This window comes from Thermostichus sp. OS-CIW-30 (assembly GCF_054060215.1).
Genome location: NZ_JBSSCZ010000001.1, coordinates 1 through 188,839 on the forward strand (window position 1 = coordinate 1; position 188,839 = coordinate 188,839).

General features: G+C 58.2%; 170 protein-coding genes, 2 tRNA genes, 1 rRNA gene, 1 other RNA gene, 3 pseudogenes, 1 CRISPR repeat array and 1 riboswitch. Of the genes and pseudogenes, 69 read left to right on the top strand and 108 right to left on the bottom strand.

What is annotated here, in order from left to right:
* The 6 genes and pseudogenes from ACVWZF_RS00005 to ACVWZF_RS00030 form a co-directional block, all read right to left on the bottom strand.
* Positions 1-77: pseudogene (locus tag ACVWZF_RS00005) on the bottom strand (IS5-like element ISSoc13 family transposase); the annotation flags it as partial.
* A gap of 26 nt (positions 78-103) precedes the next feature.
* Positions 104-946 (bottom strand): PAS domain-containing protein, encoded by an 843-nt coding sequence (locus ACVWZF_RS00010; protein WP_457410542.1) that lies wholly within the window; start codon positions 944-946, stop codon positions 104-106.
* A gap of 182 nt (positions 947-1,128) precedes the next feature.
* On the bottom strand, positions 1,129-1,716 hold the full coding sequence (locus tag ACVWZF_RS00015; RefSeq protein WP_457410544.1) for a hypothetical protein: 588 nt from the start codon (positions 1,714-1,716) through the stop codon (positions 1,129-1,131).
* Between the two features lie 93 nt (positions 1,717-1,809).
* Positions 1,810-2,424, bottom strand: a complete 615-nt coding sequence (locus ACVWZF_RS00020) for a Uma2 family endonuclease (RefSeq protein WP_414350202.1) — start codon at positions 2,422-2,424, stop codon at positions 1,810-1,812.
* A gap of 68 nt (positions 2,425-2,492) precedes the next feature.
* On the bottom strand, positions 2,493-3,710 hold the full coding sequence (locus ACVWZF_RS00025; protein WP_457410595.1) for an RNA-guided endonuclease InsQ/TnpB family protein: 1,218 nt from the start codon (positions 3,708-3,710) through the stop codon (positions 2,493-2,495).
* Positions 3,711-3,847: 137 nt separating this feature from the next.
* Entirely contained in the window at positions 3,848-5,131 is a 1,284-nt protein-coding gene (locus tag ACVWZF_RS00030) for a serpin family protein (protein WP_457410546.1), read from the bottom strand.
* Between the two features lie 84 nt (positions 5,132-5,215).
* Between ACVWZF_RS00030 and ACVWZF_RS00035 the strand changes: the two genes are divergently transcribed.
* The 9 genes from ACVWZF_RS00035 to ACVWZF_RS00075 all read left to right on the top strand — a co-directional run bounded on the left by ACVWZF_RS00035 (position 5,216) and on the right by ACVWZF_RS00075 (position 14,451).
* On the top strand, positions 5,216-5,392 hold the full coding sequence (locus tag ACVWZF_RS00035) for a hypothetical protein (RefSeq protein ID WP_414380870.1): 177 nt from the start codon (positions 5,216-5,218) through the stop codon (positions 5,390-5,392).
* 72 nt (positions 5,393-5,464) lie between these two features.
* On the top strand, positions 5,465-5,989 hold the full coding sequence (locus ACVWZF_RS00040; RefSeq protein WP_414352063.1) for a DUF192 domain-containing protein: 525 nt from the start codon (positions 5,465-5,467) through the stop codon (positions 5,987-5,989).
* A 145-nt stretch (positions 5,990-6,134) separates the two neighbouring features.
* Positions 6,135-7,430, top strand: a complete 1,296-nt coding sequence (locus tag ACVWZF_RS00045) for a bifunctional sterol desaturase/short chain dehydrogenase (protein ID WP_457394349.1) — start codon at positions 6,135-6,137, stop codon at positions 7,428-7,430.
* 183 nt (positions 7,431-7,613) lie between these two features.
* Complete coding sequence (locus ACVWZF_RS00050; RefSeq protein WP_414388065.1) at positions 7,614-8,384, top strand: DUF4397 domain-containing protein; 771 nt, start codon at positions 7,614-7,616, stop codon at positions 8,382-8,384.
* A 174-nt stretch (positions 8,385-8,558) separates the two neighbouring features.
* Positions 8,559-9,458 carry an FAD-dependent thymidylate synthase gene (locus ACVWZF_RS00055; RefSeq protein WP_041436581.1) on the top strand — a complete coding sequence of 300 codons (900 nt, stop codon included), beginning with the start codon at positions 8,559-8,561 and terminating at the stop codon, positions 9,456-9,458.
* A gap of 77 nt (positions 9,459-9,535) precedes the next feature.
* Positions 9,536-10,273: a class I SAM-dependent methyltransferase gene (locus tag ACVWZF_RS00060; protein WP_457394230.1), complete on the top strand. Its 738-nt coding sequence runs from the start codon at positions 9,536-9,538 to the stop codon at positions 10,271-10,273.
* Between the two features lie 353 nt (positions 10,274-10,626).
* The gene (locus ACVWZF_RS00065) at positions 10,627-12,186 is read left to right on the top strand and encodes a sugar transferase (protein WP_457410548.1); all 1,560 of its coding nucleotides are present in this window, start codon (positions 10,627-10,629) and stop codon (positions 12,184-12,186) included.
* A 10-nt stretch (positions 12,187-12,196) separates the two neighbouring features.
* Positions 12,197-12,943, top strand: a complete 747-nt coding sequence (gene purC / locus ACVWZF_RS00070) for a phosphoribosylaminoimidazolesuccinocarboxamide synthase (RefSeq protein ID WP_457410550.1) — start codon at positions 12,197-12,199, stop codon at positions 12,941-12,943.
* 17 nt (positions 12,944-12,960) lie between these two features.
* Positions 12,961-14,451 carry a DUF2157 domain-containing protein gene (locus ACVWZF_RS00075; protein ID WP_457410552.1) on the top strand — a complete coding sequence of 497 codons (1,491 nt, stop codon included), beginning with the start codon at positions 12,961-12,963 and terminating at the stop codon, positions 14,449-14,451.
* 1,051 nt (positions 14,452-15,502) lie between these two features.
* Here the strand turns inward: ACVWZF_RS00075 and hemC are convergent.
* Positions 15,503-16,489 (bottom strand): hydroxymethylbilane synthase, encoded by a 987-nt coding sequence (gene hemC, locus ACVWZF_RS00080; RefSeq protein WP_457410554.1) that lies wholly within the window; start codon positions 16,487-16,489, stop codon positions 15,503-15,505.
* Positions 16,490-16,768: 279 nt separating this feature from the next.
* Between hemC and ACVWZF_RS00085 the strand changes: the two genes are divergently transcribed.
* The 4 genes from ACVWZF_RS00085 to serS all read left to right on the top strand — a co-directional run bounded on the left by ACVWZF_RS00085 (position 16,769) and on the right by serS (position 21,297).
* The gene (locus ACVWZF_RS00085) at positions 16,769-17,230 is read left to right on the top strand and encodes a YlqD family protein (protein ID WP_414329203.1); all 462 of its coding nucleotides are present in this window, start codon (positions 16,769-16,771) and stop codon (positions 17,228-17,230) included.
* A gap of 187 nt (positions 17,231-17,417) precedes the next feature.
* On the top strand, positions 17,418-18,899 hold the full coding sequence (locus tag ACVWZF_RS00090; RefSeq protein ID WP_457410556.1) for a glycosyltransferase: 1,482 nt from the start codon (positions 17,418-17,420) through the stop codon (positions 18,897-18,899).
* A gap of 63 nt (positions 18,900-18,962) precedes the next feature.
* Positions 18,963-19,955: a ketol-acid reductoisomerase gene (ilvC, locus tag ACVWZF_RS00095; protein ID WP_457394242.1), complete on the top strand. Its 993-nt coding sequence runs from the start codon at positions 18,963-18,965 to the stop codon at positions 19,953-19,955.
* Positions 19,956-19,989: 34 nt separating this feature from the next.
* Positions 19,990-21,297, top strand: coding sequence for a serine--tRNA ligase (gene serS / locus ACVWZF_RS00100; RefSeq protein ID WP_414399944.1), 1,308 nt, complete (start codon positions 19,990-19,992; stop codon positions 21,295-21,297).
* 333 nt (positions 21,298-21,630) lie between these two features.
* On the opposite strand, the gene ACVWZF_RS00105 is transcribed toward serS, so the two are convergent.
* The 12 genes from ACVWZF_RS00105 to ACVWZF_RS00160 all read right to left on the bottom strand — a co-directional run bounded on the left by ACVWZF_RS00105 (position 21,631) and on the right by ACVWZF_RS00160 (position 29,723).
* Entirely contained in the window at positions 21,631-22,035 is a 405-nt protein-coding gene (locus tag ACVWZF_RS00105) for a hypothetical protein (RefSeq protein ID WP_011433390.1), read from the bottom strand.
* 68 nt (positions 22,036-22,103) lie between these two features.
* An RNA gene (ffs, locus tag ACVWZF_RS00110) (signal recognition particle sRNA small type) lies at positions 22,104-22,201 on the bottom strand.
* 72 nt (positions 22,202-22,273) lie between these two features.
* Positions 22,274-22,990: a carbon dioxide-concentrating mechanism protein CcmK gene (locus ACVWZF_RS00115; protein ID WP_011433391.1), complete on the bottom strand. Its 717-nt coding sequence runs from the start codon at positions 22,988-22,990 to the stop codon at positions 22,274-22,276.
* Positions 22,991-23,022: 32 nt separating this feature from the next.
* Complete coding sequence (locus ACVWZF_RS00120; RefSeq protein ID WP_238376729.1) at positions 23,023-23,706, bottom strand: LbetaH domain-containing protein; 684 nt, start codon at positions 23,704-23,706, stop codon at positions 23,023-23,025.
* Positions 23,707-23,772: 66 nt separating this feature from the next.
* The gene (locus tag ACVWZF_RS00125) at positions 23,773-25,734 is read right to left on the bottom strand and encodes a ribulose bisphosphate carboxylase small subunit (protein ID WP_011433393.1); all 1,962 of its coding nucleotides are present in this window, start codon (positions 25,732-25,734) and stop codon (positions 23,773-23,775) included.
* Positions 25,735-25,805: 71 nt separating this feature from the next.
* Positions 25,806-26,105, bottom strand: coding sequence for a EutN/CcmL family microcompartment protein (locus ACVWZF_RS00130; protein WP_011433394.1), 300 nt, complete (start codon positions 26,103-26,105; stop codon positions 25,806-25,808).
* Positions 26,105-26,446, bottom strand: a complete 342-nt coding sequence (locus ACVWZF_RS00135; protein ID WP_011433395.1) for a carbon dioxide-concentrating mechanism protein CcmK — start codon at positions 26,444-26,446, stop codon at positions 26,105-26,107. The genes ACVWZF_RS00130 and ACVWZF_RS00135 overlap by 1 nt, the downstream gene beginning before the upstream one ends.
* Positions 26,447-26,517: 71 nt before the next feature.
* On the bottom strand, positions 26,518-26,826 hold the full coding sequence (locus tag ACVWZF_RS00140; RefSeq protein ID WP_011430450.1) for a carbon dioxide-concentrating mechanism protein CcmK: 309 nt from the start codon (positions 26,824-26,826) through the stop codon (positions 26,518-26,520).
* A gap of 524 nt (positions 26,827-27,350) precedes the next feature.
* On the bottom strand, positions 27,351-28,076 hold the full coding sequence (locus ACVWZF_RS00145; RefSeq protein ID WP_414373739.1) for an energy-coupling factor ABC transporter ATP-binding protein: 726 nt from the start codon (positions 28,074-28,076) through the stop codon (positions 27,351-27,353).
* 7 nt (positions 28,077-28,083) lie between these two features.
* Positions 28,084-28,911 (bottom strand): cell division protein FtsQ/DivIB, encoded by an 828-nt coding sequence (locus tag ACVWZF_RS00150; RefSeq protein ID WP_457410559.1) that lies wholly within the window; start codon positions 28,909-28,911, stop codon positions 28,084-28,086.
* A 57-nt stretch (positions 28,912-28,968) separates the two neighbouring features.
* The gene (gene ndhO, locus ACVWZF_RS00155) at positions 28,969-29,187 is read right to left on the bottom strand and encodes an NAD(P)H-quinone oxidoreductase subunit O (protein ID WP_414352011.1); all 219 of its coding nucleotides are present in this window, start codon (positions 29,185-29,187) and stop codon (positions 28,969-28,971) included.
* Between the two features lie 131 nt (positions 29,188-29,318).
* A complete protein-coding gene (locus ACVWZF_RS00160) occupies positions 29,319-29,723 on the bottom strand; it encodes a hypothetical protein (protein ID WP_011433399.1) in 405 nt (134 codons plus the stop codon).
* 1,278 nt (positions 29,724-31,001) lie between these two features.
* Here ACVWZF_RS00160 and petE point away from each other — a divergent pair.
* Entirely contained in the window at positions 31,002-31,412 is a 411-nt protein-coding gene (gene petE / locus ACVWZF_RS00165; protein ID WP_011433401.1) for a plastocyanin, read from the top strand.
* Between the two features lie 183 nt (positions 31,413-31,595).
* Complete coding sequence (locus ACVWZF_RS00170; protein WP_011433402.1) at positions 31,596-31,826, top strand: hypothetical protein; 231 nt, start codon at positions 31,596-31,598, stop codon at positions 31,824-31,826.
* Between the two features lie 36 nt (positions 31,827-31,862).
* On the opposite strand, the gene ACVWZF_RS00175 is transcribed toward ACVWZF_RS00170, so the two are convergent.
* Positions 31,863-32,075, bottom strand: a complete 213-nt coding sequence (locus ACVWZF_RS00175) for a DUF2997 domain-containing protein (protein ID WP_011433403.1) — start codon at positions 32,073-32,075, stop codon at positions 31,863-31,865.
* An 88-nt stretch (positions 32,076-32,163) separates the two neighbouring features.
* Here ACVWZF_RS00175 and ACVWZF_RS00180 point away from each other — a divergent pair, with 88 nt between their 5' ends.
* Positions 32,164-33,213: a potassium channel family protein gene (locus ACVWZF_RS00180; protein WP_011433404.1), complete on the top strand. Its 1,050-nt coding sequence runs from the start codon at positions 32,164-32,166 to the stop codon at positions 33,211-33,213.
* A 29-nt stretch (positions 33,214-33,242) separates the two neighbouring features.
* Here ACVWZF_RS00180 and ACVWZF_RS00185 read toward each other — a convergent pair whose 3' ends face one another.
* The 7 genes from ACVWZF_RS00185 to ACVWZF_RS00215 form a co-directional block, all read right to left on the bottom strand.
* Positions 33,243-33,911, bottom strand: coding sequence for a PHP domain-containing protein (locus ACVWZF_RS00185; protein WP_011433405.1), 669 nt, complete (start codon positions 33,909-33,911; stop codon positions 33,243-33,245).
* Positions 33,912-34,009: 98 nt separating this feature from the next.
* Complete coding sequence (locus ACVWZF_RS00190; protein WP_011433406.1) at positions 34,010-35,173, bottom strand: pyridoxal-phosphate-dependent aminotransferase family protein; 1,164 nt, start codon at positions 35,171-35,173, stop codon at positions 34,010-34,012.
* Between the two features lie 34 nt (positions 35,174-35,207).
* A tRNA-Cys gene (locus tag ACVWZF_RS00195) sits at positions 35,208-35,279 on the bottom strand.
* Between the two features lie 82 nt (positions 35,280-35,361).
* Positions 35,362-36,543 carry a CO2 hydration protein gene (locus tag ACVWZF_RS00200; protein ID WP_011433407.1) on the bottom strand — a complete coding sequence of 394 codons (1,182 nt, stop codon included), beginning with the start codon at positions 36,541-36,543 and terminating at the stop codon, positions 35,362-35,364.
* A gap of 36 nt (positions 36,544-36,579) precedes the next feature.
* Positions 36,580-38,088, bottom strand: coding sequence for an NADH-quinone oxidoreductase subunit M (locus ACVWZF_RS00205; protein ID WP_011433408.1), 1,509 nt, complete (start codon positions 38,086-38,088; stop codon positions 36,580-36,582).
* 12 nt (positions 38,089-38,100) lie between these two features.
* Positions 38,101-39,954 carry an NAD(P)H-quinone oxidoreductase subunit F gene (locus ACVWZF_RS00210; protein ID WP_041436592.1) on the bottom strand — a complete coding sequence of 618 codons (1,854 nt, stop codon included), beginning with the start codon at positions 39,952-39,954 and terminating at the stop codon, positions 38,101-38,103.
* A 104-nt stretch (positions 39,955-40,058) separates the two neighbouring features.
* Positions 40,059-41,276: a lipid-A-disaccharide synthase-related protein gene (locus ACVWZF_RS00215; RefSeq protein WP_457394352.1), complete on the bottom strand. Its 1,218-nt coding sequence runs from the start codon at positions 41,274-41,276 to the stop codon at positions 40,059-40,061.
* A gap of 101 nt (positions 41,277-41,377) precedes the next feature.
* On the opposite strand from ACVWZF_RS00215, the gene ACVWZF_RS00220 reads away from it, so the two are divergent.
* The 3 genes from ACVWZF_RS00220 (at position 41,378) to ACVWZF_RS00230 (ending at position 44,612) form a co-directional block, all read left to right on the top strand.
* A complete protein-coding gene (locus ACVWZF_RS00220; RefSeq protein WP_011433411.1) occupies positions 41,378-41,713 on the top strand; it encodes a hypothetical protein in 336 nt (111 codons plus the stop codon).
* Between the two features lie 109 nt (positions 41,714-41,822).
* Entirely contained in the window at positions 41,823-42,869 is a 1,047-nt protein-coding gene (locus ACVWZF_RS00225) for a thiamine phosphate synthase (RefSeq protein WP_414350712.1), read from the top strand.
* Positions 42,870-43,088: 219 nt separating this feature from the next.
* Positions 43,089-44,612 (top strand): AAA family ATPase, encoded by a 1,524-nt coding sequence (locus ACVWZF_RS00230; RefSeq protein ID WP_414373801.1) that lies wholly within the window; start codon positions 43,089-43,091, stop codon positions 44,610-44,612.
* A gap of 103 nt (positions 44,613-44,715) precedes the next feature.
* Here the strand turns inward: ACVWZF_RS00230 and ACVWZF_RS00235 are convergent, their stop codons facing one another.
* The 4 genes from ACVWZF_RS00235 to ACVWZF_RS00250 all read right to left on the bottom strand — a co-directional run bounded on the left by ACVWZF_RS00235 (position 44,716) and on the right by ACVWZF_RS00250 (position 50,507).
* Positions 44,716-45,573 carry a DnaJ domain-containing protein gene (locus ACVWZF_RS00235; protein WP_011433414.1) on the bottom strand — a complete coding sequence of 286 codons (858 nt, stop codon included), beginning with the start codon at positions 45,571-45,573 and terminating at the stop codon, positions 44,716-44,718.
* A 192-nt stretch (positions 45,574-45,765) separates the two neighbouring features.
* Complete coding sequence (locus ACVWZF_RS00240) at positions 45,766-47,298, bottom strand: leucyl aminopeptidase (protein WP_457410561.1); 1,533 nt, start codon at positions 47,296-47,298, stop codon at positions 45,766-45,768.
* Positions 47,299-47,379: 81 nt separating this feature from the next.
* Entirely contained in the window at positions 47,380-48,705 is a 1,326-nt protein-coding gene (locus ACVWZF_RS00245) for an FIST signal transduction protein (RefSeq protein ID WP_414406827.1), read from the bottom strand.
* Between the two features lie 92 nt (positions 48,706-48,797).
* The gene (locus tag ACVWZF_RS00250; protein ID WP_457410562.1) at positions 48,798-50,507 is read right to left on the bottom strand and encodes a LysM peptidoglycan-binding domain-containing protein; all 1,710 of its coding nucleotides are present in this window, start codon (positions 50,505-50,507) and stop codon (positions 48,798-48,800) included.
* Positions 50,508-50,847: 340 nt separating this feature from the next.
* Between ACVWZF_RS00250 and cysS the strand changes: the two genes are divergently transcribed.
* The 5 genes from cysS (at position 50,848) to ACVWZF_RS00275 (ending at position 58,948) form a co-directional block, all read left to right on the top strand.
* Entirely contained in the window at positions 50,848-52,431 is a 1,584-nt protein-coding gene (cysS, locus tag ACVWZF_RS00255) for a cysteine--tRNA ligase (protein WP_457410563.1), read from the top strand.
* Positions 52,432-52,583: 152 nt separating this feature from the next.
* Positions 52,584-55,247, top strand: a complete 2,664-nt coding sequence (locus ACVWZF_RS00260; protein ID WP_011433419.1) for a TIGR03960 family B12-binding radical SAM protein — start codon at positions 52,584-52,586, stop codon at positions 55,245-55,247.
* Positions 55,248-56,013: 766 nt separating this feature from the next.
* The gene (locus tag ACVWZF_RS00265; RefSeq protein ID WP_011433420.1) at positions 56,014-58,185 is read left to right on the top strand and encodes an Rne/Rng family ribonuclease; all 2,172 of its coding nucleotides are present in this window, start codon (positions 56,014-56,016) and stop codon (positions 58,183-58,185) included.
* A 35-nt stretch (positions 58,186-58,220) separates the two neighbouring features.
* A complete protein-coding gene (locus tag ACVWZF_RS00270) occupies positions 58,221-58,862 on the top strand; it encodes a ribonuclease HII (RefSeq protein WP_457410564.1) in 642 nt (213 codons plus the stop codon).
* Positions 58,863-58,874: 12 nt separating this feature from the next.
* Positions 58,875-58,948, top strand: a tRNA-Arg gene (locus ACVWZF_RS00275).
* A gap of 17 nt (positions 58,949-58,965) precedes the next feature.
* On the opposite strand, the gene msrP is transcribed toward ACVWZF_RS00275, so the two are convergent.
* The 6 genes from msrP to gvpA form a co-directional block, all read right to left on the bottom strand.
* Positions 58,966-59,922: a protein-methionine-sulfoxide reductase catalytic subunit MsrP gene (gene msrP, locus ACVWZF_RS00280; RefSeq protein ID WP_457410565.1), complete on the bottom strand. Its 957-nt coding sequence runs from the start codon at positions 59,920-59,922 to the stop codon at positions 58,966-58,968.
* 324 nt (positions 59,923-60,246) lie between these two features.
* On the bottom strand, positions 60,247-60,666 hold the full coding sequence (locus tag ACVWZF_RS00285; RefSeq protein ID WP_011433424.1) for an LptA/OstA family protein: 420 nt from the start codon (positions 60,664-60,666) through the stop codon (positions 60,247-60,249).
* Between the two features lie 72 nt (positions 60,667-60,738).
* A complete protein-coding gene (locus tag ACVWZF_RS00290; RefSeq protein ID WP_414408153.1) occupies positions 60,739-61,074 on the bottom strand; it encodes a gas vesicle protein in 336 nt (111 codons plus the stop codon).
* A gap of 41 nt (positions 61,075-61,115) precedes the next feature.
* Positions 61,116-62,000, bottom strand: a complete 885-nt coding sequence (gene gvpN / locus ACVWZF_RS00295; RefSeq protein ID WP_011433426.1) for a gas vesicle protein GvpN — start codon at positions 61,998-62,000, stop codon at positions 61,116-61,118.
* A gap of 79 nt (positions 62,001-62,079) precedes the next feature.
* The gene (gene gvpC, locus ACVWZF_RS00300) at positions 62,080-63,096 is read right to left on the bottom strand and encodes a gas vesicle protein GvpC (RefSeq protein ID WP_457410566.1); all 1,017 of its coding nucleotides are present in this window, start codon (positions 63,094-63,096) and stop codon (positions 62,080-62,082) included.
* 289 nt (positions 63,097-63,385) lie between these two features.
* A complete protein-coding gene (gvpA, locus tag ACVWZF_RS00305) occupies positions 63,386-63,604 on the bottom strand; it encodes a gas vesicle structural protein GvpA (protein ID WP_011429717.1) in 219 nt (72 codons plus the stop codon).
* A gap of 304 nt (positions 63,605-63,908) precedes the next feature.
* On the opposite strand from gvpA, the gene ACVWZF_RS00310 reads away from it, so the two are divergent.
* From ACVWZF_RS00310 to aroH, 6 genes are all read left to right on the top strand, one after another.
* Entirely contained in the window at positions 63,909-64,229 is a 321-nt protein-coding gene (locus tag ACVWZF_RS00310) for an Hfq-related RNA-binding protein (RefSeq protein WP_414415719.1), read from the top strand.
* 323 nt (positions 64,230-64,552) lie between these two features.
* On the top strand, positions 64,553-65,236 hold the full coding sequence (locus tag ACVWZF_RS00315; protein WP_414414032.1) for a V4R domain-containing protein: 684 nt from the start codon (positions 64,553-64,555) through the stop codon (positions 65,234-65,236).
* Positions 65,233-65,484: a hypothetical protein gene (locus tag ACVWZF_RS00320; protein WP_414408155.1), complete on the top strand. Its 252-nt coding sequence runs from the start codon at positions 65,233-65,235 to the stop codon at positions 65,482-65,484. Before ACVWZF_RS00315 ends, ACVWZF_RS00320 begins: the two co-directional genes overlap by 4 nt.
* Before the next feature lie 36 nt (positions 65,485-65,520).
* The gene (locus ACVWZF_RS00325; RefSeq protein WP_414417972.1) at positions 65,521-65,979 is read left to right on the top strand and encodes a globin family protein; all 459 of its coding nucleotides are present in this window, start codon (positions 65,521-65,523) and stop codon (positions 65,977-65,979) included.
* 269 nt (positions 65,980-66,248) lie between these two features.
* On the top strand, positions 66,249-66,935 hold the full coding sequence (locus ACVWZF_RS00330) for a V4R domain-containing protein (protein WP_457394274.1): 687 nt from the start codon (positions 66,249-66,251) through the stop codon (positions 66,933-66,935).
* Positions 66,936-67,038: 103 nt separating this feature from the next.
* Positions 67,039-67,413: a chorismate mutase gene (gene aroH / locus ACVWZF_RS00335; protein ID WP_011433434.1), complete on the top strand. Its 375-nt coding sequence runs from the start codon at positions 67,039-67,041 to the stop codon at positions 67,411-67,413.
* Positions 67,414-67,797: 384 nt separating this feature from the next.
* On the opposite strand, the gene ACVWZF_RS00340 is transcribed toward aroH, so the two are convergent.
* Positions 67,798-68,199 carry a hypothetical protein gene (locus ACVWZF_RS00340; RefSeq protein WP_011433435.1) on the bottom strand — a complete coding sequence of 134 codons (402 nt, stop codon included), beginning with the start codon at positions 68,197-68,199 and terminating at the stop codon, positions 67,798-67,800.
* Positions 68,200-68,380: 181 nt separating this feature from the next.
* Here ACVWZF_RS00340 and ACVWZF_RS00345 point away from each other — a divergent pair, with 181 nt between their 5' ends.
* Positions 68,381-69,184 (top strand): Ycf66 family protein, encoded by an 804-nt coding sequence (locus ACVWZF_RS00345; RefSeq protein ID WP_011433436.1) that lies wholly within the window; start codon positions 68,381-68,383, stop codon positions 69,182-69,184.
* Between the two features lie 81 nt (positions 69,185-69,265).
* On the opposite strand, the gene ppc is transcribed toward ACVWZF_RS00345, so the two are convergent.
* Positions 69,266-72,202 carry a phosphoenolpyruvate carboxylase gene (ppc, locus tag ACVWZF_RS00350; RefSeq protein ID WP_457410567.1) on the bottom strand — a complete coding sequence of 979 codons (2,937 nt, stop codon included), beginning with the start codon at positions 72,200-72,202 and terminating at the stop codon, positions 69,266-69,268.
* A 273-nt stretch (positions 72,203-72,475) separates the two neighbouring features.
* Here ppc and ACVWZF_RS00355 point away from each other — a divergent pair, with 273 nt between their 5' ends.
* The 4 genes from ACVWZF_RS00355 (at position 72,476) to ACVWZF_RS00370 (ending at position 75,539) form a co-directional block, all read left to right on the top strand.
* Positions 72,476-72,712: a hypothetical protein gene (locus ACVWZF_RS00355; protein ID WP_148202738.1), complete on the top strand. Its 237-nt coding sequence runs from the start codon at positions 72,476-72,478 to the stop codon at positions 72,710-72,712.
* 121 nt (positions 72,713-72,833) lie between these two features.
* Complete coding sequence (locus tag ACVWZF_RS00360; protein ID WP_011433441.1) at positions 72,834-73,028, top strand: hypothetical protein; 195 nt, start codon at positions 72,834-72,836, stop codon at positions 73,026-73,028.
* A 26-nt stretch (positions 73,029-73,054) separates the two neighbouring features.
* A complete protein-coding gene (gene ribD, locus ACVWZF_RS00365) occupies positions 73,055-74,167 on the top strand; it encodes a bifunctional diaminohydroxyphosphoribosylaminopyrimidine deaminase/5-amino-6-(5-phosphoribosylamino)uracil reductase RibD (protein ID WP_011433442.1) in 1,113 nt (370 codons plus the stop codon).
* Positions 74,168-74,507: 340 nt separating this feature from the next.
* Positions 74,508-75,539 (top strand): hypothetical protein, encoded by a 1,032-nt coding sequence (locus ACVWZF_RS00370; protein ID WP_238376732.1) that lies wholly within the window; start codon positions 74,508-74,510, stop codon positions 75,537-75,539.
* A 114-nt stretch (positions 75,540-75,653) separates the two neighbouring features.
* On the opposite strand, the gene ACVWZF_RS00375 is transcribed toward ACVWZF_RS00370, so the two are convergent.
* Positions 75,654-75,893, bottom strand: coding sequence for a hypothetical protein (locus ACVWZF_RS00375; RefSeq protein WP_148202739.1), 240 nt, complete (start codon positions 75,891-75,893; stop codon positions 75,654-75,656).
* 49 nt (positions 75,894-75,942) lie between these two features.
* Complete coding sequence (locus ACVWZF_RS00380; protein ID WP_011433445.1) at positions 75,943-76,323, bottom strand: Npun_F0494 family protein; 381 nt, start codon at positions 76,321-76,323, stop codon at positions 75,943-75,945.
* An 82-nt stretch (positions 76,324-76,405) separates the two neighbouring features.
* On the opposite strand from ACVWZF_RS00380, the gene ACVWZF_RS00385 reads away from it, so the two are divergent.
* Complete coding sequence (locus ACVWZF_RS00385) at positions 76,406-76,654, top strand: hypothetical protein (protein WP_011433446.1); 249 nt, start codon at positions 76,406-76,408, stop codon at positions 76,652-76,654.
* 315 nt (positions 76,655-76,969) lie between these two features.
* Here the strand turns inward: ACVWZF_RS00385 and ACVWZF_RS00390 are convergent, their stop codons facing one another.
* Positions 76,970-77,800: a DUF1350 family protein gene (locus ACVWZF_RS00390; protein ID WP_011433447.1), complete on the bottom strand. Its 831-nt coding sequence runs from the start codon at positions 77,798-77,800 to the stop codon at positions 76,970-76,972.
* Between the two features lie 311 nt (positions 77,801-78,111).
* On the opposite strand from ACVWZF_RS00390, the gene ACVWZF_RS00395 reads away from it, so the two are divergent.
* Positions 78,112-79,167: a TauD/TfdA family dioxygenase gene (locus tag ACVWZF_RS00395; protein ID WP_011433449.1), complete on the top strand. Its 1,056-nt coding sequence runs from the start codon at positions 78,112-78,114 to the stop codon at positions 79,165-79,167.
* 200 nt (positions 79,168-79,367) lie between these two features.
* Positions 79,368-79,550, top strand: coding sequence for a hypothetical protein (locus ACVWZF_RS00400; RefSeq protein ID WP_011433450.1), 183 nt, complete (start codon positions 79,368-79,370; stop codon positions 79,548-79,550).
* Between the two features lie 92 nt (positions 79,551-79,642).
* Here ACVWZF_RS00400 and ACVWZF_RS00405 read toward each other — a convergent pair whose 3' ends face one another.
* The 4 genes from ACVWZF_RS00405 to crtE all read right to left on the bottom strand — a co-directional run bounded on the left by ACVWZF_RS00405 (position 79,643) and on the right by crtE (position 82,614).
* Positions 79,643-80,482 carry a SirB1 family protein gene (locus tag ACVWZF_RS00405; protein ID WP_011433451.1) on the bottom strand — a complete coding sequence of 280 codons (840 nt, stop codon included), beginning with the start codon at positions 80,480-80,482 and terminating at the stop codon, positions 79,643-79,645.
* Between the two features lie 45 nt (positions 80,483-80,527).
* The gene (locus ACVWZF_RS00410) at positions 80,528-81,175 is read right to left on the bottom strand and encodes a hypothetical protein (RefSeq protein WP_011433452.1); all 648 of its coding nucleotides are present in this window, start codon (positions 81,173-81,175) and stop codon (positions 80,528-80,530) included.
* A gap of 13 nt (positions 81,176-81,188) precedes the next feature.
* On the bottom strand, positions 81,189-81,650 hold the full coding sequence (locus ACVWZF_RS00415; protein ID WP_011433453.1) for a divergent PAP2 family protein: 462 nt from the start codon (positions 81,648-81,650) through the stop codon (positions 81,189-81,191).
* A gap of 70 nt (positions 81,651-81,720) precedes the next feature.
* Positions 81,721-82,614 carry a geranylgeranyl diphosphate synthase CrtE gene (gene crtE, locus ACVWZF_RS00420; RefSeq protein WP_011433454.1) on the bottom strand — a complete coding sequence of 298 codons (894 nt, stop codon included), beginning with the start codon at positions 82,612-82,614 and terminating at the stop codon, positions 81,721-81,723.
* Between the two features lie 243 nt (positions 82,615-82,857).
* Between crtE and hemE the strand changes: the two genes are divergently transcribed.
* Both hemE and ACVWZF_RS00430 read left to right on the top strand, forming a co-directional pair.
* A complete protein-coding gene (gene hemE / locus ACVWZF_RS00425) occupies positions 82,858-83,958 on the top strand; it encodes a uroporphyrinogen decarboxylase (protein ID WP_255344537.1) in 1,101 nt (366 codons plus the stop codon).
* Between the two features lie 390 nt (positions 83,959-84,348).
* Positions 84,349-85,332 (top strand): glycosyltransferase family 2 protein, encoded by a 984-nt coding sequence (locus tag ACVWZF_RS00430; RefSeq protein ID WP_011433457.1) that lies wholly within the window; start codon positions 84,349-84,351, stop codon positions 85,330-85,332.
* Here ACVWZF_RS00430 and ACVWZF_RS00435 read toward each other — a convergent pair.
* Positions 85,287-86,168 (bottom strand): inositol monophosphatase family protein, encoded by an 882-nt coding sequence (locus ACVWZF_RS00435; protein ID WP_011433458.1) that lies wholly within the window; start codon positions 86,166-86,168, stop codon positions 85,287-85,289. The genes ACVWZF_RS00430 and ACVWZF_RS00435 overlap by 46 nt on opposite strands.
* 141 nt (positions 86,169-86,309) lie before the next feature.
* On the opposite strand from ACVWZF_RS00435, the gene ACVWZF_RS00440 reads away from it, so the two are divergent.
* On the top strand, positions 86,310-88,286 hold the full coding sequence (locus ACVWZF_RS00440) for a protein kinase domain-containing protein (protein WP_457410568.1): 1,977 nt from the start codon (positions 86,310-86,312) through the stop codon (positions 88,284-88,286).
* Positions 88,287-88,656: 370 nt separating this feature from the next.
* Here ACVWZF_RS00440 and ACVWZF_RS00445 read toward each other — a convergent pair whose 3' ends face one another.
* From ACVWZF_RS00445 to ACVWZF_RS00460, 4 genes are all read right to left on the bottom strand, one after another.
* Entirely contained in the window at positions 88,657-90,180 is a 1,524-nt protein-coding gene (locus ACVWZF_RS00445) for a S10 family peptidase (protein ID WP_414424287.1), read from the bottom strand.
* An 89-nt stretch (positions 90,181-90,269) separates the two neighbouring features.
* Entirely contained in the window at positions 90,270-90,863 is a 594-nt protein-coding gene (locus ACVWZF_RS00450; RefSeq protein ID WP_457393955.1) for a hypothetical protein, read from the bottom strand.
* Between the two features lie 201 nt (positions 90,864-91,064).
* Positions 91,065-92,087: a thiamine-phosphate kinase gene (gene thiL / locus ACVWZF_RS00455; RefSeq protein WP_457410569.1), complete on the bottom strand. Its 1,023-nt coding sequence runs from the start codon at positions 92,085-92,087 to the stop codon at positions 91,065-91,067.
* 114 nt (positions 92,088-92,201) lie between these two features.
* Positions 92,202-92,852: a class I SAM-dependent methyltransferase gene (locus ACVWZF_RS00460; protein WP_011433463.1), complete on the bottom strand. Its 651-nt coding sequence runs from the start codon at positions 92,850-92,852 to the stop codon at positions 92,202-92,204.
* A gap of 116 nt (positions 92,853-92,968) precedes the next feature.
* On the opposite strand from ACVWZF_RS00460, the gene ACVWZF_RS00465 reads away from it, so the two are divergent.
* Complete coding sequence (locus ACVWZF_RS00465) at positions 92,969-93,184, top strand: hypothetical protein (protein ID WP_011433464.1); 216 nt, start codon at positions 92,969-92,971, stop codon at positions 93,182-93,184.
* A gap of 24 nt (positions 93,185-93,208) precedes the next feature.
* Here the strand turns inward: ACVWZF_RS00465 and ACVWZF_RS00470 are convergent, their stop codons facing one another.
* Complete coding sequence (locus ACVWZF_RS00470) at positions 93,209-94,063, bottom strand: ABC transporter permease (protein WP_011433465.1); 855 nt, start codon at positions 94,061-94,063, stop codon at positions 93,209-93,211.
* A 140-nt stretch (positions 94,064-94,203) separates the two neighbouring features.
* A complete protein-coding gene (locus tag ACVWZF_RS00475; protein WP_457410570.1) occupies positions 94,204-95,217 on the bottom strand; it encodes an ATP-binding cassette domain-containing protein in 1,014 nt (337 codons plus the stop codon).
* A 261-nt stretch (positions 95,218-95,478) separates the two neighbouring features.
* Here ACVWZF_RS00475 and ACVWZF_RS00480 point away from each other — a divergent pair, with 261 nt between their 5' ends.
* Together ACVWZF_RS00480 and ACVWZF_RS00485 are read left to right on the top strand one after the other, a co-directional pair.
* Positions 95,479-96,696 carry an RNA-guided endonuclease InsQ/TnpB family protein gene (locus tag ACVWZF_RS00480; RefSeq protein ID WP_457410571.1) on the top strand — a complete coding sequence of 406 codons (1,218 nt, stop codon included), beginning with the start codon at positions 95,479-95,481 and terminating at the stop codon, positions 96,694-96,696.
* Positions 96,697-96,850: 154 nt separating this feature from the next.
* Positions 96,851-97,864: a hypothetical protein gene (locus tag ACVWZF_RS00485; protein WP_457410572.1), complete on the top strand. Its 1,014-nt coding sequence runs from the start codon at positions 96,851-96,853 to the stop codon at positions 97,862-97,864.
* A 422-nt stretch (positions 97,865-98,286) separates the two neighbouring features.
* Here the strand turns inward: ACVWZF_RS00485 and ACVWZF_RS00490 are convergent, their stop codons facing one another.
* The 12 genes from ACVWZF_RS00490 to ACVWZF_RS00545 form a co-directional block, all read right to left on the bottom strand.
* Complete coding sequence (locus tag ACVWZF_RS00490; RefSeq protein WP_457410596.1) at positions 98,287-99,423, bottom strand: aminotransferase class V-fold PLP-dependent enzyme; 1,137 nt, start codon at positions 99,421-99,423, stop codon at positions 98,287-98,289.
* Between the two features lie 270 nt (positions 99,424-99,693).
* Positions 99,694-101,319: a peptide chain release factor 3 gene (locus ACVWZF_RS00495; protein ID WP_414522144.1), complete on the bottom strand. Its 1,626-nt coding sequence runs from the start codon at positions 101,317-101,319 to the stop codon at positions 99,694-99,696.
* Between the two features lie 303 nt (positions 101,320-101,622).
* Positions 101,623-102,462: a hypothetical protein gene (locus ACVWZF_RS00500; RefSeq protein ID WP_414416760.1), complete on the bottom strand. Its 840-nt coding sequence runs from the start codon at positions 102,460-102,462 to the stop codon at positions 101,623-101,625.
* A gap of 1 nt (position 102,463) precedes the next feature.
* Complete coding sequence (locus ACVWZF_RS00505) at positions 102,464-103,264, bottom strand: ParA family protein (RefSeq protein ID WP_011433472.1); 801 nt, start codon at positions 103,262-103,264, stop codon at positions 102,464-102,466.
* Positions 103,265-103,422: 158 nt separating this feature from the next.
* Positions 103,423-104,607 carry a pyridoxal phosphate-dependent aminotransferase gene (locus ACVWZF_RS00510; protein ID WP_041436608.1) on the bottom strand — a complete coding sequence of 395 codons (1,185 nt, stop codon included), beginning with the start codon at positions 104,605-104,607 and terminating at the stop codon, positions 103,423-103,425.
* A gap of 57 nt (positions 104,608-104,664) precedes the next feature.
* Positions 104,665-105,267 (bottom strand): hypothetical protein, encoded by a 603-nt coding sequence (locus ACVWZF_RS00515; protein ID WP_238376736.1) that lies wholly within the window; start codon positions 105,265-105,267, stop codon positions 104,665-104,667.
* A 61-nt stretch (positions 105,268-105,328) separates the two neighbouring features.
* Positions 105,329-106,240: a cell division protein FtsX gene (locus tag ACVWZF_RS00520; protein ID WP_011433475.1), complete on the bottom strand. Its 912-nt coding sequence runs from the start codon at positions 106,238-106,240 to the stop codon at positions 105,329-105,331.
* Positions 106,241-106,333: 93 nt separating this feature from the next.
* Positions 106,334-107,008 (bottom strand): ABC transporter ATP-binding protein, encoded by a 675-nt coding sequence (locus ACVWZF_RS00525; protein WP_011433476.1) that lies wholly within the window; start codon positions 107,006-107,008, stop codon positions 106,334-106,336.
* Positions 106,995-107,924: an ABC transporter ATP-binding protein gene (locus tag ACVWZF_RS00530; protein ID WP_011433477.1), complete on the bottom strand. Its 930-nt coding sequence runs from the start codon at positions 107,922-107,924 to the stop codon at positions 106,995-106,997. Before ACVWZF_RS00530 ends, ACVWZF_RS00525 begins: the two co-directional genes overlap by 14 nt.
* 4 nt (positions 107,925-107,928) lie before the next feature.
* Positions 107,929-108,822, bottom strand: a complete 894-nt coding sequence (locus tag ACVWZF_RS00535; protein WP_011433478.1) for an ABC transporter permease — start codon at positions 108,820-108,822, stop codon at positions 107,929-107,931.
* Positions 108,819-109,820, bottom strand: a complete 1,002-nt coding sequence (locus tag ACVWZF_RS00540) for an ABC transporter permease (RefSeq protein WP_011433479.1) — start codon at positions 109,818-109,820, stop codon at positions 108,819-108,821. The genes ACVWZF_RS00535 and ACVWZF_RS00540 overlap by 4 nt, the downstream gene beginning before the upstream one ends.
* On the bottom strand, positions 109,805-111,430 hold the full coding sequence (locus ACVWZF_RS00545; RefSeq protein WP_011433480.1) for an ABC transporter substrate-binding protein: 1,626 nt from the start codon (positions 111,428-111,430) through the stop codon (positions 109,805-109,807). The genes ACVWZF_RS00540 and ACVWZF_RS00545 overlap by 16 nt, the downstream gene beginning before the upstream one ends.
* Before the next feature lie 248 nt (positions 111,431-111,678).
* Positions 111,679-111,883: riboswitch (cobalamin riboswitch) on the top strand.
* A 456-nt stretch (positions 111,884-112,339) separates the two neighbouring features.
* On the opposite strand from ACVWZF_RS00545, the gene metE reads away from it, so the two are divergent.
* A complete protein-coding gene (metE, locus tag ACVWZF_RS00550; protein ID WP_457385428.1) occupies positions 112,340-114,604 on the top strand; it encodes a 5-methyltetrahydropteroyltriglutamate--homocysteine S-methyltransferase in 2,265 nt (754 codons plus the stop codon).
* Positions 114,605-114,781: 177 nt separating this feature from the next.
* Here the strand turns inward: metE and ACVWZF_RS00555 are convergent, their stop codons facing one another.
* Positions 114,782-115,468 carry a cell division ATP-binding protein FtsE gene (locus tag ACVWZF_RS00555; RefSeq protein WP_011433482.1) on the bottom strand — a complete coding sequence of 229 codons (687 nt, stop codon included), beginning with the start codon at positions 115,466-115,468 and terminating at the stop codon, positions 114,782-114,784.
* A gap of 193 nt (positions 115,469-115,661) precedes the next feature.
* Positions 115,662-116,411 carry a WecB/TagA/CpsF family glycosyltransferase gene (locus ACVWZF_RS00560; RefSeq protein ID WP_457410573.1) on the bottom strand — a complete coding sequence of 250 codons (750 nt, stop codon included), beginning with the start codon at positions 116,409-116,411 and terminating at the stop codon, positions 115,662-115,664.
* A gap of 247 nt (positions 116,412-116,658) precedes the next feature.
* Here ACVWZF_RS00560 and ACVWZF_RS00565 point away from each other — a divergent pair, with 247 nt between their 5' ends.
* From ACVWZF_RS00565 to ACVWZF_RS00575, 3 genes are all read left to right on the top strand, one after another.
* A complete protein-coding gene (locus tag ACVWZF_RS00565; protein WP_011433484.1) occupies positions 116,659-117,324 on the top strand; it encodes a DUF4439 domain-containing protein in 666 nt (221 codons plus the stop codon).
* Between the two features lie 240 nt (positions 117,325-117,564).
* The gene (locus tag ACVWZF_RS00570; RefSeq protein ID WP_049749585.1) at positions 117,565-117,945 is read left to right on the top strand and encodes a cupredoxin domain-containing protein; all 381 of its coding nucleotides are present in this window, start codon (positions 117,565-117,567) and stop codon (positions 117,943-117,945) included.
* Positions 117,946-117,954: 9 nt separating this feature from the next.
* Positions 117,955-118,467, top strand: coding sequence for a hypothetical protein (locus ACVWZF_RS00575; RefSeq protein WP_011433486.1), 513 nt, complete (start codon positions 117,955-117,957; stop codon positions 118,465-118,467).
* Between the two features lie 5 nt (positions 118,468-118,472).
* Here ACVWZF_RS00575 and ACVWZF_RS00580 read toward each other — a convergent pair whose 3' ends face one another.
* From ACVWZF_RS00580 to ACVWZF_RS00600, 5 genes are all read right to left on the bottom strand, one after another.
* On the bottom strand, positions 118,473-118,724 hold the full coding sequence (locus tag ACVWZF_RS00580) for an RNA-binding S4 domain-containing protein (RefSeq protein ID WP_049749586.1): 252 nt from the start codon (positions 118,722-118,724) through the stop codon (positions 118,473-118,475).
* Positions 118,724-120,109 (bottom strand): NAD-dependent succinate-semialdehyde dehydrogenase, encoded by a 1,386-nt coding sequence (locus ACVWZF_RS00585; protein WP_011433488.1) that lies wholly within the window; start codon positions 120,107-120,109, stop codon positions 118,724-118,726. Before ACVWZF_RS00585 ends, ACVWZF_RS00580 begins: the two co-directional genes overlap by 1 nt.
* Positions 120,110-120,235: 126 nt before the next feature.
* Positions 120,236-121,456, bottom strand: coding sequence for a serine hydrolase (locus ACVWZF_RS00590; RefSeq protein ID WP_457410574.1), 1,221 nt, complete (start codon positions 121,454-121,456; stop codon positions 120,236-120,238).
* Between the two features lie 448 nt (positions 121,457-121,904).
* Complete coding sequence (locus ACVWZF_RS00595) at positions 121,905-123,086, bottom strand: histidine kinase (protein ID WP_457410575.1); 1,182 nt, start codon at positions 123,084-123,086, stop codon at positions 121,905-121,907.
* A 298-nt stretch (positions 123,087-123,384) separates the two neighbouring features.
* A complete protein-coding gene (locus ACVWZF_RS00600; RefSeq protein WP_011433491.1) occupies positions 123,385-123,585 on the bottom strand; it encodes a DUF3285 domain-containing protein in 201 nt (66 codons plus the stop codon).
* A 168-nt stretch (positions 123,586-123,753) separates the two neighbouring features.
* Here ACVWZF_RS00600 and ACVWZF_RS00605 point away from each other — a divergent pair, with 168 nt between their 5' ends.
* Entirely contained in the window at positions 123,754-124,404 is a 651-nt protein-coding gene (locus tag ACVWZF_RS00605) for an ABC transporter ATP-binding protein (protein ID WP_011433492.1), read from the top strand.
* On the opposite strand, the gene ACVWZF_RS00610 is transcribed toward ACVWZF_RS00605, so the two are convergent.
* Entirely contained in the window at positions 124,395-125,519 is a 1,125-nt protein-coding gene (locus tag ACVWZF_RS00610) for a murein hydrolase activator EnvC family protein (RefSeq protein WP_457410576.1), read from the bottom strand. The genes ACVWZF_RS00605 and ACVWZF_RS00610 overlap by 10 nt on opposite strands.
* A gap of 686 nt (positions 125,520-126,205) precedes the next feature.
* Here ACVWZF_RS00610 and eda point away from each other — a divergent pair.
* Genes eda through ACVWZF_RS00625 form a run of 3 tightly spaced genes read left to right on the top strand, consistent with a single transcriptional unit; the run spans position 126,206 to position 127,977 of the window.
* Positions 126,206-126,919, top strand: a complete 714-nt coding sequence (eda, locus tag ACVWZF_RS00615; RefSeq protein ID WP_457410577.1) for a bifunctional 4-hydroxy-2-oxoglutarate aldolase/2-dehydro-3-deoxy-phosphogluconate aldolase — start codon at positions 126,206-126,208, stop codon at positions 126,917-126,919.
* 25 nt (positions 126,920-126,944) lie between these two features.
* Entirely contained in the window at positions 126,945-127,436 is a 492-nt protein-coding gene (gene ybeY, locus ACVWZF_RS00620; RefSeq protein WP_457410578.1) for an rRNA maturation RNase YbeY, read from the top strand.
* A complete protein-coding gene (locus ACVWZF_RS00625) occupies positions 127,420-127,977 on the top strand; it encodes a diacylglycerol kinase family protein (RefSeq protein WP_457410579.1) in 558 nt (185 codons plus the stop codon). Before ybeY ends, ACVWZF_RS00625 begins: the two co-directional genes overlap by 17 nt.
* A gap of 24 nt (positions 127,978-128,001) precedes the next feature.
* Here ACVWZF_RS00625 and thrB read toward each other — a convergent pair whose 3' ends face one another.
* A complete protein-coding gene (thrB, locus tag ACVWZF_RS00630; protein ID WP_011433497.1) occupies positions 128,002-128,928 on the bottom strand; it encodes a homoserine kinase in 927 nt (308 codons plus the stop codon).
* 301 nt (positions 128,929-129,229) lie between these two features.
* On the opposite strand from thrB, the gene ACVWZF_RS00635 reads away from it, so the two are divergent.
* Together ACVWZF_RS00635 and ACVWZF_RS00640 are read left to right on the top strand one after the other, a co-directional pair.
* Positions 129,230-130,465 (top strand): anion transporter, encoded by a 1,236-nt coding sequence (locus ACVWZF_RS00635; RefSeq protein ID WP_457410580.1) that lies wholly within the window; start codon positions 129,230-129,232, stop codon positions 130,463-130,465.
* Between the two features lie 84 nt (positions 130,466-130,549).
* Positions 130,550-131,278, top strand: a complete 729-nt coding sequence (locus ACVWZF_RS00640; RefSeq protein WP_011433499.1) for an SDR family oxidoreductase — start codon at positions 130,550-130,552, stop codon at positions 131,276-131,278.
* A 192-nt stretch (positions 131,279-131,470) separates the two neighbouring features.
* On the opposite strand, the gene ACVWZF_RS00645 is transcribed toward ACVWZF_RS00640, so the two are convergent.
* From ACVWZF_RS00645 to ACVWZF_RS00655, 3 genes are read right to left on the bottom strand one after another with little or no spacing between them, the layout of a single operon-like run.
* Positions 131,471-131,659: a hypothetical protein gene (locus ACVWZF_RS00645; protein ID WP_011433501.1), complete on the bottom strand. Its 189-nt coding sequence runs from the start codon at positions 131,657-131,659 to the stop codon at positions 131,471-131,473.
* A 24-nt stretch (positions 131,660-131,683) separates the two neighbouring features.
* Positions 131,684-131,974, bottom strand: a complete 291-nt coding sequence (locus ACVWZF_RS00650; RefSeq protein WP_148202743.1) for a hypothetical protein — start codon at positions 131,972-131,974, stop codon at positions 131,684-131,686.
* Positions 131,928-132,419 (bottom strand): hypothetical protein, encoded by a 492-nt coding sequence (locus tag ACVWZF_RS00655; protein WP_011433502.1) that lies wholly within the window; start codon positions 132,417-132,419, stop codon positions 131,928-131,930. Before ACVWZF_RS00655 ends, ACVWZF_RS00650 begins: the two co-directional genes overlap by 47 nt.
* A gap of 694 nt (positions 132,420-133,113) precedes the next feature.
* Between ACVWZF_RS00655 and ACVWZF_RS00660 the strand changes: the two genes are divergently transcribed.
* The 3 genes from ACVWZF_RS00660 to ACVWZF_RS00670 all read left to right on the top strand — a co-directional run bounded on the left by ACVWZF_RS00660 (position 133,114) and on the right by ACVWZF_RS00670 (position 136,175).
* On the top strand, positions 133,114-134,250 hold the full coding sequence (locus tag ACVWZF_RS00660) for a citrate synthase (protein WP_011433503.1): 1,137 nt from the start codon (positions 133,114-133,116) through the stop codon (positions 134,248-134,250).
* 79 nt (positions 134,251-134,329) lie between these two features.
* Positions 134,330-135,385 carry a permease gene (locus tag ACVWZF_RS00665; protein ID WP_011433504.1) on the top strand — a complete coding sequence of 352 codons (1,056 nt, stop codon included), beginning with the start codon at positions 134,330-134,332 and terminating at the stop codon, positions 135,383-135,385.
* 355 nt (positions 135,386-135,740) lie between these two features.
* Positions 135,741-136,175 carry a DUF29 domain-containing protein gene (locus ACVWZF_RS00670; RefSeq protein WP_011433505.1) on the top strand — a complete coding sequence of 145 codons (435 nt, stop codon included), beginning with the start codon at positions 135,741-135,743 and terminating at the stop codon, positions 136,173-136,175.
* A 158-nt stretch (positions 136,176-136,333) separates the two neighbouring features.
* On the opposite strand, the gene ACVWZF_RS00675 is transcribed toward ACVWZF_RS00670, so the two are convergent.
* The 7 genes from ACVWZF_RS00675 to purB all read right to left on the bottom strand — a co-directional run bounded on the left by ACVWZF_RS00675 (position 136,334) and on the right by purB (position 144,610).
* Positions 136,334-137,701, bottom strand: coding sequence for an FAD-binding oxidoreductase (locus ACVWZF_RS00675; RefSeq protein WP_011433506.1), 1,368 nt, complete (start codon positions 137,699-137,701; stop codon positions 136,334-136,336).
* A gap of 112 nt (positions 137,702-137,813) precedes the next feature.
* Positions 137,814-138,611 (bottom strand): phosphate ABC transporter ATP-binding protein PstB, encoded by a 798-nt coding sequence (pstB, locus tag ACVWZF_RS00680; protein ID WP_011433507.1) that lies wholly within the window; start codon positions 138,609-138,611, stop codon positions 137,814-137,816.
* Between the two features lie 70 nt (positions 138,612-138,681).
* A complete protein-coding gene (gene pstA, locus ACVWZF_RS00685) occupies positions 138,682-139,575 on the bottom strand; it encodes a phosphate ABC transporter permease PstA (RefSeq protein ID WP_011433508.1) in 894 nt (297 codons plus the stop codon).
* A gap of 38 nt (positions 139,576-139,613) precedes the next feature.
* Complete coding sequence (gene pstC, locus ACVWZF_RS00690) at positions 139,614-140,597, bottom strand: phosphate ABC transporter permease subunit PstC (RefSeq protein ID WP_011433509.1); 984 nt, start codon at positions 140,595-140,597, stop codon at positions 139,614-139,616.
* 148 nt (positions 140,598-140,745) lie between these two features.
* Positions 140,746-141,807: a phosphate ABC transporter substrate-binding protein PstS gene (gene pstS, locus ACVWZF_RS00695; RefSeq protein ID WP_011433510.1), complete on the bottom strand. Its 1,062-nt coding sequence runs from the start codon at positions 141,805-141,807 to the stop codon at positions 140,746-140,748.
* A 517-nt stretch (positions 141,808-142,324) separates the two neighbouring features.
* Positions 142,325-143,305 carry an aspartate carbamoyltransferase catalytic subunit gene (locus ACVWZF_RS00700; protein ID WP_011433512.1) on the bottom strand — a complete coding sequence of 327 codons (981 nt, stop codon included), beginning with the start codon at positions 143,303-143,305 and terminating at the stop codon, positions 142,325-142,327.
* Positions 143,306-143,314: 9 nt separating this feature from the next.
* On the bottom strand, positions 143,315-144,610 hold the full coding sequence (gene purB, locus ACVWZF_RS00705) for an adenylosuccinate lyase (protein ID WP_011433513.1): 1,296 nt from the start codon (positions 144,608-144,610) through the stop codon (positions 143,315-143,317).
* A 133-nt stretch (positions 144,611-144,743) separates the two neighbouring features.
* On the opposite strand from purB, the gene ACVWZF_RS00710 reads away from it, so the two are divergent.
* Both ACVWZF_RS00710 and ACVWZF_RS00715 read left to right on the top strand, forming a co-directional pair.
* Positions 144,744-145,325 (top strand): Uma2 family endonuclease, encoded by a 582-nt coding sequence (locus tag ACVWZF_RS00710; RefSeq protein WP_011430559.1) that lies wholly within the window; start codon positions 144,744-144,746, stop codon positions 145,323-145,325.
* Positions 145,326-145,895: 570 nt separating this feature from the next.
* Positions 145,896-146,345 carry a tetratricopeptide repeat protein gene (locus ACVWZF_RS00715; protein WP_457410581.1) on the top strand — a complete coding sequence of 150 codons (450 nt, stop codon included), beginning with the start codon at positions 145,896-145,898 and terminating at the stop codon, positions 146,343-146,345.
* A gap of 60 nt (positions 146,346-146,405) precedes the next feature.
* Here ACVWZF_RS00715 and lipB read toward each other — a convergent pair whose 3' ends face one another.
* Positions 146,406-147,200: a lipoyl(octanoyl) transferase LipB gene (lipB, locus tag ACVWZF_RS00720; protein ID WP_457394081.1), complete on the bottom strand. Its 795-nt coding sequence runs from the start codon at positions 147,198-147,200 to the stop codon at positions 146,406-146,408.
* Between the two features lie 76 nt (positions 147,201-147,276).
* Positions 147,277-147,609: a thioredoxin gene (gene trxA / locus ACVWZF_RS00725; RefSeq protein ID WP_457410582.1), complete on the bottom strand. Its 333-nt coding sequence runs from the start codon at positions 147,607-147,609 to the stop codon at positions 147,277-147,279.
* A gap of 226 nt (positions 147,610-147,835) precedes the next feature.
* Here trxA and ACVWZF_RS00730 point away from each other — a divergent pair, with 226 nt between their 5' ends.
* Complete coding sequence (locus tag ACVWZF_RS00730) at positions 147,836-149,095, top strand: hypothetical protein (RefSeq protein ID WP_457410583.1); 1,260 nt, start codon at positions 147,836-147,838, stop codon at positions 149,093-149,095.
* Here ACVWZF_RS00730 and ACVWZF_RS00735 read toward each other — a convergent pair.
* From ACVWZF_RS00735 to ACVWZF_RS00750, 4 genes are all read right to left on the bottom strand, one after another.
* Positions 149,073-150,887, bottom strand: a complete 1,815-nt coding sequence (locus ACVWZF_RS00735; RefSeq protein WP_457410584.1) for a SulP family inorganic anion transporter — start codon at positions 150,885-150,887, stop codon at positions 149,073-149,075. The genes ACVWZF_RS00730 and ACVWZF_RS00735 overlap by 23 nt on opposite strands.
* Positions 150,884-151,465 (bottom strand): rhodanese-like domain-containing protein, encoded by a 582-nt coding sequence (locus ACVWZF_RS00740; RefSeq protein ID WP_457410585.1) that lies wholly within the window; start codon positions 151,463-151,465, stop codon positions 150,884-150,886. The genes ACVWZF_RS00735 and ACVWZF_RS00740 overlap by 4 nt, the downstream gene beginning before the upstream one ends.
* 56 nt (positions 151,466-151,521) lie before the next feature.
* The gene (locus ACVWZF_RS00745; protein WP_414355907.1) at positions 151,522-151,989 is read right to left on the bottom strand and encodes a DUF29 domain-containing protein; all 468 of its coding nucleotides are present in this window, start codon (positions 151,987-151,989) and stop codon (positions 151,522-151,524) included.
* A 131-nt stretch (positions 151,990-152,120) separates the two neighbouring features.
* On the bottom strand, positions 152,121-152,837 hold the full coding sequence (locus ACVWZF_RS00750; protein WP_414413400.1) for an MBL fold metallo-hydrolase: 717 nt from the start codon (positions 152,835-152,837) through the stop codon (positions 152,121-152,123).
* Between the two features lie 129 nt (positions 152,838-152,966).
* On the opposite strand from ACVWZF_RS00750, the gene ACVWZF_RS00755 reads away from it, so the two are divergent.
* A complete protein-coding gene (locus ACVWZF_RS00755) occupies positions 152,967-153,347 on the top strand; it encodes an ArsR/SmtB family transcription factor (protein WP_414381749.1) in 381 nt (126 codons plus the stop codon).
* Positions 153,348-153,395: 48 nt separating this feature from the next.
* Here the strand turns inward: ACVWZF_RS00755 and ACVWZF_RS00760 are convergent, their stop codons facing one another.
* Both ACVWZF_RS00760 and ACVWZF_RS00765 read right to left on the bottom strand, forming a co-directional pair.
* Entirely contained in the window at positions 153,396-154,343 is a 948-nt protein-coding gene (locus ACVWZF_RS00760; RefSeq protein ID WP_457410586.1) for a UDP-glucuronic acid decarboxylase family protein, read from the bottom strand.
* A 24-nt stretch (positions 154,344-154,367) separates the two neighbouring features.
* On the bottom strand, positions 154,368-155,774 hold the full coding sequence (locus ACVWZF_RS00765; protein ID WP_457410587.1) for a UDP-glucose dehydrogenase family protein: 1,407 nt from the start codon (positions 155,772-155,774) through the stop codon (positions 154,368-154,370).
* Positions 155,775-155,909: 135 nt separating this feature from the next.
* On the opposite strand from ACVWZF_RS00765, the gene ACVWZF_RS00770 reads away from it, so the two are divergent.
* Positions 155,910-156,815 (top strand): cation diffusion facilitator family transporter, encoded by a 906-nt coding sequence (locus ACVWZF_RS00770; RefSeq protein ID WP_011433525.1) that lies wholly within the window; start codon positions 155,910-155,912, stop codon positions 156,813-156,815.
* A gap of 616 nt (positions 156,816-157,431) precedes the next feature.
* A CRISPR array of direct repeats spans positions 157,432-158,674; the repeat unit is 36 nt; unit sequence GTTCCCCCTTCGGGGGGATCCCTAGAAATTGGAAAC.
* 80 nt (positions 158,675-158,754) lie between these two features.
* Here ACVWZF_RS00770 and ACVWZF_RS00775 read toward each other — a convergent pair.
* Positions 158,755-159,789: pseudogene (locus ACVWZF_RS00775) on the bottom strand (metallophosphoesterase family protein); the annotation flags it as partial.
* A 114-nt stretch (positions 159,790-159,903) separates the two neighbouring features.
* Between ACVWZF_RS00775 and upp the strand changes: the two are divergent.
* A complete protein-coding gene (gene upp / locus ACVWZF_RS00780; protein ID WP_414329961.1) occupies positions 159,904-160,539 on the top strand; it encodes a uracil phosphoribosyltransferase in 636 nt (211 codons plus the stop codon).
* Between the two features lie 72 nt (positions 160,540-160,611).
* Here upp and ACVWZF_RS00785 read toward each other — a convergent pair whose 3' ends face one another.
* The 6 genes from ACVWZF_RS00785 to ACVWZF_RS00810 form a co-directional block, all read right to left on the bottom strand.
* Positions 160,612-166,029, bottom strand: coding sequence for a response regulator (locus tag ACVWZF_RS00785; protein WP_011433528.1), 5,418 nt, complete (start codon positions 166,027-166,029; stop codon positions 160,612-160,614).
* 191 nt (positions 166,030-166,220) lie between these two features.
* Positions 166,221-168,722, bottom strand: a complete 2,502-nt coding sequence (locus tag ACVWZF_RS00790) for a methyl-accepting chemotaxis protein (RefSeq protein WP_457410588.1) — start codon at positions 168,720-168,722, stop codon at positions 166,221-166,223.
* Between the two features lie 291 nt (positions 168,723-169,013).
* The gene (locus tag ACVWZF_RS00795) at positions 169,014-169,532 is read right to left on the bottom strand and encodes a CheW domain-containing protein (RefSeq protein WP_011433530.1); all 519 of its coding nucleotides are present in this window, start codon (positions 169,530-169,532) and stop codon (positions 169,014-169,016) included.
* A gap of 115 nt (positions 169,533-169,647) precedes the next feature.
* Positions 169,648-170,013, bottom strand: coding sequence for a response regulator transcription factor (locus ACVWZF_RS00800; RefSeq protein WP_011433531.1), 366 nt, complete (start codon positions 170,011-170,013; stop codon positions 169,648-169,650).
* A complete protein-coding gene (locus ACVWZF_RS00805; protein ID WP_011433532.1) occupies positions 170,010-170,387 on the bottom strand; it encodes a response regulator in 378 nt (125 codons plus the stop codon). Before ACVWZF_RS00805 ends, ACVWZF_RS00800 begins: the two co-directional genes overlap by 4 nt.
* Positions 170,388-170,575: 188 nt before the next feature.
* A complete protein-coding gene (locus ACVWZF_RS00810) occupies positions 170,576-171,718 on the bottom strand; it encodes a response regulator (RefSeq protein ID WP_011433533.1) in 1,143 nt (380 codons plus the stop codon).
* 233 nt (positions 171,719-171,951) lie between these two features.
* Here ACVWZF_RS00810 and ACVWZF_RS00815 point away from each other — a divergent pair, with 233 nt between their 5' ends.
* Positions 171,952-172,236 (top strand): YggT family protein, encoded by a 285-nt coding sequence (locus ACVWZF_RS00815; RefSeq protein ID WP_011433534.1) that lies wholly within the window; start codon positions 171,952-171,954, stop codon positions 172,234-172,236.
* Between the two features lie 22 nt (positions 172,237-172,258).
* Here the strand turns inward: ACVWZF_RS00815 and ACVWZF_RS00820 are convergent, their stop codons facing one another.
* The 3 genes from ACVWZF_RS00820 to ACVWZF_RS00830 all read right to left on the bottom strand — a co-directional run bounded on the left by ACVWZF_RS00820 (position 172,259) and on the right by ACVWZF_RS00830 (position 175,878).
* Positions 172,259-173,377 (bottom strand): electron transfer flavoprotein subunit alpha/FixB family protein, encoded by a 1,119-nt coding sequence (locus tag ACVWZF_RS00820; RefSeq protein ID WP_011433535.1) that lies wholly within the window; start codon positions 173,375-173,377, stop codon positions 172,259-172,261.
* Between the two features lie 172 nt (positions 173,378-173,549).
* On the bottom strand, positions 173,550-174,374 hold the full coding sequence (locus ACVWZF_RS00825) for an electron transfer flavoprotein subunit beta/FixA family protein (protein ID WP_457410589.1): 825 nt from the start codon (positions 174,372-174,374) through the stop codon (positions 173,550-173,552).
* 421 nt (positions 174,375-174,795) lie between these two features.
* Positions 174,796-175,878: an ABC transporter substrate-binding protein gene (locus ACVWZF_RS00830; protein ID WP_457410590.1), complete on the bottom strand. Its 1,083-nt coding sequence runs from the start codon at positions 175,876-175,878 to the stop codon at positions 174,796-174,798.
* A gap of 331 nt (positions 175,879-176,209) precedes the next feature.
* Between ACVWZF_RS00830 and argS the strand changes: the two genes are divergently transcribed.
* A complete protein-coding gene (gene argS, locus ACVWZF_RS00835) occupies positions 176,210-178,006 on the top strand; it encodes an arginine--tRNA ligase (protein ID WP_011433538.1) in 1,797 nt (598 codons plus the stop codon).
* Positions 178,007-178,289: 283 nt separating this feature from the next.
* Here argS and ACVWZF_RS00840 read toward each other — a convergent pair whose 3' ends face one another.
* Entirely contained in the window at positions 178,290-178,655 is a 366-nt protein-coding gene (locus ACVWZF_RS00840) for a hypothetical protein (protein WP_011433539.1), read from the bottom strand.
* Between the two features lie 37 nt (positions 178,656-178,692).
* Complete coding sequence (locus ACVWZF_RS00845) at positions 178,693-180,414, bottom strand: hypothetical protein (RefSeq protein ID WP_457406462.1); 1,722 nt, start codon at positions 180,412-180,414, stop codon at positions 178,693-178,695.
* 404 nt (positions 180,415-180,818) lie between these two features.
* On the opposite strand from ACVWZF_RS00845, the gene ACVWZF_RS00850 reads away from it, so the two are divergent.
* Positions 180,819-181,847, top strand: a complete 1,029-nt coding sequence (locus ACVWZF_RS00850; RefSeq protein ID WP_457410591.1) for a LysR substrate-binding domain-containing protein — start codon at positions 180,819-180,821, stop codon at positions 181,845-181,847.
* Here ACVWZF_RS00850 and ACVWZF_RS00855 read toward each other — a convergent pair.
* Complete coding sequence (locus tag ACVWZF_RS00855; RefSeq protein WP_457410592.1) at positions 181,729-184,143, bottom strand: phospholipid carrier-dependent glycosyltransferase; 2,415 nt, start codon at positions 184,141-184,143, stop codon at positions 181,729-181,731. The genes ACVWZF_RS00850 and ACVWZF_RS00855 overlap by 119 nt on opposite strands.
* A gap of 129 nt (positions 184,144-184,272) precedes the next feature.
* Between ACVWZF_RS00855 and ACVWZF_RS00860 the strand changes: the two genes are divergently transcribed.
* The 3 genes from ACVWZF_RS00860 (at position 184,273) to ACVWZF_RS00870 (ending at position 187,535) form a co-directional block, all read left to right on the top strand.
* A complete protein-coding gene (locus ACVWZF_RS00860) occupies positions 184,273-185,850 on the top strand; it encodes a cryptochrome/photolyase family protein (RefSeq protein ID WP_457410593.1) in 1,578 nt (525 codons plus the stop codon).
* Between the two features lie 75 nt (positions 185,851-185,925).
* A complete protein-coding gene (gene nrdR, locus ACVWZF_RS00865; RefSeq protein ID WP_457410594.1) occupies positions 185,926-186,468 on the top strand; it encodes a transcriptional regulator NrdR in 543 nt (180 codons plus the stop codon).
* 263 nt (positions 186,469-186,731) lie between these two features.
* Complete coding sequence (locus ACVWZF_RS00870; protein WP_414328720.1) at positions 186,732-187,535, top strand: hypothetical protein; 804 nt, start codon at positions 186,732-186,734, stop codon at positions 187,533-187,535.
* Positions 187,536-187,745: 210 nt separating this feature from the next.
* On the opposite strand, the gene ACVWZF_RS00875 is transcribed toward ACVWZF_RS00870, so the two are convergent.
* From ACVWZF_RS00875 to rrf, 3 genes and pseudogenes are all read right to left on the bottom strand, one after another.
* Positions 187,746-187,955, bottom strand: coding sequence for an amidohydrolase family protein (locus ACVWZF_RS00875; RefSeq protein ID WP_457396039.1), 210 nt, complete (start codon positions 187,953-187,955; stop codon positions 187,746-187,748).
* Positions 187,956-188,035: 80 nt separating this feature from the next.
* A pseudogene (locus ACVWZF_RS00880) lies at positions 188,036-188,509 on the bottom strand (hypothetical protein); the annotation flags it as partial.
* Positions 188,510-188,625: 116 nt separating this feature from the next.
* A 5S ribosomal RNA gene (gene rrf, locus ACVWZF_RS00885) occupies positions 188,626-188,742 on the bottom strand.
* Between the last annotated feature and the right edge of the window lie 97 nt (positions 188,743-188,839).

Genomic DNA, 188,839 nt, shown 5'->3' on the forward strand with positions numbered 1-188,839 from the left:
ATGTTAACTCTCTCTTCTGTCTGTAAAAAAGCCAATATCTTCTGCCATTTGTTTTCATCTAAAAAAACCAACTTCATCCTCTTTCCTCTATAAATTATTCTCTCTATCCTAACATAAGATCAACACGACCTAGGACAATGCCGAGAAGCCCTAATCCTTTAGACTGATCCTGAAGCTTTACAGCGAAGCGATAGGTGTAGCGCTCCTGGCCTTGAATCATTTCCTTACCTTCGAATTGGCAAAACCCTTGCCGCTCTACGTCGGATAGAACTTGAGAGGTGTACTCCGGCCAGTGGGGATGTTGCTGAGCCACCTCCTCCAGAGAAGTACCCACCAGAGAAGTACCCAGCAGATCGCCAAACCAGGCGCGGTCGGTGGCATTTTGCAAAATTAGCACTCCCTGGGGATCCCTGGCCCACACCGCCAATGGCAGGGCATCCAACAAGGTGCGCAGTTGGGCCTCCCGCAGCCGCAGGTTTTCTTCCAACTGTTTCTTCTCGGTAATGTCTCGGCCCACGCCGCGAATAAACTGCAAGCGGCCCCGCCGGTCAAAAATGCCTTGGTTGATCCACTCAAACCACCGCACCTGCCCCGACGCATCCGATACCCTGCCAACTCGGGTGAAGGTAGGCTGCTGAGGGGTAAGGTGGGCTATCTTTTGCCGCACCTGCTCTTGCTCTTCTGCCGGCAGCACGTCGATCCAGCGCCTGCCCCGCCAATCCCCCAAGATTTTCTGGCAAGCTTCGTTACATTCCACCACCGTCGTATCTGCACGCGCCAGCATGATGACATCGGGAAAACCCACCTGATCCCGCTGCAGCCAGCGCTTTTGCCAGTACATCACCACGGCCAGTGAGGATCCCCAAAGGAGCAGCCAAAGCCATCCGGGCAGAGTGTTCCAGTTGAGTAAGGTAAGCAGGTTGACCAGATCCCAGGAGGCGCTCATGAAGGTTGTCGATTAAGTTAAGTTTAGAAAGTGTCAAGGAGTACGCTGCTTTTCGGTAGCATTTCTAACCCAGGATCAAGCACTGTGCCAACAATTCCCCATCTCCCCGAAAACTCCCCGAAAAGGAGAGCAAAGTTTGAGTCTACTGGAACGGTGGGGCAGTATCCTCGAAAAGGGGGCTTTCAGGGTGAAGAGTTGTTTCTTAGGTTTCCTGAGTGTTCGGATAGATAGTTCTGAATCCAGCGCACCAGCCGCTGAGAGAGCACGAAAGCTTCTGGTTCGTCCCCTTTGATGCCGACTTGGCTGCTAAAGCAGGCGATGACCTCCTCGTTCAGCTCCGGTTTAGAAGGATCGCTGTGAAACTGCAGCCGCACTTGGCTTTGGACCTGAAAACTCTCTTGAGCTTGGTTATCCAAAACTTCCTGACCCACTCGATGCAGCCGCACTCCTTGCAACTGAGCCAAGGGATAGGAAAACACCTGCTGCCGCCAAATCCCCCAAGGGCCACGCAGGTGGGTCAGGGTCACCACCTGCCTCTCTCGATCTAGGCTCAAGATCTGGCCTAGCCCCCAAGGGATCCCAGCCCACAGGCCCATCCCCACAGCCACCAAACCCAACAGCGGCGAACGAGCCCACAGTTGGGATCCCACAATCAGCAGCACCAAGCCTGCTGCCGCCCGCCAAGCCAGTTGCTGGGAAGTGAACCGTTGTAGGGCAATGCGCAGCCGTTTGGGATTGCGCTCCAGAACCTGCGGATAGACCGGTGCCATGAAATGGGATCCCACTGCTTAGGCTAGCTTAACAGGGGTTGCTTTTCCCTAGGCGCTGAAGGCATCTTATCCGGGCATTGCGTTGGTGAAAAACTACAACTCCGGCTCGGCAAAAAACTCTGATAAATCCAGCGCAAATCCAGGGATCACCTCTCCACCTTCCAGGATGTCGCCGGGTTTCTTCAATGCTTCAGGCTCAGGCCGGCGATAGACCAGAACGTATTTCTCTTCAGGATGAATGATCCAGACCAGCCGGGATCCATTCTCAAAATACTCAACGAGCCTATCATGGATCTCTCCAACGGTGTTGGCATCGGAGAGAACTTCTACAGCCAAGTCTGGGGATCCCTCAATATAACCCCTTGGGATCCCGCCCAGAGATTGCAGTCGTTCTTTGGAAAAAAAAGAACAATCCGGAGAGCGGCGATTACCGGATTTCATTTTGAAGGAAGTATCGGAATCGAAGGTAAATCCAATCCTTTGACTGCGAACGTAGGAGCCCAGAATGATGTGAATCAAACTTACGTAGTACCCATGCTTTGCACCTGCCGAGCCCACGGTAACCAGTTCTCCGTTCACAACCTCATAGCGATTGCCATCCTCCGGTAAAGCCATAAACTCTTCGTCAGTCCAAATTTTTCGAGAAGCTGCCGGAGAACTATCAGCAGGTGCCTCGGCCAATTTTTCTCTTTCCAAAACCTCGACCATCATGACCTCCGCAATGAAAAACGGCTAAACCAACCAAGGGAGCCGGTCTGGGGTCAACACATCGTAAACTACCCGACCCTGACTGCTTCGCAGTACAGGGCGGGCTTAAGGCCTCCGGCCCGCTGGCGCGAACGGTAGCCCTGCAGTTGGCAAGCCAACCACGAACCTCTAGGCTGGTTTACAGCAGCCCCCAAAAGCGCAATCACATTCGCACCATTCAAATCCGCATCCCCTTCCCATCCACAGTGCCCACACTTGAACGACTTGCCACTGCGATAGGATTGCGCAGGATCGGGATGGATGTGCAAACACTTGTGGCAGGTCTGCGACGTGTAGGCGGGCGGCACAAGAATCAGAGAAACCCCTGCAACTCTCGCCTTGTATTCCAGAAACTGGCGTAGCTGGTAGAACGCCCAACTGTTGGCCCTGCGCCTTTCGGTTTTGCTGCGTGGCTGTTGATTGACCCTTTCCCGGATCCCTGTCAGGTCTTCCAGAGCAATAGCGCTGTTGGTAGCTTTTGCCCTAGAGACAATAGCTTTGGAGATGCGATGATTGACCCACACTTGAAAGCGTCTCTCCTTGCCAGACAGCCGTTGCAACAGTTCTCTGCATCTGCGCCGCGAACTGCGTGTGCCCTTACTGGCTTTGCGTTGGAGTACCGCCCTCAACCGGGAGTAGTGGTCTCGGACTCTGTTCAACTGCTGTCCATTCCAGTTGTCCCCCTCTGACGTATGGGCAATATCTGTCCTTCCAAAGTCCACCCCGATCACCCTGTCGGTATCTTGTTGCTTGGGCGGGTTTTTCTCTACGCAAATCTGGATGTAGTAGGAGCCGTCCTTCCGCTGGACTAGGGTGGCCGATTTGGGGTTAGAACCAGCCAGCATCCCACGCTGGTAGTTGCTAATGGCTAGTTCAAAGCGTTCTCTCCCTTCCACCGTGGTCAGCGACACCGTCCAGTCTTTCTCGCGGAATGAAAAGATACGTGCATCGTAGGTAACGAACCTACGCTTGAACTCTTTAACCGGACGGTTGCGCTGTCTCGCCACTTTGCGAGCGCCCGCCACCCGTCTGCACACCTGTTGAGCCAAGTTACTGGACAAGCCGAACCGAGCTCGAATCTCGTAGTAGCAAAGGGATTGCAGTTTGACCGCGTTGACGATCTTCTCCGGCGTGTTCTGGTTGACCCAGTTCAATGCCTGCACAAAGACATCCATCGTCGCGTCCAATTTGGCGGCTTGTGACGGGAACGCCTTGAGCTTACAGGATATGGTCAGGACTTGGCTCATAAGTTCATTGTACTTCATCAAAGCGCATTTCTCCCGGCACTGACCCTACGGGTACAGTGCGGGGCTCCTGCGATTTCTAGCTGAAGAGCGATCTGCACGCCCGGTAAGAAGTCAGCAAGCTGCCCTGAGGGATCCCCTTATTTAGGATCCACCAGGGATCCCATGAACAACACGGTTTGGGCCGCTGGGTTGCCGCCGGATCCGGAGGCCACAATGGCAAACCAGAAGGGCCGATCTGCCACAAATTGAAAGGGCTCTTGCCGGTCGACAGCAGTCCGGGAGACGATCACCCCAGTAGCGGCTGCCGCCTCGGATCCCTCTTCGTTCACTTCAATTGCTGCTTTGTGCAGGACTCTGCTGATCCGCGCTGGCTCTGGGGTCATCTGGCTGAAGTCGGCTCGGTTGGAAAAGGCAATCCCCAGGCCCAACTGTTGTAGAACTGAAGTGAGATCCGTTTCATAAGCCAATTCAAATCTCGGGATCCGTACCGAACCGGCACGGGGGCGCAGGGATCCCGTCCATTCTTGCCAAGTTTCCGGGCTCAGCTCTGCCCGCAGCGATTCCAGCTTCACTCCCTTCTTGGGCAGCAGGATCAGCATTTCCAGTTCTCCTTCCCCGTAGGGCAGGCTCACCACCTGCAACTGCTCGGTTTCCAGGTAGTCGTAACGACCTGATTGAACCATCATGGGTACTCGGACGCGGCGGCCATCCAACCGAGTAAAGGGCTGAGTTTGGGTGCGCTCCGGATCGAAGGGCTGAGTCCACTCGCCTTTGAAGTAGATGGCATTGAGCAAAACCATCAAATCCTCGCGGCTGAGGCGATCCACAATGCGGTTGATCTTGCCCTGGGTGCGCTCGGCCACCCAGCCGTTGATCTGGTTCACCGTTTGCCGGGATCCCAAATTCACCCGATTCACCACCGCTTGGTAGTAGGTGGCCAAAGCCTGCAAAAACTGGGGCTGTAAGGTGAGGGTTTGATCCACCCAGAGGCCGTTGGCCATTTGCACCTGGACTGGCCCTCCTGCCGGGGATCCCTCCGCCAGCCAGCCCACCATTTGGGCATTGCTCCAGTTCAACTCATTGAGGGAAAGGTCCTGTGCCTCCAGCACCTCGGCCATTGCCGTTTGAGTCTCCCCAGAGGCGCCGTTGTAGAGCATGCTCAGGGCCAGGCGGATGCTCAAGGGGGAGAAAAAGAGGTTCTCTTGGGGCTGCTGACGGAGCAGGTGATCAAACAGTTTCAGCGCAAAGCGGCTTTGGGCTTGTTGGGCCACGGTCTTTTCCCCATACCCTTCCCCATAGGTCACCGTTGGCTCAAAGGGAATCCGCACCGGGGTTTCCTGTGAACGGGATCCCATCCCGTGAGTGGGCCAGAGGCCCAGGCTCAGTAAACCCAGCAGAGCCAGAAGAGGGATCCGGCTCACCGAGGATCTATTGAATCTATTGAAATTGAAATTGAAAGGGTCTTTCATACGGCTCTCCTGGCAGGGTGGGGAACGATAAAGTCTATGGCTATGCTATCGGGTCGGTTGTGGGCTGCCCTTGCCCAGGGCCGCCATTCCGGCTGCGCTCAAGGGGGAAAAGCACAGGCCGCTTCCGGCAAGCAAGAATTGGCAAGGCTCTCCCAGGGGGGAACTTCCTGCGTCTGGCTGGTCAAGTCGCAGCAGCAGCGTCTGGCGCGATAGGATGAAGCCTGCACAGGAGAGTGCCACATGGTTCTGTTCACGATACACGTTCCAAAAGGGTGCAGAGTCGCCTTGGGCCTGGCTCTACTGCTCCTGGGATCCGGCTTGGGATGTACTGCTGCCACGGAGAGATCTCCCGCCTCACAAACTCAGGTAACCGAAGCCATCTCTCCATCCCCCCCAGCCATAGGGCAGCCCCAGCAACTGCCGGTTGAAGCCGAAGTCACCCTTGCCGGCCAACGCTTTGAGCTAGAGGTGGCCCGCACCCCTGAGCAACAGCGCTTGGGCCTGATGTTTCGCACCGATTTGCCGCCGGATCGGGGCATGTGGTTTCCCTTTGATCCGCCCCAGCCAGCTTCTTTTTGGATGTTCAACACCCTGATCAACCTGGACATCATTTTCCTTCACCAAGGCAAGGTGGTGTACATTGCCGCCGATGTGCCCGGCTGCCCCGCCCAACCCTGCCCCACCTATGGGCCGCCTCCTTCCCAGTTGGTGGACGGTGTGCTGGAGTTCCGTGGCGGGACGGCTGCTGCTTTGGGTTTGGCCGTTGGAGATCCGGTCGAGATCCGAGAGCTTCAGCCCGCAGCCCCTTGATCTCTCCCTCCCTTGGGGACAAGGAAGACGGGCTCGAAGATGATCTTTTGAAGAATTTTTGCGATGATTTTTGAGAGTCGCCAACTGAGTCCATAAAAGAGGCGACCGCGAGCTCAGGATTGGTTTGGCCACCGCAAGCGAGTCTATGGATGTCAGCAGCGTAAGTCATTGGATAGGGGTGGGGGCTGTCGCCCTAGCCTCCATCCTTTGGGCTGAGATCGTGCGGGATGTGCGCCATTGGCTGGCCCACCGGTGGCCCTGGCTGATGCCCAAACACATCCTGCACCACCGCCTGTTCCGCCCCGACCTTAGCGTGGTGGATGCACAGCTGTACCGAGAATCCCAGTGGCACCACGACGTTCCCGAAGCGGCGACGATGATCCTGGCCGGGATCCCTTGGGTGGTGGTATTGGGCCAGGGATCCCTGCTGTACGGCCTGGCGGCAGCGGTGGGGGTGGTCTACTCGGCCAGTTTCTGGGTGGCTGGTATGCTGCGGGGTTGGGGGCTGGCCCTGCAGACGGATATCACCCACCAGCCGGGGCCTTTCCCCGTTCCTCCCAGCCAATGGCATGTCAACCGCGCCTACCACTGGCGGCACCACTTCGACGATACCAACGCCTATTTTTGCGGCACCCTGACTCTCGTAGATCGGCTCATGGGCACCAGTCTCTCCTTGAAAGGCAAGCGAGTAGCCGTCACCGGCGCCTCCGGCACCCTGGGCCGGGCCTTGCTCAAGCATTTTCACCAGCAGGGGGCCAAAGTCATCGCCCTCAGCTCCCATTCGGATTCGGTTCACATCGAAGTGGACGGCCAGATCCAGCCGGTGGAGACCGTTCGCTGGCAGGTGGGGCAAGAGGGATCCCTGGCAGAGCTGCTGGAGCGGGTGGATATCTTGGTGCTCAACCACGGCCTGAACGTCCACAGGCAACGGGATCCCGAGTCTGTCCGCCAGTCCTATGCCGTCAACACTTTCTCCAGTTGGCGCCTAATGGAGCTGTTCTTCCAGACGGTGCGCGGCAACCCTGAGATGGCCACCAAAGAGGTGTGGGTGAACACCTCAGAGGCTGAGGCTAGCCCTGCTTTCAGTCCCCTCTACGAGCTCTCCAAGCGGGCCCTAGGCGATCTGGTTACTCTGCGCCGCCTCGATGCTCCCTGCACAGTGCGCAAGCTCATCCTCGGCCCCTTCAAGAGCAAGCTCAATCCCATCGGGGTTATGTCGGGAGATTGGGTGGCCGCTCAGATCTTGGCCCAGGCCAAACGAGACTGCCGCAACATCATCGTCACCATCAACCCCCTGACCTACTTGCTTTTCCCCCTGAAAGAGCTGGCTGTGAGCACTTATTTCCGCTTGTTTAGCCGTCGGTCTCCCCAGCCAGGGATCCCTGCCCCCAACCCAGATCCTGCAGGTGGGGCCGAGTCCGGTGATTTGCCTTTGGTTTAGTTAAAAGGAACTAGATCCCAACCCGTTCCATAGCTCTATGGCATTGGGCGCAAAAGTGGAGTAAGACAAGAGCAGGTTCCTTGGCGTGCCAATGGGAACTTTTGGGGAGCGAGAGTGCCCTCCTTGGGTTTGCAGAAATACAGCAGTTCGATCCCTGATGAGCGTTGGGTGTGAGGAGTAGGAGTGAGCGTGAACATGGTGCGACAGTGGGTGAGCGCAGTACTCTGCGTGGTGGGTGGATCGTTGATGTCGGGGCTTTTGTCCGGCTGTGCCATCCCGATGCCTTCGGCATCTGCGGGAGTTTCTGAAGTCCAAGTGCGCTTGGTGCATGTGGCCCCCAATGCCCCTCGGATCGACTTGGAAGTGGGAGGGGTGAGAGCTGCTCGGGGCATAGCCTATGGCTCGGTGAGCGAGTACGTGCGCATACCGGCGGGCGAGTACGACATTGTTTTGTTTTCAACGCCTGAGAACCCTGGCCAGCCTGCGAGTTCTGCGGTTGCGGCCAGAACCGTAGCCAATCTCAGGGGCGGGGGAGTATTCTCGGTGGTTGCTGCCAACGAGCCGAATCGCATGACGGCCCTGGTGCTGGAAGACAACATCCATCCGCCCTTTGATCAAGCCCTGGTGCGGTTTGTCCACGCTGCCCCTGATGCGCCGGCCCTGCAATGGCAAGGGGAGCAAGGGCGGGTACTGCTGCCCCAGTTGGCGTTTGGACAAGTATCCACCTTTCAAGCTATGCGCCCCGGCTTTACCCAAATTCAAGTGGCCATAGCCCCTTCAGCCTCCGCGCCAGGTGTGCAGTCGGCTCCCAGCCGGAGCATTCCCCTGCAGCGGTTTGACCTGCAGCTGGAGGCGGGGAAAGTCTATACCCTCTATGTAGCGGGATTGTTGCGCAGCAATCCGGCCCTAAGCCTGGTGCTGGCAGAGGAAACTCGAGCTCGCAGGCTCCTATAGCCAAGGTGTTTCGGTCTCTCTTCTCCTTACACTGAGTTAAGGAATACCTCAGGGTGGGGGCAGATAGGGAATATGCTCTGTGGTGGAGCAGGCCAATGCCGTTGGCGTTCTCCGCTGCCAATATGATCTTACAAGGATCTCAGAATCCTAACATGCGGTGCGAAGCACTAGGGGATGCAGCCTGTGGATGCTTTGTTTCAAGTTGTGGTGCTGAATCAAACCCCAGATCCAGAACGGGTCATCTACCAGGCAATGCACCAGGATTACAGCCCTGATTTTGTCACCTCAGAAAGCCGGATCCCGGAAAAGTATGGAGAGGCCGTGGTGCGGCATTTGCTGGAGGGCAACCGTGGCCACTATGGGCCTCTAGAGCATCCTCAGATCACCTTTGGGGTGGGCTATTTTCCCCACGCCGTCATGCAACAGGCCCGTACTCATCGGGTGGGAATTTCTTTTGATGTTCAATCCTTCCGATATACAGGCCAGCAAATTGCCGATTTGGGCAAAAAGCTCTTGTTCGCGTCAGCGGTGCGGAGCACAACCGAGACTGCTGCTCCTGTTGGCGAGACCGGCTACGGTTGCGTCAGCGATCGCGTCAGCGGGCCGGAGGCCTATCGCGACAGCGGTGCGGAGCACATTGCGGAGCACAGTGGCGGGACGGAGTCCTCCTTGTCTTTGCAAGAGCTGGAAACTTTGTTTTACGTTCCTGCCAGCGTCAAGGAGGGCAAAGCCAAAACCCGCCAGGGCTGCAAGCCCATCTCCCCCGCAGCTTTGGATATCATTCTTGCGCAATATCGCAGCCAGGCCATTGCTTATTATCGCCTGGTAGAAGAGTGCGGATTGCCCTATGAAGATGCCCGTAACATCATTGGCTACGGGATCCGACAACACTTCGTGGTCTCTTTCAATTGCCGTAGTCTAATGCATTTTTTGGATTTACGAGCCAAAGAAGATGCTCAACGAGAAATTCAACATCTGTGTGAACTGATTTGGCCCCACTTTGAAGCGTGGTGTCCCCACGTGGCGGCCTGGTATCGTAAGCATCGCTGGGGAAAGGCTCGATTATCCCCCTAAACTTAGTTTAGATAGATATGCTCTGCTAACCCCTTCTGCGGCTAATCCTGTTTTTGATCTTTTGTTGGGTTACGGGTATGGATCCCGAAGCTTATGAGCAAATGGCAGGCTTGGAAGACCGGCATTGGTGGTTTTTGGGTCGCCGTCACATTCTGAGTCGGGTTATTGGATCCCTGTCGCTTCCCCCCTCTGCTTATATTTTGGAAGCTGGCTGTGGTAGCGGCGGCAACCTGGAGATGTTGTCCAGATTTGGCAAAGTTTGGGCTATGGAAAAGAGTGAAATTGCACTGCCGCTGGCCCAAGCTCGCGGTATTGGGATCGTGGCAGAGGGGGAGTTGCCAAACCAGATCCCCTTTGGTTCTCAACGATTTGATTTGATTGCTTTGCTGGATGTGCTGGAGCATCTGGAGAATGACAAAGAAGCTCTCCTAGCCCTCAGTCAAAGGTTAACCCCATCTGGCTACTTAGTTGTAACTGTTCCGGCTTATCCGTGGCTGTGGAGTTTACATGATGAGCTTAATCATCACAAGAGACGATATACCCGCGGGCAACTTTTGTCGTTGCTTAAAAGCTCAGGTCTAGAAGTTTATACCCTTGTTTTCTTCAACAGTTTTCTTTTCCCAATCATTTCAGGGATCCGCATAATGCAGAAAGTGCTTCGCCTGAGGGAAAGCCAAGATCTGAAAATGCCGCCGCTTTGGCTCAATCGACTGCTGACGGGTATTTTTGCTGCAGAAGCCTATCTGATACCTAAGTTTTCTCTGCCCTTTGGTGTATCTCTGCTGGCAGTAGCCGGCCCGGCAACGAAATCGTAGTATCCTGTCATCATTGCTGTTCTCAGACTGCACTTTGATCATTGCTTAAACTCTCATGTTTCGACATCCAATGTCTGCAATTCTGGTAGTTTCTACAACAGCCTTTTCCGAAGGTACTTAACCCACTCAACAGGGATTTTTATCTCTTGCATGATGAGGATCCCAATTACTTAAAGAACTTATTTTGTGTCAGCAGCATGAAGTCCTTTGAAGCTGGGAAGGGCCGTCAATAGAATTATCTGGTGAGGGCTACCCATTCAAGTTTTGGTCAACACTGATCTTGTCCAATAGCCTCAGATGCACAATCTTTTCTGTAAGATTGTCAACAGTCTTGATGCCGAAGGAGATAACCCTTGGCCGAACGCGGCTATAAAACTCGTCTGGATCTGCATCGTTTGTGGGTGCCCTTGGCCTGTTTTGGCGATGGCCTTTGTATTTGGTTGGCCTTTGGGGCGGGCTACTGGCTGCGCAGCTTGCGTCCTCATCAGCTCTTGCCTTGGGATGTCTACGCGGCCTTGGGATTGTTGACCGCCCTCAGTTATTGGGGCATTCAGGCGGGCTTAGGCGGATACGGTGAGTCGAAGCGCTTGTCTCGCTTTGAAGAATGGGCCAGTTTGCTGGTGGGGTTGGGATTGACGTTTGGTTTGGTGCTGGCAGGGGCCTTTTTCGTTCGCTCGGTCTCTTTGTCGCGGCTGGTGGTGGGCTACGCCGGCTTGTTGGCTCTGCTGAGTTTGACTTTGGTACGGGTGGGGTTGCGGCTGGGCATGGGCTGGTTGTGCTCTAGGGGCTACGGTCGGCGGCAGGTCATCTGGGTGGGATCCTGGTCGGTGTTGGCGGAAGTGTTGGAGCGATTGCAGCGATCCCCGCAGTTGGGCTTCCAGGTAGTCGCCTGGGCAGGCGTAGAGCAAGGCTCTTTTGAGGAAGATCTCCCATCTCAAAATGGGGATCCCTGTCAAGATTCATATCCAGTACTAAACACCGCCCGCCCTACCTCTGGCGGGGTTGAGTCTGCCGACAGGACTCTGTCCGGCTCATCCCGAGGAACCCTCTCCTGCTTGTGCAGTCAGCTTGAGCCTTCCTGGTCGGCTCTTGAGCGTCTGGATCTGGTCCATTTGATTGCCTATCTGCAAGCCCACCCAGAAGTGCAGGAGGTGTGGTTTGGGCAACCGGAGCTGGCAACTGCTCCTCTGTTGCTCAGTTTGCAAACATTGTCGGTGCAGGTGCGCTTGGTGCCGGATATCTTAAGTTTTTTAACGGTGAACTTCAGCCTGCAGTCTCTCGACGGGATCCCGCTGCTAACTCTGCGTCAGCCCCCTTTGCGCTACGCCCACAACCGGTTCCTCAAGCGAGCTGTAGACATCCTAGGAGCTTCCCTGGGCCTGATCTTGCTTAGCCCTCTGTTTTTGATTATTGCCCTGCTGGTAGCCTGCAGCAGTCCTGGCCCCATTCTGTATTGGCAAGAGCGGGTGAGCTTGGACGGGCGTCGCTTTTGGATTGCCAAGTTCCGCACCATGCGAGTGGATGCTGAGGCAGCTGGCCAGCCGGGCTGGACGCGCCCCGGGGATCCGCGCCGAACCAAGATAGGAGCCTTTTTGCGCCGCACCAACCTGGACGAGCTGCCCCAACTGTGGAACGTCCTGAAAGGGGAAATGAGCCTAGTGGGCCCCCGCCCAGAGCGGCCCTACTTTGTCGAGCAGTTTAGCCAGGAGATCCCCAAGTATCCTGATCGGCATTTGGTGAAAAGCGGCCTCACCGGCTGGGCCCAGATCCACGGCCTGCGGGGAGATACCAGCATTGCCCGCCGCACCCAGTATGATCTCTACTATGTGCAAAACTGGTCGCTGTGGCTGGATCTGCGCATCCTGGCCATTACCCTCTGGCAAGGGATCCGCGGACGGCTGGCCGGATACTAGGGGTTAGCGTATGCCATTCTCCCCCCAAGAGCTGCTCTACGAGGGCAAGGCCAAGCGCATCTACCGCACTGCCGATCCCAGGGTTTATCTTTGCCAATACAAAGACGACGCCACGGCCTTCAACGCCCAAAAGCGGGGATCCATCGCCGGCAAGGGAGAGGTGAATTGCACCGTCTCCAGCCATGTGTTTGCCTACCTGGCGCAGCAAGGGATCCCCAACCATTTCTTGGCCCAAACCGGCCCCACCGAGATGCAGGTGCGAGCCTTGCACATCCTGCCTTTGGAAGTGGTGGTGCGCAACCGCACAGCGGGTAGCCTCTGCCGACGGCTGGGCCTGGAGCAGGGCCTTCCCATCGAGCCGCCGCTGGTGGAGTTCTATTACAAAAACGATGCCTTGGGGGATCCCTTGGTGACCCCAGATCACATCCGCCTATTGCAGTTGGCCACGCCGGAGCAGGTGGAGCGCTTGGGATCCCTGGCTTTGGCCATCAACAACCATCTGCAGGCTTTCTGGCGAAGCTGCCGCCTAGAGTTGGTGGACTTTAAGCTGGAGTTTGGCCTGGACGAGCAAGGGCAGATCTGGCTAGCGGATGAGATTAGCCCCGACACCTGCCGCCTTTGGGATCGGGGGGGATCCGAGCCGCGAGTGCTGGACAAGGATCTCTTTCGCTTTGATCTGGGGGATCCGGTGGCTGGCTACCAGGAGGTGTTGCAGCGGGTGCTTCAGGCAGTGGGATCCCAATTCCTTCTCTCCTAGAGGGAGAGGAGCCAGGGGTGAGGGACTATAATCGCCTCAGCGATCCCACTCCTTTAACGCCCGAGCCTCCTTTCGCTTGTCGGGATCCCGCCATGACCTCTCCCCGCCCCCCCTACCCCGGCGAGCGTTTCCGCCGCCAACTGGCCGACCTGCTGAACACCTGGGTGGAGCAGGGGTTGATTGAACCTGAGCAGCGGGATCGGCTGTGGGAGTACTACCAACTGGATAGCTTGCCCCGAGCGGCCGGCAGCCGTTTTGTCTTGGTGCTGCTACTGTTTGGCGCAGTTCTGGTAGGCCTGGGGGTGATCTCCTTCGTGGCGGCCAACTGGGCTGCCATTCCCCGCTGGGCAAGAGCCTGGGGGTGCTTGGCCCTCATGGTAGGGCTGCAGGTGGCTGGCTTCCAGGTTTGGCAGCAGGGATCCCGACGGCTGGGCAGCGCCCTGCTGATAGCCGGTGAACTGACCCTGGGAGCCTGTATTGGCCTGATGGCGCAGTGGGTTCAGCTTGGCGGATCCGCGGCAGGCCTGTTTTGGGCCTGGGGGATGGGCGGTTTGGCCATGGCCTACGGCTTGCGTCACAGCCCCAGTGGTGTACTGGCCTGCCTTCTGCTGGGCTTGGGGATGGTAGCCGACTTCGTGGATTGGGGGACTGTCAACTTCCTCTATCCTTGGTTGACCCTGGGCCTGCTGGTTCCTCTGGCCTATTGGTGTTGCTCTCGCTGGGTTTTTGCCCTGGCCGTGGTGAACTTTGGCCTGGCGTTGCAAGGGTTAGCCGAGCGTTTGGGCAGCTCTTTCCAAGGTTTAACCCTTTTGCATCTGCTTGGTGTTGCAGTTGTGTGGGGGTTGGGTCTGTGGCACCAACGCCATAAGCCTTGGCTAAGCCGGGTTTTAACTGAAGGAAGGGATCCAGAGCTTCCCGGCGAGCTGGAGCAAGGCTTGGATTTGGCCCCGACAGCCCAGAACTTGGCTCTGCTGGGGCTGGGTGTCCTGCTCTATGTCTGGAGCTTTGTCGGGACGTGGGTCGATCTTTCCGAGGATCCCCTCTGGAACGTTGGGGATCCCTGGGCGAGCTTGTCGGCAGTGGGGTTGCTGCTGCTGACGGGCTGGGGCTGGTGGCAGGGTTGGCAGGAGAAGAGATCCCAGCCCGTTTCGTCTTGGCTGAAGGATGCTGCTGTTCTGATTTCTCTGGTTGCCTTGGCGCTTTTGCTGGGGATCGGCAGCGCTGTGCCTTTGAACGTGACGGCAGGAGCAGCCTTGGTCCTCTTTGCCCCCTGGATAGTGACCTTGCTGTTGCTGGGGCTGTCAGCAGTGCTCTGCTGGGAAGGGCTACAGCAAGGGCGGCGGGGGCGCTTCTGGCAGGGACTGTTGGGGCTAACCCTGGTGGTGCTGACCCGCTTTTTCGAGTACCCAACCGGCCTGTTGGCCAAGTCGGCGGTGTTGGTGGCCTGTGGGATCGGGGTAATCTGGCTGGGGCTGAAATTTGAGCGGCGGATTTTCTCCCGTCTCTAATTCTTGCCCTTCTAGGAAGCCAAGCCCCGCTACATGATCAAGCAAAGGAAAAAGCTGGAATTGAGCTGGAATTCACAAGAATTTACAAAGTTTAAGGAACCTGCTTGTATTCCCCAATGTCTTTGCTAGTAAATTCTCAGCTTTGGCTTGAGCTGAGAAGGAAGTGGGCATCTCTATCAAGATTTGGAGAATACATAGGACTGCGTCTAGGCATTTTGGCTTTGCTACTTACGCCCCTTTGGGAGAGTGGTTTTCTTCCAGGTACTGCCTTGGCTCGAGATCATTTTTTGGTGGCTCAGGCTCCAGGGCCAGCCAGGCAGCCTATACCTGGCCCTGAAAGATTGAGCCCCTCCCCTCGATTAGCTCCCAGGTCTCCGGGAGAACCCTCAGAGGTTTTAGATGAGCTTTTCCGCCAGATTCCTTCCCCACCTTCGCCAAAACCTCTGCCTGGCCTTCCGTGCTCGAGACCCATGGTGTTGCGCTCAGTAACCCTCAGCGCTCCTCCGCCAAACCCTGCTTCCCCCCTGCCATCGGAGGTTCCACCCCAAATTTGGACAACTCTCCAGGGCCCTTTCGGGACAGTCAACTGGGGAGAGCCCCAAGCCAATAAACTCTTTGCTCATACCTTCCAATGGAGCCCCCCTTGTAAAACGGGCTGCCGGATGGGAGGCACCCTTACGTTTACCTATCGCAATAACTTGCAGGCAACAAGTAACACAACTCCTAATGCCGGGAACGACAAGTACTACCTATACAACGGCGGGACTTTAACTCAAGCGGGGTTTTTGTATACTTCCCCAAGTCCGCCTGGCCAAACCTTCACCAAAACTCTAACCCTCTCGCCGGCAGAGATTGCCAACAACCGAGTGACCTTAGTAGTTCAAGATGATACGGCGGTTTTGCAAGCTAAGCTAGAGCTTAGATACTGCTGCTGCGAATGCGAATTTCCCATTTGAGTGCAATTCACGTAGGGGGGACTTCATTGTTCCCCCTTTTCTTCAGCTGACCCTAGCTGAAGTTCTCAAAGCCTACTCAGAAAAAGTAGGAAAGCCTAACGGCGGGCCTGGGCAAAAATGGCTTGCAAAATCTCGTCGGCCCCCTGCTGTTTTAGCTTTTCTGCAAGAGCCATCCCCACTGCCTCGGGATCGGCGGTGGATCCCATTTGGCTGTCGCGGATGAGCCGCCGGCCATCCAGGTCGGCCACCATACCGGTTAGGTGCAGCGCCTCCCCTTGGACTTGGCTGTGAACGCCAATGGGCACTTGACACCCTCCTTCCAAAGCCCGCAGGAAAGCTCGCTCTGCCAAGCAGCGGGCTGTGGCCTCCGCATCGGCCAAGGGTCGGATAAGCTCCAGAATCCGCTCATCTCCCTGCCGACACTCGATTCCCAGGGATCCCTGGCCAACCGCGTACAGAGACACGCTGGGATCCAGCACCTCGTGGATCCGGTCGGCTTTGCCCAGGCGCTTCAACCCGGCCACTGCCAAAATAAGGCCGTCGTACTCTCCCCTCTCCAGCTTGGCCAAGCGGGTGTTGAGGTTGCCCCGCACATCCTTAAAGTGCAAGTGGGGAAAGGCATGGCGCAGTTGGGCCAGCCGCCGCAGCGATGAAGTGCCGATCACCGTCCCCTCTGGCAGGGTGGCCAGTTGGTAGCTGCGCAGCTCCTCTCGCAGCACCAAAGCGTCCAACGGATCCTCCCGCTGCGTAATTGCTCCCAACATCAAGCCCTCCGGCAGGCGGGTGGGTAAGTCTTTAAGGCTGTGTACCGCCAAGTCGCTGCTGCCGTTGAGCAGGCTAACTTCCAATTCCTTGGTAAAAAGACCTTTGTCCCCAATTTTGGCCAGTGCCACATCCAGGATGATGTCTCCCTGGGTGGAAAGGGTGTTGAGCTCCAGAGGTAATCCCGGATGGTGTTCTTGCAACTGACCCATCACCCACTGGGTCTGCACCAAAGCCAACTCGCTTTTTCGAGAGGCAATCCGCACCGGCTTGGTGATCCCAGCAGAGGGCTTGGAAGGGGTCGAGGCCCGTTCGCTCATGGCTGCCGCAAAAAAAGAGCACTGTTTCTCACGCTAGCCGAATCTGTGCCAGGGCAAGGCGGCGGCCTTTAAGATCCTTAACCAAAATTGCAGCTTCCCGAAATCAAGACTTTACCGCAGGGATCCCAGCCGGTAGGATAAGTAGATGGATTCTCCGGCTCGGCGGGGGAGGATCCGGTCTGTCAAGCTCCTCTTCCCCAACCCCAGAGCTTTTGAGGGGAGCTTTCTACAATGGGCACAAGCCCCTGGTTTGGTTGGTCGTCTGCCTGGATGAGTCTTATGGAAGAAAACAACGTCAGCAACGGCACTCAATTACTGCTCAAGCGCAACATTCCCATCAAGGTGGTGGTCACACCCCTTTGGAAAAAGGAAATGCAGGAGCAATTGGAGCGGCAGATCGAAGCCACCGATGCTCAGATGCAACAGCTGGAGTTTCAGGGCAAGCGGGCTATTGCCGAACTGGAGAAACAGAGCCCCAACCCCAACAGCCCCCAAGTGCTCCAACAGGTGGAAGCGGTGAAAAGCCGCGTGAACGAGCAGAAAATCCGCCTCTTGGATCAGAAAAACCAATTGTTGCAGCAGATCAACCAACTGAGCACCCTGGAGCTTAACCAAGAAGTGCTGCAGGGCAATGTGGAGAGCTTCTTCCGAGTCCAAAAAGGAGACAACCTGATCCAGAAAATGCAGGTCGAGATCCTTCTGGAAGATGGGGTGATCAAAGAGATTCGCGGTAACCCATAGGCTACTCACCCCCTTGCCGGAGAAGCGGCAGTCGGGATCCCCAATTTTTCTCGCCTGTAGGTTCTCGAGAACTCCGTTTCGCCAACACAATGGGTGACAATAGGTAACAACCTCTTAACAGCCTTTGGGTTAACGCTCGCACAGGCTGGCGAGGTTGGGTAACATTGCCGCCCGGGGGAGGATTCCCATGTCTGAGTTCGTCTGGTCAGAGCCAGAGCCTCTCGAGGATCTTCATCTTCCCGATTGGTTGCTCACCTCGGCCCAGCGCCGCCGTCTCAAGGCTCTGCTGGTTCTGGCCATGGTGTGGGGGTTGGTCAGCCTGATGCATGTGGTGCCGACGGCCCGTTGGATCACCGTTGGTCTGGCCACGTTCATGGTGATCCACATCAGTCGGTTGTTTCGCCTACAACCGGCGGCCTCCCTACCCCCTCTGAGACTTCCTTCTGCCGACACGACCCGCCGGGATCCCAGGTCAACAGATAACAGCGATGACCCTAACAACAATGACTCTGTCCTGCCAATGCAACGGGATGGGCAGAGCGGGCTTTCTGAGTTGGGCGGGCTGGCCTTGCCCCGTGTGGCTGTGTTGATCCCAGCCAAGAATGAGAGCGCAGTGCTCCCACGGCTGTTGCACAGCTTGACCCAGCTCCGTTACCCCACCAGCCATCTGGAGCTGTGGGCCATCGACGACAACAGCAGCGATGCCACCCCTGAAGTTCTGCGGGAAGCCCAAAAGCGGATCCCGCATCTGCGGGTTTACCGGCGGCAGCCAGGACGAGGGGGGGGCAAGTCCGGTGCCCTCAACGAGGTACTGCCCCTGACTCAAGGGGAGATCATCCTGGTCTGCGATGCCGATGCTGTGGTGCCTTCGGATTTTCTTGCCCGCACTCTGCCCTTGTTTGTTCAAGTGGGAAGCCTGCGCAGCCGTTTCAGCAGACGGACGGTAGGCGCTGTCCAGGTGCGCAAGGCCCTGAGCAACCCCAACGTCAACTTCTGGACTTTGGGGCAGGTGGCGGAAATGGCCTCTGATGCTTACTTCCAGCAGCAGCGCGTGGCTGTGAGGGGTATTGGCGAGCTACGTGGCAACGGCCAACTGGTGCGGCGAGATGTTTTGGAAAAGTGCGGCGGCTGGAACGAGGCCACCCTCACTGACGACCTGGATCTCACCTTCAAGCTGCACCTGGCGGGCGTAGATATCGCCTTTCTGACGGAGCCGGCCATCGTCGAAGAAGGGGTCACCTCTTGGAAAAGTCTCTGGCACCAGCGCTGCCGCTGGGCGGAAGGGGGCTACCAGCGCTATCTCGACTACTGGCCAGGGATCCTCGGTCGCCGGATGGGGATGGCCAAAACAGTAGATCTCTGGGCCTTCTTTATTTCTCAGTACTTGCTGCCGATGGCCTTGGTTCCCGATACCCTCTGGGTGCTGTTGACGGGCCACTCCTCGGTGCTGCTCCCCTTGAATGCTCTGGTGATGGGCTGCCTGACGGTGGCTTTTTACCGGGGGCTACGCCAGGTGGAGGGCTTGCGCGGACGGCGACTTTGGTGGCACACCGCCCTGGGCTTGGTCTACATGCTCCACTGGCTGCCGGTTATGATCGCCACAACCGCTCGCATGTGTGTACAGCCCAAGCGCCTAAGGTGGGTGAAAACTGTTCATCACGGCGCTTGAGGTCAGCAAGTTGGATCCAATCCTGCTATCCTAGTCAAGCACCTGCTCACGCCCTGCTCGACCATGGCCCGCCTCTACTACGACACCGACGCCAACCTGGAGCCTTTGGCCGATAAAACCGTTGCCATCATCGGCTATGGCAGCCAAGGCCACGCCCACGCCCTCAACTTGCGCGATAGCGGTGTCCAGGTCATCGTTGGCCTTTACCCTGGCAGCCCTTCCTGGCCCAAAGCCGAGCAAGACGGCTTAATGGTCAAAACGGTGGCGGATGCTGCCGCTGCCGCCGATTGGGTAATGGTTTTGCTGCCCGATGAAGTGCAAAAGGCCGTTTTCCAGGGCGAAATCCGTCCCCACCTGCAGCCGGGGAACGTGCTCCTCTTTGCCCACGGCTTCAACATTCACTTCGGGCAGATCCAGCCGCCGGCAGACGTGGATGTCATCATGGTTGCCCCCAAAGGCCCTGGGCACTTGGTGCGGCGCACCTACCAAGCGGGGGAAGGGGTGCCCTGCCTGTTTGCCGTCTATCAAGATGCCTCGGGAATGGCACGGGAGCGGGCCATGGCCTATGCCAAAGCCATCGGTGGCACGCGGGCCGGCATTTTGGAAACCACCTTCCGGGAAGAGACCGAAACCGACCTCTTTGGCGAGCAGGTGGTGCTCTGCGGTGGGCTGACGGCTCTGATCAAAGCGGGGTTTGAAACCTTGGTGGAAGCGGGCTACCAGCCGGAACTGGCCTACTTCGAGTGCCTGCACGAGGTGAAGCTGATCGTGGATCTCATCGTCGAGGGCGGCCTGGAAAAAATGCGCCAGAGCATCTCCAACACGGCAGAATACGGCGACTACACCCGTGGCCCCCGCATCATTACGGAGCAAACCCGCGCCGAGATGAAACGCATCCTCGCCGAGATTCAAAGCGGCCAATTTGCCCGTGAATTTGTCTTGGAAAATCAGGCCGGCAAGCCAGGGTTTACTGCGATGCGGCGCCGCGAGGCCGAACACCCCATTGAACAGGTGGGCAGGGAGCTGCGGGCCATGTTTAGCTGGCTAAAGAAATAGGTCGGATATCTGGAGCTGAGGGTAGACCATCTCTGTGCTGGATCTGAAGCTGCTGCGGGATCGCCCTGAACAGGTACGCCAAGCCCTGCAAAACCGCCGGGCCACAGTCGATCTGGATGGGATCCTGCAGTTGGATCGGGAGCGGCGGCAGTTGGAGACCCGCAAGGGATCCCTGCAGGCCGAAAGCAACAGCCTCGGCAAAAAAGTCGGCGAGATCATCCGCCAGGGGGCGGATCCCCAAGGCCCCGAAGTGGCGGCCCTGCGGCAGCGGGGGGTGGATCTCAAGGCCGAGATTGCCCAACTGGAGCAGCAGGAACGGGAGCTGGAAGAGGAGATTCGTGCTCGGCTGCTTACCCTGCCCAATTTGCCCCTGCCCAGCGTGCCGGTTGGCCGAGATGAGGCCGACAATGTAGAGGTGCGCCGCTGGGGTGAGGAGCTAAAGCCGGCCCATCCTGTCCTTCCCCATGACGAGATTGCCGAAAAACTGGGGTTGCTGGAGATTGGCCGTGCGGTCAAAGTGGCCCAAAGCCGCTTTGTGGCTATGGTAGGGGCGGGCGCGGCCCTGGAACGGGCTTTGATTGCCATGATGCTGGAGCGCCACGTTGCAGCCGGCTACACCGAGGTGATCCCACCCTTTTTGGTCAACAGCGCCGCTTTGCAGGGGACGGGGCAATTGCCCAAGTTCGCCGAAGATAGTTTTCGCTGTGCTGATGACGACCTGTGGCTGATCCCGACGGCGGAAGTTCCCCTTACCAATCTGTACCGGGATGAGGTAATCCCTGCGGAGTCCCTTCCTCTCTACTTCTGTGCTTACACCCCATGTTTTCGCCGCGAGGCGGGCAGCTATGGCCGCGACACCAAGGGGCTGATCCGATTGCACCAATTTCAAAAAGTGGAGCTGGTCAAGGTCACTCGCCCAGATCAATCGGAAGCCGAACACGAGAAGCTGGTGCAGGATGCCGAGGCCATCTTACAGATGCTGGAGCTGCCCTACCGGGTGGTGGAGCTGTGTAGCGGCGATTTGGGCTTTGCGGCAGCCCGCTGCTTTGACTTGGAGGTGTGGTTCCCCTCCCAAAATCAATACCGCGAGATCTCCAGTTGCTCCAACTGCTGGGACTTTCAGGCCCGCCGTGCTAACCTGCGCTACAAAGAAGCCGGCCAGAAAGGCACCCAGTTTGTCCACACCCTGAACGGATCTGGCTTGGCGGTGGGGCGCTCTCTGGCTGCCCTGCTGGAAAATCACCAACAGCCGGATGGCTCGATTCGCATTCCCAAGGCGCTGCGTCCCTTTCTCAGCTCCCGGTTTCTCTCGGAAGACGGGATCCTCATTCCTGCTGCCTGAGCTCAAACTCAACAAGATTGGATTGAGATGCTCCTGCCCAGATAGGCGGGTGTTCCCATCTTTTCTCCGACGACGGAGAATTGCAAGCTGTCTCACGGCAGTTTTTTGAAACCTCTGAAATGAACAACCTTGACCTGCCCCCGGCTCTAAAGGGCGAGGATCCCTAACACTTCACAGAGACGATCCACCTGACGGTAGCCTCAATCTTTAGGGTCATTTCAAGTTAGGTTGAGACACTTCCCAAGTGCTCTGCGGTACCGCTTCCGCTATGCAAAAGGGGAGAGGAGCTAGGAAGCAATGCATTCCTACCTTCCTGCCGGGCTGTCCTTCCGCTCAAGATTTGCCCTTGAGGCGATCCAACTCAGCTTGCAATTCGGCGATCTTCTGGCGCAGACGGGCCGCTTCCGAAAGTTCGATGGCCGTGCCTGCCTCGCCCTCGGTATCGCTAATGTCATCAATGGTGATCTTGCGGGGGCCGGCAGTTTGTCTGTATTCCCCCTTGCGGTTGGCGTTGGCAGCGATGGCATCCATGTAAGCCCGCGCCTCCTCAGCGGTCATCGCCCCCCGCTCCACCAGCTCGTCCACCAAAGCTTGCGCCTGCTTGCGCAATTCCATCAGACGGCTACCCGCTTTGCCAGCCACCTTGGCAGCATTATCCGCGGCCACAGCGGCCAGACCCATGCCGAGGTAGAAAGCCTTTTGAGCCCAGTTGGCGAGGGGATTGTCTGTCTCGGACATTGCTAGGACAAGGGGGAGAAAGGCGAGAAGGGGAATGACCCAGCAGAGAGGAAAGTGGGGTAGCAAAGGGCGACCCGGGTTGACGCGCCTGCTCTGAGCATCCCGTGGTGCTGCTATCTTCCGATCCTGACACGGTTTGGGCGTCGGAGCTGCACGGACCCAGGTCTTTCAGTAGCCTAGCATTTTTCCGTTCTGCCCTGCTCGGCTTTCTTGGGCAACAGATGGATTGCTCAGGGGGCTAGGGAGTTTCAGGCGGCTCCAGATAAACAGGGATCCGTTCCACAGCCGTATCGTTGCGCTGCACTTCCTGTTCCTGAACTTGAGGAAGGGTCACCGGCAAGGTCACTGGCTGGGCAACAAAACAACTGGCCACCGGCAGGGCTTGCTCCAGCTCATCCAGAGGGCGCGGGATCACCGCCACCGCGTGCAGTTCCCCAATGCGCTCTGCTTCGTACATGCCGGCATCGATGGCAATGGCCACGTTGGCTACCGTACCGCGGATAATGGCCGTACATAGGCCATCCCCAATGGTCTCGTAGGCCGCCAGTTGGACATCCGCGGTTTTGAGCATGACATCGGCAGCTCCTACCATTGCCGGGAAGCCGCGAGTTTCCAGCAGGCCCACGGCCAAGTTACTGAGGCGGCTGTAGCCGCGGTTTTGTGCCAGTTGAGACAGCTTGCTGCTGATCGGCAGTACCACTTCCAAGTTGGGCAGGGGGCGCGGGATCACCAAACTGGAGATCTCCTCTTGGTCAAACTGGCGGGCCAGCTCAATTCCCTCCTCAATGGCAATGCGCACATCGGCAATTCCCCCCCGCACAATGGCTGTGCAATAGCCCCCCGAGGTTTTCTCAAAGCCGATCAGCGTCACGCCTGCCGACTTGGTCATGGCGTCAGCAATGCGCACGATGACCGGAAAGCTGCGCGTCTGAATCAGGCCCAGGGAGGTTGACATCGGCATCCTAACTACTCACGCCAGTTTAGCCATCAGAGCCGGCTATCCCCAGAGGAGAGCACCTGTCGATGGGGATAAATCTTGCTCAAGAGGCGATCCAATTCCCAATGGCCAGGGATCCCGTTGAGGTTGCGCGTTTTGGTCCTTGGGGAACCGGACTTTTCTTGGGTTTGCTCGGCAGCTTCCTGCCAGCGGCGGGTTTGCTTTTCAACATTGGCCACCGGAGAACTGGGTGGGGGAGACGGCTCAGGCGACATCTCTGGAGCCATTTCCACTGCCGCCGGCGAGGGCTCTGCCGGGATGGGCTTGCTGCCGCCCGCCTCCTGGAGATCGAAACCATAGGTGGGATCCCCGATCAGCGAGCCGGGGGGAATGACTGCTTGGCTGAGCACCGAACAATTCAGCACTGTGGTTTCTGAGCCGATGCAGGCGTTTTTGCCGATGGTGCCCTGCCCGATCACCAGCACCCCCATTCCCAAGGTTGCTCCCGCCTCCACGATGAGGGATCCCCCACAGGCGTGCAGAACGGATCCCATGCCGATACACGCGCCGCGCCCGATGTGAATTCGACAGCCGGGGTTGGCCCGCAGCAGCACCCCTGCCCCAATCCCCGCCCCGGCTTCCACCTGTACCTCACCACTGACAAAATAGCGAGTTTCGTCGTTCTGGCCAGGCAAGGCGCGGAGCGTCATGGAGTTGGGCAAAGTAGAGGCCAACAAAGTGCTCCTCATCGCTGGGGGGTTGGGCTTGAACCAACAGAGGTCAAAAAAAGCTGGGATCCCTCAAGGGGTTTGGATGATTTGCTCCAGCACTCGCCGTTTGGCCTTGGGATCGATCCCCAGCAGGCGAACGTATTCTCCCTGGTGTTCCGCCAGGCAGGCTTCTAGAGCCGCCACCACTTGCGGCACTTGGGTGGCCTCGATGGGGCTACAGCTTTGCCAGGAAGACGTGCGAAAACGGCGCTTGTCCGCATGTTCGGTGCCGATGCGGTAGCCTTGGCTGAGCAACTGCTGCACCTGAGCCACCACCTCGGCGCTGAGGCGGGTGCCAGAAAGGGATCCCTTGGGGGCAGAAGCAGGAGCCGCGGCAGCAGCAGCAGATTTTCCGCTAGGGGTTTGGATGATGCGCTCATAGACCCGCCGTTTGCCTTTGGGATCGATCCCCAGCAGGCGTACATACTCTCCCTGGTGCTCCGCCAGGGCAGCCGTCAGCTTAGCCAACACCTCTGGCCCGCGGGTGGCGCGAATGGCCGGCCCACTCTGCCAGGAAGAGGTTTTGAAGCGGCGCTCGTCGGCATACTCGTAGCCAATGCGGTAGCCTTGGGCCAGCAGCCGATGCACCTCCTCCTGCACCTCCAGATCCAGGCCGGCACTGCCCCCTGCCGCAGGAGCCGTATCTGCCACCACGCCGGTTCCTGCAGGACTGCTGCTCACCTGGCCTTGCGGGGTTTGAATGACCTTCTCCAGCACCCGCCGCTTGCCTTTGGGATCGATCCCCAACAGGCGCACATATTCTCCCTGGTGCTCTGCTAGGGCAGCCTGAACAGCGGCCAGGATCTCCTGCGGCTGACCGCTCAAATTGCCCAAGGTCTGCCAAGAAGAGGTGCGGTAGCGGCGGGCATCGGCCACCTCCAGGCCAATGCGATACCCCTGCGCCAACAAAGTCCGGATCTCCTCCTCCAGCCCTGAGCCAGAGCGAGAGCCGACCGCCCCAGAACCCGGAGCAGCGGCTGCCGAGACGCGGCTGGGCATCCCAGAAACCAGCGCCGGCCCATCGGGGGTTTGGATGATTTGCTCCAGCACCCGCCGTTTAGCCTTGGGATCGATCCCCAGCAGGCGCACATATTCCCCTTGGTGTTCTGCCAGGATGGCCCCCAATGACTGCACCACCTCCGCCTCGTGGGTGCTGGTGATTGGGCTTTCGCTTTGCCAGGAAGAGGTTTTGAAGCGGCGAGCATCGGCATACTCTAGCCCCACGCGATAGCCTTGGGCCAACAGGGCACGAATTTGCTCCACCACCTCCGGCTTGAGAGGGGATCCGCCGCCGTTCCGGCCATTGCCGCGATGGGAAGAATGAGTCATGGGTGCCGTCTCCGTAGCCGTTGAGTTAGAGGTGCGCTGCAGTTCGTTGCGGATGGGAGCGATACAGACGAGGTTTTCGCTGCACTGGTAGCCCTCTCGCAGGGCTTGGTTGATGCCGATCACGTGTTGGGCAAACTTGGCATCGCTATCCTGGACGTCGGGCAGCCGGTCGGCCTCGGCCTGGGTGGTGATGATGGATCCAGAAGGCACGTACTTGCCTGGGGGGATCTCCACATCCTGGATCAGGCAATGCAACATGATGATGCAGCCATCCCCAACCCGAGCGTTGAACACCGTCGAGCGGAAGCCAATAAAGCAGTCGTTGCCCACGTAGGCCGGCCCGTGGATCAGAGCCATGTGGGCAATGGAAGTGTTTCTGCCAATCCAAACGGAGTAGGGTTGGCCGTCTTCTCCTATCACCCGCCCCTGTTCCAGGCCGTGGATGACCACCCCATCCTGAATGTTGGATCTGGCGCCAATGTGGAAGGGGGATCCCTCGTCAGCGCGAATGGAAGTTCCCGGGGCGATCAGCACCTCCGCTTCCACCCGCACATCCCCAATGAGGTTGGAGAAAGAATGCACGTAGGCTGTGGGATCGATCTTAGGCTCCGCCAGTCGGCGAGACCAGGGCGTTGGCGGTGCAGCATAGGTGTGAGCAGGCATAACCGTGAGCCTCTAGAACGCAGTAGGGCGGACAAGGGCAGCAAGAGAGATGAGAAGGGAAGGGATCCCAGCTAGCGTTGATCGCGCTTGTTGTAGAGAGAGCGACCGCCAACGCTGACGGTATCGATGATCGCCATCACCACCGCATCCAGCGGGCGAGTCTGGTTTCCTTGCGGCTGGCGAGCGGCACTGCCTTGGCTAACCAGCACCCACTCGTCAATGCCGGCCCCCACCGGATCGGCAGCCACAGCGTAATCGGGTTGCGGCTGGCCCTCGAGATCGACGTACTGCACCAACAAAAACTTCACGCCCGTTAAGCTGGGATCCTTCTGGGTGCTGGTGACGGTGCCCCGCACAATGGCAATACGCATCAGGGACGGGTGAAGGGACGGATGGCATTTACCCCTTCGCGGAACTGAGCCACATCCTCGGTGTAGCGAATGGGCAACACGTACTCCAGGTTCTCGTGGGGACGGGCGATAATGTGCCAAGACAACAACTGGCCGCCGTTCACCCGCTTCACCGAGTCAATGCCGGCAGCCACCGAGGCTTGCACCTCCGAGACATCCCCCCGCACGATCACGGTGACCCGACCGCTGCTGATTTTCTCGTAACCCACCAGGGTAACGCGGGCTGCCTTGACCATGGCGTCGGCAGCTTCTACCACTGCCGGGAAGCCCAGGGTTTCGATCATTCCAACTGCAATAGCCATAGGTACTCCTTACGCTGAAAGTGAAAGTGGGGTGCGAACTTTCTGGGGTGCGAACTTTACTGAAGTGGGGACTAGGTGCGGAACTGCTCTACCGCCTCGGTATAGCGGATGGGCAACACAAACTCCAGGTTCTCGTGGGGACGGGCAATGATGTGGTGGGAGAGAATCTCACCCCCGCTCACCCGCTTGGCAGACTCCAAACCGGCGGCTACCGAAGCTTGCACCTCCGAGACATCCCCCCGCACGATCACCGTGACCCGACCGCTGCCGATTTTTTCGTAACCCACCAGGGTAACGCGGGCCGCCTTGACCATGGCATCGGCAGCTTCTACCACTGCCGGGAACCCGCGGGTCTCGATCATTCCAACTGCAATAGGCATATCAACTCTCCACTTCTGAACACTCAGTTCCTGAACGTTGTCGAACCCAGCAACAAGGCAAATTGATCTCGCTTGTTGGGTTCGCTCATGCAATCTCCTTTCGATTTCATCAGAGAGATCCTCTGCCCAAATCTCGATTGACAGCTTTTCCCGGCGACACCTACCCCAGCCACCAGAGACCCCCCTCTGAGGGGAGAAGGCTCTGAGCCACAGACCTCCGACTGAAGTCAGAACAGGTTGTAGGAGCCATCAGGGTTAACCGCAACTGTCACTCAGGCGGGCAAAGCTGCCAACTCTGAGCTAAGTCCACATCTTTCTTGTACACAATCGATCATACAAAATCGATTAGGACGACTCAGAGAAGGGATCCCCGACTTAACAAAATGATATCCCTATTTAATCCTGGACGAAAATCAATATTTTTAATTAGCACGATAGCTTTTTATTAAGAGAGGCAAAATTGTTATCAATTCAAAAATAATTCTTGACATCTTTTCAACTTTCACCGCTCATCGACTCCTGGATCATCGGCGCAGTGAGGGGGGCACTTCCAGGCCGTGGGCTTCCATGAGGTCGGCTTGGCCCATCAGGTGGGCCGGGGATCCCTGGGCCCAGATCCGCCCTTGATCCAACAGGATGACCTGATCGCACACCTCCAGGATCAGCTCCAGATCGTGGGAAGCCAGCAGAAAAGTGTGGGCGGCCTGTTGCAAAAAAACTATCAACCGGCGCCGGGCTCGCAAATCGAGGTTGGCTGTCGGCTCATCGTAGAGCACCAACTGGGGCTGCATCGCCAGGATCCCGGCAATGGCAACCATGCGCTTTTCCCCACCAGAGAGGTGATGGGGGGGACGATCGGCCAAATGGAGGGTGCCGGTCATCTGCAGGGCGGCCTGAACGGCAGCCGCAATCTCCGCCTCAGGACGGGCCAAATTGCGCAGTCCGAAGGCCACATCTTCGGCCACCGATGGGGCAAACAGTTGGTCGTTGGGATCCTGAAACACCAACCCCACCTCAGGGCGAAACTGGCCGGGCCGCAGCGGCTGGCCAAACAAACTCACCTGGCCAGAGCAGGGGGGCAACAGGCCGCAGAGGGTGAGGAACAGGGTAGTTTTACCCGCGCCATTGGGGCCGATCACCCCCAGATGTTGCCCAACCTCGACCCGTAGATCCAGCCCTTGCAGCACCGGCGGATGACCGGGATAAGCTGTCCACAATTGGTTCACCTCCACCGCCGGCACCGGGTTCATAGCAAAGCTAGGGCATCCGCACGTCTTTCCAGCGCTCCTGGGTGGCCGTGGGGGTAAGTTGCAAGGTGGGCACACTGGGGCTGGTCAGGTCAATGTGGACGATGTCGTCGGGCGTACACTCGCAGTAGCGGCGCAGATCCCGCATTTGGTTGAGGGTCTGAATTTGCAAGGGCAAGCGGTCGGAAATCGGCCCCAGGTAGACGTTGCCCAGCTCAGTATGCAGGGTGATCCCCGCTCCAGATTGCCAATCCACTGCCCTAATCTGGATTTCGGATTGCTGCAAAGCCTTGAGCAACAGCGCCCATTGGTCTGGGGTGTGGTTCTCCCAGCCCAGCAGCTCCAGCTCAGGCCAAGACGCGGGGGAACGGTAGGGATCCGGAGACAGCCAGTTGCCCTGGACATCCACCCAGCCCAGTTGGTTGCCCCATCGCGCGCGCGCCACAGGTTGCCGTTCCCGCACCTGGACGATGACACCCACCGGCAGCAGCCGCCGCTGCACCTGGACGCTTTCGATGGGAGAGGGGCGGGTCGGGGATCCCAGCAAAGCCCTTTCCAAAACAGCCGGTTGCACCTGCCAAATGTTGAGGGGATACTGCAGGGGCAATTGTGCCCGTATCCAGGCGGGATCGACCCGGTGGGCCCCTTTTACCTGAATCTGCTCTGGCTGACGAATTTGCCAGTGGGGCTGCCGTAGGCCCAGCACCAGCAGCGCCAAGAGGGTCATCGAACCGGTCAGGCGCCAGGATCCCTGCCAAAACCGGCTGCGCCGTTGCCGACGCAAAAGCCGCCTGCGCTGCAAAAGTTGTTCACGGGTGGGAGCAGCCAGAAGCGCCATGGATCCCCCTTCACCCCATCACAGGGTGTGGAGATGGGAAGCATTCCCTGCTTCTATTCAACCCGCAATCTCCTGAACTTGATCTGCGCGCAGCCAAACCGTAGGGGTGGGAACAGCCCCAAACTTAATCTGCAGGTAGTCACCTTTGATATCCACGACTTCTCCGGGGGTCTCGAAAACGTAGTTGGGAATAAAAGGATCGCTTGCCTGCGCTTCTAAGCTACCCTCCAGTTTCTCGCGGATGGCCCGCACCAGGGTGCCTCGCTTAATCGCCATTGCTCCTCCTCAAGTTCAGTCGCAGATTAGCCGGTTCGATAGCAGTTGTATCACGCCTGCCGCTGCCGTGAAGAAGAAAGCTGGGATCCAGCCTCTGGCTCGGCTCTGACGGGGATCAACCTGAATTTGGCCTATTTGCGTCTCAGGCTGCGGGCCATATTGCGGAAGGTATCCATGTCCGATCCCCCCTGACGGCGTGGGCTTGCTCCGCTGCTGCTTGAAGCGGAGGATCCCTGCTCAGCAGCAGTTTCAGGAGTTTTGGCTTGCTCTGTGGACAACTTAACTTTGCTGAGGGAAGAGACCTGCTCCACCACCTCCACCTTCTCCTTGCTGCCGAAATCCTGGAAGGTGTGCTTCACGATCCTGGGGGTGCGCATATACTCGATGTTGCCAAGGGTTTTGGCTTCATCTGGGTCGAGAAAAAAAGTATTGTCGTTTTTCGCTTTCTTTGGGGTTGGCTTAGCAACAGTTTCCGGTGAGGACGTGGCCGCAGCTTTGCCGCGCGAGCCGAACAAGCGCTTGAAGATGCCTACCATGGTCGTTTTGCCTGCAATGGGTAAGGAAGTTGAGCCGGATCCCTAGGCACTGATATTGGCCACCCGCCCTTGGCAAGGTGAGGGCCAGGCCCGGTCATGAAATAATGTTAAGCCAACTTAGAGCACCCTGCCCTCCGGGGCAGAAGGGTTTCTGGATCCCGCACCTCAGAGGGAGAGAGTTTCAACCTCTGGCAAAGGGTTTGGCCGATGGCAATGTAACTCATCCCCAAAGCATCTCAGGATCAGGAAGTTCAGGGATCCCTGTAGCCGACTGCCATACAACCTTCTGGCCGAGAAATTGGCTTACGCTCGCTCCTCTCTTCTAGAGAGCCAGAGGAGTTTCCTCATACGCTAGATGCGTTGTCTTAGCTAGCAGTGGCTATATGGCTATACAGTGAAGTAAGAAGTCCAAAAACTCACTCCAGGCTCAGATAAGTAAAAACTGCAGTATGAAGCTGTGCCTCCAGATCGGCCTGGTAAGAAAACCTTACTGCTGCACTTTTGAGGTGTAGTGTACTTCAACCCTGAGGGGAGCGCCCAGGTTCAAGGCACTGCCGATGCAACGGGCCAAGATTTGAATGTTAAGCCGCTGATCCGTCGATTCTAAACTTGTTGCAAGCCGACTCTTGCTTGGACCAACTACGGGTGAACGCTGTACGCTCATCTTAACAGACTCCCTATTTTGGTGAGGGCTGAACAACCAACTGACTTTCAGGTGATGTTATTGAGGAATCTCAAAGGAATACCGACCAGCAGCATCCAAGAACCTGCTCTTTGAGATTAGGATGATTTGCCCTTCTTGTGCATCGACAACCCTACGGATTTGTTAGGCAAGACACTCTTGGACTTTAAGGGATCCCACGGAAAAAGAATCTCTACTTTGCGAAACTTTGCGAAGCACTTTTGGGTAGAGATGAGGACGACCCGGAAAACTGGCTCTCGGTTCCCTGCGCACGCTCGCCAACTGCCAAGATGCTCTACCCCAAGTGGTTGGGGATCCAGCCGCATCGGGTTGCCCAGCAGAAGTGTTGCCATAGACCCGCGAGAGAGTTCTGTTGTTTGACGGGTTCGGTCTGCTGTGGCCTTCTGTTAAAGAACGGATGCTACCGCTCCATAGGTGGGCATGCTCTATTTTGGGATGAGCCCCCTTATAATGAACATTAGGAATCCAAGTGTCCCTGCTGTCCCTCCGCCTGGCTGGGTTCTCTTCACTGCATACAAGGGAACAACCGAGCCGCAAAGTCCGGGATAGCTGCTGTTGCGTTTTGAGAGGAATCCATGTCTCTAGTTTTTAACCTGGTGAAGCGTTTGCAGCTCATCCTGCTCAGCCTTGTGGTTGGGGGATTGGCTGTGGCGTTCTTGTCCAACCCTGCTGCTGCCGAGACCTACATTGTCAAAATGGGATCTGACAAGGCCCAGTTGGTCTACGATCCGCCTTCTCTCACCATCAATCAAGGGGATACCGTCCAATGGGTGAACAACAAGGTCTATCCCCACAACGTCGTCTTTGACAAGGTGCCCGGTGGAGATGCGGCTTTGGCGGCCAAACTCTCCCACAAGGCGCTGCTTACAGCTCCCAAGCAGGTTGTGGAGTCAGCTTTTGTCGATGTTCCTCCAGGTGAGTACACCTACTACTGCACGCCCCACCGTGGGGCCGGAATGGTCGGCAAGATCATCGTGAACGGCTAAATCCACACCCCAAGTGCTGAACTTCTAGGGATCCCACTTTTGGTTTTGCCTTGCTGGACAGGGATCCCTGCCTTTAGCATAAAAGTTAGCCCTCTCAGGAGTGGGAGGGCTTTTTGGTGAATGAATACGCATTCGACCGGCTTGCCCTGTACTGCACAAGTTTAGTCCACAAACGGGTTCTCTATGACCACCAGCGTTAAAGGTTACCTGCTCTTGGCCGTTTCCTGCCTCAGCGCCATTGCTGCTGTTGGCTCAATTTTCGAGTTGGCTTCTGGCGAGCCGGATTTTGGCGTCGGCCCCACCAGCATCATCTTGGTTGTCGCTGCTCCATTGGCTGTTTGGCTGTTTCAGGCTGCGGTTGGAGCGGCACGGGCCGGCAATACGGCCGGAAAGGGGAGCAAAAAGAAAAAGTGAGAAGATGGTGAGAACCCTAGGCAAATGGATATGGAGTCAGCGGGTTTGCTTCAAAGAGACTTCTGACTCCCTCTCGATTTCAGTCAGTTGGTGAAACTCCGGCAAGAGCTCCCGTTTCTGCACAGTTCCGAGAGCCGATTCCAAGCCGGCGGTAGCTAGGGTACAACTGGAGCCAGAACCATTCAGTACGGTCTCGGTGACCTGTCCGTTTTTGTCGATCCGATATTCCACTTTGATGTATTCAGGCATCCGCACTCCACTTGTTACCGAACAACAACGGGTTCTTCCCCATTCTAGTTCTTGCTTCCTTTTCCTGGGCTAGATCTGGCTGGGCTCTATGGCTTCTGCTCGTCCCCCCTTCCAGGCTGCCAAAAGGGATCCCGGGATCCGGCGAGACCTCGGCTTGGGTGTGGGGGCATTGGTGTGTGTGGTGCTGATCGGCACCCTCTGGTACCACGGGGTGGAGCAGTGGCCTTGGGTGGAAGCTTTTTACATGACCGTTATCACCCTAACCACCGTGGGCTTCATGGAGGTGGGGCCGCTGGGGGAGCGGGGGCGTTTATTTACGGTGGCCTTGATCCTGATGGGGGTCTTGAGCATTGGGTTCATGGTGAATCGCTTTACAGAGGCCCTCATCCAGGGACATTTTCAGGAAGGGATCCGGCAACGGAAATGGAAGAAACAGATGGAAGCGCTGAACAACCACTACATCATTTGCGGTTTCGGGCGCATTGGGCGGCAGGTGGCTCAAGAGTTTCGAGCAGAAGGGGTGCCATTTTTGGTGATCGATCAGTCTGCTGAGGCGATTCAGGTGGCTCAAGAGCTGGGATATGTGGCTCTCCAGGGGGATAGTACTCTGGATGCCACTTTGCTCGAAGCGCGGGTGCAACAGGCGGAGGGGCTGATTGCCGCCCTGTCTTCCGATGCCGAGAACCTCTACGTGGTCTTGTCGGCCCGCACCTTGAACCCCCGCATTCGCACCATTGCCCGCGCCAATACGGAGGAGGCTTTGCAAAAACTGCAGCGGGCGGGCGTTGCCCATGCCATTTCTCCTTACATCACGGGCGGAAAACGCATGGCGGCGGCTGCCCTGCGTCCTCGGGTTGTGGACTTTGTGGATGGCATCCTTGCCGGTCGGGATCGCACTTTCTACCTGGAGGAGTACGAGCTGGCAGCCCAAGAATGTCCTTATGTCGGGCAAACCCTACGGAAAGCCGATTTGCGCAACCGATCCGGAGCTTTAGTGGTGGCAATCCGGCGGGCCGATGGCCAGTTGATCGGTGGCCCCAGCGGAGAAACCCTGTTGCAGCCGGGGGATCTGCTGCTGTGTATGGGCACTGCAGAGCAGTTGCGCCGGCTTGGTCAGCTGCTCTATCCACGCCCGTAGCAGCCCGTTCTCCACCTGGGTAGCCTGGCTCAAATCCGCCTCAGAATACTGGGGCCATGAGAGTCGGTGCCACAGGTTTTCAAAAGTCCGTAGGTCTCGGCCAGCTCTTCGGCTTTCTCCGTCACTTCCGGGCTAGGGATCCAAATCTCCGGGTTTTTGTAGGCGTAGTAGACCTCAAGGCCATCTATTCCCAACTCCGCTGCGGCTGGGACAATTTCCTCTGCAGGCAGGCAATAGCGAAAGGGATGGGCCAACACCGCCAAGCCTCCTGCCGCTTGAATGGCCTGGATCGCGTCGGCGGCGGGCAAGCCGGGAACCTGCTCCCCTTGGGCAAAGGGATCCAGGACACCATCGGTGGGATCGAAGCCGTAGCCCAGAATATGCACTTCACAGCCCAACAGGTTGGCGGTGATCTCGATCCCCGGCCACAGGATGGGGTCGTCGGGACGATCCAGGTGGGCGCGGGCTCGCTCGTAGCCCTTCAGGGTGTGGTGATCGGTGATGGCCAGTCCCTTCAGACCGTGCCGGCGTGCTTGCTCCGCCAGATCCACGGGATCCATCTGCCCATCCGAACAACGAGTGTGTAGGTGAAAGTTGTACTGCAAGGGACAAGAACGAGGGCCAACCCCCTGTAGCACCTGCCGCAACTCCCCAGCAGAAGGCACCACGCAGGGATCCCGTTCCAAGCTGACAACCATAGCCACCCTTGGGTTCTGAAGTTTTATTAAGCATGTCCCCCCATTGTAGCCAGGGGCAAGGGTCAGTGCTATGGGTCAAAGACTACTGAGCTGGGGGCTCAGAAGCCGTGGGCCAGTACTTCCTCGGCGGCGCGAGTTCCCGCCCCTGGGGTGAAGTCGCTGTAGCCCACGGTGTGTAAAGCTGACTCCAGAGCAGCCAAGGTCATCAGCACATCGCGGTCACTCACAAAGCCCAAATGGCCAATGCGGAAGATTTTGCCCTTGAGGTGGTCTTGTCCAGCGGCAAGGGCGATGTCGAAGTGTTTCTTCAAGGTGCTGCGAAGGGTATCGGCATTGATCCCTTCGGGAGCGAGTACAGCTGTTACCGAAGGACTGGCCGCTGACTCTGGATCAACCAAGAGCTTTAGCCCCAGAGCCTTGACGCCAGCACGGGTGGCTTGGGATAACCTGGCATGACGCCGGTAAATGGCCTCCAAACCCTCTGCCCGCATCATCTGTAACGTCGTTCGCAGGGCATAAAACAGGTTCACCGCCGGTGTAAAGGGAGTGGTGCCTTGGCGCAGGGCCTTTTGCGCCAGCTTAAAGCTCCAGTAGTACTTGGGAAACCTAGAGCGCTCCGTAGCGGCCATGGCCCGCGGGCTGACGGCCACAAATCCCAGCCCTGGTGGGATCATATAGCCCTTCTGGGATCCCGAGGCCACCACATCCAAGCCCCATTCGTCCATTAACACCGGCATTGCCCCCACGCTGGTGACCCCATCCACCAGGACGAGGGCTTCCCCGTGCTCGCGGGCAGCAGCAGCAATGGCTTGGACATCGTTGGCTACGCCGCTGGAAGTCTCCGAGTGGGTGAGGATGACGGCTTTGATGGTTTTTTCCCGGTCGGCAGCCAGCTTTTCTTGGAAGATCTCGACGGGGTAAGGGATCCCCCAGGGGGTTTCCACCCGCTCACACTGAAGGCCAAACTGCTCGGACATTTCCGCCCAGCGCTCCCCAAACTTGCCGTTCACCCCCACCAAAACCCGATCCCCAGGGCTGAGGGTGTTGAGGATCCCGGCTTCCATAGCGCCGGTGCCACTGGCGGAAAAGACAAACACATCGGAGGTGGTTTGGTGCAGCCAGCGCAACCCATCGGTGACCTCTTCCAAAATGGCGGTGAACTCTTTGCTGCGGTGCTCGATGGGCCCCCGTGCCATCGCCAGCAGCGCACTCTCGGGAACGGGAGTGGGGCCGGGGATCATCAATATCAGCTTGTCTTTCATGCTTGCCCTGCTTGGGATGCAAGTGAGGTTTAAAAGGTGGCGGCCAGATTCGAACTGGCGCATAGAGGTTTTGCAGACCTCTGCCTTACCACTTGGCTACGCCACCCCATTGCTCAACTGGGCGCAGATATTGTATCCGAAAAGGGGATCCCCCTTCCAGTAACCAAAAGTAGCAGTTCCCAGCTCAGCTAGGCCTCAACCCTTTCTTCCTGCACCTTTAACAGACGGGATCCCAGCAGGCGCTGCAGCCAAGGAGCCAGAAACTTGCGGTTGGCCAACTGCTGCTGGGGATCCTGAGTTTCCAGAGGGAAGGGGGCAAGAGCCCGCAGGGCGGCAGTGGTAACACAGAACATGGCCTTTTGGAAGCTGAGGCAGATTTTCACCCGCAGGTCATCATCCCCGCGAGGCTGGCGGCGGTAGTGCTCTCGCAAGTAGGGGGGCAGGTGGCGCATCATATCCTGCATCAACAGGGTAGGCGGGATCCCAGCGCTGCCTACCGGCAGCGGATCGGCGTAGAGGGCGCCGTAGGCAAAGTCAGCCTGCTCAGCCGGGATCTGGTGGGCCTGGGCGTTGTAGGAAACCGTGCCCATAAAGGGAAAGGAGCGGAAAAACACCGCTTCCACATAGGGAATAGCCGTATCTGATAGGAAAGTCAGACCCGCCGAGAGAGGGATGATCTCGTAGCGGCGGCCCCAGATGCAGGGAGCGTAGGTGATAGGCTTGTCGGCAGCTGCCACCAACCCCTGCTGGATGTGAGCCACCACGTCGGGAATGGTGAGGTGGGGTTCTGTCTCAGAGCGCTTGGCCAGCGCCAGGAAAATATCGCTCATCACCCGCCAAAACTGGCCCAAGCCGCTGTACATAGCCAGCATGCGCACCTGTTCTAGAGCAAAGTCGGGAAACAAGATCCCCAAGCCCTGCAAGAAGGGATTGAAGCGGATTTTGGCCCGGATGGCTCTCTTGGCCCGCTCGACAAATTCAGGGGTATCCAGGTAGCGGTCTAGCCCCCCTCCCCCATGCCAGAGCATAGCCTTCATGCAGTATTCGGCAAACTCGTAGTTGATGCGGTCATGCCACAGGTAGCGCAGCCATTTGCCCAGGGTAATCTCGCCGTTGAAATACTTGAACGCCGGAAAAAGCTCCAAAAATTGGTGGTCGGCAATAAAGATCAAATTGCGCGAATAGGCATCCAGCACCTCGCCGTAGCTATGCAGGATGCCAATGACCTCTAGGCGATTGGCAGGGGCATCCGGCACAAGGGCTCCCCCTGCCTCTAGGCGCTGGACAATAGGAGCCAGTTGCAGTTGCTCCAGAGGAGATAAGCCGGCCAGAAAGAAGCAGGAAGGAGCAGGAGCAAGAGTGGCAGTCATGGGAGCAAAAGAAACTCCGTCGATCTCATCAAATCATCAAAAGGAAGACAACCCAAACTGAAAGGCAGTGACCAGTCCTGCAACACCAGCTAGGTTAGCCTTGGCCAAGGCCAAGGTGGTGGACTCCACCCAGCGGGTTGCCCAGCTAGGCTGCAGGCCCAGTAACACCACCAGCGTTGCCAAAACAACAGCAGGCAGGCGCTCTTCAGTGGCGTGGCGTTGCATGGCTATGGCCACTTGCGAGAGGCGCCCAAAAAAGACACGGTTCACCATCAGCAGAAAATAGGCCGCCGTCAATCCCGTCCCCACCATGCACAGGAGCGTTTGCAGGGGAAAGACGGCAAAGCTGCCCCGAAAGAGGGTGAACTCAGCTATAAAGCCCACCATGCCCGGTGTGCCGCCACTGGCCATCACCCCTAGCACCATCAAGCTGCCAATAAGCGGTAAGCCCCGCTCCGGGTTGAGCAATCCCCGCAGCAGCTTGAGATCCCGTGTGCCGGTGTTGGCATAGACGGCTCCCACCAGAAGAAACAGCAGCGAGGAGATGAGGCCATGGCTGACCATCTGGAAGACGGATCCCACCAGGGAGAGGGGAGTGGCTGCTGCTACAGCCAAGAGGATGTAGCCCATGTGGGCAATGGAGCTGTAGGCCACCAGCTTTTTCATATCCTGCTGCACCAAGGCGTTCAGGGATCCATAGAGCACGTTAACCACCGCCCAACCGGCCAGCCAAGGCCCGGCTTGATCCCAGGCATCCGGCAAGAGCTGCAGGCCAAAGCGCACCAGGCCGTAGGTGCCCAACTTCAAAAGCAAACCCGCCAGCAACACGGAAATGGGGGTGGAAGCCTCCACATGGGCATCCGGCAACCAGGTGTGGAAGGGCACCAAGGGGATCTTGATGGCCAGGCCCAGCAGAATGGGAATGAGCAAAAGGATCTGCGACAGCCGAGGTAAAGGGTGGGCCTGCAGGACGGTGTAGGTAAAGCTGTGGGCATCGCTCAGCCAACTGAGGCCGAAAAAGCCAATCAAGAGGAGGATCCCCGACAGAGCGGTGTAAACCAAAAACTTGGTGGCGGCATAGGTGCGGCGCGGCCCTCCCCAGATGGCGATGAGCAAATACAGGGGGATCAGCTCCACTTCATAGAACAGGAAAAACAGCAGCAAATTCTGAGCCAAAAAAGCTCCGGCCACCGCTGCCGCCAGCATAAGCACCAAGCTGTAGTAGAGGCGGGGCCGCTCCACCTGGCCACTGGCCCAAATGGCCATCAGCACCAGCAGCCCGGTCATCACCACCAAAGGCAGAGAGATCCCATCCACTCCCACCTCATAAACCAAGCCCAACTGGGGGATCCAGGCCATCCTTTCCGCCAATTGCAGGGATCCAAGGTGGGGGTCAAAGATCAGCAACAGCCCCGCGCTCAGGCCAAACAAAACCCACCCAAACCCCAAGGCCAAAGCCCGGTGCAAGCCCTTCCCCGCCTGCTCGGGAATCAACCCAATCAAGATGCTCCCCAACAACGGGATCCCAATCAAAAGGCTCAACATGGCTCTCTCCCATCAATAGGCCAACCCCAAATGGGGCGAACGCAGTAGCCAAGCTGTAACCAACACCATCCCGATGACAATCACCAGCACATAGAGTTGCATCCGCCCCGACAGGGTGTACTTGAGGGCTTCGCCGCTGAAGAAAAAGGCCAGGCTCACCCCGTTCACCAAGCCGTCCACTCCGTTGCGATCCAGCCACTCCAATCCGCGGGAGAGGGCGCTGACCGGTTGCACCACCAGGGCTTGGTAGAGGTGCCCCGTGTAAAAGTCGTGGGCCAGCAGATCCTGCAACTCCGGCCAGGGCAGATATACCCTCCGTTGGTCCCCCCAGTACAGCCAGCCGCCAATGGCTGCCCCCACCAGCCCAGCAGCCGTCAGCAGAGCCGCCATCCACCTCAGCTGCGGGTTCCAGTCGGGATAGAGCCCCCAGCGCCCCAACAGCCAGGGCATGAGCAAGGTTTGCACCGTCAGGATGCCCATGGGCAGAGCCATCAGCCAGCCCACCTCAGGGGCCCGGCGGGTTTTGGGTTGCGGGGATCCCAAAAAGACCAGGCCAAACACCCGCGCCAGGTTGAGAGCCGTCAGCCCATTCACCAGCAGCAGCACCCCCACCAGGGCCGGCTGCACCCCGCTGTAGACCAGCGCCAGGCGGGTCAGCGTCCAAAAGCACCCTAGGGGCAGCAGAGCCACCATCCCCAGGGATCCCACCGCAAAGGCGGCAACTGTGGCCGGCATACGGCTGCGCAACCCTCCCAATTCCGTCAGGTTTTGGGTAGCGGTGGTGTAGATGAGGGATCCCACCCCCATAAACAGCAGCGCCTTAGCCAGGCCGTGCATGAGCAGCAACTCCAGGGCCAGCTCCGGCTGCTGCATTCCCACTGCCACAAACACCAACCCCAAGTAGGCACTCGTGGAGTAGGAGAAGGTGCGTTTGATATCGATTTGCGCCAAGGCCACCAGGGATCCGCCCAGGGCTGTGATCGTGCCGATGGCCACCAAGACCCCATTCGTAATCGGCGACAGGGCCAGTAGCGGTTGCAGCTTAATCAGCACAAAAGCCCCGCAGGCCACCACTGCCGAATTGCGCAAAATCGAAGCCGGGTTGGGCGCTTCCATCGCCTCATCCAGCCACAGGTGCAGCGGAAACTGGGCGCATTTCCCCAAAGGCCCTGCAATCAAAGCCAACCCCATCAAAGCCGCCCAGGCCGGATCCAAGCTAGTCGTAGCCGCCCAGTCCCGCAGGCCGGAAAAGGTCAAGGCCCCAGAAAAGTTGGAAATTGCCACCACCCCCATCAGCAGCAACAGATCCCCTACCCGCTTGGTTAAAAACGCATCCCGCGCCGCCGTCACCACCAGAGGCTGGGCGTACCAAAAGCCCACCAGCAAATAGGTGGAAAGGGTGAGCATCTCCAGCAGGGCATAGCTGAAAAACAGCGAGTCGCTGAGGGCGATCCCTGTCATTCCCCCCTCGAAAAAGCCCATCAGGGCGGCAAAGCGACCCAGGCCCCAGTCCTTATCCAAATACCCCAGCGCATAGATCTGGGCCAGCAGGCTCAAACCGCTGATCCAGACGACGGCCCCCATTGTCAGGGGCGAGATCTCCAAAGACAGAGTCAAATCCAAATCGGCCACCCGAAACCAGGGGTAGTTCAGGATCTGGGGATCCCGACCCCAAACCTGCCGCAACAGCCAAAGGCCATGGGCAAAGGCGGCAAAAGTCAGAAGGATGTTGAGGTAAGCTGCCGGGCGCGGGCCACTGCCCTTGACCCACCCCGTTGCCCAGGGAATGGCCAAAGCTGTTCCCGCCCACCCATAGCAAGGGATCCACCAACTGCTCTCCAACCCCAAAAGAAGGTTCAAGGCCATCAAATACTTATACTTAAAAACGGAAAACTAAACTTAACAGCAATAAGTCGGGCCTTTTAACGACCTGCTCCCCATTTCACAATATATTTCACAATGTGTCTGGCTCACAATGTGTCTGGCTCGAACGGTTCCAAAACCGGGCCGGCTGGCCGGAGCCAATCTCGAAGTTGAGCGGCAATGCGCCGGGCGGCCCCTGGGGATCCCATGCGGCGGCGTCCATGGGCCCGCAACTCAGCCGCGTAGTTGGGATCGGCGGCCAGGCGTTCCAGAATCCGGCCAACCACGGCGGGAGCCTGCTCCACTGAGGTCAGGTGGACGGCGGATCCCAAAAGACGAGTCTGTGCTTCGGCAAAGCGCGGGGTAAACTGCGGTCCCTCTCCCGGCAGGGTCACCACCGGTTTTCCCAAGCCCACACATTGCTCGGTGGCCGTTCCCGCCATGGCCAGCACCACCGTTGCTCGTTGGGCACAGGCGCCGAAGTCCCCCCAAACCAGAAGCACATCGCTGCGCTGAGATGGGATCCGAGCCTGAAGCGGGTCTCGCTCCAGGTTGGGGCTGAGGGCAGCATAGACTTGCAGCTCCGTTGGGAGCCGCTCCACCACCTGCATCATCAGGGCCCAGTTGCGATAGGCTTCCGGCGGACGGGATCCGGGCAAGAGCAGCAAGGCCGGCCGGTGGGGATCCAAAGGCAATGTCCCGCGTGGCTCTAGGCCATCCATCATCGGGTTGCCCAGGTAAAAGGCCCTTAGGCCCCGTTTTTGCAAAGCTGTAGCCGTCAGCTCATCCCGCAAAAAAGAACCCAGGCAGCGCTTGTGGGCCATCAGCCAGCGCTCCCAGGGCAGGTAATCGGAAATCGGCTGCCCAAAAGGGATCCAGGGGCGTCGGTAGGGCCCCCCTTCATCCCGCCAGTAATAGTCCGACTTGGCCGTGCCCACAAAGGCGTAGGGGATCCCGCTCCACCATGCCATCAGCAAGGGCACAATATCCCCCACGGCCAGCACCAGGTTCCTCTGGGCTGCTGCCCGCCGAACCAACGCCAATTGCCGCCCCGTCAGCCCCAGCAAACCGGCCCGCAAATCCCGCCACAACTGCCGCCAATCCTGATAAATAAACCCCCCCGACGGCATCACCTGGGCAATGGGCAGCAGGGGGATCCCTTGGCGTTGGTAGGCTGTCCCTTCTCCCACAATCGGCAAGGCTTGCACCGGGATCCCCAGTTGGACTAGGGCAACAGCAAGGCGACTGCCCACCTCATCTTCCCCGTGTCCATTGCTCAGACACAGCACCTGCGGTGGATTCGTTGGATTCCATTGGGTTTCCACAGCTTGCCGTAGGCGCAATCTGGGCTGAATCAAGAGGGATCCCCCAGCTCACCAGAAATCTCCTCATAGAATAGAGCCAATCCAAGAGGGGAACCCGGGAGATGATCCGAAATGAGCGACAACGAGCCGAGCTTATTGCAGCGGTAGAAGCCCTTCAGCTGGAAGGCCCCTACTTTATAGAAGAGCGCCTCGCCCGCCATCGCGGCCCTTTCTTGCGGGCAGTGAAAGATGTGCCTGTAGGGGGAACTTGGTGGGAGATCCGCTATTTTCCCGCCTGTGAGCGCTACGCTTGGGCCTACCTTCCGGAAGGGGCTGGCCCACGGGCTTTTGCCTGGGGACACACACCACAGCAAGCCTTTCTCAACGCCTTATGGCATCACCCTCTTTCTCCTCAGGGCCAAGGACAGCCTCAGGGAAACCATTCCGATTTACAGTGAATTGACTACTCTCCACCCTACTGACTTGCTTCCGGCTAAGGGTAGGACGGGGCTTTAGGCACATTTTTTTGGTAAAAATTAAGCAACTCTCTTCCCACGTATAGGGAACATGAAACCCCAGGCCGTCGCCCGTATTCTGGATGCCAACCTCGATCGAGCTCGTGAAGGACTACGGGTATTGGAAGAATGGTTTCGTTTCGGCCTGGAAGAGGGAGAGCTCTCTGCCGAATGCAAGGCCATGCGCCAAGCCCTAGCCCGCTGGCACAGCGATCCCCTGCGTTTGGCCCGCGATACCCCCGCCGATCCAGGCACCCAGATCTCCCACCCCCAAGAGGAGCAACGGCGGGATCTCCGCCACCTCTTGCAAGCCAATTGCAGCCGTGTGCAAGAAGCCCTGCGGGTGTTAGAAGAATACGGCAAGTTGGCCGAATCCCACCACTGGGTGGCCCCTGGCCTGGCCAAGCTGGCCAAAGACATGCGCTATCGGCTCTACGTCTTGGAAAGTGAACTGCTGGGCGGATCCCTGCGGCAGCGTCTCCTGGCAGCCCATCTTTATTTGGTGACCAGCCCTGTGCCCCACTGGCTAGAGGTGGTGGAAAAATCCCTGCGGGGCGGGGTGACCCTGGTGCAGTATCGCCGCAAAAACCTCCCCGACGGCGAGATGCTGCGGGATCTCAAACAGCTGCGGCAGCTGTGCGACCGCTACCAGGCGCTGATGATCGTCAACGACCGGGTGGACTTGGCTCTGGTCAGCCAGGCTGATGGGGTTCACCTGGGCCAGACGGATCTGCCGGTCGCCCAAGCTCGGCACCTCCTGGGATCCCAGCGGCTCATTGGCCTGTCCACCACCAACGCCGAAGAGCTGGCCCAAGCCCTGAACAGCGACGTGGACTACATTGGCGTCGGCCCCGTTTACCCCACCCCCACCAAAGCGGAGAAACCCCCTGCCGGCCTGGAGTACGTGCGCCTGGCTGCCGAGAAAGCCCACCTGCCCTGGTTTGCCATCGGCGGCATCGATCCCCACAACCTACCCGAGGTGCGTCGAGCTGGGGCCACCCGTGTAGCTGTGGTGCGGGCTTTGATGGAAGCTGCCGATCCCACCCAGACAGCCCGCACCATGCTGGCCGAACTGCAAGGGATCCCTGCCCTATCCTAAAGATCAACCGTGAAGCTCAACCGTGAGCATTTTGCTGCTTATTGGCTGTTCCAATCCAAATGGTTTCTGAACAAGTGAGAGGAAGATGAAGTAAGGATGTTCTAAACTCCAGAGGCGATGACAGAAGCCGCAAGAAAAACAAATCCAGACAGCAGGGATCCTGCCCTGGTCGAGATCCCGGCGGAGCTGCAAGCAGGGCTGGTGACAGAGCTGGATTTGATGATCCGGGCCCGCTACCCCCTGGTTTACTTGGTCTCTCCAGAAGAAGAGCCTGCCGATGCCGTGCTAACCCAAGTAGCCAGACGGACAGACCCACCGCGGCAATTGTTGTTCTGGGACTTGGTGCGGGGCTGGCAAGATACAGGCGAGGATCGGGGCTCCATCATGGCAGCTCTGGGGCGGGTGTGGCGCTCTGCCCCCAACGAGGACACCCTGTTTGTGCTGCGGGATCTGCACTTTGTGTTGCGCAACGCCAGCAGCGACAAAAACGCTCCCATCATCCGGGAGCTGAAAAACCTCAGCCGCGAGCTCAAGCGCACCCGCAAGATGCTGATCCTGCTCAGCCACACCCTGGAAGTGCCCAGCGACCTGACGGAGGAGATCACCGTCGTCGATATTCCCTTGCCCAATAGCGAAGAGATCAGCCGCCTCATCCAGCTCTACGTGGCCCCAGATAAACTCAAGCTCACCCCTCTGGCCCGCGAGCAACTGGTCAAAGCTTGTCAGGGACTGAGCCGAGAACGTATTCGCCGCGTTTTGGCCCGCGCTTTGGCCGCCAAGCAGGAGGTCAATGAAGCCGATATCGACCTGGTGCTAGAGGAAAAAAAGCAGGCCATCCGCCAAACCGGCATCCTGGAGTTTTTCACCGCCCGCGAGACCCTCAAAAGCGTGGGGGGCCTAGATAATCTCAAGGCCTGGGTGCGGGTGCGCCAGGAAGCCTTTACCGAAGAGGCGCGGCGCTATGGCCTGCCCAACCCCAAAGGCGTGCTGCTGGTCGGGATCCAGGGCACCGGCAAATCCCTCTCCGCCAAGACCATCGCCAATGAGTGGCGGCTGCCCCTGCTGAGATTGGATGCCGGGCGGCTGTTTGCCGGCATCGTCGGCGAGTCGGAAAGCCGGGTGCGGCAGATGATCCAACTGGCAGAGGCGATGGCCCCCTGCGTGCTTTGGATCGACGAGATCGACAAAGCCTTTGGCAACATCACCAGCAGTGCCGATGGAGATTCTGGTACCAGCCGCCGGGTGTTTGGCAGCCTGATTACCTGGATGCAGGAGAAGACCAGCCCCGTTTTCATTGTGGCCACTGCCAACAACGTGCCGCTGCTGCCGCCAGAGCTGTTGCGCAAGGGCCGCTTTGACGAGATTTTCTTCTTGAACCTGCCCACCCAGGCTGAGCGCAAAGAGATCTTCCGGGTGCATTTGCAGCGGTTGCGCCCCAGCCGCCTGCGGGAGTTCGACCTGGAAGCTTTGGCAGCCGCAGCTCAGGATTTCAGCGGGGCCGAGATCGAGCAAGCCATTGTAGATGCCATGTACAACGCCTTTGGGGGCAGTGGCAGCGGCGCCCGGCGGGACTTTACCCAAGAGGATATCCTGCAGGCCATCCGCGAAACCGTGCCTTTGGCCTCGATTGCCCGCGACCAAATCGAGAGTCTTAAGTGCTGGGCTGCTCAAGCGGGCGCGAGAACGGCCTCTCAAGATGCCCAGGTGCTGCAGGAGATGAAGCAGTGTTTTGCCTCTTCTTGAGATTCAGAATGGGTGAAATCCACCTCCCAGCCCAAATAAGGCGGCTAGTATGCCAATACCCACAGCAACTCCAGCCGCTATCTTCAAGTTTTCTTCTAGGCTTTTAGCATCTGCCTTTTCCTTCATTGCAGTTAGCAAAAATAGCTGATCCTCCCCACTCAGCCCACTTATAAAATGGGGATATAGATTCGATAGGGACAGCTTTAAAATGATCGATCCTACTTCTACAGTGAAGCTCAAGCTGGGAAAGCTTCGAGTTCCTATCTTTCTCTATCTGGGCTATTACTGATTTTGCCTCTTCCTGTAGCTTCTTAGCGCTCTCAACTTGCGACTTGCTATATCCTTTATCAAAAATGGCCATAAAAAGACTAATAACTGAGATTAGAAAGAGCACAAGCCCGATTGAGCTACTTAAGGCACCAATGAACAAGCTCAGGACTAAAAGCGAGAGGGCACCCAGTATAGTGTCACTTTTGGTGGCAAAGGTATGATCAATTTTAGCTTCCTCTTGTTTTATTCCGATAGAGATCAAGTTTCTCCTTAACTCAGACTTAACTTGCTCTACTCTTTGGTTATAGTTGGCCTCGATGTTTTTCTTACGACGTTCTATCTCTTCTGCAGCTTCCTTTATCTTGTCGAAGTCAAAGGGCCAAGGTTTGCCATCTTGTGTGCTGTAACCGCGTTCTGCTTTTAAGTCTTGGTCATACCCGCTCCCTTTTGTGGGCGAAGTCTGGGAAAGCCTTTGGGAGTCATAGGCTTTTCGCTTCACAGGATCACTCAGGACCGAGTATGCTTCCTGAATAGACTTAAACTTTTCCTCAATGTACTGCCGCCCCTTAACAGGTGTATCTGGGTGAAGTTTATCGGGATGGTATTCTTTGGCAAGCCGCCTGTAGCTCTCTTTAATTTCTTCTAGAGTTGCATTGGGCTGTAATTCCAGCTCGCGGTAAAGGTCTTTCATGGGAGGATCCCGCGCAGGGGGCCTTGTGCCGGCTACTTTGATGCGGGGATCCTATTCCCTGAGGGGAAGCCTTGCAAAGTGCTACTCAATACCTAGACTCTTTTTTAAGCCTATTTTAGGGATCGGACAGCTCCAGCCAAGCAGCCCTTGGCTCCTCCCTCAGTAGATGCTTTTGCAGGGCCAAAGGTGGAGTTATGAGCTGGTTGATGTGGCTTGCCGCGCCAAGACCCACTCCACCAGGGTGCGCACCCCATAACCGGTGGCCCCTTTGTTGTTGTAGCCTGCATCCTTCTCTGTCCAAACGGGGCCTGCTATATCCAGGTGGGCCCAAGGGGTTTTCTCCACAAACTGCTTCAGGAACAGGGCAGCGGTGATGGATCCCCCTGAGCGGGGGCCGGTGTTTTTCATGTCGGCCACAATGGAGCTAAGCCCCTCGAAGTAGCCTTCTTCCAGCGGCAGGCGCCAGATTTTTTCGCCGGAAAGGTTGGCAGCTTGCTGTAGCTCCTGGGCCAACGTCTCATCCGGGGTGAACAAGCCGGCAATTTCTTCCCCCAGAGCAATCACACAAGCACCGGTCAGGGTAGCCAGATCGAGGATGGCATCAACGCCCAGCTTTTCCGCAAACACCAGGGCATCTGCCAAGGTGAGGCGGCCTTCTGCGTCGGTGTTGTTGACCTCGATGGTCTTTTGGTTAGAAGCGGTGAGGATATCTCCCGGATGAATAGCATGGCCGCTGATCATGTTTTCCGTGGCGGCGACGATGAAGTGCAGTTCCGCCTGAGGCTTGAGGGCGGCTAAGGCCCGTGCAGCTCCCAAAACTGCCGCTGCTCCCCCCATGTCGGTTTTCATCATGGCGATGCTGCGGGAGTCGGTTTTGATGTTCAGCCCACCGGAATCGAAGGTCAGCCCCTTGCCCACCAGGGCCAATTTGGTGACGGGATCCCCTTGTGCCGGCTTGTAGGTGAGGTGGATAAACTGGGGCGGCAGATCAGAGGCTTTGGCCACACCCAAAAAAGCCCCCATCCCCAGAGCTTCGCATTCTTCCTGTCCCAGAATCTCCACCTCTAGGCCATATTCCTGGGCCAGTTGGCGGGCGGTATCGGCCAGGGCGAGAGGAGTCACAATGTTGGCGGGGGCAGCCACCAATTCCCTAGCCAAGATGGTTCCTGCGGCCATCTCAATGGCCCGCTGCAGCGCGACTTCGTAATCGGGGCGAGCCTGGGCCAACCCCGGCACCAAAAGGGTTACTTCCTGCACAGAAAAGCTGTTTTCCTCTTCCCCTTTGGCTGAAGATTTAAACCGATTGTCCCGGTGCGCCACCAGTAGGCAGGCTTCGGCCACCGCCTGAACCCCACGCACCCGATCCAACCCCGTCTCCGGCAAAGACAGCATCACCTGCTTGGCTTTTAGGCTGTGAGCCTGGCGCAGGCCGTTGGCTGTGGCCCGTCGTAGGGCTTCTAGCGTTAGGGCCGCGGGATCCCCCAACCCCACCAACACCAGTTTGCGGATCTCTCCTGTCAGGCGCAGGGCAACACTGCTATTCGGCTTACCCTGAAACCCCTGCTCCTGAACGGTTTCCGCCACCAGCCCTGACCACGCCTTTTCATCCCAAGAGGCGATCTCAGGGGGCAGAGGAAAGCGGCCATTCCCGCCGGAAGCGGCAAAGCAATAGACCAGGGCACATTCCCCTTGAGTGAGTGGCGGCTCGCTGAGATGAAGCTGCATGAGAAATCCTTGACCAAGCTGTTGACATGGGATCCCCAGTCTATCCAATTTCGCCGGCTCTTAGGGCAAGGGATCCCCCCTCTAGTGGGCGGGCCGGAAGATCCCGAAGCAGGAAGTGTAGCCGTGTAAAAAGGTGGATCCCCCAACGGGGCCGATCTCACCATTGCAAAAGAACCCCCCCAAGGGCAGCTCTCCAAGCAATTCCCGAAACCGTTGCGAGTCAAAATCGGGAGTGCCGTACAGGCCCTTGCCTCGCCCCAAACAGGAGAACATCAACGCCCCACAAGGCTCCGGCCTCGGTTGAGAGGGGCTTTGCCTCAAGTTGCGCTCGGCACAATAGCGGCTGAGGGCCCAACGCAGATCTTCTGCCGAAGTCTGGGCATCCCGCAGATGAAATTGCACCGTCTGGCCAGGGCGCACCTGATCCCCGATGGCCAGCGCCCCCACGCGCGGATCAACGCCCAAGATTACGCGAATGAGGAAATCTCCCGGCGTCGGCTCCGACTTGAACTCATCCATCAGCAGGCCGATGAAGAGAGAGTGGCGGGCCAATCGCTGATCCACGGGACTGAGCCGCTCTGCCAAGTCCTGCAAAACCGCTAGAGGAGGGCGACCCTCCAAGCCAAGAATCACATTCCCCTCTGCTTCCGTCACCCGCAAGGGATCCCCAATGGGGCGACACCCCTGGGCCACCACTGCATCCAGCACCACATTGCCGTAGAGCGCTAGCCCCACTGTGCCCTCTCGATACAGCTCCCGCCGAGGTGTGAGGGTACGCGCATCCAGCAAAAACAGAGCATTGCCCCGAGGGCCGCGGCCCCCACTGGCCAATCCCCCCACTTTGACTGATCCCGGATAGGCGAAATCCAACCCCTGCAGCAACTCTGAGATGCCAGAGGAAAATCCATCGGCCAAGAGCAGAAAATGAGGCTTGCTCTGCGGCGAAACCCCAACACAATCGATCCAAGCAGAAGGAGCCGCATCCAAGTCCGGCAATTGGTTCCCCCGCAGATGAAAAGGATGCAGCACCACCTCCGGCATGACTGCCAAAGACAAGGAGAGAGCCGGGCCATCCTCAATTTCATGCCCCCCACCCACAATGCCACCGCCGGAGCAGCCGATCAAAACGTCCACCTCCAGCAGCTCCGACAGCAATGGCAACACCCGGATGTATTCGCTGGCAAAGGCCGCCGACACAAACAAAACCCCCAAGTTGGGCCGCAGCGGCTGAGAGGGGACATACCCCGTCAGCAGCCCCGGCAACCCACCGGATCCCACCGTCTGCACCTGCCGACTCAGGACACTTTTCAGCTGGGCTGCCTGAAGCTTGGCCTTGGCTTCCTCCACCACCTGCCGCAGAGCCGCTTCTAGGGAAGGGAGCTGGGAGAGCGCGTTCACCCACTGCATCGGCGTGTTCCTACGGTCTGGAGTTTGCTGTCTTTAGGCTAGCAATTTATGGCCGGGCTGGCTGTTCTGCACGGTCTCTGTTCAAGACAGGATCAGGGCAGATAAGGCCGGGGATCCACAGGCGCGCCCCCGCCGGGGCGGACTTCAAAGTGCAGATGCGGCCCTGTGCTCCAGCCAGTGCTGCCGCGGCTCATGATTGTCTGCCCCTGCTGCACGTACTGGCCTGTGGAAACGTAAATCTGATGGCCGTGGGCATAGCGAGTAACAATTCCGTTGGGATGGCGAATGTCCACTCGATTGCCGTAGCCATCCCCAGCATTCCCCGCGAAGATCACCACTCCCTCCTGAACGGCTACAATGGGGGATCCCACGGGGCCAGGAATATCTACCCCTGCATGAAGGCGACCGCGACGGTAGCCAAAGCCAGAGGTGATTTGCCCGGAGACCGGCCAGATAAACCCACTGCTGCGGGCCTGAGGAGGAGCTGGAGGAGGCGCTGGCGGCGCTGGCCGAGCTTGTGGCTGGCTCTGAGCTCGTCGGGCAGGAGCAGGGGTGGGCTGCGTACCCGGCGCCGGAATCGTAAGGCGTTGGCCAATGCGCAGCCAGTGGGGATTGCGCAAGTTGTTGGCTTGAATAATGGATCGCTGAGTTACCCCATAGCGGGCGGCGATCCGTTCGATGGTGTCACCGGCTCCAACTGTGTGGGTCAGGGATCCACCGGCCAAGAGGGCCTGCCGTTCTTGTTCCATTTGCTGGGCCCGGCGTTGCTGCTCCGCCTGTAATCGAGCTTGGGCTTCGGCTTGGCGTTGGGCTTCCTCCTCTTGCTGGCGGCGCTCTTCCTCTTCGCGAGCTTTCTGGGCAGCGATCATCTCCTTCTGACGCTGGATCAACTCGCCCACATCGCCGGGGATGAGCAGGCGTTGGCCAATGCGCAGATATTCCGGGCGATCCAGAGGAGTCGCTTCGATAATCCGCTGCTGGGGAACTCGGTAGCGGTTGGCAATGTCCTCCAGTGTGTCTCCCTGCTTGACGGTGTAGATCAATCCCGGCTGGCTGGGGATGAGGAGAACTTGCCCCGGCTTCAGCTCAGTACTGGCCTGAATACCATTGGAGACGGTGATGGCAGCCGCGTCGAGCTGATACATCTGGGTCAGTTGCCAGAGGGTTTCCCCCGGCTGAATTTCATGCTCCAGAATGCCTCTGGGCCCTTCTCCTGTCGGGATTCGCCCTTCTGCGAAGGCTTGGCGCAGCTGCTCCTTTTTCCGCTCGTAGTTTTGCTGCAGAGCGCCAGATAGCGTATGCACAGAGGGTGGGATCGGCTCTACCGCCGGAGACAGGGGGCGATTCAACTGTCGCTGCTGTAGGGTAGCGACTCCGGCCAAGCCCAGCATCAGCAAAAGACCAGTGGCCCAAGCCGGATATCCCCGACGCGCAGGAGCAGAATCCCCCGGCTCTGGATGGGCTGTCTCAGGCTCGGTTGGGCGCCTGGGGGTGGCCGGCAGCTGCTCTTCCCCAGCTTCTGCGCAGGGATCCGCCTCCAGCTTCAGAAGCCATACCAGGCCCGTTAAGCTGAGAGAGAGGGCCAAACCAACCCATCTTGGCTTCGACCGCCCAGAGAGAGGGGCTGGAGCCCACTCCAGAAGATAGGCTTCCTCGGCAGATGAATCCGCAGAAGTCCAGGACTGTTCTGAAGGGATCCCTGCCGAGCCCTTTGGGGGTGGGGGGGAAAGGGTGCTCACGGCAGCACCGCGGAAATCCAGCTCCCCGTTTTGGGGATTGGGGAAAGTGGGTTTTAAAGGCATCCTCACACCAACAGGCTGACACTAGAGTGCAAGAGAAGAAGATGTCAAAATGAGGGGCATAAGCCCCTTGGCACCGAGCACCCCAGGGGTGACTCAAGCCGGGGTGGAGCTCGCTAATGAACAGGCTGGCTCGCACTCAGGTTAGAGTACCGTAGTTAACAAATCTAGACAAGTCTTGGCAGGTAATTTCAGCCACAATGCTTGCCTCACAATGGTTCCAGCCCTTGGCTCGTTGAGATTTTGTCGAGCCTCATCCGATTCAAGACAAAGTGCGCCATCGTCTTTTTTTGGAAGACAAAGCCTGTTTTGCTGTAGCTGAAACTACAAACTAGGGATACCCATGGATTTGGTTGTCTATAACACATTGACTCGCCGCAAGGAAGTGTTTCAGCCGCTGGCAGCAGGTGGATCTCAATCCGTTTCCGTCGGCAATTCCCAGGGATCTGCAGCTCCAGTTGCGGAGGAGAAGCCCCTGGTGCGGATGTATGTCTGTGGTGTAACGGTTTACGACCTCTGCCACCTCGGCCATGCGCGTACCTACGTGGTTTGGGACATGGTGCGTCGCTACCTGGAGTGGCGCGGCTACCGAGTGAAGTATGTGCAGAATTTTACCGATGTGGATGACAAGATCCTCAAGCGGGCGTTGGAACGTGGCGAATCCATGCAAGCGGTGGCGGAGCGCTTCATCGCCGAATATTTCCAGGACATGGATCGCCTGAACATCAAGCGGGCCGATCTCTACCCGAGGGCAACGCAATCGCTGCAAGCCATGTTCCAGTTGATCCAATCTTTGGAGCTCAAAGGCTTTGCCTACCGGGTACGGGATCCGATTCGACACCAGACCGACCCGTCTTCCCTCCGGCAAACCGGGCACAAGCCGGAGACCCCCGCCTCTGTTCAGTACTCTGTTTACTACTCTGTCCGCAAGTTCCCGGATTACGGCCAGCTATCCGGTCGAAAACTGGAGGAGATGGAGGCGGGAGCCAGTGGCCGGGTAGGAGAAGAAGGAGCTGAGAAACAGGATCCCTTCGACTTTGCCCTTTGGAAAGCGGCCCCCCCTTCTGAGCCGGGGTTTGCCTCCCCTTGGGGTTGGGGGCGACCGGGCTGGCACATCGAATGTTCCGCCATGGTGCGGGAGACCCTGGGAGATCACATCGACATTCACGCCGGCGGGGCAGATTTGATTTTCCCCCACCACGAAAATGAGCTGGCCCAATCGGAGCCGATCACCGGCAAGCCGATGGCCAAGTACTGGATGCACAACGGTTTTCTCAACATCAACGGCGAGAAAATGTCCAAATCTTTGGGCAACTTCACCACCCTGCGACAGGCCCTCGCCGTCTATCACCCCATGGCCTTGCGGCTGTTTCTGTTGCAGACCCACTACCGTAGCCCCATAGATCTCACCGAGGCAGCCATGCAGGCGGCTAGCCGTGGCTGGGAAACCCTCCAGAAAGGGATCCACTGTGCCCAGCACTTCTGCAAAGAAGAAAAGGGATCCCCTGATGCTGAGGCCATGCAAGCCTTTCAAGCTGCTATGGACAATGATTTTGGCACCCCTGAAGCGCTGGCTATCGCCTTTGAATTGGCCAAAGAACTCACCCGCGAACACAACCTGTTCACCCATCAAGGCCAAACCCATCTGGAGCCCCAGGCCCTCAAACAAAAAAGCGCTGCCTTGCTGGAGATTTTGGCTACTTTGGGATTCTGTTGGCCCTCATTCTCTGAATTCGAGGGATCCAAAGAAGCAGCTACAAATGGGGAACTTAACTTTAAAAAAATCGAGGAGCTGATCGCGCAGCGCTCGGCAGCCCGTAAGGCGAAAAACTTTTCAGAGGCAGATCGCATTCGGGATCAGTTGAAAGCCCTGGGCATCACCCTCATCGATCAAAAAGATGGCACCACCCGTTGGCTGCGAGAATAGGGGTTGAGGAGCATTCCTCGGGCTCATTCAAAATGGATGTGGCTGTAACCTAGGGGCTCAGAGGGGCAAAGTGCTTCTCCCTTCGTTTGGGTTGCTGGAAAAGTTCGGCTAGAGTCAGATCAGTGACTGTGTCAACGTCTCGGCGGATCTCAATGCTTTCTCCAGCTACTGCGCAAACTGATCTGAGTCCCATCGATCTGGATTGCCTGCTCACCCCTGAGATTCAGCGGCCAGCCCGCTACTTGGGCAAAGAGTTTGGCGCCGTCCACCGTCCTTGGGATTCGGCACGGGTGCGTTGGGTGCTGAGCTATCCAGAGCTGTACGAGGTGGGAGCTTCCAACCTAGGCCACCTCATCCTTTACAACATCCTCAACGCCCAGCCGGATCAACTGTGTGACCGCACCTACTTGCCAGGCCCGGATCTGGCGGCCCGCCTGCGGCAGTTGGGGATCCCGCTGTTTGCCGTGGAGTCCCGCCGCCCTCTGCGCGCTTTCCATATCATTGGCTTCAGCCTGGCTTACGAGCTGGGGGGCACCAACATCCTGGAGATGCTGGACCTGGCCGGGATCCCGCTCAAGTGGTGGGAGCGGCAGCCCTTTACCCCGGAAGAGTGCCCTCTGATCTTTGCCGGTGGGCCAACCGCCACCTCCAACCCAGAGCCTTTTGCCGACTTTTTCGATTTCTTCGTCTTCGGAGATGGGGAAGAGGTGCTGCCGGAAATTGGCCAAGTGCTGGCCGGATCCCTGTCCAAGCCCCGCCGAGAGGTCTTGCTGGAGCTGGCCCAGGTGCCGGGGGTGTACGTGCCCCAGTTTTACGAAGGGATCCCACCGCGGCCCATCGTGCCTGGGGTGCCGGAGCGCATCCGCCGTCGGGTGGCCCTGCCTCAACCCCAATACTCCGTCGGCCTGGTGCCTTTGGTGGAAACCGTCCACGACCGCCTGGTGATGGAAGTGCGGCGGGGCTGCACACGGGGCTGCCGATTTTGCCAGCCGGGAATGCTTACCCGCCCAGCGCGGGATGTGGCTCCGGAAGCAGTGGTGGAGGCTGTGGTGCAGGGCTTGCGCAAGACCGGCTACAACGAATTTTCCCTCTCTTCTCTCAGTTGCTCCGACTACCTTTCCCTGCCGGCGGTGGGAGCGGAGCTGCACAACCGTCTCCTCAGAGAACACATTGCCCTTTCCCTGCCCAGCCAGCGGGTGGATCGTTTTGATGAGCAAATTGCCGCCATCATGAAGGGATCCCGCCGCTCCGGCCTCACCTTTGCCCCCGAAGCTGGCACCCAAAGGCTGCGGGACATCATCAACAAGGGCCTCACCGATGCCGACTTGATTCGCGGCATTCGCACCGCCGTCCAAGAGGGCTGGGACAAAATCAAGCTCTATTTCATGATTGGCCTGCCCGGCGAGACCGACGCCGATGTCCTGGGGATCGCCCGCACCGTCGAGATGCTGCAGCGAGAATGTGCAGCCCTGGGTCGCAAGCGGGTGGAATTTACCCTCACCCTCTCCAACTTCACCCCCAAGCCACACACCCCCTTCCAGTGGCACCGGGTAGACTATGCCGACGTGCAGCGGAAGCAGGCCCTGCTGCAGAAGGAGCTGCGGCGGCTGCGGGGCGTCAAAGCCCACTTCACCGATATCCGCTTCAGCATCCTGGAAGACTTCATCGGCAAAGGGGATCGCTCCCTGGGACAGATGATCGAGCGGGCTTGGCGGGCCGGTGCCGGCATGGATGCCTGGTGGGAAAGCATCGACACCGCCTATGCTGCCTGGGTGAGGGCCTACTGCGGCGAAGAGGTGGATCCTGCCGCCGATCCGGTCGCCCTCTGCGCCCATCTCCCCATCCGGGAATTGGGCCTGGAGGATCCCTTGCCCTGGGATCACATCGATACCGGCATCGACAAAAAATGGCTGCAAAAAGACTACCGCCGCGCCCTGGAAGCCCTCACCGTGGAAGACTGCTCCTTCGAGGGCTGCTCCGCCTGCGGCATCTGCGGCCCCGGCTTCGGCCACAACATCGTCATTCCCCCTCCGCCCGTCCCGCCCCTGCAGAGCAAACCCACCCCCACCCCGGATCCCCTGGAGCCGGAGCCACCTGCCCAGCGTTTCCGCATCACCTACGGCAAAATCGGGGATCTGCGCTGGCTGGGCCACCTGGATCTCATGCGCCTGTGGGAACGGGCCTGTCGGCGAGCGGGGTTACCTCTGGCCTTCAGCGGCGGCTACCACCCCATGCCCCGCCTGGCCAACGCCAACGCTCTGCCCATCGGCCAGGAAGGCTACGGCGAAATCCTGGATCTGGAGCTGCTGGATCGGCCTGAAGGTCCTCTGACGCCTGAGAAACTGCGCGCCCTTCTGAGCGAACAGCTGCCCCCGGAGATCCCCATCCAAGCGGTCCAAGAAATTAGCCTTCGGGATCCCTCGGCCACCGCAGCCGTTTACGCCGCCGAATATCAGCTCACGGTGAGCTGCGAGTTGCCCAAAGCCGTTCACGGCAGCGGGACGGAGTCCTCTTGGCCTGCCTGGGTCACCCAGATCCTAGACGCGCAGGAAATCTGGATTGAAAAAACCTCCAAGTCTGGCAAGTCCTCTCCCTTCAATGCCCGCGCCCTGCTTTACTACCTAGAGTTTCAGGGCCTGACCCCCGAGGGCAGCGCTTGCCTCCTTTACCGGGGCAGTTGCCGCAACGACGGTGCCTACCTGCGGCCCACCCATCTGGTTCAAATGGCCGAGTCATTGGGGTTGCCCCACTGGACACTACAGACGGCAAAGCGGCTGCGCCTGTTGTGGGAGAACCCCCTAGCCGATCCAGATTGAGCACTTCCTCTGGGAGCAACCCAAGGGCTAAGGGTCTGTCTGGGCTGAGGGATCCCACAAGCGCTATAATGCTGCTATTGCTGGCTCCTGCCGCTGTGGGGCTCGCCAAGCATCAACTTGACCAAGGGCGGGGTGAGCAGCAGGCAAAAGCTGGGCCGGATTCTGGAATGGAGACACTCTTAACTCAGTACCCAGGGCAGGTAACAGGCGTGATGGGGTCGAGTCGATAGGTGCAACAGAAAAGTGTGCCTCTTCGACCTAGCCCAGATCTAACCAGAAAATTTTACCCTGAGAAGGTGCTTCTTTCCGCGCGCAAACCCTGTCTTGTTGTGGACTATCGCTACGCGACGCTTTCGCGAACAGGCTGGGCCGCACAACTGGGGTTCTGCAATGGGCCAGCGTTCGATCTCCCGAGGCGGAGCCGTCTTGCTCCCTGAGCCTATCGATTGAGCCCATCCATGAATCTCCATGCAAACCTCACCGAATCCATTCATCCCATCCGATGAGTTTTCCTTCCAATCAGCAGAAGCCCCCCGCTGTACCCACCAGAGCCAGCATTGGGTAGTTCACATGCACTTAAACTCACCTCACCCATTGGAGAGGAAACAAAGCCAAGCGTCAAAGCAGAGCTGAGGGTAATGGACAGCCCCATGACGACTCGATCCTGGTTAAAGAAACTTGAGCAGATCCCAGCAAAAGGACAACACCTCGCCAGAACGAGGGTTCAATCCGTAACCGCGTGCCCTTGGGGCGGGGAGGGAAGTTAATGCCCAGGCAGATTGTCATTGCCGAGCAACATCGCGTGGCAGCCGTCTTCGCCGAAGATCAAGTGCAAGAGCTGATCGTCGCCAGCGGCGCTCACCAAGTGGGAGACGTTTACGTCGGAATCATCGAGAACGTTCTGCCCAGCATCGATGCCGCTTTCGTCAACATCGGCCCTGCAGAGCGCAATGGGTTTATCCACGTCAGCGACCTGGGCCCGCTGCGCCTCAAGCGAAGTCATGCCTCGATTTCTGAGCTGGTCTTGCCGCAGCAAAAGGTGCTGGTACAGGTGATGAAAGAGCCTACCGGCAACAAAGGGCCAAGGCTTACCGGAGATTTGGCCTTTCCAGGGCGGTATTTGGTGTTGCGACCCTACGGAAAAGGCGTTCATCTGTCCCGCCGCATCGAGGATCGAGAAGAACGCAACCGTTTGAAGTCGCTGGCCATTTTGATTAAACCCCCGCAGATGGGCCTGTTGGTGCGCACCGAAGCGGAAGGTGTGTCCGAAGAAGCGATGATCGACGACCTGGAGCAATTGAAGAAACTCTGGGAAGATATTCAACAGCAGTATCAGGCAGCACGGGGGCCGGGGCTACTCAACCGGGATGACGACTTTATTCAGCGGGTGCTGCGGGATGTTTACTCCGACGATGTGAACCGTATTGTGACCGACTCTGCGGCAGGAGCGAAGCGAGTCCGTAGCTATCTGCAGGGCTGGAACAAGGGCCAAATGCCCCCCGGTGTCGTTGTCGATGCCCACCGCGAGCCCACCCCCATTCTGGAGTATTTTCGGGTCAACGCGGTCATTCGGCAGGCGCTGCGGCCACGGGTGGATCTGCCCTCTGGTGGCTACATCATCATCGAGCCCACCGAGGCCCTGACGGTAATTGATGTTAACTCGGGCTCCTTCACCCAATCGGCCACTTCTCGGGAGACAGTGCTGTGGACAAACTGTGAGGCGGCTACCGAGATTGCCCGCCAATTGAGGCTGCGCAACATTGCCGGTGTGATTGTGGTGGACTTCATCGATATGGATTCCCGCCGCGACCAGTTGCTGGTTTTGGAGCATTTTAACAAGGCCCTCTCCAGCGATAAAGCTCGCCCACAGGTGGTCCAACTGTCGGAATTGGGGCTGGTGGAGCTCACCCGCAAACGGCAGGGGCAAAGCCTTTACGAGATCTTCGGCTATTCTTGCCCCACCTGTGAGGGGCTGGGGATCCTAGCCCGCTTGCCGGGGGCCGAGCCAGGGCATCTGTTAACAATAGAAAGCGGCCTGACGGTAACGCTACCCACCGAGGCGGAAGGAGGGGATGAGGAAGAGGCCGGCCCGATCCTGCCCCGCGATGGCAACCCCCAACGGGCACGCCTGCGAGTGGGGAGCGATGGGCTGTCTCGAGGCGATAGCCGTGCGCTGCTGCGGCGGTCGCGCTCTGCCCCCGGACAACGACGCCCCAGCCCGGATCCCTTTACGACTTCAGACGATCTGGAGGAAGAGCCACGGGTTGAAACGGGACGCAAGCGTCCCCGTGAAGACTGGGGGGATCCCCGCACTGGCCAGCGCCTCGTTGCCCGGAGCCTGGATACTCCTGTAGAAGAGGAAGCCCCAGAGCCGATGCAACTGCCAGGGGGCGGAGCAGACCTAAAGCGTCAAGAACCCCGCCGTTCTGGCCCTGGGGAAGAGGCAGAATCCGCCTCACGCAAAGATCACACTTCCCCAGCCCGCACCGTTCGCGCCAGCGGGACGGAGTCCTCAGAAGGCCGTCCGGCTCCGGTACGGCAAACCGTCACCGTGGAGATGACCCCGTTACAACAACGGGTCTACTCGGAGTTGGGGCTGTCGCCGCTGTTGCTGCTTGACCAGCCGCCGCCTTGGGGCCGAGACACGGCGGTTAGGGTGGTTCTGCCGGGAACTCTCGAGGTGGAAAGTAGCCCAGAGGTGGAGACTGAGGCAACTTCTCAGGCGGAGGAGTTGGCGCCCGAACCGGATGCCTTGCAGGAGAAGGAGCCGCTGGATACCGTTTCTCCACCCGAACCCTCGGAACCCGAAATCTCCTCTGCTGAATCGTTCCCGTCAGCCGTGCAGAGCAGCTTGGCCGAGCCAGCGGCGGAACTGGGGATCAGCCCTGCCCAGCAATCTCCAGCAGCCTCCAGGCGACGGCGCTCCCGCAGCAGTTAGGCGCTGCTCTCAAGCCCAGGGGCAGGCATGGGAGTATGGTGGAGCGGGCAAGGCCGAGTTTGATCTGGGAGGGATCCCTTTGGCAGCAGGGGATCCTGCGGGTGGCGGGGGTGGATGAGGTGGGGCGGGGAGCCCTGGCTGGGCCAGTGGTGGCGGCGGCGGTAATTTTGCCGGCCCAGATGGATCCCAAAGAACTGGAGGGAGTGAGGGATTCCAAACAACTGCGTCCGCAGCAACGCGCTCAATGGGCGGAACGGATTCGGCAGGTGGCTTTGGCTGTGGGCGTTGGCAGTGCCTCTGCTGCTGAGATCGACCGGCTCAACATTCGACGGGCCACGGTGCTGGCCATGCAGCGAGCTTTGGCCAAGTTGGATCCAATCGACCACATTTTGCTGGATGGATTGCCGCTGGCCGAGCTGGGATCCCGGCAAACGGCCCTGGTCAAGGGGGATCACATCAGCCTCTCCATTGCCGCTGCTTCAGTTGTGGCCAAAGTCTGGCGAGATGCCTTGATGCAGAGCTGGTATCGGCAGTACCCCGGCTACGGCTGGCGCACCAACGCTGGCTATGGCACGCGGGAGCACCGACTGGCGTTGCAGAACTTGGGGCCCACCCCGCAGCACCGCCGCAGCTTTGCCCCCTTGGCAGAACTGAAAGTCAGCAGATATGATGGTTAATGCAGTTGCATTGCCCACGTAGCTCAGTGGACTAGAGCACTGGGTTCCGGTCCCAGGTGTCGGAGGTTCGAATCCTTTCGTGGGCGTCTTCAGGCATATAAGTTCAGCCATATAAGTGGGCAACATACTCTCCGTACCCGTTGTAGGGCAAGGTGGGAACGATTTGCCACTGGGAACGGGATCCGAAACCGATCAAGACTTCCTGCTCCTGTGACCAGCGGGGGTGGGGCACCCTAGGATCCACATTGGCCTCAAATCCATACTCCTCAGGGGCGAGGGTATTCCAAAACGTAGAGGGTTGATGATCCAAAAGCTCGATTTTGACGATGGATTTTCCCCCCTTAAAGCCATACTTCCAGGGAACCACCATGCGAATTGGCGCTCCGTGCTGTTTGGGCAACGGCTTGCCATAAACGCCGAGGGCAAAAAAGGCCAACTCGTTAGCCATTTCCTCGATCCGCAACCCTTCCGTGTAGGGCCAAGGCAAGTTGGGGGGCCAGATCGGGCCAGGCATAATTTCCGAATCGTAAAAGGAAGTAAAGCGGACAAATCGAGCCGTCGGCAAGGGATCCACCCGTTCCAGCAGCAGCCGCATCGGAAAGCCCAACCACGGCACCACCATCGCCCAGGCTTCCACACAGCGAAAGCGATAGATGCGCTCTTCGAGGGGGAAGTTAAACAGATCTTCCAGGCCCAACCGCTGAGGATGCCGCACCAGCCCGGTAATCTCGACAGTCCAGGGATCCGTGGGCAAAGCCTGTGCAGCCCGCCAGACGCGCTTTCCGGAGCCAAACTCGTAAAAGTTGTTGTAACGAGCAGCTACAATCTCCTCGGTGACGGGCCTGCCCACATCCGAAAAGTGGGGGTTGAGTGGGATCCCCCTCAGCTCTCGTTCTACCGAGGGAGCAGCTCCCCTGCTGCCAAACCCAAAAATAGAAAAACTGGCTCCCACCCCAACGGATCCCAGTTGCGCTAGAAATTGCCGCCGGCTGAAAAACATCTCTTCTGGAGTGACCTGTGCCTCTCGTTGCCAGGGGTGAGGAACTCGGATCCCGAACATCCATCAGCCATCCTTTGATTCAGAGTCAGGGAAAAAGTCTGCCGCCCGAACTACTACATCCTAAATGAATTACTACATCCTAAACGGATCTAAGCCGACATTCCCCGAGCTCGTTTCCAGCGCTGCCCCATGTGTAGTCATTTCAAATGTAGTCATTTCAAACAGCAATGAAACGATTTGTTATGTCTGTCCCTGGCTCCCCTCTCCTTTTGAGAGAGGGGTTGGGGGTGAGGGAAACCCTGCAGGCTGGGATGATCGGTGACGAAATCACGGTATAGCCGTGTTGGCTGAGTCCGTGCTGCTGGAAAAAAGTGTGGGGATCAGCTAAGGACTTGAGCTGGGCTCCGGCAAAACGTAAATAGACTCCACCTGCCGCCCTGCCGATGGCACTGCCTGGATGGTGCCCTTGTCGATGTGGTAAATGACTTTCTCCGCTTGCAACTGATTCTCCCCTTGGTTGATGATGACCTGGCCCTCCAGCTCAATGCGTTGCTCCTGGCTGTAATACACAGCTCTTTGGGCGCGGGCCGTAAGCCGCTCGGCAGGAAAACTGAGGGTGACATTGCCAATGGCCGTAAAAACCCCTGTGTTGGCGTTGGCCTCCTGCACATCGGCGCTGATGCTGATGGCACGGGGATTCTGACCCCAAGCCGGGATTCCAAGGGCCAGCACCACACCCACAGCCCAGCCCAGCGTCCCTAGCCGCTGCCAACCCTTCCGGTCAAACGCCATCTCCAAAGCCATGCCCCATCACCCCGTCAAACCACCCCAGCAGCCAGTCTAGCTTCTCAATCCTGGTCATAATGGCGGGGCAGCCTACTGATCCGTTCCCTTTCTCCCCTGGGGCAGAGCTTGGGCAAGCTGTCTTTCCAATTCGGCAACGCGCTGCATGAGCTGTCGGTTGGCTTCCAGCAGCTCCCGCGCCTGGCTGTTGAGGTAGGGATCCGATTCCCACCAATTGATGCCGATCTCCTTGGCCTTATCCACCGAAGAAATCAGCAGGCGAATGCGCACATTCAGCAACTCCACATTGCCCACCGAAACGGTGATGTCTCCGGCGATCACAATGCCCTTATCCAGCACCCGCTCCAGCACATCGGCCAGCGAGGAGCCATGAGTAGCCGTGGTCAAGGGTTGAGAGCTAATCGGCACAGGGTTAATCGACCTCCAAAGTGTACCAACAGGCAAAAGACTCAGCCAGGCAGTTGGTCTAGCAGATAATTCAGCAGCTGGGATCCCTCTTCATAGCGCTTGCCAGCCCGGGGCAACAGCACATCCGCACACAAAGCGCGAAAATCGGCATTCTCTTTGCTAACTGCCAGCTCATGTTCCTTGACAATGCGCCCGATCATCAAACAACTGCGCAGGCTGGGGTGGCGCGTCAGATCCAACTTGCGGCGAAAAGCCCGCACAATGTGGACGATCTTGAGGGCGTCGGGGCCGGATAAGCCTATTCGCGAGGTGAGAATCTCCTTTTCGGTCTCGATGTCCGGCTCCCCCATATCGATGGTGATCATCCGATCCAGCAGCGCATCTTGGGCCCTGTGAACCCCGGTATATTCCTCCGGGTTAGAGGTAAAAATGGCCCGGAACTGGGGATGCACCCGCAGATATTCCGAGCGGTTGCTGTCCGGCGGCAACACCAGCAGCCTCTCCTCCAAGGCACTCAGGAGAGCATTGTTGGCCTCAGGGCGGGAGCGATTGAACTCGTCGTAGATGAGGGTAAACCCCTCTCGGCAAGCCAAGGTGAGGCGGGCATCCACCCAGCGCTGCTGCACATCCTCCTCCGTCTTCACCACCGAGTGAATGAAGTTGTCCACCACCCGCCGATGGGTAAAACCGGTGCGCCCCCCGATGAGGTCGGAAGAATCGAAGCGGTCATCCCCATAGATCAGCATGATGGGGCGGCCCAGCAGGCTGGCCAGATGCATCGCCAAAGTGGTTTTGCCCGTACCCGAAGGCCCCCGCAAATGCACCGCAAAGCCCGATTGCAAATAGCGCAAAGCGCGGCGGGTAATCCGCTCAATGTAGGGGGTGTTCACGAACTGGCGGGGACGCGCCTGCAGAACCGTGGCCATGGAGATACTCAACCTCTTTGCTGCCCTAGACTCCTTTGCCTTGACTATAGCCCGGATGTTCTTCCTGCGCTCGGCACAACTAAACTGCGACCGTCCCCGACACCATGCGCCGCAGCGTAGCCAAGATTTCCGAGGGATCCAACCCCAGATCCACCGCGCCGCGGGCCAACAAATCCCGCACCCGTTCCCGATCCCCAATTACCTGCAGCAGGGTCAAGTTGGGATCCTGCGCTTGTAGATCACTCACATACTTGTTGACATAGTCAAGGATGGGATCCACCTGTTTCTCAACAGTAGGCGGAACTTCAGGGGGTTCGAGCGTTGTCAAACCCCCTGGGGGTTGGGAAACAGAGACCGGGGCGGACGGCTCCACCGGGGTTTGACCTTCGGCTACAGGCGTTGAGTCGGAAGCAGTCTCACCGGCAGTCGCAACGGCACTGTTAGAGCTTGCACTGGAAGTGGAGACTTCAGGTTCTGGGATGAGGTCAGGGATCCCATTGCCCCACACCTGCTTATGCAACTCCGCCCGGAAAGTGGCCAGGGATCTCCGTAGGGCCTGGGCCTGGGCTTGCTGTTCCTGAGCCATCTGAGCCAGCTCCTGTCGAGCCATTTGCCGGAGAGCCTGTACCCACTGCCGCAAATCGGCGCAAAAAGACTGCCGCGCTTGCTGAGTTTTGTCGGCCATCGCCTGCCGAGCCTGCGTATAGGTGCTCAGCAAATGCTCCACAGCCGCAGTCAAGTTAGCCCGGAAAGCCTGCAATTGCTGCCGGCTGACTTCCAATTGAGCAGATCGTTCCTGCTCCAGGCGAGCCAGACTCTCTGCCACCGACTTGGCCCGCTGAGCCGCCGCTTCCGAACGGGAGCATTCGTCCAGGGATCGCCTCACAGCCCGCTCCTGCCTCAGTTTCTGCAATTGGCTGCGGGTTTGCTCCGTCTGGTGCCGTATTGCTTCTTGTCGTTGCTGGCGGCGCTGCCCCAGCTCAACCATCAGGGCTTGGTGCTGCTCTAGGCGCTGCTGCCGGGATCGGCTTAACAAACTTCGGTTTTGAGTCACCCGCCGGCTGCGGGCCATGGCCCATTGTTCCTGCAAACTCATGATCTCCAATCCCTCACGTCGTTTTCAATGCTTGGGTGGATACAGCTTCTCTGCCTGTTCCCAACTCGATGGCACTGCCAACCTGTAGCTCAGTGCGGCTGCAAGACTCAATCCTCGAACAAAACCCGCAGAAGCAAGGCAGAGACCGGCGGTGGATCCCTGCCTCGCTTTCCGACGGCTAGCTTCCTACGCCTCCGCCCAGAGAGCATAACTCATCCAACCATTGCGATGCTCAAGGCGAGAGGGTTGTGGGCACTTTCCTTGGTTGAGTGATTTTGGTTAGGCAGATTTAGACGGCAGGAGCAGCAGCAGTAGCCGTCAGACCCACAGCCTCAGCGTATTTCAGGTAGGTTTCCACGGAAGCCACAACGACGCGGGCTTCAATGGCCAACAGCTCGATCCCAACCAAAGAAACCCGCACCCAGGCATCGACCACGATACCTTTATCCAAGATGCGATCGATCACTTCGGCCAAGCTGGACGAGGAGTTCACTTTCTCTACTGCCATAACGATCTCTCCTGCACTGATACTGCTGATACTGATGAGGGTTGAAAAGGACAGACAACTCGGCGGCAAAATGGCATGTAGAAGGGATCCCAGCTGAGGATTCACCTTCCCTAGGGCGACAGCCGCACCCTCTATCACCCTAGCCCTATTGTGCTGGCTTTTTTCGGGGAGAACACCCGTAGATTCGCTTAAAAAAGACGGCGAACTCGAAAGGTTTACCGCTTTTCTAAGCGCCATCCCCCCTACATAGTACTCGCCAGCAGAAAAAATGGGCAAAGATGAGGGCGAGTTTTGAGCCCAAGTTGTGGAAGTGTGGTGGAGGGGCAGTGGGAAGCGGCAGGGATCCCCTATACTGGGGGCAGTGGGCTTGCTGACATACCGTTTCTCGCTGGCTGATAGGGCTGTCGTGACCGATTTCAACACCGGGATCCCGAGCGTGCGTCGCCTGCAGAAGGTCATCAAGGATCGGGAAACCCTCGAGGTCAAACTCAATACCGGAGATGTCTTCGTCGGCCAGTTGCGCTGGCAGGATCCCGATTGCCTCTGTTTAGCCGATGCCGAGGGGCGGGAGTCGCTGCTGTGGCGGTCTGCCATTGCTTTCATCAAGGTCAGGCCTCAGTCTTAAGTACTGCTCCGGATCCCTGTACAGCTCTTCTTCCCAATTTTTGAATAAATCTTTACAACAACTCAGGGCTTTTCTGTCTCCCTCTGAGGGCAGTTTTCTCCAGTTGACCCACTCCTGCTGGGTTTTTGGAGTGGTTGACTACCCTGCCGTCGCCCTGAGTCTATCCCAAAGCCGTCCCCCATTGCTCCGCAACGCTGTTGCAACTGCGTCAGCGGGCCGTAGGCCTTGAGGACGAGGCTTTAGACCCAGTTTTTTGGTAAAAATGCCAATTAAGAAGGGTATGATAAGGAGTGTTAAAAAATCTGATCTCTCCTCACCCAACCATGACGACTGCCCCCATTGAGATACCTCTTCAGCCTGCCGCCCAACGGCATAACCACTACAGCCGCGAAGACTTTTTCCGCTTTAATCTCTCCCAGGGATCCCTTGTGGACTGGACGGGCGCCCGCAATGTCTTGGTGAGCGAAGACTTTATCCTGGGTTTACAGCAGGGCCTGGAGGAAGAAGTGGGAGATGCCTCGGCTTCTCTGATGTACACCATTGGCCGAGAGTGGGGACGCAACGATGCCCTCCATTTTTCCCGCTGGTTTGAGGAGGAATATCGGCGCCACCCCAAGCAGAGTAATCTCATGTTTCTCTTGGAAACCTGGTGGTGGCCTCTGACCTCGCAAGGATGGGGGCGCTGGGAGGTGGAGACCGAGAGTCGGCGGCAAGGGTTTATTTTCATCAACCTCTTTGACTCCGCCGTGGCCCGCACCCTGGGGGATGTCGGTAAACCTGTCTGTCATCTTTACGCCGGATTATTTGCCGGCTTTTTTAGCACCATGGTGGAACGGCAGCTCAACTGCATCGAGATCCAGTGCTATTCTATGGGGGAAAGCTATTGCAAGTTTTTGCTCGGCAGCAAAGATCGCATCGATGCGGCTGCCTTCTGGCTGAACGAAGGGGCCAGTGCTGGTGAAATTGCCCAAAAATTGCGTTCAGGTCAGGGAGTAGCTAAGGCATGACCTGGAAGATTACTTTAGAGGATTCGGTGCAGAGCTTTTTTGCCCGTCTAAATTGGGATAACCGCCCCCTACAGATGCGCTCTCTGCCAATGCCTTTTCTGCAAGTGCGGGAGCATTTTGGTTCCATCCCCTGGGCGGGGGATCCCCTGAGTTTGGCCGCGCATTCTCTGGGATCCCTGTCGGCAGCACCGGAACCCGAGCCGGAAGAAGAGCAGATCACCTTGGCGGATCTGTTCAGCCTGTTTTGAATCTCCTAGCACCCACCGACATCCGGGAGGAGCGAGATGGTAAGCCCCTTGGAGCAGATGCTGATCGAGTCGGAAGCCCGTTACCTCAAACCAGAGGAGCTGGAGCATCTGAAAGCCTATGTTCTCGGCTGGCCAAAACGGCAGCATGTGTACCGAGTTTTGCGGGAACGGGAGAGCCAGGTGGTGAGCCAAACCCTGAATGCCCTGCAAAAAGAGATGCCCGACCTTTCCCCCCAAGTGTTGGATCTGTGCCGGCGGCACCTGTTGTTGCTGCTGCGTCACAGCGCTATGGCCATGTTGCTGCAGGACGAAAACCTCCTGAAAGAGCGGCTGCTCGAGTGGATGGAGGAAGAGGTGCGCCTGTACGGACTGCAGAGGGTTTATGAGGTTGCCTATCGGATTTTCCAGCAGGAGCTGAGAGACCATCTGGCCCCTGGAGAGTTGGAGTTTATCCGCCCCTTAATCACCCAGGTACAGGTGGCCTTGCTGTTTTAGAGCTAGATACTTTTTTGCTTTTTGCATTTTTCGGTGCTAGAGCGCTCTATCTCAACTAGCCGGAGACTTCAGTGTCGTTGGAGTTAATGTTAGCGTTGTAGTAAATCTGCCCAAGGGGTATTCAATTGCTGGAGGGATCGCCATAAGATTTGGAGCGTAAACAACCGTTCTCCCAGCTCAACAACCAACGAACTGTCAACTGCACCCTGCTCCTATTTGGATGCTTAAAGCTCAATAACGACTTGGATTGGATAACCAGGGGATCCCTTATGACCGGCACTAGCTCTATCTCCAATGGCTCAGTCACCTTTGATCCCTACACGCCCGTTTTGGCCAACTACTATGCACCCAGCGCCTATCTGCGAAGCGATTTGGAATCGGGCTTACTGGAAAGTCGCCACGGTGAACGTCTCTTGGCCCTTCCAGAAGCATTGCTGCGGGGCATCTACACGGGCCTGGAATACGAGACTGGCCAGGCTGCTCGTTTGGTATTGCGCAACTGTGGTCGGATGTGGGGCAAGGAGTTTTTCCGCCGTTTTGCCCAAGAACTCTCCGACTACTACCAGAAGCCTTTGGCCGAGCTGGAGATGGGCCTTTTCCTGCAAAGTCTGAGACAAGCTTGGAAAACTCATGGCTGGGGATTGATCGAGATCGACTGGACTTACAAAGATCAAGGAGTGCTGGTGGTGTCGATTCGCAATTCTCCCTTCGCTGCCGTCACGCCTCCCCATTTCAAGCGGCCGATGGGCTTTCTGGAGGCAGGGCTGTTGGCCACCTGGTTTAGCCAGCTAACCGGCCAGGATTTGCTCTGCGTGCAAACCGCCAGCGAGGCTTTGGGAGCGAAGAGCAATTTGTTTGTCGTAACCGCTGCTGCCCGCCTCAAAGAGGGAGAAGCCTGGGTGGACTCCGGCCTCAGCCACGAGCAGATCCTGGAAAAGCTCCTGCAGCCCAGCTAGGCGATGGGGGCTGGTTTTCCCCAGAGGGATGGGATCCCAACAGGGATGAGTCTGTATAATTTTCTGGAAGCGAGGCGAGCTCAAGCGCACGAGGGTGTGGCCATTGGGGTGGCGAGTCAGAGCAATTCGGGGAGCCATCACCGTACCTACAAACAGTGCCGAGGCCATTGGCGCGGCGGTGGCTGAGCTGCTGGATACGCTAGAGCACCGCAACGCCCTCGATCCGGCTGAGTTGGTCAGCGTTATTTTTTCTGTTACTCCTGATTTAAATGCAGCTTTTCCCGCCCAGTTTGCTCGTCGTCGCCCCGGTTGGGAGTCGGTGCCTCTGTTGGATGTGCAACAGATGGAGGTGAGCGGCGACTTACCCCGTTGCATTCGGGTTTTGATCCAGTTGAATACTCCACTTGCTCAAGCGGACATGCAGCATGTTTATCTGCGAGGTGCCCGCGAGTTAAGGCCAGATCTCAGCACTGTTTGATCGATCCATACAGCACCAGCACAGGGTTGACACTCTCACCGACTAAAGTCGGGGGATTTCTACACTGGAGGTGGGACAGTCTGTTGCCATGGGCAACATGGGGCATGATGGATCCCGGATTTGCCCCGCTTATTCTGGGGGAAAAGAATGGCTTAACTCAAGTTGATCCGGGTCGTATCACTACTGATTTGGGAAGGCGCAGAACATCCAGATTCACTCATAGACTTACTTGGACTTACAGTCATTTTAAACAGGTATGAAACATTTCCATCCAGCTCCCCTTTCTTTTTAGGAGATGGGGTGATGGCAGCGGCACAGAGCACTTGGGGGGCTTCTCAATTAGCTTAAAATGACTCTACTTAAGATAAGAGTAGATCTGAGAGCTCAAGGAGACAGCTTTTCTCGCAGACGGTTTTCCCACTGTTGCAGTTGCTCTTGGCGAGCGGCCACCTCTGCTTCGCGACGGCTCAGCTCTTGGCTTTGCCGAGTCAAGGATTGCCGCCAGCTTTCAATCTCCGACAGATCCACCAGACTGTGGGTTCGGGATAGGTTGTGCAACATCTCCACCAGCTTCATGGCTGCCTCTTCCGCCCGCCGTACCTGCCGCTCTTCCGAAAGCTCAACCAGCAGCAACACCCCAATGTTGTAAGGGCCAACCTCTTTGCAGGTGACCCCTTCTGGCTTGCGCAGCGGCATCCAAACACCGTCCTCGGCCTGCCGGGCCAAGAGCTGCAGCTCCCCCTGGCCGAAGAGACTTTTTTTGTGTACCCGTGCCAGATACAGCATGGAACATGCAGGAAGATGCTGCCGATTTTAGCACCGATCCCTTTTATTGAAGAGGGATCCCGTCCCTACACCCAAACCTGGGTTTTGTTGTCCGTGCCACCAGGAGGATCAATGCTAGGATCGGCTGTGGAATGGATAAGGCTCAACGCTCTCCCGTCTTCATCGTTTAGGGATCCCTGGCATGTTTCTCACCCAAAGCCCCTACTTTTTGATGGCAGCGCTGGTGGCGATTGCCAGTGGAGCCATCTTCGCGGTTCGGTTCATCAAGCGCGAGGCCTCCGCTGAGTACGACGTGATTTTTGCCACGATGGGCCTGATCTATTCCGTCTGCTTGCTCTTGGAAGGTCAGCGGCTCATCCCGTTGCTGTTCTTTGCGCAGGTGTTGCTGGCGGTGATGGCCGGCTGGTTTGCCATCGAAACCTTCCGTTTGCGGATTCTCTTAAGCGAAAAAGCACGGCAGGTGGGCGGGGCTCGTCCGACCGTTCGGCGGCAAGGCTTCAGCCGCACCTATCCCCCGGATGGCTATGCCCAAGGACGCACGGTTTCCACTCGAGCCGAGGGATCCCGTATCCGCGATACATCCTCTTACAGTCGCTCCATTCCTGGGCGCAGTGGTGAAGATCCTAGCCGTCGCCCCAGGCCCCAACTGACCGGCGATACCCGTGTGCGTCCACGCCGCCGACCCGAAGGGGATGAGTATTACGAGGAGCCAGGAGTCCGCCCGCGTCAGGACACCGACTACGATGAGCCGGCTCCGCCGCCAGAGGCCCGTCGCCCCCGTCGCCCTGCCGGAGAGTATCCAGAGGATGTGGATGTGCAGGAAGAGCGCAGCACAGGTACAGCTACCCGCCGCCGTCCCCCACGGTTGCCCCAAGACCAAGGGGAAAGCTACGCGGATGAACCTCCCCGCCGTCCTTCCCGCCGCGTTGTCGAAGTAGAGCCAGTAGAAGTGGAGCCAGAAGAGTATGATGACGATCTGTTCTGATAGGCTCTCGACACTGCTCTGAAACTCAATAGGGACAGCGCCAGCCTTGCTTGGGAGGTGTGGTGAATCCGGTTGGATCCCTCAGCCCGTGTTGCGCATCCCGGCGGCAATGCCGTTGATGGTGAGCAGAGCCCCACGCAGAAGTTCAGCTCGGTCGTAGCGTGTTCGTCCGGTGCGGGATCCCTGACGCTCCCGCAGGCGCTTGAGGAGAGAGACTTGAATAAAGCCCAAGGGCACAATAGAGCGGTTGCGCAACTGCACCGAGCGCTTCAAATAAGGGTCGTTCTCCAACAGTTCCCTGTGGCCCGTAATCTGCAACACTATTGTGCGAGTACGGTGCATTTCTTGGGCAATACACTCAAACAGCTCCATCGCCCGCTCTAGACGCTCTGGAGAGCTCATCTCCCGCACGTAGTGACGCGCTATTTGCAGATCCACTTTGGCCAGAGTCATCTCCACTTTGGAGATCACCATGCGGAAGAAAGGCCATTCGCGATAGAGGTGCTGCAGGTGGTTGAGGTTGTGCTCGCCCCTGGCCACGTATTCTTGTAGGGCGGTGCCAACCCCATACCAGGCCGGCAAGAGAAAGCGGCTTTGCGTCCAACTGAATACCCAGGGAATGGCCCGCAGGGATCCGATGTCTTTTTGGCTACCGCTGCGGCGGGCGGGACGGGAGCTGATCTGCAGTTGGCTGATCTCTTCAATGGGGGTGACCTCGTGGAAAAACTCCACAAAGCCCTCCTGCTCGTAGACCAGGTTACGGTACACCTGCCGGGAGCGCTCCGCCAAGGATTCCATCAGGCGCGACCACTCGTGCAGATCGTTGGGGTAGGTGCGCAGTAGGCTGGCCTGGATCACGGCGCTGGTGACGGTTTCCAGGTTAAAAATGGCCAGATCCTGGAGGGAATACTTGGAGGCCAACACCTCTCCCTGTTCGGTAATTTTGATGCGGCCCCCCACACTGCGCCCTGGCTGAGCCAAGATGGCCTCGTAAGCCGGGCCCCCTCCACGGCCCACCGAACCGCCCCGGCCATGGAAGATCTGCAGCTTCACCCCGTAGGATTCGGCCACCGTCTGCAGGCGTTGTTGAGCCTTGTAAATCTCCCAGTTGCTGCTCAAAAAGCCGGAATCTTTGTTGCTGTCGGAGTAGCCCAGCATCACCTCCTGCAGATTTCCCTGCTGAGCCAAGTACTGGCGATAGAAAGGGATCTCCAGCAACTGCCGCAAAACTTCCGGGGCCCGCTTCAGGTCTTCGACGGTCTCAAACAGCGGCACCACCGCCAGGGATCCGCGACCGCTAATGGGATCGTAGAGCCCCACCTCCTTGGCCATCAGCAGCACCTCCAACAGGTCGCTCAACTGGCGGCTCATGCTGATCACATAGGTTTGGCAAATGGCCAAGCCGAATTCCTGCTGCATGCGGCGCAGGGTGCGAAAGGTGGCGATCAGCTCTGCCGTTTTCTCGGAAAAGGCGATCTCCAGCGGTATCAGAGGCCGACGGGTTTGCAGCTCCTGCAGGAGAAAGGCGGTTTTTTCCTCTTCCGTCATCTCGTTGTAGGGACGCGGCAAAATGCGCAAGTACTCGAAAATCTCCGTGAGAGCGGCTTCGTGGTAGCTGCTGTCTTGGCGGATATCCAGATGGGCCAGGTGAAAGCCAAACACCTGTACCTGTTGAATGAGATGATCCAACTGACGGCAGGAAAGGCCGCTGTTTTTCAAGCTTTTCTGGATAAGCTGCAAGTCGGCCAGGAATTCTTCCGCGTTGGCATAGGCGTTGTCCACAGGGGGAGGGGTGGGCAAACAAGCGGAGTCGGCCAAGTTGCGGTTGCGCTCCCGCGTTAACTCCAGCCGCCGCTGAATGTAGCTGAGCTTGAGGCGGTAAGGCTCCTGGCGATATTGCAGCGAAAACGATTCGTAAACCTCGGGCATGAGGCGGTGATCCTGCTCAAGGGCATCCAGCAGTTGGCTGTCCACATCCCCCCAATGCAGGGAAATGCTCAAGGTTTTGGTGAGAGCCTTCACCGATTCGATGTACTTGCCCAGGATGAGGTTGCGCTGATAGCGGGCCGTTTGCCAGGTAACATCGGCGGTGACGGAAGGGTTGCCATCCCGATCCCCGCCTACCCACGAGCCGAAGTTGCAAAATCCTGCCGGCGGTGGCTCGACGCTGGGAAAAGCTTTTTTCAGGCTGCGGCTGAGGTACTCGTGCAGCAGGGGGATGGCCTGAAACAACACCTCTTCAAAATAGTGCAAAGTGTAATCGACTTCGTTCAAAACAGTCGGCTTGGACTGATGCAACTCGTCGGTGCGCCACCAAAGCAAAACTTCTTCCGCCATCTGTTCTTTTATCATCTGGGCCTGCAAAGGCTGGGTTTGTTCTGCCCAATCCAGTTGGCTGAGCAAGCGAGAGAAAGCTCGTTGCTTCTCGCGGATGGTGTGGCGGACGATCTCGGTGGGGTGGGCGGTAAAAACCATGCGAATGTGCAACTGCTCCAGCAATCTGCGCAGTAGGCCCGGCGGCACCCCTTGAGCCCGCAGGTAAGGGAACAGCCGTTCAAATTTTTCGTTTTCTCGCACGGTACGTTGTTGGCTATCCACCATGCGCATGTCCGAGTCTTCTGCCCGTTCGTAGTGCTGTTCAACAATGTTGATCAACTGGAAGAAGAGGGCAAAGGCCCGTGCCGTTTGGATGGTGGCGTCGAGGCTGAGGTACTCGATAATTTGTAGTACCTCTGGGATCGGGTACTCCAGGGCTTGTCCTTCTGGGGAACACATGGAACGCAGTCGCTGCAACAGATCCACCAGAGACTGACCGCACTCCTGCAGGATCACCGATTCCCAGAGTTCTTCCACCAATTGCAGGCGACGGTTCAACAGGTTGTTCCTGCGGTTGAAGGCTTCGTTGACTTGAAGGGAATGGGCCAAGGGATCCCGTTCCCCAAACAGGGATGCCTCCTTCAGCCCGTTGGCAGAACCCGCTGCCCCCTCTGCAGCGGTCAGGTGGGGGGAAGAGGTCATGAAGGCAGCTCCTAGAATAACCATCCCAATATTAGAGCCTGTTTGTCGAAACGGCAGATGTAGCAGGTATCACGCTCAGATTGCGGTCTTCTCCGCGTCGGATTTTGTAGTTGAGCCTACAAATTGCAAGAAAAAAGTGTTTTACCTTGCCGCAATACCGGTCTAACGCCTTGTTGACAGGAGTTCTGGTGGCTGCCACCCTGTTTATCAACGCACATCTGCTGGATCCCGACCAGGGATTGGACGAGATCGGGCAACTGGGTTTTCACGTCGGTGGGGGATTTTTGTCTGCCGGCGGATGAGGCGGGGATCCGCTCAGGGGTGACCACGGTGGTGGAGGCGGGGATCACCTTCCCGGCGTTTTGTGCAACGGTGGCGTCAACTGCCCAGACGCGGGTTTATGCTTTGATTCTTCTCTGCTCTACATCGCCACTGCGGATTTCATCGCCCACCGCCTCAGGCTGGCTGTGGATTGGAAAAATCAAGATCTGGATCGGGCCAGAGCAGTGATCGAGACCCATCGCCAGGTGGTGGTTGGCCGCAAGGCTCGTCCCACCCTCAAGCTGGGAGAGAGGGAATCACCCACGCTCACTTCCGCTCTGATTCTTGGCGAAGAATATGCCTGCCGATCATGATTCATCTGGGCCGCTTCCCGATGGATGAGGTGTTGGATCCCTTCGATTTGTTGGATCGCCTGCGTTCGGGAGAGATTGTTAGCAACGAACAAAAGGCCCGCGCCCGCGACTACGCATTGCAGGTGGCAGAGCTAGAATCCAAGGCAATTGCAGCTTTCAACCGCAAGTTGGCAGCCTTGTCACCGGCTTGAGCCGCTCTGGAGCGGATGCCCATTTTATGATTTCGGATCAGCAGTGGATGGAACGGTGTCTATCCCTGGCCCGTTCCACACCTCAGCGTCCCTCTCCCAATCCGCGGGTGAGTTGCGTGATCGTGCAGGGGGATCGGGTGGTGGGGGAAGGCGTTCATCCGGGGGCAGGGCAGCCCCATGCGGAGGTGTTGGCTCTGCAACAGGCGGGATCCCTGGCCAGAGGGGCAACGCTCTACGTCAACCTGGAGCCCTGCAACCACTATGGGCGCACTCCCCCTTGTACCGAGGCCATCCTAGCTGCCGGGATCCGGCGGGTGGTGGTGGGGATGCAGGATCCCAATCCCTTGGTGGCCGGCAAAGGGATCCGACGCCTGCAGGAGGCGGGGATCGACGTGACGGTGGGAGTGCTGGAGCGGGAGTGCCAGGAGCTGAACGAGGGGTTTGCCTTCGCCATTGTGCGGCAACAGTGTTTCGGCCTGCTGAAATACGCCATGACCCTGGATGGCAAGAGCGCCGCCGCCACCGGCCACAGCCGCTGGATCAGCAACTCTCCGGCGCGGCAGTGGGTACACCAACAGCGGGCCTGGCATGATGCCGTCATCGTTGGATCCCGAACCGTTTGGCAGGATAACCCGCGCCTCACCTGTCGCCTGGCGGAGTTGCAGGGATCCCAGCCGTTGCGGGTGGTCCTCAGCCGTTCCCTGAACCTACCTCCCGTCGCCCATCTGTGGCAGGTGGAAGAAGCGCCGACGTTGGTGATCACAGAAGCTGTGGCAACCCATCCTTTGTGGGGATCCCTGGCCAAGCAGGGGGTGGAGCTGCTGCATCTGCCCCAAGTAACCCCCTCGCGGGCGGCACAGGTGCTCTTTCAGCGGGGGTGTCTGAGTGCCCTCTGGGAATGCGGGGGCACGCTGGCCTGGGCAGCCCTCAAAGATGGGGCGATCCAGAAAGTAGCCGCCTTCATCGCTCCCAAGATCCTAGGCGGAGCCGCTGCGCCAACCCCGGTAGCAGGGGAGGGGATCCCTGATGTAAACCAGAGCTGGCAACTGGTGGAGCCCCGGCTGGAGACCTTGGGGGATAACTGGTTGATCATCGGAAAGATCTCCTCTTCAGTTGGCCACAGTAGCCTACTAAAGTGACCAGCTTTCGATTGCCATACAGGGAGCTTCAGGTTTCTGAACGAACAGGCTGATATCTGTTCAATGTAAATGGATATACTCATCAGAAAAACACAACATTTCTGCACAATAGGGTTCAGAATTGAGCTAAATTGTGCTAAGCTAGTCGGCGTTCTGGGGAGTCAATAACATTTGGGTAAGGTTAGCAAAATCAAGCTATAGGAATCTATCAAGATTCTTCTGAGGTGAGCCTTGTAAACGGCAACGACCTTGTTCAGCCCTTCTTTGCTTGCCCAGTGAGCAGTTTGAAAGCTCTCCTGTCCCGTTTTCAGGTGCAAATCCCAGGATAAGGAAGGGCATTGTGTTGAATCTTTTTGCCGGCCTGCTGTTTGCATCCGCTTTCATCAGCCCCTCGGGAAACGTTGTTATCGAAGGGGATTCGGGGGAATGGGTTTTCGCCGATCATCAAGTCCTAGAAGGGGTTACTCTAACCCTTCTCACACGGCCCGGAGAGAGCTTGGCCTCTTGGAGAGAAATGCTCTCCGTCATGGACGTTCATGTCCAGGGATCGCCGCGCTTTCTCGCCAACCACATGCGGGACAACATCCTGGCTAGCTGCCCCCAAACGACTTGGGAGTTTCATCGGGAGAGCGAAGAAGATGTGCTCTACGAGTTCCGCAGTGCTGGTTGCCGTGGGACGGTGAGTGGAGTTGAGGAACATGAGATTGGCCGGATCACCCGAGGCCCGCGCGGCAGTGTGCGCATTGCCTACGCCGCCAAGCCCCAGATGATGCCTGAACTGCGCAGCCGCTGGCTGAACTTACTGGGCAGCGAGGTGGGGACAGCTCAGGGTTTTCCCATTCGCAACCTCAGCGGGGCGGCTGCACAGCCTTCTTCCCCGGCTTCAGAAGTCCCAACCTCAGAGCGGCAGATCGCCCAGTGGCTGCAGGAAGCAACCGATGCCCTGAAGCAGCAGGAAGATTTGCTGGCCGAGCTGGATCGCCTAGGTCAGGAAGCGCAGGCGGATGCCCGTGCCTACAGCCAAGGAACCCCCAAAGAGGCGGGGCTAAGGACAATCGGCCTGTACCGAGGTCGGGGGGACGGCAGCCCTGGCGAGGCCACAACCGAGTTCAAGACCACTGACACCTTGATCTGGGCCATCTTGCCGGTGGGCAACCTTCCTGCCAACGCCAAGGTGGAGATACTCTGGTACTACGAGGGCGGAGAAGCCGGGGGCGAGCAACTGATCCGCAGGCTAGATGTTCCCTGGGATCCCTTGGCCGATACCGTGCGAGGCTTTCTGAGCTTCAGCCAACCCTACACCGGCCGCTACCGCGTCGAGATTCATGTCAACGGCGAGAAGGTGGGAGTTGGCCGCTTCACGATCCGGTAGTCTCCTGCAAGAAGTACCCCTCCTACGGGGTTACACAGGCTTGGGGGTGGACAATCTCCATCACCAACTCCGACGGGGTGAAGACCGCTGTGCTGGGATCCAGAGGGGGGCTTGCTATCCTCGACGGGTTCTGCTGACAGGCCTGGCTTTGAGGTTGTAGATAAGGCTGGTGCGGTATTGCAACAGCAAATTGCGCAGATAAAGGGGCAAGTTGCGTCGGTAGAGGGAGCGGGTTTTGCGGTAGATAGATTTGCTGCGCCGGTTAATTGCTTGGCTGCGCCGCTGCAAAGAGGTTTGGAGTGGACGTTGGAGTGCCAGGGATCCGGGCACACGCATCAACCTTGGCCGTACCATATCCCCCCTCGAGAGCGGCGTTGAACGTTGGATCCAGTGTAGGGGATCCTCAGGGAAGCAGCCGCCAGCGGGTCAGCCTATTCTGCAGGTGGTCTGCCCAGCTTGCCGAGATCCCGGCAAAAGCTTCATCCCTCTCCAGATCTTGCAGCAACTGCCGACCCAGAGGTGCCAGACGATACCGATCCGTGATCCCCTGCCCATCCACTTCCCGCCGCAACAGCCCTACCTGAATCAGCCACATCAGCTCCTGATCCACCCGCATTTCCGATAACGGGCGTCGGCTGTAGCCCGCTTGAACGCCGGCCCAACCTGCAATCTTCGCTGGTGGGATCCCTTTTGTGCTCATGGCCTGCAGCAAGGGCAACCGAAAAGGGCTGCAAATCCAGGCACGCCAAGCCCTTCTGTACACTGACTCAGAGTCATGGAGCATGAGGGACAAGGGGAGTCCTTATGTTCTTATTCAATTCTGTCAATGGCCGTTGAGCAGCAGGCTTGTTACAATAAATTACGATATGTTGATCATCCTTGCCATTGTTGTCCTCCTGGGATTCTGGGCGCTGCGCTTGATGGAGCAGGCTTTTCAGAGTCAGGAGTTCTCGCGCATGTTGGCAGGGACACTGGTGGCTGTGGCTGCCGGCGGCGTCTTGACCTGTTACTTTCTGATGAGCGATACCCTTCAGATGTTGTTTCATCTGCAAGCGCAGTCCCCCTCTTCCTACTCTCAAGATCTGCTCTCCGATTTGAGCTGGCTTGATCAGTAAATGGGCGGTCATGAGCTACACCAATGCAGTAGCTCCGCTAGCGAGGTTGTGACGCAGCTTTTATAGTCGTTTTAAGCCGGAATGAAACATTTCCATCTAGCTCCCCTCTCTTGCTGGGGGTAGGGCGGCAGCGGAGAACGCTTAGGGAGTGTTTCAATCTAGTTTGAAATGGAAGGCCAAAGTATCTGGGGTTATGGCATCCTCCTGCATCCGCAAGGATGGAGTAGCAAGACCTGCCGCCCGCTTGCCAACAGTGAGCGGGAGAAATCCTGCAAGCTGTGAAAAAATCCGTTGACTTGAGCCGTGGGAAGAATGTCAATGGGCCAATTGGGTTGCCAGCCAGGCTCGGATGCTTCGGATCATTTGGTGGTTGGGGGCCAGTAGGTTCTGGTAGATCAACTGTCCAAAAGCATCGATGGGGCTGAACTCCTCCCCGACTTGGAAAGGATAGCTAAAACCCAGTGGAGTGAGGTGATCCCCCTCGAGATGCTGCCACTCGGTGTGGCCTTGATACTTGCGGCAAAGCTGCTGGTAGAGCAGAGGAATGTCGTCAATATCATCCTGTCGAAATTCCACAAGCAGGTTGTTTCTAACCGGATACTGCTCCTCAATTAAGCGGTTGGTTTCTGTCGGGGAAGGCTCGAACTCCAACCACAGGTTCACAGGCGGCGAGGAGGATCCCATCCACATCCGCCACAGATCGGCGAGCTGTTGTTGAGGCCAAGCTTGGGTCAACAGCCGCAGCAATGGCAAAGCCCGATCCAACCCGGCATTGCTGTAGGCCAGAAAAATATTGCCTCGCCGACGGGATCCCAGAGAAGGAACGGCTAGACAAGAGAGGATCTGCAACTTACAGCCCAGGCTATGACCCAAGCCAAACAGAGGCAACTCCAGCAAACCCTTGCTTTGCAGGCTTCTGTGCAAAGATTGGGCTGCGTTGAGCGCCAGTTGGGCGTGATCGATATCGGTGGTGTAGGGGGTGGCAACAACGGCCATGCCCATACGGGCCAGTTCTTCCAGCAGGCGGCTGTAGAACACTTGCGGGGCAGCTCCCACAAAAGCTCCACCCAGAAAGTGAACGACGGCGCGGGGTTGAGGGGGCAGAAGGAACCAAGTATGCCCATCGGTTTGCCAAGTTGGTGCCATGGTGTTGCAACCTCGCCTGCGATTTTGTTGGAGCTTTTCCCACAACCCGGCAGATCCCACTTGCCCACCTCACGCCGGTTCCCTGCGCTGGCCAGCCCCTGGAACTCATCCTAATGGACATCTTGCCCAGACATGGGGATCCCCAGTTAACTTCTGATGCAGCAGGCAAAACTCTGCCCCGCCTCAGACTGAGGTTCTAGCACCGAAGGGTAGTGCGCTACACTCGCCGAGATTGGGTTTTGAGTGTAGGATCCCTGCCCAAAAGTTGCTGTGGCTGCTATGACTAGGGCAGTGGGTGGTGAGGGATCGTGATGAAGACTTCACAGCTTGCAAAAGGATGCCTGCTGATCGATTGTCGGGACTTTGATGAAAAGACGATAAACCTGTTTTTGGCACCTGGGCCCGATCCCTACCGGGAAACAGAGGAATTTCTCCTGGACTGCGAGATGCGGGCAGATGAGCTGCCCCGTTATCTGCGGCGGGCCTTGCTGGAGTTTCAGTTGTATTCCAATTCGGAAGGGATCCTGCTGCTGCGGGGCTTGCCCGTGGATCCCGGACTAGACCATACCCGCACACCGGCTCTGGCGCAGCGCTCTGAGGAGAAAACCACTTTTGTCAGCGAACGCTGCTTGGCGATGATCGGCAGCCGCTTGGGGCATTTGGTCTCCTACATCCAAGAAAAAAACGGGGATCTGTTTCAAAACTTGGTGCCTACTCCCGACAGCGAAGAGGTGCAATCTTCCGAGGGATCCCGCACTCGGCTACAGTTTCACCGCGAGACGGTTTTTCATCCCCACTCACCGGAGTTTTTGCTGCTGTTTTGCCTGCGCCCCGACCATGATCGTGTGGCGGAAACCACCTACGCCAGCATCCGCCATGTCCTGCCTTTGCTGGGAGAGCGCGATCGAGAGCTGCTGTTTGAACCCCTGTATCGCACCGGCATCGACTACTCCTTCGGCAACCGGCAAGCCCTGATCAATGGCCCCATTTTGCCGGTGTTGTATGGCCGTCGAGAGGATCCCTTCTGGAACTACGACGAAGACCTGATGGTGGGGCTCACCCCCGAAGCCAGTCTGGCTCTAGAAGCCCTGAGGAAGGGAATCCACGCTGTCTACCGAGGCATCAAGCTGGAAACAGGGGATCTGCTCTGTATTGACAACCGCCGCACCGTCCACGGACGGACTGCCTTCTCTCCCCGCTACGATGGCTTCGACCGCTGGATCCAGCGCTCATTTGTGGTGCGGGATCTCGGCCTTTCGGCAGGGGATCGCCATCCCGGTGAGCGCATCATTCGCACCGCCTTCGCAACAGACGATGAGGCCCAAGCTGCCCTCAATGGGGAGCAGGTCTGTCTCAGAAGATCCTGAGAAGTTCGCAGACTTCAGCGCCATCCATAGCTCAAGTCCGTAAAAGTACTATTGGCGATTTCCCCGAAAGGGTTTGGATGAGTCGCCCCAGATTCTGATGTCAAAATACGTGATCCTCACGATGGCTATCGCAGAGCGTTTCCAGCATTCTAGGCTTATGAGCCAAAGCCATCAATTCTTCTCACGATTGCGAGGTTAAGATGAGCATTCGCCAGATCATCGATGAGGTTTTACAATCTTCGGTTTTAACTCTGCAGCAGGAGTCCAACATTAACCAAATCCTCTGGGAAAGAAACTATGATCCATCTGATCTAGAGGCTCTGGATGAGTTGGTAGAAGCCATTTTGCGCCAAGAGGTAAGGGCTGCTTCCGATCCCTGCTAGAAACCTAGCCTTGCTTGCAAACGACGGCAGATCTTGCTCAAAACTTACACACTTACACAACGCACAACTGAGAGCAATTGTGCATGCTCCTATCATGAGTCGGGATGAGATTCCAATCTCTCGACAATTTCCCGGATTAAATGCTCATCAGAGCGATTGATCTCGGGGTGGAAAGGCGCCTGTTTTAAGTAGCGCTTGAGATCCTGGCAGGCTTGCTGCCAACGGCCCAACTGATAATACAACAGCCCGCGATCCCTTAGGTGGGGCAAGGATTCAGGGATCAACAACAAGATCCGTTCCGCTGCTGCCAAAGCGGGTTCCAGTTCGGCGCGGCTCAGATAAATTTGCTTGAGGTTGTTGAGCAAGCGTACCAAGATCAGGCGGGGAGGGGTGGGGCGTAGGTGGTGTTCTTGGAAAGGGATCCCAGGCCCGTAGATTTGCGACAAAAGCTCTTGACAATCTTCTGGAAATAAAATCTCCCCCTGCTGAAAGGGATCCACAAAAATCTCGGCGCCTGCAAACAGGGGCCGGATTAAAAAGTGGCCGGGCATGCCCACTCCTGCCATGGGAAAATCGATCCGCCGCGCCAGCTCTAGATAGATCAGCGACAGCGTAATCGGGATCCCGGTGCGCCGATCGATCACTTCGTTCAAAAAGCTGTTGCGTGGGTCGTAATAATCTTCGCGATTGCCACGAAAGCCCAGATCCTCAAAGAGATAGTGATTCAAGATCTTGATGACCCGCAGGGGATAACGCTCCGGGGGAAGGCGCTCTTGCACCTCTGCGGCCATCTCATCCAGAGCGGCCACATACTCTTCCACCTCCAGATCGGGATAGGCTTCTTGGGCAATCCAGAGGGCCGCCCGACCCAGATCGATGGGCTCCGATTGGATTTCAAGGGCAAAGCGTTGACGGGCAGCAGGAATGCTCATGAAATGTTAAATATTAAATATTAAGGTTCTTTGCAAGGATCTCGGTTAGAACAGCAGCGTGCAAAAGCTGGTCAACAGCAAGGTCACCGCCGTCAGGAGCAGGCTAAAGCTCCAAAGCCGCAAAGCGGCAAGCAGCAGGATCCCGATCACCCAAATCAGCAGAGCATTCCAATAGGGTCGGTTGGGGGCTTTGGACACATTAATTTTCTGGAAGAAGGGCAGCAGGATGAACGATACATCCAACAACAGGCGCGGCAGCCGCAAATTGTCCGGCAGCGGCAGATCTCGCACCGCCAAATAAAGCAGCCCCCAGCTCAACAAAAGCGGGATTAGGAGCAGATAGTTGGATTCGGCCAGCAGGGGTCGATCCACCACCAGCGGAAACAGAGGGCTGATCCCCCAGAGCAGATAGAGGTAAAAGTTGAAGTTCAGCAGCGGCTGTAGCAGAGGGGGCACCTTGAGGCGTTGACCTTGGGATCCGATCCCGTTTACCTGAGCTGCGATTTTCTGGCCCAGGGATCCGCCTTTTTGAGGGGCTTGCGCTGCCGGGGCCGCCCGCCAACCGCAGTGGTCGCAGTAGGGAGACTTGAACCGGTAGGCTGGGATCGGCTTGCCACAGGAAGGGCAACGTTGGATCGGACGAGGTTGAGAACTGGAAGCCATGACCACCCCGCGGTACTTCTGCCTTAGCATGCCCCAATGGCTCTCAGTTTACTCCCAGGGCAAACGACAATGTAATACAGGCTGCCCCCAAAGCCGCGCCGGCCATGACCTGAACGGGAGTGTGCCCCAGCAATTCTTTCAGGTAGGGTTCTGGAAAACGGTCGGCGCCCTTTTCTTCAAACCATTCTTCCAGGAGGCGATTCAGCACCCGCGCCTGTTTTCCAGCGGCTTGGCGGATCCCCGCGGCATCGTACATCACCACCAATGCGAAAACCACCGTCGCGGCAAACAGCAGGCTGTCCCAGCCTTCCTGCATCCCCACCCCAACGGACAAAGCCGTCACCAACGCTGCGTGGGAGCTGGGCATTCCCCCGGTTTCCACCAAGACTCGCAGGTTAACCTTGCCTGACCGCACATAGGAAAGGATCAGCTTGATGGCTTGGGCCAACACACTGGCCAGCAAAGCAACCCAGAGGACATGATTGGCCATCAACTGTTGCAGCATACGGCTCTCCAGCACAGGAATGCGAGCAGGGTCTCCAGGGATCCCATCTAACTTGTCCTCTTGTCCTGCCCTAATGCTGACGGCGAGTGATGAAGTCCGCCAGAGCCAGCAGCGGTTCTGCCCGCGGTCCGTAGGGGCGCAACGTTTCCTTGGCCGATTGAATCAGCTCCTCGGCTTTTTGCCGGGAGGCCTCTAGGCCCAACAAGCTGGGATAGGTGGCTTTGGCGGCAGCTTGATCCTTGCCTGCCGTTTTGCCCAGTTGCTCGCTGGTGGCGGTGATGTCCAAAATGTCGTCCACAATCTGAAAGGCCAAGCCAATATCGCGGGCGTAGCGGCTCAGGTGGGCCAGCAGCTCCTCATCTCCCCCCGCCAGGATCCCTCCCGAAACCACCGAGACTTCCAATAGAGCGCCGGTTTTGTGGCTGTGAATGTACTCCAGAGTTTCCAGGGAAATGGCCTTGCCCTCCGACTCCAGATCCACCACCTGTCCCCCCACCAAACCGGTTGCAGCCACAGCATGGCCAATGCGGGCGATCACCTGTAACACCAACTGCGGCGGTACCCCCTGAGTTTGGCTGGCAATGTGCTCAAAGGCAAAGGCCAGCAGGGCATCTCCTGCCAAGATGGCAATGTCTTCGCCGAACACCTTGTGGTTGGTGGGTTTGCCGCGGCGAAAGTCGTCATTGTCCATGGCCGGCAAGTCGTCATGGATGAGCGACATGGTGTGGATCATTTCCAGGGCACAGGCGGTAGGCAGAGCCTGCTCCACAGTGCCGCCGGCCAACTCGCAAGCAGCCAGACAGAGGATGGGCCTGAGGCGCTTCCCCCCTGCCAATAGGCTGTAGCGCATCGCCTCGTAAATGCGCTCCGGATAGGCGGGAACCAAAGCTGCAGAGAGAGCTTCTTCCACCTGTTGCTGACGCTGGCTCAGGTAGGCTTTCAGGTTAAAGGTTTGGGCAACCAAGCGGGGTTTCCTCTCAACTCGGCAATGGGGGGATCCTTGTCGAGCCGTTCTTCAACAGACTTGTCAGGTGTCATTATCTCATGTCCACTTTAATTGGGGATCCCAGCCCAGAGGCCAAAAGGGTAAGAAGTAACAGCAAGTTGCAGCCGATGAAGAAACTGCAGGGATCCTGAGCCGCCAACTTGCGGTTGCTGTCGCCACAATGTCAGGATTCATAAGGATCTTTAGCCGGATTGCCCTCCTATGTCCCACTCGCCTGTTCAGCTCAGCGCCACCTCCTCCACCGCCAGCGGTGCGGAGCACTTGGGTGACCGTTTGCTGCGGGCGGCCCGAGGGGAAGTGCTGGATCGCCCTCCAGTTTGGATGATGCGCCAGGCGGGTCGCTACATGGCGGCCTACCGCGAGCTGCAAAGCAAGTACACCTTTAAGCAGCGTTGCGAGATCCCGGAGCTGGCCGTCGAGATCTCGTTGCAACCGTTTCGGGCCTTTGCCCCTGATGGAGTGATCCTGTTCAGCGATATCCTCACCCCCCTTGAGGGCATGGGCATCCCCTTTGAGCTGGTGGAGCATCAGGGGCCGATCATCGACCCGCCGATTCGTTCGCAAGCCCAAATTGAACGCATCCGCCTCCTGGAACCGGAAGAAAGTCTGCCCTTTATCAAGACCATTCTCAGCACCCTGCGCCGCGAGGTGGAAGGGAAAGCAACGCTGCTGGGGTTTGTCGGCTCCCCCTGGACTCTGGCCTGCTATGCTGTGGAAGGGCGCAGCTCCAAAGATTACGCCCACATCAAGAGCTTGGCCTTCGCGCAGCCGCCATTGCTGCATCAGTTGCTGAGCAAGCTGGCCGACAGCATTGCCCGCTACGTGATCTACCAGATCGAGGGCGGTGCCCAGGTGGTGCAGTTGTTCGATACTTGGGCCGGACAGCTCAGCCCAGTCGATTACGAGTGTTGGGCCTTGCCCTACCAAAAGCAAATTGTGGATCAGGTGAAAGCTCGCTATCCGCAGGTGCCGCTGATCCTCTACATCAACGGCAGCGCCGCTTTGCTGGAGCGGGTGGGCAAAGCCGGCATCGACGTGTTCAGCCTCGATTGGATGAGCGACATGGCAGAGGCCAGGGCTCGCCTGGGATCCCTAGCGGTGCAGGGCAATCTGGATCCGATGGTGTTGCTGGGATCCCCGGAGTTCATCCGGCAGCGCACCCTAGAGGTGATTCGAAAAGCCGGATCCCGTGGGCATATCATGAACCTGGGCCACGGCATTCACCCAAGCACTCCAGAGGCCAATGTCCATTACTTTTTCGAGACGGTGCGCCAGTCGGCAGAGCTGATACATTTACGCTGAACACTGCTGAACATCACTGTTCAACTATGCAGCGATAGCATTCTGTTTGTTTCCATTCGCGTTAGCGGGACGGAGTCCAAACAGAATGGCGGTATCCCGCAAAGCTTTGAGTAGAATACCCAAAGCGCAGTTTCCGTGTCGTCTTACTACCAATTTTCTGCTTTGCTTTGGCTACCATGTTGGCAGACTCGAAAGTAAACAGAAAGATCAACTGGTAGTAATCCGTACTGAACATATTATACATTATTTTCAGTATAGTTGAGCTTATTATTGACTAGAGTCATGCTCCTAAAAGCCCTCTAGCCTAACAGGCAGCGCGAACCCCTCCTCCCTGAAGCGTTTTGCTCAACTTTTGCTCTAAGGTTGCACGGCCATCTCCAGGGATCCCCGGTGTACATCAGCGTCATCATTCCCACCTACAACCGCCGTCCCATTTTGGAGCAGTGTCTGCGGGCCCTGGCGCAGCAGCAGCCCGGCCCCTACGAGGGCTACGAGGTGGTGGTGGTGGACGATGGCTCCACCGATGGCACAGTGGAATGGCTGCAGAACAACCCCGTTGGCTTGCCCCAGTGGAAACTGTTGCAGCAGGAGCACCGCGGCCCCGCCGCTGCCCGCAACCTGGGGTTTCGCCACGCCCAGGGATCCCTCATCGTCTTTATCGACAGCGACCTGGTGGTGGTGGATCACTTCTTGGCCAGCCACGCCCAGATGCTGCGGCGGCACGGCGTTACAGGGGATCCCCGCTCCCCCCACGAGGCTAAGGTCTTCACCTACGGGCGGGTGATCAACACCAGCAATTTTCAGGATCCCCGCTCCGAACCCTTCAAGCCCACCGATTTTTCGGCAGCCTTTTTCGCCACCGGCAACGTGGCCATTGCCCGCCATTGGTTGGAGCTGGCCTGCGAAACCCCCGCCGGCCCCTTTGACGAGCGGTTTCACCTCTACGGCTGGGAAGACCTGGAGCTGGGGGTGCGGCTAAAACGTTTGGGCCTGCGCCTGGTCAAGTGCCCCCAGGCCACCGGCTACCACTGGCATCCGCCCTTTGAGCTGCAGCAGATCCCAGGATTGATTGAGCGGGAACGGCAGCGGGGCCGCATGGGTATTCTCTTTTACCAAAAACACCCCACCTGGGCCGTGCGCCTGATGATCCAACTGACGCCCCTGCACCAATTCCTGTGGGGCCTTTTATCCCTGGGGGGCTGGCTGAACGAGAAGCGGGTGGAACCGCTGCTGCGCTGGTTGATCCGGCATGGCCGCTCGCAGTTGGCCTTGGAGCTGTGCCGGATTTTTTTCCTCAACTGGTACAACGTGCAGGCCGTTTACGAAAGCTACAGAGCGATGAAGGCGCGAAATAAGGGGATCCACTCGGCTTGAGCTGCCACCAGGGCGGGGTAAGTGAGTCGGCCATAATCCTTGCCGGGAATGAGAGGCTGGCCGGGATCCGGATCGGCACAGCTCAGGGGTTCCCAAACGGCGCCGGCCCCCTTGACAATGGCCCACACTGCCGCCACATCCCAGATCTTGGGCGAGCGTTCTACCGCCCCCAAAAGGCTGCCACCGGCCACCGCCAGCAGGTTGTAGGCAGCGCCCCCCAACATCCGCGCTTTGCAAGGGAATTGCGGGCTAATCCAATGGCTGCTGCGGGAACAGAAATTGAACAATTGGTTGGGGCCGGGTGAGGCGGTGCTAGGACGGATTGGCTGGGGACAGGCGGGATCCCGGTCGTGGCGGGTGAGAAAAGCTCCTGCTGCTGCATCCCCAGGAAACCGAGGCCAATAACCGTAAAAAGTCTGGCGGATGGGCGGCAGATGGACACAGCCAAACACCGGCACGCCCCAATGCAGCAAAGCCAAGGAGCTGCCCCAAATGGGGATCCCACGGGCAAAATTGGTGGTGCCATCCAAAGGATCCACTACCCAACACCACTCCTTCTCGGGAAAAATGTGGTTGGATTCCTCGCTCAGATAACCGTGATCGGGGTAGGCAGCGGCAATGGCCCCTTGAAAAGCGCGATCCGCCCACTGGTCAGAAGAGGTTACCAAGCTGCCGTCGGCTTTTAAGGACTCCGTCCCGCTGGCGCGAACCGTAGGGTGGGCCTGGCCAAAGTCTGCCAAGAGCTGGGATCCCACGCTGGCCGTAGCCTGCAAGGCAAACTCGGTAACCTCCAGCCAGAAAGGGGATAGAGCAGCAGTTGCAGAAGGAGCACTCATGCCCCAATCCTAGCGGGATCCCTGGCTTTTGGGGTGGAAAAGGGGTCGCAATGGCAGCGGATCCCTCACCAGCAGGTTTTAAGCCCCTAAGCTGACTAGAATCAAATCATAGGTAAACTCCCCAGCTGGCCACCCTCCTCCATGAACCAGCGCCTGATTGGACAACTGATTGGCAACCGCTACCGGCTGACCCGCCACATCAGCGAGGGTGGCTACGGCAATGTGTTCGAGGCGGTGGATACCCAGCTCAATGACGAGCTGGTGGCCGTCAAGTTGTTGCGCCCGCCGCCCCCGGACATGGGCCCAGAGTACTACCAGCAACTGCAGCAACGCTTCATGGATGAGGCCAGGGTCAGCGCTCTGTTGGGCGAGCACCCCAACATCGTGCAGGTGCGCTCTTACGGCCTGTACCAAAACCAGCCCTATCTGGTGATGGAGTACCTGAATGCCAAACCCTACAGCGGCCAGGGGTTGGACTATGTGCTGGCTCGGGAAGGCCCCTTGCACCCAGAGCGAGTGGTGAACTTGGCTCTGCAAATTTGCTCTGCCCTGCACCACGCCCACAACTTTCAGATGGATCTGGGCAAGCACTCCATTCGCGGCGTCATCCACCGCGACATTAAACCCAGCAACATCTTTGTGCAGAAAGGGCCCGATGGGAAAGAGCGGGTCAAGATCCTGGACTTCGGCATTTCCAAGCTCATGGGGGAGACCTCTCGTGGCCTGACGCAGACGGGCTATTTTTTGGGCACGATGGTCTACGCCTCGCCGGAGCAAATGCGCGGAGAAAAGCTGGATGGCCGCTCCGACATCTACTCGCTGGGGGTGGTGCTGTACGAGCTGTTAACTGGTGCGTTGCCCTTCGAGCCGGATACCGACACCTTGCAAGGCTGGTACCACGTCCACAACTTTCAAAAGCCCCGCCCCTTCCAAGACCACAAGCTAGCCCACCCCATCCCCGCTGCCCTGGAGAAGGTTGTCCTCCAGTGCCTAGAGAAAGACCCTGCCCTCCGCCCGGCCAACATGGAAGTGCTCGGCCAGCAGCTACAGGCTGTCTATGGAAACAAGATCGCCCCTCCTGCCCCGTTCATTCCCTCAAGTTCATCTCCTGCATCTCCAGGTGTTCGTCCCCAGCGGATCCCGACCGGATTTGGCCAGCCGACTTCCCAACAGCCGATGGGTCGAGCCGCCCCAGACGAGGAAGAAAAGCTACAACGGGCGGTAAGGCTGATCGAGGCAGGCGAGTACAAGATGGCCGTCCATCTGCTCAATGAGCTGATCCAGAGCGCCCCCAACGAAGCCCGCTACTATCTCTACCGCGGCCTGGCCCACCAACGGCAGGGACATTGGGGCCTTGCCCAGATGGATTATCAAGGGGTGCTGCGGCTGGAGCCGGGTAACCCTTCAGCGGAACAGGGGCTGCGCGAGGTGGAACAGAAGGTTGGGCAGGAACATGTCAACAGCAAGTCCGGCTCTCATCTGTTGGATGCACCCCTGAATGCACCCCGCCTGGGCAAAGGGTCGGCGTTGAGTTGGCTCTTGGCCAATTTGGGGGCGGCTGGGATCGGCTACCTGGGGCTGGGGGCATCAGCGCCTCTGCTGGCGGCTTTGGGATCGCTACAAGAAGCGGTGGCTGGAGCCGGCCTTGGCTTGCTGATGGGGCTGCTGCAGTGGGCGGTGTTGCGGCGGCAGGTTTCGGTGGGATGGGTGGCTGCAACTTTGCTGGCCACGGCTTTGGGCTGGGCGGCGGCGGATTTCCTCGCTCCCCAGGTGGGGGTAGCAACCTCTGCTTTTAACCCGACGGATCCCTGGCTCCAAAATGTCTTGCAGGCAATGGGAGATGCGCTGCGCGGTTTGCTGGTGGGGGTCGGCGTTGGTGTGCTGCAATGGGCCTTGTGGTCTCAGCGCTGGAAAGGTAGCCGGGCTTGGATCTTGGCGGCAGTTGCCGAAGGGGCAGGATCGGCTCTGTTGATGGGTTGGCTGCTGGACAATACTACCTTGAACAGTTGGCTGCTGCTGATCGTGGGGCTACTGGCCAACACGCGCCCCCTTAGCGCAATGGTGCTTTTGAATTTGCGCCGGATCCCTCCTGTTCAAAGTCAACAACAAGCCCCTTAGCCCACAGGGATCCCATCTGAGTTCTCTCTCTCAAGAAGAGGGAAAGACAGGAATCAAAACCGCTCATTATTTTTCTCACGATTTTTCTCACGGTTACCGGGGAGCGCCGTGAGATCCCCAGCTCAGAGCTACGCGACTGGTTGTAGGGAGTAGGGTCGTTTGAGCTACTGAGAAAAGCCCTATGGCCCTGTGCATGCAACGTTTTGGGTGTGGGCCACTGTCCTGGCCTAAATTTCAAGAGGGCAAGGATGCACGCTATAGAGGAACTTTCTAGCGGAGCTATTGCACCGGCTAGTGTCTCATTGCCATTTGAATTGACTATGAGTGCTGCTGCAAAACCAGGAACCAGAATCCTCGCCCGGCGAGTATGTTATGACTCTGAGCTGGAAGCTGTTTTCGAGTAAAACTCACGCATTTCTGTAAACCACTCCAATCGCGAGGGATCCCAGGTGTAGAACATGTGTCCGCCGCGATAATGACGTAGGGTGAGGTTGGCCTTCAACCGCGGATCCAACTTCATCAAATCCACCAGGTGATTCGAGGCAAAGTAGGGCGTGACCAGGTCGTAAAAGCCATGATGAATGCTCACCCGCATGTGGGGGTTGAGGGCCATGCTGCTGCGCAGCTCGTCCATTGCCCCGATGAATCCTTGCTTAAACTCTCCTTTTGGGGTGAACCGCCAGGACTTGAACACCTCCAGGTTCAGTAGGTGATAGGTCAACTCCGTTTCCACCTGCAAGGTCTCTCGCAAGTGGCTGTTGATGGCTGCCGTGAACAGGCGATCGATCCCATCCAAGGTGGGATCGGATCCCTCGAAGGTAGGCCGATCCGGAAAGGGATCCACCGTGGTTACAGAAGCATCGTAGAGCCCCAGCACCAGTCGCTGCGATCGCAACAGCTCGCGGGCAAAACTGGCGATATCGATCCGCCCGCCTTTGTGGGCTACATATTCTGGAGATAGGCCGATCCCTGCTGCCATTTCCTGATACACCGCTTGCCGTTCTGCCTCTGGCATCGCCTCTCCCATAGCCAAGAGGGGCAGCAGACGTTGCCGGGCAAAGTGTTCTGCTTTGGGCAGCAGGATCTGCAAATCCTCCCCCCAGCCACACCGTCCATGATGGGCTGCTGTGGCCACATAGGAAGGGAAAAGGGCTGCCCAGGTGCTGAGGTTGTAATCGTTGGTCTCCAGCAACCCAAACTCAATCGCAGGCGAGATGAGAATGGCCCCCGACAGGCCCACGCCAAACTTGGATTGCAGCTCCTTGGCCAGCCGCGCCACCCGAAACCCACCGTAACTCTCGCCGGCAATGAAAATGGGGGAGAGCCAGCGTTTGTATCGGGAAAGAAAGCCCTGAATGAATTCTCCCAAGGATTGCAAATCCCGCTCCACATCCCAGAAGGGCGATTCCTTAGGAGGCTCCTCCGCCTTAGCATCCGGCTGAGGGGGCTTGGATGCCGGATCGGATTTCTCCCGGGAATCTTTGGGGTCTTGAGAATCCTTGGGCAGGGCGCGGCTGAACCCCGTCCCCACCGGATCGACAAAGACCAGGTCGGAAAAGGGCAACCAACTTTCGGCATTGTCCACCAGCCGCACCGGGGAGGGGGGCAAACTGCCGTTGGGCCCGAAGCCAATCCGTTTGGGCCCCAGCGCTCCCATGTGCAGGTAGGCAGAGGCTGCCCCAGGCCCACCGTTGAACACAAAAGTGAGAGGGCGGTGCTGAGAGGCGGAGTCTTGCTTTAGATAGGCGACGTGAAAGATCTCGGCCACCGGCTTTTCCCGCTGGAAAAGGGTCTGCCAACCGGCCAGCGCTCTGTAGGTAAAGCTCTCCTCTCCAGCCGTAAACCTGTGCTCGGTGGAGGAGAGGGGGGAAGTGGGCTTAGATTCAGTAGCCATGAAATGAAAACAAGGATCGGCAACTTGATCCCCAGTGAATCACAAGTCGCCGACCCTCAACACTCCCAGAGGAATCTCCAAACGGCACCTCACAAAGTCAGCGGAGCTTCCAAAGTTAGATTGAAAGATTGGCCGGGGCGCAGCACCACCACCTGGGGAGCGGTAACATTGCCCACCACCACTCCGGTCACGGCGCCTCCTAAGACATTGCCCACCGAGACTCCGCCCGTGATCGCCCCCAAAATGGCCCCTGCGGCTGCCCCAATGGCTGCATCTTGAGCAATGGCCTCAGCCGAATACTGACGGGGATCCTTTTCGTCGTGGAGGATGTTGGAGGAAGCCCGCAGGCTGTAGGTACGACCGCCGAGAACAATGGAAGTGCCGACAAAGCGGGATCCGCCCGGTGCAGGTTCCATCTGTCCAAAAATGCGGCTACCCGCCGGGATCACCAAGCGCCCCTGGCTGTCAAAAATGTTCTGAGTAACGGCCACTTCCAGGGGATAGACGGTGTCGGGATAAAAGTATTGCGGCCCTTCGCTACTCAGGCTGCCGACCGGGATAATCGTCCCCTGCTCAAGGCGGTAGGCACCCAATTCAAAAAGCGGCTGAGCCGAACTGGGCAAGGGGGCCAACGCAGGGATCCCGGCCAGGCCAATAAGGGCTGCTGTTAAGATAGCTTTCATGAGTAGAGTCTCCGATGCTTCTCCAAGTTCTGCCGAGTTCTGAGCAGTTGCCTGAAGCTATTCCAAGTCAATTTGCTTCCTTATCTCAACTTCTCTCCGCTTCTAGGTTACCGAATCCTTCCTGAAGCTTGTTTTCCCCCACAAGTAGATTTGTCTTCAACTGTTGGCAGTTTGGGTGGCCATCCTGCAGCACAACGCCTCTTAGAAATGCTGGAAGGCTTGTTGACGGCTGAGGGCCTGCCTGTCCTTCAGCCAGACGGTTCCCTGCGGATCCCAGCCTGTCACTTCTCCAATCCAAACGGCCCCTGGCAATTCTTCCAACAGATGCTTGGCCACCGACACCTCGGCACTGAGGAGCAGCTCAAAATCTTCGCCCCCATAAAGCGCCCACTCCCAGGCTTGGGCCGGAAAAGCCTGCCGCAAAGCTTCTGAAATCGGGATCCGCTCCACGGCAATCCTTGCCTCCACCCCACTGGCCTGACACACCTGCACCAGGGCATCTGCCAAACCGTCGCTGGTATCCATGCCGGCAATGCGCAAGGGATCCGGGATCCCTTCCAAGAGGGGCACCAGATCCAGGCGCGGGCGTGGGTATTGGTGAGCCCTGATCAACTGCTCGCGCTCGGCTGCCGTGGCTGAGGATCCCTGTTCAGGATGGAGAAGCAGCTCCAAGCCTGCCCGCGCATCTCCGTGGGGCCCTGTTACCACCAGCCAATCGCCGGGTTGAGCCCGTCTGCGCTGAATGGCCCGCCCCGGCTGCACCGATCCCAGGGCCGTGATCGCCACAAATCGATGCGGCGACCGACACAGATCCCCTCCCACCAGTTGGCATTCCCAGCGGGCGCAACAGTCCCGCATCCCTTGATAAAGCTCCTCCACCCAAGCGACCGGCGTGGAGCCCGGCAAGCCCAAACCCACCACCAACGCCTGCGGACGGGATCCCATCGCGGCCAGATCCGATAGATTGGCGGCCACCGCGCGCCAGCCCACCGCATGGGCCGGGGTCGTCAAATCGCTGAAGTGAACTCCCTCCACCAACACATCGGTTGTCACCACCAACTGCCCCTCCGGAGCAGCTAACACCGCCGCATCGTCTCCCACCACCTGGGCCGGACAGTAGCGCTGCACGATCTGCAGCAGCCCCGCCTCCCCAATTGCTGAGATGGGTAGGGGGGAAGGATCGCCGTTTTGTGGAGAAGCACTGTCAGGAAGACCGGAGAACAAGACAGACCTCTGAGGGTAGCGAGGATAACACAGCTGCAAGATCTGGTGGATGCTGGAGTCTTGTTGGATATTTCCAAGGATCCCGCCTGCACGCCACAGGCAAGCTGGAGAATTCTACCCCGCCGTCCGCTGTCCAATTAGGGCATAGAAGGGATCCCCGCCTCCGCCTGCCCAAAAGCCCAGCCAACCCATAGGGGCAGGCCGCTGGATCACCTTCACCACCGCAAACCCTGGCACCGACTCAAAATAGCGCCTGACCAACTCCACTCGCCCCGCCTCAGAGTTGTCCCGCCAAGCCTGGATCGCCTTCTGGAAAAACATGCGATTGGAGAAGCTGACGATGAAGAGGCCCTGGGGCTTTAGGATGCGATACACCTCGGCAAACACCTGCTCCGGCTGCTGCAGATACTGCACCGAGACCGTGTTTAGCACCGCGTCGAAGGATTGATCAGGGAAGGGCAGACTTGGGTTTTGGTTCAAGTTTTGGATGAAGAAGTGATCCAGCCGGGGGTTGGCCGCCAGTTCCTCAGGGTTCATCCCATGCCCCTCCACATGGGCAAACTCCATCTCAGGCGGCAAATGGGAGACCCAACTGCTCATCAGATCGAGAATCCGGGTCTGGGGCCGCAAATGCTCGCGGTATAGATCGGTGAGCTGGCCGATGAAGCCAGAATCCACATGAGTCACGAAGCGAGGATAGCTGTAAAAGAGGGCATCGTCGCTGGGATCCAACTTGGAGCGCTGCCAATCCTTGAGCACCACCATGGCCAAACGGTTGCAAATCTTAATCAAAGCTAACATTTTGGAAGCTTCGGAAAAGGGGTGGGCGTGATACCTTAGCAGAGCAACAGTGGCCATTTCGCGAAGGACTCTTTGCCGTGATGTCTGTGTCTCACCCCTCTTCAGCGGCTCCTTCTTCTTCTGGGTCTAACTTTGGCCTGCGGGAGTACGTAACCGAACTGCAGCTCCACATGGCTCTGCAGGCTCGCAGCCTTACTCCTTCTCTCAGCGTTTCCCCAGCCCAGGACAGCCCCCTGGCTCTGGTGCAGCGGGCACAGGCAGCTATGGAGAAGTCCGTTTCCCGCCAGTGGCTTTGAGCGGCACAGCCTGGGCAGAGATGCTCAGGCCAAGCTTTTGCGCAACACCCCCTGCACCAGTAGAACCGACACCCCCACAAACCCCGTCAAAAGGCCCAGGGATCCCGCCAGGGTGAGATCGCCCCAGGGAGCCTGCAGCACCACATCGGCCCAGCTCCAATGGCTGCTGCGGTAAACATGGCGAATGGGCTCGATGGCAAAGGTGAGGGGGTTGAGGCTGGCCACCCAACGCAGCCAGGTGGGCATAAAGCTCAGGGGAGCCAAGGCCGTGCTGGAAAAGATCAGGGGCAAGTTGACCAAAAAGATGAAAGCCAGCAATTGCTGGTGCCCCGGCATGGCAAAGGCCAAGCCCAAGCTCAGGGCCGTGAAGCCCAAGACCAACAGGCCCACGATCAAGGCCACCACCGCCAAGCCTGGCCCGTCGGGGATCCCGGCCCCAAGGGCGTAGTCTGCCCCCACAATGACTGCCGTCTGCAGCAACGCCAAGCTGACGATAAACAGGCTAGAAGCAAGAACAATGGAAAAACGAGAGGTGAGGGGAGCCACCAACAACCGGTTCAAAAAGCCAAATTCTCGGTCGAAAATCACCGGCACTCCGGCATTCAAGGCTCCACCAAAAGCCGTAAACACAATGACTCCCGCCCCCAAAAACTGGGTGTAGTTTTGTCCGGCCCCGAAAATGCCGGCAGGAGCATTCTGAAACAAGGCTCCAAATAGAATCAGCCAGAGCAACGGCTGGATAATGCCGGCCAGCAAGGTTGTGGGGCGACGCTGCAGTTGGATAAACAAGCGGCGCGTGAGGGCGAAGGTCTCCTGCCAAAAGTCAGCCGTCAGAAGGGGGATCGGGTTAGATTGAACCGGGGAAGAGGCAGAGGTCATACCCAAGCTCCTGTAGAGTTGTGATCAATGAATGTGTGATGAATGAATGCAGTATCTAATCCATCAACCAATACAACCAATAAATATCTCGATATGCCTTTGTACAGGGATCAATGGGGCTCGAGCATGAGGTGATGAAGTTACTTTTTCTTTTTGCCCAGATTGGCCTCGGCAGCGGCCAGCTCCGCGTCCATCAGGGTTTGCCCGGTTGCCGCCAAATACACATCATCCAAGCTGGGACGAGACTGGGTGCTGCTGAACACCTCTAGCCCATGAGCCTGCAAGTGGGCGCGAATCTGGCTGAGGGGATCCTCCCCATTCCGCTGCACCACCAGGTTCAGGGCGTTGCCCTGGGCGCTGTTGATCACCACCTTCTGGACAAAGGGCAGGGATCCCAGCAGTTGGGCACCCCGCTGGGCCAGTTCTGCCGGGGCAAATTCCTGCAGCTTGACGGTGATGCGCTCGCCGCCGACGCGGGTTTTCAGCTCCTCGGGGGTTCCCTCGGCAATCACCTTGCCCCGGTCGATGATGGCCACCCGATCCGCCAGCAGGTCGATCTCCTCCAGGTAGTGGCTGCTGAGCACCACCGTGATCCCTGTGTTCTTGAGTTGGCGCAAAAAATCCCAGATGGCCAGCCGACTGGGAATGTCCAGGCCCACCGTGGGCTCGTCCAAGACCAGCACCTGGGGTTGATGGAGCAGTCCTGCCGCCAGATCCAAGCGTTTGCGCAGCCCGCCAGAGTAGGTACCGATGAGTTGGTCGGCACGGTCGGTCAGCCCCAGCAGCTCCAGGACGGCAACGATTCGCTCTTGGGCCAGGGGGCGCGGCAGGTGGTAGAGGTCGGCCTGCAACTGCAACAATTCTCGCCCGGTCAGCACCTTATCCAAAGCCACCTCTTGGGCAACAAACCCCAGTTTTTCTCGTACCGCTTTGGGGTTTTCGCTGGCCGGGATCCCGTACACCTCTATCCGGCCCGCATCGGGACGGAGCAAGGTGCAAAGGCAATGCAAAGTGGTGGTCTTGCCGGCCCCATTGGGGCCGAGAATGCCGTAGATCTGGCCGGGTTCCACCTGAAACGAGACGTCCGCCACGGCCACTGTGGATCCGTAGCGCTTTTGAAGTTGCTCTACCAAGACCGCAGGAGTATCTGACATGGGTATCCACATCTCGCTTCCTCTAGGCTATCAAGCCTGTTCGGGAGATGAGGCCAGGGATCGCCACCATTTCTTGCTCGTTGCCGCCAGCCCCCTAGGGATGGTGGGAGCTGAACCGAGGCTCACGGTATAGTGGTTCAGGCGAATCCGATGAGTGCAGAGGGATCCCCGCCCATCCTCAACTCAGCTAGAAATCGCAGGAGCCCCGCACTGTACCCGTAGGGTCAGTGTCGGGAGGAATGCGGAAGTTACGATAGAACCATGACCCAAGTCCTGACCGTCTCCTGTAAGCTCAAGGTGTCCCAGTCGCAGGCCGCAAAGTTGGACGCGACCTTGGATGCCTTTGTGCAGGCGTTGAACTGGGTCAACCAAAACACGCCCGAGAAAGTCACCAACGCCGTTAAACTTCAATCTCTGTGCTACCGCGAAATCCGTGCCCGGTTCGGCTTGTCCAGTAACTTGGCTCAGCAGGTCTGCAGACGGCTGGCCGGTGCCCGTAAGGTTGCCCGACAGAAAAACCGCCCCGTCAAAGCGTTCAAGGGGGGCTTCGCGACCTATGACGCTCGTATCTTTTCGTTCCGCGAGAAAGACTGGACGGTGTCGCTGACCACAGTGGAGGGTCGAGAGCGCTTTGAGCTGGCGATTGGCCGTTACCAGAGAGAACAGTTGGCAGGCTCCAATCCCAAATCGGCCACTCTGGTCAAGCGCAGAGACGGCTCCTACTACATCCAGATTTGCGTAGAGAAAAAACCACCCAAGCAACAAGATACCGACAAGGTGATCGGGGTGGATTTGGGAAGGATAGATATCGCTCATACCTCAGAGGGGAAGAACTGGAATGGACAGCAGTTAAACAAGGTACGAGACCACTACTCCCGGTTGAGGGCGGTACTCCAACGCAAAGCCAGTAAGGGCACCCGCAGTTCGCGGCGCAGATGCAGAGAACTGCTGCAACGGCTGTCTGGCAAGGAGAGACGCTTTCAGTCGCGTCAGCGTTGCGTAGCAAAAACGTGGGTCAATCATCGCATCTCCAAAGCTATTGTCTCTAGGGCAAAGACCACAAACAGCGCTATCGCTCTGGAAGACTTGACAGGGATCCGGGAAAGGGTCAATCAACAGCCACGCAGCAAAGCTGAACGGCGCAGGGCCAACAGTTGGGCGTTCCACCAGCTGAGGCAGTTTCTGGAATACAAGGCTCTGCGTGCAGGGGTTACCTTGATTCTGGTGCCGCCTGCCTACACGTCGCAGACCTGCCACCGGTGTTTGCACGTCCATCCCGATCCTACGCAATCCTATCGCAGTGGGAAGCAGTTCAAGTGTGGGCACTGTGGATGGGAAGGGGATGCGGACTGGAATGGGGCCAACATGATTGCCAAGCTTGGGGCTGTCGTAAACCAGCCTAGAGGCCCGTGGTTGGCTTGCCAACTGCAGGGCTACCGAAAGCCCGCCCTGTACTGCGAAGCAGTCAGGGCCGGGTAGTTTACTCCGGTTGGGTTTAACCCTCGCCAAGGTGTCTGTTGTGGAGAGGAGATGAATGCTGAAGCCAAAGCGTGCCTGCCGGCCCCTGCTGCCGACTTGTGGGAGCTCGGATTCCCCTATCGAAAAAGGATGCTCTGTTGTAGCTTATACAGCCTTGGCCATTTTAGCGCTTGGCTTGGTCGGTTGCGGCGAGGGAACAACTCCTCTGGGCCCCCTGGAAAATGTCTTCCTGCGGGCGGATGACCTGCGGGCAGATGATGATTTTGAAATCACAGGAGGATCCCCGGCAGCGGGCGCAGTGGGGCCCTACCTACAGTTCAACATGCGGCGGCAGCGGGATAACCAAATCCTAAATCGCCCCCTTAATGTCTATGTGGACAATGCCGGGCTGGCAGAAAGGCGGAATCCCCTTTTGGATAACCAAAACCGTCCTATTCTCTTACAGCGCTCGGTGGCCTTCTTGGGCAATGGGCTGGATCTGAACAGAGATGGCCAGCCGGATCTGCCCCCCAAAGAACCCCCCAACTTCACCAGTGGCCCGCTGCTGCCCTACACCCCGCCCAATCAGTGGCAAAGCCGGGCTGCCCTTGCCTATGTCCCCGGACAGGCCAATATCCCCGGACGGAGTCCCAGCGACCGCTTTGGCATCTACTTTTCTTCCATCCTGCCCTACACCGGGCAGCTTCGCTTTCGCGCCCGCGACGAGCTGGGCAATGCCTTTGCCCGCACCTTTGAGGTCACCTACCCGCCGGCAGCCAGCCGCGCCACGGTCACGGTTACCTTGGCCAACCTCACCGCCACTGCCCAAGAGCCGGTTCTCATTGCCATTTGTAACCAGTTGGGAGCTGCTGCCGTGGTGGGCCTGCGGAGTGGCACGTTCACCGAGCTGGTGGATCTCCTGCCGGCCCCAGGGCTGCCGGTGGATCCCACCTTGAGCGAGCCCATCCGCTATGTGGCCGAGGCTTATCAATTGAACCGCGATCGAGCCGTCATCCGCGTTTCCCAGAATCCCACGGATCCCAGCCGCATGAGCGTTCCTCTACTGGGATTTGAAGGGACAACCGGTCGGGCAGATCTGACGCTGGTGAACTCTGTAGGGGATCGGCTTACCTGCTTCAACGATCGGCTTTCGGATCTGCGGGATACGTTTTCTGACTTTTTCAGATAGTCAATTCAAATAGCAATGAGACACTGGCCAGTAGAATAGTCCGACTCGCAAAAGCAGGCCTTGTCACTTCATCAACAGAAGTTCCTCCATCTGCATGCATCCTTGCCCTCTTGAAAGCACTGCGGTCGCTTCAAACTAGATTGAGACGCTCCCCAAGCGTTCCGCGCTGCTTTTACCGACTCCCATACCCTTCCCTTCCGCTGTATGACCGGCTTTGTACGTCTGTGGGTCTGCTCCCTTCCTGGACATGCCCTACGACTCTCTCTCAGGTCAAGGCTTCTTTCTGAGGTCTACTGGCATGCCATTCTACCTGTAACGTCATCTCATCCTCAACTGAATTGACCATAGATCTGGAATCGTTTTACTGGTGTGCGAAGCAACTATACTTGCAATGTCGTGAAAGCGGCTCAACCGACAAAACCTCAGGGCAGATGCTGCAAGGCCAGCGCCAACTGTTCGTACTCTGCCAAACGGTTGTAGACCTGGGCCGAGATGCGTACCCAAAGCTGCCCGGCGAAGGGGATGATCGGAACCTCAATGCGGTACTTGTACCAGAGGTAATCGTGAAGCCGACGGGCGCGCTCCTCAAGAGGAAGCTCAGGGATCCACTGCTGCCAAAATGGCGGCAAGGGTAGGGTGGCCATAAAGCCCAACATCTTTTCGGGGGCGGGCGGGATCCCCTCAAGAGCCTCCAAGAGCAACTGCCGCGCCTGCAGCAGCAGAGTGTGGTTGTGCTGACGGATGTTGTCCAGTCCCACCCCTTGGATAAACGCCAGGGCTGCTGAAATGGCCAACCAAGCGCTGGGATCCCGTGTGCCCACCCAGTCGAACTCCGCTGTGAACCCTTGCCCAAAGCCGTGGGAGATCACCGTAGGATGGGTTTGGGCCTGTCGATAGGGGGCCACCCACAAAAAGGCACAGCCTTTCGGGGCAAACAGCCACTTGTGGGCATTGCCGGTGTACCAATCGGCTCCTAGCTTTTCCAACTCCAAGGGGAGAACTCCGGGGGCATGGGCGCCATCCACCAAAACCGGGATCCCGCGCTCCCGACAGAGGCCGATCAGCTCAGGCAGGGGGTAGATCAGAGCCGTAGGCGAGGTGAGGTGATCCAACACCGCCAGGCGAGTTTGGGGAGTGAGGATGGCCTCGAAGGCCGCGATAACCTGCTCTGGCCCCGCAATGGGGAAAGGGATCTGCGCCTCAACTGGGATGGCTCTCCACTGGGCACAGATGTACTGCAATGCCTGACGAACGGCCCCGTAACCGTGATTGGTGCAGGCGATCTGATCCTCTGGCCGGAACCGCAGCGAGCGCAAAACGGCATTGACCCCGCTGGTGGCATTTTCCACAAACACCAAATTTTCGGGTTCGGCCCCGACGAAATGGGCCAGTTCTGCTGCCGCCGCCCGCAAGGCTCGAGGAAGTTCCTCTCCCATAAACTGCACCGGCTGAGCCTCAAGGCGTTCCCGCCATACACTCTGGGCCTGCAACACCTTTTTCGGGGTCGCGCCGTAGGAGCCGTGATTCAAAAAAACGGCTTGCGGATCCAGTTCCCACAAGGAGCGTTCGCAAAGTGGCGCACAAGCACTGAGGGCAGCGCCAAAGTGGGGAGAATCGGATCCCAGGTTGGAGAAGAAAGGCATGGTTCACTCCCTCTGTCCCTGGACGATGCAGGAAAAAGATGGGGGAATTGCTGCGATCTGTGTGAGGGGTTTGCTCAGAAATCCGAAGATATCAACACCTATCAACACCGCTGATGTGGAGACCAATGGCATCTCGACTGAATGTCAGAACCTAAGGCTCTTTGAGACGGATTCTCTTAGGTTGATCTATTGGCCGTCACCCAATTCTGGGCCGAGATCCGAGATAGGGGCAATTTTGCTGAGCTTGATTTTAGGGTTGCTGGCAGCAAATTGCTGTAAAGTCCACTCGTTCTTAAACAGAAGAACGGGCCTGTCTTGAATATCTTTGACAATGAGGGTGTTAAACAAGCTGGGGATGTTCTCCAGCGCCTTCCAGCCATTCTCGACCCAGCGGGCCAGGGTGTAGGGCAACATCTCCAGTCGGGTTTCGACGTTGTATTCACTTTCAAGGCGATACTGCAAAACCTCAAACTGCAACTGGCCCACCGCTGCCACAATCGGATCCCGTTTGGAATCGTCGATAGAGTACATGATTTGTACAGCCCCTTCTTCCCGCAGTTCCGCTACCCCTTTCTGGAACTGCTTAAACTTGGAAGGATTGGGATTCTTCAAGTAGGCAAACAGCTCAGGAGAAAAGCTAGGGATCCCGGCGTAGCGCAGCTTCGGGCCGGTGTAGATGGTATCCCCAATGGTGAAGATGCCGGGATTATTCAGGCCGATCACATCCCCAGGGTAAGCTTCATCGATGGAGATGCGCTCTTGAGCAAACAACTTCTGGGGATAAGATAGGCGAATGGGACGATTGAGTCGGGCATGGTTGACCACCATATCCTTCTCAAACTTGCCGGAACAGATGCGCACAAAAGCAACGCGATCCCGATGGCGGGGATCCATGTTGGCCTGCAGTTTAAAGACGAAGCCCGTAAACTCAGGATGTTCGGGCGGGATTAGCCCAGCAGTGCTCTCGTGAGGCATTGGCGGTAAGGAATACTCCAAAAATGCATTGAGGAAAAGCTCCACCCCAAAATTGGTCATGGCACTGCCGAAAAAGACCGGGGTTTGTTTGCCAGAATGCACCTGTTTTAGATCCAAGGTGGGCATGAGACCATCCAGCAGTTCCAGCTCTTCCTTGAATTGGTAATACAAGTCCTTGTCGATCAACTCCTCAATTTGCGGATCCCCAAGTTTAATGACGGTATCTTGAACTCTTAGCCGCCCCCCAGATACCCGCTCAAAGAAATGAAACTCCTGAGTTCGGCGGTCAAATAGCGCAGTAAACCGCTCGCCTGAGCCAATCGGCCAGTTGACAGGATAGGGCTTGAGGCCCAGTTCTGTCTCAATTTCATCCATCAGCTCCAAGGGATCCCGACTTGGGCGATCCATCTTGTTGATAAAGGTAAAAATCGGCAGCCCCCGCATCTGACACACTTCAAACAGCTTGCGGGTCTGGGTTTCCAACCCTTTGCCGGCATCTTCCAGCATCACGGCATTGTCAGCCGCTGCCAGGGTGCGATAGGTGTCTTCGCTGAAGTCCTGGTGGCCGGGAGTATCCAGCAGATTGAGACGAATGTTGCGGTAATCAAATTGCAGGACGGTAGAGGTGATGGAAATACCCCGCTGCTTTTCCAGTTCCATCCAGTCGGAAGTGGCCCGCTTTTGCGCCCGACGGGCCTTCACAGCTCCCGCTTCTTGAATGGCCCCCCCGTACAACAGCAGCTTTTCGGTGAGGGTGGTCTTCCCGGCATCGGGGTGGGAAATGATGGCAAAGGTACGCCGTTGCTCTACAGCTTTGGTCAAATCAAGATCTTTCATCAACTGTTGCCGCTCCACTACAACCTGGTCGTTTTAAAGAAGATGACGTTGCAATGCTGTCCCCTAAACGATGGGAGAAATAGGGAGAAGATAGAAAAACAAAAGTGAGAAGTAGGGTGAATAATGCACTTGATGATAATGGGCTTGGGTTGCCGCCAGGTAGCGAGGGGGAGAGAGCACAGGCCGAAAAGCGCGAAAAGCCAACAGAACCATTTTGACCCTAGCACAGGAACAGGGATCCCTGTTGTCTGGCATACTGGCGGAGATCTTGAGGGGGAATTTCCCAGGCCAACCGGCCAGAACTCAAAGCAGATGCTGCTCGTTGTTGTTGCGCAACGCTGACGTGAAGAGCAGTTGCTCAATCGTGGCAATGGTGAAGTTTTGGCTGATCACCAGCCGCTCGACGCGAATGCGGTGGGCTTGCAGGAGGCAATCTTGCTGCAAGGGCTTGGGCAATTGTTCCCAATGATCCAGCAGGACTTCCAGCAAAATCTCGCCCGGTAGCCCGGTGGCGCTTTCCAGGGATCCCAGCTTTTCTACCCTCTCGGCAGACCATTTGAGGGTAAGCTTTTGCAGGCCCAGTTGTGCATCCAGAGCCTCGCGGGGATCCGACTGGGCACCCTGCCCATTGGGGGTGCCATTGCGGCGAACCCCATTGTCGGTGCAAGCAGTAGCAGGGGGCAAAAGCTCGGCTGGCTTTTCAGTTGGCAGCGAAGTATTGGCCCATTTGGCCAGACTGACCTGGGGTGGGGAGACAACCCTTTCCACCTCGACCGGAGCGGGCAACAAGCTGGACAAGGGATCGGCACCAAGATCCCTATCCTGAGAAAGAGCTTCAGGTGGGGAGAGCACACCGGCCAGGAGAGGAATCGGCCCTAGCTCTGGCGGGGTTGTGGGGCACAGACGGGACGAGGCCGCGAGAGATGGATCGGGCTCAATATCCAATGCCGCAGGGTGAGACAGATCCAGGGAATCCGTTCCCCTGTCGTCTTTTGGACGGAGCGGAGCATCAACGCAGTCGGCAGCCGTAGGCGCAAGTTCCATCGGCTCTGGCTGCTTATTCACCCCCATGCGCGAGAGCAGATCCGCCTTGGTGGGGCCGGTGGGCAATTTTTTTTTGGGAGGCTTCTTGGCAGTAGCCATGTTAGCGGGCCTCCAGCACAGCCTTGAGGACCTCACGATAAGGTTGGGCCAGGAGATCTTCCCCTGCCTCCGCCAACGACCAGCCCATGCTGTTGGTTTGCTGCACCACTGTACTTTGCCGCACCGGCGTGAAAATGGGGATCCCTTGCATCATTTCCGCCAAGGCTTCCACCGCGGCCCGCGACATTTTGGTGCGGTTGTTGCCCACCCACTGTTCCCGTGTGGGGAGCACCCCCAAAAACTTGGGCACATGAAAATCCAGCTCTTCCAATTCTTTCAACAGCACCAGGGTACTTAGGGCCCCCATCACCCCCTTTTGGGTACATTCCGTCGGCACCACCAGCAGATCGGCGCTGAGAATGCTGTTGTAGGTGAGCAACCCTTTCGAGGGGGGGCTGTCGATGACCAAAAAGTCATACTCCGGCAAAATCGGTCGCAAAGCCCGCTTCAAAAACAGCTCCCGCCCCGGCTCCATTACGATCGCATCCATAGCCCGCGAGAGACTGTAATCGCTGGGGGCCAACCACAGCCGCTCCTGGCGATCCTCATTCAACGGCGGACGGATAATCTCCCGAATGTGAACCCGATCCGCCCCCGGCAAAATCGTCTCGGCAATGGTGGCCGACTCCGACAGATCCGTCCAGCCCATCCACTGGCTCAGGTTGCCCTGTGGGTCAAAGTCAACGGCCAGCGTCTTGCCATGCTCGGCCAACATGATGGCCAGGTTGAGGGCGGCTGTGGTCTTTCCGGATCCCCCACTCAAACAGGCAACGGTGATGACAAGCGCCGTTCTGCCAGACATGAGTTATCCCCTCGTAGCCCATCCCCTAACACTATAGCTAGGGTTAAGCAATAGTGTTCACACTTCAGATAGGGATCCCGCCGCTGGGAATGGCCTACAGGGATCCAGCCGCTGGGAGCTGAGCTTCCTCAGTTCTTTTCGATCCTCGGATTGAATTCTCAGAGGGAAGACACAAACCGGTGCAGCCGCTGCAGCCCTTTTTCGAGGGTGGTGCGATCGGCAGCATAGGAAAGGCGAATGTAGGAATCTGCCCCAAAGGCTACCCCCGGCACAGCAGCCACGTGGTGTTCCTTGAGCAGCTGCCGGCAAAACTCCACCGAACTTAACCCGGTTTGGCCGATGTTGACAAACACATAAAATGCACCTTCTGGCTCCGGGCAAGTCGCCCCTGGCAAGGTGCGGATCCCGTCCAGCATCAGATCCCGCCGCTGCCAGAATTCTTGGCGCATTTTTTCCACAGCCGCTGCCGATAGGGGGCTGGTCAGGGCTTCCAGAGCACCGTACTGGGCGAAGGTGCAGACATTGGAGGTGCTGTGGCTTTGCAGGTTGATGGCCGCCTCAATGATGGGCTTGGGCCCGGCCAAGTAGCCCACCCGCCAGCCGGTCATGGCGTAGGCTTTGGCAAAGCCACTGCTGAGAATCAGGCGCGGCATCAAGTCAGGGCAAAGGGATCCCAGGCTGATGTGGCGGGCTTGTCCATAAACCAGCTTTTCGTAGATCTCGTCGCAGATCACGTACAGATGGGGGGCGGAGAGGATCACCTCTGCCAGAGCTGCCAGCTCGTGCTGGTGGTAAACGGCTCCGGTGGGGTTGGCCGGCGAGTTGAGAATCAGCAGCTTGCTACGGGGGGTGAGGGCCTGGCGCAGTTGGGCGGCGGTGAGCTTGAACCCCTGGGCCTCTTCCGTCTGCACCTGCACAACCTTTGCCCCTGCCAAAATGGCAATTTCGGGGTAGCTGACCCAGTAGGGAACAGGCAGGATCACTTCATCGCCGGGATCCAGCAGCACCATGGCCAGGTTAAACAGGGTTTGCTTGCCGCCGTTGCTGATCAGGATTTGGTCGTGGCTGAACTCCAGGCCGTTTTCCTGCCGCAGCTTATCGGCCACTGCTTGGCGAAGGGCGGGGATCCCAGCGGTGGGGCCGTAACGGGTTTTGCCCTCTTCCAGAGCACGGATGGCCGCGGCCCGAATGTGGTCAGGCGTATCGAAATCCGGCTCGCCCGCGCTCAAGCTACACACATCCAGCCCCTCTGCCTGCATGGCTTTAGCCAGAGCCGAAATGGATAGCGTGGGGGAAGGGGATAGATGGGCGACCCGTTGGGACAAGCCGGCAGCAGACACCATCGGTTGGGAAGCTCTTTGGTTTATTTTAAGGTTCTCAAGCAGGGCCAATCTAGATAGCTAGGCTACTGCGGTCAACAGGCGGGTACCATCCACCAACAGCAGTTTGTTGCCCTCTCGCTCTGCCAACAGATCCCAAAACTCGCCCGCCACAGCTCCGGGCAAGAACCCTTCCAAGCGCAATTGCAGAGGAGCAAATTGCTTGGTTCCCTGGGGCTTGCGCCGCACGGTCACCTCAACAAAGCCATCGTGGGGCTCGACAATGCCGCGGATGTTAAAGCCTTCCTCTGTGTCCTCAGGGGCAGGCAAAAACGGTTCTTCTTCCCACTCTGGGTCTTGCTCCTCTTCCGGCAGGGCCAGGATGCGGATGATGCTCAAGCCCAAAGCCCCCCCTGAACGCGGCTGCGGCTGCACGTAGTACCAGTAGGTATGGCCGCTCTTGATGCAGTGCTCGAAGGGGCCGAGAAGCTCGGCGCGTCCGGGGGTAGCCGGATATTCTGCTCCGTCAGAGGCAACCAAGGTTGCCTGCGCATAAGTCTTGGGGATCGATTTCAGGGATCCCTTAATCAGGCCCAAAGCGCGGAACTGGTAGGGGTGGGCGGGAGGAGGCAATGGGTTCATGGCGGCCAGATCTTGGAAAGCCAGGGAAGTAGAGTCCATCATCTTATCCTATGGCGATCCTCAGATTGGAATATCCAGGGCTTTCCTCAGCATCGCCTCCAGCTCATCGCCCTGCCGACTTGCGCACCGCGATCAAGCTGCTGGTGGTGCCCAGAAAAACCCCCATCCCCAACAACATCGACGGCAAGAGCCAAAACTCCAGTTGGCTGCGATCTGCCTGCATCACCTTGAGGAAGGGCAAGACAATCAACTGCTCCAGCAGCTCCTGCAGCAACTGCTGGGATCCCAAGATCAATCCCCAAGCTCCCACTGCGCTGATCACCCCAAACAGGCACCCTTGCAAAATAAAGGGCAAGTAAATCCAGGCTGCCGTCGCCCCCACCAATTGCATCACCTCGATCTCCCGCCGCCGCGCCATGACGATGAGGCGAATGGTGGTGGTGATGACCGCCACCGCTGTCAGGGCCAACACGCCGGTAATGGTCAGGGATCCCAGCCGTAGCATGTCCTGGAGCTGGGCCAGTTGCTCCACAATGCGGTCGCCGTAGTAGACCTCATCCACCCCTTCCAGTTGGCGAATCTGCTCCGCCACTTCCCCCAAGGCTTCGGTGGAATCCGCCTTAACCCGCAGAGCATCCACCAAGGGGTTCTCCCCCAACTGGGTTTCCATGGCCGCCTCGTCTTGGATCCCCATCTCGATCAAGAGGGTGCGCCAAGCTTGGTCTTTGGTGATGACCTTCACCTCGGCCACATGAGGCAGTTGGGCGACCTGAGGTTGCAGCTCCACCCCCTGCCGTTCCGGCTCCAGGTAGACGGAGATCTCCAGTTGTCCTCCCAGCGACTGCACCGTGGCATCCAGGCCCCAGGACAGCTCAACGCCGATCCCCACCAAGAACAGCAACACCAGCAGGGTGCTCACAGCGGCCCAGTTCAGCCAGCCCCCCCGCCGCAACCCCAAAAAAGTCTCCTGTAGGAGATAGCGGATTTTATTGAGAAATCGGGAGAGAGATTGCATGCTGTTCTCCATCCAACAATCAATGGGCTCAGACCCTTGCCCCCTGGAGCTCAACAGAGCCTGTGGAGAGCAAAATAGGGATCCCGGCAGCCCTCAGCGCAGATCATACAGGCGCCCTCCCTCCATGCGCACCACCCGGTGGCCGGCCCGCTCCACCAGATAGGGGTCATGGCTGGTCATGATGACGTAGCGGCTGCAGAGCCGTTCCAGGAGAAAGCGATCATGACTGATGACCAAAAGCCCCATCTGATGTGCCCGCCCATAGGCCAAGACAGCTTGCCAGATCAGGGCTTGGGTATTGGCGTCGAGCATGGCTGTCATCTCATCTGCAATCAAATAGCGAGTTTGTGGGTTGAGAACCCGGGCGATGACAACCCGCTGCAATTCTCCCCCGCTTAGCTCATGGGGATAGCGGTTGAGCCAACTGGGGGAAATGCCTAAGGTGTGGAGAACCTCTGGCTGGGGAGGAGGCCCTTCCCGCAAGACCTGAGCTATGCGCCAGTGGGGGTTAACGGCCTGCTCTGGATGTTGAAAGACAAGCTGCACTGGGCAGTACCCTCGCCGAGGCAAAGGCTGCCCTGTCACACTCACCCGACCTTGGCTGGGGGTAAGGTAGCCCGCCAGCAACTTGGCCAGAGTAGTTTTGCCAAAACCAGAGGGAGCCATCAGCCCTACGACTTCCCCAAGTTCTACTTGAAGGGTCTGATCTTGCACCACCCAAGGCAGATGCCGTCCATAGCGAAACCAGAGATGCTCACCCTTGAGCATGGATACACCTCACCCACCCTCCTCCAACCGCCCGCAGAGGCGGATGCTCAGCTCGACAGATTTCACTTGCCCAGGGGCAGCGATCCCCAAACAAACAACCCGCAGGCAGTGCCTCAGGGTCAGGCTGGTTGCCCGGCAGGGGAGCAAACTCATTTTGGGGCAGGGATCGCCACAGAGCTTGAGTGTAGGGGTGGCGCAAGTTTCCCCTTTCGAAATCCTGAGCCGAGGCCAACTCGACTGTAGTGCCCGCATAGAAGACTGCCACTCGATCTGCCACCGACAACGCCGCCTGAATATCGTGTGTAATCAACATAACGCCTCGGCCCTCCTGGGCCAGTTCCCGCAGATGGGCAAGGGTCTCAGCCACCACCTCCGCGTCCAAGCCTGGCGTGGGCTCGTCGGCTATCACCAGCTTGGCTCTGCTAACTGCCGCCGTCGATACCAGCACCCGCCGTGCCATGCCTCCGGAGAGCTGGAAAGGGTAGAGGCCCTCTGTTCCCGGCGGCAAGCTATAGCGGGCAAAGATGCGGCTCACTGCTCTACGGGCCTCGCCTTGGGAGGCACCGCTGAGCCGAGCTACCCGCTGTACCTGGGATCCTACTTGCATGAGGGGATCCAGGTAGTCCACAGACTGGGGGATGAGAGCAATGGCCTTGCCGCGCAGTTGCCTACACCGCTCAGGGGTCAAGGGCTGCCCCTGAAATAGGAGAGTACCGCGCAGGGTAGCGTTCTCTGGCAAAAGACCCAAGAGGGCATGGGCCAGCAAACTTTTGCCCGATCCGCTGGCCCCCACCACTGCCACCACCTCCCCTGCCTTAACCTCCAGATCCAGATCTGTAATCACCTGAAGGTAGCGGCGGCGCAGCCCCCGCTCGTATCGGCTGAACCTAATGTTTAGGCCGGAGACCACCAACATTTCCCTACTCCTGAGCCGTACGCGGATTGAGAAGGGCCTGCAGGTTTTCTCCCAGCCAGTCAAAAGCCTTGACCGACAGCAGCAGCAGCAGTCCAGGCATAACCCCCAGCCACCAGTAGCCGGTGGAGAGGTGGCGCATGGATTCGGCCAGAATAATGCCGATGGCCGGTAGGTGCGGCGAAATACCTACCCCAATGAATGAGAGGGCTGCTTCGTGCAAAATGGCGTGGGGAAACAGCAGAATAAGTCCCACTAGGAGCTGGGGCAAAATGTGAGGCATCATATGGTAGCGGGCAACCCAGAGGGAAGAGCGGCCCAGTCGGTAAGAACTCTGGGCATAGTCAGAACTGCTGACCTGTAACACCTCGGCCCGCACCAGGCGCGCTAGGCTGGGCCAGTGGGTGAGGGCAACGGCAACAATGACTCCCCGAACTCCGCCGCCGACAGCAAAAGCTATAAGGATCTGCACCACCAGGTGAGGCAGGCTGAAACATAGGTCAATCATCCAGCAGATCGAGGCATCCACCCAGCCTCCCACCGTGCCACTCACCAAACCCAAAACAGCGGCGATCACCACGCTGACGGCGGCAGCCAGCATGCCTACCCACAGACTAAGGGACATCCCGTGCAAGGATCGGGCCAGCATATCCCGCCCCAGCCAGTCGGTGCCGAAGGGATGGGCCAGGGAAGGAGGCTGATTCCGCTGAGTTAGGTTCGGGCTCAGTCCGGTATCGCCGATAAGCCCAGCGCTGCAGAGGATAGACACCAAAAAAAAAGCACACAGTCCAATTGCCCACAGAGTCTGCCGCCTGCGCTCTCCTTTGACAGAGGACTCTGAGAATTTCATCCCCCCATCGGCATCAGCAGCAGCAACACGAGGCGATGCAAAAGGGATCATCCTATCCTCCCGCCAAGGCGAATGCGTGGATCGACAATCTGGTAGGACAGGTCAGCTAGGGTATTGCCGGCATAGACAAACAAGGCGCTGAAAAACACAATGCCCACCAACAGAGGCACATCACTGCGCAAAGCTGCCTGTACCGTTGCTTGTCCCAGTCCTGGATAAGCAAACACCTGTTCCACTAACACTGAGCCACCAAACAGTTCCCCAAAGGAGGCAAATTGCAGCGTCAGCGCAGGCAGCAAGATATTCCGCAAGCCGTGGTACCACAGGATCCCAGCCAGGCTTTCCCCCTGGGCACGAGCAAACAGCACATAGTTGCTGTGCAACACGTCAATGAGCTTCTGACGAGTGTGCAAGGTGATGTTGGCAACGCCGATGAAAGTTAGGGTGAAAGCAGGCAAGAGCAAGTGGTGTAAGCGCTGCCAAAAAGTCACCTCCTCCGCCAACGCGCCAGGTGGCGCGGCGCAACAGATAGGTGTTAGACCCAGCTCTACCGAAAACGCGATCAAGAGTAGCAGCGCCACCCAGAAAGGGGGAGAAGAGGCGAGGGTGTAGGCGTAAAGACGAATACTGCGGTCAACCCAAGCGCCCTGAAACGCTGCGGCCAAAACCCCCAACCCCACTCCCAGGAAACCGGAAAGCAGCCAGGCAATTGCCAGTAAGGGCAGCGATAGCTCAAACCGCTGTTGAATGACCTGCACCACTGGCTGATCGAACACCATTGAGGTGCCCCAGTTGCCTTGAACCATCTGCCCAAGCCAGTTCCCAAAGCGAAGCAGCATGGGCTGATCCAGCCCCCAACGCTGGGCAATCAGGTCTCGTTGGGCTGGGCTGATCTGCAGCATGTCGGCCCCTACATAGGCTTGTACGGGATCAACAGGGGAGAAGCTGAGCAGGGCAAACGTCAGGACTGCCACAGCCGCCAGCAGCAACCCCAGCCGAGTCAGCTTATAAGCCAGAAACAGCAGAACTGACCTCAGTTGCACGTCCATTTCCAACGGGTGATGTTGGCTGTGATTGGCCAACCATGGCCATGAGGCTGTACCTGCGGCTGGCCTATATCCAAGCACTCTTGGACAAAGTAGGTATGATCCAGGTTCACCAACCAAGCCCAGGCTGCATCTCCTTTGGCAGTAAAGCCTTGCTTTCCATCCCACTGGGCTGCCCGCCAGAAGGGGATAGCTTCAGCTTCAGAGGGGGCCTCCATAGCCAGATCCAGCATTCGATCCACAAACGGGTTGGCATAGTAGCCGGCATTGAAAAATCCCCCCTGGGCCGCTTTGCTGTGGTAGAGGTTGTACACCTCAGTTGGGTCATGGCTGCCCCAGCCAAACAGCACCACGTTGCTGTGCATGAGCGGAGTGATGTCATCCCAACTTTTGCCCTCGACATTGACTCGGATGCCCACAGGCCGCAGCATTTCTGCAACAGCTAGGGCCAGGGCTTGGCGAATGCTGTCGTTGGCCGGGTAGAGCACGGTGAACTCAGCCCGCAGCCCGTTTTTTTCCACTACCCCATCCCCATCTTTATCGCTCCAGCCTCCCTCAGCTAGAATCTGACGGGCCAGGTCTGGATTGTTGTCCTCAATCTTGGCGGTCGGCTCTTCCCAGGGCAAACCGCTGACTGGGCCATAGGCAGGGGATCCGTAGCCTTCTAGGACTCCATCCACCAGCGCCTGTCGGTCAATGGCGAAGTTGACCGCCTTGCGAATCGCCAAGTCAGAAGTCACATCGTTGCCGATGGGGTATCCCTTTGGGGTTGTCGCACCGGTTTTAGGGGGAAAGGGGAACATCAGCCCTCGGTTATCCACACTGGGAATGGCGTGAAGCTTCATGCCCTCAACAGTTTGCTTAGCCAAAGACTGAGGCACGCTAACCACGTGTACCTGTCCGGCTCGGGCTGCTGCAAAGGCTGCATCCTCCTCCAGGAAAAGGAAAACCAGCCGCCGAATGCCAGGAGTCTGGCCGTAATATAAGGGATTTGCCTCCACAATCAGTTGTTGCCCCTCATCCCACTGCACCAGTCGGTAGGGGCCAGAGCCAATGGGTTTGCGAGCATAATCAGGCCCGTGGGCATGTTGAGGCACGATACCCAAGGTGATGAGGCGGTTGACAAAAGTACTTTGGGGTTTTTGCAGCCGCAGCTCCACCGTATGAGTGTCGATAGCTACTGCTTCCTTTAGGGCGGTTAGGTCGACCAGACCACCACTCCGAGCTGCTTGGTTAAAGGTGTAAGCCACGTCCGCTGCTGTGACAGGTTTTCCATCGGAGAAGACTGCATCCTTTCGTAGGGTTACCGTCCAGGTTAGGCCATCTTGGCTGACAGTGTAGCCAGTCGCCAGGTCGTTTACAATCTCAAGGTTCTCGTCCCGCCGCAGCAGAGTGCTTTGGAACAAAGGCGAACCGTAACGTCCCCAGCCCAGGGTGGGATCAAATCCTTCTTCCCTTTCCCCTCCAATGGCCAGCACGATTTGATCGCTGGATCCTGCTAGCTTTGGATCGAAAGCTGTCCGCTCAGCAGCATTCTGAGCGCATCCAGCCCACATCTGGCTCAGCAAGAAGAGGCCCACAGACCACACAGTTACTTTTAAGCTTGATGCCATAGAAACCCCGATCTGTCGCTTTTTCAGCAAAGCAAAAAGGAGCAAACCCCCTTGCCTCCTGGACAAGACTTATGGCAGCTAAGCTATCACTGCCTTATCTTGAGAGCAATGCAGGGGGGGAGGATGCTTAGAGGATTCCGATGACTTCCTGCAAGACCGCTGGGTGAAAGGTGAGGTCTGGTAGCTCCAAAGGCTGCTGGCTTGGTGATGATTGAAGCACTCTACTCCCGTCTCTGAACTCCGTGATACGATGTAGCTCAGCTATCGGTTCTGACGGGGATCAGCCGCCAGAGGAAACGGGGAAAGAGCAGTGAGAATCTGCCGCTGTCCCGCAGCTGTGATCCGGTTTAGGAGAAGTCCTGCAGCAAATCTCTAGAGTCATTCGCTGCCGATCCAGGTCTTGTCCCCCAAAACCGTGTCAGTCAGAATGCCCGCCGATGGTTTTTCTAAACTTCACAACATCTGCGAGGTACAGATGGTAACTGTCTTGGCTTTAGCTCGTTTCTGCTTTCGTTATCCTGAGCATTTTCCCGGCGTTGCTCCCACAAGCTTTCGGTACTCCTCAGCAGTAGAAATAAGTCCAAGAACCCAAGCAAGACTCTGAGCCAGTTGGCCGGGAGAGAGTAAATTTTGGGTGCTGTTGCACCAAGATCTATCAAGATCTACAGCCCGCCTACGCGAAGGAAAGAGTGAGATGTCAGGCTTCCTGACTTCAATTGGTGGCTGGCAAGTAGCCACTGCGATCGCTGGCTGCGTTGAGTATCTTTTTTGCGCAAAAGGCAGTGTTTTGTTGGGGTTCCAGAGGCAAGAGAGGAACAGCCGGTTTCTTCCTTGGCGGGCGGGATCCCAGTTGAGGGCGAATTGAACGCAGGAAAATTAGAAAACTCAGTATTTGGGATGGCACACAACATGACTGCACAAACCATGACATTGGGGTATGCCCGCATGGGCAAGCGCCGCGAGCTCAAAAAAGCTTTGGAAGGCTTTTGGAGTGGTGCCCTAGGGTCAGAGGCTCTGCTGGCTACCTTTTGGGATTTGGAGACTCAAGCCTGGCAGACTCAGCTACAAGCTGGGATTGATCACATTGCGGTAGGGGATCAGACTCTCTACGACCATGTACTGGACTGGGCCACCTGGCTGGGGCTGATCCCCTCTCGGTTCCGAGGTCTGTCGGGTTTAGACCGCTACTTTGCCATGGCGCGGGGGCGGGAGGGCCTGCCGGCTTTGGAAATGACCAAGTGGTTTGACACCAACTACCACTACTTGGTACCCGAAATTGAGCCGGAAGCCGATCCCAGTCCTAACTTTGGGGATTTTTTGGAAAGAGTTCGGCGGGCCCAAGGGATCCTAGGGGAGCGCACCAGCCCCGTTGTCCTCAGTCCAGTGACTTTGCTCTGCCTTAGCCAGCGATCTGGGGATCTGCGGGCGGACTTGGAAAAGCTCCTTCCTCTGTACCGGGATCTCCTCCAGGAGTTAAAACAGCTGGGGATCCCAGAAGTCCAGATTCACGATCCCATTTTGGTTACCAGCCAGGGAAGTGGCCTGCGGGAAGCTGTGGAAATGAGCTACCGCCAGTTGGCAACCGCCGGGATCCCTGTCCACTTGGTCACCTACTTCGATGACCTGGGGGAGACTTACCCCTGGGTGGTGCAACTGCCGGTGGCCGGCATTAGCCTTGACTTTACCCGTGGCCACACCCTGGATCTGGTAAGAACCTATGGCTTTCCGGCTGACCAGATCCTAGGTGCTGGCGTAGTGGACGCTCGGAATGTCTGGAAGGTTCAGCCTGAGACTGTCTTGGCCAGCCTGCGGGAGCTGCAGGGGGTAGCTCCCAACCTACGGGTGCAGCCTTCCGCTTCGTTGCAATTTGTGCCCCACGACGCTGCTCTGGAAGCCCAGTTGCCGGAACCCCTCAGAAATGTCCTCAGCTTTGCCGAACAGAAGCTGGCCGAAGTAGCTCTCCTGGCGCGAGCCCTCAACGGCGAAGACACTGCTGCCCAGCAGGCGGAAATCCAGCAGCAATGGCAGAGCTTTGCGCAGTTTAGCCCCCCCAACCCCCAAGTGCGCCAGGCTTTGGCCAACCTCAAGCCCCAGGACTTCGAGCGATTCCTGCCCTACGAGCAGCGCCTAAGTCGGCAGGTTCAGCTACCACCTTTGCCCACCACCACCATTGGCTCCTTCCCCCAAACTCCAGAGGTGCGGCAGTGGCGAGCTAAGTACAAAAGAGGGGAGGTTTCGCAGGCGGAGTACGAAGCAGCCATTGACGCTGAGATTGCCAAGTGCATCCGCATTCAAGAAGAGATTGGCCTGGATGTGTTGGTGCATGGGGAATTTGAGCGCACCGACATGGTGGAGTACTTTGCCCAGAAGCTGGAAGGCTTTGCCTTCACTGAACACGGCTGGGTGCAGAGTTACGGCAGCCGCTGCGTGCGCCCTCCCATTCTCTACGGCGACGTGGTTCGCCCCCAACCCATGACAGTGCGGGAATTCCAAGTAGCCCAGTCCCACACCCAAAAGCCGGTGAAAGGCATGCTCACGGGGCCAGTGACCATGCTCAACTGGTCCTTTCCCCGTGTTGATATTCCCCGGCGGGAGCAGGCTTTGCAGATTGCCCTGGCCTTGAGAGCCGAAGTGGCAGATCTGGAAGCGGCTGGAGCGGTGATGGTGCAAGTGGATGAGCCGGCACTGCGGGAGGGGCTACCTCTGAAAAAAGAACGCTGGCCAGAATACCTCAGCTGGGCAGTGGATGCCTTTCGCCTAGCTACCGGCGGGGCCAAGCCGGAAACCCAGATTCACACCCACATGTGCTACTCAGAGTTTGGGGACATCATCGAGCACATTGAGCGGCTGGATGCCGACGTGCTTTCCATTGAAAACAGCCGCAGCAACAACAAAACCCTGCTGCAAATTGCCCAGGCTGGGTATCGTCACCAGGTGGGCAACGGCGTTTACGATGTCCACAGCCCTGCGGTGCCGAGCGTTGAGCAAATCCTGCAGCAGCTGCGCACAGGACTGGCCCACTTGCCTGTGGAGCAAACTTGGGTTAATCCCGATTGTGGCCTCAAGACCCGCCGCTGGGAGGAGGTGATCCCCGCACTGAAAAATATGGTGGCTGCCGCTCATCAGCTAGGGGAGGAGCTTCTGGAAACCCAACCTGAGGGTCTGCGCGAGTAAGGCCCACGACCCGCTGATGTAACTGGTCGGGCTGGCTTGACAAGTCGCCGCGGGCGGTGCCGCTGTTGTGCTGATGCGGCTGGCTTAGGGCCTACGGTCTGCTGATGCAACCGGCAAAGCTGCTCTCCGGGATCTCAAAAAGCTTGTGAAGAGCAAAGTAGGGATCCCGTTAGCCCCTCAGCGCAGATCATACAGGCGCCCTCCCTCCATGCGCACCACCCGGTGGCCGGCCCGCTCCACCAGATAGGGGTCATGGCTGGTCATGATGACGGTCACCCCAAAGGAATTGAGCCGCTCCAAAATCTGGAGAACCAAGAGGGAGTTTTCCGGATCTAGGTTTCCTGTTGGCTCGTCCGCCAGCAGCAGCACCGGCATGTTGACAATGGCACGGGCCAGGCTAAGGCGCTGCTGTTCCCCCCCCGAAAGCTCATGGGGAAAGTGATCTCGCTTTTCGGTCAGCCCCACCATCTTTAGGGTCGGCCCGATGCGACGGCGGATTTCTGCGGGGGACAGCCCTTGGGCGCGCAGCACGAAGGCCACATTTTCTGCCAGGGTGCGGTTGGCCAGAAGGCGATAATCTTGGAAAACCACCCCCAAGCGCCGCCGCAACATGGCCAGCGGACGCGGTGGGATGCGGTAGGGTCGCCGCCGCCCTTCAGAAGAAAAGAGACAGACTTGATCGACGATGACCGTGCCCTCGGTGGCCTGTTCCGCCCCGTAGAGCAGTCGCAAAAGAGTGGACTTGCCTGCTCCGGAGACCCCCGTCACGAACACGAACTCGCCGCGGCGCACCTCCAAGTTCACATCCTGAAAAATTAAGTTGCCGTTGGGAAAGACCTTGCTCACGCCCCGCAAGGACACCATGCTGGCCGGGGTTTCCAGGGATCCGGATTGAGTGCTGCCGTAAAAGCCCAGGGTGGCCTCTGGATTGGCCGGGGCAGGGAGATGAGGAGTCGGAGCCGTACCCGCCCAACGGTGTAAGCGAGGAGGATAGCCGATGTGCTGACCGATCACCATAGTAAGCGCCTAGACAGAGGAGGGAGAGAGCGCCGGCAGACTAGGGGCGCAAACGAGAAGAGGGATCCCACAGCACCCGCCAGACAAACTTGGGCAAAGCCAACATGCGTCGCCAGCGCCAGGGTTCCTGATAGAGACGATACAACCATTCCAGGTGATGGTCACGCCACCAACGGGGCGCTCGCCGTTTTTGGCCGGCCCAAATGTCCAAGCTGCCCCCCACCCCCATCCAGATGGCTTGGGGCAAAAGGGGACGCCACTTCTGGATCCACAGCTCCTGGCGCGGGGATCCCAGCCCCACCCACACCAGTTGCGGTCGAAATTCCTGGAGAGCTTGCAGAAGCTCTTTTTCTTCCTCGCTAGAGAAGTAGCCGTGGTAGCCCCAGAGGGCCAAAGCAGGACACTGGGCTTGCCAATATCGAATTGCTGCCCGGTTGACTTCCGGCTTTCCCCCCACCAGGGCCAAGCGCCACCCCTGTTCTGCCGCCAACGGGATCAGGGTTTCTGCCAGCTCGATCCCCGGCACCCGCTGGACGCGGATCCCCTGCCGCCGCAGGGCCCACACCACCCCAATGCCATCGGGGATCACCAGCTCCGCCGCTTGCAGCACCTGGGCAAAGGCCAGATCCCGCTGCGCCTGCATGATCATTTCCGGGTTGCAGGTAACCACCTGAGCGCCCTGACCCTCCCGAATACGCGCCTCAATCCAGGTGGCGTAGCTCTGTAGGCTGGCCTCCGGCAGAGCAAGGTGCAGGTTCACGCCCAGAATCGCATGGATGGATAACGACACTACCGACCGAATGCTGGCCCCCACTGGAGCCGTTGGACACGCTTTTAAGATAGCCCGGACCTTCTCCCAGAGGGAGAGGGGAGTTCGAAGAGGCATTTCATGGCTATTTGACCACGAAAATCTCTTCCCTCAGGCATCCGCGGCGGCATCCACGGCGTATCTCCATCAGACCAGGCCAGAGGGAATTGCCCGACCCAGAGCAAGCCCCTGAAGGTTGGTTGCCATCTTTCGAGACAGGAGACTTGAGATGAAGACTGCAAAGACTCCCTTCGCTCTGCCTCAATTGGCCGCCGAATGGGATCCCAGCCCTGCAACTTCCCGCCGCAGCTTGTTGTTGGCTGGTTTGCTGGCGGGCGTAGGTGGAGCAATTGGATTGCGCACCCTGCCCGGTGCCGCCCAGTCCAACACTGCCGACATCGCCATCCTCAACGCGGCCATTGACTTGGAACAGCAGGCGATCTGGGCCTACAAAACCGCTGCCGGCAAGTTGAGCAATACTGAGGTGGGCAAGATCGTGTTGGAAGTGGCCACCAAGAACCTGAAGGATCACGAACAGCACCGGGATCTGCTGGCGGGCGCCGTGCGCCAACTGGGAGGGATACCCTCTCGGGCCCGGGATAGCTACGACCTTTCCACCTACATCGACAACAAAGAAGGCAATCTCGACTCCGATGCCAACATCGCCAAGCTGGCCCTGGCTCTGGAGTTCGATGCGGCCCTAGCCTACAACGATGCCTTTGTCCAGCTTTCCAACAAAGACCTGGTGGCTGCCGCCAGCACCATTGGCCCCAACGAAGTTGCCCATGCCACTGCAATCCGGGCCGTGTTCCACAGCCTTGATCCCAGCATTCTGGTGGTGCCTGCCCCCTTTGTCAGCGCCGAGACTCGGGAGCGCTGGATCCTGAAGGTGTAAAGCCCCTGCCGGCGATGACTTCCAGCTAAAGCCGCCAACCCCCGGCGACAGCAAGGTGTAGAACCCCCACCGGCGCTGATCTCCAAAGCCTTCCAACGTCCTCTGTAGGATCTTGGGGTTTGGAGATCTTTGGAGGTTCTTTGGAGGTCAAGGTGTTCCACACCGCTGTCGCAATCGCCTTCTTCTGAACGCCTCAGCTTTTTTTCGCTTCCTAACCTGTGTGGAGAAAGCCCTATGCCAATGACGCGGCGGTTGCTGTTGCTCAGTGGGCTGGGATCCCTGCTCAATGTGGGGGCCATCTTGGCCGTGGATCGGTGGCGACAAGCCAGCTCCGTTGCGGAGCGGGATCCCGTCGAAGCAACGGCGGCAGCAGAGGTAATCATTCGGGGGTTTCAATACCTGCCCTCGGAGGTTACCCTCAAGCGGGGGGGCAAGGTGACCTTCACCAACCTGGATTCCACCCCCCACACGGCTACTCCTGTGGAGGGAGCGCAGTTTCAAGGGACGGGACGGCTAAGTCGCAACGAGAGCAAAGCGGTGGTGTTCGAAGTAGCTGGGATCCAGGACTATTTCTGCGATATCCACCCCAGCATGGTGGGCCGCATTGTCGTCGTCGATTAGGTGGAGGCCATGCAAACCCCTCTTCCCTTCTGGAACATTTGTCGGCGGGTGTACCTGGTTTGGGCCGTCCTTTTGGGGATTGGGTTTGCTGCCACCCAGTTTCACCAAGAGGCCAACATCAACTGGCTGTGGCTGGTGATTTCCCTGATTGGGTTGGGCTACATGGTGCGGCAGACTAGCTTGCCGGAGTTTCGAACAGCCGGACTGGCCCACCTCTACTTTGTGGGTTTGGTGTGGACGTTGGTGATCGCCCAGGGCATGATCCTCTCGGTGCTGCCCTTTGTCGGGCGTACCCCTTTGGCAGCTTTGAGCCCATACCTGGGGGTGTTTTGGCTGTGGCAAATGGGGCTGGGCCACTGGCTCAACGGCTTGGTGGATCCGCCGCGCCTCCCCTACTGGATCACCGGTGGGATCCAGATCCTGGCCGGAGTTGCCTGCCTGCTGTGGGGGCTGGAATGGCAGTTTGCGGTGGCAGGGGGAATCGGGGCCTTGGCCATGCTTCTTTTGATCCGGTTGCACTGACCCGTTCACTGATCTGACTTTGGGGTCTTATCCAGGCGCACTCGCCAAACTCCACCTCCCACGGCCACCTCATCTCCTGAGCGCAGCTTGCGTCCCCGCCGGGTTTCCACCTCGCCATTCACCCGCACTTGCCCCGCTTGGATGAGCTGCTTGGCCTGCCCACCGGTGGGAGCAACCCCCGCCAGCTTGAGGAACTGATCCAGCTTGATCACGGGATCCGTCGCCGGCTGGGGATCCCTTTGAGGAGTCTCCGCCATCACTTCACCCAAATGGTTTTGACATTTACAAATTCCAGGATCCCTTCCCGGCTCAGTTCCCGTCCATACCCTGAGCGTTTGATGCCGCCGAAGGGAAGGCGCGGGTCGGACTTGACCATGCCATTGATGAACACGGATCCCGCCTCCAGCTCCTCCAGCAGGCGCTCTTGTTCCTCTGGATCGGTTGTCCAGGCGCTGGCACCCAGGCCAAAGGGCGTGCCGTTGGCCAGCTCGATGGCTGCCGACACATCCGGGACGGTGAACAACAGCGCCACCGGCCCGAACACCTCCTGGTGGGCCACCGGATGATCCGGGGGGATGTCGCTCAGGATTGTGGGCGGGTAAAAATTCCCTCCCCAGGGGGAGCCACCGATGTGAACTTTGGCCCCCGCCTGCACCAAAGCCTGCACCTGTCCATCCACCTCTTGCAGAATGCTGGCAGTAGCCAGAGGCCCCACGTCCGTTTGCGGATCCAAGGGATCCCCTACCTTGAGCCGGCGAAATCGCTCCGTCATGGCAGCCGTGAAAGGTTCGGCGATAGCCCTGTGTAGGATAAATCGTTTGGCGGCAATGCAGGACTGGCCGTTGTTGATCAGACGGGCCGTGACCGCTGTGGCGACTGCTGCCTCCAGATCGGCGCTGGGCAGCACGATGAAGGGATCGCTCCCTCCCAGTTCCAGCACTGTTTTTTTCAGATATTGACCGGCCAAACGGGCCAGGCTGGAGCCGGCGGCTTCGCTCCCGGTGAGGGCGGCCCCCCGCACCCGTTCATCCGCCACCACCTCTGCCACCTGGGCTGCTGTGATCAGCAGGGTTTGAAAGACCCCTGGCGGAAATCCCCCCTCCCGAAAGATCTGCTCTAGGGTCAAAGCCGATTGGGGCACGTTGGAAGCATGTTTCAGCAAGAGGGTGTTGCCCGCCATCAGGGCCGGGGCTGCACAGCGAAACACCTGCCAAAAGGGAAAGTTCCAGGGCATCACCGCCAAAATCACCCCCAGCGGCTGGTAGCGGATCCCGCTGCGGCTGGCATCGCTGGCGTTCGCGTAAGCGTTGCGTAGCAATATGGAGCGCTCGGCCAAGAATCCCTCTGCCTCCTCGGCATAGTAGCGACAAACCCAAGCGGATTTTTCCACTTCCGCAACGGCAGAGGCCAAGGTTTTGCCCATCTCCAGGCTGATTAGGCGGCCAAACTCCGCTTTGCGCTCCTCCAGGATCCCTGCCACCCGCTTCAGCCAGGCGGATCGTTGAGCAAACGGGATCCGACGATAGCTCTGAAACCGCTCGTGGGCTTGGGCGATACAGCTTTGGATCTGCCCAGCGTCGAAAACGGGGTAGCGAGCCAATTCCTCTCCGGTGGCGGGGTTGATGCTGACCAGGTGCCCCATCTTTTTCCCTCAACGCCTGTTTCTCCACTCTGGCATTTGCGCTCTGCCTGGAATAGTGCTCCGCACTGCTACTGCGTTCGCGTAAGCGTTGCGTAGCAATATGGAAAGATTTGTGGAGTGGAAGACTTAGCGTTCCAGGCTGCCCATGGAGTCCTTGGCCGTTGGATCCTCGGGAGCAGACCAGAACTCATAGGCTGCTTGCGACAGGCTGGCGATCAGCCCTTCGGCTCTGGGATCGTTGGGGGTTTCTCGCTTCACCCACACCGCCGCCACATAGCGCCGCCCGTTGGGCAAATCCAGGATCCCGGCATCCCCCACCACGGAGCTCAAGGTTCCCGTTTTGTGGGCAATGCGCACCTCTTGACCCAAGTTGGGCCGGAAATAGGAGGGCCGTTGGGTGCGCCAGAGAATGTCCAAAAAGCGGTCGCGGCTACGGCGGTTCAACATGCGCCCCTGTTCCACCTGGCTGAGCAGCCAAACCATGTCGCGCGGGCTGCTGGTGTTGGTGCCCTCCAGATCCGGTAGCCACCAAGAAATTTGCGTGTGTTGTAGTCCCCACTGGCGAAATTTTTGGTTGAGAGCCTCCCGTCCACCCAGGCGATCGATGATCAGATTGGTGGCGAAGTTGTCGCTGAGGGTGCTCATCAGAGTGGCCGCTTCCAAAGCAGAAACCTGGGATCCGAGGGGTCGGGTTTGCAGCACGCCTGCCCCCCCTCCCTTGAGATCTTCCCGCAGAGTGAGCTGTTCATCCAGCCGCACCTGTCCGGTTTCCACAGCCTGGAAAAAAGCCAAGAGAATGGGGATCTTGATCACACTGGCGGCAGGAAAAGCCTGATCCGGCCTAACCCCAGCAAAGGCGCCAGTTTCCACCTCCCAGAACAGAGCCCCTGCCGTCAAACCCGGTTGGTCGGCCAAAGCGGCCAAGCGCTCCTGCAAAGCCGGGATCGCTTCTCCCGGCAGAATGTTACTCGGGAATGCCGGCGGGGGAGGATCCCCAAGCTGCGTCGTGGCCTGTTCTGTCCGGCCAGCGGTGGTCGATTGCAGCAGTTGCGAGAGGCCCGCCATCGTCAGGCCCAGGATGAGACTTAAGCTCAGTCCCCTGAGCAACACTTGCCCGAGAGATGGAGAACGTCTCAAGCGGCGGGGCTGGGCAGCCCGTTGGCGCAGACGAGCAATGGCTTTTTGGCGGGCAAGACGCAGCGGTTGAGGAGGGGAAACCGACAGGGATCCCCTAGGGGCAGGAAGCAGGCGACCAGAACCTGTTTGCGGCTTTGACCCCTCTGGAGGCGGGACGGCGTTCTTGGCAGGTTGTGGAGGGCGGCGGGGATCCCGCGACTTCTCTGGCAAAGGCCTACGGCCCGCTAGCGCGGATGGATCGGTGCCTTTCCTCTCCCTTGCTCTGGTCATAAGAACGATTGCCTTAACACCATACTTCTGACAGACACTGCTGGCAGTTTCACCGACTCCACTCCGGTGAGCTTGGCTTAATTAAACCCACATTAAACCCACAAATTGGCCAACCTGCCCTGACCTAGATTGCAAAACGCCCATCAAACCGTCCTCGCGACACGAAGCCTAGCAACAACCCCGCCAAAGGCAGGATGAGTCCCTGTTGCCAGAGCATCCACTCGGAGTCGTTTTAAAAACTTAGGTTGATCCGTGACCCCCCTTTCCCTCTGGAAGAGGGGCTGGGAATAGTCGCGGAAGCGGCGCGGAGCGCTTTTGCCAAGTCCAGGAAAACCGTCAGATCTGTTCTCTCTGAGGGGGCTCACACCCATGGGGAGCCAGCTCCCGGCTAGCCCTTGCAGAGCCGATACACGGGCAAAGTGAAATGAAAGCTGCTGCCTTTGCCCAAGGAAGACTCCACCCAAATCTGGCCGTAGTGAGCGCGCACGATCCGTCGGCAGAGGGAAAGGCCGATGCCATAGCCCTCCTGCTGTTGATCCCGGGACAGACGGACAGAATCGGAGAAGATGCTCTCTTGGTCGGCTTCCGGGATCCCAGGGCCAGTATCGCTGACGGTCACCTGCACTTTTTGGCTGGTGCGATGGAGGACATCGAGGCGGATGGATCCCCCGGCGGGGGTGTACTTGATGGCGTTGTCCAGCAGGTTGAACAGAACTTGGCGGATCTTGTCGGGATCCACGTGAACAGAGGGCAGATCCACGGGAATATCCGCTTGAAACTGCAGCCGCTTGCCTTGAATGCGCGGCCATAGCTCCTCGATCACCGCCTGACACAAGCCGGGCAACTGGGTTTCTACGGCTCGAATCCTCAGCTCCGAGGCAGCGCCACGGGCCGACTCCAGGATATCGGTGATCATGCTGTCCATCTTGCGCAGTTGCTGGCGGGCATGGTCGAACAACTGCCGTTCCAGCGCTTTGTCCAGGGATCCCTCGCGCCCCTGCTGCAGGGTTTCGACCGCCAGAGCCGTGGCCGTCAGGGGACTGCGCAAATCATGCACCAGCATGGCCAGAACGCGATCTTTGAAGTCCAACTGCTCCCGCAATTGGGCCCGCTCCTGCCGCAGCAAAAACACCTCTTCCGACATTTGCAACAGTGCCTCAGTGGTTGGAGGGGAGGTGGGATGCTGTCCTGCCCCCTCTTGTTCGCGGAAGCGGACCGTAGGTCCATGGGAAGCCATTCGCGTCAGCGGGCCGGAGGCCTTAGCCGCCTGGCCTTGCCAACGGGGCCACCACACTTCCAACTGCGTCGCCAAGTCTTCGCCTGCCAAAACCTGAGCAGGCAAGGGTTCAGCCTTGACCAGAGCCGGGGTCACCACCAGCTTGTAATGCTCCGCCAGGTAGGGGCGCTCCTCCAGCGGCACCACTTCCAGTTGGGCAGGGTATTGGCCGGGCAACCCCTGGATGTGCTGGCGCAGATGTTCCTCAAGTTCGGCAACGACAGCTCGACTCTTGGCAAACAACAGCAGGCGAATGACAGAACAAGCGGAGGTGAGGTCTGGCGAAGTCTGCATAGGCCAAAGTCCAGTCGCGTTAGCGCTCGCGATAGCGGTGCGTAGCACATTGCGTAGCATTAAAGCCAAAGGTTGGCGTTTCAGCAGCCGGGATTGCCGTGCGCTCGTTCGCGGAAGCGGACCGTAGGTCTAACCGTAGGAGCCATTGCTGCTTGTTCCTTCCTAACACTAACCTTGGGAAAAGCTTAAAAAGGGACATGGAGTGTAACAAGAAAGACCCCTCAGCGTGTATCTTTCCCGGCCGAGGAACAGCCGCAGGAGAGTATGGCCAGAACCCGCCCACGGAACTTAACAGAACTTAGTGAAACAGGTAGGCCAGCCCCACCAGCAGGGCCACCAACCCCACCGCCGTCAGGGTGAAGTGCAGCAGGGAGGTCTTGCCTTTGCGCACCATGTTGCGCATGGCCAGGCGGGTATAGCTGGGGGAGGATCCCTGTTGCTCCGCAACGCTTGCGCGAACGCCAACCGACGGAGAATCTGTAGAAGAGGGCTGCGCCATTGGGATAACCAGAGCGATAATTTACCCTACCTTCAGGCTAGCTTAATCTGCTCCTCCGGATAGAGGTGTTTCCCAAGCTTCGACCTTCCCGCTGAAGAAGGGCCATAGCTGTCGCGCGGGGATCTTCCGGTGCCAAAATAACGACAGCATCCCCCTCTTTTGCCCCCCATGTTGCAAGTTCAGCATCTTTCCTACCATCCGGCAGGCGTTTCCCAGCCCATTCTCAACGATCTTTCCTTTGAGTTGGGCCTGAACCAGTTGGGGCTGATCGTGGGCAAAAGTGGGGCGGGCAAGAGCACCCTGCTGGAGATTTTGGCTGGCTTGGCGCGGCCCACCCAAGGACGGATTACCTGGGGAGGGGCAGAACTTTCCCCCAACCGCTTGCGCAGCATGGCGGGGTTGGTGTTTCAGTTTCCAGAGCGCCACTTTTGCGGCTTGACGGTGCTGGAGGAAATGCGCTTTGGTTATCCAGAGCTACAGAGAAAAGAGATCGAAAACGCCCTCAGACAGGTGGGATTGGAAGGGATCCCTCTACATACCTCCCCAAACCGCCTCAGCGGCGGGCAACAGCGGCGCTTGGCCCTGGCCGTCCAGTTGATCCGTGGCCCGTTTTTGCTGTTGCTGGATGAGCCGACGGCAGGATTGGATTGGTCGGTGCGACGGCAGTTGATCGAGCTGTTGGCTCGGCTAAAGTCCACCTGGACGGTGTTGGTGGTTTCCCACGACCCGGAGGAGCTGTCCTCCATTGCCGATGTGCGGTGGACATTGCAGGCGGGATCCCTGAAGCTGTTGCCGACGGAGGCTTTGCTTCACAGGTAGCGGCGGGGATCCACCGGTTGGCCATTGACGCGCACTTCAAAGTGAACATGGGGCCCGGTGGAGAGGCCGGTGGAGCCGGAAGCAGCAATTGCTTGCCCCCGCTGTACCTGCTGGCCTACCCCAACGGCAACGCGGCTGTTGTGGGCGTACAGGGTGGTGATGCCGCCCCCGTGATTCACAATCACCGTGTAGCCATAGCCGCCGTACCAGCCGGCGTAGATGACGGTGCCCCGGTCGGAGGCTCTCACCGCAGTGCCGGTGGGCACACCAAAATCGATCCCCGCATGAAAGCGGCGACTGCGGTAGATGGGGTGAACCCGCCAGCCAAAGCCGCTGGTGATCGGCCCGCGCACCGGAGCGATGAATCGGCCCGTCCCTTGAACGGGATCCCTGCCCCCCTGCTGTTGGGCCTGCTGGGCGATCAGTTGCTGGATGAGGAGAGTCAACTGTTGGGAATCGGCTTCCAGCCGCCGTTGGGCTGCTTCATAGGCCGCGCGTTCGTTGGCCAAGCGGCCCACCAGTTGCTCTTGGGCGGCAGCCTGCTGCTGCAGTTGATTCTTCTGGGCGGCCAGCTCCTGCAAAATCAAGGAAATCTCGTTGCGCTGCATCTCCAGAGCAATGCGCTGTTGATCCACCTCCTTGGCCATTGCTTGCAGCTCTTGGATCAACTGCCGATCCGCCTCGATCAACAGTTGCAGTTGGTGGCGGCGGTCGAAAAACTCGTTTAAGTCACGGCTGGTGAGCAGCAAAGCCCACCAATGTTCGGCCCCCTGTCGCTGCATGTAGCGCAAACGGGCAGCCGTGCCCTGTTGCTGCCGTCTCAGGCGGTCTTCCAGCTCCTGTAGCTCCTTTTGAGCTTGCTCCAGGGCTTTCTGGGCTTGTTCCAGACGATACTGATTGTCGCGAAGGCTGGATTCGGTCTGTCGAATGTTTTGCTGCAGGGATCCCATGCGGCGGCGGGCTTCTTCTTCTGCTTGGCGCAGTTCTCCCAAGCGGCGCTGAGTGCTCTGGATTTGGTGCTGGATCTGCTGCTGCCGCTGTTGCAATTGGTTGACATTCTGCGCCTGAGACGGGGCAACCCCCCCCAGTCCCCCCAACAGCAAGAGGGTGAGCAATCCGAGCGCTATCCACCCTTTTAGCCTGTGTGCCCCACGACTGAGACTCGTCACTCCTCACACCCTCTGCGACTGACCCATCGACCCTAAGGATACAAAGATCCCCACGGATCTGAATCGGGCCTGAGCTGGCTATTTAGGGCTACTCCGAACAGCAACAGAAGAGCCAGACAGTAGCGACTCCACCTCCGGATCCCACAGGCCTGACGGCATGCAACTCAAGCGGCAGCAACCTCAACGGACTAGAAAAACTAGGAAATGACGATAAACTGGCCGCTCACCTGCTGGCAAACCTCACGCTTAGAAGGCCAACCAAAAAGTTGCCTCATACAGACGGGATACCTTGCGGCACCTTTGGTTTGAGGAATCTTCCTCCTCTTCTCTGCTGAGTTCAGCACCGGTTAGGGAGACAACAAGGCCAGAGCAGGAACCAGCAACGCCGTGAAAAGCTGGGAAAAGCAAACACTCCGGCAAAGGCCACGAACGCGCAAACAGTTGCCCCTATAAAACACCGGCTTTGCTTGTTCCTGAGTCATCTGCTAAGCTTTCCCTTGAAAGAAAAGACGTTTAGGCTTTATGGTTTGTCATTATTTCATTGGCAGGCTGACTTTTTCGTTTTTGGATTGCAATTAAACTTAAGCTAAACCCAAGCAACTGCAAAACACTGAGCGGGTATTTTCCTACAGATGGCATTCGAGGATGCTGAGTGCAGTTTCAGAAAAGGGTCACAGCACCCCTGGTTACTCCATCTGTGGCAGCAGCCGCTGATTGCCGTGATCCGCCTCTGGGCCAGCCCAGCCCAAGCTCTCGAGGGAGCCATGCTGGCCATCCGAGCCGGGATCCGCCACATTGAAATCACCACGCAAGTTCCCCAATATTTGGAGCTGATTGCCCAACTGCGACAAGACCACCCGCAGTGTTGGATAGGGGTGGGCACTGTTCTCGATCGGCAGGTGGCGGAGCAGGCTTGGCAGGCAGGAGCCCAGTTTTGCGTTTGCCCCTTAACCGATGAGCAAGTCATCCGTTGGGGTCGGGAGGTGGGGCTGCCCATCGTGCCCGGTGCCCTCACCCCCGGCGAGATCTGGAGGGCGTGGCAGGCGGGGGCAACGGCAGTGAAGGTGTTTCCGGTGGAGAGCATGGGGGGATCCCGCTACCTGCGCCATCTACAATCGGTGCTGGGATCCCTGCCGTTGATCCCCACCGGGGGAGTCACCTTGGCCAAGGCAGCGGAATACCTGCAAGCAGGGGCCTGGGCAGTGGGCATTGCCGGGGATCTGTTCCCGACAGAGGATTTGGACTCAGGCTGCCATCTGTTGGAGAATCGACTGCGACAGGTGCTGCAGCAGCTTGCGGAGCAGAGAAACAAAACCTGGCCCAATCTGGGCAAACCAGTAGAATAAGGGGCGTGGTGTGAGTGAGGCCCGCATGGATGGATTTTTAGATCTCTATCTGCAATTCAACATCCCCAGCCCGGTTGAAGAAGCCACTTGGCGTCATTGGTTTGAGATCTGGCTGAAAGAGCTGGGAGTCCAGGAGCCATGCGAGCTCAGCCTTTGCCTCACTTCCGATGAGCACATCCGCCAGCTCAACCGCGAGTTTCGCCACCTCGACGAGCCTACCGACGTGCTGGCCTTTGCCGCACAGGAGATGCTTGCCCCCTTTGAGATCCAAGACGTAACGGGGGTACGCCTGCTGGGGGATATTGTGATTTCGGTGCCCACCGCCCGCGCACAGGCCAAAGCGCAGGGGCATCGTCTCTCGCAAGAGTTGGCCTGGTTGGCCAGCCACGGGTTGCTCCATCTGCTGGGGTGGGATCACCCGGATGAACTGTCCCTGCAGCGCATGTTGCAGCAACAGCGACAGTTGCTCGCAGCCATCCAACTGGATGGGGAGGTGGCCCATGGCCAACAGCCCTAGTCGGTTGCCGGAGCGTTCTCGCCTGGCGGTGTTCCGGCGGCGCGTCCATTCCGGGCCCACCGGTGTAGACCCAGCGCCTATCTCTGAGGCCGATCCCGCAGCAACTGCCGAGCCTTCGGGGATGGATCCCTGGCGACGCCCCCCCTCTTGGCAAGTGGCTGACAACCTGGGCAAAAGTTTTTACTACGCGGGCAAGGGCTTGGTCTATGCCATCTGCACTCAGCGCAACTTGCGCATCCACATGGCGGTGGCGGTGATAGCCTTTGGCCTTGGGCTGGGCCTGCGGCTGAGCGCTGTGGAAATGGCCCTGATCAGCCTGACCAGCGGCTTGGTGATGGCGCTGGAGCTGGTGAATACCGCTCTGGAAGCAGTGGTGGATCTCACCCTGGGCAGCAAGTATCACCTCTTGGCCGAGATCGCCAAAGATTGCGCGGCGGCAGCGGTGTTGATGGCGGCAGTGGCATCCTTGATGGTGGCGGCTTGGCTATTTCTTCCGCCTTTGGTGTTGCTGCTGCAAGACGGCTTCCCGGCAGCAGGGTAGCTCCCCGATTGGACAGGAAGTTTCCTATCCAGACGGCTGGGAGTGGATCACCACCCGTCCTCCCTGCCGATCCAGATTGAGCAGTTTGGCCTCCGCTTCAATATCCAACTGCGCCCAAGCGCTGACCATCGCGGATCCCACCCGTTCCCGATTCTCGGGAGCACAGAGGGCCAGAAGAGTGGGGCCGGCTCCGCTGATCACCACCCCATAGGCTCCGGCAGCCATGGCTGCAGCTTGAACCGTTTTGAACCCAGTGATCAGCTCCATACGCGCCGGCTGGTGCAGCCGATCCTGCAGAGCCACCTTCAGCCAGTCCACCCGCCCCGACTGCAAGCTGCGAATGAGCAGGCCCAGATGGCTGCTGGAAAAAACCGCATCCGCCAAGCTGACGGATTTGGGCAGGATCTCGCGGGCCGCTTGGGTGGAAAGCTTAAAGTTGGGCACTACGGCCAAGATGCCAATGCTCTCATGCCACTCCACCGGACAGAACACCCATTGCCCCTGCTGTCCCTGCACACAAAGCTGACAACTGCCCTGCAGGGCGGGCACCACATTGTCTGGGTGGCCCTCCAAGGCAATAGCCAGTTGTAGAAGGGTTTCGGGAGCTAAGTTGAGTGCTCCAATGGCATTGGCCCCCAGTAAGCCGCCGACAATGGCGGTAGCAGAACTGCCCAACCCCCGCGCCAGGGGCACGTTGAGGGTGATTTCGATTTCTACCCCCGGCACAGGCTTACTCAGGAGCTCAAAGGCGCGGCAAAAAGCCCGGTACACCAGGTTGTCCTTGCTCTGGCTAATGTGGTCGCTGCCACGGTAGTGGATGCTGAGGCCAGAAGGGATCTCGCGAAAATAGAAGTGATTGTAGAGCTCTAGGGCTGCACCGATGCAGTCGAACCCTGGCCCCAAATTGGCGGTGGTGGCCGGGACGATGACCTCTACGCGTTCTTTGACCAAGGGGACAACTCCTCAGTGAACGGTGGGTAACTCAATGTCTGCGGGCTCCCATTATCCTACGAACGATGGCCAGACCTTGGATATTCTCGCCACCTCTGCTCGGTCTGCAGCTCGCCGAGGCAAACGCGCTGATCCAGCGGAGCTTTTGGACTATCCCGAAAGGTTTCTGACCATGATTGGTTCTTGTGACTTATTTGTGACTTCATTGAGTATCGGGAATGTTGGGCCTGTTTCAACTCCAGCCTTTGCCATTGGCTGAACCCATCAGGGATCCTGAAAGAAGTGGGGGAGGGATTGAGGGGTGCAGGGGCTGTCTTGGTTGGTGTTGGGTTTGAGCTATGTCGGGTTGGGACTGGGATCCCTGCCTAGGTTGCGTATGAACCGGGCCACCATCGCCCTGGTGGGATCCGCCCTGTTGATTGGCTTGGGGACCTTGTCGCTACGGCAGGCTTGGGAAGCCATTGACCCGACCACGATTGTGTTTCTCCTGAGCATGATGGTGGTAAATGCCAGCTTGTCCTATGGGGGGGCTTTTCAGTTGGCTTTGCTGGGCTTGATTCGGGTGAGCCGCAGCCCCTTTGGTCTGTTGATCATGCTGGTGTTCGGCAGCGGGCTGCTCTCGGCTTTCCTGCTCAACGACACGCTGGCGCTGGTGTTTACTCCCCTGACTTTGCAGGTCACAACGGTGCTGGGGTTAAACCCGATTCCCTATCTGCTGGGCTTGGCGGCAGCCACCAACCTGGGATCCGTCGCTACCCTGAGCGGCAACCCGCAGAATATCCTGATCGGCTCCTTCTCTGGGATCGGCTATCTGGAGTTTGCTGCCCAGATGACCCCCATTGCCGTGGTAGGGCTGCTGCTGGAAGTGGGGTTGCTGTGGTTGTACTACCCTGAGGTGCGCTCGTTGAAACCCTTTGCCCAGGTGCCTTGGCTGCCGCTGCGGCTCTATCCGCCCCTGTTGCGCAAGAGCGTGGTGATTACGGGGGGGCTGTTTGTGGCCTTTGTAGCCGGACTTCCCTTGGCAGAATCGGCTTTGGTGGCGGCGGCCCTGTTGTTGATTACCCGTAGGCTGAAGCCAGAGCGATTTTTGGAGCAGGTGGACTGGAATCTGCTGGTGATGTTTTCCGGGCTATTTATCCTGACGCGGGCAACGGGAGAGCTGGTCACTGTTTGGGGGATGAGCTTGGGATCCTTGGCAGAGAGTCTGGCGGGATCCCCTCTTGCCCTGCTGAGTAGTGTGGCCGTTTTATCCAACCTCATCTCCAATGTGCCGGCGGTGCTGTTGCTGCAATCGTTCCTGCCTCGGCAGGAGACCACCGCTTGGCTGTTGCTGGCTGCCGGCTCCACTTTGGCGGGCAATTTGACTCTATTTGGGGCGGTGGCCAATCTGATCACGGTTGAGGCAGCGGCCAAAAAAGGCTACGTGCTCTCGTTTGGGGAACATCTGCGCTTTGGCCTGCCCCTCACTCTCCTAACCCTGGGGTTCAGTGGGTTGTGGCTGTGCCAGCCTTTCCTGTCTTCTCCACCGCTCAGATGACCTCTGTCGAGGGATCCAGTGGGGCTGTGACTGGCTTGTCGGGATCCCTGTGTATGATGGGAAAAAGAGTTTAAGAAACGTAACGTGTCTTCTCCGCTATCGCAGGCAGTTATTTTGATCACAGGGGCAACAGGGGGTATCGGCAGCGTCCTGGTGCCCATGCTGGCTCAGGCCGGATCCCATCTGGTGTTGGCCGCTCGGCGAGAAGAGCCCCTGCGAGCTCTGGTGGAGAAATCAGCCTCTTTGGGGGCTGCCTCTGGATTGGGGATCCCTACTGATGTGACGGACTATGCCCAGGTAGAGGCCCTGGTCAACCAAACGGTGCAAAAGCATGGGCGCATTGACGTGCTGATTAACCTGGCCGGGGCCGGGATCCTGAAGCCTGCTCCCCAGCTAACCCCCGCAGACCTGGAGCGAATGCTGGCGGTCAACCTGAAGGGCAGCTTCTACACCAGCCAACTGGCTGCCAACCCCATGCGGGAGCAAAAATCCGGCCACATCCTCAATTTTCCCGGCGTCCTTGGACGTTATCCCATGGCGATGGCCTCTGCTTACTGTGCGGCCAAGTTTGGGGTGGTCGGGTTTAGCAAGTGCATGGCCGATGAGCTGAAGCGCTTTGGGGTCAGATTTACGCTGTTTTACTTCGGGGGCATCGACTCACCCTTCTGGGATCCCATCAGCCTGAAGGTGCAACGAGACAAGATGCTCAGCCCTGCCACGGCTGCGGAAGCCATCTGCTTTGCCCTTACAGCGCCCGCTGGTGCTGTACCGAGCGAGATAGTGTTGCAGCCGGAAAGCCACCAATTCCTTTGACCAAGTGTTTTGCCGTCCTTTTGCTGGGGTTGAGGCGGCAGCAGCTTGTCTTTTGGTGAAACAAGCGCTCGAGTTTCTCTCTTGGGCTCCCCCCGTCTCAATCTTGCTCTCTGCAGCCCAAAGCGCCAGCAGGGATCCTCATTTCTTGGCGGCAACGTTGGATCAGATCTCCCGACACCCCCACCAACCGTCCTAGCCATTCGTCCGGCACAGAAGCAAGCAACGCCGGCCCAAACTGCTGATGAAGATGCTGCCAGAGAAGGGCAGCCCGCCGCGGCTGGGGTAAGCCTCTGTCAACTTTTGCAGGATCTCGGTGCTGCGAGCGCGACGACGATAGCCCCACTGACGCTCCAAAAAAGTGGCAGGGGCCTGCAGATACACTTGGCCAAAAGGACTCCGTCCCGCTTACGCGATCGGCAAAACCGCTCGGCAATCGCGATCGATGGCCAGGCCAACGGCTGCACCAAACTCCAGCAGCTCGACAATATGAGCTTTCTCCAGCAACAGCCCATGGGATCCCATTCCCTTAACCAGCCAAACCTGACCGCTGCGTACCTGCTCCAGAAGGGTAGAGGGATCCCGAAGCCTAGCCCAGAGTGGCGGTTCAACCTGCTTTCCAGGGCACGTCTGACCCGTACAGCCCAGTGAGTCAGAGCCGTTGATGGGTGTGGGGGTGCTGTTTGATGTTGTCGGCATCCTTCACCTCCACAACCGCGTTGAGGATCCGTCGGGGCTCAACGCTGTGATTGAGCTTAAACACCCCCCGCTCTGGAGTGCAGGTTTGGTGCAGGGGGATATGGCGAAACTGGGGCTTGTTGCGATAGGTGCGGGCCGCTGCCTGCACCCGTTCCACGAAGTCTTCTCCCAACAACACCCCTGGCGGGAAAACATCGGCAGGCAAAGTTGGGATCCCGTTGTTCACGATCTCGGCATAGGTTGTGGCGTAGAGGAGAAGATAGGAAGTGCTGCGGCGTTCTTGGGCCAGGCAGTCCAAATCGGCAGCAGGCACCGGCTCGGCCACCAAAACCTCTACCAGGCGACCTTCCTGATCCTGCTGGAAGCAAGTGGCCACTCCCAGCACCACGTACTGCAGTCCTTGCACTGGGCTGGAGCCAAGGTGAGTTTGAGCAGTATCCGACATCGGTGCCGATCTCCAAGCGGGGGAGCGAACTTTCACGGCTCCGGCAAGCGCCAAGATCCCTCAAGCCGGGCGCAGTTCTCACCATAGCAACAATTTTTGCGTCGGGCAGCGGGAGCTGTTGCAAGATAGAAGGCGGATCCCAGCCCAGCTCTCTGTAAAGGATGGCAAGGGCGGCACTTGGCTGCAGGGATCCAAACTTTGCTTTACCCAAAAACTGGGCCCTCAAGGCTCACGGCTCGCTGACGCAGTCGCGACAGCTTGCGGAGCAGTAGGGAGCGGCTTTGTGCTATGCTGCCGGCAGCGGCAGGGTAGTCAACCGCTGCAGAAGCCCAACGGTTTAACGACTGGGTCAAACCCAAACAAATAATAAATAAATAGTTTTGTAATAGTTTTTTGTTGTCTGCAACAACACCCTAGGGCAGGGGGAAGCCGCCTTGAAAAAGAAAACCACTGGGGAGACAAGCGCCGCTGTCGTAGAGGGGAAACCTTCTTGCGAAAGCGAGACGGAGTCCTTTACGGTAAGTGCTGTCACGGAACCAGTAACTGGAATCCTCGCCCTCTAGAGCAGGGAGCATGTCAATGGGGCAAAGCGGGGTCAGTACTGCCCGAGGGGAGCAAGGGGTTGGGTTCCAGGCACCTTTGGCAACCCTTGATTCATCATTATCTAGGAAATACTTGCTCTAAGGATCCGACCATGGCGGATGGCGAATACAGACCAGGCTTGGAAGGCGTTCCGGCCACACGCTCCAACATTAGTTTTGTGGATGGCCAGGCGGGGATCCTGGAATATCGGGGCATCCCCATCGAGGAATTGACCGCCCACAGTACCTTTCTGGAGACAGCCTACTTGCTGATCTTTGGAAAGCTGCCGACCCAATCGGAGCTGGACAACTTTGATCAGGCAATCCGCAGTCATCGACGGGTGAAATACCGCATCCGCGACATGATCAAGTCGTTTCCGGAGTCGGGCCACCCGATGGATGCTCTGCAAACCTGTGTGGCGGGCTTGGGGCTGTTTTACCCGCTGCGGGAGATGGATCCCGACTATGTGTTCGGCACCGTCACCCGCTTGCTCTCCAAGCTGCCGACCATGGTGGCCATGTTCCACCAGATGCGACAGGGCAATGATCCCATTCCCCCGGACGACAACCTGGATCATGCTGCCAATTTCCTATACATGCTCTCGGGCAAGAAGCCGGATCCCTGGTTGGCCCGCATTTTTGACATCTGCCTGATCCTGCACGCCGAGCACACGGTCAATGCCTCTACGTTTGCCCTTCTGGTGAGCGCTTCCACGCTGGCTAACCCCTACAGCAGCCTGGCCACGGCGGTGGGTACCCTTTCGGGGCTGTTGCACGGGGGGGCCAACCAACAGGTGATGATGCTGCTGCGGCAAATCGGCTCGGTGGAAAATGTGCGCTCGTTTATCGAGGAGAAGCTGGCCAAAAAACAGCGCATCATGGGCATGGGCCACCGAGTCTACAAGGTGAAGGATCCGCGGGCCACCATCCTGCAGCGGCTGGCCGAAGAGCTATTTGAGCGCTACGGCCACGACAAGTACTACGACATTGCCCTGGAGGTGGAGCGGGTGTGTGAGGAGTTGTTAGGGCCGAAGGGGATCTACCCGAATGTGGACTTCTACTCAGGGTTGGTCTACGCCAAGTTGGGGATCCCAGAAGATTTGTTTACACCGGTGTTTGCCATTGCCCGAGCGGCGGGTTGGCTGGCCCATTGGCGGGAGCAGTTGTCCGATAATCGGCTTTTCCGACCCACCCAGGTGTACACAGGTGAACGCCAGCAACGCTACATCCCTATAGAAGAGCGGGGTTGAGAGCCGTTTGACAGGGCGCTGGGCCGGGATCCAAACTCAGTAAGGCCCAAGTCGTGCGTGAGGTGGTGTGTTGAGCCTCTTGGACTCTCCCCTTTGGCGAGACGGGTTCACCCTGTTTCTGAGCCTTGTGGTGCAGGCCATGCCATTTTTGCTGCTAGGGGTGTTTCTATCGGGGCTGCTGGCGGTGTTTGTCGAGGGATCCCAGTTGGCCCGTTTCCTGCCCAAAGGCAAAATCGGCAGCGCGGTGGCCGGTGGCGCTTTAGGATTCTTTTTCCCGGTGTGCGAGTGCGGCAACCTGCCGGTGGCCCGTCAACTGGTGATCAAAGGGATCCCACCCCACGTGGCGGTGGCCTTTCTGTTGGCGGCGCCGGTGTTTAACCCGGTGGTGATCTTTTCCACTTGGATTGCCTTTCGCTCCATGCCGGAGCTGGTGATCTACCGAGTTCTCTTTTCCTTTGGCATTGCGGTTGTCGTCGGCTTGATCTTCAGCCTGCAAAAGGATTTCCAGCCTCTGTTGCAGCCGTCAGTCTGGCGGGAGCTGCAGCGCAATTGCTCCCAAGAAGCTGATCCGAAGAACATCTCCCGCTCGCCGTTGTTGCAGGGGGGCACCTTCTGGATTGGATCCCAGGGCTATGCCCAAGGGGCCTCTGGCCGATCCCTGGCCACTTTACAAACGGCTGAAGATGTGTATCGCTCTGCTCTGGCCGCTGCGCCTTCTCCCTCCAGGCGACAAAAAGGAGTTCTCCTGCTGCAGACCTGGGCCAGGGAGATCCGCGAATTGGGATCCGTGCTCATCTTGGGCTCGGCGATGGCGGCCCTGATTCAAACGGTGATCCCGCGTTCGTTTGTGCTGGATTATGGCCAAGATGCATTGCTCTCAATCCTGATCATGATGGCCCTGGCCGGGATCATCTCCATCTGCTCGACAGTGGATGCCTTTTTCGCCCTCTCCTTTGCCGCCACCTTCACGCCGGGATCCCTGTTGGCTTTTATGGTGTTTGGGCCGATAGTAGACTTGAAAGCCATAGGCTTGATGCTCACTCTGTTCAAGCCCCGCGCCATTTTCTACTTCGTGATCTTGGTCTTTCAGCTTACTCTGGTGGGAGCTTTAGCCATCAACTACTATGGCAGTTAAAGCGTTTGTTTGAACCTTTCTCCACAGGGACACCCTCTCCATCCACTCTCCGTCAAATATTCGTCAAATATAGTTGCTTCAGTTTAGGGTAAGACGCCTGGGCTTCTGATCGCGCCAGCGGGACGGAGTCCTTGAAAAGCCTTCCGGCTCGGTGCACTTTAAGTGTGGGTGCAGTGTCCTGCTTTAAATCGAAATGACTATAGAAAGAGTTGCCTGGATAAGGTTTGTCACCAGAGGACTCTGCTCCCAGACGGTTGAGAACTCAGGTGTTACAGGTTTTATTGTAGTAAACTCAAGAAGGACGTAGTCTGGATTTCATAATTATCGCGACCCTATTTTTCAGCAGGACAAAGCTATGAGCAATCTATACTCGACAGACTTTAACTTGTGGATTGACCGAACAACCCGGCTATTGCGGGAAAGGCGCTGGCATGAAATTGACCTAACACACTTAATTGAAGAGGTTGAGAATTTGGGTAAGAGCGAACGACGAGGGATTACCAGTCAATTAACTCGCCTTCTGCTGCATCTGCTCAAGTGGCAATATCAACCTCAGCGCCGTTCAGATAGCTGGCTAGATTCCATTACAGATGCGCGAACCCAAATCGGATTGGCCATAGAAGATAGCCCTAGCCTAAAAGGTTATCTGGTAGAGCAACTTGAAGAGAGTTATCAACGGGCGCGCCGCCAAGCAGCCAGGCAAACGGGGATAGAAATCTCGACATTTCCAGATGTCTGTCCCTACTCTCCAGAGTTGGTGCTGGCAGAAGATTGGCTGCCGGAAGTTTGACAGTCCACACCACAAAGCATTTAACGGTGGACAGCATTCCCACAGTACTGACTGTAGAGCTTTGGACTGGTGTTGTCCTGCCCAGACAATCCATCAGGGATTAAACATGGGCAATACAGATAGACCAAGGCCAATTGCTGTGCTACTGTTGCTATTCCTCAAGCAGAGGCGCGCTCCTGCCAGGTGCGCATCTTGCCCGGATTGAGCAGGCCATAGGGATCCACTTCTTCTTTAAAACGAATCTGGCGCGGATCCATCACTTTGCGCCCGCCGTCTTCGATGATGAAAGTGTGGGGGTTGGCAATAAATACTCCCTGCTCTTCGTGGTAGCGCATGATCTCGTTCAGGCGCTCTTCGGTGGTAAAGCGGACAATTTGCAGGCCGACGGGGGTAGCTTGCCCGTTGATGCGAATCCACTCCAGGTGCATCAGCACTTCGTCGCCAAAATACTCGTACATGTGCTGCACCAGCTTCAGCTCCCGATCGGCAGGAAAAGCCGATTGTAAATAAGTCAGGCTGGGATCCACGCTGCGGCAGTGCAAAGTGGTGTGGTTCCAAGAAAATTCCCCCAGCGAGATCCCCTTGCTGGCCTCCTGGGCCGTTTTGTTGTAAACCACTTGGCCCCCATGTTCCCGGACAAGCTCCAACAGCGGCTCCAGGCTGCATTCGGCCACCATCAACAGGGCCACAGCGGATCCTTCTGGCAAATGACCCCGCAGCGGTGCAAAGTAGCTGGGGATCGGCCAAGCGTGCAGGCTGATCATCTTCTTGATGATCCCATCCGCATCGCCCAGGGCCTGGCCAAAATGGGCACAGGGCATAAACCCTCCTGCGGGGGGAAAAGCCACCACCAGCTCTGCCCAAGGGTAAGCAGGCGCCAGCGGGATCTCCACCTCGGTGATGATCCCATTGAGGCCCCAGGCATGGCTCACTTGGAACACCTCGTCTCCCCGCAGCTCCAGCACCCGCGGCTCTTCCTCCAGGGTGACCACCCGCAAACCCAAGATGTTGCCGCGATCCCGCAGTTGGCCGTAGGTCACAGAGCCAATGCCGCCGCTGCCGCCGGCAATGAACCCCCCGATGGTGGCCGTGCGATAGGTGGAAGGAGCCATGCGGATCTCCCAGCCCATCTCCCGGGTGTGTTTGTCGATGGCCATCAACTTGGCCCCCGCCTGCACCCGCGCCAAGCCCGGCTTTGCCCAAAGCACCTGGTTGAGCTTGCCCATGTCCAGGATCACACCCCCGGCCAGCGGGATACATTGGCCGTAATTACCGGTACCGGCACCGCGCACCGTAACCGGGATCCGCAGCCTGGCACAGGCCGCTGCCACCCGCATCACCTCGGCCTCATCGGCGGGGCGCACCACCAAATCTCCCCGCTTGTCGCTCAGTTGTCGGCTCAGCACGGGGCTGTAGTGGTAAAAATCCAACGACAACTTGGCCACCTGAGCCGGATCAGTGATGATCTCAATACCCTCTAAGTCAGAAGGCAAAGCCTGCAGCTTGTCAGGAGCGGCAACGATCATAGGTATCCGTATTTGGGTGCAACGGTTCTTCAGACTCCATCATCGGCAGAAATTGCCTGCAAAAGGGTTTGCCGAGAACAGTATGGGAAGGATCCCTGTCCGGCCAGGTCGATTAGCCGAAGCGGCCCTCCACATAATCTCTTGTGGCTTGCTTGGTGGGGCTGTTGAAGATGACTTCAGTTCTGTCAAATTCAATCAGCTCGCCCACACGGTTGGATCCCACCAGCTCCACGCTGAAGAAAGCCGTCATATCCGAGACGCGGCTGGCCTGCTGCATGTTGTGGGTGACGATGATGATGGTATATTCCTCCTCCAGCTCCTTCATCAGCTCTTCGATACGGCGGGTGGAAATGGGATCCAGTGCCGAACAGGGCTCATCCATCAAAATCACATCCGGCTGTACCGCCAGAGCGCGGGCAATACACAAGCGCTGCTGCTGCCCTCCCGACAGCGACTGACCATTTTCTTTCAACTTGTCTTTGACTTCATCCCAGAGGGCAGCCCGTTTCAGCGAGGTTTCCACCACCTCGTCCAAGTCTACCTTCATCCCCAGCACCCGCGGGCCGTAGGCCACGTTGTCGTAAATGCTTTTGGGGAAGGGATTGGGTCTTTGGAAGACCATGCCGATACGCCGCCGCACCGCCACCGGATCGACCTCTTTGGCGTAGAGATCCTTGCCGTGGTAGGTGAGCTTGCCCTCTACACGAGCACCGGGGATCAAATCGTTGGTGCGGTTGAAGCAACGTAGGATCGTGCTTTTGCCACAGCCGGAAGGGCCGATAAACGCAGTAATCTGTCGGGCTGGGATGTCCAGAGTAACATTTTTTACCGCCAGATTGGAGCCATAGTAGACATTCAGGTTCTCGGTCCTGAAAACGTAAGAGGTCTGGTTAAGAGATTGAGTTTGCATGGCAGCACTCACAAAAAGAGCTAGAGTTCGACGAAGAGTTCGATTCAAGACTTTGTTGAGAATCCTCAGGCTATTTCCTGGTCTTGTACACCAAAAAGCGAGCGGTCAAGCTGGCCGCCAAAACAATGGCTAACAAAACCAAAGCGCCCGCCCAAGCCAGCTCCTGCTGCACCCTGTAGGGAATGATGGAGAAAAAGTAGACCATCACCGGCAAGGTAGCCACCGGGCCAAAGAGATTAGTAGACCAGAAATTGTTGTTGAAGGCGGTAAAGAGCAGAGGTGCAGCCTCGCCTGCCGCTCGGGCCAAAGCCAGGATTAGCCCGGTTACGATGGCCGGTGCCGCTGCCGGCAAAACAACGCGCATTGTGGTCTGAAAGCGATTTGAGCCCAGGCCAAGGGAAGCCAAGCGCATGTCGGGCGAAACCAGCAGCAACGCCTCCTCGGTGGAGCGGATGACAATCGGCAGCATCAGCACGCCAAAAGCCACCCCTCCCGAGAAAGCCGAAAAGCCGGATCCCCTCACCACCACAGCATAGGCAAACAGGCCGCAGAGAATGGCCGGTACCCCCGTGAGCACATTGCAGGAAAACTTAACCAGATAAGCCAAGCGGGTGCCGCGACCGAATTCAGACAAGTACACTGCCGCCAAGATGCCGAAGGGAAAGCTCAAAGCCGCCCCCGTAGCCAGCACCATTAAATTGCCGACAATTGCGTGACCAAAGCCCCCTTCCGCCAGGCCAGGGGCAGGGTAGCGGGTCTGGGTGAGGACATCCCAATTTATCCGCTGGATGCCTTCCTTGCCCACATCCCACAGCACCCAAGATAGGGAAGCTATGATCACCGCCACAAAGAGGCCACTCAGCAGGGTTAGGACAATGCCTGTGTAATTGCGGACAGGGGCAATGGCGGCACGAGTAATGTCGATGTCAACCTTCTCAGGGGCAAGCTGTGCTGAGTCGGACATGATAACAGTGCTCCTTCATCTTCTTTCTGCTTCCCAAGTTACTGCTCCAAGTTTTGAAACTTGCGGATGATGATCTCGGCAACAATGTTGACCAATAACGTCAGCACCATCAGCACCACGCCGGCATACATGAGAGCCGAAACCTGCAAGCGTCCTGCCTCGCCAAACTGAGAGGCAATCAAGCCAGTAATGGTGGATCCCGGCTGCATTAGGGAGATATTGATGCGGTTGGCGTTGCCGGAAAGCATGGCCGCCACCATGGTCTCTCCCAGGGCCCGTCCCAGCGCCAGCATGATCGAGCTGACAATGCCCGACAGGCCGGCAGGGATCATCACCGTTAAGAGGGTCTCCCAGCGGGTTGCCCCCAGAGCCAAAGCGCCCTCTTTTAGGCTGCGTGGTAGAGATTCAAAGGTACTGCGGGTAATGGAGATGATGATGGGAGAGATCATGATCCCCAGCACCATAGCCACTATCAACAAGCTGGGCCCCCGCGGAGCCGGGCCACCCAAGAAAGGGATCCAACCCAGCGTCTGGTTAATGGCTCGAAAGATGGGCCGCACTGCTGGAATCAGCACAAAGATCCCCCATAGCCCCAGCACCACACTGGGAGTGGCCACGATCAGCTCAATGGCAAAGCCAATCGGCTCCGTTACCCACTTGGGGGCAAAACCTTCCGTCAGGAAGATGGCAGTGCCAATGCCCAGAGGGATGGCAAAAATCAAAGCCACCAGAGAGGTTACCAAACTGCCATAAATCTGTGGTAGCACCCCGTAGATGTTTTCCACCGGGTTCCAGCGGGCAGTAACCAGGAAGCCCAAGCCAAACTGCTGAATCGCCAGCAGAGCCGCTTCGGTGGTTTGAAGAATCACCCAGATGAGGATAATGCCGGCAAACCCTGCCAAGGCCAGCGTCAGGCGGACAAAGCCCACATCAACAGCCCGAGACAGGCTCGCCTTTTTCTCAATGTCAACATCGATATCCGGGTTTGGTGGTGAACCATAACCCGTAGCCGCTGAAGTCATAGCCTCTCTCCCATGATCATCTTCGGTTCAAAATCTTTCCTAAAAATCCCACCGTGCAAGGTAACCCCAGCAGCCGACCGAGAAAGCCTCACCTGCCTCCTCAGCCGGCCACCAGCTCCACTCTAGTGGAGTTCAGGCTGCAACCCAGTCATCGCACCGCATTGGGGTTAACGGTGATGGCATCCAGCTCTGCAAAGATCCGCTGGATAGCCGCCTCAGGCATAGGGATGTAGTCCAGCTCCTTGGTGATGGCTTGACCCTCTGGCCCCTGGGTCCACTTCAGAGCCTCCACCAGCTTGGTCAGCTTCTGCTGATCGGGATACTCGCGGTACAGCATCACCCAGAACAAGCCCACGATTGGGTAGTCATTTGGCCCTTCAGGGTCGGGCACCAACAGCGCAAAGTTATCAGGAATGGGAGCATCCAGCGCCGAGGTAGCTGCCTCAGTCGAGAACTCAACAATGTTGCCCGCTTTGTTTTCCAAGCGAGCAGTGGCCATCTTTTCCAGCTTGGCATAGGACTGGTTCACGTAGCCAATTGCCCCTGGCTCCTGCTTGATGGTGGCGGCTACGCCCTCATTCCCTTGGGCTCCAATGCCAACAGGCCACTCGACAGAAGTACCAGCACCGGCTGTCCAATTAGGGCAGACAGTTCTGATGTGGTTGGTGAACACAAAGGTAGTCCCAGAACCATCAGAGCGGTGTACCCAGGTGATGTCCAGGGGTGGCAGCTTGTTTGCTATGCGTGGGTTCTCGGCCTTGATGCGAATGTCGTCCCAGCGAGTGATCTCGCCGGTCACGATGCCGCAGTAGGTTTTCCGCTTCAGGATGAGCTCTCCGTCTTCAATGCCGGGCAGGTTATAGGCAAACTCGATGGACCCTCCCGCCATAGGCAACTGTAGGGGCTCATAGCGGTATTTAGCTCGGAAGCTTTCCAGGCGAGCACCGGAGAAAGGCGCCTCGGAAGCGCCGAAGTCCACAGTGCCATTGATCACCTGCTCTAGGCCAGCACCACTACCGACAGACTGATAGCTGACTTGCACAGTGGGGTCTACGGTGCGGTTGTAGGCGTCAAACCAACGTTGCAGCAAAGGAGCCGCAAAGGTCGCGCCCGCCCCGGAGATTTGCACGGTTTGGGCTTGAGCCGAGGTCGCTGTTAGAAATCCTACTGTTAGAGCGGTGAGGGAGAAAGCAGAAAGCAGGGTTCGCATAGGTAATATCTGTGGCGAATCAACATTTTCAACCCTATAACCTCAAAGTTAACAGAGGGATATCTAAAGGTTAACTTTGGGTTAAGTCAAGAGAAAAAATCGATATTTTTGAGTGTGCTGGCTCGTTTCCAAACCTTGATTTTCCATCTGGTGGTTTTGGCCAGTTTGGATTTCAGCAAAATCAGGATCCTGGAGCCCAGGATCCGCGAAAAGGTCTAGCTGCTGAACTTCTATCTCATTTGACAACCAATCAAACGGACACAACTTGAATAAGAGCTAAGCTGGGACGGCTGCAAAAAAACTCGATCCAGATCCAAGATGTGTAAAATTTGAGACAAAGATGTTGCTCACCTCTCGGCAAGCTTGGACATGATTTCAGCAGGGCGGGAAAAGCTCTGGCCAGAGCTTCTTCCGACTTTTGACAGTTTTGACAGAGAGAATTAGCTAGGAGATGGACTTCAACACTCCAGACGTGGGGCAGCTCTACATGTTCCCCGAGCAGAGAAAGATCTGGGCTCTAAGCTGGGATCCGCCCGCCCCCCATGAGGTACAGCAGGGCCATGCGCACCGCCACGCCGTGGGTGACCTGCTGCTCAATCAGGTTCAAGCCGGGATCCTCCATCACCTCGGAGCTGAGTTCCACACCGCGATTGACCGGGCCGGGGTGTAAAACCCTCACCTCTGGGTGGCACAGGCGCAGCCGCTGCCGCGTGAGGCCGAAGAAGTGATGGTACTCCTGCAAGCTGGGGAGAAGGAACTCGCCCATGCGCTCCTGTTGCAGGCGCAAGGTGATAACAAAACGCGCCCCTTCTAGGGCAGGCTCCAGCTGCCAATGGATAGGGAGCGTGTGGCCGGGTACAAACTGGGCAAAATCTTTGGGCAATAGGGTGGGAGGGCCGGCTAAGTGAACCTCAGCTCCGGCGGCCACCAAGGCATAGATATCGGAGCGGGCCACCCGCGAGTGGAGAATATCGCCGACAATGGCGATTTTGATCCCTTGCAGCAACTCCAGACGGGGACGCCGGGGATCCAGATGGCTGCAGAGGGTAAACAAATCCAGCAAACCTTGGGTGGGATGTTCGTGCAGTCCATCCCCGGCATTGAGAACGCCCACAGGGGATCCGCGGCGGTCGATCTCGGCAGCTAATTGTTGGGGCACTCCTGCCTGGGCATGGCGAACGATTAAGAGATCGGATCCCATGGCCAGAAAGGTGCGGGCCGTATCCAAAAGCGTCTCCCCTTTGCTCAAGGAAGAGGTGCCTGGGGAAAAGTTGAGCACATCTGCCGAAAGGCGCTTGGCCGCCAGCTCAAAACTGGTACGGGTGCGGGTGGAAGGCTCGAAGAACAGCGTCACCACCACCTTCCCCTGCAAGGTGGGCACCTTGGGCAACCGCCGCGTCAACACCTCCTGGAAACTGGCGCTGGTCTGCAAAACCATCTGGTATTCTTCGGGAGTAAAATCCGCCAAGCCCAAGACGTGCTGCCGCTGCCAAACCATAGGGGATCCTCAAATGCCCAAGCGGGCAAAGATCTCGTCCAAATGGGTTAGGTGGCGCCGCGGATCAAAACAAGCCTGCAGTTCCGCCTCGCTGAGGTGGGCCATCACTCGGGGATCCGCCAGCAGATTGGCGCGGAAATCCCCGCCGGGCTGGTTCCAGGCGCGGTGAGCATTTTCCTGCACCAGGCGGTAGGCTTCCTCGCGGCTAAGGCCCTTCTCCACCAAAGCCAGCAGCACCTGCTGGCTGAAGATGACGCCGCCGTAGAGGTTGAGATTGCGCTCCATGTTGCGAGCGTGAACCTGCAGCTGGCCCACCAGCTCCGCCATGTTGACCAACAGATAGTGGCAGAGGATGGAGGCATCCGGCAGGATGACCCGCTCTACGGAGCTGTGGGAGATGTCCCGCTCATGCCAAAGAGGAATGTTTTCCAGAGCCGGAAGGGCATACCCCCGCAGGAGGCGGGAAATCCCGGTTAGCTGTTCAGATTTGATGGGGTTGCGCTTGTGGGGCATAGCAGAGGATCCCTTTTGGCCGGGGGCAAAGTACTCCTCAGCCTCCAGTACCTCTGTTCGCTGCAGGTGGCGGATTTCAGTAGCAAAGCGCTCTAGGGAAGAGCCAATCAGAGCCAAGGTTTGCACGTATTCAGCGTGGCGATCCCGCGAGATTACCTGTGTCGAGGCTGTATCGGGCTTCAGGCCCAGGCGAGCGCAGGCCAACTGCTCCACCTGGGGAGGCACGTTGGCGTAGGTGCCCACGGCGCCAGAGATCTTGCCCACCGCCACCACTTCCCGCAGGCGAGCTAGGCGCTCTTGGTGGCGCAGGCACTCGGCCAGCCACCCTGCCAGCTTAAAGCCAAAGGTAATCGGCTCGGCGTGAACACCGTGGGTGCGGCCGATCATGAGGGTGTAGCGGTGCTGCCGAGCTTGGTCGCGGATAGCAGCGATGAGGTCGGCCAGGCGGGCTTGCAAGATCTCCACCGAGGCCACAAGCTGCAGGGCCAGGGCCGTATCCAACACATCCGAGCTGGTCAGGCCCAGGTGGATGTAGCGCCCTGCCTCGCCCACGTGCTCGTTGAGGTTGGTTAAGAAGGCAATAACATCGTGCTTCACTTCCGCCTCAATTTCCAAAACCCGCGCCGGGTCAAAGGCGGCTTTGGCTCTGATCTCCTGCAGGGCTTCTTGCGGGATCCGCCCCAGCTCCGCTTGCGCTTCACAGACAGCCAGCTCCACCTGCAGCCAGGTCTGGAGCTTGTGGGCAGTGGACCAAATCTGGCCCATTTCGGGCAGAGTGTAGCGCTCGATCAAGGTGCCTTTTCCGTCGGTACAGTAGGATGAGCTAGGCTATTTTAGCCTTTGGCGTCCCCCCTCGAGGAAAAGCCGCTGGGGGATCCCTGCGGGCTTGGCTTGCGGTGTCGAAGGAGCAGCAAGGAGTTTGCAGATGACCGTCGGAGCTGTGCCAACTCAGGGAAAAAGAGCTTGGACAGCCGAAGAATTCATGGCGTTGTCCAGGGAGGGACATCGCTACGAGATTGTTGATGGGAAGCCAATTGATATGGGAAGCGCGGGGGCACTCCATGGTTATGTCTGCAGCCTCCTATTGGCAGCTTTGACCCCCTACGTTTTGTCCAACAAGCTGGGGATCGTTTTAGATTCCAGCACTGCTTTTAAGATGAAGAGTGGAAATTGGCGCTCCCCTGACATCTCTTTTTTTGCTAAAGAACGCTTGCAGGGCATGGCTGAACTGCCCACAGGATTTTTGGAAGGCGCTCCAGATCTGGCTGTTGAAGTGCTTTCCCCCCGCAATACGGTTGAAGAAATTCATGACAAGCTGGTGGAGTACTTTGAAAATGGCAGCCGCCTGGTTTGGCTGGTTCACCCCAGCGAGCACTACGTCCTGGTGTATCGCAGCTCTCAAGAGCCTGACCGCCTCCTGAAATCGGTTGATCTTCTAGAAGGTGAAGAGGTTATTCCAGGATTTGCCCTGCCGGTGGCTCATCTATTCCAGAAGCTTTCCTTGTAACATCCCCCCGCCCTCACTCTAGCCAATAGAGCTTGGGCCTCCCAACCTTGCCATTGGGCATTCCTGCCCCGCGTCACAGAACGACTTGGCAGAGGAGTCGGTATCTCGACCCTGACTTTCCCGCCAGAGCGCGGAACTTGTAGCTCCCCGCACCCCTTGCAAGTTAAGTGCAGGGGGTTGCCCCTCTCGCCGACGGTCTATATTGAACTAGTTCGGGATCCGAAGAGCATGACTCTAGTCAATAATAAGCTCAACTATACTGAAAATAATGTATAATATGTTCAGTACGGATTACTACCAGTTGATCTTTCTGTTTACTTTCGAGTCTGCCAACATGGTAGCCAAAGCAAAGCAGAAAATTGGTAGTAAGACGACACGGAAACTGCGCTTTGGGTATTCTACTCAAAGCTTTGCGGGATACCGCCATTCTGTTTGGAAACAAACAGAATGCTATCGCTGCATAGTTGAACAGTGATGTTCAGCAGTGTTCAGCGTAAATGTATCAGGACGTCATTAGCGGTGCGGAGCACAATCAAGTGTCGATGGGGAAGGATAGCTCTGATAGGTTTCTTGGCAGCATTCCTCGCTCCTGCCCCTGCCATCTCTTTGCCTGCCTTCCCACCTCCTCCTGAGAAGACCTCGGCCCCAAACACCGCTTCCGAGTTCAACTGGCAGGGATCCCTCAAGTTGCTGCGGGGGGATCCCGTGGCTGCCCTGGCGGATCTGGATCGGGCGGTGCAGTTGGATCCCACCTATGCGCCGGCCTATGTGAACCGCAGCTACGTCTACAACCAGTTGCGCCAGCCCCAAGAGGCGTTGGCCGATGCGGAGCGGGCCATTCAGTTGAATGCAGGGATCCCAGAAGCCTACTTTAGCCGCGGGGTGGCCTATCTTCAGTTGGGGGATCGAGAAGCCGCCATGGCCGACTTTCGCCAGGCCTTGGCTCTCTTTTCCAAGAGCGGCAACTTTGCCAACCAGGCCATCCTGCAGCAACTGCTGCGCCAGTTGGGGGTGGAGTAGCCGCCCTTGGATTAAACCTAGGGCCACCTCGAAGTTGGGTAACCTGTCTGGTCTTTCCCCTCACTTGCGCTTAGGCGTCTGAGCGGTTGATTCTCCCAGCAACTTGTCAGAAAGCCGAGGCTCTCCCAACCACTCGGCCAGGGAAACTGCCTGAGCCTGCAGCCCAAAGACCTGACAGAACGACTCCACCAGCACCGGAGCTACGGCAGCCATCGTTACCTCCGGACAAAAGTGCACCAGGGATCCCACCGGGCGATCAGGGATCCCACAGGGCACGATGGCCTCGAAGGCAGCTAGATCCGGGCAGACGTTGAGGGCAAAGCCGTGGTAGGTCACCCAGCGGGAGACCTTGATGCCGATGGCCGCCACTTTGCGCCCCTCCACCCAAACCCCTGTGAGGCCAGGGATCCGCTCCCCCCGCAGGCCAAAGTGGGCCACAGTTTCAATAAGCACCTGCTCCAGTTGGCGCAGGTACCAGTGGAGATCCAGACGGTGGCGCCTGAGGTTGAGGATCGCATAACCAACCCACTGGCCTGGCCCGTGGTAAGTGACTTCGCCGCCGCGCTCTACCCGCAGGATTTCTGGCCCTTGTCCAGAGAGGAATTCTGGGCGGGCAGCTGGGGATCCTATCTGTCCAGCCAAGCTCTTGAGGAACTTGGGATCCGCCCCTGCCCCCAGGGTGTAGACCGGCGGGTGGGTGAGCAGTAGGAGCCCATCTGGCAGCTGCGGATTGCAGATCAGGCGAGCCACCCTGGCTTGCTGCCAAGCCCAAGCGGTGCGATAGGGCACCTCTCCCGCCAGGTGAACCTCCAGAGGCGGAGATCCCAAAGAGCGCTCAAACACCTGCGAGGACATCTCAAAGGCGGTTTTGCTGGAGAGCTCGCTGTGCCACCAGAAGATGACCAAAAGACCCCATCCCAGCAACGTCCACCTAGCCTACCGGCAGGTTGACCTGCGCCCGCAACCGCTCCAACAGGGCCCGCGGCTGCAACAGCCCCTCAATGCGGTCAATCGGCTTCCCATCTTTGAAGAGGATCAGCGTTGGCACCGCTTGAATGCCCCAGTGAGCAGCGATGGTTGGGTACTTTTCGGTGTCAACCTTCACAAAAGTAACCGCATCCCCCACCTGAGGTTTTACCTGCTCCAACACTTGCGCCATAACCTGACAAGGGCCGCACCAGGAAGCATAAAAATCCACCAGGATCGGGGTTTTGGATCCCTGAATCATGTCGGCAAAACTTTTGAATTGCTGTTTGTGCGCCATAGGAAACTCCAAGGGTGTTCTGAAAAGCCTGAGATGAAATCTATTTGTAAGCTAACTGTTTGAGACTAAAAATTAGGTAGGGATCCCGCTACGGCCTGCTTCGGTTTCCCGGTAGGATGGCTAGGGTTTGGGAGAAGAGCTAGAGCGTACCTGTAGTCTAGGGTGTTGTGGTGGACAAAGGGGCAGACTTTAGCAGGGTTTAAGGACTTGGAGGAGTGGGATCCCAATGGCAACAAGTAGCAGCATGGTGAATCGTGGCGTGTTGGCTGCAGTGCTGGCTGGGGTAGGACTCAGCCTATGGGGGGCTTGGCGTTGGCTTTGGGATCCCTCGGCTTGGAGCCAGGTGGTGGCCGGGCTGCTGCTCAGCTTGGGAACGTTGCTGTACTGGCTGAAAACCCGCCCCGCTGACCAGCTGGTGGTGGAACCCAAGGGCTGGGGCATAGGCCGCAACACCTTGGAGCACTGGGTTATCCAGGCGGAGTTCGTGGCCCGCAACCTCAACCCCCTCTTTGAGGTCACCTTGGCCCAGGTGCAGCCGCGACTGCATTTGCTCAGCGCTGGCTCCCCAGAAGGCATTGACACCCGCCTACGCCTGCGCTCTCGCCATCCGGATCTTCCCCCCCGCCAAGACAACTACTGGCAGGCCTACATCATCACCCCCCAGAACCAGACTGGCCTAGAGGTTGAGATCGAGCTGAAGGGGGAAGGGCTGGCCCATTTGCGCTCTGCCTGGCTGGAGTTGGACTACATCCAGTACGGGCGGCAGCGGCGCACCCTCAAGACCAGCCATCTCATCCTGCCGTTGCAGGAGGTGGAGCCCTTGCCAGAGCTGAACTGGCAGAAGCAGGGATCCCTCCTTTGGGCCGCCGTTCCCACCCATCTGCTGACCCCCAGCGATGACTTGGCCGAGGTGCTACGGCGGTATGTAGGCCCTCACATCCAGCCCGGCGATATGGTGGCCATCTCGGAAAGCGCCGTGGCTATTGTCCAGGGCAACTTCCGCCATCCCCTGCAGGTGCAGCCCGGCTGGCTGGCCCGCACCCTGTGCTACTTCTTCCCCTCCAAGACCAGTCTTTCAAGCTGCTACGGGATGCAGACTTTGATCGACTGCTCCGGGGCCTGGCGGGTGGTGTGGGCTTTTGTGGTGGGATCCCTGGCCAAGCTGCTGGGGATCTCTGGGGTCTTTTATGCCCTGGCGGGGGAGCAGGCCGATCTCATCGACGACGTTACTGGCACCCTGCCTCCCTATGACCAGTTCATCGTGCTGGGGCCGCGGGATCCGGCCAAGTTGGTGGGGGATCTGCATCGGCAGACGGGCTACGAAGTGGCCATCGTGGATGCCAACGACCTGGGAGAGGTGAAGCTCCTGGCCGCCACCTCCGGGGTGCAGGGATCCCTGGTGAAGCAGGCGCTGCGCAAAAACCCCGCCGGCAATGCCGCTGAACAAACCCCCCTTGTGCTGATCAGGAAGATGACACCTGACTGAGGCTCTGCTGGGATCCGAGGGCTTGCATCGCCTGGTGAGTGGAGAGGAAGAAGCGCTCAGCGCCCACTTTCTCCACAAACCCAGCCTTTTGGAGGCGATCCATTACCGGCCCCTTCACCTCGGCCATGGCAAAGCCCACCCCTGCCTGCTGCAAACGTTCCACCAACTGGGTCAGCACTTCCAAAGCGCTGCCGTCGATGAAGTTGATGGCGCTGGCAACGAGCAGCACCTGCTCCACTGTGGGTCGCGCCGCCACCTCTCGCAGCAGATACTCCTGCAAGTAGGCTGCGTTGGCAAAAAACAGGCTCTCGTCCACCCGCACTGCCAAGATACGGGGATCGGTAATCACCTCATGGCGCTGCACGTTGCGGTAGTGCTCCGTACCGGGCACCTGACCCACGATGGCAATGTGAGGACGGCTAGCCCGCCAAAGAAAGAGCAGGATGGAGACTAACACCCCTATTCCGATCCCCTGCTCCACTCCGATCCCCAGCACACTGGCAAAGGTTACCAACCAAACCAGGGCATCGCCACGGTCGTAGCGCCAGCTTTGCAGCAGGGGGTGAAAATCCACCAGGGCCAGCACCGCCACCAGAACAATGGCCGCCAGGGTGGTCTGGGGCAAGAAGGTGAACAGGGGCATCAGCCAGATGACCGTCAAAGCCACCAACAGGCCGGTGATCAGGGAAGCCAGGCCGCTGTTGGCTCCCGCTTGAAAGTTCACCACCGACCGGCTGATGCCTCCCGTTACCGGATAGCCGCCACTGCAGGCTGCTGCCAAGTTGGCTGCCCCCAAAGCCACCAGATCTTGGTTGGGATCCACCTTCTGCCGCCGCTGGCTGGCCAAGGACTGCCCCACGGCATAGCTTTCCGTGAAGCCCACCAAGCTGATGGCCAAGGCGGTGGGCAGAAGCGCTGTCCACTGTCCCCAGCTCAACGAGGGAAAGCCCAAGGGGGGCAACCCGGAAGGAATGGAGCCAACAACGGATACCCCTGCCCTCTCCGAGAGGTTTAGGCCCCAGACCAACAGGCTGGTCACGAGCACAGCCGCTAGCGGTGCCCCCTTGGTCAAAATCAAGGCCCAACCTGGAGGCACACCCCAACGCCGCAGTTGGTGGGGCAACTTTCGCTGAGCGTACACCAGCAGGGATACGGCCAGCAGCCCTAGGCCAAAGGTTGCCCAGTTCACCTTGTCCAGGCTTTGCCACAGCCGCTGCACCAACAGCAAGAAGGACTCCGTATTGGCGATCTTGACCCCCAGGAGGTGGCGGAGCTGGCTGAAGCCGATGATCAAGGCCGCCGCGCTGCCAAAGGCAGTCACCACCGTGTGGCTTAAGAAATTGGCCAAAAACCCCAGCCGCAGCAGTCCCATAGCCCCCTGGATCAGAGCCACCTCCAGAGCCAAGCCCAAAGCCAACTGCCCGTACTCCGGGCTGCCCGGCAAGGACTCCGTCCCGCTGACGCGACCGGCCAGCGGCTCTAACCCTGCCGCCACCAAGAGGGAGATGATGGCCACTGGCCCTACCGCCAAGGCGCGGCTGGATCCCAGTAGTCCATAGACGATCACCGGCAAAATACTGGCGTACAGGCCCACTTGGGGGGGCAACCCGGCCAACAGGGCATAGGCCATGCTCTGGGGCACCAACAGAATGGCCACCACAAGGCCGGCGATCAGATCTCCCGGCAAATCTGATCGTTGATAGTGGAAGACCCAAAGGGACTCCTTAGCAAAGGGCAGGTACCGCGCCAGGATCCCTTGCCCCGAAGAGGAAGCAGAAGGGATCCCACTCATAGCGCCTGACCTCGGTTCCAGGGCATGCGAGCCAAGAGCAGAGCCATGCCACAGGTGTTGGTTACACCCGCAAACACCAGCCCAGCGCCCACAAAGCCACTCAGCAGCAGCCACCAGGGGTTGACAAAGGCCCCCAGAAGGGTTCCGGTGAGCACCAGGGATCCCGCCGCAATCTGCACCTGCCGCATGATGGAGATGGGCGCATTTTGGGTGCGGGTAACGGGCAGCTTGGCCACTTTCCAAGCCTCGATCCCGCCCTTGAGGCTAATCACCTCCGGCCAGCCGCGGTCTAGCAACTGACAACCGACGCGGATGGAGCGGCTGCCCATGCGGCAGTGCAACACCACCGGCTTCTCTGGCGTGGAAGCAGGCACTTTGGCCGGGTCAAAGGTAGATAGGGGCATGTTGATGGCCCCCGGGATCCGCTCATCGGCATATTCTCCCGGCTCCCGCACATCAATGAGCTGGACTCGCCCCTGATCCAGCCACTGTTTTAAGGTCAGGGCATCGATCTCCTTGAGACGGGGATCCCGTTCTTGCGAAGCGGAAGGGATAGGGTTTTGTTGGGTTACGGTCATGGTTGTCTCCTTGCTTCTAGCGTTGTCTAAAATGCAAAATGCAGCGATTTTTGGGATTAATCCCCCTCCTCAAGCAAATGACTGGGCTCACCGGGGTAAAACCGGCTATCCAGGATTTGCTCTGAGGAATAAGGGCAGGTTTTGGGGAAAATCTTTCTGGGCAGCTTGGTCTCCTCCAGGGCCAGCTTCAGCGCCCCCAAGTAAGACTTGGAGATGGCCTCTGGCAAATAGGGCTTGAGACTTGGGCTTTCTTCAAGAAGCTCCAGAACTTCCTGCCGCTGCAGCTGGAGGGTGAGGAGCCAGCTTGCGGATCTCCCCTCTGGCTGGTACTCCCACTTGAGGAGATGCCCAACCAAAACTGCAAGTCGGTTTCGCAGTTCCTGCCGCTGTTGCCTGCCCAACGATTCAATCTCCTCGACTAAATTGGGCAGATCCAGCTTCTCCCAGGCCCGATCCCGCAGAAATTGAGCTTGTTGCTGGATCCAAGCGTAGAAATCGCTCTCATAGAGACTTTCTCGATCCACGCTCAAACTCTCCATTTCTGGCAAGCCAATTGAGAGAAGGTTACCCAGAGCAGCGGGCCCTCACCATCGGAGTTTCACATGGGCTCCCCAGCCGGCGGGGGCTTACCCTGCACCTCGCTGCCCAGAAGGAATTAAACCGCTGCTGCCACTTGGCCGCACTGCTCGTTGGCCGGCACCGCTTCCTGGATCTTCTTCGGCTGGGGCAGGTTGAGGCTGTTCATCAGGGCAATGAAGCTCTCACGGGAACGCAGGTTGCCCGTTTCCGGATCCACAAAGCGCGGGTTCCAGCGCTTCTCCTCGCCAATGGTGGAGACGGTGTGCCCGCGATAGTCGTGGCCAGGATAGACCAGCGTCTCATCGGGCAGCGTAAACAAGTGCTGGGTAACATGGTCGTACATCAGGCCGGGATCCCCGCTTTGGAAATCCGTGCGCCCACAGCCGCGGATCAGCAGGGCATCTCCGGTAAGGACGCGATCCCCATTCACGCGGTAGGTCATGTGGCTGTCGGTGTGGCCCAGGGTAGCGATGGCTTCAATGACGACGGATCCCACTTGCAGCGTTTCCCCATGACCGATGAAACGATCTGCACATTGAGCCTTGGCCTGTACTGGCACCACCCCTTGGCAACCGGTCAGTTCCCGCAGCTTCCCGGTTCCCGTGATGTGATCCGCGTGAACGTGGGTTTCCAGGCAGTACTTCAAGGTTAGACCCAATTCCCGAATCAGCTTCAAATCCCGCTCCACCTGCTCCAGCACTGGATCCACCAGGGCGGCCTCGCGAGTTGTCGGATCCGCGATTAAATAGGTGTAGGTGCTTGTTTCTGCGTCGAACAGTTGGCGAAATAGCATAGTGCCCTCCTGTCTGGTATCGAAAGCCCGACGTGAACTTGGACTTTCTAGGAACACTATATAACTATCTAGTGTTAAAATCAAGTTGCATGGACGGCGCAAGCAGGTTTGTTGATTGGGGAAAAGTCGGTGAGCAGAGCGGATGTGAATGAGTGTCGCACGATCCTGACGCCGCAGGTTCTCGACAGCGTGGCAGAGTACTTCAAGGTTTTGGCGGAACCCAACCGCCTGCAGATCCTGTGTCAGTTGCGCTCGGGGCCCAAGAACGTCACCCAAATCTTGGAAGCTACGGGTATGGGCCAGGCCAATGTTTCCAAGCACCTCAAGATCCTGACCCAGGCAGGGATCGTCAGCCGTCAGCCCAAGGGGGTGAGTGTTTATTACCAAATTGCGGATCCCATGTGCTTTGAGCTGTGTGAAATGGTATGTCGGCAGTTGGTGAGTCGGCTGCAACAGCAAGCCCGCCAACTGGAGCCGCTGGCAGCCATTCACCCAGGTCAACCGAGCTGAGGCGGAAAGGGTTCTCAAGTAGGTTGGGATTTCGCGAGCACCCGAAGGTTATTCCAGCCCCAGCCGCTGACGAAAGTAAGGGATGGTCTGTTGCAGCCCAACCTTCAAAGGGATCCGAGGTTCCCACCCCAAGAGGGCACGGGCTTTGCGAATGTCGGGCCGCCGCTGCTTGGGATCGTCCGTCGGCAGAGGCCGGTAAACGATGGGAGAAGGGCTGCCGGTGAGGGCGAGCACCTGCTGGGCCAGCTCCAGGATGGTGAACTCCTCTGGGTTGCCCAAGTTAAAGGGTCCGGGGTAGGGGCTGTTCATCAGCCGGATCAAGCCTTCCACCAGGTCGGAGATGTAGCAAAAGCTGCGGGTCTGGGATCCATCCCCATAGACCGTCAGGGGATCCCCGCGCAGGGCCTGGACGATAAAGTTGCTCACCACGCGGCCATCGTCCTCCCGCATGGCGGGGCCGTAGGTGTTGAAGATGCGGGCCACCCGGATCTCCGTCTGGTATTGCCGCTGCCAGTCGAAGGTGAGGGTTTCCGCCAAGCGCTTGGATTCGTCGTAGCAGGCCCGCGGGCCGATGGGGTTGACGTGGCCCCAGTAGTCTTCCGGTTGGGGATGCACCTGGGGATCCCCGTACACTTCTGAAGTCGAGGCCAGCAGGAACCTCGCTCCCGTTTTCTGGGCCAGTTGCAGCAGGTGGTAGGTGCCCCAGAGGCTGGTGCGGATGGTGCGGATGGGATCCGCTTGGTAGTGGGGGGGAGAAGCGGGGCAGGCCAGGTGGTAGATCTGCTGGATCCCAGACTCTGCCAAAGCGGGCGGCAGGGGCTCGGCAACGTCGTGCCAAATGAACTGAAAGGCTGGGTTGTCTAGATGAGCTTGGACATTGAGCTGCCGGCCCGTGTAGCCGTTATCCAGACAAATGACCCAGTGGCCTTCTTGCAGAAGGCGGGTTACCAAGTGGGATCCGATAAATCCCAGGCCACCTGTAACCAGGATCTTCATGATTTCCCCTGATTTCCCCAGCACCTACCAGCCCACTCCAATGAGGGTTATGCCCGCCTGCCGCACCGCCTCCCGATCCAGACAGTTACGGCCATCGATGAGCAAGGGCCGCCGCATCAGCTCTGCAATCCGTCGGTAATCCAGCGACAAAAACTCCGGCCACTCCGTCACCAACACCAGGGCATCGCAATCTTGGGCCAGGCGAAACACATCCGTTTCCACCACCACATGGGCCAACCCCTCCCGCATCCCTGAAGCGGACACAACGGGATCATACGCCTTCACCTTTGCCCCAAGGCGGTGGAGCTGCTCGATTAAGGTCAGGGAAGGGGCATCCCGCAGGTCGTCGGTGTGGGGTTTAAACGTCAGACCCAGTAGGCCAATGGTTTTTCCCTTGAGCACCTTGAGGGCTTGCTGCAGCTTTTCCACCAAACGTTGCCGCTGTTCTCGGTTAACCTCCACCGTGGCCCGCAACAGCTTGGCCTCATAGCCATAGTCAGCAGCGGTTTGGATAAGAGCCGCCAGATCTTTGGGGAAGCAGCTTCCGCCCCACCCTATGCCAGCGTTGAGAAAGGCGCGGCCAATGCGCCTATCTAGGCCGATCCCTTCTGCCACCTGGGTGATGTCGGCGCCGGTGCGCTCGCAGATGTTGGCCATTTCGTTGATGAAGCTAATCTTGGTGGCCAGGAAGGCGTTGGCGGCATACTTGATCATTTCGGCAGAAGCCAGGTCGGTCACCAGCAAAGGCACGGGATCCCCTTGCAGGCCCTGCTGGCGGTCGAGGATGGGTTCATACAGCTGCCGCATGATTTCAATGGCGCGGGGGCTGTTGGAGCCAATCACAATGCGATCCGGGTAGAAGGTATCTTGGATGGCACTGCCCTCCCGCAGAAACTCGGGGTTGCTCACCACGTCAAACTGCGGCGTCCAAGGCGAGAGCTCCAAGGTCAGGGATCTGGCCTCTGGATCTCTCCCCACTTCTCGGCTGCTCAGCCGCTGCTTGGCGGCTTCGGCGGCCCCGTCCAAAATGAGCATGCGCACCCAGTCCCCAGAGCCAATGGGCACAGTGGATTTGTTGACAATGACTCGATAGTGCTCGTCCAGATGCTGGCCAATTTCCCGCGCCACTGCTTCCACGTAGCGCAGATCGGGATCCCCGCTGGGCAGGGCCGGGGTGCCCACGGCAATAAACACCACCTCGCTGGCCTGGATCCCAGAGCCCAGATCGGTGCTAAAGTGCAGCCGACCCGCCGCAGTTCCCTCCCGCACCAGCTCTTCCAGGCCGGGCTCGTAGATGGGCAGGCGACCCCGCTGCAGCCCTTCAATCTTGGCGGGGTTGTTGTCCACACAGATAACGCTATTTCCTAGGTGAGCCAGGCAAGCCCCTGTTACCAGGCCCACATAGCCAGCGCCTACCACAGCAACGTGCATACTCAGAGTTCGCTCCCCAATCGGCGGCCACTTGACTAAGCCTTAGCAGCTTGCTTTTAGGGTACCCTCCCTTACCCCTATTGAGGTCGGTGACAGAATAAAGCAGGATATCTGTGGATCCCCGCTCGAGCTGCAGTGAGCTTTCTGGATTCTGCTGCCATAGCCAGCCGCCGTCAGCGCCAAGTGCAGAGGGTGCTGTACGTCACGCTAGGGCTAAATGTCCTGGTGTTTCTGATCAAGTTAATCCTGGGGCTGACGACGGGATCCCTAAGCCTAATTGCCGATGCCCTGCACAGCTCCACCGACAGCGCCAGCAACATTTTGGGCTTGGTGGCCGTGCGCTTTTCTTCGCCAGAGCCCGATGACGACCATCCCTACGGCCATCGCAAGTTTGAAGCCATTGGAGCGCTGGGGATCGCCGCCTTTTTGGGGATGGCCAGCCTGGAGATCCTGCGCACAGCCGTGGAGCGGTTTTGGGAGCCCCAGCCCCACCTGCAGATCGATGAGCTGACCTTGGGGATGATGGTGGGCGTGCTGGGCATTAATGTCTTTGTCACCCTCTACGAGCACCGCTGGGGCAAAGCTCTGTCCAGCTCGCTGCTGTTGGCCGATGCGCGCCATACCCTCAGCGACGTTGGGGTGACGCTGACGGTGTTGCTGGGGTTGGCCGGCATGCATTATTGGGGGATCCCTTGGTTGGATCAAGCCCTGGCTTTGCCGGTGGCGCTGCTGGTGCTCCGAAGCGGCTGGGAAGTGCTGCAGGAGAATCTTCCCTACCTCACAGATCGGGTGGCGATCCCTGCCGAGGCCCTGCGGGATCTGATCCTGAGCGTGCCAGGCGTGCTCGACTGCCATGACATCACTTCCCGCGGCATCCCAGGGGAAATGGTCTTTATCGAGATGCACCTGGTGGTGGAGCCACAGGACATTGAGTCCGCCCACCGCCTCACTGAGGAAGTCGAACACCTCCTGCAAGGGCGCTACGGGCCGGCGCGGATCCTCATCCACCTGGAGCCTCGCTCCCATATCGAGCAACCCTAGCAGGAGCTCGCCACCTGCCAACAGATAGCCTAGCCAAACCTCAGGGATCCTGATGTTTCCAAAAGAACACCAAAACGGTATCAACGCCTCTGCGAGCGTCCCTCAAAATCTCGGAAAAGCCTATTCTTTCGTCGGATCCCTCGACGCCTTGTGCCACAAGGCTTTCCGGCCCCAAAACCCCCTCGCCGAAACTCTTTTTGCCCCCTTTTTTCCGGATCCCTCGCAAACGGGTCTTGCATCCCTTGCCCTGCTTGGCTTTAATAGGGGTGGGTTCCCCCTTCGGGGGGATCCCTAGAAATTGGAAACGATTGGATGCTCGACAATCTCGACTGGCAAGCTGTGCCAGCGGGTTCCCCCTTCGGGGGGATCCCTAGAAATTGGAAACAAGTTTTTAATCCAAGATCAACACCAACACTGTGGTTCTTGTTCCCCCTTCGGGGGGATCCCTAGAAATTGGAAACTATTTGGACATCGTTCAGCTGGATTTTAGTGCTAGACATATTGACCTCCGATTTGGAGTAAACTTTTCAAAAATAAAAAAGGCTACCTTAGTGGTAGCCTTATGTAAATCAGACCAAGGTAACCATACTTAACGCATAGTTAATGGTGTCTTGGTGTTCCCCCTTCGGGGGGATCCCTAGAAATTGGAAACGAACGTACTCAGCTATTGGATCGTACTGGACAGGTCCATTTGTTCCCCCTTCGGGGGGATCCCTAGAAATTGGAAACTTGATGGCATATGGTTACATCTTTCCTGGCAAAGGGGTTCCCCCTTCGGGGGGATCCCTAGAAATTGGAAACCACTGAGGTTAACTGGGAGGGCCAGAATGGAAAAGACCCCTGTTCCCCCTTCGGGGGGATCCCTAGAAATTGGAAACAAACCAGTCGAGGGGAAAGGTAGATGAGCCCATTTGCTCGACGTGTTCCCCCTTCGGGGGGATCCCTAGAAATTGGAAACATCGGTCCAGTGATCCTCTAGGATTAACCACCCGCCAATGTTCCCCCTTCGGGGGGATCCCTAGAAATTGGAAACCCGTTCTTCAAAAGGAGCATCTGGGTTGTAAATAAGGTTCCCCCTTCGGGGGGATCCCTAGAAATTGGAAACGCCCTAAACGGCCCAGGAAGGCCGCTAGAATCCGTGTTCCCCCTTCGGGGGGATCCCTAGAAATTGGAAACTGACAGTAGATGTTCTCCTCTAATCTTTCGTAACCATTGAAGTTCCCCCTTCGGGGGGATCCCTAGAAATTGGAAACATCATCAATGGGACCACGACGTTTGGGTCATCGGAGAGGCGGTTCCCCCTTCGGGGGGATCCCTAGAAATTGGAAACCCAGCTCAGGGCACAACGGGCGGTGACGGAGGAGGAGGGGGAACGTTCCCCCTTCGGGGGGATCCCTAGAAATTGGAAACCTGCTAGCCACATCGAGAAGGTCAGCTACTGCCCCGAAGTTCCCCCTTCGGGGGGATCCCTAGAAATTGGAAACAATTTATTCAAGCGCACAGGCTATCGCCCAGTGTGGGTTCCCCCTTCGGGGGGATCCCTAGAAATTGGAAACTACACTCGTAGGCCGCTTTGGCCATGTCGAGCGCTTCGTGTTCCCCCTTCGGGGGGATCCCTAGAAATTGGAAACCGGGGTAGCCCGCATTACACAGCCCACCTCCCCGCAGGGTTCCCCCTTCGGGGGGATCCCTAGAAATTGGAAACTTGATGAGATTGAGCAGTTAGTTGAGGTTAGGCTAACTGCTCAAGTTCCCCCTTCGGGGGGATCCCTAGAAATTGGAAACTTGCCAGTACGCTCCAAACACCGGCTCAGGATGGGGATGTTCCCCCTTCGGGGGGATCCCTAGAAATTGGAAAAGAATTGGAAAAGAAATTGGAAAAGAAATTGGAAGCGAACTGAAGCTGGGCCTGGTTATCAGGCGGGCAGCGAAAACAACGGCTGAAACGCTCCAGAAATCGGCCTGCTGGCTGGGGAAAGTCTGGGAAAGTGAGGTCTGGATCCCCGGCAGCCACCGCTGCCCAAAAGTAGCGCAATCGTGGGGCCAAGGCTTGTGCCTGTTCCAGAGGCAGATTCAGCGGCGCAGAAGTTAAAAACTTAACCACCGCTGGTTCACTGCGCTGGGCCATCCATTCTCGCGAGAACGCCTGCAAATCGGGCCAATCCGGCAGGGATCCCACCCGGTAGCTCTGGATATGGACTTGGATTCCGGTCTCTCGATCCGACCGGATCTCGACAAGGCGGTAGGGGTGGGGAAAGCTGACCAAAGAGCCGGTGGTAATGTCGTAAACCCCCCCTCGTCGGGCGATGTGCTGGATGTGCAGATGTCCGGTGAACACCAGTTGCACCCCATAAGCTTGCAGCAGCCGCCGCAACTGAGAGGCATTCTCCAGCATGTAGCGACGCCCCCAGGGATGGAGAGACTGGCCGCGCAGATGCTCGACCACATTATGGTGCACCATCAGCAGCACCAGCTCTTCCTCGGCTGCCGCCAATTCTTTCTCCAGCCAGGTCAGTTGTTCTGGGGTTAGACACCCCACCAATTGACCCTGAGCATCAAAATGGTTGGAATTGAGGCCGATCAAACGGATCCCTGGCCGCAACAGCCGACTGTAATCCAAAGACTGCCCGTCCTCATAGCCAAAAGCTTGGTAGTAGCGGGGAAAATCAGCCAAACCGATGGAGCGCCCGTTGGCCTTGGGCTGGGGCACATCGTGGTTGCCGGGCACCACAAAAGCCGGAAAGGGCAGCCGAGCCAGCCGCTCCGCCAGCCACGCATGGTTTTCCGGCTCCCCATGCTGGGTCAGATCCCCCGGCAACAGCAGAAAATCCAAAGGCAACTGCACCAGATGCTGCAAAACCTGTTCCAGAGCCGGAATGCTCACCTCTACCAAGTGAAACCGGCTGGGGTGATCCCAAAGGGTAGAAGGAAGGGTGACGTGGGGATCGCTCACCACAGCAAAGCGGATCTGCACGGATTACTCCCCTTGACAACAGCAAGCAGATAGAGCCTTCGGCCCACCGGGGGGACAAGCGCTTCTGCTATTCTGGCATCCATCACGGGATCCCGATTATTTCAGGAGCACAGCATGGTGGCCCAGGTGATTACCATCGATCACCCTCTGGTGCAGCACAAGCTCAGCCTCATGCGCCGTGTTGAAACTACAACCGCCGACTTCCGAGCGCTGATGCGGGAGATCAGCCTCTTGATGGCCTACGAGGTGACCCGCGATCTGCCCCTCAAGCTACAGCCCATTCAAACCCCGATGGCCCCAATGTTGGCGCCGATGTTGGCGGCAGAGAAAAAGTTGGTGCTTGTCTCCATCCTGCGGGCCGGCCAAGGGCTCCTCGACGGCATGCTGGAGCTGATCCCATCAGCACGGGTGGGGCATATCGGCCTATATCGGGATCCCCATACCCTGATCCCCATCGAGTACTACTTCAAGGTGCCCACCGATATCGAAGATCGTGAGGTGCTGGTGGTGGATCCGATGTTGGCCACCGGCCATTCGGCAGCAGCGGCTGTAGCGCGCCTACGCCAAACCCGACCCCAGTCGATCCGCTTCATCTGCCTGGTGGCCGCCCCAGAAGGGATCCGGTATTTCCACGAACAGAACCCAGATGTGCCAATCTATACCGCTGCTGTAGACGATGGCCTAGACGAGCACGGCTACATCCTCCCCGGCCTAGGAGATGCAGGGGATCGCCTGTTCGGCACCCGCTGATGGGAGAGTGCCATGCCTACAGCACCCTATGTTGCTGCGCCACACTGAACGGGAACTGCACCGCTGTCGCGATTAGGAAGTTGGGTTGGGCGCCAACAACTGTTCCCCCCTCAACATGCGGGCAGCAGCGCTGAGCAGCTCCTCTTCCAGATAGGGCTTGGTGAAGTAGGCAGTTGCTCCCAGCTCCCGTGCTGTTTGCCGGTGCCGTTCTGCCCCCCGCGAGGTGAGCATGGCAACCGGGAGATGCTTGAAGTTGCTGTCTTCCCGCAGGCGGGTGAGCAGTTCTAGGCCGTCCATCCGCGGCATCTCGATGTCGCAGAAGATGAGGTCGCAGGGCAGGCCGCCGCGCAGCTTTTCCCAGGCATCCTGGCCATCCCGCGCCTGTTCCACCCGGTAGCCCACCTTCTGGAAAGACATCGAGAGCAGCTCCCGAACGGTGATCGAGTCGTCCACGATCAGCACCGTGGTCTGACGCACCTCTTCCGGGGTCGGCTCCTCATCCCGGTGATCCAGCCAGAAGCGGTTGAGATCCCGACGGCGACCGTGGGCTATGTCCACCAGCTCGATGATGTCGGCAATCGGCAGCACCCGCCCGTTCCCCAACACCGTTGCCCCAGAAATGCCCGGCGGCTTGGGCACAGGCCCGCGCAGTTGCTTGATCACGATTTCCTGCTCTTCCACGAAGCTGTCCACCTGCAGGGCAACATACTGGCCGGCACTTTGCAGGATGACAATGGGAATGATGCCCTCATCCTGAGTGATGCTGTACACCTCAGAACGGCTGCGGCTGTGGCTGCGGCTGTAGGCCAGCAGATTCGAGAGGGGCTGGAAGGGAAGGCGCTGATCCCGCCAGAGAATCGAGGGCCGCCCCTGCTCATCCGGCTGAACTTCGTCGGCAGGAACATCCAGCATCTCCTCCACGCCATCCAGGGGGAAGGCGATCAGGGCTTTGTCGCTGACACACACCATGGCCTTGGAGATGCTCAGGGTGAGGGGGAGGCGGATGGTGAAGGTGGTTCCTTTGCCCCGCACAGAATCCACTTGGATACTGCCGCGCAGATCGGTGATGTTGCGGCGCACCACATCCAAGCCAACCCCCCGCCCGGCCAGATCGTCCACCTCGCTGGCCTCGCGAACGCTGAAGCCGGGGTGGAAGAGAACGTTGAACACTTCGTCTTCGTCGGCTTGCTCCGACAGCAGCCCCAGCCTTTGGGCCTTGGCCTTGACCTTCTCCACCGGGATCCCGGCGCCATCGTCCGAGACGATGATGATGGTTTGGTTGCCCTGATAGAAGGCCTTGACGGTGATCTTGCCCTCAGGGGGCTTGCCCGCCCGCCGCCGCTCCTCAGGGGTCTCGATCCCGTGTACCAGGGCGTTGTTCACCAAGTGGGTCATGGGGTCATAGAGCTCCTCCAGGATGGCCTTGTCGATGAGCGTGTCACGGCCTTCCACCACCAGGCTGGCCTGCTTGCCCGTTTTGATGGAGAGATCCCGAATGGCGCGGGGCAACCGATCGGCAACTTGCGAGAAGGGCACCATGCGCGCCCGGTTCAGGCCCTCTTGCAGTTGGGTGGTTACCTGCCGGAATTGGCGGGTGATCTGCTCGGCCTCATCCACGGCAAACTCGATGTCGGAGGAGGACTCGCGCACCCGCACGATGAGCTCAATGATCTCCTGGGCCAGAGCGTGGAAGGCCGTAAACTGATCCATCTCCAGCTTGTCGAACTCTTGGCCGGAGGAATGACTCCGCCTTCCTCGGCTGGACCCCTCCCCATTTCGACCGAAGCCCACCGTTACCGTGCCGCCATAGGCTGAGCTGCTGCGGCTGGAGAACAAAGCCGATTCCAGCAAGGAGCGGTCATACTGATCCCGCATGCGCTGGCCCAGATCCCCTAGCTGTTGCACACGGCCCAACAGGCCATCCAGAAACTGGCGCAGACGGGTTTGGTTTTGCTCCATGCTGTTGCGGATGACCACCAACTCTCCCACCAGGTTGTTGATGGAGTCGAGGTGGCGCACCTCCACCCGCATCACAGGGTTGCTGAGGGCAGCAGTTCGCCGTGAAGTCGGCCCAGTTGCCGCCGGAGCGGGAGCAGCAACAGATGGTGAAGGTGTAGGAGCAGCGGCAGGTGCTTGGGCAGGAACCTCGAGATCGCCCAGGAGTGATTCCAGCTGGGCTGCAAAGTCGTCAGCAGCCTCGCCGCTCGCGGCTGCAGGGGATCCCACAAGGGGGGCGATAGCCTTTTCTAGCTCAGGGGTTACCGCCGGCTCGGCAGCGTCGAAGAGGGCGGCCAAATCGTCCAAACGGGGAGCCGGAGCAGCTTCCAGCGCCTCTTCCTCTGGGGTCTCGGCCTCGCCAACAGGAACGGCTAAGGATTCATCCTCTGCAAACAGGCTGGCCAACTGGCTTTCCAGATCGTCCTCCGCAGGCTGGAGGGCATTTTCTTCCTCCAGTGCGGCAACCGGCGGCTCTGGCTCAGACACGGGCACTTCCGCCAGGCTGCTCGCTTGCAAAGCTTCTGTGTCCTCCAGGAAGGTGGCAAGATCCAAGGGGGGTTCTTCTTGGGGCGCTTCCCCTTCTGCAAAGAACTGGCTCAACTCATCCAGATCCACCTGGCTGTCGCTATCCATGGCCGAGAGGGATCCCCTGGCCCCCAGGCTCAGTTCTTCTGGGTCGGATTCCTGGGTGAATAGGGCATCGAGACGGTCGAAGGAGAGCTCGGGGGAAGGGGCGACTGCCTCCTCAGCCGTGGGTTGCAGGTCTGCGAAAGACTCCTCCTGGACCGGGAACAGATCCTCCAGAAGCGCCCACTCCTGGGCTTCTGCTGTGTCCCCGGCTGCTGATTGGGTCAGGGGGATGGAGTCCCCATCGGACGCCTCCTCGAGGGTCTCGCCGGCGAAGAGATCCCCTAGGCTCAGCTCGGCTCCGAAGTCTGGAATTGGCGATTCCCTCGGCTCATTGGCCATGTCGGGCGACGTGGGGAAGGGTTCGCCGATAAAGAGATCCCCCAGTTGCTCAGCTTCGGCAGCATCAGCCTCAGCGATGTCCAGGGATGGGCCAAAAGAGGGATCCAAAAATACGGAAGGTTCACTTGCTTCCGGCATCGACCAAGCCGGATCGGCTTCTGCCGCAGGGGTGGAAAAAAAGCTCTCCAGGCTGTCTTCGGCAGTATCGAAGGCAGCAGAGCCGGCGAACTCTGAGGATCCCACCTCGTCGGATCCCGACTCTGCCAGATAATCTGCTGGGATGGAAAAATCCTCCGGCTGGATATCCGCGGAAAATTCAGCCCAGAGATCTGCTGCGATTTCCCCATCCTCAAGGGCTTCCTGAAGGGGTGGGGACGGTTCAGCCGCCCAAGGATCGGCCTCCGGCTCACCAGCGGGAACGGCCTCCAAGTCCGGAAGCTGAGACCCTTCCTGCCGGAAAGCACTCTCTACGGGAAGTTCCTCCAGCTCAAATAGGGCCTCTACCCCGGCACTTGCGGCTTCGTCTGGGACAAAGCCGGATCCCTCGCCCATTTCCGCAGCAACGCTCTGGGCAGTCGGCTCCTGTTCAGCATCCCAGGCAGGCTCAGCAGAGACAAACCCCTCTGCCCCTTCACCCACCACTTCGGCAAACAGCTCCGCCAGATCGGCCTCAGCTCTCTCCTCATCCAACCTTGGGCTCAGATCCTCAAAGGTCTGCAAGAGGGGCTCAGGAGAGGAGGGGATCAGCTCCGTTGGGAACTCTTCGATATCGGATAGCGCTTCTGCGTTGGCAAACAGCTCGTCAAAGGCTGAGGTGGCTTCTTCCTCCAGATCCAAGGGAGTGGCATAGAGCTCCGCTCCGCTAACGCGACCGAAGTCGTCCGCAACAGAGGCCAAGTCAGCTCCCTGCCCGTCCTCTTCTGGGCTTTCTGCCGGCACGGCAGCTGTCCTCCAGTCTTCCTCCCAAGCCGCTTCGGCTCGGATCCCTGGCCAACTCAGATCCAGATCCCCCTCTTCCGCGGGAGCAGATCGGTGCTCTGAATCTGTTCCCGCCAGCGGGACGGAGTCCTCAGCAGTGCCCACTTCCCATAGGGATGAGGGCTGTTCCGCCGCCAGATCTCCGCTTGCCTCTGCGCTCTCCTGCTCCGGCGACAGGGCAGCTCCGGGCTCATCCTCTTGAAAGGATGTCTCGGCGAGGGCTACCGCTTCCCAGCTCAGATCGGGGGTAGCGCCTTCCTCCGCAGGGATCCCAGCAGCCACAGCCCAATCCTCCGAGGCACCCTCCTCGGGTTGGGGGAACAGCGGCTCTGCCTCAGACTCCCAAGCCAGACCAAGCTCGAAGGGCTCAGGGACTTCTGGCTCTTCAGGGGCTGCCGGAACAGGGCGGAAAGCCAGCAGCTCAGCCGAGGGCTGAATGGTGTTTGCCGCTCCATTGGCCAGAGCCTGGTGGGCTTGCTTCAGATCTCGCAGCACCGGCAGGGCCAACTGCCGCAAATCCTGGCTGGGATCCGCCAAAATCTCGCCCACCAAGCGGGTCAAGTCTGTCCAGCCTCCCAGTTCCAGAGCCGAAGATTGCCCCAAATCCTGCAAAGATTGGGCCAGAGCTTGCAGAGCCGGTCGAGTGGCCGGGTCGTCAGGACGTTTGAACAGCTCCAGCATCTGGCGCAGCAGGGCCGGGATCTGCTGATGCACCACCACCTCAAGGGGATCCGGCGGGGCAGGAGGGGCGGCAGGGCGAGCCAATTGTTGCAGTTCTGAAGAAGGGGCAACCTGTTCGGCCTTGCCGTCTAGGATGAGCTGCTGTCCCTGCTTCAAATCCCGCAAGGCAACCAAAGCCAAAGTTCGCAGGTCGGCATCGGGGTTGCCCAGGGCTTGCTCGAAGGTTTCCGTCAACTGTTGCCAGCCCGCCAGATGATGGACTTGCCCGATCTCCTTGAGAACGGCGTTCGCCGCCACCAAACGCTCTCGGACATCTGCCTGATCCCGTTGTTTAAACAGCTCCAGCATCTGGCGCAACTGCTGCGGCACCACCTCCGCCATGTCCTGCTGCAGGGTGCGAACCGCCGGCGGCGAGACGGGAGCTGAGACAGGGCCCTCGCCGAGAAGATTTTGAATGTGCCTTTCGGTCTCTTGAAAAACCGGCTCCAATTCCGCCAGGGTGGTGTTGCTGACTTCCTGGGTGAGGCCGCGGGGGCTCTGCAGCTCCTCCAACAACATCGAAAGCCCATCAAAAGCCCGCAGCAGCAGGGTTTCCAGGTGCTGATCGACAGGCACTCCGCCTGGACGGGAGCGAAAGATGTTGAAAAAATCTTCCATGCGGTGGGCCGTCCGTTGGATGCTGGTGAGGCCCAGCATGGCAGCTCCCCCCTTGATGGAGTGAGCAGCTCGAAACAGCTCGTTGATCAGCTCGGGATCGCTCATACTGTCCCGCAAGCTGAGGAGCACTTGTTCAATCGTTGCCAAGTGGTCGCGGGCTTCTTCGATGAAATAACTGAGGATCCGCTTTTGTGCTTCTTCATTCATGGCAGGAGGCCCTTCCTACAGCCCACAGGTATGCATCAGTAATAGCAGACCGGACAGATTGAGGCTCGCCTGAGCGAAGAGTCCGGCCAAAAGTCGGAACAGGGGGATCCCAGTGGCATTTGCTAAGGATCGATAACGTCTCCTGCATGGGGATCCTTGTCCCTAGAATGCCCTCAAAACAGCAGATTTGCTCATTCATCCCCAACCCGGAAGCGACCGACAGAAGTTTGCAACTCGCGGGCGATGCTCACCAACTGTTGGAGCGAAGCTGCCACCTTCTGCGCCTCCTTAGAGGTCTCGTTGGCGGTCAACTCCACCGATTGCATCACCTGCGCCACAGAGCGAGAGGTTTCCGTTTGTTGCACGGTGGCCTGAAAGATCGCCCGCACCAACTCGTCGATCCGGCGACTGACCTCGATAATCTCGTCCAGGCTGTTCTTGGCCTGCTCGGCCCGCCGCGTCCCCTCGATCACCAGTTGGGTGCCTTCTTCCATAGCCGTCATCACGTTGCCGGTTTCCGATTGAATCTGCAACACGATCTGCTCGATCTCCTTCGAGGCTTTGGCAGCTCGGTCGGCCAGTTGTCGCACCTCATCGGCCACGATGGCAAAGCCCCGTCCCGATTCCCCGGCTCGTGCCGCCTCGATGCTGGCGTTGAGGGCAAGCAGGTTGGTGCGCGAGGCAATTTGAGAGATCAAAGCCACAATTTTGGAAATTTCCTGCGAGGATTCCGCCAATCGCTTCACTTTGCGGGTGGTTTCTGCCACGGTTTCGCGAATTTCCAGGATGCCACTTACCGTGCGATCCACAGCTTCTTCACCCCGAGCGGCTGCTTCTGTGGCTTGGGCAGTCACGTTGGCCGCTTCGCGGGCGTTGCTGGCCACCTCTTGAATGGAGTCCGTCATCTCCTGAATGGAGTTGAGGGAGTTGGAAATCTCCTCCGCCTGGCGCAAGGCGTCGGCAGAGAGGCTGCGGGCAAAGTCCTCGTTCTGCAAGGCGGCATCGTTCACGGCGGCGGCGGCCCGCTTCACCTGGCTGACAATGTCTCGCAGACTGCGAATGGTCAGGTTAAAGGAGTCGGCCACAGCCCCCAGCACGTCGGCAGTCACCTCTGCCCGCACCGTCAGGTCTCCACGGGCAGCCCCTTCCACGTCGTCCAGCAGGCGAATCACCTGGCGCTGTAGGTCTTCCTTAGCTTGCCCTTGCTCGGCAGCCCGCTGGCTCAGTTCGGCGAAGTTGGCTTCAAGGGCAGCCGCCATCTGGTTAAAGCTGTCGGCCAAGCGCCCCAGCTCATCGTGGGTGTTGGCTGTGGCTCGTACTGAATAATTCCCCTGGGCCAAGGCGGCAAAGTGGCCGGCCAGCTCTTGGGCGGTGGAGCGAATTTGTTTGGCACTGCTGGCCCCGAGGATAACCCCTGCTCCTGTGCCGATCAGCCCGCCTCCAATCACCCCGGCAATCAAGCGAGCTCCCCCATTGGCCGGGATCCCAAGGCCAATCGCCAAGCCGGCAGCCAAACTCACAGCTCCTTGGATAAGCGCTATGGCCAATTGCCGATCCCCAATCGGTCGGTTGGCGATCCCAGCAGAGGTTCTTGCCCCTTGTTCACCTACACTGGGAATAGGGAGGGAGGCCGTGGGCAGCAGAACTTGGGCCGCTCCGCTACCGGTCTCCGCCATTGGGCTCATCCCCCCGGTCGCCCCCTCATCTGGGCGGAAGGCACCCACCGGCTCACCGCCATCCATGCCGGCAAGTTCGCGATCCAGGCTGTCTAGCTCGTCAAGATCGAAAAGACCAGGGCTGGGACTGGCAGTATCTTCGTCGGGAGCGGGGATCGGCTCACTCATGGGGGCAGCCAATTCGGTCGGCAGGCCTTCTTCCAGGGATCCCCCTTCCTCTTCCTCAAAACCGGGCAGGGAGAAGCCCATCTCATCGGGAAAATCGGCATCGCCGGCCAACTGCGTAATGGAGTCGGAGTCGCCTTCTAGGGCTTCCAGATGCTCTCGATCGAACTCGTTGAGGAAGGCAAAGTCATCTTCGACCACCGGATCGGTTTGAGGCCCGCCCTCTTCCGAGCCTACCCGTCGCGAGGTGGCCGGTGGTGTTACCCGAGAATGGGTTGGCATCGGGTAAGATGAACCCAATGGATCAGCTCCCGGCATTTGCAGGCCGGTCTCAAAGGGATCCCCAAATCTCTCTTCTCCCATGAAGACTTCGCCATCGCCGCTAAGGCTGTCCGCCTCCAGCGGAAACGGATCTTGAGCGAAGGGATCCGCCTCCTCTTCCCCCATCTCCTCGAACTGCAAGAAGGGATCGGGAGCAGAGAAAGCCTCTTCCGAAAAGGCATCCGACCCAGGTGCAAACTCATCTGGAGAGCGAAACTCGTCCGCTTCTGGGGAATCGGGAAGATCCGCCAGCTCCGGTGCCATTTGCAACAGCTCTTCTAGACCCTTCCGGGCCGACTCCAGCTCATCGGGATCACTGGCTGTTTGTAAAATGGTGTTGTAGGTTTGGCGAGCTTCCAACAACTGCCCAGCTTGTTTTTGTGCTAAAGCCAGCAGCAGCTTGACAGCAGTATCTTGCGGTTCAGCAGCGGCCACTTGGTTGAACAACCGCACCGCCCGGACGTAGTCTCCCTGCCAAAAGGCGGCCATCGCATCGGTGTAGTCTCTCTGACTGTTCGCGCTCGGAACCATGGATCCTCCCTTCACTGCTTGCCTACCTCTGTTCACGCGTCAACACAGATGCAAACGGAACGCCCCCAACACCTCAAAACCCCATGGATGCAGGCTATCCCCCCTTTTCCACATTCAGTCAAGCAAGAGTGGGCCTTTCTGCCGCCGTCTCAGGGCTTACCCTCAACAGCCTCGACACGCATCGGTAGGGGATAGATTTGGTCCAACTTTCCCCATTGTGGCTGGAGTTAGCTTGGATCTTTGATAGGAACTATACACTTTCCTCTCGCCGAACTCACAGGGGGCCGCTTGTCAACCCCAACGATTGGATCGCAGGATGGCCGACTGATCCAGCAATGGCAAGCGCGATCCCGTTCCGGGCACCACCCATTCCCCTCGCAAAAAAGGAGCCATGGACTCAGGAGCCGTGAGGGCAGGCCGCACCAATTCAGTCTTCAGCCACTCCATGCCTACAATTAAATCCACAGCCAAGCCCATGAGCAAATCCTGTTGATCCATCACGGCCACCACAGGAATCTCGGCTCGGTCGATGTTCAGGGGCGGGCTGATCCCCAAAAATTGCCCCAGGTCTGCAACCCAGATGATCTCGCCCCGCAAATTCAGCGTGCCCAGCAAAACTGGGGCCACATTGGGCATGGGGGTGATTTTCTCTGGGCCAATGCTCATCACCTCCACAACCGATACCGCTGGCAGCGCAAATTCCTCCCCGGTGGCAATCTTGAACTTTAGGAATAGCTCACCTTCGGGAGCCTCCATCTCCCGCAACTCTTGGGTCTCATCCCCCATCAATAAATCCAGATCCCCCAGCATGATGCTCCCCCGCATGGATAGTCTTGTGGACTGTTGATCCCGCCCCCCTCCCTGCTTAAAACGCAGAGTCGTTCTCAGGACCTACCGAAAGGCGTGGAAGCAGAAGGGGCAGCTCTCAGCCTCTCAGTAATTGCTTAATCGTACCCACCAGTTCCTGGGGCTGGAAAGGCTTGGCAATGTAGGCATCCGCTCCCTGGCGGATCCCCCAGTAGCGGTCAAATTCTTCGCCCTTGGAAGAACACATGACGATGGGCGTTTTTTGGGTGAGAGGGTCGGCCTTGAGAAGACGGCACACCTCATAGCCGTTCATGCGCGGCATGACGATGTCCAGCACGATCAGGTCGGGTTTGTTTTGCTTCACCGCCTCTACGGCCTCCACCCCGTCTTCCACAGTCATCACCTCGAAGCCGTTTTCCTGCAGCAGCTTGCTGATCATCTCCCGCTGGGATTGGCTATCTTCCACCACCAAAACGCGACTCATTTCCGATTCATCTCCCGCAATTGATGTTTGATGGTCGCCAGGAGCTCTTGGGGCTTAAAGGGCTTGGTTACATAGGCATCCGCCTGGTTGCGCCTGGCCCACTCGATATCAAAGGTCTGGTCTTTGGTGGAACACATGACGATGCGAATGTGTTTGGTACTTTCATCCCCCTTCACTTCCCGGCATACCTCGTAGCCGTTCATGCGCGGCATGACAATATCCAGCACCACCACATCAGGCTTCTGCTGGCGAATGCACTCCATTGCCTCTACGCCGTCTGTTGCTGTGGAGACTTCCAAACCGTTCTCGGAAAGCAAGCTGGAAATGGTCTCCAGGTAGGTACGGCTGTCATCCACCACCAGCACTTTGCTCATCGCCGTCTTGCTCCTTTTGCACTCCCGCGCAACCGTCGGGCTGCTTTGACTGAGATTTCGCCTTCTAACCTCACCCGGCTCCATGGCTCCAAGTCAGCCATGCTACCCCTATTGTTTCGGTGAGGCCACTCTTCTGTCCAGTACCCCGCCCACAGTCTTCTGTGCCAACATTTTGGCTACCCCAACGCCTATTCGCCACCGCCCCGTTTGGGGGGAGGGCCCACGTAGGATTCGACAATGGTCAACAACTCCTTTTCCGCAAAGGGTTTGCTCAAAAATTCGTTCGCTCCGGCCATGCGGGCCTTAATCCGATCGGTGAAGCCATCCTTGCCGGTCAGCATGATCATGGGGGTTTCGCGAAACTGGCTGGATTTGCGCAACATGGCGCACAGCTCATACCCATCCAATTTGGGCATGGCCACATCACAGAGGATCATATCTGGGTTGAGGAGAAACACCTGTCCCAAGGCTTTGAGAGGATTGCCGATGGTGGTGACCTGGTAGCCCTCGTTTTGCAGGATGAACTCTACGGTTTTTTGGATGGCCATGGAGTCGTCGATGCAAAGGATGTGGCTGGGCTTATCGCTGGGTTTGAGGGGACGGCTGGGCTTGGGCTCCGCGATCAAGACGGGCTCGGACAGTTGAATGGCCCCTTGGCGGACGTAGGGATAGATGGCCTTGGCCACTGTGAGGGTGTCTCGACCCAGGTAGCGACCCATCTGGCGAATGCTGGTTTTGCCGTCTGACCACTCGCTCAGGGCTTTGAAGACGGGGGCGGGCAGGTTTTGCTGGAGCGGCAGGGGGTTGACAATGGTGGGAGCTTGGTTGGGAGCTTGGATGTAGGGGTGCAGCTTTTTCCACTCCTGCACTTGGGCTACGATCTCGGTGAGCAGGGGGGTAACGGGGAAGGTGGTCAACTGGGGGGCCAGGGGGGATCCGGCCTCAAAAATGAAGGAGCCGTGGTGGAGGCTAAGCAGGTCGAAGAGGACTTCCCGCACCATGCCCAGCAGGATTTGCTTGCCTTGGTTGGGGTTGAGCTTGTGGCTTTCCAGCAAAGACCAGAGGCGGTTGTATTCGGGGGCGTTGACCGCGGCTTTGTGGGGAATTTGAATTTCCTCCAGGGCGGCTTCCAGCTTGAAGCGGTGCAGATAGTCTCTGAGGCGGGCAATGTTCCCTTCGGTTTCAGAGGCGTAGATAATCCGCCCATTCAGGAAGAAGACAAACCAGTAGACAGAGGGGCTGGCCTCTACAAAAAGCTCACCGGTGCGCTGGCCCAGCTCGATGAGCTGAAGGATGCTGCGGATATCGATCTCTTGTAGTTTTCCTTGCATGGGATCCCTGCCTGCAGTCCAGCAAGATACGTCCATTATGACGCTAGTCTTTAACTGTTGCTGCCCCGCCGGTAAGGCCATTTTCGGGAAGAGGGTTAAAGTTTAAAAAAGTTGGGGTTTGACTTGGGCCGAGCGCCTGCATTCCCCGAGGTATCTCTGGACTCCAGCAGACCCTCCCAATTAGAGCAGAATGGAGAGAACTGCCACCAGTAAACCTGTTCTTTGAGTAACCTATGCTGCCAATTCTCACCTCTTGGGTGCTTGGCCCACTGTTGGCGCTCTACACCCTCCTGTTTGTGCTGCGCATCTTTCTGTCGTGGTATCCACAACTGGATACTTCCCGGTTGCCCTACTCGCTGGTGGTCGGCCTGACGGAGTTTCTGTTACGCCCGACCCGTCGCCTGATCCCGCCTCTGGGAGGTGTGGACATGGCCCCTGTGGTTTGGGTGGGCCTGGTTACCCTGTTGCGGGAGGTGTTGCTGGGGCAGCAGGGGCTGCTGACAATGGCCCTGCACTGAGAGCGTTTTTGCCAACCATCTCTCATCGACTCTGCAAAATTGGGATCCGCTCGCCGAGGCTCTGGAAAGGCTGGCCCTCGGCGCCTTCTCGGAGCTCCTCCTGTCTCTGTCGCAGTTGCCGGATCAGCTCCGGCACCACCTGGTAGAGATCCCCGACAATGCCGTAGTGGGCAAATTTGAAGATAGGAGCGGCGCTGTCTTTGTTGATGGCAATGATCGTCTGAGATTTGTCCATGCCCACGCGATGTTGAATGGCCCCAGAAATGCCGCAGGCGATGTAGAGCTGGGGGCGGACGGTCTTGCCGGTTTGGCCCACCTGGTGGGCATAGGGGATCCACCCAGAATCCACGGCCTTGCGGGAGGAGCCGACAGCGCTGTTGGGAAAACAAGCGGCCAACTCCTTCAACAGCTCAAATCCCTCTGGGGATCCCAGCCCGTAGCCGCCGGAAACGATCACCTTGGCGCGGGTGAGATCTACCGCCTGGGACAGGTTGCGCACCGTTTCCACAATCTGCAGGCGCAGATCGCCGGGATCCAAGTTGACCGGCACCGGGATCACTTCCCCCTGGCGGGATCTGTCCCAGGGCAGGGGCACCATCACCCCTGGGCGCACCGTGGCCATTTGCGGGTTTTTCCAGGGGCCAAGGATGCGAGCCTTGAGAGATTCGCCGAAGCTGGGCCGGATGGCATAAAGGCAGTCGGGGAAGAGGCCGGACTTGCTGGGATCTTTGCTGTTGGTGTACTCGAAGGGGCCAATGTCCAGCTCGGTGCAGTCAGCGGTCAGGCCGGTCTCCAGGTGGGCGGCCAAGCGGGGGGCCAGATCTCGCCCGGTGGTGGTGGATCCCAGCAGGATGGTGTGGGGTGGTTGGGGCCAGCTTTTGATCAAGTCTGTGATCACCCGGCGGTAGGGCAGGGTGCGGTATTCGGCCAACTCGGGGTGATCGGCAATGAAGACTTGATCTGCCCCGTGGCCGATCAGAATTGGGGGCAAGTGGGCAATGTTGTATCCAAGCACAAGAGCGCTCAAGGTGGCTCCCAGCTTATCGGCCAGCCGCCGCCCGGCCCCCAACAACTCTAAGCCGATGGGCTGCAATTCCCCGTTCACCTGCTCGGCGAAGACCACTATCCGCTTGCGATCCATAAAACTGTGACTCCTAGGTTGAGATCGGGATTGAATCGGGTTGGGGTTGCGACGATGTCAGCAGAGTCCTTCTGGGTCAACTTTTCACCGCAGCCAGATGGCCTGGGGTCGATGATCAGACAGTGATGATTGAGGGGCGATGGGGGGCCGGTGGGACGCAAGATGTAAAGATCTAGGAGGTTGCGGCGTAGCGGGAGAGGTCAACGGCCTGGGTCAGTTGGTTGACCAGTTGGGGGACGGGTTGTCCCTGAAAGACCTGACAGTTGCCGCCAATTTCCCCCACTTTTTCGGTGGCAGCCACGATGGTTGGGGATCCCTTGAGACCGCAGCGCTCCGGGTCTGCCCCCACATCGTCCAAGTTGAGGATCTGGATTGCCTCGGCCCGTGCCATTTCATCCCGCATCAGCCGCTGCACCCGCTGCACACCCCGTAGAGTGGGGTAGGCCAAACGCCGAGCGGAATTGGCCACCGTAATCAAAACCGGCAGGGGCACCATTACGATTTGGGATCCCCCTTCGATGGCCCGCCGCGCCACCAGGATCCCATCCCGAATCTCGAAGGCTTCGCAATAGGTGACCTGAGGGATCCCCAACCGCTCCGCCAACTGCGGCCCCACCTGGGCCGTATCGCCGTCGGTGGTCTGGAGCCCGCAGAAGATCACATCGGGCCGGCCAGCATAGCGAACCGTCTGGGCCAGAGTATAGGCAGTGGCTAGGGTATCGGAAGCGGCCAAGCGGCGGTCGGTCATCAAAATACCCCGATCCACCCCGTGGGCAATGGCCTCGTAGAGCACCTCAATGGCCGGGGGTGGCCCCATTGTAATTGCCGTTACTCTCGCCCCGTGTTGCCGTTTGGTTTGCAGAGCTGCTTCCAGTGCATAGCGATCAAAAGGGTTTAACATCCGCTTGGCCTTGGCGCGATCGATCGTGCCGTCACTGTTGATGCCGGCCTTGGCGTTTTGATCGGGAACTTGCTTAATCAGAACAAAAGTTTCCAAGGGCCTAAACTCCCTAGTGATCCCCTCCAGGTTAAAAGGGATCCCTGGGCGCCACACACTTATTCAGCTTTTTTTCGGGATCGGAAAAGCCACCCCGGCATTAAGCCCTCATAAGCTGCCTTTCCCAGCACATTGGTTTCCCAAGTTTAAGTAACCTTAAACAAAGTTTGAGATATTTCCTCACTGCTCTGGGTCGCTTGCGGTTCTCCCCTCAAGAGAAATTTGGGCTCCCTCCTGTGAACAGGACAAGCTTTGGGAATATCTCGCTTGGATGACAGAGCCAATCGCGACAGCGGGCCGTAGGCCTTTGAGCTACGTCTCTCACCGGTCATCGAGAAAAGTTGACCAGCTGGCAGGAAGGGCTAGCTGTCTGCAAAAGTCAACAGACAGAGGCCTCAAAGTTGGTACCGGATCATCCAGATCAGCCGATCATCCGCTCGGATTTTGGGGGAAGCAGGCTGTTGTCAAACACTTTCTTCAAAGGGGGCTTGCTAGACAAGCCAAAGCCATCCACCACCTGAGCAATTGAGGTTTCCATACGCGCGGGCACCACATCCCCCAAGCCAATTTCTCGCACCTCATCGGTAACAAACAGGCGCGGCATTGCCAGGGCGAGGCGCAATTTCTCAGTTGCCGTATCCAGCACTTGTCCGTCGGCCTTGGCTTTGTCCAGAAGGGCCAACATATTGCCATCGGTATCACGAATAGTGTCTTGCCAACCCTTAACATACGCCCGCAAAAAAGCTTTGAGCTGCTCCGGTTTTTCCTGCAGCAATTGCACACGAGTGATGAGCGCATTGCCGTACAGCTCAAGGCCATAGTCGTTGTAAAGGAAAGCCGTGATGTCCTCCAAGCTGACGCCGCCCCGCACCAGATTGGGCATGGCTGAGGTCATAAAGCCGCTGATGGCATCCACCCGACCTTGGATGAGGAAAGGTTCGCGCAACTGCGGCTCCATAGTTACCCACTCCACCGAGCCCGGATCGATGCCGACTTGCTTGGCAAAGACCGGCCAGAGCCGACGCGGCGCATCCCCTGCCGGTGCTCCTAGCTTCTTGCCCGCCAGTTGGGCCGGCTCCCCAATGCCCTTATCTTTCAAGGTGTAGATGCCAAAGGGAGAGCGATTGAAGTGGACATAGATCGCTACCAAGGGCACGTCCGGATTTTTGGCATTGAACTCGATCATGGAGTAGGGATCCCCTTCCCCCAGGTCGTACTGGCCAGCGGCAATCTTGGTGATGGAATCGGCGGAGCCATAGCCGCGCTCGTAGGTGACCTCCAGCCCCTCTTCGGCGAAGTAGCCCTTCAAGATCGCCGTTACAAGGGGGGTATCCATCGAAGAGGGCAACCAAGAGAGGGTAAACTTCAGGGGCGTCAGTCCCTGGGAAACCAGAAGCGGCCCGCGGCTCTGAGCCCTCGCCTTTAGCCCTCCAACGGCAACCCAAGAGGCAGCCGCAGCAGCAGATTGAAGGAATTGACGACGCGACGATTTCGGGATGGACATACTAGTAAACTCCACAGCAGCTGTCTCAGCAGAAATCCGCAAGCGGGAAGGCGAGCATTACCGCCAAACAACTTAGCAAAGCAGAGTTAAACTTTTGTATTCGGTGATACTTTGTACCCAAAAGCTTGGCCTAAAGCTCTGTCCCGTCAATTTGTCAGAGCCATCTTCGCAAAGCAGGCGAGCAAAAGCAAAGTTTGGCTAAAGTTTGGCTGGAGGAGCATCTATTCTTTTGTCAGATTTTGTCAGAGCCGGTTGGCTGTCGATATGATGATGCTTTTACTGCCCCAGGCATTCCTGGAACCTCTCTCGACGTCTGCCGACACGAACAGCCATGGCCACTCAACCCGTATCCACCTCGCTGATTCGGTTTCTCACCGCCGCCGTAGCCGAGAGCATTCGACGGGCCTCAGAGGCGGGGCAACTGGGATCCCTGGCCCCCCAGCAAGCCACAGCGATTGCCCCCGTGATCCAGATCCCCAGCGACCCTCGCTACGGCGATTACGCCTGTCCCACCCCCCTGGGCATGGCCAAGCTCTGCCGCCTAGCACCGGCCCAGATCGCCCAAACCCTGCAAAAACACTTGGATCTGCCGGACATCGAAACTCAGGTGGCGGGAGGAGGGTATCTCAACTTCCGGCTGGGGGATCCCTTTTTGGCCAAGCGCTTGCAAGAGCTGCTGCATCTGGGAGAAAACTTCGGCAAAACAGCCATTCCCCATCCTGAGCGCATTCTGCTGGAGTTTGTCTCCGCCAACCCGACGGGGCCTTTGCACGTCGGCCATGGGCGCTGGGCTGCCGTTGGCTCTACGTTGGCCAACTTGCTGCACTGGACGGGCCACCAGGTGGAGCGGGAGTTTTACATCAACGATGCCGGCAACCAGATGCGGCTCTTGGGCCAGTCTCTGGAGGTGCGGGTGCGGCAACTGCAGGGGGAAGAGGTGGCTCTGCCCGAAGATGCCTACCATGGCAGTTACTTGGTCGATATTGCCCGGCGGCTGTTGGGTCAGGTCAAGGCCGGGATCCGCCCTCTGCCCACCACCCTAGAGGAGTACACCGATTTTGCCTATGGGGAAATGCTGGCCTGGCAAAAGCAGACCCTGCAACAACTACGCACCGAGTTTGATCACTGGTTTAGCGAGCGCCGCCTGCACACCCCCGATCCCCAGACAGGCCTGAGCGCCATCCAGCAAGCTTTGCAGGAGCTGCAAGAGCGCGGCTTTCTCTACAAAGCCAAAGCGCCGCGGGGTGAGGATCCCAAGCCAGGGGCCGAAGAGGCCGTCTATTTCAAAACCCAAGAATTTGGCGACGACAAGGATCGGGTGGTGCAAAAGGCCGATGGTTCGTTCACTTATCTAGCCGCCGATATTGCCTACCACCGGGATAAAGTGCAGCGGGGATATCACCGGCTGATCAACATTCTTGGCTCGGATCACCATGGCTATATCGGCCGCTTAAAGGCGGCGGTGGGTGCCTTCAGCCCAGATGTCAAGCTGGAAATCTTGATTGGACAATTTGTCAAATTGTTCAAAACCGACCCGCAAACCGGTGAGAAAACCGAAGTGCGCATGTCCAAGCGCACCGGCAACTTTGTCTCACTCAATGACCTGATCGAAGATCCAGAAATTGGCGTGGGGGTCGATGCAGCCCGCTGGTTTTTGCTTAGCAGCAGCATGGACAGCCCCATCAACTTCGATTTGGATTTGGCCGTCAAGCAAACTTTCGATAACCCAGTCGTGTATGTTCACTACAGCCATGCCCGCTGTTGCACTCTGCTGCGGCGGCTACAGGAAGAAGAAAAGGTTGAACTGACCAACAAAGTCCCTTTGACGGAGCAACAAAAACTGCCCTACAAAGAGCCAGAAGAGCGGGCCCTGCTGCTGCGCTTGTTGGCCTTGCCGGATGAGCTGATCGCCGCTGCCGAAGAGCGCGCTCCCCACAAGATCATCCGCTATGCAGAAGCCATCGCCGCCGATTTCAACAAGTTTTACGACAACTGCCGTATTTTGCCGCTCTTGAAAGAGGATCCCCTTTTGGCCCAAGCCCGCATCCAATTGGTGCAGGCCACGCAGCAGGTTTTGTTTAACGTCCTCACCGGCATTCTCGGCCTGAGCGCGCCGGAGTCTATGTGATTTACGAAGGAGTGCCGTAAGGCCCCCAGCTCACGCTCTGGGCGGAAGCCAGCTATAGCGGTCGCGAGTAGGTCAATTGCAATAAACCGTTCCACAACGCATAGTCATTTATCTCACCGTCAAGGTGAAACAAACGACCGGTTGCTTCCTGCTAAGGCCTCTGGCCCGCTAGCGCGATCAGTTGAAATAGATGGTAATAAAAACCACGACTGCTATCAGCCCCTTTGATTCCGGTAACGCCGATCCCCGTCTCGATGAGGGAGAGGAGATAGGGCTCAAGCGCCTAAGTTTCGACTCTGTGGGCGCGCAAGAGCAAGTTGGTTCCCAAGTCCTCTTGGGCTGCCCAAAAGGCGCAAATCCACCACGAAACCTCGTCTTGGCGATAAATGCCACAGGTGAAAGGATAAGGTTGCAAAATATTCGCCATCTGCGCTAAGGCCGGAACTTCCGCCATGTAGTCGGCCCACACTTGGGGATCCAAGGCTTCGTAGGTGAAATCGGAAGGAAAGAATGTGCAACTGGATTCCAGGCTGGGCCGGTTGGTCAGCAACAATTGAGCAGGATCTGAGGATTCACAGCCCAAGCGATCCCCGATCTGAAAGGTCAGTTGAAACAGGCGGTTAATCAGATCAAATTGCTCAGGGCTCATAAGTTCAGAATTCCTAACTTTCAGATTGGGATGGGCGTTAGAGTTGACAGGTGCGACGGCTGCGCTCCAGCTCCGGCTCGATCCAGGAGAGGGCGAAGTGACTCACACAGGGCAACTGCGGGAAGCGGCGGGCCAGCTCTGCTGTTTGGGTTTCCAGGCTGGGGCGTTGCCGCTGGGCTTGTCCCCATAGACCGGCAATGGCCGGGCAGACAAAGGTTTGGGGAGAGGCCACAGCCAGGACCTGCTCCACCTGCTGCGCCACACAGGAGCTATCCTCGCACTTGGCATAGGCCATTGGGTGCCATTCCATACCCGGATCAAAGCGGTCCCAGGGTTGCAGACGAGCGTCAAACCCTTCTCCTACTGCTTGGTTGCCTTCTGGGAAGAAGACAGCCCCCACCGGGATCCCCAGCCTCTGGGCAGGTTGGGCGGCCTGCTGTAGATAATCGAGAACGCCGTAGCGGGCAAACTCGACGCTCAGCTGCCAAAGCTGCTGCTGCCAACGTTCTTGGCGAACGGCGGCGCTGGGGGTGGGGGAAGGGGCAGGAGTTGGTGCTGCTGCCTCAGAACTGGAATCCGCCGGTTTCTCCAGACTCTCTGGTAAATCTTTTGCAGAGGAAAGCTGATCCCCCTGCCAATTCCTGCTGGCCATGTCTTGGGCAGCCCAGTCCAGTAACTCTGGGGAAAGCGCCCATTTCTCGGTCGGGCTGGGCCAGGGATCCCCTGGCTGCCGCCACCTGGGCTCTTCGGCATAGGTGGCATCCAGATGGAGAACATCTGCCACTGCAATGTAGCCCTGGCTTAGGTAGCGCTCCAGCAATGCCCGACCCGCCGGGTTTTCTGCCAAATTGAGGTAGGCTTTCCGGGCGGCCTCTCCATGAATCCACAAGTCTCGGACGGTGGCTGCCACGCTGGATCCCCCTGAGCCACGCGGATAGCGAATGTAGTCGAAAAGGATCCCATCTGGCTGTCGCTGTAGAATGCGGCGGACCAACTCGGCAAAATCCCGCCGTGCCAGGGGATGAAAGGGATCCACAAACACCTCATCCGGGCTGCCCAAATCTTCCCCAAGGGCTGTTGCCGGATCCAGAACAGTGGTGATGCCGCGACCGTTGCGGGCCAGGGCCACCTGTCGATCGGGCCGTTGTCCGTAGCTGTAACCGAAATTGAGGGAAAACACCCAAGCATAAGCAGACAAACCGCGGCGTCGCGCCGCCTTCAGAGCCAGATCCAACAAGTCGGCGTTGGGCTGTAAGCTGGGCCAGATCCCCCCTGCGCCATCCGGCAAAATAGAGCGGCCATCGTAAAAGGTCTCGATAAAAACGCGGTTGTAGCCCAGGTTCACTACTTGGTCGAATACCTGATCCAACACGCCCGGATTGGCATCACAAGGGTGCAGACGTACCCAGATGGCCTGGATCTGGGGCCAGCGTTGGCTGCGGCAGGCGATCAAGGCAGCGCCATGTTCGGCCAAAACTTGGGTGTACTCGGCCCAAGCAGCATTCGACTGGGCAGCCTGCTGGCGCAGTTGAGCCTTGCGCGCTACCTCCTCGGGCGGCTGTCGGCAGTAGGCGTCGAGCCGAGCAGCCAAGTGGGATCCCCTCTGTTCCGCACTGTCTACGGAACCAGAGCTGGGGAAAAGGGAATGGCCGGGCCACAAGAACTGAGCCTGGGCCGTGATTCCGGATCCCAGCAACATCAGCGCGCCCAGCACACCCGCAAGCCAGCGGATCCCTTGGTTTTTCGGCAGTCTCAGCACCCTCAACCTCCACCGAGAATGTCTGCGATCGTACTCTTCTCCTGCCCAGAGAGCGGCTATTGAAAAAAAACAGCCGCCCGTGCCCACACCGGCGCAATCCCTTGGCCAATCTCTATAGTTATTTCAATCTAGATTGAGACACCTTCTCAGCGCTCTGCGCCGCTTCTACAGCCACCTCTAATCCCTCTCCATCGGGGAGAGGGGAGTTGGGGAGTAGTGCAACAGAAATGTTTCATTCCTGTTTAGAATGACTAGACCTCCGATCCCAGTGGCAGGGGTTTGCTCTTCGGTTTTGCCCCTTTCGCCACTGTGACCGTTAGCCAGGTTCTCCTAGGGATCTCGCCAAAAGGCATAGATTAGCGCTTATGATTTAGTAGTAAACCTTTAGCTTTTCTTGATTGTCCATGAAGGCCATTACCCTGCATCAACTGCAAATCTTCGAGGTTGCCGCCCGCCACCTGAGCTTTACCCGCGCTGCCGAAGAGCTCTACCTGACCCAACCCACGATTTCCATGCAGATCAAGCAATTGAGCAAAGCCGTGGGGTTACCGTTGTTTGAACAGGTGGGCAAGCGGCTGTATCTCACCGAAGCGGGGCAAGCTTTACACCAAACCTGCGAGAAGATTTTTGAACAATTGAATCAATTTGAGATGACCCTTGCCGACCTGAAGGGGCTAAAGCAGGGACGGCTGAGCATTGGAGTGGTCACCACTGCCAAATACTTTATACCCCGTCTGCTGGGGCCATTTTGTCAGCAGTATCCCGGCATTGACGTAGCTCTTAAGGTGCTCAACCGCCAGCAGGTTTTGGAGCGGATGAGCAACAACATGGACGATCTCTACGTGATGGGGATGCCGCCAGAAGATCTGGACGTGGTGGCACAACCTTTTCTGGAAAATCCTTTGGTGGTGATGGCCTCTATTCATCATCCCCTGGTGGGCCAAAAGGGGATCCCTCTGGCGCGCATTGCCCAAGAACCTTTTTTGGCCCGTGAGCCTGGCTCTGGCACCCGCATGGCTGTAGAGCGGCTTTTTGAGAAGCATAACCTAAAGCTCAACATTCGCATGGAGATAGGTAGCAGCGAAGCTATCCGCCAAGGCATTGTGGGTGGATTGGGCATTTCGGTTTTGTCTCAGCATGTGTTGGCCTTGGGGGGGTGGCAGCATCATCTGGCTATTTTGGATGTGGAAGAGTTTCCCATTCGGGGGTTCTGGCATTTGGTCTATTTGCGCTCTAAACGTCTTTCGGTGGTGGCCAAAGCTTTTGCCGACTTTCTTCTTTCCCAGGTTTCGCAAATGGAGCTGGACTTTGTGGCTAAAGAGCAGCACAAATCCAATTCAAATCCCAATCCTGAACTGTTTTCTGGCAAAGAGGCTGAAGCACAGCCGAGAGCTCTTGTCGCAACCCCCGGATCCCCTCAAAGTCGTGAGTGAACAATACTCGCAAAAACCCCAGGTAAGCCCGCGCCCACTCGTCTTCCGGATCCAGCTCGACGATCTGTTGAAAATGCAACTGAGCTGCTTCTGGTTGTAACAGCGCCGCCAACATCAAGCCCAGTTGGTAGTGGCTTTGGATTTGCTGGCTCGGTTGGCCTTGGGCAGCAGCCTGTTGCCGTTCCCCCTCCAGCAGTTGCCGTACCAGGATGCGATCTGGATCCGTCAAAAAAGTCGGGTATTGCAGGGTTGTCCAGGCATTGAGATAAAGGGAGAGGGCCTGCAGATCCCCAGCGGCAGCAGCTCTGGCCGCCTCGCGGAGAGGAAGTAAGGGATCCGTTACAAGGGGGGATCCCTCCTTCGGGAAGCTCGACAGGGATCCTCTCCAGGATTGGTGTAGGGAATGGCGGATCCCTTTGGGCAACTGCCATTCCAGGTGGAGAAGGCCACCTCTTGGGAAGTCGGTTGTGGGCAGCGTCAAGATCTCTTCCACCAGCCAGCCGCCTGTTGAGTTGAGCTGCAGGCGATTCTGCCCCAGCACCCAGGCCCGCTTCTCCAAAACCCGTCCTTGCCCATCTTCCAGCCGCGCCCAAACCAGCGTCTGGGCCAAGTTCTGAGCTGGGCCTTGCCAGCGCAACTTCCAGGCCGGGATCCCCAGCTCCAACAGCGCCTCAACCTCCACCAGCTCCACCTCCTCAGCTTCCAGAGGCCACTTCTGCACCGTCACTCTTGGCATGCGAGGGAAGTAGGTGTGCAGCCGACCCAAGGTAGGCAACTCCACCGCCGGATCTTGTCGCCAGTCTGGGCTGCTGCGCAGGTGCTGCCGGATCTGCTCCTTAGTCGGGCCATAAGGGCCAATAATTCCCTGTTCCCCTTCGGCATCCACAAACCCATCCAGCAAGGAGAGCTCCAGCTCCGGCCAGGGGGTTTGCCCGGCAGCGCGGAATGTAACCGGCCAGCGCTGAAGAGCCGCCAAGTAGGTGAGGGTTTCGGAAGAGATCAGCTCTGTATTGGGGAGAACCCCCAGCGTGGTGGTCAAGCCTGGCTGGATCAAGGATTGGATCCACTGCGTCAGCTCCTGTGTGGGGTGCTGCCCCTGCCAGCGCATCTGGATCCCCGTCCACAGAGGGGCCACCCCTGGGGTGAGGGGCCGACCCAAATTGGCCAAGGCCAAGCAGCCCAGAACTAGCCCTGCACAGACTCCCCTTTGCAAAGCCCACGCACCCCAGCGTTCCTCCAACCACCGGCAAGCCTTTTGGATCCCGCCTGCTGATAACACGGCCAAGAGAGGCAGCAGGGGTAGGGTGAAGCGCACATCTTTGATGTCCACCAGGGTGTAGAGAAGGTAGCCCGAACCGTAGGTGGCCCACAAGACTGCCTCTCGCCTGTCCAGGGATCCCCACCCGCTCAGCAGCGGCAACCCACACAAAAAAGGGCTCATCTGCAGGGGCAAAAGGCGCAAGTAGGCAGTCCACCAGCACAGGGATCCCGCTGGGCAAGTGATGTAGTAGTGGGCAGTCTCGGCGTAAGCCCAGCCATTGCTGAGCACAAACAGCCAATTGGCCCCATACCAGGGCCAGCACAAAAGCAGCATCACACCCATCCCCAAGGCCAAGTGGGCCAGCCGCGCCGGCCAAGGGATCCCTTTCCACCACCCCACCGCTTTCCCAGAGCGCCAGAGGGCCTGACCTGCAACTCCCACCAAAGGCAGCAGCAAAAACAGCACCCCTGTCCACTTGGTGAGCAGCACCGCCGCCACCCCCGCCCCCACCCCCACCGCCCCCCACCAGGAAGGCTTCTCCCCATAGGCCCACAGCGCCCAAAACGCCAGCGTCACCGCCACCACCAGCGGCAACTCCAACATGTACACGTGGGCCAAAGCCGTGATCCCCGGATAGAGGAGCACCAACGCCGCCGCCAGCCAGCCCACTTCCCCAGAGCGATAGACCCGCTGTCCCAGCCGCTGCGTTGCCAGGATCAGAACCCCCAGCAACCCCAAGTTGAGCAACTGCCCGTCCGCCCGGCTGAACGGATGTAGAACTGCCAAGGGGATCCCCAGCCAATAGGCCAAAGGGGGGTAGCGCTGGTTCAAATGCAAAAACTGCTGCCCCCACAGCCCATCCCAACGAAACCGTCCCAGGTGAAGCCCAAAAGCCTGCGCCTGCAGCAGATGCTGCGCCTCATCCCAGGCTGGCGGCAAGGGATCCGTCCAATTCCAGATCACCAGCAGCAGCAGGGCCACCATCCCCAGGCCGGCCCACCACCGCAGGAAAGGGATCCCTGTCTGCCGCATCATCCTCTCTCCTCAGCTGTCCCGCCGAGATTCAGCAAACATTTGGGTGCCACCTGGCCTTGCCCCCCAGAGCTAAACTCAACCTGTGTCATTCTCAGCGCTCCTCCCATAGACCGAGAGCTTCAGCATCCCATGATCGCTCCATCTGCCGGCCCAGAAGGGGTTTGGATCCTTGCGGATCAACTCCACCCACAGCAATCCGCCCTCGCTTCCCTCTCGACCCTATCCCCAGACCGAGTTCCCGTCATTCTCATCGAATCTCACCGGTGGGCCAGCTCCCGCAACCACCATCAGCAGAAATTGGTGCTGGTCTGGTCGGCCATGCGCCACTTTGCCCAAGAACTGCAACAGCGGGGCTACCCAGTCACCTACGTGGAAGCCGACAGCTATGCCGAGCCCCTGCAAACCTGGGCCAAGCAGCATCAACTGCAGCAGATCCGCCTCATGCAGCCCGCCGATATTCCCGTCCGAGATGAAATAGAAAAGCTGAGATCCACCCTCCCTTGCCCCCTCTTGGTTGTGGAAAACAACCACTTCCTCTGGAGTACTCGTCAATTTATCGACTGGGCCTCAGGCCGCAAGCGCCTGCTTCTGGAAGACTTTTACCGCGAAGGGCGAAGACGCTTCCGCATTCTCATGGATGGCCCCAAGCCCCTGGGCGGGCGCTGGAACTACGACCGGGAGAACCGCCATCCCCCCAAACCGGGAATGCGCTATCCTCGGCCCCTCACCTTTTCCCCCGATGCCATTACCCAGGCTGTCATCGCAAAAGTTAGGCAACACTACGGCCATCACTTCGGATCCTTAGAAGGATTTGGCTGGGCCGTCACCCGCGCCCAAGCCCTGCAAGTGCTTGATCATTTCATTCACGAGCGCCTGCCCCACTTCGGCCCTTGGCAAGACGCCATGCAAACCGGGGAAGACTTCCTTTTCCACTCGCTGCTTTCTCCCTACCTCAACTTGGGCCTGCTCACCCCCCACGAAGTCATCGCTGCCGTCGAACAAGCCTACCATCGCGGCGGGATCCCCCTGCCCTCCGCCGAAGGCTTCATCCGCCAGATCCTGGGCTGGCGGGAGTACATGCGCGGCTTCTACGAATACCAAATGCCCAACGGCTATGCCCAGAACAACTTTTTTGGCCACCAGCGACCCCTGCCAGAGTTTTTTTGGACGGGCAAAACCGACATGGCCTGTCTGCAGCACACCCTGGATCAAATTCGCCGTCATGGTTATGCCCACCACATCCAGCGGCTAATGGTGCTCAGCAATTTCGCCCTCATCAGTGGCATTCAGCCCCAGGCAGTAGAAGCGTGGTTTCAGGATGTGTTTATCGACAGCTACGACTGGGTGATGCAGCCCAACGTCATCGGCATGGGCCTTTTTGCCGATGGGGGCATGCTCTCCACCAAACCCTATGCCGCCTCTGCTCAGTACATCCGCAAAATGAGTGACTACTGCCGCCATTGCCGCTACAATCCCAGCGAAAAGGTTGGCAAACAAGCCTGCCCCATCAATACGTTGTATTGGGACTTCCTGTTGCGTCAGCGATCCCTCTTAGCCCCCTTGGGCAGAATGAAATGGGTATTGATCCATTTGGATCGCATGGAACCGGAGCTGAAGGCCCAGATCCAGGCGCAAGCCGCTGCTTGGTGGGATCCCTTGCAATCTGCACTCGACGAACAGAGTCCATCTCATTTGCAATCTGTCTAAGCACCAGAAGATTAAGCATCCGGTAAAATTGAGGCACCCTCCTACCCACCTGTCGCTTTGTAAGGACTGCAAGCCATGAAATGTCCCCGCTGCAGCAAACAAGAAATCCGAGTTTTGGAATCTCGTTCGGCAGAAGGTGGCCAGAGTGTGCGGCGGCGGCGAGAATGCATGTCCTGTGGCTACCGCTTCACCACCTATGAGCGCATCGAGTTCATGCCCATCATGGTCATTAAACGGGATGGATCCCGCGAAAGTTTCAACCGCAACAAGATCCTGCAAGGGGTGATGCGTGCCTGCCAAAAAACCCCCGTCACCGTCAGACAGATGGAAGAGCTGGTCAATGAGATCGAAGAAAAGCTGCAATTGGAAGATGCCCAAGAGGTAACCAGCCTGCGCATCGGCGAGATGGTGCTGGAGCGCCTGCAACACCTAAGCGAGGTGGCCTACGTGCGCTTTGCCTCCGTTTATCGCCAGTTTCAGGGTATAAAAGACTTTGTCAACGAGCTGGAACAGTTGGAACCACCGCTGCGACGGGATCTGGAGCGGCTGCTGCAGGACTCCTCTGCCTCAAATTCCGAATCTTCAGGCTCCCCGGACTTGGTGGGAGAGTATTCGTGACGTGGGAACGACAGCGCAAGCCGGCCCTCCCTGGAAGCAGCGGGGAAATGGCGCTTGTGGGCCGGAAAAATTACTGTGAAGGGATCGCCCATTCCAAAGGCTTAGCGGTATGCTTGGGGTAGTAATTGCGGCTTACACTAACGCTAGAGCTGCACGCCTTTAGGTTGCCGGTGTTCAGCACTATCCTTGGAGATCCCTGATATCTTGGATCCCTCTGTGTCAAGCTGTCCCAGCCCCCTGTCCTTCCGAGTCGATCCCAATTTATGCAATACGGTTTTCGGGGTTCTAGCCCCTCTGGCGCTCGCAACAGCAACAGTAACCCCAGTGGCTTTCGCTCCCCTGCCGCAATGGAGACGGGGCCAGGGGTGGTGCCGATTCAGGTGTATCAACAAGTGGCCGAAGAGTTGGAGTCTGCCCGTCAGCAGGTAAGCCTGCTTTCCTCGGAAAACCAGCACCTGCGCGCTCTGCATCAGCAGTTGTCTGGAGAGCTCGCTGCCATCACCCGAGAGTTCCAGGGGCAATTGGGCCACACCCTGAAGCGCCTGCAGCAAATCAGCCTACGGCTTGCTGACGCAAATGGCCAGGCTGCCCAAGTTGCTGCAGCTTCTGAAGCCTCTTTCCAACAGAACAGCCCGACTGCCAATCCCGGCCAACCGGAAGCCCCTCCCAGCTACGATTTTTTGAATCGCCTCAAGCGCCGACAGGCCCGCAACGAGACCCCCTCCTTCTCATCCAACGGCTTTGCCCCGTCCTCCTTTGATTCCCTTCGCCACCCTTCCACCCACACCTCTGCCGAGCCCTACCCCCGCACTGGCTACCAGGTTCCTTCCCTGGACGAGTTGATGCAGGATAGGGGCGGCCCGGATCCCTATCTCGGCGAGGCAGACTCCTCAGCCTATTCCACCGGCATTTATCAGCGGGTACGGGAGCAACATCACGGATCCCAGGGCTCTGCCGTACTTTGGATGGCCGCTGCAGTCGTCTTAGTCATTGGATCGTTTGGGTTGGGATTTGTAGCCGTACAGCCGTTTTTGCGCAACAACCCACCGCCCGTGCAAGCACCCTGAGAGCTATTCACAGGATGCTCCAAAAGCCCGCTGGCGGGATTAGGATGCCCCCAATGCGCTCCGCACCACTGACGAATGACCAGGGGTTGTATCTGTGATCCAGGCTGTCGCTGCTCCTCTGACGCCTAACACATTCTTCGAGCATATGCCCGACGAGGGCCGCTTTGAGCTGTGCAATAGAGTCACGGTCAAAATGCAGCCCACAGGTTCTCACAAGCAGGTGGCGAGCTTTTTGGCATAGCGGTTAGCGGTGCCCACGCGCAAATCCAGCAAGATCAAATCCGCTTTTTTGCCCACCTCCAAGCTGCCGATTTCCCCTTCCAGACCCAGACAGGCGGCACTGCCTTGTGTAGCCATCCACAAAGCCTGTTGCGCCGGCAGAGCAGCTCCATCCCCCGATCCCAACCGCTGCAGAAACACCGCCAACCGCATCTCCTCGATTCGATTTCTTCAGCCCCCACATGCACACAGTGGGCGGCCAAGGTCTGAGCACTCAGGGATCCCCAGCGTTTCAAACACTGCACCGGGGTCAATCCATAGCGAGCCTGTAGAGTTTCCACTCCCCGGCGAGTTTCCGCCAAGTGGGTGTGCAGCCCCACTCCATACCTTTGGGCTAGAGCGGATCCCTGGACAAAACTCTCAGGATGGCCAGAATAAGGAGCATGGAACCTGACCCAGATGTAAATTTGCCCCTCCCCGCGTCCATGCCAAACCTGGATCAAATCCTCCGTGTCCGCCAGGGATTCTCCCACTCCCCTCGGTTCGTCGATCACCTGTGGGCTGAGGATCCCTCGTAACCCCGACTGCAAGCTCACTGCTGCTGCTAGATGTCGATAGATGCCAAGAGTAACTACGGATAGGGATCGTGAAGTTGGATTACATCCCCCCCTCTCCCATGCCGTACACGAAGACCGCTCTGGCAGAACGAGCCAACTGGTGTAGAGCAGGTAACATGGCAAGCTAATGGTCGACAAAACTGTTACCTCACTAGCTTGCCTTCACCCAATAGTGTCAGCTTTCAGGTAGAGAGGCTTGACGGAAGCCAACCCCCCTATTGATTGGGTTCCTCTTGATTGGGTTAGGGTGGTGGGCCTGGCACCGAGCTAGGTTGCCAGCAGGTCGCCCTGCCAGTAGGTTCGCCGCTGATGCGTTTCACGTCCGAGTTCGGGATGGGTCGGCGTGGTTCCACATCGCCATAGGCACCAGGATAATACTAGCCACCCTGAAAGCTGCATAGCCAAGCGGTAGAACAACCGGTGAATCAGGTCAAGCGGACGGTCTATTAGGACCCCTCGGCTGCATGC

Excerpts from the sequence above, each read along its gene's own strand:
- argS (WP_011433538.1), top strand. The coding sequence starts at position 176,210 with ATGGCCACTCAACCCGTATCCACCTCGCTGATTCGGTTTCTCACCGCC.
- ACVWZF_RS00410 (WP_011433452.1), bottom strand. The coding sequence starts at position 81,175 with ATGCTAAGGCAGAAGTACCGCGGGGTGGTCATGGCTTCCAGTTCTCAA.
- ACVWZF_RS00555 (WP_011433482.1), bottom strand. The coding sequence starts at position 115,468 with ATGGTGTCCTTGCGGGGCGTGAGCAAGGTCTTTCCCAACGGCAACTTA.
- ACVWZF_RS00390 (WP_011433447.1), bottom strand. The coding sequence starts at position 77,800 with ATGGCACCAACTTGGCAAACCGATGGGCATACTTGGTTCCTTCTGCCC.
- ACVWZF_RS00320 (WP_414408155.1), top strand. The coding sequence starts at position 65,233 with ATGACCTGGAAGATTACTTTAGAGGATTCGGTGCAGAGCTTTTTTGCC.
- ACVWZF_RS00600 (WP_011433491.1), bottom strand. The coding sequence starts at position 123,585 with ATGGCGCAGCCCTCTTCTACAGATTCTCCGTCGGTTGGCGTTCGCGCA.
- ACVWZF_RS00660 (WP_011433503.1), top strand. The coding sequence starts at position 133,114 with ATGGCGGATGGCGAATACAGACCAGGCTTGGAAGGCGTTCCGGCCACA.
- ACVWZF_RS00140 (WP_011430450.1), bottom strand. The coding sequence starts at position 26,826 with ATGCCTATTGCAGTTGGAATGATCGAGACCCGCGGGTTCCCGGCAGTG.
- hemC (WP_457410554.1), bottom strand. The coding sequence starts at position 16,489 with ATGAGCGAACGGGCCTCGACCCCTTCCAAGCCCTCTGCTGGGATCACC.
- ACVWZF_RS00700 (WP_011433512.1), bottom strand. The coding sequence starts at position 143,305 with ATGGTTTGGCAGCGGCAGCACGTCTTGGGCTTGGCGGATTTTACTCCC.
- ACVWZF_RS00045 (WP_457394349.1), top strand. The coding sequence starts at position 6,135 with ATGGATGTCAGCAGCGTAAGTCATTGGATAGGGGTGGGGGCTGTCGCC.
- ACVWZF_RS00245 (WP_414406827.1), bottom strand. The coding sequence starts at position 48,705 with ATGCAGTGGGTGAACGCGCTCTCCCAGCTCCCTTCCCTAGAAGCGGCT.
- ACVWZF_RS00565 (WP_011433484.1), top strand. The coding sequence starts at position 116,659 with ATGAAGACTGCAAAGACTCCCTTCGCTCTGCCTCAATTGGCCGCCGAA.
- ACVWZF_RS00735 (WP_457410584.1), bottom strand. The coding sequence starts at position 150,887 with ATGAGTGGGATCCCTTCTGCTTCCTCTTCGGGGCAAGGGATCCTGGCG.
- ACVWZF_RS00505 (WP_011433472.1), bottom strand. The coding sequence starts at position 103,264 with ATGTCTGGCAGAACGGCGCTTGTCATCACCGTTGCCTGTTTGAGTGGG.
- nrdR (WP_457410594.1), top strand. The coding sequence starts at position 185,926 with ATGAAATGTCCCCGCTGCAGCAAACAAGAAATCCGAGTTTTGGAATCT.
- trxA (WP_457410582.1), bottom strand. The coding sequence starts at position 147,609 with ATGGCGCACAAACAGCAATTCAAAAGTTTTGCCGACATGATTCAGGGA.
- lipB (WP_457394081.1), bottom strand. The coding sequence starts at position 147,200 with ATGTCCTCGCAGGTGTTTGAGCGCTCTTTGGGATCTCCGCCTCTGGAG.
- ribD (WP_011433442.1), top strand. The coding sequence starts at position 73,055 with ATGATTTCGGATCAGCAGTGGATGGAACGGTGTCTATCCCTGGCCCGT.
- ACVWZF_RS00795 (WP_011433530.1), bottom strand. The coding sequence starts at position 169,532 with ATGCTGGGGGATCTGGATTTATTGATGGGGGATGAGACCCAAGAGTTG.
- ACVWZF_RS00160 (WP_011433399.1), bottom strand. The coding sequence starts at position 29,723 with ATGGTAGGCATCTTCAAGCGCTTGTTCGGCTCGCGCGGCAAAGCTGCG.
- ACVWZF_RS00225 (WP_414350712.1), top strand. The coding sequence starts at position 41,823 with ATGAAACCCCAGGCCGTCGCCCGTATTCTGGATGCCAACCTCGATCGA.
- ACVWZF_RS00170 (WP_011433402.1), top strand. The coding sequence starts at position 31,596 with ATGACCACCAGCGTTAAAGGTTACCTGCTCTTGGCCGTTTCCTGCCTC.
- ACVWZF_RS00870 (WP_414328720.1), top strand. The coding sequence starts at position 186,732 with ATGCAATACGGTTTTCGGGGTTCTAGCCCCTCTGGCGCTCGCAACAGC.
- ACVWZF_RS00325 (WP_414417972.1), top strand. The coding sequence starts at position 65,521 with ATGGTAAGCCCCTTGGAGCAGATGCTGATCGAGTCGGAAGCCCGTTAC.
- ACVWZF_RS00605 (WP_011433492.1), top strand. The coding sequence starts at position 123,754 with ATGTTGCAAGTTCAGCATCTTTCCTACCATCCGGCAGGCGTTTCCCAG.
- ACVWZF_RS00580 (WP_049749586.1), bottom strand. The coding sequence starts at position 118,724 with ATGGCGGAGACTCCTCAAAGGGATCCCCAGCCGGCGACGGATCCCGTG.
- ACVWZF_RS00820 (WP_011433535.1), bottom strand. The coding sequence starts at position 173,377 with ATGGATCGCAAGCGGATAGTGGTCTTCGCCGAGCAGGTGAACGGGGAA.
- ACVWZF_RS00730 (WP_457410583.1), top strand. The coding sequence starts at position 147,836 with ATGGCAACAAGTAGCAGCATGGTGAATCGTGGCGTGTTGGCTGCAGTG.
- ACVWZF_RS00840 (WP_011433539.1), bottom strand. The coding sequence starts at position 178,655 with ATGAGCCCTGAGCAATTTGATCTGATTAACCGCCTGTTTCAACTGACC.
- pstC (WP_011433509.1), bottom strand. The coding sequence starts at position 140,597 with ATGACTTCAGCGGCTACGGGTTATGGTTCACCACCAAACCCGGATATC.
- ACVWZF_RS00675 (WP_011433506.1), bottom strand. The coding sequence starts at position 137,701 with ATGATCGTTGCCGCTCCTGACAAGCTGCAGGCTTTGCCTTCTGACTTA.
- ACVWZF_RS00475 (WP_457410570.1), bottom strand. The coding sequence starts at position 95,217 with ATGTCAGATACTCCTGCGGTCTTGGTAGAGCAACTTCAAAAGCGCTAC.
- ACVWZF_RS00765 (WP_457410587.1), bottom strand. The coding sequence starts at position 155,774 with ATGCACGTTGCTGTGGTAGGCGCTGGCTATGTGGGCCTGGTAACAGGG.
- ACVWZF_RS00345 (WP_011433436.1), top strand. The coding sequence starts at position 68,381 with ATGTTTCTCACCCAAAGCCCCTACTTTTTGATGGCAGCGCTGGTGGCG.
- ACVWZF_RS00185 (WP_011433405.1), bottom strand. The coding sequence starts at position 33,911 with ATGGTTGTCAGCTTGGAACGGGATCCCTGCGTGGTGCCTTCTGCTGGG.
- ACVWZF_RS00105 (WP_011433390.1), bottom strand. The coding sequence starts at position 22,035 with ATGTCCGAGACAGACAATCCCCTCGCCAACTGGGCTCAAAAGGCTTTC.
- ACVWZF_RS00285 (WP_011433424.1), bottom strand. The coding sequence starts at position 60,666 with ATGGCTTTGGAGATGGCGTTTGACCGGAAGGGTTGGCAGCGGCTAGGG.
- ACVWZF_RS00180 (WP_011433404.1), top strand. The coding sequence starts at position 32,164 with ATGGCTTCTGCTCGTCCCCCCTTCCAGGCTGCCAAAAGGGATCCCGGG.
- ACVWZF_RS00125 (WP_011433393.1), bottom strand. The coding sequence starts at position 25,734 with ATGCCTGCTCACACCTATGCTGCACCGCCAACGCCCTGGTCTCGCCGA.
- ppc (WP_457410567.1), bottom strand. The coding sequence starts at position 72,202 with ATGACCTCTTCCCCCCACCTGACCGCTGCAGAGGGGGCAGCGGGTTCT.
- ACVWZF_RS00465 (WP_011433464.1), top strand. The coding sequence starts at position 92,969 with ATGTCTGTGTCTCACCCCTCTTCAGCGGCTCCTTCTTCTTCTGGGTCT.
- ACVWZF_RS00830 (WP_457410590.1), bottom strand. The coding sequence starts at position 175,878 with ATGTCCATCCCGAAATCGTCGCGTCGTCAATTCCTTCAATCTGCTGCT.
- ACVWZF_RS00230 (WP_414373801.1), top strand. The coding sequence starts at position 43,089 with ATGATCCGGGCCCGCTACCCCCTGGTTTACTTGGTCTCTCCAGAAGAA.
- ACVWZF_RS00585 (WP_011433488.1), bottom strand. The coding sequence starts at position 120,109 with ATGGGGCACCTGGTCAGCATCAACCCCGCCACCGGAGAGGAATTGGCT.
- ACVWZF_RS00435 (WP_011433458.1), bottom strand. The coding sequence starts at position 86,168 with ATGAGTGCTCCTTCTGCAACTGCTGCTCTATCCCCTTTCTGGCTGGAG.
- ACVWZF_RS00440 (WP_457410568.1), top strand. The coding sequence starts at position 86,310 with ATGAACCAGCGCCTGATTGGACAACTGATTGGCAACCGCTACCGGCTG.
- ACVWZF_RS00235 (WP_011433414.1), bottom strand. The coding sequence starts at position 45,573 with ATGAAAGACCTTTACCGCGAGCTGGAATTACAGCCCAATGCAACTCTA.
- metE (WP_457385428.1), top strand. The coding sequence starts at position 112,340 with ATGACTGCACAAACCATGACATTGGGGTATGCCCGCATGGGCAAGCGC.
- ACVWZF_RS00025 (WP_457410595.1), bottom strand. The coding sequence starts at position 3,710 with ATGAGCCAAGTCCTGACCATATCCTGTAAGCTCAAGGCGTTCCCGTCA.
- ACVWZF_RS00570 (WP_049749585.1), top strand. The coding sequence starts at position 117,565 with ATGACGCGGCGGTTGCTGTTGCTCAGTGGGCTGGGATCCCTGCTCAAT.
- ACVWZF_RS00220 (WP_011433411.1), top strand. The coding sequence starts at position 41,378 with ATGATCCGAAATGAGCGACAACGAGCCGAGCTTATTGCAGCGGTAGAA.
- pstS (WP_011433510.1), bottom strand. The coding sequence starts at position 141,807 with ATGCGAACCCTGCTTTCTGCTTTCTCCCTCACCGCTCTAACAGTAGGA.
- ACVWZF_RS00135 (WP_011433395.1), bottom strand. The coding sequence starts at position 26,446 with ATGGCTATTGCAGTTGGAATGATCGAAACCCTGGGCTTCCCGGCAGTG.
- ACVWZF_RS00400 (WP_011433450.1), top strand. The coding sequence starts at position 79,368 with ATGAGCATTCGCCAGATCATCGATGAGGTTTTACAATCTTCGGTTTTA.
- ACVWZF_RS00785 (WP_011433528.1), bottom strand. The coding sequence starts at position 166,029 with ATGAATGAAGAAGCACAAAAGCGGATCCTCAGTTATTTCATCGAAGAA.
- ACVWZF_RS00480 (WP_457410571.1), top strand. The coding sequence starts at position 95,479 with ATGACCCAAGTCCTGACCGTCTCCTGTAAGCTCAAGGTGTCCCAGTCG.
- ACVWZF_RS00805 (WP_011433532.1), bottom strand. The coding sequence starts at position 170,387 with ATGAGCAAAGTGCTGGTGGTGGATGACAGCCGTACCTACCTGGAGACC.
- ACVWZF_RS00595 (WP_457410575.1), bottom strand. The coding sequence starts at position 123,086 with ATGCAGACTTCGCCAGACCTCACCTCCGCTTGTTCTGTCATTCGCCTG.
- ACVWZF_RS00655 (WP_011433502.1), bottom strand. The coding sequence starts at position 132,419 with ATGTCGGATACTGCTCAAACTCACCTTGGCTCCAGCCCAGTGCAAGGA.
- ACVWZF_RS00460 (WP_011433463.1), bottom strand. The coding sequence starts at position 92,852 with ATGGTGGTGCTCAAGGATTGGCAGCGCTCCAAGTTGGATCCCAGCGAC.
- ACVWZF_RS00850 (WP_457410591.1), top strand. The coding sequence starts at position 180,819 with ATGAAGGCCATTACCCTGCATCAACTGCAAATCTTCGAGGTTGCCGCC.
- ACVWZF_RS00055 (WP_041436581.1), top strand. The coding sequence starts at position 8,559 with ATGCAGCCTGTGGATGCTTTGTTTCAAGTTGTGGTGCTGAATCAAACC.
- ACVWZF_RS00175 (WP_011433403.1), bottom strand. The coding sequence starts at position 32,075 with ATGCCTGAATACATCAAAGTGGAATATCGGATCGACAAAAACGGACAG.
- ACVWZF_RS00650 (WP_148202743.1), bottom strand. The coding sequence starts at position 131,974 with ATGCCGACAACATCAAACAGCACCCCCACACCCATCAACGGCTCTGAC.
- ACVWZF_RS00060 (WP_457394230.1), top strand. The coding sequence starts at position 9,536 with ATGGATCCCGAAGCTTATGAGCAAATGGCAGGCTTGGAAGACCGGCAT.
- ACVWZF_RS00270 (WP_457410564.1), top strand. The coding sequence starts at position 58,221 with ATGGTGGAGCGGGCAAGGCCGAGTTTGATCTGGGAGGGATCCCTTTGG.
- eda (WP_457410577.1), top strand. The coding sequence starts at position 126,206 with ATGGCATTCGAGGATGCTGAGTGCAGTTTCAGAAAAGGGTCACAGCAC.
- pstA (WP_011433508.1), bottom strand. The coding sequence starts at position 139,575 with ATGTCCGACTCAGCACAGCTTGCCCCTGAGAAGGTTGACATCGACATT.
- ilvC (WP_457394242.1), top strand. The coding sequence starts at position 18,963 with ATGGCCCGCCTCTACTACGACACCGACGCCAACCTGGAGCCTTTGGCC.
- ndhO (WP_414352011.1), bottom strand. The coding sequence starts at position 29,187 with ATGGCGATTAAGCGAGGCACCCTGGTGCGGGCCATCCGCGAGAAACTG.
- gvpC (WP_457410566.1), bottom strand. The coding sequence starts at position 63,096 with ATGAGTTTGCAGGAACAATGGGCCATGGCCCGCAGCCGGCGGGTGACT.
- ACVWZF_RS00385 (WP_011433446.1), top strand. The coding sequence starts at position 76,406 with ATGTTGATCATCCTTGCCATTGTTGTCCTCCTGGGATTCTGGGCGCTG.
- ACVWZF_RS00260 (WP_011433419.1), top strand. The coding sequence starts at position 52,584 with ATGCTTTCTCCAGCTACTGCGCAAACTGATCTGAGTCCCATCGATCTG.
- ACVWZF_RS00250 (WP_457410562.1), bottom strand. The coding sequence starts at position 50,507 with ATGCCTTTAAAACCCACTTTCCCCAATCCCCAAAACGGGGAGCTGGAT.
- ACVWZF_RS00205 (WP_011433408.1), bottom strand. The coding sequence starts at position 38,088 with ATGTTGAGCCTTTTGATTGGGATCCCGTTGTTGGGGAGCATCTTGATT.
- ybeY (WP_457410578.1), top strand. The coding sequence starts at position 126,945 with ATGGATGGATTTTTAGATCTCTATCTGCAATTCAACATCCCCAGCCCG.
- ACVWZF_RS00360 (WP_011433441.1), top strand. The coding sequence starts at position 72,834 with ATGATTCATCTGGGCCGCTTCCCGATGGATGAGGTGTTGGATCCCTTC.
- petE (WP_011433401.1), top strand. The coding sequence starts at position 31,002 with ATGTCTCTAGTTTTTAACCTGGTGAAGCGTTTGCAGCTCATCCTGCTC.
- gvpA (WP_011429717.1), bottom strand. The coding sequence starts at position 63,604 with ATGGCAGTAGAGAAAGTGAACTCCTCGTCCAGCTTGGCCGAAGTGATC.
- ACVWZF_RS00515 (WP_238376736.1), bottom strand. The coding sequence starts at position 105,267 with ATGATGGACTCTACTTCCCTGGCTTTCCAAGATCTGGCCGCCATGAAC.
- ACVWZF_RS00315 (WP_414414032.1), top strand. The coding sequence starts at position 64,553 with ATGACGACTGCCCCCATTGAGATACCTCTTCAGCCTGCCGCCCAACGG.
- ACVWZF_RS00525 (WP_011433476.1), bottom strand. The coding sequence starts at position 107,008 with ATGCTCAAGGGTGAGCATCTCTGGTTTCGCTATGGACGGCATCTGCCT.
- ACVWZF_RS00340 (WP_011433435.1), bottom strand. The coding sequence starts at position 68,199 with ATGCTGTATCTGGCACGGGTACACAAAAAAAGTCTCTTCGGCCAGGGG.
- ACVWZF_RS00145 (WP_414373739.1), bottom strand. The coding sequence starts at position 28,076 with ATGAACCCGGTGCCGGCGGTGGAGGTGAACCAATTGTGGACAGCTTAT.
- ACVWZF_RS00760 (WP_457410586.1), bottom strand. The coding sequence starts at position 154,343 with ATGAAGATCCTGGTTACAGGTGGCCTGGGATTTATCGGATCCCACTTG.
- ACVWZF_RS00395 (WP_011433449.1), top strand. The coding sequence starts at position 78,112 with ATGAAGACTTCACAGCTTGCAAAAGGATGCCTGCTGATCGATTGTCGG.
- ACVWZF_RS00150 (WP_457410559.1), bottom strand. The coding sequence starts at position 28,911 with ATGGCGCTTCTGGCTGCTCCCACCCGTGAACAACTTTTGCAGCGCAGG.
- upp (WP_414329961.1), top strand. The coding sequence starts at position 159,904 with ATGGTGGCCCAGGTGATTACCATCGATCACCCTCTGGTGCAGCACAAG.
- purC (WP_457410550.1), top strand. The coding sequence starts at position 12,197 with ATGCCATTCTCCCCCCAAGAGCTGCTCTACGAGGGCAAGGCCAAGCGC.
- ACVWZF_RS00010 (WP_457410542.1), bottom strand. The coding sequence starts at position 946 with ATGAGCGCCTCCTGGGATCTGGTCAACCTGCTTACCTTACTCAACTGG.
- ACVWZF_RS00210 (WP_041436592.1), bottom strand. The coding sequence starts at position 39,954 with ATGGCCTTGAACCTTCTTTTGGGGTTGGAGAGCAGTTGGTGGATCCCT.
- pstB (WP_011433507.1), bottom strand. The coding sequence starts at position 138,611 with ATGCAAACTCAATCTCTTAACCAGACCTCTTACGTTTTCAGGACCGAG.
- ACVWZF_RS00035 (WP_414380870.1), top strand. The coding sequence starts at position 5,216 with ATGGCTATGCTATCGGGTCGGTTGTGGGCTGCCCTTGCCCAGGGCCGC.
- ACVWZF_RS00750 (WP_414413400.1), bottom strand. The coding sequence starts at position 152,837 with ATGCTATTTCGCCAACTGTTCGACGCAGAAACAAGCACCTACACCTAT.
- ACVWZF_RS00020 (WP_414350202.1), bottom strand. The coding sequence starts at position 2,424 with ATGGTCGAGGTTTTGGAAAGAGAAAAATTGGCCGAGGCACCTGCTGAT.
- ACVWZF_RS00380 (WP_011433445.1), bottom strand. The coding sequence starts at position 76,323 with ATGCTCCATGACTCTGAGTCAGTGTACAGAAGGGCTTGGCGTGCCTGG.
- ACVWZF_RS00530 (WP_011433477.1), bottom strand. The coding sequence starts at position 107,924 with ATGTTGGTGGTCTCCGGCCTAAACATTAGGTTCAGCCGATACGAGCGG.
- ACVWZF_RS00450 (WP_457393955.1), bottom strand. The coding sequence starts at position 90,863 with ATGAAAGCTATCTTAACAGCAGCCCTTATTGGCCTGGCCGGGATCCCT.
- ACVWZF_RS00625 (WP_457410579.1), top strand. The coding sequence starts at position 127,420 with ATGGCCAACAGCCCTAGTCGGTTGCCGGAGCGTTCTCGCCTGGCGGTG.
- ACVWZF_RS00190 (WP_011433406.1), bottom strand. The coding sequence starts at position 35,173 with ATGAAAGACAAGCTGATATTGATGATCCCCGGCCCCACTCCCGTTCCC.
- ACVWZF_RS00670 (WP_011433505.1), top strand. The coding sequence starts at position 135,741 with ATGAGCAATCTATACTCGACAGACTTTAACTTGTGGATTGACCGAACA.
- ACVWZF_RS00575 (WP_011433486.1), top strand. The coding sequence starts at position 117,955 with ATGCAAACCCCTCTTCCCTTCTGGAACATTTGTCGGCGGGTGTACCTG.
- ACVWZF_RS00855 (WP_457410592.1), bottom strand. The coding sequence starts at position 184,143 with ATGATGCGGCAGACAGGGATCCCTTTCCTGCGGTGGTGGGCCGGCCTG.
- ACVWZF_RS00815 (WP_011433534.1), top strand. The coding sequence starts at position 171,952 with ATGCTGCCAATTCTCACCTCTTGGGTGCTTGGCCCACTGTTGGCGCTC.
- ACVWZF_RS00445 (WP_414424287.1), bottom strand. The coding sequence starts at position 90,180 with ATGGCTACTGAATCTAAGCCCACTTCCCCCCTCTCCTCCACCGAGCAC.
- ACVWZF_RS00330 (WP_457394274.1), top strand. The coding sequence starts at position 66,249 with ATGACCGGCACTAGCTCTATCTCCAATGGCTCAGTCACCTTTGATCCC.
- ACVWZF_RS00415 (WP_011433453.1), bottom strand. The coding sequence starts at position 81,650 with ATGCTGCAACAGTTGATGGCCAATCATGTCCTCTGGGTTGCTTTGCTG.
- ACVWZF_RS00500 (WP_414416760.1), bottom strand. The coding sequence starts at position 102,462 with ATGGCTACTGCCAAGAAGCCTCCCAAAAAAAAATTGCCCACCGGCCCC.
- ACVWZF_RS00790 (WP_457410588.1), bottom strand. The coding sequence starts at position 168,722 with ATGGTTCCGAGCGCGAACAGTCAGAGAGACTACACCGATGCGATGGCC.
- ACVWZF_RS00090 (WP_457410556.1), top strand. The coding sequence starts at position 17,418 with ATGTCTGAGTTCGTCTGGTCAGAGCCAGAGCCTCTCGAGGATCTTCAT.
- ACVWZF_RS00240 (WP_457410561.1), bottom strand. The coding sequence starts at position 47,298 with ATGCAGCTTCATCTCAGCGAGCCGCCACTCACTCAAGGGGAATGTGCC.
- ACVWZF_RS00495 (WP_414522144.1), bottom strand. The coding sequence starts at position 101,319 with ATGAAAGATCTTGATTTGACCAAAGCTGTAGAGCAACGGCGTACCTTT.
- ACVWZF_RS00085 (WP_414329203.1), top strand. The coding sequence starts at position 16,769 with ATGGAAGAAAACAACGTCAGCAACGGCACTCAATTACTGCTCAAGCGC.
- ACVWZF_RS00405 (WP_011433451.1), bottom strand. The coding sequence starts at position 80,482 with ATGAGCATTCCTGCTGCCCGTCAACGCTTTGCCCTTGAAATCCAATCG.
- ACVWZF_RS00115 (WP_011433391.1), bottom strand. The coding sequence starts at position 22,990 with ATGTCAACCTCCCTGGGCCTGATTCAGACGCGCAGCTTTCCGGTCATC.
- ACVWZF_RS00800 (WP_011433531.1), bottom strand. The coding sequence starts at position 170,013 with ATGAGTCGCGTTTTGGTGGTGGAAGATAGCCAATCCCAGCGGGAGATG.
- ACVWZF_RS00470 (WP_011433465.1), bottom strand. The coding sequence starts at position 94,063 with ATGACCTCTGCCTCTTCCCCGGTTCAATCTAACCCGATCCCCCTTCTG.
- ACVWZF_RS00710 (WP_011430559.1), top strand. The coding sequence starts at position 144,744 with ATGACCGTCGGAGCTGTGCCAACTCAGGGAAAAAGAGCTTGGACAGCC.
- ACVWZF_RS00520 (WP_011433475.1), bottom strand. The coding sequence starts at position 106,240 with ATGCAATCTCTCTCCCGATTTCTCAATAAAATCCGCTATCTCCTACAG.
- ACVWZF_RS00540 (WP_011433479.1), bottom strand. The coding sequence starts at position 109,820 with ATGGACGTGCAACTGAGGTCAGTTCTGCTGTTTCTGGCTTATAAGCTG.
- hemE (WP_255344537.1), top strand. The coding sequence starts at position 82,858 with ATGTCCCACTCGCCTGTTCAGCTCAGCGCCACCTCCTCCACCGCCAGC.
- ACVWZF_RS00200 (WP_011433407.1), bottom strand. The coding sequence starts at position 36,543 with ATGACTGCCACTCTTGCTCCTGCTCCTTCCTGCTTCTTTCTGGCCGGC.
- ACVWZF_RS00810 (WP_011433533.1), bottom strand. The coding sequence starts at position 171,718 with ATGCAAGGAAAACTACAAGAGATCGATATCCGCAGCATCCTTCAGCTC.
- ACVWZF_RS00265 (WP_011433420.1), top strand. The coding sequence starts at position 56,014 with ATGCCCAGGCAGATTGTCATTGCCGAGCAACATCGCGTGGCAGCCGTC.
- cysS (WP_457410563.1), top strand. The coding sequence starts at position 50,848 with ATGGATTTGGTTGTCTATAACACATTGACTCGCCGCAAGGAAGTGTTT.
- ACVWZF_RS00375 (WP_148202739.1), bottom strand. The coding sequence starts at position 75,893 with ATGGTACGGCCAAGGTTGATGCGTGTGCCCGGATCCCTGGCACTCCAA.
- ACVWZF_RS00740 (WP_457410585.1), bottom strand. The coding sequence starts at position 151,465 with ATGACCGTAACCCAACAAAACCCTATCCCTTCCGCTTCGCAAGAACGG.
- ACVWZF_RS00510 (WP_041436608.1), bottom strand. The coding sequence starts at position 104,607 with ATGGTGTCTGCTGCCGGCTTGTCCCAACGGGTCGCCCATCTATCCCCT.
- ACVWZF_RS00130 (WP_011433394.1), bottom strand. The coding sequence starts at position 26,105 with ATGCGTATTGCCATTGTGCGGGGCACCGTCACCAGCACCCAGAAGGAT.
- ACVWZF_RS00015 (WP_457410544.1), bottom strand. The coding sequence starts at position 1,716 with ATGGCACCGGTCTATCCGCAGGTTCTGGAGCGCAATCCCAAACGGCTG.
- ACVWZF_RS00545 (WP_011433480.1), bottom strand. The coding sequence starts at position 111,430 with ATGGCATCAAGCTTAAAAGTAACTGTGTGGTCTGTGGGCCTCTTCTTG.
- gvpN (WP_011433426.1), bottom strand. The coding sequence starts at position 62,000 with ATGGCCACGGTTCTGCAGGCGCGTCCCCGCCAGTTCGTGAACACCCCC.
- ACVWZF_RS00535 (WP_011433478.1), bottom strand. The coding sequence starts at position 108,822 with ATGATCCCTTTTGCATCGCCTCGTGTTGCTGCTGCTGATGCCGATGGG.
- ACVWZF_RS00860 (WP_457410593.1), top strand. The coding sequence starts at position 184,273 with ATGATCGCTCCATCTGCCGGCCCAGAAGGGGTTTGGATCCTTGCGGAT.
- msrP (WP_457410565.1), bottom strand. The coding sequence starts at position 59,922 with ATGTTCGGGATCCGAGTTCCTCACCCCTGGCAACGAGAGGCACAGGTC.